The 230686-nt window shown below is 46.6% G+C and carries 220 protein-coding genes and 5 pseudogenes (2 of these 225 cut by a window edge); 165 read left to right on the forward strand and 60 right to left on the reverse strand.

Annotated features, from left to right (window positions below):
* The 8 genes in view from ACH97_RS04000 to ACH97_RS04030 are tightly spaced (at most 42 nt apart) and all read left to right on the forward strand, a layout consistent with a single transcriptional unit that may run on beyond the window.
* A protein-coding gene (locus ACH97_RS04000; RefSeq protein WP_026580277.1) for a PqqD family peptide modification chaperone crosses the window boundary here: on the forward strand, positions 1–222 show its 3' portion. It extends 51 nt beyond the left edge of the window; only the last 222 of its 273 coding nucleotides appear in the window; the start codon falls outside the window, past its left edge; it ends in the stop codon at positions 220–222.
* Positions 222–686, forward strand: a complete 465-nt coding sequence (locus ACH97_RS04005; protein ID WP_023857003.1) for a lasso peptide biosynthesis B2 protein — start codon at positions 222–224, stop codon at positions 684–686. The genes ACH97_RS04000 and ACH97_RS04005 overlap by 1 nt, the downstream gene beginning before the upstream one ends.
* Positions 683–2149, forward strand: a complete 1467-nt coding sequence (locus ACH97_RS04010) for an asparagine synthase-related protein (RefSeq protein ID WP_241494239.1) — start codon at positions 683–685, stop codon at positions 2147–2149. Before ACH97_RS04005 ends, ACH97_RS04010 begins: the two co-directional genes overlap by 4 nt.
* Positions 2080–2682 (forward strand): asparagine synthase-related protein, encoded by a 603-nt coding sequence (locus tag ACH97_RS23925; protein ID WP_241494240.1) that lies wholly within the window; start codon positions 2080–2082, stop codon positions 2680–2682. Before ACH97_RS04010 ends, ACH97_RS23925 begins: the two co-directional genes overlap by 70 nt.
* A 42-nt stretch (positions 2683–2724) precedes the next feature.
* Positions 2725–4650 (forward strand): ABC transporter ATP-binding protein, encoded by a 1926-nt coding sequence (locus ACH97_RS04015; RefSeq protein WP_224066768.1) that lies wholly within the window; start codon positions 2725–2727, stop codon positions 4648–4650.
* Positions 4644–6452 carry an ABC transporter ATP-binding protein gene (locus tag ACH97_RS04020; protein WP_023857006.1) on the forward strand — a complete coding sequence of 603 codons (1809 nt, stop codon included), beginning with the start codon at positions 4644–4646 and terminating at the stop codon, positions 6450–6452. Before ACH97_RS04015 ends, ACH97_RS04020 begins: the two co-directional genes overlap by 7 nt.
* A gap of 11 nt (positions 6453–6463) precedes the next feature.
* Positions 6464–6919, forward strand: a complete 456-nt coding sequence (locus tag ACH97_RS04025) for a GNAT family N-acetyltransferase (RefSeq protein ID WP_043054499.1) — start codon at positions 6464–6466, stop codon at positions 6917–6919.
* 17 nt (positions 6920–6936) lie between these two features.
* Positions 6937–8136, forward strand: a complete 1200-nt coding sequence (locus ACH97_RS04030) for a clostripain-related cysteine peptidase (RefSeq protein ID WP_043054498.1) — start codon at positions 6937–6939, stop codon at positions 8134–8136.
* A 49-nt stretch (positions 8137–8185) separates the two neighbouring features.
* Here ACH97_RS04030 and ywcE read toward each other — a convergent pair whose 3' ends face one another.
* Positions 8186–8446, reverse strand: a complete 261-nt coding sequence (ywcE, locus tag ACH97_RS04035) for a spore morphogenesis/germination protein YwcE (protein WP_020453353.1) — start codon at positions 8444–8446, stop codon at positions 8186–8188.
* 406 nt (positions 8447–8852) lie between these two features.
* Complete coding sequence (locus ACH97_RS04040; protein ID WP_048350105.1) at positions 8853–10208, reverse strand: YjiH family protein; 1356 nt, start codon at positions 10206–10208, stop codon at positions 8853–8855.
* A 278-nt stretch (positions 10209–10486) separates the two neighbouring features.
* Here ACH97_RS04040 and ACH97_RS04045 point away from each other — a divergent pair, with 278 nt between their 5' ends.
* Complete coding sequence (locus tag ACH97_RS04045) at positions 10487–11671, forward strand: FtsW/RodA/SpoVE family cell cycle protein (RefSeq protein ID WP_023857011.1); 1185 nt, start codon at positions 10487–10489, stop codon at positions 11669–11671.
* Positions 11672–11782: 111 nt separating this feature from the next.
* Positions 11783–12952 (forward strand): FtsW/RodA/SpoVE family cell cycle protein, encoded by a 1170-nt coding sequence (locus ACH97_RS04050; RefSeq protein WP_048350106.1) that lies wholly within the window; start codon positions 11783–11785, stop codon positions 12950–12952.
* A 25-nt stretch (positions 12953–12977) separates the two neighbouring features.
* Here ACH97_RS04050 and ACH97_RS04055 read toward each other — a convergent pair whose 3' ends face one another.
* The gene (locus tag ACH97_RS04055) at positions 12978–14153 is read right to left on the reverse strand and encodes an amidohydrolase (protein WP_048350109.1); all 1176 of its coding nucleotides are present in this window, start codon (positions 14151–14153) and stop codon (positions 12978–12980) included.
* Positions 14154–14297: 144 nt separating this feature from the next.
* On the opposite strand from ACH97_RS04055, the gene nfsA reads away from it, so the two are divergent.
* Positions 14298–15047: an oxygen-insensitive NADPH nitroreductase gene (gene nfsA / locus ACH97_RS04060; protein ID WP_025810609.1), complete on the forward strand. Its 750-nt coding sequence runs from the start codon at positions 14298–14300 to the stop codon at positions 15045–15047.
* Between the two features lie 28 nt (positions 15048–15075).
* Here the strand turns inward: nfsA and ACH97_RS23695 are convergent, their stop codons facing one another.
* Positions 15076–15213 carry a hypothetical protein gene (locus ACH97_RS23695; RefSeq protein WP_023857015.1) on the reverse strand — a complete coding sequence of 46 codons (138 nt, stop codon included), beginning with the start codon at positions 15211–15213 and terminating at the stop codon, positions 15076–15078.
* A gap of 87 nt (positions 15214–15300) precedes the next feature.
* Between ACH97_RS23695 and ACH97_RS04065 the strand changes: the two genes are divergently transcribed.
* Positions 15301–16308 carry an LLM class flavin-dependent oxidoreductase gene (locus tag ACH97_RS04065; RefSeq protein ID WP_025810610.1) on the forward strand — a complete coding sequence of 336 codons (1008 nt, stop codon included), beginning with the start codon at positions 15301–15303 and terminating at the stop codon, positions 16306–16308.
* 368 nt (positions 16309–16676) lie between these two features.
* Here the strand turns inward: ACH97_RS04065 and ACH97_RS04075 are convergent, their stop codons facing one another.
* Positions 16677–19097 (reverse strand): S8 family peptidase, encoded by a 2421-nt coding sequence (locus tag ACH97_RS04075; RefSeq protein WP_057957811.1) that lies wholly within the window; start codon positions 19095–19097, stop codon positions 16677–16679.
* A gap of 482 nt (positions 19098–19579) precedes the next feature.
* On the opposite strand from ACH97_RS04075, the gene ACH97_RS04080 reads away from it, so the two are divergent.
* The 5 genes from ACH97_RS04080 to ACH97_RS04100 all read left to right on the forward strand — a co-directional run bounded on the left by ACH97_RS04080 (position 19580) and on the right by ACH97_RS04100 (position 24177).
* Positions 19580–19870, forward strand: coding sequence for a hypothetical protein (locus tag ACH97_RS04080; RefSeq protein WP_023857019.1), 291 nt, complete (start codon positions 19580–19582; stop codon positions 19868–19870).
* Positions 19871–19912: 42 nt separating this feature from the next.
* On the forward strand, positions 19913–20743 hold the full coding sequence (locus ACH97_RS04085) for a PRD domain-containing protein (protein WP_023857020.1): 831 nt from the start codon (positions 19913–19915) through the stop codon (positions 20741–20743).
* A 243-nt stretch (positions 20744–20986) separates the two neighbouring features.
* Positions 20987–22366, forward strand: coding sequence for a sucrose-specific PTS transporter subunit IIBC (locus ACH97_RS04090; protein WP_023857021.1), 1380 nt, complete (start codon positions 20987–20989; stop codon positions 22364–22366).
* 18 nt (positions 22367–22384) lie between these two features.
* Complete coding sequence (locus tag ACH97_RS04095; protein WP_048350107.1) at positions 22385–23821, forward strand: sucrose-6-phosphate hydrolase; 1437 nt, start codon at positions 22385–22387, stop codon at positions 23819–23821.
* Between the two features lie 89 nt (positions 23822–23910).
* Positions 23911–24177, forward strand: coding sequence for a hypothetical protein (locus ACH97_RS04100; RefSeq protein ID WP_023857023.1), 267 nt, complete (start codon positions 23911–23913; stop codon positions 24175–24177).
* A gap of 33 nt (positions 24178–24210) precedes the next feature.
* Here the strand turns inward: ACH97_RS04100 and ACH97_RS04105 are convergent, their stop codons facing one another.
* Entirely contained in the window at positions 24211–25023 is an 813-nt protein-coding gene (locus ACH97_RS04105; RefSeq protein ID WP_020453339.1) for a bifunctional hydroxymethylpyrimidine kinase/phosphomethylpyrimidine kinase, read from the reverse strand.
* Positions 25024–25260: 237 nt separating this feature from the next.
* On the opposite strand from ACH97_RS04105, the gene ACH97_RS04110 reads away from it, so the two are divergent.
* Positions 25261–26079: a glycosyltransferase family 2 protein gene (locus tag ACH97_RS04110; protein ID WP_020453338.1), complete on the forward strand. Its 819-nt coding sequence runs from the start codon at positions 25261–25263 to the stop codon at positions 26077–26079.
* 13 nt (positions 26080–26092) lie between these two features.
* Positions 26093–26770 (forward strand): uracil-DNA glycosylase, encoded by a 678-nt coding sequence (locus tag ACH97_RS04115; RefSeq protein ID WP_020453337.1) that lies wholly within the window; start codon positions 26093–26095, stop codon positions 26768–26770.
* A 50-nt stretch (positions 26771–26820) separates the two neighbouring features.
* Here ACH97_RS04115 and ACH97_RS04120 read toward each other — a convergent pair whose 3' ends face one another.
* Positions 26821–28203: an aldehyde dehydrogenase gene (locus ACH97_RS04120; protein ID WP_048350108.1), complete on the reverse strand. Its 1383-nt coding sequence runs from the start codon at positions 28201–28203 to the stop codon at positions 26821–26823.
* Positions 28204–28473: 270 nt separating this feature from the next.
* On the opposite strand from ACH97_RS04120, the gene ACH97_RS04125 reads away from it, so the two are divergent.
* The 8 genes from ACH97_RS04125 to ACH97_RS04160 all read left to right on the forward strand — a co-directional run bounded on the left by ACH97_RS04125 (position 28474) and on the right by ACH97_RS04160 (position 35803).
* Positions 28474–28782, forward strand: coding sequence for a YwdI family protein (locus ACH97_RS04125; RefSeq protein ID WP_023857026.1), 309 nt, complete (start codon positions 28474–28476; stop codon positions 28780–28782).
* A 38-nt stretch (positions 28783–28820) separates the two neighbouring features.
* Complete coding sequence (locus ACH97_RS04130) at positions 28821–30122, forward strand: purine/pyrimidine permease (protein ID WP_023857027.1); 1302 nt, start codon at positions 28821–28823, stop codon at positions 30120–30122.
* 67 nt (positions 30123–30189) lie between these two features.
* On the forward strand, positions 30190–30561 hold the full coding sequence (locus ACH97_RS04135) for a DUF423 domain-containing protein (protein WP_025810614.1): 372 nt from the start codon (positions 30190–30192) through the stop codon (positions 30559–30561).
* A gap of 156 nt (positions 30562–30717) precedes the next feature.
* Positions 30718–31356, forward strand: coding sequence for a response regulator (locus ACH97_RS04140; RefSeq protein WP_023857029.1), 639 nt, complete (start codon positions 30718–30720; stop codon positions 31354–31356).
* Between the two features lie 14 nt (positions 31357–31370).
* Positions 31371–32477 (forward strand): sensor histidine kinase, encoded by a 1107-nt coding sequence (locus tag ACH97_RS04145; RefSeq protein ID WP_023857030.1) that lies wholly within the window; start codon positions 31371–31373, stop codon positions 32475–32477.
* 103 nt (positions 32478–32580) lie between these two features.
* Entirely contained in the window at positions 32581–33516 is a 936-nt protein-coding gene (locus ACH97_RS04150) for an ABC transporter ATP-binding protein (RefSeq protein WP_057957812.1), read from the forward strand.
* A gap of 15 nt (positions 33517–33531) precedes the next feature.
* Entirely contained in the window at positions 33532–34656 is a 1125-nt protein-coding gene (locus ACH97_RS04155; protein WP_023857032.1) for an ABC transporter permease, read from the forward strand.
* Position 34657: 1 nt separating this feature from the next.
* Positions 34658–35803: an ABC transporter permease gene (locus tag ACH97_RS04160; protein ID WP_048350407.1), complete on the forward strand. Its 1146-nt coding sequence runs from the start codon at positions 34658–34660 to the stop codon at positions 35801–35803.
* A gap of 41 nt (positions 35804–35844) precedes the next feature.
* Here ACH97_RS04160 and gerQ read toward each other — a convergent pair whose 3' ends face one another.
* Together gerQ and ACH97_RS04170 are read right to left on the reverse strand one after the other, a co-directional pair.
* On the reverse strand, positions 35845–36381 hold the full coding sequence (gerQ, locus tag ACH97_RS04165; RefSeq protein WP_020453327.1) for a spore coat protein GerQ: 537 nt from the start codon (positions 36379–36381) through the stop codon (positions 35845–35847).
* Between the two features lie 227 nt (positions 36382–36608).
* A pseudogene (locus ACH97_RS04170) lies at positions 36609–37955 on the reverse strand (TrkH family potassium uptake protein).
* A gap of 422 nt (positions 37956–38377) precedes the next feature.
* On the opposite strand from ACH97_RS04170, the gene bslA reads away from it, so the two are divergent.
* Complete coding sequence (gene bslA / locus ACH97_RS04175; RefSeq protein WP_173636670.1) at positions 38378–38917, forward strand: biofilm surface layer hydrophobin BslA; 540 nt, start codon at positions 38378–38380, stop codon at positions 38915–38917.
* Positions 38918–38963: 46 nt separating this feature from the next.
* Here the strand turns inward: bslA and hemQ are convergent, their stop codons facing one another.
* On the reverse strand, positions 38964–39728 hold the full coding sequence (gene hemQ / locus ACH97_RS04180) for a hydrogen peroxide-dependent heme synthase (RefSeq protein ID WP_020453323.1): 765 nt from the start codon (positions 39726–39728) through the stop codon (positions 38964–38966).
* A 289-nt stretch (positions 39729–40017) separates the two neighbouring features.
* Between hemQ and pta the strand changes: the two genes are divergently transcribed.
* Entirely contained in the window at positions 40018–40989 is a 972-nt protein-coding gene (pta, locus tag ACH97_RS04185) for a phosphate acetyltransferase (RefSeq protein WP_020453322.1), read from the forward strand.
* 42 nt (positions 40990–41031) lie between these two features.
* On the opposite strand, the gene ACH97_RS04190 is transcribed toward pta, so the two are convergent.
* Both ACH97_RS04190 and ACH97_RS04195 read right to left on the reverse strand, forming a co-directional pair.
* Positions 41032–41982: an amidohydrolase family protein gene (locus ACH97_RS04190; RefSeq protein ID WP_048350408.1), complete on the reverse strand. Its 951-nt coding sequence runs from the start codon at positions 41980–41982 to the stop codon at positions 41032–41034.
* An 18-nt stretch (positions 41983–42000) separates the two neighbouring features.
* Complete coding sequence (locus ACH97_RS04195; RefSeq protein ID WP_026580260.1) at positions 42001–42780, reverse strand: IclR family transcriptional regulator; 780 nt, start codon at positions 42778–42780, stop codon at positions 42001–42003.
* 201 nt (positions 42781–42981) lie between these two features.
* Here ACH97_RS04195 and ACH97_RS04200 point away from each other — a divergent pair, with 201 nt between their 5' ends.
* From ACH97_RS04200 to lipL, 7 genes are all read left to right on the forward strand, one after another.
* Positions 42982–44457: an aldehyde dehydrogenase gene (locus tag ACH97_RS04200; RefSeq protein ID WP_025810619.1), complete on the forward strand. Its 1476-nt coding sequence runs from the start codon at positions 42982–42984 to the stop codon at positions 44455–44457.
* A 14-nt stretch (positions 44458–44471) separates the two neighbouring features.
* Positions 44472–45257 carry a 2-keto-4-pentenoate hydratase gene (locus tag ACH97_RS04205; RefSeq protein WP_023857037.1) on the forward strand — a complete coding sequence of 262 codons (786 nt, stop codon included), beginning with the start codon at positions 44472–44474 and terminating at the stop codon, positions 45255–45257.
* A gap of 14 nt (positions 45258–45271) precedes the next feature.
* Entirely contained in the window at positions 45272–45463 is a 192-nt protein-coding gene (locus ACH97_RS04210; RefSeq protein WP_020453317.1) for a 4-oxalocrotonate tautomerase, read from the forward strand.
* A 23-nt stretch (positions 45464–45486) separates the two neighbouring features.
* Entirely contained in the window at positions 45487–46338 is an 852-nt protein-coding gene (locus tag ACH97_RS04215) for a DODA-type extradiol aromatic ring-opening family dioxygenase (RefSeq protein ID WP_023857038.1), read from the forward strand.
* Positions 46339–46376: 38 nt separating this feature from the next.
* Positions 46377–47753, forward strand: coding sequence for an MFS transporter (locus ACH97_RS04220; RefSeq protein ID WP_048350409.1), 1377 nt, complete (start codon positions 46377–46379; stop codon positions 47751–47753).
* Positions 47754–47768: 15 nt separating this feature from the next.
* Positions 47769–48974, forward strand: coding sequence for a 4-hydroxybenzoate 3-monooxygenase (gene pobA, locus ACH97_RS04225; protein WP_048350410.1), 1206 nt, complete (start codon positions 47769–47771; stop codon positions 48972–48974).
* 104 nt (positions 48975–49078) lie between these two features.
* Entirely contained in the window at positions 49079–49924 is an 846-nt protein-coding gene (gene lipL, locus ACH97_RS04230; protein WP_048350411.1) for an octanoyl-[GcvH]:protein N-octanoyltransferase, read from the forward strand.
* Positions 49925–50093: 169 nt separating this feature from the next.
* Here lipL and ACH97_RS04235 read toward each other — a convergent pair whose 3' ends face one another.
* Positions 50094–50423, reverse strand: coding sequence for a YjdJ family protein (locus tag ACH97_RS04235; protein ID WP_023857042.1), 330 nt, complete (start codon positions 50421–50423; stop codon positions 50094–50096).
* 167 nt (positions 50424–50590) lie between these two features.
* Positions 50591–51379 carry an RsfA family transcriptional regulator gene (locus ACH97_RS04240; protein WP_155519888.1) on the reverse strand — a complete coding sequence of 263 codons (789 nt, stop codon included), beginning with the start codon at positions 51377–51379 and terminating at the stop codon, positions 50591–50593.
* A 219-nt stretch (positions 51380–51598) separates the two neighbouring features.
* On the opposite strand from ACH97_RS04240, the gene ACH97_RS04245 reads away from it, so the two are divergent.
* From ACH97_RS04245 to ACH97_RS04260, 4 genes are all read left to right on the forward strand, one after another.
* Positions 51599–51823, forward strand: a complete 225-nt coding sequence (locus ACH97_RS04245; RefSeq protein WP_003186096.1) for a YuzB family protein — start codon at positions 51599–51601, stop codon at positions 51821–51823.
* 239 nt (positions 51824–52062) lie between these two features.
* Positions 52063–53361: an HD domain-containing protein gene (locus ACH97_RS04250; protein ID WP_023857044.1), complete on the forward strand. Its 1299-nt coding sequence runs from the start codon at positions 52063–52065 to the stop codon at positions 53359–53361.
* 30 nt (positions 53362–53391) lie between these two features.
* Positions 53392–53895, forward strand: coding sequence for a YwgA family protein (locus ACH97_RS04255; protein ID WP_023857045.1), 504 nt, complete (start codon positions 53392–53394; stop codon positions 53893–53895).
* Between the two features lie 184 nt (positions 53896–54079).
* The gene (locus ACH97_RS04260) at positions 54080–54886 is read left to right on the forward strand and encodes a zinc-dependent metalloprotease (protein ID WP_025810626.1); all 807 of its coding nucleotides are present in this window, start codon (positions 54080–54082) and stop codon (positions 54884–54886) included.
* A 42-nt stretch (positions 54887–54928) separates the two neighbouring features.
* Here ACH97_RS04260 and ACH97_RS04265 read toward each other — a convergent pair whose 3' ends face one another.
* Positions 54929–55114 (reverse strand): 2-hydroxymuconate tautomerase, encoded by a 186-nt coding sequence (locus ACH97_RS04265; RefSeq protein ID WP_025810627.1) that lies wholly within the window; start codon positions 55112–55114, stop codon positions 54929–54931.
* Positions 55115–55200: 86 nt separating this feature from the next.
* Here ACH97_RS04265 and ACH97_RS04270 point away from each other — a divergent pair, with 86 nt between their 5' ends.
* Positions 55201–55884, forward strand: coding sequence for a site-2 protease family protein (locus ACH97_RS04270; RefSeq protein WP_035400430.1), 684 nt, complete (start codon positions 55201–55203; stop codon positions 55882–55884).
* 12 nt (positions 55885–55896) lie between these two features.
* Positions 55897–56412, forward strand: coding sequence for a YwhD family protein (locus ACH97_RS04275; RefSeq protein WP_020453305.1), 516 nt, complete (start codon positions 55897–55899; stop codon positions 56410–56412).
* Positions 56413–56472: 60 nt separating this feature from the next.
* Here ACH97_RS04275 and ACH97_RS04280 read toward each other — a convergent pair whose 3' ends face one another.
* Entirely contained in the window at positions 56473–58545 is a 2073-nt protein-coding gene (locus tag ACH97_RS04280) for a transglycosylase domain-containing protein (protein WP_057957814.1), read from the reverse strand.
* A 368-nt stretch (positions 58546–58913) separates the two neighbouring features.
* Between ACH97_RS04280 and speE the strand changes: the two genes are divergently transcribed.
* From speE to argS, 4 genes are all read left to right on the forward strand, one after another.
* A complete protein-coding gene (speE, locus tag ACH97_RS04285; RefSeq protein ID WP_035337912.1) occupies positions 58914–59744 on the forward strand; it encodes a spermidine synthase in 831 nt (276 codons plus the stop codon).
* Between the two features lie 54 nt (positions 59745–59798).
* Entirely contained in the window at positions 59799–60671 is an 873-nt protein-coding gene (gene speB / locus ACH97_RS04290) for an agmatinase (RefSeq protein ID WP_023857051.1), read from the forward strand.
* A gap of 155 nt (positions 60672–60826) precedes the next feature.
* A complete protein-coding gene (locus ACH97_RS04295) occupies positions 60827–61255 on the forward strand; it encodes a YwiB family protein (RefSeq protein WP_023857052.1) in 429 nt (142 codons plus the stop codon).
* Positions 61252–62922 carry an arginine--tRNA ligase gene (gene argS, locus ACH97_RS04300; protein WP_023857053.1) on the forward strand — a complete coding sequence of 557 codons (1671 nt, stop codon included), beginning with the start codon at positions 61252–61254 and terminating at the stop codon, positions 62920–62922. The genes ACH97_RS04295 and argS overlap by 4 nt, the downstream gene beginning before the upstream one ends.
* Before the next feature lie 85 nt (positions 62923–63007).
* On the opposite strand, the gene ACH97_RS04305 is transcribed toward argS, so the two are convergent.
* Both ACH97_RS04305 and cls (ACH97_RS04310) read right to left on the reverse strand, forming a co-directional pair.
* Positions 63008–63274, reverse strand: a complete 267-nt coding sequence (locus ACH97_RS04305) for a hypothetical protein (protein ID WP_023857054.1) — start codon at positions 63272–63274, stop codon at positions 63008–63010.
* A gap of 73 nt (positions 63275–63347) precedes the next feature.
* Entirely contained in the window at positions 63348–64538 is a 1191-nt protein-coding gene (cls, locus tag ACH97_RS04310; RefSeq protein WP_026580253.1) for a cardiolipin synthase, read from the reverse strand.
* Positions 64539–64687: 149 nt separating this feature from the next.
* On the opposite strand from cls (ACH97_RS04310), the gene ACH97_RS04315 reads away from it, so the two are divergent.
* The 7 genes from ACH97_RS04315 to ACH97_RS04345 all read left to right on the forward strand — a co-directional run bounded on the left by ACH97_RS04315 (position 64688) and on the right by ACH97_RS04345 (position 73937).
* Positions 64688–66802: a (Fe-S)-binding protein gene (locus ACH97_RS04315; protein WP_048350412.1), complete on the forward strand. Its 2115-nt coding sequence runs from the start codon at positions 64688–64690 to the stop codon at positions 66800–66802.
* Positions 66803–66899: 97 nt separating this feature from the next.
* Complete coding sequence (locus ACH97_RS04320) at positions 66900–68078, forward strand: acetyl-CoA C-acetyltransferase (protein ID WP_023857057.1); 1179 nt, start codon at positions 66900–66902, stop codon at positions 68076–68078.
* A gap of 16 nt (positions 68079–68094) precedes the next feature.
* A complete protein-coding gene (locus ACH97_RS04325) occupies positions 68095–68958 on the forward strand; it encodes a 3-hydroxybutyryl-CoA dehydrogenase (protein ID WP_023857058.1) in 864 nt (287 codons plus the stop codon).
* 12 nt (positions 68959–68970) lie between these two features.
* Positions 68971–70101 carry an acyl-CoA dehydrogenase family protein gene (locus ACH97_RS04330; RefSeq protein ID WP_025810635.1) on the forward strand — a complete coding sequence of 377 codons (1131 nt, stop codon included), beginning with the start codon at positions 68971–68973 and terminating at the stop codon, positions 70099–70101.
* A gap of 12 nt (positions 70102–70113) precedes the next feature.
* Positions 70114–71253 (forward strand): acyl-CoA dehydrogenase, encoded by a 1140-nt coding sequence (locus tag ACH97_RS04335; protein ID WP_025810636.1) that lies wholly within the window; start codon positions 70114–70116, stop codon positions 71251–71253.
* Between the two features lie 301 nt (positions 71254–71554).
* Positions 71555–72073: a DNA-directed RNA polymerase subunit delta gene (gene rpoE, locus ACH97_RS04340; protein ID WP_023857062.1), complete on the forward strand. Its 519-nt coding sequence runs from the start codon at positions 71555–71557 to the stop codon at positions 72071–72073.
* A 256-nt stretch (positions 72074–72329) separates the two neighbouring features.
* The gene (locus tag ACH97_RS04345) at positions 72330–73937 is read left to right on the forward strand and encodes a CTP synthase (protein ID WP_020453291.1); all 1608 of its coding nucleotides are present in this window, start codon (positions 72330–72332) and stop codon (positions 73935–73937) included.
* Between the two features lie 136 nt (positions 73938–74073).
* On the opposite strand, the gene ACH97_RS04350 is transcribed toward ACH97_RS04345, so the two are convergent.
* Entirely contained in the window at positions 74074–74604 is a 531-nt protein-coding gene (locus tag ACH97_RS04350; protein WP_023857063.1) for a DUF2529 domain-containing protein, read from the reverse strand.
* A gap of 173 nt (positions 74605–74777) precedes the next feature.
* Here ACH97_RS04350 and ACH97_RS04355 point away from each other — a divergent pair, with 173 nt between their 5' ends.
* From ACH97_RS04355 to ACH97_RS04400, 10 genes are all read left to right on the forward strand, one after another.
* Positions 74778–75155, forward strand: a complete 378-nt coding sequence (locus ACH97_RS04355; RefSeq protein ID WP_094777382.1) for a response regulator — start codon at positions 74778–74780, stop codon at positions 75153–75155.
* Between the two features lie 202 nt (positions 75156–75357).
* Complete coding sequence (locus ACH97_RS04360; RefSeq protein WP_020453288.1) at positions 75358–76215, forward strand: class II fructose-bisphosphate aldolase; 858 nt, start codon at positions 75358–75360, stop codon at positions 76213–76215.
* A 229-nt stretch (positions 76216–76444) separates the two neighbouring features.
* Complete coding sequence (gene fsa, locus ACH97_RS04365; protein ID WP_020453287.1) at positions 76445–77080, forward strand: fructose-6-phosphate aldolase; 636 nt, start codon at positions 76445–76447, stop codon at positions 77078–77080.
* 257 nt (positions 77081–77337) lie between these two features.
* Positions 77338–78627: a UDP-N-acetylglucosamine 1-carboxyvinyltransferase gene (locus tag ACH97_RS04370; RefSeq protein ID WP_023857064.1), complete on the forward strand. Its 1290-nt coding sequence runs from the start codon at positions 77338–77340 to the stop codon at positions 78625–78627.
* A 66-nt stretch (positions 78628–78693) separates the two neighbouring features.
* The gene (glpX, locus tag ACH97_RS04375) at positions 78694–79659 is read left to right on the forward strand and encodes a class II fructose-bisphosphatase (RefSeq protein ID WP_023857065.1); all 966 of its coding nucleotides are present in this window, start codon (positions 78694–78696) and stop codon (positions 79657–79659) included.
* 450 nt (positions 79660–80109) lie between these two features.
* On the forward strand, positions 80110–81393 hold the full coding sequence (gene rho, locus ACH97_RS04380; protein WP_003186053.1) for a transcription termination factor Rho: 1284 nt from the start codon (positions 80110–80112) through the stop codon (positions 81391–81393).
* Between the two features lie 127 nt (positions 81394–81520).
* Positions 81521–81721 carry a 50S ribosomal protein L31 gene (gene rpmE / locus ACH97_RS04385; RefSeq protein ID WP_003186051.1) on the forward strand — a complete coding sequence of 67 codons (201 nt, stop codon included), beginning with the start codon at positions 81521–81523 and terminating at the stop codon, positions 81719–81721.
* Positions 81722–81799: 78 nt separating this feature from the next.
* Positions 81800–82384 (forward strand): thymidine kinase, encoded by a 585-nt coding sequence (locus ACH97_RS04390; RefSeq protein ID WP_020453284.1) that lies wholly within the window; start codon positions 81800–81802, stop codon positions 82382–82384.
* Between the two features lie 339 nt (positions 82385–82723).
* Positions 82724–84427: an oxaloacetate-decarboxylating malate dehydrogenase gene (gene malS / locus ACH97_RS04395; RefSeq protein WP_025810638.1), complete on the forward strand. Its 1704-nt coding sequence runs from the start codon at positions 82724–82726 to the stop codon at positions 84425–84427.
* 177 nt (positions 84428–84604) lie between these two features.
* Positions 84605–85561 (forward strand): AEC family transporter, encoded by a 957-nt coding sequence (locus ACH97_RS04400; protein ID WP_020453282.1) that lies wholly within the window; start codon positions 84605–84607, stop codon positions 85559–85561.
* Positions 85562–85612: 51 nt separating this feature from the next.
* Here ACH97_RS04400 and racA read toward each other — a convergent pair whose 3' ends face one another.
* Positions 85613–86173, reverse strand: a complete 561-nt coding sequence (racA, locus tag ACH97_RS04405; RefSeq protein WP_020453281.1) for a chromosome-anchoring protein RacA — start codon at positions 86171–86173, stop codon at positions 85613–85615.
* A 135-nt stretch (positions 86174–86308) separates the two neighbouring features.
* Positions 86309–86692: an SMU1112c/YaeR family gloxylase I-like metalloprotein gene (gene gloA2 / locus ACH97_RS04410; RefSeq protein WP_020453280.1), complete on the reverse strand. Its 384-nt coding sequence runs from the start codon at positions 86690–86692 to the stop codon at positions 86309–86311.
* Between the two features lie 135 nt (positions 86693–86827).
* Here gloA2 and prfA point away from each other — a divergent pair, with 135 nt between their 5' ends.
* Both prfA and prmC read left to right on the forward strand, forming a co-directional pair.
* Positions 86828–87898, forward strand: a complete 1071-nt coding sequence (gene prfA, locus ACH97_RS04415; RefSeq protein ID WP_020453279.1) for a peptide chain release factor 1 — start codon at positions 86828–86830, stop codon at positions 87896–87898.
* Position 87899: 1 nt separating this feature from the next.
* Entirely contained in the window at positions 87900–88766 is an 867-nt protein-coding gene (gene prmC / locus ACH97_RS04420; protein ID WP_025810639.1) for a peptide chain release factor N(5)-glutamine methyltransferase, read from the forward strand.
* Positions 88767–89533: 767 nt separating this feature from the next.
* Here prmC and ACH97_RS04435 read toward each other — a convergent pair.
* Positions 89534–90523, reverse strand: a complete 990-nt coding sequence (locus tag ACH97_RS04435; protein ID WP_020453276.1) for a LacI family DNA-binding transcriptional regulator — start codon at positions 90521–90523, stop codon at positions 89534–89536.
* A 106-nt stretch (positions 90524–90629) separates the two neighbouring features.
* Here ACH97_RS04435 and ACH97_RS04440 point away from each other — a divergent pair.
* From ACH97_RS04440 to ACH97_RS04580, 28 genes and pseudogenes are all read left to right on the forward strand, one after another.
* Positions 90630–91942: pseudogene (locus ACH97_RS04440) on the forward strand (DegT/DnrJ/EryC1/StrS family aminotransferase).
* Positions 91929–92777: an HAD-IIB family hydrolase gene (locus ACH97_RS04445; RefSeq protein WP_025810643.1), complete on the forward strand. Its 849-nt coding sequence runs from the start codon at positions 91929–91931 to the stop codon at positions 92775–92777. Before ACH97_RS04440 ends, ACH97_RS04445 begins: the two are co-directional and overlap by 14 nt.
* A 13-nt stretch (positions 92778–92790) precedes the next feature.
* Complete coding sequence (locus ACH97_RS04450; RefSeq protein ID WP_025810644.1) at positions 92791–93837, forward strand: Gfo/Idh/MocA family protein; 1047 nt, start codon at positions 92791–92793, stop codon at positions 93835–93837.
* 74 nt (positions 93838–93911) lie between these two features.
* Complete coding sequence (locus ACH97_RS04455; RefSeq protein WP_025810645.1) at positions 93912–95096, forward strand: MFS transporter; 1185 nt, start codon at positions 93912–93914, stop codon at positions 95094–95096.
* 120 nt (positions 95097–95216) lie between these two features.
* Positions 95217–95876, forward strand: a complete 660-nt coding sequence (gene spoIIR / locus ACH97_RS04460; protein WP_020453271.1) for a stage II sporulation protein R — start codon at positions 95217–95219, stop codon at positions 95874–95876.
* 343 nt (positions 95877–96219) lie between these two features.
* Positions 96220–96663 carry a GNAT family N-acetyltransferase gene (locus ACH97_RS04465; protein WP_023857076.1) on the forward strand — a complete coding sequence of 148 codons (444 nt, stop codon included), beginning with the start codon at positions 96220–96222 and terminating at the stop codon, positions 96661–96663.
* Between the two features lie 157 nt (positions 96664–96820).
* Positions 96821–97864 (forward strand): L-threonylcarbamoyladenylate synthase, encoded by a 1044-nt coding sequence (locus ACH97_RS04470; protein WP_025810646.1) that lies wholly within the window; start codon positions 96821–96823, stop codon positions 97862–97864.
* Between the two features lie 74 nt (positions 97865–97938).
* Positions 97939–98499, forward strand: a complete 561-nt coding sequence (locus ACH97_RS04475; RefSeq protein ID WP_023857078.1) for a manganese efflux pump MntP — start codon at positions 97939–97941, stop codon at positions 98497–98499.
* Between the two features lie 150 nt (positions 98500–98649).
* A complete protein-coding gene (locus tag ACH97_RS04480) occupies positions 98650–99105 on the forward strand; it encodes a low molecular weight protein arginine phosphatase (protein ID WP_023857079.1) in 456 nt (151 codons plus the stop codon).
* 137 nt (positions 99106–99242) lie between these two features.
* The gene (rpiB, locus tag ACH97_RS04485; protein ID WP_020453266.1) at positions 99243–99692 is read left to right on the forward strand and encodes a ribose 5-phosphate isomerase B; all 450 of its coding nucleotides are present in this window, start codon (positions 99243–99245) and stop codon (positions 99690–99692) included.
* A gap of 15 nt (positions 99693–99707) precedes the next feature.
* A complete protein-coding gene (locus ACH97_RS04490) occupies positions 99708–100250 on the forward strand; it encodes a TIGR01440 family protein (RefSeq protein ID WP_048350086.1) in 543 nt (180 codons plus the stop codon).
* Between the two features lie 227 nt (positions 100251–100477).
* Positions 100478–101725: a serine hydroxymethyltransferase gene (gene glyA / locus ACH97_RS04495; protein WP_025810647.1), complete on the forward strand. Its 1248-nt coding sequence runs from the start codon at positions 100478–100480 to the stop codon at positions 101723–101725.
* A 127-nt stretch (positions 101726–101852) separates the two neighbouring features.
* Positions 101853–102482 carry a uracil phosphoribosyltransferase gene (gene upp, locus ACH97_RS04500; RefSeq protein WP_020453263.1) on the forward strand — a complete coding sequence of 210 codons (630 nt, stop codon included), beginning with the start codon at positions 101853–101855 and terminating at the stop codon, positions 102480–102482.
* A gap of 400 nt (positions 102483–102882) precedes the next feature.
* Positions 102883–103266, forward strand: a complete 384-nt coding sequence (locus ACH97_RS04510) for an ATP synthase subunit I (protein ID WP_020453262.1) — start codon at positions 102883–102885, stop codon at positions 103264–103266.
* Positions 103267–103273: 7 nt separating this feature from the next.
* The gene (gene atpB, locus ACH97_RS04515; RefSeq protein ID WP_023857083.1) at positions 103274–104005 is read left to right on the forward strand and encodes a F0F1 ATP synthase subunit A; all 732 of its coding nucleotides are present in this window, start codon (positions 103274–103276) and stop codon (positions 104003–104005) included.
* 49 nt (positions 104006–104054) lie between these two features.
* On the forward strand, positions 104055–104267 hold the full coding sequence (gene atpE / locus ACH97_RS04520; protein WP_020453260.1) for a F0F1 ATP synthase subunit C: 213 nt from the start codon (positions 104055–104057) through the stop codon (positions 104265–104267).
* A gap of 174 nt (positions 104268–104441) precedes the next feature.
* Positions 104442–104960 carry a F0F1 ATP synthase subunit B gene (atpF, locus tag ACH97_RS04525; RefSeq protein ID WP_020453259.1) on the forward strand — a complete coding sequence of 173 codons (519 nt, stop codon included), beginning with the start codon at positions 104442–104444 and terminating at the stop codon, positions 104958–104960.
* Positions 104957–105511 (forward strand): F0F1 ATP synthase subunit delta, encoded by a 555-nt coding sequence (locus ACH97_RS04530; RefSeq protein WP_020453258.1) that lies wholly within the window; start codon positions 104957–104959, stop codon positions 105509–105511. Before atpF ends, ACH97_RS04530 begins: the two co-directional genes overlap by 4 nt.
* Positions 105512–105518: 7 nt before the next feature.
* Positions 105519–107027, forward strand: coding sequence for a F0F1 ATP synthase subunit alpha (atpA, locus tag ACH97_RS04535; RefSeq protein WP_020453257.1), 1509 nt, complete (start codon positions 105519–105521; stop codon positions 107025–107027).
* A gap of 88 nt (positions 107028–107115) precedes the next feature.
* Entirely contained in the window at positions 107116–107970 is an 855-nt protein-coding gene (gene atpG, locus ACH97_RS04540; RefSeq protein WP_048350085.1) for an ATP synthase F1 subunit gamma, read from the forward strand.
* A 25-nt stretch (positions 107971–107995) separates the two neighbouring features.
* Positions 107996–109417: a F0F1 ATP synthase subunit beta gene (gene atpD, locus ACH97_RS04545; RefSeq protein ID WP_020453255.1), complete on the forward strand. Its 1422-nt coding sequence runs from the start codon at positions 107996–107998 to the stop codon at positions 109415–109417.
* Positions 109418–109440: 23 nt separating this feature from the next.
* Positions 109441–109836 carry a F0F1 ATP synthase subunit epsilon gene (locus ACH97_RS04550; protein ID WP_020453254.1) on the forward strand — a complete coding sequence of 132 codons (396 nt, stop codon included), beginning with the start codon at positions 109441–109443 and terminating at the stop codon, positions 109834–109836.
* A gap of 382 nt (positions 109837–110218) precedes the next feature.
* Positions 110219–110452 (forward strand): DUF1146 family protein, encoded by a 234-nt coding sequence (locus ACH97_RS04555; RefSeq protein ID WP_003186001.1) that lies wholly within the window; start codon positions 110219–110221, stop codon positions 110450–110452.
* Between the two features lie 136 nt (positions 110453–110588).
* On the forward strand, positions 110589–111332 hold the full coding sequence (locus ACH97_RS04560) for a YwmB family TATA-box binding protein (RefSeq protein ID WP_020453253.1): 744 nt from the start codon (positions 110589–110591) through the stop codon (positions 111330–111332).
* A 32-nt stretch (positions 111333–111364) separates the two neighbouring features.
* Positions 111365–112675, forward strand: coding sequence for a UDP-N-acetylglucosamine 1-carboxyvinyltransferase (murA, locus tag ACH97_RS04565; protein ID WP_048350084.1), 1311 nt, complete (start codon positions 111365–111367; stop codon positions 112673–112675).
* 196 nt (positions 112676–112871) lie between these two features.
* Positions 112872–113888: a stage II sporulation protein D gene (gene spoIID / locus ACH97_RS04570; protein WP_023857085.1), complete on the forward strand. Its 1017-nt coding sequence runs from the start codon at positions 112872–112874 to the stop codon at positions 113886–113888.
* 316 nt (positions 113889–114204) lie between these two features.
* Positions 114205–114891, forward strand: a complete 687-nt coding sequence (locus ACH97_RS04575) for a VWA domain-containing protein (RefSeq protein ID WP_023857087.1) — start codon at positions 114205–114207, stop codon at positions 114889–114891.
* Between the two features lie 370 nt (positions 114892–115261).
* The gene (locus tag ACH97_RS04580) at positions 115262–115954 is read left to right on the forward strand and encodes a VWA domain-containing protein (protein ID WP_023857089.1); all 693 of its coding nucleotides are present in this window, start codon (positions 115262–115264) and stop codon (positions 115952–115954) included.
* 50 nt (positions 115955–116004) lie between these two features.
* On the opposite strand, the gene ACH97_RS04585 is transcribed toward ACH97_RS04580, so the two are convergent.
* Entirely contained in the window at positions 116005–118356 is a 2352-nt protein-coding gene (locus tag ACH97_RS04585; protein WP_057957815.1) for an FdhF/YdeP family oxidoreductase, read from the reverse strand.
* A 33-nt stretch (positions 118357–118389) separates the two neighbouring features.
* The gene (locus ACH97_RS04590) at positions 118390–119652 is read right to left on the reverse strand and encodes an L-lactate MFS transporter (protein ID WP_023857091.1); all 1263 of its coding nucleotides are present in this window, start codon (positions 119650–119652) and stop codon (positions 118390–118392) included.
* Positions 119653–119918: 266 nt separating this feature from the next.
* Between ACH97_RS04590 and fdhD the strand changes: the two genes are divergently transcribed.
* The 3 genes from fdhD to ACH97_RS04605 all read left to right on the forward strand — a co-directional run bounded on the left by fdhD (position 119919) and on the right by ACH97_RS04605 (position 122382).
* A complete protein-coding gene (gene fdhD, locus ACH97_RS04595) occupies positions 119919–120710 on the forward strand; it encodes a formate dehydrogenase accessory sulfurtransferase FdhD (protein WP_023857093.1) in 792 nt (263 codons plus the stop codon).
* 14 nt (positions 120711–120724) lie between these two features.
* Entirely contained in the window at positions 120725–121750 is a 1026-nt protein-coding gene (gene moaA, locus ACH97_RS04600; RefSeq protein ID WP_048350588.1) for a GTP 3',8-cyclase MoaA, read from the forward strand.
* Positions 121751–121902: 152 nt separating this feature from the next.
* Positions 121903–122382: a hypothetical protein gene (locus ACH97_RS04605; RefSeq protein WP_023857096.1), complete on the forward strand. Its 480-nt coding sequence runs from the start codon at positions 121903–121905 to the stop codon at positions 122380–122382.
* Positions 122383–122420: 38 nt separating this feature from the next.
* Here the strand turns inward: ACH97_RS04605 and ACH97_RS04610 are convergent, their stop codons facing one another.
* Positions 122421–122804: a GRAM domain-containing protein gene (locus ACH97_RS04610; RefSeq protein WP_023857097.1), complete on the reverse strand. Its 384-nt coding sequence runs from the start codon at positions 122802–122804 to the stop codon at positions 122421–122423.
* A 172-nt stretch (positions 122805–122976) separates the two neighbouring features.
* Between ACH97_RS04610 and ACH97_RS04615 the strand changes: the two genes are divergently transcribed.
* Together ACH97_RS04615 and ACH97_RS23700 are read left to right on the forward strand one after the other, a co-directional pair.
* Positions 122977–123378: an Rrf2 family transcriptional regulator gene (locus tag ACH97_RS04615; protein ID WP_020453242.1), complete on the forward strand. Its 402-nt coding sequence runs from the start codon at positions 122977–122979 to the stop codon at positions 123376–123378.
* A gap of 69 nt (positions 123379–123447) precedes the next feature.
* Positions 123448–123617: pseudogene (locus ACH97_RS23700) on the forward strand (SOS response-associated peptidase family protein); the annotation flags it as partial.
* A gap of 73 nt (positions 123618–123690) precedes the next feature.
* Here the strand turns inward: ACH97_RS23700 and ACH97_RS04620 are convergent.
* On the reverse strand, positions 123691–124203 hold the full coding sequence (locus tag ACH97_RS04620; protein WP_025810650.1) for a GNAT family N-acetyltransferase: 513 nt from the start codon (positions 124201–124203) through the stop codon (positions 123691–123693).
* Between the two features lie 111 nt (positions 124204–124314).
* Between ACH97_RS04620 and ACH97_RS23935 the strand changes: the two are divergent.
* Positions 124315–124404: pseudogene (locus ACH97_RS23935) on the forward strand (NAD(P)-dependent oxidoreductase); the annotation flags it as partial.
* Between the two features lie 45 nt (positions 124405–124449).
* Here ACH97_RS23935 and ACH97_RS04625 read toward each other — a convergent pair.
* On the reverse strand, positions 124450–124836 hold the full coding sequence (locus ACH97_RS04625; protein WP_241494241.1) for a DUF5362 family protein: 387 nt from the start codon (positions 124834–124836) through the stop codon (positions 124450–124452).
* 332 nt (positions 124837–125168) lie between these two features.
* On the opposite strand from ACH97_RS04625, the gene btr reads away from it, so the two are divergent.
* The 12 genes from btr (at position 125169) to ACH97_RS04685 (ending at position 144376) form a co-directional block, all read left to right on the forward strand.
* Entirely contained in the window at positions 125169–126764 is a 1596-nt protein-coding gene (btr, locus tag ACH97_RS04630; protein WP_025810651.1) for a bacillibactin transport transcriptional regulator Btr, read from the forward strand.
* Positions 126765–126855: 91 nt separating this feature from the next.
* Positions 126856–127812 (forward strand): iron-hydroxamate ABC transporter substrate-binding protein, encoded by a 957-nt coding sequence (locus ACH97_RS04635; protein ID WP_025810652.1) that lies wholly within the window; start codon positions 126856–126858, stop codon positions 127810–127812.
* A gap of 17 nt (positions 127813–127829) precedes the next feature.
* Complete coding sequence (locus ACH97_RS04640) at positions 127830–128834, forward strand: FecCD family ABC transporter permease (RefSeq protein WP_020453237.1); 1005 nt, start codon at positions 127830–127832, stop codon at positions 128832–128834.
* A complete protein-coding gene (locus ACH97_RS04645; RefSeq protein WP_020453236.1) occupies positions 128827–129846 on the forward strand; it encodes a FecCD family ABC transporter permease in 1020 nt (339 codons plus the stop codon). The genes ACH97_RS04640 and ACH97_RS04645 overlap by 8 nt, the downstream gene beginning before the upstream one ends.
* Positions 129847–129886: 40 nt before the next feature.
* A complete protein-coding gene (locus ACH97_RS04650; protein ID WP_035337887.1) occupies positions 129887–130735 on the forward strand; it encodes an alpha/beta hydrolase in 849 nt (282 codons plus the stop codon).
* 223 nt (positions 130736–130958) lie between these two features.
* On the forward strand, positions 130959–131738 hold the full coding sequence (locus ACH97_RS04655; RefSeq protein WP_035400343.1) for a 2,3-dihydro-2,3-dihydroxybenzoate dehydrogenase: 780 nt from the start codon (positions 130959–130961) through the stop codon (positions 131736–131738).
* Between the two features lie 24 nt (positions 131739–131762).
* Positions 131763–132938: an isochorismate synthase DhbC gene (gene dhbC, locus ACH97_RS04660; RefSeq protein ID WP_048350590.1), complete on the forward strand. Its 1176-nt coding sequence runs from the start codon at positions 131763–131765 to the stop codon at positions 132936–132938.
* 25 nt (positions 132939–132963) lie between these two features.
* Positions 132964–134586: a (2,3-dihydroxybenzoyl)adenylate synthase gene (locus ACH97_RS04665; RefSeq protein WP_048350591.1), complete on the forward strand. Its 1623-nt coding sequence runs from the start codon at positions 132964–132966 to the stop codon at positions 134584–134586.
* 25 nt (positions 134587–134611) lie between these two features.
* On the forward strand, positions 134612–135538 hold the full coding sequence (locus tag ACH97_RS04670; protein ID WP_057957816.1) for an isochorismatase family protein: 927 nt from the start codon (positions 134612–134614) through the stop codon (positions 135536–135538).
* A 14-nt stretch (positions 135539–135552) separates the two neighbouring features.
* Positions 135553–142719: an amino acid adenylation domain-containing protein gene (locus ACH97_RS04675; protein ID WP_048350592.1), complete on the forward strand. Its 7167-nt coding sequence runs from the start codon at positions 135553–135555 to the stop codon at positions 142717–142719.
* A 2-nt stretch (positions 142720–142721) separates the two neighbouring features.
* A complete protein-coding gene (locus ACH97_RS04680; RefSeq protein ID WP_048350593.1) occupies positions 142722–142946 on the forward strand; it encodes an MbtH family protein in 225 nt (74 codons plus the stop codon).
* Positions 142943–144376 carry an MDR family MFS transporter gene (locus ACH97_RS04685; RefSeq protein ID WP_048350594.1) on the forward strand — a complete coding sequence of 478 codons (1434 nt, stop codon included), beginning with the start codon at positions 142943–142945 and terminating at the stop codon, positions 144374–144376. The genes ACH97_RS04680 and ACH97_RS04685 overlap by 4 nt, the downstream gene beginning before the upstream one ends.
* A 52-nt stretch (positions 144377–144428) precedes the next feature.
* On the opposite strand, the gene cls (ACH97_RS04690) is transcribed toward ACH97_RS04685, so the two are convergent.
* Positions 144429–145877 carry a cardiolipin synthase gene (gene cls, locus ACH97_RS04690; protein ID WP_025810656.1) on the reverse strand — a complete coding sequence of 483 codons (1449 nt, stop codon included), beginning with the start codon at positions 145875–145877 and terminating at the stop codon, positions 144429–144431.
* Between the two features lie 247 nt (positions 145878–146124).
* On the opposite strand from cls (ACH97_RS04690), the gene ACH97_RS04695 reads away from it, so the two are divergent.
* Positions 146125–146568 (forward strand): YwnF family protein, encoded by a 444-nt coding sequence (locus ACH97_RS04695; RefSeq protein WP_025810657.1) that lies wholly within the window; start codon positions 146125–146127, stop codon positions 146566–146568.
* Between the two features lie 50 nt (positions 146569–146618).
* Here the strand turns inward: ACH97_RS04695 and ACH97_RS04700 are convergent, their stop codons facing one another.
* Positions 146619–147116 carry a GNAT family N-acetyltransferase gene (locus tag ACH97_RS04700; protein ID WP_020453226.1) on the reverse strand — a complete coding sequence of 166 codons (498 nt, stop codon included), beginning with the start codon at positions 147114–147116 and terminating at the stop codon, positions 146619–146621.
* Positions 147117–147309: 193 nt separating this feature from the next.
* Here ACH97_RS04700 and spoIIQ point away from each other — a divergent pair, with 193 nt between their 5' ends.
* From spoIIQ to ACH97_RS04715, 3 genes are all read left to right on the forward strand, one after another.
* The gene (gene spoIIQ / locus ACH97_RS04705) at positions 147310–148185 is read left to right on the forward strand and encodes a stage II sporulation protein SpoIIQ (RefSeq protein ID WP_023857113.1); all 876 of its coding nucleotides are present in this window, start codon (positions 147310–147312) and stop codon (positions 148183–148185) included.
* Between the two features lie 135 nt (positions 148186–148320).
* Positions 148321–148926 carry an RNA polymerase sigma factor gene (locus ACH97_RS04710; RefSeq protein ID WP_020453224.1) on the forward strand — a complete coding sequence of 202 codons (606 nt, stop codon included), beginning with the start codon at positions 148321–148323 and terminating at the stop codon, positions 148924–148926.
* A gap of 13 nt (positions 148927–148939) precedes the next feature.
* A complete protein-coding gene (locus tag ACH97_RS04715; protein WP_025810658.1) occupies positions 148940–149512 on the forward strand; it encodes an ATP-dependent Clp protease proteolytic subunit in 573 nt (190 codons plus the stop codon).
* Positions 149513–149559: 47 nt separating this feature from the next.
* Here the strand turns inward: ACH97_RS04715 and ACH97_RS04720 are convergent, their stop codons facing one another.
* From ACH97_RS04720 to ACH97_RS04730, 3 genes are all read right to left on the reverse strand, one after another.
* A complete protein-coding gene (locus ACH97_RS04720; protein ID WP_003185936.1) occupies positions 149560–149910 on the reverse strand; it encodes a P-II family nitrogen regulator in 351 nt (116 codons plus the stop codon).
* Positions 149911–149928: 18 nt separating this feature from the next.
* Positions 149929–151140: an ammonium transporter gene (locus tag ACH97_RS04725; protein WP_023857117.1), complete on the reverse strand. Its 1212-nt coding sequence runs from the start codon at positions 151138–151140 to the stop codon at positions 149929–149931.
* A gap of 148 nt (positions 151141–151288) precedes the next feature.
* The gene (locus ACH97_RS04730) at positions 151289–152587 is read right to left on the reverse strand and encodes a hemolysin family protein (protein ID WP_025810659.1); all 1299 of its coding nucleotides are present in this window, start codon (positions 152585–152587) and stop codon (positions 151289–151291) included.
* A 160-nt stretch (positions 152588–152747) separates the two neighbouring features.
* Here ACH97_RS04730 and ACH97_RS04735 point away from each other — a divergent pair, with 160 nt between their 5' ends.
* Entirely contained in the window at positions 152748–153704 is a 957-nt protein-coding gene (locus tag ACH97_RS04735) for a magnesium transporter CorA family protein (RefSeq protein WP_025810660.1), read from the forward strand.
* A 60-nt stretch (positions 153705–153764) separates the two neighbouring features.
* Positions 153765–154172: a CBS domain-containing protein gene (locus tag ACH97_RS04740; RefSeq protein WP_023857120.1), complete on the forward strand. Its 408-nt coding sequence runs from the start codon at positions 153765–153767 to the stop codon at positions 154170–154172.
* A gap of 81 nt (positions 154173–154253) precedes the next feature.
* On the opposite strand, the gene ACH97_RS04745 is transcribed toward ACH97_RS04740, so the two are convergent.
* From ACH97_RS04745 to ACH97_RS04755, 3 genes are all read right to left on the reverse strand, one after another.
* On the reverse strand, positions 154254–155201 hold the full coding sequence (locus tag ACH97_RS04745; RefSeq protein WP_048350531.1) for an NAD(P)H-binding protein: 948 nt from the start codon (positions 155199–155201) through the stop codon (positions 154254–154256).
* Between the two features lie 78 nt (positions 155202–155279).
* Complete coding sequence (locus tag ACH97_RS04750; protein ID WP_025810661.1) at positions 155280–155795, reverse strand: TetR/AcrR family transcriptional regulator; 516 nt, start codon at positions 155793–155795, stop codon at positions 155280–155282.
* 118 nt (positions 155796–155913) lie between these two features.
* Positions 155914–156642 carry a YqjF family protein gene (locus ACH97_RS04755; protein ID WP_025810662.1) on the reverse strand — a complete coding sequence of 243 codons (729 nt, stop codon included), beginning with the start codon at positions 156640–156642 and terminating at the stop codon, positions 155914–155916.
* Positions 156643–156771: 129 nt separating this feature from the next.
* Between ACH97_RS04755 and ACH97_RS04760 the strand changes: the two genes are divergently transcribed.
* Together ACH97_RS04760 and ACH97_RS04765 are read left to right on the forward strand one after the other, a co-directional pair.
* A complete protein-coding gene (locus ACH97_RS04760; protein ID WP_048350530.1) occupies positions 156772–157593 on the forward strand; it encodes a manganese catalase in 822 nt (273 codons plus the stop codon).
* A 135-nt stretch (positions 157594–157728) separates the two neighbouring features.
* On the forward strand, positions 157729–158658 hold the full coding sequence (locus tag ACH97_RS04765; protein ID WP_020453213.1) for a manganese-dependent inorganic pyrophosphatase: 930 nt from the start codon (positions 157729–157731) through the stop codon (positions 158656–158658).
* 46 nt (positions 158659–158704) lie between these two features.
* Here the strand turns inward: ACH97_RS04765 and ACH97_RS04770 are convergent, their stop codons facing one another.
* The 3 genes from ACH97_RS04770 to ACH97_RS04780 form a co-directional block, all read right to left on the reverse strand.
* Positions 158705–159283 carry an undecaprenyl-diphosphatase gene (locus tag ACH97_RS04770; protein ID WP_020453212.1) on the reverse strand — a complete coding sequence of 193 codons (579 nt, stop codon included), beginning with the start codon at positions 159281–159283 and terminating at the stop codon, positions 158705–158707.
* A gap of 149 nt (positions 159284–159432) precedes the next feature.
* On the reverse strand, positions 159433–160626 hold the full coding sequence (locus ACH97_RS04775) for an MFS transporter (protein ID WP_020453211.1): 1194 nt from the start codon (positions 160624–160626) through the stop codon (positions 159433–159435).
* Between the two features lie 3 nt (positions 160627–160629).
* Positions 160630–161058: a MarR family winged helix-turn-helix transcriptional regulator gene (locus ACH97_RS04780; RefSeq protein ID WP_020453210.1), complete on the reverse strand. Its 429-nt coding sequence runs from the start codon at positions 161056–161058 to the stop codon at positions 160630–160632.
* Between the two features lie 336 nt (positions 161059–161394).
* Between ACH97_RS04780 and spoIIID the strand changes: the two genes are divergently transcribed.
* The 6 genes from spoIIID (at position 161395) to mscL (ending at position 165842) form a co-directional block, all read left to right on the forward strand.
* Positions 161395–161670, forward strand: a complete 276-nt coding sequence (gene spoIIID, locus ACH97_RS04785; protein WP_003185911.1) for a sporulation transcriptional regulator SpoIIID — start codon at positions 161395–161397, stop codon at positions 161668–161670.
* Between the two features lie 185 nt (positions 161671–161855).
* Entirely contained in the window at positions 161856–162857 is a 1002-nt protein-coding gene (mbl, locus tag ACH97_RS04790; protein WP_003185909.1) for a cell shape-determining protein Mbl, read from the forward strand.
* 207 nt (positions 162858–163064) lie between these two features.
* Positions 163065–163904, forward strand: coding sequence for a flagellar hook-basal body protein (locus ACH97_RS04795; RefSeq protein WP_020453209.1), 840 nt, complete (start codon positions 163065–163067; stop codon positions 163902–163904).
* 43 nt (positions 163905–163947) lie between these two features.
* Positions 163948–164775, forward strand: a complete 828-nt coding sequence (locus ACH97_RS04800; protein WP_020453208.1) for a flagellar hook-basal body protein — start codon at positions 163948–163950, stop codon at positions 164773–164775.
* 182 nt (positions 164776–164957) lie between these two features.
* Positions 164958–165392 carry a 3-hydroxyacyl-ACP dehydratase FabZ gene (gene fabZ, locus ACH97_RS04805; protein ID WP_003185902.1) on the forward strand — a complete coding sequence of 145 codons (435 nt, stop codon included), beginning with the start codon at positions 164958–164960 and terminating at the stop codon, positions 165390–165392.
* A 69-nt stretch (positions 165393–165461) separates the two neighbouring features.
* Positions 165462–165842, forward strand: coding sequence for a large conductance mechanosensitive channel protein MscL (gene mscL, locus ACH97_RS04810; RefSeq protein ID WP_020453207.1), 381 nt, complete (start codon positions 165462–165464; stop codon positions 165840–165842).
* Positions 165843–165881: 39 nt separating this feature from the next.
* On the opposite strand, the gene ACH97_RS04815 is transcribed toward mscL, so the two are convergent.
* On the reverse strand, positions 165882–166295 hold the full coding sequence (locus ACH97_RS04815) for a YwpF-like family protein (RefSeq protein WP_020453206.1): 414 nt from the start codon (positions 166293–166295) through the stop codon (positions 165882–165884).
* Positions 166296–166476: 181 nt separating this feature from the next.
* On the opposite strand from ACH97_RS04815, the gene ACH97_RS04820 reads away from it, so the two are divergent.
* From ACH97_RS04820 to ACH97_RS04890, 15 genes are all read left to right on the forward strand, one after another.
* Complete coding sequence (locus ACH97_RS04820; protein ID WP_020453205.1) at positions 166477–166848, forward strand: hypothetical protein; 372 nt, start codon at positions 166477–166479, stop codon at positions 166846–166848.
* Between the two features lie 104 nt (positions 166849–166952).
* Positions 166953–167300: a single-stranded DNA-binding protein gene (gene ssb / locus ACH97_RS04825; protein WP_048350529.1), complete on the forward strand. Its 348-nt coding sequence runs from the start codon at positions 166953–166955 to the stop codon at positions 167298–167300.
* A 222-nt stretch (positions 167301–167522) separates the two neighbouring features.
* Complete coding sequence (locus ACH97_RS04830; RefSeq protein ID WP_048350528.1) at positions 167523–168485, forward strand: sugar-binding transcriptional regulator; 963 nt, start codon at positions 167523–167525, stop codon at positions 168483–168485.
* On the forward strand, positions 168482–168925 hold the full coding sequence (locus tag ACH97_RS04835; protein ID WP_048350527.1) for a transcriptional regulator GutM: 444 nt from the start codon (positions 168482–168484) through the stop codon (positions 168923–168925). The genes ACH97_RS04830 and ACH97_RS04835 overlap by 4 nt, the downstream gene beginning before the upstream one ends.
* Positions 168922–169470 (forward strand): PTS glucitol/sorbitol transporter subunit IIC, encoded by a 549-nt coding sequence (srlA, locus tag ACH97_RS04840; protein ID WP_043925087.1) that lies wholly within the window; start codon positions 168922–168924, stop codon positions 169468–169470. Before ACH97_RS04835 ends, srlA begins: the two co-directional genes overlap by 4 nt.
* A gap of 16 nt (positions 169471–169486) precedes the next feature.
* Positions 169487–170494 carry a PTS glucitol/sorbitol transporter subunit IIB gene (srlE, locus tag ACH97_RS04845; protein ID WP_048350526.1) on the forward strand — a complete coding sequence of 336 codons (1008 nt, stop codon included), beginning with the start codon at positions 169487–169489 and terminating at the stop codon, positions 170492–170494.
* A gap of 23 nt (positions 170495–170517) precedes the next feature.
* Positions 170518–170889 carry a PTS glucitol/sorbitol transporter subunit IIA gene (locus ACH97_RS04850; RefSeq protein ID WP_048350525.1) on the forward strand — a complete coding sequence of 124 codons (372 nt, stop codon included), beginning with the start codon at positions 170518–170520 and terminating at the stop codon, positions 170887–170889.
* A 14-nt stretch (positions 170890–170903) separates the two neighbouring features.
* On the forward strand, positions 170904–171689 hold the full coding sequence (gene srlD, locus ACH97_RS04855) for a sorbitol-6-phosphate dehydrogenase (RefSeq protein WP_048350524.1): 786 nt from the start codon (positions 170904–170906) through the stop codon (positions 171687–171689).
* 17 nt (positions 171690–171706) lie between these two features.
* The gene (locus ACH97_RS04860) at positions 171707–172375 is read left to right on the forward strand and encodes a transaldolase family protein (protein ID WP_230459153.1); all 669 of its coding nucleotides are present in this window, start codon (positions 171707–171709) and stop codon (positions 172373–172375) included.
* A gap of 184 nt (positions 172376–172559) precedes the next feature.
* The gene (locus tag ACH97_RS04865; protein WP_020453196.1) at positions 172560–173330 is read left to right on the forward strand and encodes a DeoR/GlpR family DNA-binding transcription regulator; all 771 of its coding nucleotides are present in this window, start codon (positions 172560–172562) and stop codon (positions 173328–173330) included.
* Between the two features lie 15 nt (positions 173331–173345).
* Positions 173346–174224 (forward strand): Cof-type HAD-IIB family hydrolase, encoded by an 879-nt coding sequence (locus tag ACH97_RS04870; protein WP_020453195.1) that lies wholly within the window; start codon positions 173346–173348, stop codon positions 174222–174224.
* Between the two features lie 320 nt (positions 174225–174544).
* Complete coding sequence (locus ACH97_RS04875) at positions 174545–175534, forward strand: tetratricopeptide repeat protein (protein ID WP_020453194.1); 990 nt, start codon at positions 174545–174547, stop codon at positions 175532–175534.
* A gap of 21 nt (positions 175535–175555) precedes the next feature.
* A complete protein-coding gene (locus ACH97_RS04880; RefSeq protein ID WP_020453193.1) occupies positions 175556–176221 on the forward strand; it encodes a hypothetical protein in 666 nt (221 codons plus the stop codon).
* Between the two features lie 11 nt (positions 176222–176232).
* Positions 176233–177180, forward strand: a complete 948-nt coding sequence (locus tag ACH97_RS04885; protein WP_020453192.1) for an ATP-binding protein — start codon at positions 176233–176235, stop codon at positions 177178–177180.
* Positions 177181–177230: 50 nt separating this feature from the next.
* Complete coding sequence (locus tag ACH97_RS04890; protein ID WP_020453191.1) at positions 177231–178034, forward strand: YwqG family protein; 804 nt, start codon at positions 177231–177233, stop codon at positions 178032–178034.
* Positions 178035–178276: 242 nt separating this feature from the next.
* Here ACH97_RS04890 and ACH97_RS04895 read toward each other — a convergent pair whose 3' ends face one another.
* Together ACH97_RS04895 and ACH97_RS04900 are read right to left on the reverse strand one after the other, a co-directional pair.
* Entirely contained in the window at positions 178277–181042 is a 2766-nt protein-coding gene (locus ACH97_RS04895) for a DEAD/DEAH box helicase (protein ID WP_020453190.1), read from the reverse strand.
* Positions 181029–182627 carry an SWIM zinc finger family protein gene (locus tag ACH97_RS04900; protein ID WP_020453189.1) on the reverse strand — a complete coding sequence of 533 codons (1599 nt, stop codon included), beginning with the start codon at positions 182625–182627 and terminating at the stop codon, positions 181029–181031. The genes ACH97_RS04895 and ACH97_RS04900 overlap by 14 nt, the downstream gene beginning before the upstream one ends.
* Before the next feature lie 215 nt (positions 182628–182842).
* Between ACH97_RS04900 and ACH97_RS23370 the strand changes: the two genes are divergently transcribed.
* The 3 genes from ACH97_RS23370 to ACH97_RS04910 all read left to right on the forward strand — a co-directional run bounded on the left by ACH97_RS23370 (position 182843) and on the right by ACH97_RS04910 (position 184713).
* Complete coding sequence (locus tag ACH97_RS23370) at positions 182843–182986, forward strand: YwzD family small protein (protein ID WP_020453188.1); 144 nt, start codon at positions 182843–182845, stop codon at positions 182984–182986.
* Between the two features lie 225 nt (positions 182987–183211).
* Positions 183212–183934, forward strand: a complete 723-nt coding sequence (locus ACH97_RS04905) for a YveK family protein (protein WP_020453187.1) — start codon at positions 183212–183214, stop codon at positions 183932–183934.
* Positions 183935–183960: 26 nt separating this feature from the next.
* Entirely contained in the window at positions 183961–184713 is a 753-nt protein-coding gene (locus ACH97_RS04910) for a tyrosine-protein phosphatase (protein ID WP_020453186.1), read from the forward strand.
* Between the two features lie 98 nt (positions 184714–184811).
* Here the strand turns inward: ACH97_RS04910 and chrA are convergent, their stop codons facing one another.
* From chrA to chrS, 3 genes are read right to left on the reverse strand one after another with little or no spacing between them, the layout of a single operon-like run.
* Positions 184812–185348: a chromate efflux transporter ChrA gene (gene chrA, locus ACH97_RS04915; protein WP_020453185.1), complete on the reverse strand. Its 537-nt coding sequence runs from the start codon at positions 185346–185348 to the stop codon at positions 184812–184814.
* Positions 185345–185929 (reverse strand): chromate efflux transporter ChrB, encoded by a 585-nt coding sequence (chrB, locus tag ACH97_RS04920; RefSeq protein WP_020453184.1) that lies wholly within the window; start codon positions 185927–185929, stop codon positions 185345–185347. Before chrB ends, chrA begins: the two co-directional genes overlap by 4 nt.
* A 21-nt stretch (positions 185930–185950) precedes the next feature.
* Positions 185951–186409: a chromate efflux transcriptional regulator ChrS gene (gene chrS, locus ACH97_RS04925; RefSeq protein WP_206761243.1), complete on the reverse strand. Its 459-nt coding sequence runs from the start codon at positions 186407–186409 to the stop codon at positions 185951–185953.
* Positions 186410–186664: 255 nt separating this feature from the next.
* Here chrS and ggt point away from each other — a divergent pair, with 255 nt between their 5' ends.
* Positions 186665–188242 (forward strand): gamma-glutamyltransferase, encoded by a 1578-nt coding sequence (ggt, locus tag ACH97_RS04930; protein ID WP_020453182.1) that lies wholly within the window; start codon positions 186665–186667, stop codon positions 188240–188242.
* 86 nt (positions 188243–188328) lie between these two features.
* Here ggt and alsR read toward each other — a convergent pair.
* Positions 188329–189206 (reverse strand): annotated as a pseudogene (gene alsR / locus ACH97_RS04935) (acetoin biosynthesis transcriptional regulator AlsR).
* Between the two features lie 160 nt (positions 189207–189366).
* Between alsR and alsS the strand changes: the two are divergent.
* Complete coding sequence (gene alsS / locus ACH97_RS04940; RefSeq protein ID WP_020453180.1) at positions 189367–191085, forward strand: acetolactate synthase AlsS; 1719 nt, start codon at positions 189367–189369, stop codon at positions 191083–191085.
* 52 nt (positions 191086–191137) lie between these two features.
* Positions 191138–191899, forward strand: coding sequence for an acetolactate decarboxylase (gene budA, locus ACH97_RS04945; RefSeq protein ID WP_020453179.1), 762 nt, complete (start codon positions 191138–191140; stop codon positions 191897–191899).
* 120 nt (positions 191900–192019) lie between these two features.
* On the opposite strand, the gene ACH97_RS04950 is transcribed toward budA, so the two are convergent.
* Entirely contained in the window at positions 192020–192787 is a 768-nt protein-coding gene (locus ACH97_RS04950; protein WP_020453178.1) for a class I SAM-dependent methyltransferase, read from the reverse strand.
* Positions 192788–192897: 110 nt separating this feature from the next.
* Here ACH97_RS04950 and ACH97_RS04955 point away from each other — a divergent pair, with 110 nt between their 5' ends.
* The gene (locus ACH97_RS04955) at positions 192898–193839 is read left to right on the forward strand and encodes a LysR family transcriptional regulator (protein ID WP_041817472.1); all 942 of its coding nucleotides are present in this window, start codon (positions 192898–192900) and stop codon (positions 193837–193839) included.
* An 8-nt stretch (positions 193840–193847) separates the two neighbouring features.
* On the opposite strand, the gene rbsB is transcribed toward ACH97_RS04955, so the two are convergent.
* From rbsB to ACH97_RS04985, 6 genes are read right to left on the reverse strand one after another with little or no spacing between them, the layout of a single operon-like run.
* The gene (gene rbsB, locus ACH97_RS04960; RefSeq protein ID WP_020453176.1) at positions 193848–194762 is read right to left on the reverse strand and encodes a ribose ABC transporter substrate-binding protein RbsB; all 915 of its coding nucleotides are present in this window, start codon (positions 194760–194762) and stop codon (positions 193848–193850) included.
* Between the two features lie 14 nt (positions 194763–194776).
* A complete protein-coding gene (rbsC, locus tag ACH97_RS04965) occupies positions 194777–195739 on the reverse strand; it encodes a ribose ABC transporter permease RbsC (RefSeq protein ID WP_020453175.1) in 963 nt (320 codons plus the stop codon).
* A gap of 1 nt (position 195740) precedes the next feature.
* On the reverse strand, positions 195741–197222 hold the full coding sequence (locus ACH97_RS04970) for a sugar ABC transporter ATP-binding protein (protein WP_020453174.1): 1482 nt from the start codon (positions 197220–197222) through the stop codon (positions 195741–195743).
* 37 nt (positions 197223–197259) lie between these two features.
* On the reverse strand, positions 197260–197655 hold the full coding sequence (rbsD, locus tag ACH97_RS04975; RefSeq protein ID WP_020453173.1) for a D-ribose pyranase: 396 nt from the start codon (positions 197653–197655) through the stop codon (positions 197260–197262).
* The gene (rbsK, locus tag ACH97_RS04980) at positions 197652–198533 is read right to left on the reverse strand and encodes a ribokinase (RefSeq protein ID WP_026080750.1); all 882 of its coding nucleotides are present in this window, start codon (positions 198531–198533) and stop codon (positions 197652–197654) included. Before rbsK ends, rbsD begins: the two co-directional genes overlap by 4 nt.
* 2 nt (positions 198534–198535) lie before the next feature.
* Entirely contained in the window at positions 198536–199516 is a 981-nt protein-coding gene (locus tag ACH97_RS04985) for a LacI family DNA-binding transcriptional regulator (RefSeq protein ID WP_020453172.1), read from the reverse strand.
* Between the two features lie 819 nt (positions 199517–200335).
* Here ACH97_RS04985 and pgsB point away from each other — a divergent pair.
* The 5 genes from pgsB to ACH97_RS05005 all read left to right on the forward strand — a co-directional run bounded on the left by pgsB (position 200336) and on the right by ACH97_RS05005 (position 205034).
* Positions 200336–201517: a poly-gamma-glutamate synthase PgsB gene (gene pgsB / locus ACH97_RS04990; RefSeq protein WP_003185833.1), complete on the forward strand. Its 1182-nt coding sequence runs from the start codon at positions 200336–200338 to the stop codon at positions 201515–201517.
* Positions 201518–201532: 15 nt separating this feature from the next.
* Positions 201533–201982 (forward strand): poly-gamma-glutamate biosynthesis protein PgsC, encoded by a 450-nt coding sequence (gene pgsC, locus ACH97_RS04995; protein ID WP_003185831.1) that lies wholly within the window; start codon positions 201533–201535, stop codon positions 201980–201982.
* A gap of 19 nt (positions 201983–202001) precedes the next feature.
* Positions 202002–203171, forward strand: a complete 1170-nt coding sequence (locus tag ACH97_RS05000; RefSeq protein WP_020453171.1) for a CapA family protein — start codon at positions 202002–202004, stop codon at positions 203169–203171.
* Entirely contained in the window at positions 203168–203335 is a 168-nt protein-coding gene (locus ACH97_RS23705; protein WP_020453170.1) for a hypothetical protein, read from the forward strand. Before ACH97_RS05000 ends, ACH97_RS23705 begins: the two co-directional genes overlap by 4 nt.
* Positions 203336–203789: 454 nt before the next feature.
* Entirely contained in the window at positions 203790–205034 is a 1245-nt protein-coding gene (locus ACH97_RS05005) for a C40 family peptidase (RefSeq protein ID WP_020453169.1), read from the forward strand.
* Between the two features lie 38 nt (positions 205035–205072).
* Here the strand turns inward: ACH97_RS05005 and ACH97_RS05010 are convergent, their stop codons facing one another.
* Positions 205073–205933 (reverse strand): Cof-type HAD-IIB family hydrolase, encoded by an 861-nt coding sequence (locus ACH97_RS05010; protein ID WP_020453168.1) that lies wholly within the window; start codon positions 205931–205933, stop codon positions 205073–205075.
* A gap of 188 nt (positions 205934–206121) precedes the next feature.
* Entirely contained in the window at positions 206122–207078 is a 957-nt protein-coding gene (locus ACH97_RS05015; protein ID WP_020453167.1) for an LCP family protein, read from the reverse strand.
* A 297-nt stretch (positions 207079–207375) separates the two neighbouring features.
* On the opposite strand from ACH97_RS05015, the gene ACH97_RS05020 reads away from it, so the two are divergent.
* A complete protein-coding gene (locus ACH97_RS05020; protein WP_020453166.1) occupies positions 207376–208749 on the forward strand; it encodes a sugar porter family MFS transporter in 1374 nt (457 codons plus the stop codon).
* A gap of 56 nt (positions 208750–208805) precedes the next feature.
* Here the strand turns inward: ACH97_RS05020 and ACH97_RS23710 are convergent, their stop codons facing one another.
* Positions 208806–208943 (reverse strand): hypothetical protein, encoded by a 138-nt coding sequence (locus ACH97_RS23710; protein WP_023857161.1) that lies wholly within the window; start codon positions 208941–208943, stop codon positions 208806–208808.
* 141 nt (positions 208944–209084) lie between these two features.
* On the opposite strand from ACH97_RS23710, the gene ACH97_RS05025 reads away from it, so the two are divergent.
* Positions 209085–210218 (forward strand): zinc-dependent alcohol dehydrogenase, encoded by a 1134-nt coding sequence (locus ACH97_RS05025; protein ID WP_020453165.1) that lies wholly within the window; start codon positions 209085–209087, stop codon positions 210216–210218.
* Between the two features lie 43 nt (positions 210219–210261).
* Here the strand turns inward: ACH97_RS05025 and kduD are convergent, their stop codons facing one another.
* Together kduD and kduI are read right to left on the reverse strand one after the other, a co-directional pair.
* Positions 210262–211026: a 2-dehydro-3-deoxy-D-gluconate 5-dehydrogenase KduD gene (kduD, locus tag ACH97_RS05030; protein ID WP_020453164.1), complete on the reverse strand. Its 765-nt coding sequence runs from the start codon at positions 211024–211026 to the stop codon at positions 210262–210264.
* A gap of 15 nt (positions 211027–211041) precedes the next feature.
* Positions 211042–211869, reverse strand: coding sequence for a 5-dehydro-4-deoxy-D-glucuronate isomerase (gene kduI, locus ACH97_RS05035; RefSeq protein ID WP_020453163.1), 828 nt, complete (start codon positions 211867–211869; stop codon positions 211042–211044).
* A gap of 255 nt (positions 211870–212124) precedes the next feature.
* Here kduI and ACH97_RS05040 point away from each other — a divergent pair, with 255 nt between their 5' ends.
* From ACH97_RS05040 to ACH97_RS05075, 8 genes are all read left to right on the forward strand, one after another.
* On the forward strand, positions 212125–213141 hold the full coding sequence (locus tag ACH97_RS05040) for a LacI family DNA-binding transcriptional regulator (protein WP_020453162.1): 1017 nt from the start codon (positions 212125–212127) through the stop codon (positions 213139–213141).
* 102 nt (positions 213142–213243) lie between these two features.
* A complete protein-coding gene (locus ACH97_RS05045) occupies positions 213244–214209 on the forward strand; it encodes a sugar kinase (RefSeq protein ID WP_020453161.1) in 966 nt (321 codons plus the stop codon).
* Positions 214210–214214: 5 nt separating this feature from the next.
* Complete coding sequence (locus ACH97_RS05050; protein ID WP_020453160.1) at positions 214215–214829, forward strand: bifunctional 4-hydroxy-2-oxoglutarate aldolase/2-dehydro-3-deoxy-phosphogluconate aldolase; 615 nt, start codon at positions 214215–214217, stop codon at positions 214827–214829.
* Positions 214830–214914: 85 nt separating this feature from the next.
* Complete coding sequence (kdgT, locus tag ACH97_RS05055) at positions 214915–215898, forward strand: 2-keto-3-deoxygluconate transporter (RefSeq protein ID WP_041817338.1); 984 nt, start codon at positions 214915–214917, stop codon at positions 215896–215898.
* A gap of 172 nt (positions 215899–216070) precedes the next feature.
* Positions 216071–217939, forward strand: a complete 1869-nt coding sequence (locus tag ACH97_RS05060; RefSeq protein ID WP_020453158.1) for an anaerobic ribonucleoside triphosphate reductase — start codon at positions 216071–216073, stop codon at positions 217937–217939.
* Complete coding sequence (nrdG, locus tag ACH97_RS05065; RefSeq protein ID WP_020453157.1) at positions 217936–218382, forward strand: anaerobic ribonucleoside-triphosphate reductase activating protein; 447 nt, start codon at positions 217936–217938, stop codon at positions 218380–218382. The genes ACH97_RS05060 and nrdG overlap by 4 nt, the downstream gene beginning before the upstream one ends.
* A gap of 375 nt (positions 218383–218757) precedes the next feature.
* Positions 218758–219708 (forward strand): mannose-6-phosphate isomerase, class I, encoded by a 951-nt coding sequence (gene manA / locus ACH97_RS05070; RefSeq protein WP_048350730.1) that lies wholly within the window; start codon positions 218758–218760, stop codon positions 219706–219708.
* A 130-nt stretch (positions 219709–219838) separates the two neighbouring features.
* Entirely contained in the window at positions 219839–222469 is a 2631-nt protein-coding gene (locus ACH97_RS05075; RefSeq protein WP_020453155.1) for an N-acetylglucosaminidase, read from the forward strand.
* A 28-nt stretch (positions 222470–222497) separates the two neighbouring features.
* Here ACH97_RS05075 and ACH97_RS05080 read toward each other — a convergent pair whose 3' ends face one another.
* Both ACH97_RS05080 and ACH97_RS05085 read right to left on the reverse strand, forming a co-directional pair.
* Positions 222498–223661 carry a CDP-glycerol--glycerophosphate glycerophosphotransferase gene (locus tag ACH97_RS05080; RefSeq protein ID WP_048350729.1) on the reverse strand — a complete coding sequence of 388 codons (1164 nt, stop codon included), beginning with the start codon at positions 223659–223661 and terminating at the stop codon, positions 222498–222500.
* 19 nt (positions 223662–223680) lie between these two features.
* On the reverse strand, positions 223681–224460 hold the full coding sequence (locus ACH97_RS05085) for a WecB/TagA/CpsF family glycosyltransferase (RefSeq protein WP_041817470.1): 780 nt from the start codon (positions 224458–224460) through the stop codon (positions 223681–223683).
* Between the two features lie 362 nt (positions 224461–224822).
* Between ACH97_RS05085 and tagD the strand changes: the two genes are divergently transcribed.
* Both tagD and ACH97_RS05095 read left to right on the forward strand, forming a co-directional pair.
* A complete protein-coding gene (gene tagD / locus ACH97_RS05090) occupies positions 224823–225212 on the forward strand; it encodes a glycerol-3-phosphate cytidylyltransferase (RefSeq protein WP_020453152.1) in 390 nt (129 codons plus the stop codon).
* A 142-nt stretch (positions 225213–225354) separates the two neighbouring features.
* Positions 225355–227484, forward strand: a complete 2130-nt coding sequence (locus tag ACH97_RS05095) for a CDP-glycerol glycerophosphotransferase family protein (RefSeq protein WP_020453151.1) — start codon at positions 225355–225357, stop codon at positions 227482–227484.
* Positions 227485–227535: 51 nt separating this feature from the next.
* On the opposite strand, the gene ACH97_RS05100 is transcribed toward ACH97_RS05095, so the two are convergent.
* Entirely contained in the window at positions 227536–230055 is a 2520-nt protein-coding gene (locus tag ACH97_RS05100) for a glycosyltransferase (RefSeq protein ID WP_020453150.1), read from the reverse strand.
* A 349-nt stretch (positions 230056–230404) separates the two neighbouring features.
* On the opposite strand from ACH97_RS05100, the gene tagG reads away from it, so the two are divergent.
* On the forward strand, positions 230405–230686 hold the start of the coding sequence (tagG, locus tag ACH97_RS05105) for a teichoic acids export ABC transporter permease subunit TagG (protein ID WP_020453149.1). Its footprint extends 546 nt past the window's final position; the window shows 282 of its 828 coding nt (coding positions 1–282); the start codon lies at positions 230405–230407; its stop codon lies beyond the right edge, outside the window.

The following is a 230686-nucleotide window of genomic DNA, read 5'->3' on the forward strand; positions in this document are numbered from 1 at the left end:
TGCATCGTCCTAAACCTGGACAATGGGCAGTATTTCGGATTGGAAGGGGCTTTAAAAGAGCTGTGGATCGAAATTGAAAATGAGCGAAAGGATAAAAAAGATATTCTGATCAAGTGGCAATCGGCGTTCGATCAGACAGAGGAAGAACTGTCAGCGATATTAAATGAGGCGATACAGGAACTGACACATCATAAGCTGATTGAAATAGAGGATAAAAGCTGATGAAAAAAAGAGCGCTTGTCAAAAATCACGAATATTTTACAACCGTTCATGCTTTTGTACGTATGATGCTGTTAAATCATGATTTTGAAGAAGCTTATGAAAAAATTGCGATCCATCTGTTTCCGCTGTATGCAAGCGCACAGCAAAGAGGTGCAGGGCTGCTTGATATAGACGAACTGCACCAGAACGGCGAATATTTATATTCGCTTGATGAAGACGACCATTTGGTTACTTCATGCGTTTCTATTGCATTAACGATTCAATCTATATTATTCAGCAATGGGTTTGATGCTGATCTCATGATCGGGGTCAAGAAAATTGATGACAAGCTGTTTTCTCATGCGTGGGTTCAAATGGAAAACGGCAAATCGATCGATCCGAATCATAAAAATAAGGATTTAAAAGTTTTACAGACGTATAAGATGAGCGCTTACGCTGAAAGGTGGGTGTTATCTCTAGTATGAAAGTATGGTTTGGAATGCAGGGAGACAACACCGCTTTATGGCATGAGTGGGTTTCCGCCGTCAAGAAATGGGGACGGGCGGAACGGATTCACAGCTACAGCCGCGGGATCGCAAACATGGCTGAAGCGCATATCCGATACGGTGAAGCTTTTAGACCTACAACTCAAATAAATCTTTTGCATCCCGTCATCTTAGACGGCTGGATCAGCGGCGGTCTTAACGCAAAATCGGATGGCACCCGAAAGATTGAACAATATGACAAGCTGTACGCGTCTTTGAAGCAGGATCAAGCTGCCATGCTGTCTCACTCGCATGGCGAATTTACGATGATGTGGTGGGATGACAGTCTACATAGCCTTGTTTTGGCGACTGATATATACGCAACCCGTCCTGTTTACTACTGGGTCAGTCCGAAAGGAGAATGGTTTGCAGCGAATGACTTGCGCATCCTTTTGCTTGTTCATGACATTCCTTTTGCGATCGATCAAAATGTGTGCAGAATGTTTCCTACTTCAGGCTTTGCTGTAGGAGAAAACGGCTTTGAAGATCGGACGTTTTTTAAAGGAATACGCAAAGTGCCTGCGGCGTCCTACGCTTTTCTTGGCCGGGATCATGCGGTTCATGCGCACAGCTATTGGGGACTTTCGCAGCTGTTAAACAAGAAAGATCTTGCTGGAGACGCAGTTCCGCGGTTCCGGGAGCTTTTTCAGGAAGTGACAGCAGATCGTTTAAAAGATGAAAAGCATATTGTCGAATTAAGCGGCGGACTGGATTCAGCTGCCGTAACCGCCGCCGCAATTGCAGGCGGACGGAAGGAACAGCTGCTGGCCGTCAATATATCATTTGCCGAACCTGACATGATATTAAGCCATGACAAGGACCTTGTAAAAAATATGATGCGCGATATGGATATTCCCGGCCTGATCATTCTCGGAGACGCCACAGCCAAAATTCCAAACGCGGAAATCGGGCGTGATCCGCTTTGGTTTGTAGACGGTCCTGATCCGAGAGCCAATTCACTGGTTAATGAGACTTTTACAGTGATCGCTGAGGAGTATGGTGCTTCGTCTGTCCTGACGGGTGAGGGCGGGGATTTCATTTTTAGCGGAGAAGTGTCAGTGATCGATTCTCTGCTTCGGCAGAGACGGTTTTCTGAAATCTACAAATTGCTTCGCGAATGGTCAGGCGGCAGCATGAAAGAGATGCTGAAGCTGGGATTTCAATACGGAATCGCCCCTTTCATGCCTTATATCGGAGAAAAGCTCTATTACGACCTGCTGTGGTCAGATACGGAATATGAGCTGCCTGAATATTTTACTGAAGAACACCGAAAGAGAGAACGGGAGATCAATAAGGAGGATCATCTTCGCTATCAAAAAGCCGGGAGCTCTCGGTGTGGGGTAAGAGGTTCCATTATGACTTTTTGTGGCCGAGAGCGAGGTACATGGATGCTGTTGGTGTGACATTGCCTACGTACCATCCGTTTTTGGATCGGAGGCTGATCGAATTTTCATCTTCCGTACCGCCTGAACAGCATTTTGATGTTTTAAAAGGGCTTGAAGAACATTATGCAGGCTCTAAAATGCTTCTTCGCAAATCTTTCACCGATATCCTGCCTGCCTATGTTTATAACAGATCAACGAAAACAACATATGCCCATATGGCCAGGAAAAGCTTTATGAATGACCGCAGACACGTTCTTCAGCTATTTGAACCGGGAGAGCGCGTCTTTGTTGAAGAGCTCGGCATCATTAAGCGCGATATATGGTGGAAACACTTGCTGGCTATGGCTATTCGCTCTGAAGATCCAAATAATGATCTGGGCATGGGCTATCAGTACATGAGATCTGTCATTGACTTGGAAATATGGCTCAGGGAAGCATCCAAGGGGAAGGAGCACCTTCTCGACCGGAGCCGTCCGGGAAAACCAAGGGTCATGGCTGATATCGAAACCGTCAATACGCCGGAGAAAGCCAAAATATACTCGTATCAATGACCACAATAGGTATAGAAAATGAAGGTGAAGCATGTGTGGAAGATGAAGCATATTCAAGAGCCGCTGCAAACGGCGGGCCTGCTTGGGAAAATGGTCTGGAAATCCGGTCCGCGGCTGATGATTTGCATGGTTATCTTCATGCTGATCGAAGCCGGAGCACCTTTAATCCAATTGTACGCTTCAAAGCAAATGATCGACGGCATTGTCGAGCAGGAAGCGGTCATCTATGCGGAAATATGGGCTGTCATTTATGCGGGAAGCCTGGTCATGATCAGTGTCGTTAAATCATTGGAAAAATGGGTGAAGGCCATGCTTTCTGAGAGGTCGATGATCACAGTCAACAGTTTGTTAATCGACGCTTTTGACCGCATTCCGGGGATGCGTTTTTTTGAGGATCCAAAGTACAGGGACCGGCTGGAAACACTGCGGGATCGCTCGACATGGCTTCCTTCCCAATTCATTAATATCAGTTCGAACTTGGTGACAGCCGTTATGTCTTTGGCGGGCGTTGTTTTGATTATTGCCTACCTGTCGCCCGTTCTTGCTGTCATCCTCATTTTATCTACCGCTCCATTCGCTTTTGTCCATAATCATTACAATGAAATGGAGTGGGAATATCACAAGGATTACGCCCCTGTCAGAAGGAGGGCCGCATATGCTCGCCACATTCTGCTCGGGAGACGATCCGCCAAAGAAGTACGCCTGTTTGGCTTGGGATCTTTCTTTCTTGATTTATATCAATCTGCTTTTAAAGGCTTATATTCTGTGCTGCGGAATATTCAAGTCAGAAGCGCGCGCTGGTCGGTTTTAACGGGTTTCTTATCGGGGGCGGGAACGGGTTTGGGGTACTTTTGGATCCTGTCCCAATCCCATTCAAACAGTTTTTCTGTGGGGGATATATCGTTGTACTTGGGGGCCGTGTTCCAATTATCAACGGCTCTCCGGGATATCGCCAAGGAAGGTGCAGATACGTTGGATATATGGAGAATGGGAAGAGACTTTTTTCTTTTTATGAACGCCGAAAAGGATATCAGGCTTCCTTCCAATGGCGAATCTCTCGGGGACGCAGGACCGCTGGCAGTCGAATTCAAAAATGTCACCTTCCGCTATCCTTTCAGAGAAGCGGCTGCCGGCTCCCTGGAAAATGAAGCTGATGTGAATGAGGAAGATTTGGATATGCTCGATGAGCTTGAAGATGAAGAAATGCGGGAACACGACGAGCAGCCTGAACCGAATGACATGCACACAGGCGATGTTCTAAATCGAATCAGCTTTTCAGTATCACCGGGAGAAAGAATTGCCATTGTAGGGGCGAATGGATCGGGGAAAACAACGCTCATCAAACTGCTCTGCCGTTTTTATGAATATGATGAGGGTGAGATTAAAGTGAACGGCAAAGACATCCGCAAGATCGATCTTCAAGAGCTGAGAAACAAGATGGCGGTCGTGTTTCAGGAATTTGGTAAGTACGAATTGTCACTCCGGTACAATATCGCGGTAGGCCGAACGGAAGCTTTAGGTGATGAAGAAAAACTTCGCGACGCCGCCCGGTCCGCTAAGCTGGAACCAATCATCGAAGAGTTGCCTGAAGGGCTGGAAACAATGATCGGCCCTGAATGGGGGGGCACCGATTTTTCGGGAGGCCAATGGCAGCGGATTGCTTTAGCCAGATCGTTTATGAAAGATGCCGGACTTGTCATCTTGGACGAGCCGGCCGCATCTTTGGATATTCGGGCTGAGTATGATATTTTCCGGCAATTTCACAGCTTCACAGAGGGAAAAACGGTGATCATGATTTCCCATCGGTTCAGTACGGTAAAAATGGCTGACCGCATACTGGTTTTGAAAAACGGAAGAATTGCGGAAGAGGGAAGCCATCAGGAACTTATGGACAAGAACGGGGAATACAGCAGAATGTTCCGCATGCAGGCCAAATCGTTTCAGGGGAAGGATGAGGTATATTGCTGAAGTTTTGTTCCTTTTTCAAAAAGCTGCCTCAAACCGCTTCCATCATCTTTTATGGTTTATCGTTGTTTTGGCGCTGCGACCCTTTTAAGTCGGCTGTTCTATTTTTTATTACACTGCTGAATGCAATGCTCGGACCGCTCCTAGTCTGGCTGAGTGCAGAGGTGATCGATGAGATTGCACGGGCGCCGTTTGAGCTGTCTTCTTGGAATGCGCTTGTTTGGGCGGCCTTTGCATACATTGCTTTTACGCTGATCGTAGATGCCCTTCAGCCTGTGGCTGAAATGCAGAAAAGGCTCCTTACCGCCAAGCTCGAAGCTTATCTTGATGAAATGCTCATGAAAAAGGCAATTTCCATTCCTGATATCGCGGCTTTTGAAGACGCATCTTTTCATACCAATACACAAATCATCCGCTATAATGAATATTTTGTCACGATGTGGGTTTCCATCGTGTCTCAAACCTTCGGCGGAATGGTGATGATTGCAGCCAGCAGTTTACTGATCGGCATGTCTGCACCGTGGGTGCCGCTGCTGTTTCTCATATTGGCCGTTCCTAAACTGTACTGGGAGGCGAAATTAAACAACGCGACCTTTGAAGGACGGAAAGAGGTTCAGGAACTGAGACGGCGCGCGGAATATTATGCAGGTGTCCCTCTCATGTCTGAAACAGCCGGAGAGGTCAAGATATACAATCTTGTTCCTTTTTTTAAGTCTTTTTATAAAAACACCTCGATGGAGCTCCTCCATACGCTGTCCAACGATCAAAAAAAACTGGCGCTGTATCAGCTGTTCTGGTCGGTATTACAATCTTTGGCCGCAGGTGCCGTTCTGATTTACATCGTTCACCAGGCTTTTTATGGTCGGTTGTCCATCGGGGATGTGATGCTGTTTATCGGAGCCGCGGTTCAGTTCAACGAAGGAATCAATGAAATGTTCGCTGCGTTTGCGATCGGTGCAAGAGAAACGAGGCACCTCGGAAATGTTCATTCTTTTTTAAACAGCAAAAATGGCATGGAAAATGGGGAAACCGCGCCAGCTGCTCAAAAGGAAAAAGGATTTACATGTGATCAAGTGGAATTTTCTTATGATGGAACCAAAACGGTTCTTGATATTCATAAGCTCGATATTCCATTGAATAAGACGACCGTTCTCGTGGGAGAAAATGGATCAGGCAAAAGCACACTCGTTAAATTGCTCCTGCGTTATTTTGATCCTAATCAAGGCACGATCTCTTATAATGGTTTACCACTTTATAAGTATGATATTGAACATTACCGGTCAAATGCCGCAGCTGTGTTTCAGGATTTTTTGCGGTACGAAATGACATTGAAATACAATATCGGCTTGGGCGACATTTCTTCTTGCACCGACTTGGCTAAAATAAAAAGTGCTTCGGCCTTCGGCGGAGTGGATCAGTTTTTACATAAGCTTGAAGACGGTTATGAAACAGAGCTTGGCAGACTGTTCGGCGGCAGGAATTTGTCGGGGGGAGAATGGCAGCGGATCGCCATATCCCGCGCATTTATGCGTGATGAGTCTGCCGACATTTTGATATTCGATGAACCCTCCTCTGCGCTGGATGTGTTTATTGAGGAAGAGATATTTGATAAGCTGCAAAAGCTGACGCAAGGCAAAACAGTCATTATTGTCTCGCACCGGTTAAGCACGGCCCGTTTTGCCGATCACATCGTATTTTTAGAAAAAGGAAGGGTAGCGGAGGCCGGCACCCATCAAGAATTGATGAAAAATCAGGCCCAGTATGCAGAGCTGTATCGCCTGCAGGCTGAAAAATACGCGCAGTAAAGGAGAAAACAATGAGCAATATAGAAGAACTACGTCTGTTTCGAAAAGAAAATATTGAATGGCTGCAGACTTGGTTTGAGGATGCAGAAGTGAAAAGGCGGCTGGAAGGGATGATGCCGCTTGACGAGTGGTTCAATTTTGCAGACGGGAATGAAAACTACCGGGTATGGGCGGCTTTAGAGGACGGCAAGCCTGTCGGCGTTGTCATGGTTGAAGTTGAGGAGGACTTGACCGGGAACATTGCCCTTGTAGTCGATCCGTTTTTGCGCGGAGAGGGATATGGAAAAGCGCTCATCAAAAGGACGATGGCATTGCCGGAAATGAGCCGGATCAACAAATGGTTTGCCGGAATTGAAGAGGATAACGAGAGGTGCTTAGCGTGCTTCCGATCCGTTGGATATTCATTAGAACATGAACAGCCGGACGAGGACGGCTACTACTCTCTTATTTATTTCCCGGAATCTTAAATAAGGAGCATAAGAAGATGAACTTGATCAAATGGATTGTGGTTTCCGTTATTTCAGTCGCCTTTTTTCAGCCGGCATCAGCCGCTCTATTAAAAGAAAAAGACGACTACACTATTCTTGTATATATGATTGGTTCTGACATGGAAAGCGATTTTCATATGGCAAGCGATGACATTCAGGAAATGATGGATGCGGGTTCATCTTCAAACGTCAATGTCGTTCTTCAGACAGGAGGAGCAAAAAAATGGGCGAACCCGTCGATCAGTCACAAGGTGAATCAGAGGTGGAAAGTCGAACATCAGAAGCTGGCGCCCCTCGAAAATATCGGGAAGACAAATATGGACAGTCCCGGCTCCGTCACAGATTTTATCACATGGGGAGTCAAAACATACCCGGCTAAAAAATATGTATTGATCTTCTGGGGGCATGGGCTTGGCTCCGTTGACGGCTACGGGGGAGACGAAAACTTCGGCAATAAAAAAATGAAAATAAGCGAGCTCCAGTCGGGAATCAAAAAGGCCTATGAACATACGAAGCAAAAGTTTGATTTAATCGGTTTTGACAACTGTAAAATGGCCGGGATTGAAACGGCATATGCCTTGAGGGATTATGGAAAGTACATGCTGGCTTCAGTCGACTATACGAATCAAAACGGCTGGGATTACAAATATGCGCTGCAGTCTGTTCAAGACGACCCTTCAATCAATCCGAAAGAGCTTGGCAGGGAAATCGCGGCAGGCTACATACAGCAGTCAAAAGAAAACGGTGAAACAGAAGACCTGCAGCAGTCTTTAATTCAATTAAACCGCGTCAAAGACGCTGTCGATGCCCTCGACAGGTTGAGCTTAAGCATGAACCGGGCATTGAAAGAGCCGGATGGAAAGCGCCTGCTTCACTACGCACGTCTCGCTGCCGAAGATTATGCAGATGAATCGGATATGGTTGATTTGGCCGATCTGTCAAGCTTGATCGGCCAGCAGATCGGAGCTGAGAAAGAAGCGAAAGAGGTCGTAAAATCCGTCAAAAAGGCTGTCATCATGAACATCAAGTCTCCTGAGCACCCGAGAGGAAGCGGCATGTCCGTTTATTATCCGGCCAGAGACAACCAAAAGCGGTTTGCGGAAAAATCAAAAATATACAACCTGCTTGATTTCAGCGGCCGGTATCAAACATTCATCAAAGATTACTCCCATTCAGCATTTAACTTTGATCTATAATGGTGTCTCTTACAGCAAAAAAAGCGCCGGCGGAACAACCGGCACTTTTTTATCGGCTCATGTGCTTTCGAATCAATGGAAGTCCGTAAATGATGAAAGCGGCGACATGGGCGATGACAACGTTGAGAATAAAGAGTACGATCATGAGAGAGTGTCCTGTAGGAGAAAGGCTGCTGGTCATGTAGAAAAAGAAGAAGACCCACATTAAAATGATTGGCGGAATAGAAGAAATTGCGACCTTTTTGTTGTCCAGCCATAAAAATAAAGGAGTGGCGCTTGCGATCAGCAAGTAAGCGAAAAACATATCCATGCGTTTTCAGCCCCTTTCAATAATGATAGCGCTGCCAAAAAAGCGGAATGAAACGACAATTGTGTCTAATTGGAGAATATTTTGTGAACATTCTGTTACATTTATTATACCACGTTCTTCGAAAAATGATACATACTGGAAAGCATTTTCCGCTCCAACTATCGGCTCAATTTTCGCGGCGATTCAATAGGACATAAAGGATGAAGGAGAGAAAATGCGTGGAGGAAATTGATCCTGCAAAAGTTAGCCAAGACCGCGCGTTCCCTATACGAAACCGGCAGGATTCCGGAAACGAAGAGAAAGTGACAGGCTGGACCGCACGATAAGGCCGCAGCCCCCTTGGATCAACGACTTTTTCTAAACAAAAAAGGCTCTCGGCATTTGGCGCCGAGAGCCTCTTATTTGTCTAAAAAATAAAGTGGGCGCACAGTACGATGACAGGCAGCGTAATCAGCGTCCGAACGAGAAAAATCAAGACGAGGTCAAGGAATGTCACCGGAATTTTGGAACCGAGCAAAAGACCGCCGACTTCCGACATGTAGATTAATTGTGTAACCGATAAACAGGCGATGATGAACCTGGTCATTTCACTTTCAATCCCGCTTCCGAGCACAGACGGAAGGAACATGTCGGCGAACCCGACGACAAGCGTTTGTGAGGCCTCGGCGGCTTCAGGAACCTGGAGCAGTTCGAGCAGGGGAATGAACGGCAGCCCGAGCCATTTGAAAACAGGTGTATATTCAGCGACAATCAGTGCGGCTGTGCCGAGCGCCATGACGACGGGAGCGACGCCCATCCACATATCGAGCACGTTTTTGGCTCCGTCCTGCAAGAAATCTTTGACGCTTGTATTTTGTTTTGCTTTTGCGACAGCCCGGCTGAGTCCCCATTGGAATGGAGTGTATCCTTCGGGAATCTCCTCTTGATCCTGATCCGCTTGGTCTGTAATATAAGTATCAGCCTTTCTTGATAAAGGCGGAATCCGCGGGCTGATCACCGCGGCTGCGGCACCCGCCAGCAATATCGTCAAATAAAACGGAACGAACATATGGGCAAGGTCAACCTGTGAAATAATCACGAGGCAAAACGTGATGGAGACGACTGAGAAAGTCGTGCCGATGACGGCGGCCTCACGCTTCGTGTAGAACCCTTCTTCATACTGTTTGCTTGTCAGGAGCACGCCGATCGTGCCGTCGCCGAGCCATGAGGCCATACAATCGATCGATGACCGTCCCGGCAGCTTAAAGACAGGTCTCATCAGCTTTTTCATCAAAGCGCCGCACAGCTCAAGCAAGCCGAAGTTCAACAGAAACGGCAGAAACAGGCCTGCAAATAAAAAGACGGAGAAGAGAACGGGCAGCAAGCTGAATAATAATGTTCCGCCTGTACTCTTGGCATATACCGCTTCAGGGCCGATCTTAAAGTATGCCATCACTGCGAAAATCATGCCGAACAGGCGGACGATATACCAAAATAAAGATACATTCAGCAAGTTATAGAAAAACTCGCTTTTTTTAATGAAAGCCGGATGAAAGGTTTTGGTGATAAAGGTTAAGATAAATGTTGCGGTTACGATGACCGTCATGATTAACGGCAATTGCTGCTGAAGCAGCTTCTGCAATGTATTTGAAAAGACAGCAATTGGTATCGTTAAATTTCCTTCAATTTTAACGGGAATCATAAACAGAATAATTCCGATAAGCGAAGGGACCAAAAATTTTATGAGATCAAGCCGTTTACGCTTTTGAAGTGCTTTATCCAAATGAAAAACTCCTTATGAATTGGTGATTCTGTATCGCTTCTGCCGGAGGCAAAAGTTTAATTTTATGCAACATTACTCATTTTAATACAAATCAATCAAAAATCAATGAATTTATCACATTCGACAATAGTTGGAAAAATCCTTTAAAATAGAATAGGAATTTGTTCGCAATAAAATCGAAACATTTTATTCTTTTGTACGTCATATCATTTGTGAGGAAGCGGATGCCGTCTTCCTGGATTATTTCATCGTGTCATATTATAAGGGCGGGATTTCGAATGAGTCAGAAAAAGAATATTACAAATCCCTTTTATCAGGGGGATTTGATTTTTGTCTATATTGTCTTTTTTATCATAAGCGTTGTGGCTGTGTACGCCGCTCAGCAGTTTAATCAATATAATGAACCCTTTGCGATGAAACAGTCCCTTTACTATTTGCTGGGGGCCTTTATCATCATCGTGTTTCTTTATTTTGATTTGGAGCAGCTTGAAAAGCTCAGCTTTTATTTTTATCTGCTCGGGATTTTGATGCTGATCGTGTTAAAGTTCAGTCCGGCATATATCGGATCATACAGGTTTGCGCCGGTTATCAACGGTGCCAAAAGCTGGTTTATGCTTCCCGGGTTTACGCTGCAGCCGTCGGAATTCATGAAAATCGGGCTGATCATGTATTTGGCTTCCTTCATGTCGAAAAACGGGCCTGTCGGCAAGCGTACGTTGAAAGAAGACTGCATCTTTCTGCTGAAAATCGCCGGTATTATCATTGTTCCGTTCGGCTTGATTTTAGAACAGGATACGGGTACAGCCGGAATCGTCGCGTTTGTCATTCTTGTGATGGTATTCCTGTCGGGCGTGAACTGGAAATTGATTTCTCTCATCTTCGGAACGGGTCTTACAGTCATTGTTTTGATTTTGTTTGTCATTATCAAATTTCCCGATGTCGCGGGAGCACTCGGGGTTGAACAATACCAAATCAACCGCGTCATGACCTGGGTCAATCCGAGCGAACAGAATGCCGACGATAAAATGCAGGTCGAAAGGGCGCAGCTGGCGATCGGTTCGGGGAAAGTATTTGGAAATGGTGTAAGCGATCTTCAAGTCTATGTACCTGAGGCGCAAACAGACTTTATTTTTGCCGTCATCGGCGAGAGCTTCGGGTTTGTCGGATGCACGTTTGTTGTCATTATGTTTTTCTTCCTAATTTACCGGCTTGTCGTGCTCATAGACCGAATACATCCGTTCAGCAGGTTTGCCTCATTTTTCTGTGCGGGCTTTACCGCTTTAATTGTCATTCATACCTTTCAAAATATCGGAATGAATATCGGCATTATGCCAGTCACCGGCGTCCCGCTGCTTTTGGTCAGCTATGGAGGAAGCTCAGTCGTAGCAACCTTGATCGGCTTCGCGGTTGTCTACAATTCAAGCTGCCAGTTAACAAAGTATCAAAGCTATATGTTCAAATAACAGCCTGATGCATGCAGGCTGTTATTTTATTCACCCTTTTTCGCAATGTGAACGGTTGTTCATGTTATAATGAAAGTTAGTGCTTTTGATGAAGAAATAAGGCGGGGTACAATGGGTCAGAAGAAAAATACGACAAGTCCCTATTATCAGGGAGATTTGATTTTTATATTAGCCATGTTCTTTTTAATCAGTGTGATCGCTGTTTACGCTGCAGAGCCGTCTTTTTCACTGAAGGGCTATCCGGCAAAGCAATTGTTCTTTTATCTGCTCGGCATTTCGGTGATCGTCGGCTTTCTCTATTTTGATCTAGAGCAGCTTGAAAAGTTCAGCATATACATATATCTATTCGGCATCTTGTCATTGATCGTGTTAAAGTTCAGTCCAACGTCGATCGCACCGATTATCAAAGGAGCGAAAAGCTGGTTTCAATTTGGTTCGGTCACGCTGCAGCCGTCGGAATTTATGAAAATCGGCCTGATTATGATGCTGGCTTCGGTGATTTCCAAAGCAAGTCCGAAAGGCTCGCGCTCGATGCAGGAGGATGTTCACCTTTTGCTGAAAATCGCAGGGGTATCTGCGGTTCCGGTCGGTTTGATTTTAATGCAGGACGCCGGTACGGCCGGTATCTGCATGTTCTTTGTCGCCGTTATGGTGTTTTTATCAGGTGTGAACTGGAAGCTGATTTCGATTGTGGCGGGGTCAGGAATCACCCTCGTACTGCTCGTTCTGTTTTTGGTGATCAATTTTCCGGAGTTTTCGAAGGATACGCTGCACATCCAGCAATATCAGATCAACCGGGTGATGACATGGGTCGATTCGAGCCAGCAGGACGCGAACGATACGTATCAGACCGAAAAGGCCGTTACGGCGATCGGCTCTGGAGAAATCTTCGGAACGGGTATGAACAATTTGAAAGTCTACGTTCCTGAAGGCCAAACCGATTTCATCTTTGCCGTCATCGGGGAAAGTTTCGGTTTTATTGGCTGTACTTTTGTCGTCATCCTGTTTTTCCTTTTCATTTACCGGCTTGTCGTGCTGATCGATAAGATACATCCTTATAATAAGTTTGCATCATTTTTCGGTGTTGGGTATACGGCGCTGATCGTCATCCATACATTCCAAAATATCGGAATGAACGTCGGACTGATGCCGGTTACGGGCGTTCCCCTTCTGTTCATCAGCTACGGAGGGAGCTCTGTGTTGTCTGCTTTGATCGGCTATGCGATCGTTTATAACGCCAGCTGCCAGCTGACAAAATATAAAGGGTATATGTTTAAGTAAAAAAGACAGCCAAATCAGGCTGTCTTTAATCTTGGTTTAAAAATGCGAGAGCTGCCGACACAAGAATTTTCGCCGCGTTCAGCATGCCTTTTTCATCGATATCAAACAGCGGGTGATGGTGCGGGTAAACGGCTCCAGTCTTCGGATTGCCCGCGCCGGTAAAAAAGAATGATCCAGGGACATGTTCTAGATAATAAGAGAAATCTTCGCCGATCATATTCGGTTCGAGCTCGATGACAGCTTCAAGGCCGACGATTCGTTTGGCACATTGGCGGACGATGTCCGTTTCTTTTTCATGGTTGACGACAGGCGGGTAGCCTTTTTCGTAATCGAGTGAAAATGAAGCGCCGTTGCTGTCGCAGACGCCCTTGATGACGCGTTTCATCTCGGCGATGATCGTCTCTTGGACATGCTTTGAAAAGGTGCGGACCGTTCCTTCAATGACCGCTTCTTCGGCGATGACGTTAAACGCCTGGCCTGAATGAAACGTTCCGATCGACAAGACGGCTGCTTCCGTCGGATCGATTCTGCGGCTGACGATTTGCTGGAGATGGTTGACGACTGAGGCTCCTGTTATTAAAGCATCTGTCGTTAAGTGAGGCGCGCCTCCGTGTCCGCCCCGCCCGGATATCGTGACTTTAAATTTATCAGCGGCTGCCATCATCGGGCCTGATGTAACACCGACTTGACCGACGGGCATCGGAGCCCAGATGTGGGTGCCGAAAATGGCATCCACGCCTTCGAGACAGCCGGCTTCAATCATCGGTTTGGCGCCGCCTGGTGTGACCTCTTCACCGAATTGATGGATCAGCACGACATTTCCTTTCAAGTCTTTTTGATGCTTTGCCAGGGCTTTTGCGGCTGTGAGGAGAGCCGACGTGTGAGCATCGTGTCCGCAAGCGTGCATGACGCCGGGGACAGTTGACCGGTACGGAACATTTTTTTGATCCTGTAATGGCAGAGCGTCGAAATCGGCTCTCAAGGCGACCGTCTTGCCGGGGCGGCCGCCTTTAATATGACCGATGACCCCTTGGCCGCCGACATTTGTTCTCACGTCAATCCCGAGGTTTTCCAAGTAATTTGCAATGGTGCGCGGTGTATTGACCTCGCGGTGGGAAAGCTCCGGATATTGGTGAAAATGTCTCCTGAGTTCGATCATTTCCGGATATAATGCATCTAATTCTTCAATTACAGACTTCACCGTCATCTCCCTTTCCGCTTCAAAAATTGTAAGACGATTCTATCATTTTACCATATGAAATTGAATCCATCTGCAGTCCGCCAAACCGTTTTGCTTTAGGGAAAAGCAGATATTGGATATGATAAAGGTTGAGGAGGTAAAAGGATGAATAAAACGATTGAAACAATTTTAAATCACCGTTCGATCAGGTCTTTTACAGATCAGCTCCTGACCGAAGAAGAGATTCGCCTGCTTGTGGAGAGCGCTCAAAGCGCATCGACGTCCAGCTATATTCAAGCTTATTCAATCATCGGTGTCACCGACCCGGACAAGAAGCGCAAGCTTGCGGAATTGGCCGGAAATCAGCCATATGTTGAAAAAAACGGCCATCTGTTTGTATTTTGCGCAGACCTTTACCGGCATGACAAAATGGCCCGGGAAAAGGGTGTAGATATCACAGCTTCTCTTGAAGGGACGGAGACCTTTATGGTCAGCGTCATCGATGCAGCTCTTGCCGCTCAAAATATGTCAATAGCGGCCGAATCAATGGGCCTCGGCATCTGCTATATCGGCGGGATTCGCAATAACTTGAACGAAGTCTCCGGGCTTCTGGAAACACCTGAATACGTTCTGCCGCTGTTCGGGCTTGTCGTCGGCCATCCGGCCAACCTGTCGGATAAAAAGCCGCGTCTGCCGCTTGATCACATTTATCATGAAAATGCCTATCAAGCGGACGAAGCCGAGTTTAAAAAACATATGTCCGCATATGACGAAACGATTTCAAACTATTATCAAAAGCGGACAGACGGCAAACGGTCTGACAAATGGACAGACCAGATCACCGGAAGCCTCAAAAAGCCACCGCGTGCGTATATGAATGAATTCGTTAAAGGAAAAGGTTTGAACAAAAGGTAAGGAACGTCCCCTCCGACTCGGAGGGGACTTATCTTGTCAGCATGTATTGAAGAAAAAGATAAAACATCAGCCAAAAGGGAAGACTGAAAAGGATTCCGAATAAACAGCCTTTTGCAAAGCGTTCTTCTACGACTGGCGGGTGCGTTTTTTGCTTCGTCTCATTCATCAGTATTAGGAGCTCCTTTAGGTTTATCCATGATATTATTATTTCTTTTTGCGCAGGAAAAGTAAACGAAGACTTGGGGTGAAAAAGATGTTGTCATTAAGCATACTTGATCAGACTCCCGTTTCTGAAGGAAGCACACCTGAACAGGCTTTACAGCATACGGTGGAGCTCGCGCAAGCGGCGGAGCGCCTCGGATACAAGAGATTTTGGGTTTCCGAGCACCATTTTTCAAGAAACTTGGCAGGATCAAGTCCGGAGGTTCTGATCGGTTATCTTGCGGCTAAAACAGAGAAGATCCGTATAGGATCCGGCGGCGTCATGCTTCCCCATTACAGCGCCTACAAGGTGGCAGAAAACTTCCGCGTCTTGGAAGGACTTGCGCCCGGAAGGATTGATCTCGGTGTCGGACGTGCTCCGGGAGGGATGCCGATCGCTTCCATGGCTCTTCAAAATGGAGGAAGACGGATGACTGACCAATATCCCGAACAAATTCAGGATCTCGTCACATATTTACACGATCAAGCCGATGAACACCACCGCTTTCCCAACTTGATCGCATCGCCGAACGTGGCCGCAGCGCCCGCTGTCTGGCTGCTCGGCTCCTCAGGGGAAAGCGCGAGGCTTGCCGCCCAAACAGGGGCATCGTATACATTTGCCCAATTTATTAACGGCGAAGGCGGAGAAGAGGCGGCCAGACTTTACAAAGAGAGGTTCGAACCTTCTGTGTTGGGTGAACAGCCAAACGTGATCATTGCTGTATTTGTGATTTGCGCTGAGACAGAAGAGAAAGCGGAGAACCTTGCAAAAAGCTTGGATTTCTCTTTATTAGCCAATGAACAGGGGATAGTGACCGAAGGCTTTCCATCATTGGAAACGGCGCTGTCATATCAATATTCTCCTTATGAAAGAAAGAGAGTGGAAGACAATCGAAAACGGATGGTCATCGGGACGCCGCGGCAGGTGAAGGAACAGCTGCTTGAACTGGCCGGCGCTTACGGAACGGATGAAATCATGGCGGTGACGATCACCCACGATTTTCAAGACAGGCTGGAATCTTACCGGCTGCTGGCCGAAGCGTTTCATCAGTCAATTTAACGTTTTTGCTGAAAAAAATCGAGAAAATGGCGGATCGGGAAAAGAATAAACAGAATGCATATGTATAAAGCTGTAAACAGCCAGCTGAGCGGAACGAGGATGACGGTATCGACGGTTTGCTCCGTTGCTTTTTGAAAAGGCTTGGGCTCGCGCTTCTGCAGGTTGACGGCGAAGTACAAAATCGTGAAAAATATAAAGCAGACAATAAGGAAGGATAAGCCGAATAATACGATAAAAGAAAGAATATATACGATGTCCTCCGATTGCTTTTTTCACGTTTTGAAGAGAAGGGAGAGCTTCTCCTGAACGCATTATCCGTATTTTAACATATAAAAGCCTTGTTGAGTGGTTCTCAACAAGGCTTGTCATTATTCGACGATAAAAGGGTCTTCCGTCAGAATGTAGCTTGATTTTCCTTTGGCGGACGCATAGGCTAGCATATAGTATTTTCCGGACTTAAGGGTTGCGGCGTCATTGATTTTGCCGTTCCATTGATAAGATTGATAGCCTTTGCCTTGGTTTTTATAAACGCCGGCCTGCCCGAGAAGGTTCAGATTTTCATCATAGACGAGAAATGCGAGCTCTTCAGCCCCGCCCGGCAGGTAGGCTTCGATCGTGTAAGCACCCTGCTTTGCCCCCGGTTCAACCGTTACGGATGTGACGCGCGGGTAGTCAGGCTCTTTGACGATCAACAGGAGCGGAATTTCGGCGACTTTTCTGCCTCCTTCACGGACGTAAACCGTGCCTTCATATGTGCCTGCTTTCGTTTTGGCGGAATTGACGGTTACTTTTGCCGTTGCTTTACCTGTTTGATGGGCCGGTACCACGACTCGTTCCGTTCCTGATACCGTGATGCCCGCTCCTTTAAAGGAGTATTCGAGCTGATAGGCTTTTCTGAATGAAGAAAGGTTTTCAATTGTGAACGCTTGTTTTTTCGTTTGTTTTCCTTTGTCTTTCAGGAACGTTCCGTATGAGTGGCTGCCCGGCGTTACAATTGATGAAGCATGAAGGGCCTCGATGATGCGGATGCTGCCCGCTCCTTGCGTATTGTGAGGGAGAGGCTTTCCGTTTTCATCCGTCAATTTTTCCGCCGTATTCATCAGCACGCCTTTGATTTGCTCTGGCGTCCAATCCGGTTTGGCCTGCTTTAATAGGGCTGCCGTTCCCGCGACATGCGGGGAAGCCATGCTTGTACCCTGCTTTGAACCGTAACCGTGAGGGTTTTTCGGATCGTGGGTCGGAATGGTGCTGACGATATTGACGCCTGGCGCTGAAACGTCAGGTTTAATCATCCATGTATCCATGACAGGTCCGCGCGACGAGAAGGAGGCAATCGTTTCCCCGAGCTTTTTGTCCAATTTGAAAGAAAAGACAGCAGAGCGTTTCCCTTCTTTGATCTGTTGAACAAGCTTTTCGCCCTCTTCTTTCGACAATTTGACAGTCGGTACAGCCATCCCCATAACGTTGGCCTCGATTTCCCCTGTTACATTATTGTAAATCACGGCTCCGACAGCACCGGCGTTTTTGGCGTTTTCGGCCTTATCCACAAATGGAATGACGCCTCTTTGGATAACCGCTACTTTTCCTTTCACATCTTTGCCTTTGAAATCGTCAGCTTGTCCGATGCCGGCTTCAACAAGTTCCACGTCTTGACCGTTCAAAGCTTCAAGATCTTTTTCCTCCTGGTATCCCATCACTTTTGCTGACGAATACGAAGGAAGCCTCACAGAATATTCATTATATGGAAGCTGCGAGGCGCCGACGGAAATCGCATCCCTTGAAGTTCCCGGCGAGCCGACCGTCCAGTTTTCCAGTCCGCTGTTTCCGTTTGACGTAACGGCGACAACTCCTTCGGCCATCGCCCAGTCCAGTGCGATGCTTGTTGCATAATCAGGGCTGTTCAGTGAATTGCCCAATGAGAGGTTCATCACTTTTGCTCCGTCCGCGACGGCTTTTTCAATGCCTGCAATCACGTTCTCGGTTGTTCCTGAGCCGCCGGGGCCGAGCACACGGTAAGCAAGAAGCGTTGCTTCAGGCGCCACCCCTTTAATCTGACCGTTCGCGGCGATGGTCCCCGCAACATGGGTGCCGTGATCAGTCGTTTCTCCGCGCGGGTCGCCTGCCGGTGTTTCTTGTGGATCATAGTCATTATCCACAAAGTCATACCCCTTATATGGGCCGAAATTTTTCTTTAAGTCAGGATGTGTGTAATCCACACCCGTGTCAATGACAGCTACCTTAATGCCTTTACCGGTATAGCCTGATTTCCATGCCTGATCTGCTCCGATGTACGGTGCACTTTTATCCATCTGTGGATAAATGGCATCCGCTGCAAGTGTCACGTCTTTTCCTTTTATGCTGTCAGGTTTGTAAGCTGCGTTCGGATAAACCGCTTTTACTTCCTTGACGGCGAGCAGCTTCGGAATTTCACTGGCCGGCAGTTTCATTGAAAAACCCGAAAATACACGGTCGTATTCGCGGTTTATTTTCGCTTTTTTGAGTGTTTTCAGCGCACTGTTTTTCGCTTTGCTGCGAGCGGTTTTTAAAGAAGCTTTCGTTTGCTTTTCCCCATCCGCTTTTGCTTCGGCAAGCGACTTTTCTTTCAGCTCCACAATAACTGTTGTCTGTTTATCAGACGTCACATCAATATCACCGTAGATTTCAGCTTTCTCAAGTTCAGGCGACTTTTGATCGGGAACGGATGTTGCCTGCACTCCGGTGAGGAATGTGGATAACGAAAATAATAGAATAAAAGCCATGACGAAATAGCGCATGATACTTTTTCTCAATCTGTTTTCCCCCTTACGGATAAATGGTTTCTTTGTAATCCTTAGAGTTTCGAACCTTTAAAATATTCTCTCAGTTTCAAAAAAATCCTTCTATATATAGAAATAATTTTCAAAGATTCAATGTATTGGAGTGGATGTCTTTAGATTTATGCACAATTTACTGTGTATAAGTGAATAAACTTGTGTATAGATATTGTAGGGAATATACGTTCTTATACTAAATGTTGAATAAATATGTGGATATGTGGATATACCCTGTGGGTAATATGTGTTTATCCTTAGGATAAGCTGTGAGTAAGTTACATTCATGGTTTGTTTCCGTTGAATCATGCGTTTCCATCAGTTTTCAACAAAACTTCTAAAAACTAGAATCATTTTGCACACACATTGTGACAAACATTTTCATTTTGCTGGGATAAGATAGAGCAAGAAAGTTTAATAGAGTTGCTAGTTTTATCACAACGAAACTGGAGGGGATCGGTATGAAAGGTTTGATATCATTTTTAAAATTATGGACGGCCGTGCTGCTGAATGCGGTGGTGCCTGTCAGAGAGACTCAGATGAAGGTGATGGCGTTCGCCGGCGGTACATATCAGGCTGCCGATGCTTATCAGGCAGGCGGCTTTTCGGAAAAAAGAGAAGAATCAACAGAGCGGATGTCGGGCTGTAAGAGAGCGATGCCAGGCAGTTTTACGACAGAACCCAACCGGGCTGTTTGCCAAAAAGCGGTGAAGAGGGTAAGAGCCGGACCAACTCTTTACACGGGAACTTAAACAAGGTAAAATCCCACTCATAACGGGAAGTGGGTGACGGCTTTGAAAATCTATAAAGTATTGAACAACAATGCAGCAATCATAAAGGAGGATGGTCAAGAAAAAATTGTCATGGGGCCTGGTATCGCTTTTCAAAAAGGCAAAAACGATACCATTCCAAGAAACAAGGTAGAAAAAATTTTTACCATTCATGAAGAAAATGAAAAGTTTAAACAAATCCTCGAAACACTTCCGGAAGAACATATTGAAGCTGCCGAAGAGATCATCAGCTATGCGGAAGGGCGGCTGTCCGCACCGTTGAGCGATCATATCCACATCGCCCTTGTGGATCATTTGTCATTTGCGATCGAGCGAGTCCGCAAAGGATTCGTCATTCAAAATAAATTATTAAATGAAATCAAAGCGCTTTATAAAAAAGAATATGAGATCGGACTCTGGGCAATCGATTTGGTCAAAGAAAAATTGAAAGTCGAATTGCCTGATGATGAAGCGGGTTATATTGCGCTGCATATTCATACCGCAAAAATGGATGCGGAAAACATGCAGAAGACGCTTAAATACACGAACATCATCAAAGAATTGATAGAAAAAATCGAATGCTGTTTCAATCAGAAGATTGACGAAAACAGCATCTCATATCAGCGTCTTGTCACGCATCTCAGGTATGCCATCAACAGGCTGGAATCAAATGAAGCGTTTCATGTCATGGACGATGACATGCTTTATTTCATCCGGAAAAAGTATCCTGAAAGCTACCAGTGTGCGGCAGGGCTGGCGGATTACGTGAAAACTGAATATGATCTTCATCTTCCGGAATCGGAAGTCGGATATATTACGCTGCATGTCCAGCGTTTAAATGATTCCTATAGGTAATACCGCCTGATAACGTGCGATCAGGCTTTTTTTAGGTCGATTTTCACAGAAAATAAAAAAGTAGTTGACGAAAGCGTTATCACATAATAAAATGAAAGCGTATTAAAAAATAAATACCGGGGATTGTGACTGGTAAAGCAGGCAAGACCTAAAATTTGCTAGATGAATGGGGAGAATCTATCCGTCATTCGTTGGTGAATTTTAGGTCTTTTCTGCTTTTTTTTAAAAAAAGGAGGAGTCATCATGAATCACAAAGAAATCGCCGTACGTCTTATACAGCTTCTTGGCGGAGAAGATAATGTCATCAGTGCAGCTCATTGTGCGACAAGGCTTCGTTTGGTGATCAAGGACGAAGCGAAAATCGACCAGGAAAAGGTCGAAGAGTTGGAAGGTGTAAAAGGAGCCTTTTCGAGCTCTGGCCAATACCAGATTATTTTCGGAACAGGACTTGTTAATAAAGTGTATGAACAGTTTGCCAAAGAGCTGAATCTTGACCAAAAGGAAACGGTTCAGCACAGCGATGCCGCAAAGGGAAAAATGAATCCTTTAGCGCGATTCGCGAAAACGCTGTCAAATATTTTCGTGCCCATCATCCCGGCCATTGTTGCAAGCGGTTTATTAATGGGGCTGTTGGGGATGATGAAGGCATTTCAGTGGGTCGATCCTGATGCAGCGCTGTATAAAATGCTTGATATGTTCTCAAGCGCGGCATTTATTATCCTTCCGATCTTGATCGGTGTCAGTGCTGCGAAAGAATTTGGCAGCAATCCTTACCTGGGGGCTGTACTTGGAGGTATTTTAATTCACCCGAGCTTGTTCAATCCTTGGGGACTGGCAACTGCATCTCCGGATGTGATGAACTTTTACGGGCTCAAAATTGAGATGCTGGGCTATCAAGGAACCGTTGTTCCAATTTTGCTTGCCGTGTATGTGATGAGTAAAATCGAAAAAGGCGTAAGAAAAATTGTTCCAAACGCGATCGATCTTTTAGTGACACCGTTTGTCACGATTATTTCAACGGGATTTATTGCCTTTATCGCAATCGGTCCTTTAGGAAGAATGCTTGGTACAGGGATCACGAACGTTTTAACTTATGTGTATGATCTTGCCGGACCTGTTGCCGGACTGATTTTCGGAGGAACATACTCGCTGATCGTTTTAACTGGTGTTCACCACAGTTTCCACGCGATTGAGGCCGGCCTTATCGCTGATATCGGCAGGAACTACCTGCTTCCGATCTGGTCTATGTCCAATGTCGCCCAAGGCGGGGCCGGACTTGCCGTATTCTTTTTGGCAAAGCGCGCAAAAACAAAAGAAATCGCTTTACCTGCTGCTTTCTCTTCTTTTCTCGGCATTACCGAACCTGTTATTTTCGGTGTTAACCTCCGTTACCGCAAGCCGTTTATCGCGGCAATGGCCGGTGGAGCGCTCGGTGCTGCATACGTTGTCTTTATGAATGTTGCGGCAAACGCCTACGGTTTGACGGGAATACCGATGATTGCGATTGTTGCTCCGCTTGGAATGGGCAACCTGATCCATTATTTAATCGGAATGGCGATCTCTGTGTCTGTCGCGTTTATCACAGCCTTTATCTTAGGAATTAATGAAGACGAGAAAAAGTGACGGAAGGAGGGGAAAACGATGAATCAAGATCAGGAGCTTCGTCAAAAGGCAATAAACCGGGTTGAAGAATACCGGGATATTGTAAACCTTGATCCCTATCGGCTGCATTATCACATCATACCTCCTGTCGGACTGCTGAATGATCCGAACGGATTCATTCAGTGGAAGGGAGTTTACCATCTTTTTTATCAGTGGATGCCTTTTAAAACGGGGCACGGTGCAAAGCTGTGGGGGCACTACTCTTCAACAGATCTCGTGAACTGGCGGCATGAAGAGATCGCCCTCACGCCGAGCGACTGGTTTGATAAAAACGGCTGTTATTCAGGAAGCGCGATCGCTGAAAATAATGTGCTCCACCTGTTTTATACGGGGAATGTCAGAGATGACGAGGGAAATAGGGAGACCTATCAATGTCTCGCCGTTTCGAAAGACGGCATCTCGTTTGAAAAACAGGGGGTTGTTGCAAGGCTTCCGAAAGGATACACGGCTCATTTCCGCGATCCGAAAGTATGGAAAAAGAGTGGCAGCTGGTACATGGTGCTCGGCGCCCAGACTGAAAAACTTGAGGGCAGAGCCGTTCTGTTTCAATCGGATAATTTGAAAGACTGGCAGTTCCTTGGCGACATCACAGGTTCAAATACAGATCAGCTCGGGGAATTCGGCTATATGTGGGAATGCCCTGACATGTTCGAACTAAACGGCAAAGACGTCTTAATTGTCTGTCCGCAAGGCCTTGAAGCAAAAGAGATGCGCTACCAAAACGTCTATCAGTCAGGTTATTTTGTCGGTGAATTGAACGAGCAGAAACCGGGTTTTACACACGGAGACTTTGAAGAGCTTGACCGCGGCTTTGATTTTTATGCGCCGCAGACGACAAAAGACGAATCAGGCCGGAGGATACTGGTTGCCTGGATGGGTGTTCCAGACCAGGATGAACAGAGCCAGCCGACGATTCAGCATCAATGGGTGCACTGTATGACATTGCCGAGGGAACTGCATTTGCAAAACGATAAAATCGTTCAAAAACCGGTCGCGGAGCTTAGAACGCTCCGCCAAAACGAAAAACGCGCAGCAATATCACTTAATCAAGGCACCGAAAAACTGGACATTGTTCAACCGGACAAAACCGAGCTTTTCATCAGCCCGCAACTTATTGAAGACAGCTTTGAGATTTCCTTCAGGGGTGCCGCGCGACTCATTTACAATAAAGCTGACGGCATCATAACTTTGGAAAGAAACAGCTATGTTGATGAAAGAACGGAAGCCAGACATTGTCGTTTGCATGAGCTCCGCGATTTAAACATCTTTTTAGACGCGTCTGCGATTGAAATCTTCGTCAATGGGGGAGAGGAAGTCTTTACGGCAAGATATTTTCCTTACCCGGGAAATAATGATGTTTGGATCAGTGCCAGAAAAGAAATCATAGTGAATGTAACATCCTGGACGGTCGCATAAAGGGAGCGGGTGCGGTTTGCTATTTTCTGTACAATCCCTTTATGATATGCTTTTTTTAGAGAGAGTGCAGTGAAAAAGGGGTTGTTTTTTTGGATCAAAACCAGCAGAAGTTGACAGCTGTGCGTTTGAAAAAAATAGCGGATCATATTGAGGATACGAGAGAGGAATACAATGGTTTGCTCCTTCAGATGAAGAAGCTGATCGGCGGTATTGAAGATAAAACAATTCCGGATGATGAAGAAATACAAAAGAAACTTCAAGACACTTATGAACAAATGAAAGAATATGCTCTTTTTGTGGAATCGATCGAGACTTTCTTAAGATCATCTGCAAGAACGATCAAACGCGAAAGCTAAATAAAAGCCAGCCCCTTTTAATGGGGCTGGCTTTTATTTGCCGCTGAGCCGTAAAGCGGAGTGCTTCGTCGGCCCGACGTATTGATTCAAACGGAATGATTCGCGGATGGCTTCCGTAATAAATGTTTTTGCAGAATAAATGGCTTCTTTTACATTTGAACCTTTGGCGAGTTCAGCCGTAATCGCTGCGGAATAGGTGCAGCCCGCCCCGTGCGTGTATGGAGTTTCAATTCTTTCTCCTTCGATGACTTCTGCATCCCGGCCGTCAAATAATACATCTACCGCTTTTTCGTGATTCAGTTTGCCTCCTCCTGTAATGAGGACGTGTTCAGCGCCGAGGCCGTGAATGACTTTTGCCGCTTCCTTCATTTGCTCAACCGTTTTAATTTCTCCAAGTCCGCTGAGCTGGCCGGCTTCAAAAAGGTTTGGCGTAATGACCGTGGCAAGCGGAGCCAAAAGCTCTCTTAAAGCCTTTGCGTGTTCGGGATACAGCACTTCATTTGCTCCTTTACATACCATAACGGGATCAATGACGACATTTTTCATGCTGTGCTTCTTGATTGTGTCTGCCGCCAATTCAATGATATCAACGGTCGGAAGCATGCCCGTTTTCATCGCATCTACCCCGATGCCGTCCACAATCGTCGACAGCTGGGCGCGGATGACTTCTGTATCAACTGGGAATACCTGGTGATTCCAGTTGTTCTCAGGATCCATGGCGACAACAACCGTAAGGGCCGTCATTCCATAGACGTTCTTTTCTTGGAACGTTTTTAAGTCCGCCTGAATGCCGGCGCCTCCGCTTGAGTCAGAGCCGGCGATTGTCAGTGCTTTGTGCATTGTCATGTTCAGTCAATCCTCCACGATAAGAGATTCCATCCAAAGTTGGTTTATTACTTATTATAGACAGCTTTTCACAAGATCACAATGAAATGGCTGCCGCTTTATAGTGCAGCGGTCCTCTGCCAAATTTCGTGAATGGATTGGCATAAAAAACCAAACCATCTTTTGATCCATGTGAAATTATTCGCATTATGATTTAATATGTTTAGAATGAAATAAGAAGGAGCGTATATCACAAATATGAACATATCTATCGTAGTTGTCACGCACAACCGGGTCACCGCTTTGTGCGAATTGCTTGAATCCATTACAAAACAGTCTGTTGCACCATTTGAAGTCATTATTGTTAATGATGCCGGGGAGAGCGTCGACTTTGTTGAGCGCCTTTATTCAGACCTTCCGATCAGAGTTATCCATCTGAAAGAAAACGTGAAGCATGTAAAAGCGAGAAATATAGGGGTGAAAGAAGCTTCCGGAGATGTTATTATGCTGTGTGATGATGATGATTTTTTCACTCCTTGCCATATGGAAAGAATGTTGAATGCGCTGGAGACCGCCGATTTTGTTTATTCGGATGCTGAGATTGTGTCTTTCGAAGAAAAAGAGGATAAAAGAATTCCGACAAGCCGTTATCTTTTTGCGTATTCCTTTAACTTGGATGAAATGAGGAAGTTTTCTACATATGTTCCTTCAGGGAGTATGTACAAACGGTCTCTTCATGACGAGATCGGCTATTTTGATCCTGCTGTCCACAATTATTGGGATTGGGACTTTTTCCTGAGAGCAGCTGAGCGCTTTCGCGTGAAAAGGGTTCCTTTTGCAAGCGTCATCTATGCGTTTTCAGATCAGGGTGACAACCAATCCGGAGATCTTGGCGGAATGAGACAGTATTATTTGGATGTCTTGAGTGAAAAGCATCAGCTTGGCAAGCTGCCGACAAAGAACTTTTTCGTACTTCTCGAAGAACCTGCTATGAAAAAAAGGGAAGCGGAAAGCGAAATCGTCTGGGACGGAAAACCGGTCGCATCCAGGCTTTCCGCTGCAAGACAATTGAGTTAAGGAGGCCTGAACATTGAAACAGATTTTGAATGACAGCTGGTGGCAGCAGCTGAAGGACGAGTTTAATAAGCCTTACTATCAAGAACTGAGGGAAATGCTGAAAAGGGAGTATGCAGAGCACACCGTATATCCTGAACCGAACGATATATACAATGCTTTGCATTATACTTCCTATGAAAATGTTAAAGTCGTGATTCTCGGCCAGGATCCGTATCATGGCCCGGGGCAGGCCCATGGCTTAAGCTTTTCCGTACAACCCGGTGTCAATCCGCCGCCTTCTTTGAAAAATATCTTTATAGAATTGCAGAATGACATTGGCGCCGACATCCCTAATCACGGTTCTCTCGTCAGTTGGGCCAAGCAAGGCGTTCTGCTGCTGAACACCGTTTTGACTGTGAGACGGGGCCAGGCAAATTCGCATAAAGGAAAAGGGTGGGAACAGCTGACAGACAGTATCATAGATGTTTTAAACAAAAGAGATAAGCCGGTCGTTTTTATTCTCTGGGGCCGGCATGCCCAAATGAAAAAAGAGCGAATCGATACATCCAAGCATTTCATTATCCAGTCGCCGCATCCGAGCCCATTCTCGGCTAGAAACGGGTTTTTCGGGAGCAGACCGTTTTCAAGAGCCAATCAGTATTTGGAACAAATCGGTGATGAGCCGATTGATTGGTCCCTTCCGAATCTTTAAAATCGCGAGAACCGCTAAAATAAGCGGTTCTTCGTTTGTCTGGCTCCTATCTACCTGAGAAGTTTTTTGATGATTCGCAGCCCGTTTTTTGATGAAGGGTAACGGAATGAAATGTCAAACAGGTTTGTCTGTTTTAAAACGCTTTTCTCGTGGGAAAACGTCTTAAAGCTGTGATACCCATGGTAACTTCCGATTCCGCTTTCGCCTACGCCGCCGAAGGGGAGGTAAGGTGTGGCTGTGTGCATCAGCGTGTCATTGATGCATCCCCCGCCAAATGAAATCCGGCTGAGGATGTGCTTCTGTACCGGTTTTTCATTCGTAAACAAATAGAGCGCGAGCGGTTTAGGGCGGCTTTGAACCATTTGGATAACGTCTTCGATTGTTTCATAGCCGATGACAGGAAGGAGCGGCCCGAAAATCTCTTCCTGCATGATCGGCGATTCCCAGTCGGGTTCATCGATAATGGCCGGAGCAATTTTAAGTGCGTCTTTTTGATACGTTCCGCCTGTTACGATATTCTCGTTGTGTAAAAAGCGGAGTAACCGTTCGAAATGACGTTCGCTTATGATTTTTCCGTACGCCGGATGGCTTTCCGGCGCTTTTCCGTAAAATGTTTGGATCGATTGCTTCAGAGCGTGCAACAGCCCGCTTTTCACATCTTTGTGTACGAGCAGATAATCAGGCGCAATGCACGTCTGTCCTGCGTTTGTCAGCTTTCCGAAAACAATCCTTTGAGCTGCAAGCTTAAGATCAGCATCCTTGTGCACGATGCAGGGGCTTTTTCCGCCAAGCTCAAGTGTGACTGGAATGAGCTGTTTTGCTGCGGCTTCCATGACGACTTTGCCCACGGGAACACTGCCTGTAAAAAAGATATAGTCAAATTTTTGCCGCAAAAGCTCTTGATTCGTCTCCACCCCGCCCTCAATAACGGATACATATTCGGGGGGAAAGATTTCTTTAAGCATCTTGGATATGACGCTGGATACAGCGGGAGCAAGCTCTGACGGTTTGATGACGGCCGTATTCCCCGCAGCAAGTGCGCCGATCAGAGGCGAAACGGCAAGCTGAAACGGATAGTTCCATGGCGCGATGATCAGGACCGTGCCATAAGGCTCCGCAATGACGATGCTTTTTGAACCGATGTGCGAGACGGCCGTTTTGGCCTTTTTCGGCTTGGCCCATTTTTTTAATCGTCTGCTGATGAAGCGGATTTCTTCCAGTACAATGCCGATTTCCGTCATATAGGCTTCGTGCTCTGATTTATTAAGGTCTTTCTGAAGGGCCTCGAGTATGTCCCGTTCATATTTTTTTACAGCATTCTTAAGAATGTTGAGCTGTTCCAGACGATTTTCAACAGCGAGTGTTGCCCCGCTTAAAAAATATCGCTTTTGCTCGGTAACGGTCGTTTCGATGGAGGGTGTACGTTCTGCCATTCCCTGATTCCTTTCGCTTTTAGAAATTCGAGTGAAGTTTTTTTTCATTATGTGTGACAGCCTTTTCAGCTGTCAACTTTTAGCCGTAATAAAATCGGCGTTTCCACCTGCGTTTGCCTGCAGATATCTTTTTTAAAAGTGCAAAAGGTGATATTTCACAGCAGGAGAGGCAATTTTTCGCAATGGATATTTGCAAAGTGCATTCGGCACGGGAGAAGTTAATTTGGTAAAATGAAATGGAAACTGAAAACGGTTTGGAGGATCGATTTGATGAACATACATATATCAAGTTTGCTGCAGAAGATGGAGGACGAATTGAAAAAAGCAAAGGAATGCAGCCAGGAAAATGAATTGAAAATGCACATCGCGGTTATCCGCTCCCTTTGCGACGTCATTGTTGAACCGCAGCAGCGGCCGTCCGTCCAGTCTTCACCCTATGTTCAAACGGCCAATAAACCATCGAGCGACCAGCTGATGCTAGAAAAAATGATGGGGAGCGCCGGTGCTGAACAATACAAAAAACAAGAGAAACAAAAGCACGAAGATGACGGCAACGGAGATTCTATTTTTGATTTCTAGGCGCCGTCGGCTGTTTTAAAAAAGAGAGGTTGATCAACTTGAAACTGCTTTTTGGGGCTTTACAATGGACGGCATTTATTATTGCGGCCGCAATCGTGGTGCCCATTGCAATCGGGCAGTCATTCGGGCTGAACCAGGCAGAGACCGCTGGGCTGGTTCAAAGCACTTTTTTCGTGCTCGGCACAACGGCTTTTATCCAATGTTTATTGGGACACCGCCTGCCGATTAATGAGAGTCCGGCCGGCCTCTGGTGGGGCGTGTACACGATTTATTCCGGTCTTACAGGGACCGTATTTGCGACTCATATTGAAACGCTTCAGGGGCTGCAGGGAGCGATGCTGCTAAGCGCGGTTTTCTTCTTTATTTTTAGTTTATTTAAAGTTATTGATAAGCTGGCTGTGATGTTTACTCCTGTTGTGACGGGCATTTATTTACTGCTGCTGGTCATCCAGCTTAGCGATCCGATCGTTAAAGGTGTCATGGGGATCGGCTACCGGAAAAACGAGGTCGATATACCCGTGTTTTTGCTGGCGGTTGTGGTCATGCTGGCTACGTTTCTGATGAGCCGGTCAAACATTCCGGTTCTCAAGCAATATTCAATTTTAATTGCGCTTTTCGGCGGCTGGGTCTTATTTGCCGTATTCGGCGTGGCGAAGGCGCCTGAGCATGCGAACCAGCTGTTCCGCCTTCCGGATATTTTTCCGTTCGGAATGCCGCTGTTTGACAGCGGATTAGTCGTTACTTCGCTATTTATTACAGTATTGTTAATCGTCAATATGCTCGCCAGCATACGGGTGGTTGAAGGAGCGGTCAGACAGTTTGAGAAGCTGGAGGAGAGGAGGCGGGCACGTCCTGCCGGATTTATCGCCTCCGTCAGCCATTTGCTGAGCGGATTGCTCGGAGCTGTAGGCACGGTGCCGATATCCGGGGCGGCCGGGTTTATTCAAACGACGAGAATGTCTTCGAAAAAACCGTTTTTGCTCGGGAGTTTGATCGTGATCGTCATCAGCTTTTTCCCGCTGGTCATGAATACTTTTGCCAGCCTGCCGTCTCCGGTCGGCTTTGCGGTGAACTTCGTCGTGTTTTCAACGATGGTCGGCCTGGCATTTGCCGAATTCGATTCTTATGAAAAGGACGAGGCAGGCCGCATCCGTTTTGTTACCGGGATTGCGCTCCTTGCCGGCGTGGGGGTCATGTTTGTACCTGAAAGTGCTTTGGAAGGAATGCATCCTGTTTTTGTTTCCATTTTAAGCAATGGGCTTGTCCTTGGAACAATTGTAGCGATTGCTGCGGAACAGATGCAGCTACGGAAAAAGAAATTTGACAATATCGTGTCATGAGATGTGTAAACATTGAAATTAAAGGTGTGTGCGCTATGATGATAAAAGAAAGGCGGGCGATTTGATCGTGAAATTATTTTTAATTTTAGGTGCTGTCAATGCGATGCTTGCGGTTGCTTTAGGGGCGTTCGGAGCTCATGGTCTTGAGGGAAAAATTCCCGAGAAATATTTGCAAATCTGGCAGACCGGCGTCCAGTATCATATGTATCATGCGCTCGGTTTAATTGCCGTCGCGCTCATCGCGTCAAAGCTTACAGATGCGGGAAGCGTAACTGCGGCAGGTTGGCTGATGTTTGCCGGAATCGTTTTATTTTCAGGAAGTTTATATGTCCTCAGCCTTACGCAAATCAGCGTCCTCGGTGCGATTACTCCGCTGGGCGGCGTGGCGTTTATTGCCGCATGGATCATGGTTGTTGTATCAGCTGTTAAATACTTGTAGCTTACTAAAAAGCCAATCTCCTGAAAGGATTGGCTTTTTTTTATTTTAACAGGGGCTGATTCATGGTAATTTAATGTTATGAACAGGGCGAAAGACCCGGCTTTTGCATTTTGACAGAAGGGATGTGCATGGCGGAGGACCGGTCTCCGTTCAAAGATGAAAATTAAAGTGATCATTGCGGATGACAATTCATTCATAAGAGAGGGTATGAAAATCATACTGAGCACTTATGATGAATTTGAAGTGCTGGCGACGGTGGAGGATGGCTTGCAAGCGGTCGAATTTTGCCGCGGCCAAGCTGTGGATATTGCACTGCTTGATGTCCGCATGCCCAACATGGATGGAGTGGAAGCTGCGCGGCTCATTTCAGAAACGGGCGCCAAGCCTTTTATTTTAACAACGTTTGATGATGACGAATACATCGTCGCTGCCATACGGAACGGAGCAAAAGGATATTTGCTGAAAAATGCCGATCCTGAGCGAATTAGAGACGCAATTAAAAGCGTGTACAACGGCCATACTGTCATGCAGGATATCATCCTCGACAAGATTAAATCCAATTTGGCGGAGCATAAAGAAGCGGAATCAAAAATAGACGAAAGCCTGTTTACCGAACGCGAGCTCGGAATTATGGCCCTGATTGCCAGAGGGCTGTCCAATAAAGAAATATCGAAAGAACTGTTTATTTCTGAAGGTACGATTGCCAATTATATTTCCTCGATTTTGGGGAAAACAGGGCTTGAACACCGGACGCAAATCGCAATTTATTATTTAACTGGAAAAGTTAACTTTTAATCTGGGGGATCACCATGGAATTGCGGATTATGACCGGCAAACTGATTTTGCTGGGATTTATCATCTATCAATGCGTTTCTTCGGAAATTGACAATCTGCCGTGGCTTGTGTTCAGCATTCTTGTTTACGCCTGTATCAACCTCGGGATTTCAATTTTATCTGAAGGAAAAATAAAAAAGCTTTTTATTATTATGTCTGTCATCATTTCAATTTTTTCTTATGCCGAGGTGCACCCCCTATTTATTTTATTTCTTCCTTTTAGCCTGTATGAAGGAGCAGCTGATTTCGGGCTGCCGAAGTGGATGGTACTTGCCGCTTCAATCGTTCCGGTTTTGTTTATCAATGAAAGCATCTCAGCGGTCTACGCGTTGACAGCCGCTTTTCAATTTTTGCTGTACTGGGCGGCAAGCCAAGATGCAGCGCGGATTGAAAAGCTTGAACATCATATCGATCAAACGAGAAGAGACCTGGAGAAGGTAACAAACATGCTGCGGGAAAACAAAGAGTTCATCAGACAATCCGAATATACGTATAAGCTTGAGGAGCGGAACCGGCTTTCCCAGGAAATACACGATAAAATCGGCCATTCCATGACAGGAGCGCTGATTCAGCTCGAAGCGGCGAAGCGCGTCCTTGACATAGACAAGGAAAAAGCTTCCGAGCTCCTGCAAAACGCGATTAACATCTCCAAGGACGGGATCGAAAATATCAGATTGACGTTAAAAAGCGTCAAGCCGCCCTCAGAACAGATGGGTATCCATAGATTGAAGCTGTTTATCGATGAATGTTCGGCGCGGTATCATATGAATATTTCATTTTTGCATAAAGGCGATTTGGATGTTATTTCTCAAATTCAGTGGAAGATTATGTTTGAAAATATCACCGAAGCACTGACAAACTCGGTGAAATATGCAGAAGCGACACATGTATCCATCTATATTCATGTGCTGAATACACTCATTAAAGCCGAAGTGAAAGACAATGGAAAAGGGCGACAGAAAATCAAGAAAGGGATGGGGATCATCGGGATGGAGGAACGGGCCGCTTCTGTTAACGGAAAGGTGATTGTTGACGGTTCGAACGGCTTCTCTGTCACCACCTTGCTGCCCAAGCATGAATGATTTCATAAATTGAATATGAATTTTCTCATGTGAAAAAGATGAAATGCTGCACTGCCGCACCATTCATCTTTTTTGTATAATGAAATAAAAATGAGGTGAGAACATGAATGTATTGGAAATCCATCATCTAACAAAAAAATTTGGCGACTTCGTTGCCGTCGACAATATATCACTCTCGATCGAAGAGGGCGAAATATTTGGATTGCTCGGCGCAAACGGGGCCGGAAAGAGCACGACCATTCACATGATCTCGAGTTTGCTGAGAAGCAATGAAGGCGAGATTTTGATTCTCGGAAAAAACATTGCGAAACACCGCAAATTCGCCAAGATGAATATCGGCATTGTCCCGCAGGATCTGGCCATTTACGAGGATTTAACGGCATATGAAAATGTGAAGTTTTTCGCCGGACTCTATGGTCTCCGCGGGGCCCAATTGCGCAATCGGGTGGAAGAAGCATTGCAGTTCGTCGGTTTAAGCGATAAGCATAAAAGCTTCCCGAAAAATTTTTCAGGCGGAATGAAAAGAAGGCTCAATATCGCCTGCGCGATCGCCCACAGGCCAAAGTTGATCATCATGGATGAACCAACGGTGGGAATTGATCCGCATTCGAGAAATTATATTTTGGAATCCGTCAAAAAGTTAAATGCGATGGGCTGCACGATTATTTACACCAGCCATTATATGGAAGAAGTTGAAGAGATCTGTACGCGGATCGCCATCGTGGATCATGGAAAAATTATCGCCGAAGGAACGAAGGAGCAGCTGAAATCGATCATTACCAACACGAAAGATATTCAGGTCGTTCTTAAATCGGCGGAAAATGTCGATATCGGCGAACTGAAAACGATCAGCGGCGTGGAGGCGGCTGCTCTTGAAGACAATACGATCAAAATCAACTCGGATGCAGGTGTCAATAATTTAAACCAGATTATTGAGAAGCTGATGAAAAACGGGGCCGAGATTCGTTCATTGGAAGAAAAAGCGCCTAATATGGAAACCGTGTTCCTGACCTTGACCGGAAGACAGTTGCGCGATTAGAAAGGGGGCCATGGTTTGAATACACTCATCATTGCGAAAAAAGAAATTGTATCGGCTTTTCGGGACAAGCGGACATTCCTTTTTATGCTGGCATTTCCGATTGTACTGATTATGATTTTAGGCACCGCGCTGACGAACGCTTTCGATCAGCAAACAGCAGCGGTCGGCGAGGTTCATGTTCTGTATAAAGACAAGGCTGACGGAGCGTTTTCGGAAGGTTTTAAAACATTCGCAAAAGAAGCGAAAACATCCGGCGTTCATTTTAAAAAAATATTGTCTGATACGGATGGAAAACAAGAAATCAAACAAGGGAACTACGATGCTTACCTTGAGATCGAAAACAGCGGCATCAAGCTTTACCAAATGGATAAAAACAGTATGAAAAACAGCATTATTCAAGGAATGCTGACCGCGTTTGCAAACCGGTACAATGCCGCACAAGAGATCATCAAAGCCGCTCCTGAGCAAGCGGGTGCCGTGCTCGGGGACACACCTGGTGACCATTATATCAAGGAGACGTCTCTCAGCTCAGACAGAAAGCCCAACTCCATGGATTATTACGCGGTTACCATGACCACTCTGATCGCGCTTTACAGTGCACTAAGCGCCAGTTATTTAATAAGGGGAGAGCGGCTTGGAAAAACAGCCGACCGGCTGATCGCGGCGCCGGTTCATAAAGGCGAGATTTTTGCCGGCAAGCTGATTGGCAATCTTGTGACAAACGGATTATGTATTTTTGCCGTCGTCATATTCAGCAAATACGTATTTAAAGCGTACTGGGGAGATCATCTCGCCCTTGTGGCGGCCGTGCTGTTCAGCATCGTATTGTTTGCCGTATGCCTCGGCCTTGGCGTCAGTTATTTGACGAGAACGGGGGAAGCGGCAGTGGCGATCATTAACGTGTTGATTCCGCTGGTTGCATTTTTCGGAGGCGCTTATTTTCCTGTCGAGGGTGCGGAAGGTGTTTTAGCTTTGATCAAAGACCTGTCTCCGCTCACATGGACGAACGAAGCTATTATGAACATTATATTTGCGGACGATCTAGCGGCGGGGCTGCCCGTAATCTTGCTGAACATCGGTTTATCCCTGTTATTTCTGCTGATTGCCGTTGTCTCATTGCAGAGAAGGGAGGGGCTGTAAGATGAAAGAAATGCTATGGCTTGTCAAAAACACACTGAATGTCACCTTCAAAAAGAAAATCAATATCTTTCTGTTCGTATGTCTGCCCTTGCTAGGCATATTCGTATCGCTTTTAACAGAGGGAAGCATGGACAAGACAGATTTGCGCGTCGGAATTATCAATCATGACGGCGGACGAATCGCCGAAGATACTAAGGATTTTTTGAAGGGGATCGAGAATGTCAACATCAGCGCGGTCAGTGAAGCAGAAGGGAAAAGTCAAATTGCGTCAGGGGAGCTTGATTGCGTCATTACGTTTGAACAAGGCTTTTCTCAAAGCGTGCAGAGCGGAGAACCGGCTCATATCGCCATTGCATCTGTCAAAGGCGCTGAAATCACCGGGTTTGTGAAATCGTATGTTTATCATTACATTGATAATATCGCCGCAATCGGCAAATCGGCGCAGGGGAATGAAAAGCGTTTTGAGGAAATGTATAAAAATTACCGGAGTTCTGAAACGGGTGTCAAAACATATACGGTTGAAGACACGGCGAAAAATAGAAACATGACGGAGCGGACGGTCGGTTTTCTTCTGATGGCGATGCTTTTTTCAGCGGGAAGCTTGACCGAACTGTTAGTGAAGGAAAAAGAGAACAGAACGTATTTCAGGCTTTTGACCACACCGATAACGGCAAGACAGTACGTTATGTCCAATGTGGCCGTCAGTATGTCTGTCATCGCATGCCAAATCTTTTTAACATTGATAATGGTGAAATATGTGTTCCGGATGGAGACTGGCATCTCATTTTGGGAGATGGCAGCGGTGCTGTTGATTTTTGCGATAAGCGCGGTCGGCCTGGCGCTGATCACCGTCGTCTTTGCAAATAGCTCTAAGTCATCCGGGGTATTGCGAAATTTAATATTTATGCCGACGATCATGCTGTCCGGATGTTTTTGGCCGATTGAAATCATGCCGTCTTTCGCACAGCGTATCGCGGACTTTCTTCCGCAGCGGTGGGTGCTGGATACGCTGGCAAAATTGCAGGAGGGACAGCAGCTTCAAGGTCTGTATTTGAATATCATGATCCTGTTTGCTTTCGCTGCTGTCTTTTTCCTCATCGTTATTTACAAATTCAAACGTAATAATGATGTGAGAAACTTTGCTTAATATCTATAAAAAAAGGGTTCGGTTTTAATGAAACCGAACCTTTATCTTGGGGTATATGAGGCCATTGAATACGGATAATCATAAGTGATCGGCTCATCAAACGTAATATAGTCAAGATACACCATCAGCAGCAAATAGCGTGTGCCTGTTTTTCTGTCGCTTAAAATAATGTGGTCGCGGCCGGCTGCTTCAATTTCTCCCCGAAAGACTTTCGCATTCCATTCCGGATTGTTTTCAAATGTCATATATACGGTTGCCACTTTTCCGCGATTGAGCCGCAAAATATTTTCAATGTAGGATTGCTCAAGCGGCAGCATGCCGGGGATACTCGGTGAAGTCTGCTGTGCTGAAGGCATCGGAGGGACCTGGACTCCTGCCGGCTGCGGCTGGAACAGCTGTGGGCCGGGCTGCTGATACGATTGCTGCCCCCCCGTTTGGGTGAAAGGCTGCTGTCCATGCTGCTGGTACATTTGCCCCATCTGCCCCATCTGCGGATAAGGGTTGGGCCCCATTTGCTGCCGGAAATCCGGCATTTCAAGCTCCTGAAGCGGCTGAATCTGATTTTTTTTAAATTTCATCTCGTTCCTCCTCATTTCATTGTGTCAAAGTCATGCCTACCGTCCATACATGAGGAATGATAAAGTGCTGCTATGAAGACGATCCGGCTGTAAAAGACTCAAGATGATAGATCAATATTTCCCATCCCTTTTACAGTATGAACGGGCGGGATGGAATATGACGACACATCATGTTGGAAAGAGAAAAACAAAAAGACCGCTCGTGAAAAGAGCGGTCTTTTTGCATATTAACCTGTGATCACTTCATCTTCAGGATGGCGGATCGGCGCCTTCTTCGGCTTGGCCAGCGTAAACGCCATAGTGAGAGGCCCGACGCGGCCGATAAACATCATCATCATGATAACCGCTTTGCCTGCGGTCGTTAAATCAGGTGTCAGTCCCATCGACAGGCCGACCGTTCCAAAAGCGGAAAATACTTCAAAGACGATTTCCAAAAATGGAGCATTCTCTGTGATCGTCAATATAAATAATGCGAAAAGCACGAATAAAAAACTGATCACAATGATGGCCAAAGCTCTTAAAATGGTTTTCATTTTAATCGCCCTTTTGAACACAACCGTTTCGCTTTTTCCCCTTAAAAAGGTGATCGTCGCCAAGATCATCACGATAAACGTTGTCAGTTTAATTCCACTTCCTGTTGACGCGCTTCCGGCTCCGATAAACATCAAAACGATGGTTAACAGGAGGGACGGCGTTGTCATCTGGGCGATATCAAGCGTATTGAATCCGGCAGTTCTCGGTGTCACACCCTGGAAGTAAGCGCCCCACATTTTGTCGGCTAAAGGCAGTCCGCCGAGCGTACCTGGATTCGAGTATTCCAAAATAAAAATCAGCAAGGCGGCTGTCGTATTGATGATCAATGTTCCAACGATCATGAGCTTGGAATGCAGCGATAATGTCCGGAAGTTTCGCTTTGTCCATAAATCCAGCAGAACGGTAAAGCCGATACCCCCTGTAATGAAAAGGCCTGTGATGACAATGTTGACAATCGGGTCGCCCACATATTGAGACAAGTTGTCCGGCCACAGGGAGAACCCCGCATTGTTAAAGGCTGAAATCGTGTTAAACAAACTATGAAACAAGCCTTTTTGCAAACCGTATTCAGGAACCCATCTGATCGAAAGGATCAAAAATGCGACAAATTCTATGACAATGGTGAAAATAAACAAATGCTTGACCAGGCGGACAAGTCCGCCTAAAGAAGTCTGGTTAAATGCTTCTTGAACGAGAATCCGCTGCTGCAGGCCGATTTTTTTGCCGATCATCATGATGACGAGAACGGCAAACGTCATTAAGCCGAGTCCGCCGATTTGAATCAGGCACATAATAACTGTTTGTCCGAAAACCGTAAAATCTGCCCCTGTATCGACAACAACAAGCCCAGTTACCGTAGTTGCAGAGGTGGCCGTGAATAAAGCATCCACCCATGAGATTTAAGTAGTGGATGCGCCGGGCAGCTTCAATAAACAGGCGCCGATGGCAATGATAATCAAGAAACTGAGCGCCAGCGTCTGCGGCGGACTAATATTGATGATCTTACCTTTTACAAGATTTGAAGAAACCAATTTAGGCATTTTTTCGTTCCTTTCTTCATCCATTCAGTCAAAACATGAATGGAGAAAAAGCAAGGTGATTTCAAATTTAAACGCAGATGGTCATGTTTCAATAATGTCAATAATGTACAGCCAGATACACCGTTTGTCAACAAAAATCAGGAGAATGAAGAGAAGGAATGCAGACGGGTCTTTTGTCCTTTACTAAAGAACAGCGAAGAAAATCAAGAGGAGCAACGCCTGGTTAAATTCTATTATTTTGCATTTCTTTTAAAAATATGACATGGAAAACATTTACTACCTGTTGAAAAAATGGTAGTTTTTAATAGAAATCACCAAAGTGCCGGCGCTTTGGGAAGAAGGCGTTGCTTGATGTTGCCTTTCTTGTACGCTTTCGTCATGACGAATGATGAAAAAAATGATGACTAGGGGGAATTGCTGTGTTGAAAAGAATGTATCGTTCTAAATTGTCAATCTTGGCGGTTAGTCTCGTGATGATGGTTTCGATTTTTCTGCCTTCGTTCCAGGCTAGCGCTCAAACAACCAAAACTGAATCTGTCTACCGCCCGGCTGCGAACGCTTCCTTGTATGCGACTATAACAGGTGCCAACAAACAGGAGTGGTCGTTCTCGGATATTGAGCTGACGTATCGTCCGAATTCAATCCTGGCGCTGGGAACGGTTGAATTTACATTGCCGTCGGGATTTTCCGCAACAACGAAAGATACCGTGAACGGAAGAGCGTTGACTACAGGGCAAATTTTGAATAACGGAAAAACGGTAAGGCTGCCGCTTACAATTGATCTGTTGGGTATTGCGGAGTTTAAGCTTGTGCTGGCAAACAAAACGCTGCCTGCCGCAGGAAAGTATACATTCCGGGCGGAGAACAGAGTGCTGGGGCTCGGATCGACTTTCTATGCCGAATCTTCAATCGAGGTGCAAAAAAGGGCGACTCCGCCTACACAGCCGTGTAACTGCAAGTAATAGGCAAAAAAGCTCCAAAGACCGAGGTCTTTGGAGCTTTTTATCATTACACATGCAAAAATGCAGGCAGCTGTTCATTTGCGAGGCGGTTGCCGACAAAGAATGAACCGAATTCACCGTACCGGGCGCTTACTTCATCGAAGCGCATTTCATAGACGAGCTTTTTGAACTGGAGCACATCATCTGAAAAGAGCGTGACACCCCACTCATAATCGTCAAATCCGATTGAGCCGGTAATAATCTGTTTCACTTTGCCCGCATAGCCGCGGCCGATCATCCCGTGGCTGCGCATCAAGCTTCTTCTCTCTTCCATAGACAGCATGTACCAGTTGTCATCGCCCGATCTTCTTTTATCCATCGGATAGAAGCAGACATATTTGGCGTTCGGGAGCTCAGGGTACAGGCGCGCACGCACTTGCGGATTTTCGTAAGGGTCTCCCTCGCCGCTTCCCATATAGTTGCTCAGCTCGACAACGGATACGTATGAATAAGCAGGTATCGTGTATTCAGCGAGTTTGGATTTATTGAACTCAAGTTCAATTTGATTTAATTCCTCCATCGTAGGACGCAAAATCATCAGCATGAAGTCCGCTTTTTGGCCGACGATGCTGTATAGCGTGTGGCTTCCGTTTCCTTCTTTTTGAGCAGCTCCCCATTTTTCGAGAAGACCTGTAAATTCGCTGATAATGATCTGGCGCTCATCGCTTGAAAGCATTTTCCATGCGGACCAGTCCATTGTCCGGAAATCGTGAAGGGCATACCAGCCGTCAAGCGTTTGGGCGGCTTCGTTCGTTTTTTGCTGTTCGCTCATTTTGCAATCACTCCCAATTTGTATGTACTTGCCTTCATCATATCATAGTTTGCCGCGTTTTATCCGTTTAGAAGATTTGAACAAAAGGTGACGATCTGTCGTATAACTGGGAAAGGCTGTTATATACTAATAGAAGTGTTTAAACCCTGCCGCACTTAAATTAATTTAAAAAAAGCGTTTAAAAAGTGAAAGCATTATAATAAAATACAGAAGGATTGAATTTATATCACAAAAGAGTATGCTTAATAGAGAAATGAAGTATTTGTGACACTTTCAAGGAGGGTATATAGTGGCAGATCTATTTACAACAGTGCAGGAAAAAGTAGCAGGAAAAGGAGTTAAAATCGTATTTCCGGAAGGTATGGACGAGCGCATTCTCAAAGCTGTCAACGATTTGGCCGGAAACAACGTATTAAAGCCGATCCTTGTGGGAAACGAGCAGGAAATCAAAGATAAAGCGAACGGGTTGAATTTGACGCTGGATGGCGTTGACATATACGATCCTCATACATACGAAGGAATGGAAGACCTTGTTCAGGCTTTCGTTGAACGCCGCAAAGGAAAAGCGACGGAAGAACAGGCCCGCCAAATCCTTTTAGATGAGAACTATTTTGGAACGATGCTTGTTTATAAAGGGCTTGCCGACGGTCTTGTCAGCGGTGCGGCTCATTCAACAGCGGATACGGTTCGCCCTGCGCTGCAAATTATTAAAACAAAAGAAGGCGTGAAGAAAACTTCCGGCGTGTTTATCATGGCGCGCGGCGATGAGCAGTATGTATTTGCAGACTGTGCGATCAATATTGCGCCTGACAGTCAGGACCTTGCGGAAATTGCAATCGAAAGTGCGAACACAGCGAAAATGTTCAACATTGACCCTCGTGTCGCCATGCTCAGCTTTTCAACAAAAGGCTCTGCAAAATCAGACGAAACTGAAAAGGTAGCCAATGCGGTTGCGATCGCCAAAGAAAAAGCGCCTGAGCTTACACTGGACGGCGAATTCCAATTTGATGCGGCATTCGTTCCATCTGTCGCCGAGAAAAAAGCGCCGGACTCCGTCATTAAAGGTGATGCAAACGTATTTGTTTTCCCAAGCCTTGAAGCGGGGAACATCGGCTATAAAATCGCTCAGCGCCTCGGCAACTTCGAAGCGGTCGGTCCGATTCTGCAAGGGCTGAACATGCCTGTAAACGACCTCTCCAGAGGATGCAACGCTGAAGACGTTTATAATCTTGCGCTGATTACGGCAGTTCAAGCGCTGTAATTTGTTTTTGAAAAAGGTGAACCTGAAGAGGTTCGCCTTTTTTTATGCTTCAATCGCTACATTCAGCAGAGATTCCGCCCCTTTCCGACCGGGATCGAGAGGCGGCCACTGACAAAGGTCAAAAGGAAAATCGGAACCCGGAACAAGGCGGTCTTCTCCGATGAGCTTCTTTAAATATGCCGCACTTTCTTTCTCCCACAGCACGCTGTCAAACCAAAACTTCCGCAAATATTCGCGCGGCGGCGCCGAAAGCGATGAAGAAACGCCGGCCCATTTGTCATATCCTTTGTCCAGTCTTCCGATCTGATAGGGCAAAAAGCCGCCGCCGTGCGCCAGCAGAATTTTCACATTGCGAAAACGGTCTGTAAACCCGCTTAACAAAAGATCAGCGGCGCAAATTGTCGTTTCCCACGGAACGCCGATCAAATTTGGCAGCATCCTGCGGCGAAGCCGCGGATCTTCAGAAAGGAGCGGATGGATAAAGATAATCGCTTTTCTTCTGTCAGCCGTTTCCCAAAACGGTGTAAATGCTTCGTCTGAGAGAAGCATTTGCGAAGCGCCGGGGCCGATAATCGCTCCTTTAAGGCCGTTGTTCATCGCTTCATTCAGGCGCTCGCTCGCCTTTAAAGGGCTGTTCAGCGGGACGGTGCCGAGGCCTGAAAGGCGGCCGTCGTGTTTTTTAACCCATCCGGCAAGCGCTTTGTTGTATACAAAGGACAATTCGTCTGTGATTTCTTCGGCGAGATCGTAAAGGAAAAGCTGGGGAACCGGCGATACCAATGAGTGTGAGACGCCGGCTTCCTGCTGGGCTTCCAAATATAAAGCTTCCTGGTAGAACAGCTCTTTTAATTCAAAGCCCCATTTGTGATTGACCGTCAAAAACTCCGCTTGGCGGCCATCCTTTTTTTCGCGGACGGCGTGGACCTTCTTTTCATTGTCGTCCAGCCAAAGCAGCACATCGTGCGGTATAAAGTGCGTGTGAAGATCATACAAAGCCGATTCCCCCAATTTTTATATTCGTTTCCAGTACCCGATTCTTTCGGAAATATCCCGGGCCGCTTTTTTCACTTGGTATACGATTTTCGCCTGCCGGGCCTTTATGCGTTCTGCCGGACCTACGACACTGACGGCGTACAACACTCGTCCCGCGTGGTTTCTGACGGGAGCTGAGATGGATGTGACACCATCAATGAATTCCCCGCAACTGACGTCAAACCCGTTTTCTTTAACGGTTTTCAGCGCCTCCCTCAATTTGTCCTCGTCTGTAATCGTTTGTTTTGTACAGCTTTTCAAGCCTTCCTTCACATACTCATCCAATATGCCGTCTTCGTCAAAGGCGAGAAGCACCTTGCCCGAGCTTGTGCAATGCATCGGGTTTTGCCGCCCGATATATGAGAGAAGTTCGACAGGGCGGGGGCATTCCGTCCGATTGAGATAAACGACGCTGAGCTCGCGTCGCATCGCAATATGCGACGTTTCGCCGGTCTCTTCTGTCAGCCGTTTGAGGACCGGCTGGGATTCGCGGTTGATTTCAAGAGTGGAGTTGACAATGGTGTTTAACTTCAGAACCGATAAGCCGAGCTTGTATCTTCTGGATTCCGGGTCCTTCATGACAAACCCTTCGCTTTCCAATGTAGTCAAAAGGCGCGATACTGTGCTTTTTCCGAGGCCGAGCGATGAGGCGAGTTCGGTTAGTTTCTTTTCCGGTGTCTCTAATGTAAACGATTGAAGCAGACGAAGTGCATTTTTTACTGAACCGAGCAGCTGGTGGTCCTTTGTCTCAACAGTCATAGGTTCCTCAACTCTCTCCCTTGTTTTCGTTGCCTTTTATTCCATAATATAACATGATTTTAAAAATAAAAAAGCGGAAAATATCAAATTTTCGGAAAAAATGTCTGAGTTGTTCCGCATAGAGGAACATTGCTGTTTTCTTGTCGTTTAAAATCATTTAACTTAATGGAAAGGATTTGAAAAGGAGGATGTTTGTAGAATATGAATGTTCAGACCCCATCGGCAAAACTCGTAAAACCTTTTGACTGTCAGCACTACATAAACGGCAGGTACTTTCCTTCAGAGAACGGCAGTACGTTTGACAACATCAATCCGGCTACACAGGAAATCATCGGGAGCGTTGCGGAAGGAGGCAAAAAAGAGGTCGATCTTGCAGTCGCGGCCGCAAGGCGTGCTTTAAACGGACGCTGGAAAAACATGACCGCTGACGAAAGGATTCGGATCATCAGAAAGGTCGGCGACATCATACTTGAGCGTAAAGACGAACTGGCAAGGCTCGAGACATTGGATACGGGGAAGCCGCTTTCGCTCTCAAGTAATTTAGATATTCCGCGGGCTGCTTTCAACTTTCATTTTTTTGCGGATTTTATGAGAGGAGCCGGAACAGAAGCTTATCAAACTGACGATCTTGCAATCAATTATGCGATCCGCCGTCCGGTCGGCGTCGTCGGGCTGATCAATCCGTGGAACTTGCCGCTGCTTTTGCTGACGTGGAAATTGGCGCCTTGTCTGGCGGCGGGAAATACAGCCGTCATCAAACCGGCTGAACTGACGCCGCTGACAGCCACGCTCCTCGGGGAAATCTGCCATGATGCAGGAATGCCTGACGGAGTCGTCAACATCGTCCACGGGTTTGGGCCTGATTCCGCCGGCGCTGCGCTTTCTGAGCATCCCGATGTTGATGCGATATCTTTCACGGGAGAAACGACAACCGGCAAAATCATTATGGAAGCTGCTTCGAAAACATTAAAGAAACTTTCCTTTGAATTGGGAGGAAAGAACCCGAATATTATTTTTGCCGATGCCGACATGGAGGAAGCCGTCAGCATCTCATTGAAATCGAGTTTCGTCAACCAGGGCGAAGTATGTATGAGCGGCTCCCGCATCTATGTCGAGCGGGAAGCGTATGACGAATTTCTGAACAAGTTCGTTGAGAAAACGAAAGAGCTCAAAGTCGGCGATCCTTTTGATCCGGATACGAATATCGGCGCCTTAATTTCTTCTGAACACACCGAGCGTGTGATGAACTACATCGAATTGGCCAAACGGGAAGGCGGCGTTATTTTAACCGGAGGAAAACGCCCTGAAGGACAGGAATCCGGCTGCTTTCTTGAACCGACTATTATCACCGGACTTTCCCGCAATTCCAGGCTCATCAAAGAAGAAATCTTCGGGCCGGTCGTGACGGTGATTCCGTTCGACGAAGAGGAGGAAGTTATTGCACAGGCTAATGATACACATTACGGATTAAGCGCGACCGTATGGACGAACGACCTCCGCCGGGCGCACCGCGTAGCCGGGCAAATCGAATCGGGCATGGTATGGGTCAACAGCTGGTTTCTCCGCGATCTTCGGACACCGTTTGGCGGCATGAAACAGAGCGGGCTCGGACGAGAAGGAGGCATTCACAGCCTCGAATTCTTCAGCGAATTAACCAATATTTGCATCAAGCTGTAAAAGGAGGAAAACGGATGAATGCCACAGCATTGAAGGATACGGCGCGCCTCTTGTATCTTGCTGAAACAGAGAAGCGCGAGGTTGAAAGAATCACAAAGGACTACCCGGAGCTGACCGTCGAAGAGGCGTATGCGATTCAAGAAGAACTGATTCAACTGAAATTATGGGATGGCAACGGCATTATCGGTCCGAAAATGGGCCTGACAAGCCGGGCGAAAATGGAGCAGATGAACGTCGAGGAGCCGATCTACGGTTATATTTTTGAAGATATGATCGTACCAAACGGCGGAAGCATCCGGATGAACGAGCTGATTCACCCGAAGGTTGAAGCCGAGATTGCTTTTGTGCTTGGAAAGGATATTGAAGGGCCGGGTGTTACAAAGGAGAAGGTCCTTGAAGCCGTTGCTGAATTGATTCCCGTTCTTGAAGTGATTGACAGCCGTTATGAAAACTTCTCATTTACCCTGCCTGATGTCATTGCGGACAATGCGTCATCTTCAAGGGTGGTGTTAGGTGAAAAAGTGAAGATGCCGGACCATTTCAAGCTTGATGAAGCAAAAGTCTCTTTAGTGATAAACGGCGAGGTCAAAGAGCAGGGCACTGGTGCAGCAGTTGTCGGACATCCCGCAAATTCGGCGGCCATGCTCGCCAATATGCTCTCCAGGAAGAAACAAAAGCTTGCGGCCGGAAGCATCATTTTAACGGGCGGTGTAACGGGAGCTGTCATGCTGCAGCCGGGCGACCGCGTTTCAGCACAAGTAGAAGGACTAGGAGATGTATCATTTTCAGTCCAATCATAACCTGAGGTGATCATATGCCGATCGTTCATATTCAATTATTAGAAGGCCGGCCGCCTGAAAAGGTCGAGGAAGTCATTCAAAAAGTGACGGAAACGTTGAGCGCCACCCTTGATGCTCCGAGGGAAAACGTCCGTGTTCTTGTCACCGAAATTCCTAAAAGCCACTGGGGCATAGGCGGAACACCGGTTTCAAAATTAAGACCTTAAAGAAGGCGACGGGAGGAATCTACATGTCAATCGAATTGGCGGCGCTTGTTCCGCATACACCGAGGATGTGCTTTGAAGATAAAACCCCTGACTTTCAAAAAGAGCTGGTCAAAGGGATGAAGCGGCTCTCCGGGATCATCGAAAGAATTCAGCCTGATGCCGTTGTCTTGATTTCCTGTCACTGGACGTCAAGCTTCGATCATCTGATCGATGCGGCTCCCGATCATCAAGGCGTTTTAACAGCTTTGGAGTGCCCGAATTTAATTTCCGATGTTCCGTATTCTTACCCCGGGGACACGGAATTGGCGCTGCAGTTGGCCGAAGCCGGCGCAAAAGAGGGGCTTTCCGTCATTCCTATCAACGATCCCGCCTACTGCTGGGACTACGGGACAGTTGTTCCGCTGCGCTATCTCGTTCCAAAAGGGGATATTCCGGTCATCGATTTATCGGTTACATTGGCGGCGAACCTGGAAGAAACGTATTTGTGGGGCCGGATTGCCGGAAGAGTACTGAAGGAAAGCAGAAAGAAAATCGTGTTCATCAGCAGCGGGGCACTCAGCCACCATTTGGTGAGAGGGCCCGAATGCATGCCGACTTTGGCCGAACAGGCCCTCGATGCTCAATTTTTAACCTATTTAACAGACAACGATCTTATATCTGCTCAGCAGATGCTGCCTCAATATGCTAAAAATGCCGGACTTGAAGCTGGCGGCCGTCACATTGCAATGCTTTTGGGCGTGCTTGAAGACGGATGTAAAAGCACGTTTTACGGATACGGCCAGTCTTCCGGGAGCTCCAATGTCGTCATGGCATTCGAACCTGCGGGGCAAAAAGCTCGCACGCACGCTTTCAATGAAAAAGACACCGTGCGTTAAGCTGTTTTCGTAATACGATTAGAATCGTGGAGGGAAACATGAAAAATCGTTCAGTTCATCCAGCAGAAATCATGGCGGCCAGCAAATTCAACAAAGTGCATCTGACTGTTTTCCTATGGTGTTTTTTCGCCATCGCCTTTGACGGTTATGATATTGCGATGTACGGCGTCAGCTTGCCGTGGCTGATGGAGGAATGGAGCTTGACCGCCATTCAAGCCGGAGCGATCGGCAGCTATACATTGATCGGTATGATGCTCGGCGCACTTATTTTTTCATCGCTCGCAGATCAATACGGCCGCAAAAAGGTGTTAGGCTTCTGTATTTTTCTGTTCAGCCTGTTTACGGCATTGGCCGGGCTGATCGATTCTCCGCTTTTGTTTACGATCATGCGGTTTCTTGCTGCTCTTGGAATGGGCGGGTTGATGCCAAATGCGATTTCGCTGATGACCGAATATTCGCCGAAAAAAAACAGAGCGGTGATCGTAGCCGCCATGTATTGCGGCTATTCCGCAGGCGGTGTGCTGGCGTCTCTCGTCGGCATGTTCGCCGTGCCCGGGACAAGCTGGAGAGTGCTGTATCTGATCGGAGCCGTGCCGCTCTTTGTGCTCCCGTTTTTTTTCAGCCGGTTCCCCGAATCTCTGTCATTTTACGTTTTGAAGAAGAAGACGAAAGCGTTGGCTGAGATTCTCAATCAGGTGCATCCGGCGGGACGGTACAGGGAAGACGACAATTATCAAATTTCGGTGATTGCGAAAGAAAAGAAGGGCTTTCCAGTTAAAAAACTGTTCGAACAAAAACGTGCAGCGAGCACATTCGCATTCTGGCTTTCCGTTTTCAGCTGCCTTCTCATGGTCTACGGCTTAAATACATGGCTTCCGAAAATGATGCAGGAGTCAGGTTACGGGCTGTCGTCAAGCTTGTCATTTAATCTGGCGCTGTGCAGCGGACAAGCCGCAGGAGCGGTACTCGGCGGATATTTGGCAGAGAAGGCCGGCCATAAAAAAGTGCTTGCGGCGATGTATGTCATCGGGGCCTTTTGTTTTGCAGCGTTTGGAATGACGATGAACGCCGTTCTTCTGTACTTGCTGATTGCTTTAGGCGGAGCATGCACTGTCGGAGCGCAAAATATCGCCAATCCTTATATTTCAGAATATTATCCGAAAGAAATCAGAGCGACCGGAATCGGCTGGGCGCTCGGGGTCGGCAGACTCGGAGCGATCATTGCCCCTTCGCTGTTTGCATTGATTCTTGCTGCCGGGATGGAGCCGAAGCAGGCTTTCATGGTGTTCGCGATCCCGAGTGTTTTTGCTGCGCTTGGCATCATGCTCGTCCAAGAGAAGCATGCTTCATTTGATTTTGTCTCTAAATCGGAAAGCGCCGAGTTTACGTTAGAAGCCACATCAAAACATGGATAAAGGGAGGAAACCATTTTGCGGACACAAGTGGGAATTATCGGAGCGGGGCCTGCCGGGCTTATGCTCGCAAACCTGCTCCAACGCCGGGGAATCGAAGCGGTCGTGATCGAATCCCGCTCGCGAAAGGAGATTGAAGAAACCATCCGTGCAGGCGTTCTTGAACAGATGACGGTAGATTTGCTAAATGAAACAGGCGCCGGTGAACGGATGATGAAAACAGCCATGTTTCATCAAGGGATTGAGATCCGCTTTGGCGGCAAGCGGCACAGAATTGATATGCACAAGCTGACGGGAGGAAAGTACATTGCCATCTATCCCCAGCATGAAGTGATCAAAGATTTAATCGACGTCCGTCTGCAATCGGAAGGGCGCATCGTTTTCAATGTGTCTGGCGTCCGCCTGTCAAATATTGATAGAGAAGCGCCCGTCATCACTTATCAGACTGAAAACGGCGATACAGAAGAACTGACCTGCGATTTCATTGCGGGGTGCGACGGATTTCATGGGCCGAGCAGACAAAGCATTCCGAGGGAGATCCGCAAAGAGTACGAAAAGGTGTACCCATACGGATGGCTCGGCATATTGGCTGAAGCCCCTCCGTCCTCGTCTGAACTTGTGTATGCCCATCATGAGGACGGGTTTGCCCTCGTCAGCACGAGGACTCCGGAAATCCAGCGGCTTTACCTGCAAGTCAGCCCTTCAGATTCAATCGGGAACTGGCCGGACGAAAGGATATGGGAGAAGCTTCATTTAAGGCTGTCGGCCGATGACGGATGGAAGCTGACTGAAGGCCCTGTGATTCAAAAGAACATTGTCTCGATGAGAAGCTTTATATGCGATCCAATGCAATACGGCAGACTGTATTTAGCGGGGGATGCCGCGCATATTGTACCGCCGACCGGTGCGAAAGGCCTGAATCTTGCGATGGCGGATGTCCAACGGCTTGCGTGGGCGCTCGAAGACTATTACGAAGCTGGCAAAACCGAACGGCTGGACCGCTATTCTGAGGCTTGCCTCCGCCGCGTCTGGAAAGCGGAGCGCTTTTCCTGGTATATGACATCCCTGCTGCACCGTCATCACGGCTACACGCCATTTGACTACCAAATTCAATTGGCTGAGCTTGACCATGTCACAACCTCAACAGCGGCCGCTCAAAGTCTTGCCGAAAATTACGTCGGGCTGCCGCTCGAATTCGGAGAACCGTCTTTAAGCGTCACATGAATGAAGGAGAAGCGCCGGAGATAAGAAAAAATCCCACATCATGTTTTCGTAAATGGTATAATGGATGTTGGCTGAAATGCATAACGAAAGGGTTTACAATATATATGGCAAAGCAACCGATTGATCTACTCATCCAGCCGAAATGGAGAATTATTGACCAATCCAGCCTCGGCCCATATTTTGATGCAAAACAATCATTTGCGATAGATGATACGCTGTGCGCTTCTGTCGGAAAGGGTTTGTCTCCGGCGACGGCGCGTTCCTGGGTGCACCATGACACGATCGTGCTCGGAATTCAGGATACAAGGCTTCCTTATTTACAAGACGGGATTTCATTGCTTGAAGAAGCGGGCTATCAAGTCATCGTTCGCAATTCCGGCGGACTGGCCGTCGTTTTGGACAGAGGGGTTTTAAACGTTTCGCTGATTTTTCAGGATAAGAAAAACGGAATTGATATCGACCGGGGCTATGAAGCGATGTTTGAGCTCGTTAAGCGAATGCTGTCATCCTATGACGCAGCAATCGAAGCCTATGAAATCAAAGGCTCTTACTGTCCGGGGAGCTTTGATTTGAGCATCGGGGGAAGGAAGTTTGCGGGAATTTCCCAGAGGCGGCTGAGAGGCGGAGTGGCTGTTCAAATTTATTTATGCGCTGATCAAAGCGGAAGCGGTCGCGCTGAGCTGATCAAACGTTTCTACGACACCGCATTGAAAGACATGCGCGGGAAAACAAAAGCCGTTTATCCCGATATTCGCCCGGAAACGATGGCTTCGCTCTCTGAGCTTCTCAATGAAGACATCTCGGTGCAGGACTTGATGCTCTTGCTTCTGACACAGCTGAAAGAGCTGGGCGGGGAGATTTATCAAGGCCCCCTCACGCCCGCAGAAGAAGAAGCCTATGAAAAAAACCTTGTCCGTATGATTGAGCGGAATGAAAAAGTTTTTGGATAGAAGAAGAGCCTCTGCGCTCCCGTTATATTCGTTGCCAGGCATGCTTAAAGCGGCGAAAAACCGCGGCTGCCTCTAGCGGATTGAGAAAATGCTTCATAGACGGCAAAATCCTAAAACGGTTGAACGTTTCAGGATTTTGTCACACTTCACCGCTTCCGAAGCGGTTTTTTTATGCTGCGCTTAAAGCGCTTTTTCGTTTTACATATGTTTTGATGAGAAGATAAGCCGCCAAAGCGATGATATACGCCAAACTGACAGCCATTAAAATTACGGTTGCCGGCGTATGTTTGGCCGCGTAGACGAAAAAATCAAGCTGGGAAATATCGTGTGCGTATTTTATGGAGTCCTCTCCATAGAGCAGTTTTGTAAACTTGGCTGTATATTTCCACTCCCACGGCACCTTTAAAAGCTCGCTGCCTTGATACCAGCTTGCCAATGCAGAAAACAAAAACAAAAGGGCTGCCGTGCCTAACTGAACCGCATATAAAACAAACTTCATCGAATACCCCGCCTTATAAATTGCTATCCCTATTATGAAATTTTTGTCATATGAAAGCAAGCCGCAGAGGTAAAAAATACCCCCTTTTTTCAAGAAAGGGGTATCAGCGTATCGGCAAATTTTTATGCGTTTTCAGTTCTGTCTCTTTGCCGCACCCTCTGAAAGCGCTATTCAGCCATTTTTTCTAAATTGCCGTTCCGGTCCATTTTGAAGGCGGGCGCAGCGTGTTCGTCTTCTTCGAATAAAACTAGTTTTCTTGCACGGTTCATAATTTTTACGAGCGTTTCGTAGTCTTCCTGGATGGTCGACTGGTCTTTTTCCAGCTTTTTGACTTCAGCTTCAAGCTTTTCAACTTTTTTCGTCAGCTCTTCATTTTCCTGTTTTAAGCGGTCATTTTCCATTTTTAAAGCGGCAGTCTGTGCTTCGTTTCCTGTGTAGTTTTGCAGGAAGCGGATCACATCATCGATCGTCATGTCTTTCGATGAATCGGCTGAATGGCCTGCCTGCGGCTGGTTTGGCGATAGAAGGTGCGATAAACTAGCTAACTCTTCTTTAAAGCTCTCATCAATATAAGGCAGATGCTCGCTGGCGATCGGCTGCTGTTCGCTTGAATCGGCGGTTGCTTTCTGCTGCTCAATGACGCTTTCTGCAGGCGGTTCAGCCTCTGTTTCGACAGGCGGCTTGTATAATAAGCGTTTTTTCGCCGGCTGGCCGTTTCCAAGGGCGCGCATTCTTTGCTTCCTTTGTTTTTTAGCCAGCTGCAATGCTTTTTCGTATTGGTGGCGGACAACCGCGTTCCATCTAAAACCGCAGGCGGCTGATGTCCTGTTCAGTCTGTCTCCGACTTCCTCGAAGGCGTTCAGCTGTGTGCTGCCTTCTCTGACATGCCGCAATACCGTTTCAGCAAGCAGTAAATCATTCTCTTCAGACCAAGCGTCTTGTCTTTGTTTCATCACTTCTCAACTCCCATTGTCAGTATTGGTATTAGATTGTCCATTTTGGAAAATATTTATACAAGTTTGCTAAAAGAATAGGAACTGATTTTTTTAGCGCGATCCTTGCAGGAATGAAAGAATCCTTGTAAAATGAAGGATGGTGTCATTTTTTATCAAAGTTCGGCACGGTTGAATGCCTTTCATAAAGACAGATGAACAAAACGAAAGGAAGCGTATGAAATGGCTAATGAATTTCGAGTATGCGACGATTGTCAGGCCACTAATTTAAAGACGCTTTTGCCCCGTCTGAAAGAAATCGATCCGGATGCAAAAGTGGAAATCGGCTGCCAGTCTTACTGCGGGCCGGGACGAAAAAAATCGTTCGCGTTTGTCAATAATCGTCCGCTGTCAGCTCCTGATGAAGACGAGCTGATCGAAAAAGTGAAAAAGAAACTCAAAAAATAACCGCCTCCCTAACGGGTCAGGCGTTTTTGCTTGTTTGCCGGCTTTTTTGCAGTCTGGAACAAATAGCCGGGTAAATTCAAGGATGTTTTCAAAAAAGCAGACTCGATATAATAGAAACAGACCTAAAAGAAAACAAGCAGATCGGGCAATACTTACAATATACATTTAGTTCTCCGAAGAAAAAGAGACGGATGGGCAGCGATCAGTTTGCCTCACGTTTGAAAAAAAGAGGGACAAAAATGGCGTATCCAAACGGAAAATTATCAGAAGAAAAAGTGTTTAAAGATCCTGTTCACCGCTATGTCCATGTACGGGACAAGCTGATATGGGACTTGATCGGAACCCGTGAATTTCAGAGACTGCGCAGAATCAAACAGCTTGGAACGACCTATTTGACGTTTCACGGAGCCGAACACAGCCGTTTCAACCATTCTCTCGGCGTCTATGAAATTGTCAGAAGAATGGTTGATGACGTTTTTAAAGGCAGGGAGGAATGGGATGACAGCGAGCGTGATCTGTGCCTTTGCGCCGCATTGCTGCACGATTTGGGGCACGGCCCGTTTTCCCATTCGTTTGAAAAGGTCTTCCGGCTTGATCATGAAGATTTTACGAGAGCGATCATTTTAGGCGATACAGAAGTTAACCAGGTGTTAAACAAGGTGAGCCCGACGTTTGCAAAGGATGTCGCTGAGGTCATCGCGAAAACCTATCAAAACAAGCAGGTCGTCAGCCTGATCTCAAGCCAGATTGACGCTGACCGCATGGACTATCTTCAGAGAGACGCCTATTATACCGGCGTCAGCTACGGCCATTTCGATATGGAGCGGATCCTCCGCGTGATGCGGCCGCGCGAAGACCAAATCGTGATTAAGCAAAGCGGAATGCATGCCGTTGAGGATTATATTATGAGCCGGTACCAGATGTACTGGCAGGTCTATTTCCATCCTGTGACAAGAAGCGCGGAAGTGATTTTGACGAAGATTCTTCACCGTGCAAAGCAGCTTCATGAGGAAGGCTATGTTTTCACGTATGCGCCTGTGCATTTTTATTCTATTTTTGAAGGCAATGTCACATTGGAAGATTATTTGAGTCTTGATGAAGCAATCATTCTTTATTATTTTCAGGCCTGGGAAAAAGAAGAGGATGAAGTTTTGTCTGATTTATGCCGCCGTTTTATCAACCGCAGGCTGTTCCAGTATGCGGAATTCAATCCGAATGAGGAAATGGCGACTTACTTTGAACTGACCGCCTTGTTTAAAGAATCAGGGATTGATCCCGATTATTATCTTGTGGTGGATTCGTCCTCAGACCTTCCTTATGATTTCTACAGACCGGGGGAAGAAGAGGAGCGCCTCCCGATTCAATTGCTGACGCACAACGGCCAGATTAAGGAGCTGTCGCGGCAGTCCGATATTGTCGATGCGATATCAGGCAAGCGGAGAACGGACCATAAGCTGTATTTCCCGCTCGATTTAATCGAAGGATTGCCTGACGGCCGTCATGCGAAAAGAATGAAAGAATTGCTCGGACTGATATAGAAAGAAAAGGATGAAGGAGATGGCGGAGATTTGTTAAAAGAACATGCAAAGCTGATGAAGGTCTTCTCGGATTCGGGGGAGATTGTCGGGCGGAAAAAGCTGCAGAAAATCATTTATATCGCAAAGAAATTGGAGCTTCCCTTTTATGAAAAGTATGATTTTCATTTTTACGGGCCCTATTCAGAGGAGCTGACGCTTCAAGTCGAAGAACTTTGCAATCTCGGATTTCTTCATGAAGTCAAAGAAAAAAAAGGCGGCTATTATCAATACCGCTATTCGCCCACTGAAGCGGGAACGCAGTTTTTGAGCCAGTGTGAGCTGGATATGCGGGATATTAAAGCCTATATAGACGACGTGAACGGCCAGTCATCGCGCTTTTTGGAACTGGTGTCGACGATTCTGTATTTTGAAGGACTGGAGCAGGAAGAGATCAGAGAAAAAGTGTTTACCGTAAAAAGCAAGCAGCGGTATACGGACGAAGAATTCGATGAAGCCGTCGCTTACATAAAAAAACTCAGAGACCTTTGTTCATAAGCCTGCCGGAAAACGGTAGGTTTTTTGTTTTGTTTTATTGTAAACATTTTGGAATTTATGTGGGGAAATAGAAAGGAGCAGTAAACAGAACGCGTGTAATATTTCCTCTTTTTGGATGAATTGAAGGAATTTTTAGATAACTAGCAGAATCTTTCATTCGTTCAAAAAAAGGAGGGAATTAGCAGTGAAAAAGCGTTCTATATTCTTATCTCTATTACTTTCCGTCAGCCTCATCCCCGGTTTGACGGCAGGCGCCGCCAAGGTTGACGGGCACGATCATGAACACGGCCATGAAGTAAAAGGCACTCATATCGATTCTTTGCCTAAAGCGAAAGACTTTAAAGACTTGAAAGGAAAAGTTCAAATAGAAAGAACGGTCAATACGAAAATATTGGATGAGAAAGGAAATGTGACGGGGACAAAAACGTTTAAAAAGAATACGAGCAAAGGGACATTTTCAACCCAGGCAGGCACGGGCAGTCAGAAAGTGAGCGTCCTGGCTGTGGCTGACGCTCAGTATCGCGCGAAATACAGCGATTGGCAGACGAGAATCGTCCAAATTATTGAGCAGGCGGATGTCATGTTCAACAGGGACCACGATATTGATTTTGTCGTCGAAGCCGTGGCGCCTTGGACTTCTTCAGGCAGCAACAGCTCTCAAATTCTATCAAACCTTCAGAGCAATTTCAGCGGGCGCAGCTATAAATTTGTCGTCGGATTTACGGCGAACAGCAATTTTGACGCCGGCGGCATCGCATACGTATACAACAGCAAGCCGAACGGCAGCGCCTTCAGCGTAAACCTCGACCAGGGAACGGCCAACACGGCAAAAGCGGCGACCCACGAATTTTCCCATAACTTCGGCTTGAACCACGATGCGCAAGGAAGCGGAATCCGCTGCATTATGAACTACGACTACGCCTACACGGTCGATGTCTGGGATTCGGCTCACAATAGCCAGATCACAAGAAATAAAGCTTGGTATAAATAATAAAAACGGCGTCCCGCATGTAAGCGGCAGACGCCGTTTTTATTACATATCGCTCATTCGTTTGCCGGCGACACCGTAGTTTTCCTTTTTCAATTCCTCAATGATGACCGCGATTTTTTCTGCAGGTGCGCCTGTTGTTTCGGAGACGGCTTCGGTCACTTTTTTCACCAGATTTCTTTTTTGATCATCTGTGCGGCCTTCCAGCATTTGAACCGTTACGTACGGCATATGTTCTCCTCCTCCTTTTAAAAAATGGCTGCTTACTTTAGCATCAGCTGCTCTTATAGTATACTGGAGATAGTAAATCTTTGTATATGAGAAAGAGGGAAAGCCACATTTTAGACCGTTTTCTTATTTATCCGCTGGAAATGATTCCGTATGTTGTTTTGACACTTGCTGCCGCATTCACTGTGCATGAGGTCGCCCATGCATATGTGGCATACAAATTCGGTGATGAGACGGCCAAACGGCAGGGCAGGCTGACGCTCAACCCGCTCAAGCATCTTGATCCGTTTGGAACGATTTTGATCTTTATTTTGGGATTCGGATGGGCAAAGCCGGTGCCCGTTAACCGCTTTTATTTTAAAAATCCGAGGCTGGCCGGATTTCTCGTGTCAATCGCAGGACCGATCAGCAACCTGATCCTTGCTTTCATCGGTTTTATATTGCTGCTTTTGTCCGTGAAGCTGTCCGGGACGCTGCCTTCCGGTTTTTACAGCGGCTTGCTTCAATTTTTTACGATTTGGGTGAATCTCAACCTGCTTTTATTTCTGTTTAATTTAATGCCGTTCCCGCCCCTTGACGGTTTTCGGGTTATACAGGATGTGGTCGCCCCCGATGTGCGGGCGAAGCTGTCGAAATATGAAGCGTACGGCTCGATCGTGTTTCTGATCATCGTCATTACGCCGCTTGGCCAATATGTATTCTGGCCGTTTTTGAATGAAGGGCGGGAATATATCATCTCGATATTTAACAGCGTTTTCCGGCCGCTGATGTAGGAGGTATTTTTGATGGAACAAGGAAAAAAGAAAAAAACAATCGGATTCAATATTATTAAAAGCGATCCGACGGACGGACACGGGGGATTTGGTGCAGGGGCTTTAAGCCTTGACAACATCTCGCCTGTCTTTGTCGATGTCGAAGAGAAAGAAGCGTTTGTTGATATCGGCGCCATGCACGCCCGCAGCACGGTTGAAAAAGGAATCAAATTTTTGCCGAACAAGGAAGAGGTGCCGAACGGAAAACCTTACTGGCTTGTGTGGGTTACGATCGACCGCAGGGAAGAAGGCCCTTATTATGCGGGGGTGACGGCTTGCGAAATGACGGTGGACAGAAGCATCCGCCGCGGCTACAAATCGCTTCCGGAGCACGTGAATTTAATGGATAAGTCGATGAAGCGGAAGATTATTGTCGAGCACATGGATGAAAGTTCCAAGCGCGTTCTGGCCGATTTTCTGAAAAATCATGATCAAGGGCTTTGGGACCGTTCATCAGACGAGCTGAAAAAGGGATTGCTTCAGCAATAGGAAAAAACCCCCCGGACCGCCGTGAAGTCCGGGGGGTTCGTCTATCCCGCCCAAAAAAGTTTATTCTTCTTTTTTAAACCATTTTTCCCACCACTTTTCCCGCTTGTGGGGAGCGGCGGGTTTTTCGCGCCCGGCTTTTTGATCCTTATAGATTTCTTTTCCGTAGCAAACCTGCTCGGGTTCAGTACCTTCGATAAAATAAGCGAAATATTTGGACGGACAGCTGGGCGCCGCCGCATAGCCTGTAGCAGGGTCAATATACATCCCTTTCACGCCTTCAGGCGGCTTTAAAGCTGCGGCGGGCGCGTTTTCAAGCGCTTTTTCCATAAATTTGGCCCAAATTTGTTTGGCATAGTTTTTCTCTGCGACGGCATCGATTGTCCGCTCTTTGTCATATCCCGTCCACACGCCTGAAGCAAGGCCGGGATAAAAGCCGATCATCCAGCTGTCGGTGCTGGTCGTTCCCGATTTTCCGGCGTATGGGCGCGTCAGCTGATCTGCGATCGTCCGCCCGGTAACAGATGTATAGCCGTTGAGTGATTTGTCGAACATTCCGCTCATCATGTTGGCCGTGATAAAAGCCGCTCTTGGGTCAAGGATTTGTTTGCTTCGCTTCGGTTTTTCGTAAAGAACCTCCCCGTTCGAATCGGTAATTTTCGTAATAAAGGAAGGTTCGATTTTTTTTCCGCCATTGGCAAACATGGCGTATCCATTCACCATTTCAATCGGCTTCACGGGGGATGTTCCGAGCGCAAGCGACGGCACTTTTTGCAGCGGGCTCGTGATGCCGAATTGTTTTGCAGCATCAATCAGTTTGTCCATGCCGAGGAAAAGGTGCGTTTTCACGGCGTAAATGTTATCGGACAAAGCCAGGGCCTGAAGAAGAGTGATCGGGCCGTCTGCGTAATAGCCGTGATAGTTGCTCGGCGAATAAGCGCTGCCTTGCCCGAGCTCAAATGTCGTTTCCGCGCTCCTCATCCGGGTGGCCGGCGTAAAACCGTTTTGAACAGCCGAATAATAAAGGAAAGGCTTCATAGTGGAGCCGGGCTGCCGCATAGCCTGGGTTACGCGGTTAAACGGGCTTTTTTCGTAGTCGCGTCCTCCGACAAGCGCGAGAACGCTGCCGTCGGACGGATTGATCGCTGCAAACCCTGCCTGAATGTCAGATGACGAATCAATCGTGCGTTCGATCGTGTCCTCGGCAATTTTTTGGAGACGCGGGTTGAGCGTGGTGAATACGTTGTAGCCGCCGGTTTCTGCTTGCTCCGGTGTCAAATGCAGCAAGCGCGCGATTTCTTTAACCGCTTCGTCATAAAAGTACGGAGCGGTTTTAGCGGTTGTTTGCTTATCCTGTTTTTCAAAGCGGAGCGGCAGTTTTTTCAGTTCTGCCGCCTGCTTTTTCGTCAGCTTGTTTTCTTTCTCCATCATTGTCAGGATCATTTCCTGGCGTTCTTTCGCCTTTTTTTCATTAACAAAAGGCGAATAAACGGAAGGACCCTTTGGAATGCCGGCAAGCATCGCAGCTTCCGCCGCATTGATATCCTTGGCCCGTTTGCCAAAATACATCCGGGAAGCAGCTTCGATTCCGTAGGCTCCATGCCCGTAATAAATCGTATTTAAATAGCCTTCCAAAATATCTTTCTTTGTGTAGTTTTGTTCGAGCCGTATCGTATAAAAAGCTTCATTCCACTTTCTTTTCCATGTTTTATCGTGGCCGAGGTAGAGGTTTCTCGCATATTGCTGTGTAATGGTGCTGGCTCCCTGAACTTTGGACATCGCCTTTAGATCGGCGATGAGGGCGCCGCCCATCCTCATATAGTCGAAGCCGTGGTGCCGGAAGAAGTTCCGGTCTTCAACGGCAAGTGTGGCATCGATGACGGCGGGATTGATGCTCTTCAGCGAAACCCAGTACCGCTTTTGCCCGTAATGCGTCTCCCCTATCTGCTTTCCGCTTCCGTCATACAGCACGGTAGACCTCGGCACCTGAATCGAAGGAGCGCCTTGCCATTTGGCTGCCAGGACCACCGTCATGACAACGATTGAAAGGAAGATCAGCATCAATGCTCCCATGAACAAAAATGCGCGTATCGTCTTGATAGTTAAACGGACCCGCTTGTCCGTCATCATGTCCATGTTCAAATCTCCTCCCGGATAAATAAATGTTCTTATCATTATGAGGAAAAAGAGGAGGGTTTAAACAAGCGGGAAGGAAAAAACCGCAGACCCTCTAGGAGGCGATTAACAGAGCAACCGGAGGAATCCTCAGTTTTGGCAGTCGCCGCTGCAGAATAAGCTTATGTACATCTGTGGCAAGCTCAGCCCAAAACAGCCGTCGGGAATGGAATGACTCCTGAAAATGAATCGATCCGTCTTTACAATCACCTGCAATTCCTCTATACTTTTTCCTTAGGCAAAAGCCGATGCTTCAGTGCAGAATAATCGTCGCCGCAGGCGAGAAAAATAGATGGAAATACAGCTTATCACGAAAGGAAGATGACGCTTTGAGCGGACTTTGGTACACAGAGAAGCAAACGAAAAACTTCGGCATTACGATGAAAATCAACAAGACTTTACATACAGAGCAGACGGACTTTCAAAAGCTCGAAATGGCCGAGACGGAAGAATTCGGCAACATGCTGTTTCTTGACGGCATGGTCATGACATCTGAAAAAGATGAATTTGTCTACCACGAAATGGTGGCGCATGTGCCCCTGTTTACGCATCCGAACCCTGAGCATGTACTTGTGGTCGGCGGCGGAGACGGCGGCGTCATCCGTGAAATTTTGAAGCATCAGAGCGTCAAAAAAGCGACGCTTGTCGATATCGACGGCAAGGTGATCGAATACTCTAAGAAATTTTTGCCTTCCATTGCAGGCAAACTTGACGATCCGCGCGTCGAAGTAAAGGTCGATGACGGCTTTATGCACATTGCAGAATCTGAAAATGAGTACGATGTCATCATGGTCGATTCAACCGAGCCTGTAGGGCCGGCTGTCAACTTGTTTACAAAAGGCTTTTACGCCGGCATAGCAAATGCGCTAAAGGAAGACGGCATTTTTGTTGCTCAGACGGACAACCCTTGGTTTACACCTGAACTGATCACTAACGTTCAGCGCGATGTAAAAGAGATCTTTCCGATTACAAAGCTGTATTTGGCCAACATTCCGACATATCCAAGCGGATTGTGGACGTTTACGATCGGTTCGAAAAAATACGATCCTCTTGAAGTGGAGGACAGTCGCTTCTTCGATATTGAGACGAAATACTATACAAAAGAAATTCATAAAGCGGCATTCGTCCTTCCGAAATTCGTCAGCGATTTAATCAAATAAAACAGTTTGGCGCAGGATGGTATTCTGCGCTTTTTTTCAGGGAGGTTTTTGAAGATGAGATTTGATGAAGCATATTCCGGCAAGGTGTTTATCGCAAGCCGCCCCGATTGGGAAGAGGCGGACGCCATCCTTTACGGCATGCCGATGGATTGGACGGTCAGCTACCGTCCCGGATCGCGCTTCGGTCCGGCGAGAATCCGCGAGGTGTCCATCGGGCTTGAAGAATACAGCCCTTATTTGGACAGGGAGCTTGACGAGGTTCATTTCTTTGACGCCGGCGACATCCCGCTGCCTTTCGGGAACCCGCAGAAGAGCCTCGACATGATTGAAGAATATGTTGACAGCATTTTAGAAAAAGGAAAATTCCCGCTCGGAATGGGAGGAGAGCACCTCGTTTCATGGCCGGTTATTAAAGCGATGTATAAAAAATATCCCGATCTTGCCATCATCCATATGGATGCGCACACAGATCTCCGCGTCGACTATGAAGGAGAGCCGCTCTCGCATTCGACGCCGATCCGCAAAGCAGCGGAACTGATCGGTCCCGGCAATGTCTATTCATTCGGCATCCGCTCCGGTATGAAAGAGGAGTTTGAATGGGCAAACGAAAACGGTATGCACATTTCCAAATTTGAAGTGCTTGAGCCGCTTAAATCCGTCCTGCCGAAACTCGCAGGGCGTCCGGTTTATGTAACGATTGACATCGATGTCTTAGATCCCGCTCATGCGCCGGGAACCGGTACGGTTGACGCCGGAGGCATCACATCAAAAGAGCTGCTCGCTTCGATTCACGAAATCGCCCGCTCAGACGTCAACGTCGTTGGAGGAGACCTGGTTGAGGTCGCTCCGGTCTACGACCATTCGGAACAAACCGCAAATACGGCAAGCAAGCTGATTCGCGAAATGCTGCTCGGCTGGGTGAAATAAACAGGCTGTCCTTTTTCGGGACGGCTTTTTTCTTAGAAAATGGTTTATCTTCCCGTCCGTTCTGTTAAGATGGTATAAAGGAGCAGCGGTTGAACTTTTTTTCCCGAATGATTATACTAATCAAGTCAAATCGGATCAAAAAAGGAAGTGTCGGAATGAACCAGGAGACACCCGTTAATATCCATGTGAAATCTGTTATCCGGGAAGGATCGGACACGGAAACGATCGAGTTCCGGACAACTGGGTTTTATTATATGAAAAAAGATAAAATATATCTTTCTTATCATGAAGAGCATGATGCGGGAAAGGTGAAGACGATCGTAAAAGCAAGCGAAAACGAAGTTCTGGTGATGCGTTCCGGCGCCATTGAAATGAAACAGCGTTTCAGGCCGGGCAGCCGCACCGTCACTCATTATAAAATGCCTTTCGGCAGGCTCGAGCTTGGCGTGGATACAAAATCCGTATCAGTCACCCGGCAGCCGCCAGACGGAAAGATCAGCGTTGAGTACGATATGATTGTAAGCGATGAACAAAAGCATTTACATATGATGTCGATTTCGTATAGAGGAGGACACGAGTCATGAACATAGTCGAACAAATGAAAGATGTGCTGAAGCAGGAAATTAAAGAAGCTGTCATGAAAGCCGGCCTCGCCGCAGAAAGCGAGATTCCCGAAGTCGTATTGGAAGTCCCGAAAGACAAGTCGCATGGAGACTATTCCACTAACATGGCGATGCAGCTGGCGAGAATCGCCAAAAAAGCGCCGCGGAATATTGCCGAGGAAATCGTCGCATCCTTTGATAAAGGAAAAGCGTCGATCGACAAACTTGATATCGCAGGACCGGGTTTTATCAATTTCTACATGAACAATCAATATTTAACGAAGCTCATTCCGGCTGTGCTTGAAGCAGGAGAGGCCTACGGTGAAACAAATATCGGAGGCGGAGAACGCGTTCAGGTGGAATTCGTCTCAGCAAACCCGACGGGCAACCTGCATCTTGGACATGCCCGCGGAGCCGCTGTCGGAGATTCTCTCTGCAATGTACTTGAAAAAGCGGGGTATGAAGTGAGCCGCGAATATTACATCAACGATGCCGGCAATCAAATCAACAACCTCGCATTATCCGTCGAGGCCCGTTACTTTCAGGCGCTTGGAAAAGACAAGCCGATGCCTGAAGACGGATATCACGGCGAAGACATTAAGGAAATCGGCCGAAAGCTCGCCGATGAATTCGGCGACCGTTTTGTTCATGAAGAAGAGAGCGAACGCCTCGCGTTTTTCCGTGAATACGGCTTAAAGTACGAATTAGGCAAACTTCGTGAAGACCTCGAGAATTTCCGTGTCCCATTTGATGTCTGGTACTCAGAGACATCGCTTTACCAAAACGGAAAGATCGATCAGGCGCTCGAAGCCCTTCGCGAAAAAGGGCACATCTATGAAGAAGACGGGGCGACATGGTTCCGCTCGACGGCGTTCGGCGATGACAAAGACCGCGTCCTGATCAAAAAAGACGGGTCCTACACGTATCTTCTGCCTGACATCGCTTATCACAAAGACAAGCTTGACCGCGGCTTCCAAAAGCTGATCAACGTATGGGGAGCGGACCATCACGGCTATATCCCGCGCATGAAAGCGGCCATTGAAGCGCTCGGTTATGACAAAGAAACGCTTGAGGTCGAGATCATCCAGCTCGTCCATCTCTACAAGAACGGCGAAAAAATGAAGATGAGCAAAAGAACCGGAAAAGCTGTGACAATGCGCGATCTCATTGATGAGGTCGGCCTTGACGCGGTGCGTTACTTCTTTGCGATGCGCAGCGCCGATACGCACATGGACTTTGATCTTGACCTGGCTGTCTCCACATCGAATGAAAACCCGGTTTACTACGCGCAGTACGCTCATGCGAGAATTTGCAGCATGCTGCGACAAGGCGAAGAAAAAGGTATTTCATTTGAAGGGAACCTTGACCTGACGAAAATCGCTTCTGAAAAAGAGTATGATCTGCTTAAAGTGATCGGCTCGTTCCCTGAGGCTGTCGCCGATGCCGCAGAGAAGCGGATTCCGCACCGCATTACAAACTATATTTTTGAATTGGCATCTGTGCTCCACAGTTTTTACAATGCTGAGAAAGTTCTCGATCCGGCAGATGAAGAAAAAAGCCGAGCGCGTTTATCATTGATGAAGGCAACACAAATCACATTAAATAATGCACTCAAGCTGATCGGCGTATCAGCTCCTGAAAAAATGTAAAACGAATCCCCCGTCCTTTGAACGGGGGATTTTTTCTTGATTTGGTGAGGAGGCGTCTCACACAAGGAAGGTCCGTCGCCTTCCCTTATTGAACTTGAGCGTCAGAAAGAATCGATTGTGCTTTTCTTACTAACTCCTGCGCCATCTTCCCTTCGATGACAATCAGGCACTCATTTTCGCGATTGGCCATTCTGAACATTTCCAGTTCAATTAAATCTTTAATTTTGCACATTGTTTTTCTTGAGCATATATATAGCTGATGTCTGGCTGAGCGGCAAAGTCTGTACAGCTCAATCAAGTTTTTTAATGTCATCGATTGTGCGCGGAGCTTAATCGACTCTGCTTGGTTCATCATATATCCCTCCGTATGTAATCATCACTTTGGTGAAATGTTACCCGCATGTTATGCAGGATAAACGTACGATTCATAAAAAATATGAAATCGATTTCGCCAGCCATTCGATGGGCCGCTGCATCACCGGCCGCTTCGCATACCGCTCCTTTGTCAGAAGCTCGGCGTGTTCAATACTTTCCTTGACGACGTCAAAGAATTGTTTTGTCCAGTCTTTATCATGGATGACGACATTCACTTCATCATTGAGAAACAGGCTTCGATTGTCAAAATTTGATGTTCCGATCATCACATGCCGGTCGTCGACGATCAATGCTTTTGCATGATAAAAGCCTCTGTAGTACCGGTAAATATAGCAACCCGCCTCCAAAAGTGCGGGAAAGTTCGTGTAGGCGGCCTCTTTGACAAGCGGATGGTCGGCTTTCATCGGCACGAGAACCGAGACGATCACGCCTCTTTCCCTGGCTGAAAGAACTGCTTGCTGCAAAGCCGGACTCGGAATATAGTACGGCGTGCAAATCATGATTCTTTCTTTTGCCTGATCAATAAATGAAATGTATTTTCCTTCCAGAGAAAACCCTTTTGTCGCATGTATCGAATGGGTGACAGCTCCTTGATGGAGCGGCGGGAACATACCGCTGTCCGGCTGTGATAGCGGCGCTTCTCTATTGAAGTCTGATAAAAAAATGTGCTGCAAGTCGGCAACACCTTCCCCCGTCATTCGCAAATGGTAATCCTTCCACGGGCCGAATTCCGCTTTTTTACCAAGGTATTCTTTCGCAATGTTAAATCCGCCCACATAGCCGATCTTTCCGTCTATGACGGCGATTTTCCGGTGATTTCTTGCATTCAGTCGATAAAAGAAATAAGGGAAGCCCGGATTGTTGACAAAAAAAACGTGCGCTCCGCTTTGTTTCAAGTCTGACAGCGTTTTTTTCTTTACCTTCATCGCGCCGATCCGGTCAATCAGCAAGCGTACGCATACGCCGGCTTTCGCTTTATCCTTCAGCATTTTTAAAAATTCAAGGCTGATATCATCGTTCTTCACAATATAAAACATGACATGCACCGACGATTCGGCCTGGCGGATGTCATCCAGCAGCCGCTCACACAAGTCTTCTCCGTTATGAATCAGTTCAATATCGCTTTTCTTCTCTGAAAAAACGGGTTCGTAGGCTTTCCTTTCAAAGGCTTTGCGGCCGAAACGGAAATCGAGCGCAAGAAGCAGGATGAGAAAACATACCATAATCATAAGCGGCACCAATGAAGACACTCCCTTTTTTCGTGTAAAGAATAGTGTCCCCCTAATTTCCTGCATTTATGAAAACATATTGACTGAACACTCATTCATTATTTAAGATAAAGGTAGTTCAAGGGGATTTAAGGTTGGGGAAATGAAAGGGGGAGCAGCTGATGAATGTCTTATTGTGGTTGAATTTCATTGCGTTTTTAGGTGTAACCGCTTACGCCGTTTATCTGTTTGTCTACTTGATCCGAACGAGAATCAGTTACATCAGGCTCGGACAAAAAGAGGATTTTGATAAGCGGACGAAGGAGCGCCTTCAAAAGATATGGGAGAACGTGTTCGGCCAAAAGAAACTGCTTAAAGATAAAAAAAGCGGCATTATCCACGTCATGTTTTTTTACGGCTTTATTCTCGTTCAGTTCGGAGCGATCGATTTTATTTTGAAAGGGCTCGTTCCCGATCAAGGACTTCCGCTTGGCAGCGTCTACCCGGCGTTTACGTTTTTTCAGGAAATCGTCACGTTGATGATTTTAATTGCGGTGGTCTGGGCCTTTCACAGGCGCTATATTGAAAAACTCGTCAGACTGAAGCGCAATTTGAAGTCGGGGATCGTGCTCATGCTGATCGGCGGCTTGATGTTTACCGTTTTACTCGGAAACGGTATGAACATGATCTGGCATGAACATTCATTATCATGGCACGAACCGATGGCATCAGGCATCGCTTTTGCCCTCGGCTTCATGGGAGAAACCGCCTCAGCGGCAGTGTTCTATGCGGCATGGTGGGCGCATCTTCTTATCTTACTGACATTTTTAGTCTATGTGCCGCAGTCAAAGCACGCCCACTTAATTGCCGGACCGGCAAACGTATTTTTCAGCCGGCTGACAAACCCGGGAAAGCTTCAAAAAATCGATTTTGAAGATGAAACAAAAGAAACGTTCGGCGTCGGACGGATCGAGGAATTCAGGCAATCCCAGCTGATCGATCTTTACGCGTGCGTTGAATGCGGGCGCTGTACCAATATGTGCCCGGCTACCGGAACAGGCAAGATGCTTTCGCCGATGGATCTGATTTTGCGGCTCAGAGACCATTTGACAGAAAAGGGAGCAGCAGTAACATCGAAAACGTCTTGGGTTCCCGCGCCTCTCTTTCAGCATACGAAAGGCAACCAGCTGGCCATGGCGGCGGGAGGAGAAGGATCAAGAGAAGCGGCTGCTTCAGAGCTATACAATCCGAGCTTAATCGGCGACATCATCACCGAAGAGGAAATTTGGGCATGCACAACGTGCCGGAATTGTGAAGATCAGTGCCCGGTCATGAATGAGCACGTCGACAAGGTCATCGATCTCCGCCGCTATCTCGTGCTCACAGAAGGAAAAATGGATGCAGATGCCCAGCGCGCCATGACGAGCATTGAAAGACAGGGTAACCCTTGGGGATTAAACAGAAAAGAACGCGAAAACTGGCGTGACATGAGAGACGACGTTAAGGTGCCGACAGTGAAAGAAATGAAGAAAAAAGGCGAGGCCTTTGAATACCTGTTCTGGGTCGGGTCGATGGGATCGTATGACCGGAGAAGCCAGAAGATCGCCATGGCTTTCGCGCGCCTTCTCAATCAAGCCGGGGTCACGTTCGCGATTTTAGGCAATAAAGAAAAAAATTCAGGCGATACGCCGAGGCGGCTTGGCAACGAGTTTTTATTCCAGGAGCTTGCCGCAAAAAATATTGAAGAATTTGAAAAAAATGATGTTCGAAAAATTGTAACCATCGATCCGCATGCATACAATATTTTTAAAAATGAATATCCTGATTTTGGTCTGAAAGCGGAGGTGTATCATCATACAGAAATTCTCGCTGCCCTTATTGAAGAAGGAAGGCTGAAACCTGAGTTTCCGGTTCGCGAAACCGTCACCTTTCATGATTCATGCTATTTGGGCCGCTACAATGAGGTTTACGAACCGCCGCGCGATATTCTGCGCTCCATTCCGGGCATCCATTTAGTGGAAATGGAACGCAGCCGTGAAAACGGAATGTGCTGCGGAGCGGGGGGCGGTCTCATGTGGATGGAGGAAGAGACGGGCACAAGGATCAACGTTGCCAGAACGGAGCAGGCGCTCAGCGCTTCACCTTCTGTCATCAGTTCGGGCTGTCCGTATTGTTTGACGATGCTAGGCGACGGAACAAAAGCCAAGGAAATGGAGGATCAGGTCGGCACCTACGATGTGGCGGAGCTGCTTGAACGCGCCGTATTCGGCTCAGAACAAAAAGAACATGCTTCATAGACGGATTTCAGGTTTTGAATAAAGAAGGTGTGAGCCGGATCTCCGCCTTCTTTTATCTTCGGTATGCACAAATCATGATAAGGGGAGAGGATGTCAGGTGGCGAGATCGGTTATTGCAGGCGGCGCGCGCACGCCTTTTGGAAAACTCGGGGGCGCGCTTCAGTCAAAGACGGCAGCGGAGCTCGGCGGAATCGCCGTAAAAGAAGCATTAAAACGTTCCGGTGTACATCCTGAGGATGTCGATGAAGTCATTATGGGTTCCGTTCTTCAAGGCGGACAGGGGCAGCTGCCGTCGAGACAGGCTGCGCGTTTTGCGGGACTGCCGTGGGATGTCAAAACGGAAACGATTAATAAAGTGTGCGCTTCAGGTTTAAGAAGCGTCACAATGGCGGATCAGATCATCCGGGCCGGTGATGCGGAGGTCATTGCAGCAGGAGGTATGGAATCGATGTCAAATGCCCCTTATTTGCTTCAAAAAGCGAGATGGGGGCTGAGAATGGGAGACGGAGCGGTTAAAGATTTGATGATCACAGACGGGCTGACATGCTCATTTACGGGTGTTCATATGGGCTCCTACGGAAATGCCGCTGCGAAAGAGTTGGAGATTGCAAGAGAAGAACAGGATCGATGGGCGCTCAGGAGCCACATGCGGGCCGTACAGGCTGCAGCTTCAGGTGCGCTCGGAGAAGAGATCGTCCCTGTTTGTATACCGCAGAAGCGGGGCGGCGAATTAACGGTTGATCAAGATGAAGCTCCGCGGCGCGATACGTCATTGGAAAGGCTGTCACAGCTTGCTCCGGTTTTTGACCACGACGGGACAATTACTGCGGGAAACGCGCCGGGGGTAAATGACGGAGCATGCTCGCTTATCGTGATGAATGAAGACAGGGCAAAGGAACTCAATGTGAATGTGTCCGCCGTCATTAAAGCGCACACATCCATTGCAGTCGAAGCCAAAGACTTCCCGAAAACCCCAGGGCTTGTCATCAGAGAACTGCTTAACAAAACCGGAGCTGAGCTTTCTGATATCAAACTGTTTGAAATCAATGAAGCGTTCGCCGCGGTAGCTTTGGCAAGCGGAAAGATCGTGGGCCTTGACATGGAGAAGGTCAATGTCAACGGCGGCGCCATTGCGCTAGGTCATCCGATCGGCGCGAGCGGGGCAAGAATCATTTTGACGCTTATGTACGAATTAAAACGGCGCGGCGGCGGTACAGGTATTGCTGCCATTTGCAGCGGCGGCGGTCAGGGAGACGCCGTGATGATCGAGGTATAAAAAAGGGGGATTTTAAATGAAAAAAGACACGATCATGGTCATCGGAGCCGGCCAGATGGGGGCCGGGATCGCCCAGGTCTCTGCCCAGGCCGGATACAATGTTTACATGTACGACGTATCACCTGACCAAATTGAAAAGGGAATGAAGCGCATTTCCGGCCAGCTAGTCAGACAGGCGGAAAAAGGCAAGCTTCCGCATGGAGACGTACAGCAAATCTACCAGCGTCTTTCTCCTTCGGCTTCGCTCGACGATGCGCGGGAAGCTTTTCTCATCATTGAAGCGGCTGTTGAGCAAATGGATGTAAAAAAAGAGATTTTCAAACGGCTTGATGAAGTGACCGAAGACTCAGCCCTATTGGCATCAAATACATCGTCATTGTCGATTACGGAACTCGCTTCCGTCACGAAAAAACCTCAAAATGTCATCGGCATGCATTTTATGAACCCGGTTCCGGTCATGCAGCTTGTCGAGGTCATCAGGGGGCTTGAGACGAGCGGCGAAACATATGAAACCGTCGTGGCTGCGGCGGAGCGGATGAACAAGGTTCCGATCGAGGTGCGGGATTTTCCGGGATTTATCTCCAACCGCATTTTAATGCCGATGATTAACGAGGCGGTTTTTGCGCTTTATGAAGGCGTCGCCGAGAAAGAAAGCATAGACGGAATCATGAAGCTTGGCATGAACCATCCGATGGGTCCGCTGGCTCTCGCTGACCTGATTGGTCTGGATACGTGTCTGTATATTATGGAGACGTTGCATGAAGGTTTTGGCGATGATAAATACCGGCCTTGTCCGCTCCTTAAACAATATGTCAGCGCAGGACGTCTCGGAAAGAAAACGGGCAGAGGGTTTTATACGTACGAAAAGCAGCCGACATAAGGAGGGGTGACCTTGAATTTTCAGTTTACAGAAGAGCAGACCCGCATGCAGAAGATTGTCAGGCAATTTGTTAAACAGGAGGTCGCTCCTTTTGTACCTGAAATGGAGAAAGGGCGTTTTCCAACCTCTCTTTTGAAGAAAATGGCGGAGCGCGGCTGGATGGGGCTTCCGATTCCGGCTAAGTACAGCGGGGCCGGTCATGACTTTATCACCTATATAATGATCATCCATGAGCTGTCAAAGAAAAGCGCCGTTCTTGGCGCGGTTCTATCTGTACACACGTCAATTGTCACCATTCCCATTCTTTTATACGGAAATGAGCGGCAAAAAGAACATTATGTTAAAAAGCTGGCAGCAGGGCAGTACTTGGGAGCCTTTTGTTTAACCGAACCGAGTGCCGGTTCCGATGCGGGCAGTCTAAAAACCAGGGCCGAAAAGCGCGGCGATACCTATGTGCTCAACGGTACGAAAGTTTTTATCACAAACGGCGGAGCAGCCGACATTTATCTTGTTTTTGCTTCAACCGATCCGAAAGCGGGAACGGGGGGCATTTCGGCTTTTATCGTGGAGAAGGGCACGCCGGGCTTTTTTATTGGGAAAAATGAAGAGAAAATGGGGCTTCACGGTTCACTGACGGTCACTTTAAATTTTGATAACGCTGTCATCCCCGCCCGGCAGCTGCTGGGGAAGGAAGGTAAAGGATTCAAAATGGCCCTTTCCAATCTGGATACCGGGCGGATCGGAATTGCGGCGCAGGCTCTGGGCATCGCCGAAGGAGCGCTTTCTGAAGCCATCGAATTTCTAAAAATACGGTATCCGGACGGAGAGCTGTATAAGAACGGACAAGGGCTTGCTTTTAAGCTGGCCGACATGGCGGCGAGGACAGAGGCTGCCAGGCTTCTCGTTTATCAGGCCGCTTCGCTGAAACAACAAGGCGTCCAGACGGGAAAGGCTGCTTCAATGGCCAAACTGTTCACTTCGGAAACGGCAATGTATGTCGCCGGAGAGGCCGTGCAGCTGCTCGGAGATTTTGGATATACAAAGGATTTCAGCGCTGAACGATATTTCAGGGATGCGAAAGTGTGTGAAATTTATGAGGGCACAAGCGAGATCCAGCGGATCGTCATCGGTAAGCATTTATAAGGGGGGAAAAGAATGATCTTTAAGCTGAGTGAAGAGCACCAAATGATACAGAAGATGGTGCGCGACTTTGCCCGTCAAGAGGTGGAGCCGACTGCAAAGGAGCGGGATGAGGAAGAGCGGTTTGACATGGAACTGTTTTCCAAAATGGCGGAATTGGGGTTGACGGGAATACCGTGGCCTGAGGAATACGGGGGGATCGGCAGTGACTACCTCGCCTATGTCATCGCAGTAGAAGAGCTTTCGAAAGTCTGCGCCTCAACGGGCGTCACCTTGTCAGCACATACTTCGCTTGCAGGCTGGCCGATTTATGCATTTGGAACGGAAGAACAGAAGCATGAATACTTAAAGCCGATGGCCCGCGGTGAAAAGATAGGCGCCTACGGATTGACGGAGCCCGGTTCAGGCTCTGATGCCGGCGGCATGAAAACGACCGCGGTCAGAAATGGTGATGATTATATTTTAAATGGAACGAAGATCTTTATCACAAACGGCGGAATTGCAGACATCTACATCGTGTTTGCCAACCTTGCACCGGAACAGAAGCATAAAGGCACAACCGCTTTTATCGTTGAAAAGGATTTTCCCGGTTTTTCTGTCGGAAAAAAAGAAAGGAAGCTGGGCGTCCGTTCATCGCCGACAACCGAAATTATCTTTCAGGACTGCCGCGTGCCTTTAAAAAACCGCCTTGGCGGGGAAGGTGAAGGCTTTAAAATCGCAATGCAGACGCTTGATGGAGGAAGAAACGGAATTGCCGCTCAAGCCGTCGGGATTGCCCAGGGTGCATTTGAGGCGGCGAAGGCGTATGCGAAAGAGCGGAAGCAATTCGGCAGGCCGATCGCCGAGCAGCAGGGCATCGCTTTTAAACTGGCTGATATGGCGACGGAGATTGAAGCTTCAAGGCTTTTAACCTACCAGGCGGCATGGCTGGAATCAGAGGGGCTGCCTTATGGAAAAGCTTCCGCGATGTCGAAGCTATATGCAGGGGATACGGCTATGAAAGTGACGACGGAGGCCGTGCAAATATTCGGCGGATACGGCTACACAAAGGATTATCCGGTCGAGCGCTTTATGCGCGATGCAAAAATCACTCAAATCTATGAAGGAACGCAGGAAATACAGAAGCTCGTCATTTCGAGAATGCTGATGAAATAATGGCGGAAAACAGCCGTCTGGCACGGTTTGGACTGCTGCCGGCGGACAGGCCGCCGACGCAGTTTTTTCGTTTTCAAGGGGCCGGACGCTCCCGGCTGTTCTATGTTTCAATCCCGCTTGCCGCCGATTTCCAATGCAACAGGTAAAAATTATTGAATTAACGGGAATAAAGGTGGCATAAAGTGATTTCTTTTGTTTATAATGAGAGGTATGGTTTGTCGTAAAGACAGGGATTACATGCTTATTTTCTATGACAGAGATAGTAGATACATACATGAAGATAGAAAGGGAGTGTCTGGCGATGAGTTTGAAACAATACTCAGAGGAACAGCTAAAGGAAATGGCTTTAGTTGAAATCGCATACGAAATTTTTTCGGAACACAAAAAACCGATTACATTCCAGGAGCTAACAGATCAAGTGGCTTCCTTGCTTGGAATGGGGAAAGAAGAGCTGGAAGACCGCATCGCCCAGTTCTACACAGATTTAAATATCGACGGACGCTTTTTGGCGCTGTCAGACCAAACGTGGGGCCTGCGCAGCTGGTATCCGTATGATCAGCTTGATGAAGAAACACAACCGACTGTAAAAGCGAAAAAGAAAAAAGCGAAAAAAGTGGTTGAAGAAGATCTTGATCTTGACGAATTCGAAGAAATCGACGAGGATGATATTCTTCTTGACGATGTCGAAGACGACTTGGACATTGCCGCCGATGAATTCGAAGAAATCGATGAAGCCGACGATGATGAACTGGATGATCTTGAAGACGAGATCCTGGACGATGATGATGAAGATTTTGAAGAAGAGGAAGACGAGGAGTAATTTTGCCGCCTGAACGGAATTCATGTTTAAATCGATCTTGACTTTCACAGGCGAACTATGTAGTATGTATTTTGGGCTCTTCAAAACGAAGAGATTCGAGTGATACGGACTATCAGCTCCCTTTCAAGAAATTGAAAGGGAGCTTTCTTGTTTTTCCGCCTCCTTATCATTTAAATCATTTAGAAAAGATCTAAATGATTTTTCATAAAAAGAGCATTTTAAGGAATAAGCGTTAATCGAAGAGAGGGGTACAGAAATGACAAAATATATCTTTGTAACCGGAGGAGTTGTATCCTCGCTTGGAAAAGGAATTACGGCGTCTTCGCTCGGCCGCCTGCTGAAGAACAGAGGTTTGAATGTCACCATTCAAAAATTTGACCCGTATATCAACGTAGACCCGGGGACAATGAGCCCGTATCAGCACGGTGAAGTGTTCGTAACCGACGACGGTGCGGAAACGGATCTTGACCTCGGCCACTATGAGCGCTTCATCGACATCAATTTAAATAAATACAGCAACGTGACAACAGGAAAAATCTATTCCACGGTGCTGAAAAAAGAGCGCAGAGGCGATTATTTAGGCGGTACCGTACAGGTTATACCTCATATCACAAATGAAATTAAAGACCGTGTATTCCGCGCCGGAAAAGAAACGGGCGCTGATGTCGTGATCACCGAAATCGGCGGAACCGTCGGTGATATCGAATCGCTGCCGTTTCTTGAAGCGATCCGCCAGATCAAGAGCGATGTCGGCCGCGACAATGTGATGTACATTCACTGTACGCTAGTTCCATATCTTAAAGCGGCGGGAGAAATGAAAACAAAGCCGACTCAGCACAGCGTAAAAGAACTGCGCAGCCTCGGCATTCAGCCAAATGTCATCGTCGTGAGAACAGAAATGCCGATTTCTCAGGACATGAAAGATAAAATCGCGCTGTTCTGCGACATCGATCCTAAAGCCGTCATCGAGGCCGGCGATGCGGATACGCTCTACTCCATTCCTCTCGACCTGCAAAAACAAGGGCTGGACAGCTTAGTCTGCAGCCACTTGAAGCTGGATTGCAGAGAAGCCGATATGGAAGAATGGAAAGAACTTGTCAAAAAGGTGAAAAGTCTGTCCAAAACGGTGACAATCGCTTTGGTTGGTAAATACGTCGAGCTCCCGGATGCCTACATTTCAGTTGTGGAATCGCTTCGCCATGCGGGTTATGCGTTTGACGCAGACATTCAGGTTAAATGGATCAATGCGGAAGAAGTGACGGAAGACAACGTTGCCGATCTTGTTCAGAATGCGGATGGTATTCTTGTGCCGGGCGGATTCGGAGACCGCGGTGTTGAAGGGAAAATCACGACAGTCAAATATGCCCGTGAACAAAAGATTCCGTTCTTCGGCATTTGCCTCGGAATGCAGGTGGCATCGATTGAATACGCAAGAAATGTGCTCGGTCTTGAAGGAGCGCACTCAGCCGAAATCGATCCTTCCACACCGTATCCGATTATCGACCTTCTCCCTGAACAAAAGGACATTGAAGACCTTGGCGGAACACTGCGTCTCGGACTTTATCCGTGCAAGCTTCAAGAAGGGTCGAAAGCGTATCAGGCATATGAAAATGAAGTGGTCTATGAACGCCACCGCCACCGCTATGAATTCAACAACGAATTCAGACAGCAGATGGAAGAAGCCGGATTTGTATTTTCCGGGACAAGCCCTGACGGCCGTCTCGTGGAGATTATCGAGCTTAAAGATCATCCATGGTTTGTCGCGTCTCAGTTCCACCCTGAATTCACGTCAAGACCGACAAGACCTCAGGCTCTGTTCAGAGACTTCGTACATGCTTCGCTGAAGACTTCGGAAAAGCTGTAAAAAAGAAAAAGGCCTGCCGGCACATCACGCCGGCAGGCCTTTTTTGGATTTTTCTGGTGATAATGGCGGCCCGAACTGGTACTATATTCATTAAGGCCGGCCCCACCGTCATTAATTTCCTTTAGGCAACCCTGTTTTATTGGTATTCCTGAAGAATTTCCTTTAATGTAAAGGATAGGGCATGATAAATGTAGAGGCTGACCATCAGGGACGGAAATCCGAACCTTGTTCCGTCTTCATCGGGAAGAAGCGGCATTCTCAGCTTTGAATCGATATGGACATCGGCGAATGATGCGATCGGGGCGCCGTCTTTTCCCGAAGGGGAGACGACAACAAGTCCGATTCCTCTTTCATACAGTTTTTCCGCCATTTTCAGCTCTTCGTCATCCGCTGAACCGGCGCAGAACATCAGCACTTTGTCCGTCATTTCAAAATCGGGCCAGTTTTCTTCGTTCTTCGGCAGCACTTTGACTGAGGGGAACGGTTCAGAACTGTACATCGCTTCTTTCAAAATGCCTTCCAATTCATTTTTTCCGTATACATAAACCGAATGATCACTGATGACCGCCTGAGCCAACAAGCGGGCGCCGTCCTCTATCGATTGGGCCTCGCCCTCTTGAATCCGGTTGAAGATTCCCGTCAATTGAGTGGTGAAAATTTTAAGCAAGCTGACTCCTCCTTTTTTACTGACTATCATTATATAACAAAAGAGAATAATGGGAAAAATCCTCTAAATATGTCGCAAACTTAAATATTTTAATTAAAGGAAAAGAGAAAAACAAAACAGAATAGATAAACTACTGCTTAATTTTGGCGAAAATTATAAATATAGAGGTGTAAATCATGAATGAGAAGATTTTAATCGTAGACGACCAGTACGGGATTCGGGTTCTGCTGAATGAAGTTTTCAATAAAGAAGGATACAAAACCTTCCAGGCTGCGAACGGGATTCAAGCGCTTGACATTGTGAAAAACCAGCGCCCCGACCTCGTTTTGCTCGATATGAAAATCCCCGGCATGGACGGAATTGAAATTTTGAAAAGGATGAAGGTCATTGACGAGGGGATCCGGGTCATCATTATGACGGCCTACGGAGAGCTCGACATGATCCAGGAATCGAAGGAGCTCGGAGCCCTGACGCACTTTGCGAAGCCTTTTGACATCGACGAAATTCGCGATGCCGTTAAAACCTATCTGCCTATAAAGTCCAACGGATAGCGGAAAAGTTTTTGATGTTGTCACAGTCACAATGTTGCCGATTTGTTGATTAATTGTTATTCTATATAAGTAGAGAAAAGCTATCTAACGTTTTTAAAAAACCAAAACATTTTACATATGGCGGATTTTTCTGGTCATGCTAGGTAGGTGTGGAGGCTTTTTTCGCAAAAGCAAATCAGGCTACATAAGGAGGACTTTCGACATGCCTTTAGTATCAATGACGGAAATGTTGAATAAAGCAAAAGAAAACGGATATGCTGTCGGACAATTTAACTTAAATAACCTTGAGTTCACTCAAGCGATTTTACAAGCCGCTGAAGAAGAGAAATCTCCTGTTATCCTCGGTGTATCAGAAGGTGCAGGACGCTATATGGGCGGATTTAAAACCGTTGTGGCAATGGTTAAAGCGCTGATGGAAGAATACAACGTAACAGTACCTGTTGCGATTCATTTAGACCACGGCTCAAGCTTTGAATCTTGTGCAAAAGCGATTCATGCGGGATTCACTTCCGTTATGATCGACGCTTCCCACCATCCTTTCGAGGAGAACGTTGCGACGACTTCAAAAGTTGTTGAGCTTGCTCATTTCCACGGTGTATCAGTTGAAGCTGAGCTTGGAACTGTAGGCGGACAGGAAGACGACGTAATTGCTGAAGGCGTCATCTACGCGGACCCTAAAGAGTGTCAAGAACTTGTTGAGCGCACAGGAATCGACTGCCTTGCACCTGCATTAGGTTCTGTTCACGGCCCTTACAAAGGCGAACCAAACCTTGGATTCAAAGAAATGGAAGAAATCGGAAACACAACTGGTCTTCCGCTCGTACTTCACGGCGGTACAGGCATTCCGACTGCCGACATCAAGAAAGCTATTTCTTTAGGTACGGCAAAAATCAACGTCAACACTGAAAACCAAATCGCTTCTGCGAAAGCTGTTCGCGAAACGCTTGCTGCGAAGCCTGAAGAGTATGATCCGCGCAAATACCTCGGACCTGCACGCGAAGCTATCAAAGAAACAGTGATCGGCAAAATGCGTGAATTTGGTTCTTCAAACAAAGCATAATGACGATTGGAAAAGCATCTGTTTTCCCGCAAAGCCGGGGGAACAGGATGTTTTTCTGATGTTTTAGGGAAGTGCTGTTAACACATGCCTTTGACGGCATGAGGCTCTTTTGCTTCCCGTTCAGTCAAAAAAGCCGCCTGATAGCGACAGGCGGTTTTATCCATATCATCCGGAAAGCGCAAACATGTTCCACAGTTCAGACATTTTCATGACAGGAGGTTTTATCAATATGCTGTTTTTTATTGATACTGCAAATTTAGACGAAATCAAAGAGGCACACGCTCTCGGCGTGCTTGCAGGAGTTACGACAAATCCTAGTTTAGTAGCAAAAGAAAACATTTCGTTTCATGACCGTCTGCGTGAAATTACCGAAGTGGTTTCTGGGTCAGTCAGCGCCGAGGTTATTTCTCTGAAGGCTGAAGAGATGATTGAAGAAGGAAAAGAGCTTGCGAAAATCGCGCCGAATATTACGGTGAAAATTCCGATGACGTCTGACGGCCTGAAAGCTGTTAAAGCATTAACCGATCTCGGGATTAAAACGAACGTCACGCTGATCTTCAGCGCAAACCAGGCGCTTCTTGCCGCAAGAGCAGGAGCTACGTATGTTTCCCCGTTCCTGGGACGCCTTGACGATATCGGCCACAACGGCCTCGATTTGATCAGTGAAATTAAACAAATTTTCGATGTGCACGGTTTGGACACGCAAATCATCGCCGCGTCCATCCGCCATGCGCAGCATGTGACTGAAGCCGCGCTAAGGGGAGCGCATATCGGTACGATGCCTCTCAAAGTCATTCATCAGCTTACAAAGCACCCGCTGACTGATAAAGGGATTGAACAGTTTTTAGCTGACTGGAATAAATAATTGCTTCATGTGGGTGGCAAGTGGAGGGGCTCCCTCCGTTTGTCACCATTTTGTCTTACAAAGAGAAATGAATGTTTTGCAGAAGAGAACCTTGCCGCAGTCTGCTTCGCTACTTTTCTTCCCGATAAATTTAAAATGTGTTGTATTCTTTCTCTTTTAATTGGATAGATTTTGAAATGAACCATTTATTTTGAGTCTGAAGGAAATCTCATTATGAAGCGCTCCATTAGCTATCTTCTTTAAGGAAGGAGACGATCATGGAAAAGTTAAATATAGCCGGCGGCGATCCTCTCAATGGCACAGTACATATAAGCGGAGCGAAAAACAGCGCTGTCGCTCTCATACCCGCGACGATTTTGGCTGATTCGACGGTTACGCTTGAAGGCCTTCCCCATATTTCAGACATTTTGACGCTGCGCGATCTGCTGAGAGAGATCGGCGGAAACGTTCACTTTGAAAAGGGAGAAATGGTCGTTGATCCTGCGCCGATGATCAGCATGCCTTTGCCGAATGGAAAAGTGAAACAGCTTCGGGCTTCTTATTACTTAATGGGCGCGATGCTCGGACGCTTTAAGAAAGCGGTCATCGGCCTTCCAGGCGGCTGCCACCTCGGTCCGAGACCGATTGATCAGCATATCAAAGGTTTCGAGGCGCTCGGAGCCGAAGTGACGAACGAACAGGGTGCGATCTATCTGCGTGCGGAGGAATTAAAAGGCGCGCGCATTTATCTTGATGTCGTCAGTGTTGGAGCAACGATCAACATCATGCTTGCCGCCGTGCTTGCCAAAGGCAGAACCGTAATTGAAAATGCTGCGAAAGAACCTGAGATTATCGATGTTGCGACCCTTTTAACGAGCATGGGAGCAAAAATAAAAGGTGCCGGTACGGATGTCATTCGCATCGAAGGCGTTGAGTCGCTTCACGGGTGCAGACACTCGATTATTCCGGACCGGATCGAAGCCGGCACTTTCATGATCGCAGCTGCTTCCATGGGACAAGAAGTGCTGATTGATAATGTGATTCCGACGCATTTGGAATCGTTAATCGCCAAGCTCCGCGAAATGGGAGTTCGAATCGAAGAAAGCAGCGAGCAGATTTTAATGGTCGGCGGACAGAAAGAGCTGAAACCCGTCGATTTAAAAACGCTCGTATACCCCGGTTTTCCGACAGATCTGCAGCAGCCGATGACATCGCTCTTAACGAAGGCAAACGGGACGAGCGTCGTCACTGACACCATTTATTCCGCCCGCTTCAAACATATTGACGAGCTGAGGCGCATGGGCGCGTCGATGAAGGTCGAAGGCAGATCGGCGATTATTACCGGTCCCGTTCCTCTGCAGGGCGCCAAGGTGAAAGCGAGCGATCTGCGGGCGGGAGCGTGTCTCGTTGTTGCGGGTCTAATGGCGGAAGGAGTCACGGAAATCACCGGTTTGGAGCACCTTGACAGAGGCTACAGCCAGCTTGAAGAAAAGCTGGCAAAGCTTGGGGCCACTGTCTGGCGCGAAAAATTGACAGACCAGGAAATTGAACAGCTGCAAAATTCCTGATGGACAAATGCTGTGATAGATCAAACATAAAACGATTTCATACGGGTGAGGGGAGATTAGATAGGAATGGAAAGAAGCTTATCGATGGAACTGGTGCGTGTGACAGAAGCGGCTGCGCTTAAGTCAGCGCGCTGGATGGGTAGAGGTAAAAAGGACGAGGCCGACGACGCTGCGACAAGCGCCATGAGGGATGTATTTGACACCATTCCTATGAAGGGAACGGTCGTAATCGGAGAAGGGGAAATGGACGAAGCGCCGATGCTTTATATTGGAGAAAAGCTCGGCAACGGCTACGGCCCTCGCGTAGACGTAGCAGTAGATCCTCTCGAAGGGACGAACATCGTCGCAAGCGGCGGATGGAACGCACTCGCAGTCATTGCTGTGGCTGATCACGGAAACTTGCTGAATGCGCCTGACATGTATATGGATAAAATCGCTGTAGGTCCTGAAGCTGTCGGCTGCATCGATATTGAAGCGCCTGTGATTGATAACTTAAAAGCTGTGGCAAAAGCAAAAAATAAAGATGTAGAAGATGTCGTAGCCACGATTTTGAACCGTTCGCGGCACGAGGAAATCATCCATGAGCTTCGCGAAGCAGGCGCCCGAATCAAGCTGATCAACGACGGGGACGTGGCCGGTGCCATTAACACCGCTTTTGATCATACAGGCGTCGATATTTTATTCGGCTCAGGAGGAGCTCCGGAAGGCGTCTTGTCTGCTGTCGCACTCAAAGCTCTCGGAGGAGAAATTCACGGAAAGCTTCTTCCTCAAAACGAAGAAGAACTGAGACGCTGTGAAAAGATGGGGCTTGATACGGGCAAAGTGCTCCGCATGGAAGACCTCGTCAAAGGAGACGACGCGATTTTTGCTGCAACCGGTGTCACAGACGGAGAGCTCTTGAAAGGCGTGCAATTCAAAGGATCTGTTGGAACGACCCACAGTATAGTCATGAGAGCGAAATCCGGTACGGTGCGGTTTGTGGACGGAAGACACAGTCTCAAGAAAAAACCTAACCTGGTCATCCGGCCATAAGAAAAAGCGGGGATATAGATGACCCGCTTTTCCCTTGTATTTCACTTCACGAATTGAATCAAGGTTCATACTCTGATACAATAGCTAACGGCTTTTCTTCTTTATGTCAAGGCATTTTCAAAACAGGGTCATCTCTATCAATTTCATGTCAAATCGTAAATGAAGTTGAATATGTACGACAAATGGGGTAAAACTAAAGAGTGCTGCGAAATTTTCTGCACATGTTGGTTCTTAGAGAGCCAAAATCCTGCCGCATCTATCAGATATGCGATTATCTTCTCTTGTTAAGTCCTCGCTTCTTTCTCGACTCATACTTATAATCCTTTTCAATACGTCGATATATATGGGTAGAAGCGTTGCCGGTAAACGAATCGGCAGTATAATCAAGCGTCTTTCATGAATTTGATGAGACAAAGTAAATTATTCGATTAGAAAAGAGTGGTGTTCTTAGTGAAAGATGTATCCATTTCATCTTTGGAAAATATGAAATTAAAAGAGCTGTATGAGCTTGCAAGGCATTATAAAGTCTCTTATTACAGCAAACTGACAAAAAAGGAACTGATTTTTGCCATTCTGAAAGCGAACGCCGAACAGGAAGATCTGCTGTTCATGGAAGGCGTATTGGAAATCATCCAGTCTGAAGGGTTCGGCTTTCTCAGACCGATCAATTACTCCCCTAGTTCAGAGGATATCTATATTTCCGCTTCGCAAATCCGCCGTTTTGATTTGAGAAACGGTGACAAAGTGTCCGGAAAGGTCCGTCCTCCAAAAGAAAACGAACGGTATTACGGCCTTCTGCATGTTGAAGCGGTTAACGGCGACGATCCTGAATCGGCAAAAGAGCGCGTGCACTTTCCAGCGTTAACGCCTCTTTATCCAGACCGCCAGATGGTGCTTGAAACGAAACCGAATCACCTGTCAACACGGATCATGGACATGATGGCGCCGGTCGGATTTGGACAGCGCGGTCTGATCGTCGCTCCGCCTAAAGCAGGTAAAACCATGCTTTTGAAAGAGATCGCGAACAGCATCACAACCAACCATCCGGAGGCGGAGCTGATCGTGCTTCTTATCGATGAAAGGCCTGAGGAAGTGACCGATATCGAACGTTCGGTTGCAGGAGACGTCGTCAGCTCCACGTTTGACGAAGTGCCTGAAAACCACATCAAGGTGGCCGAGCTTGTTTTGGAACGTGCGATGAGGCTTGTCGAACATAAAAAGGACGTCATCATTTTAATGGACAGCATTACAAGGCTTGCCCGCGCTTATAACCTAGTCATTCCACCGAGCGGCCGAACGTTGTCAGGGGGAATCGATCCCGGCGCTTTCCACCGTCCAAAGCGTTTCTTTGGAGCAGCCCGCAACATCGAAGAGGGCGGCAGCTTAACGATCTTGGCGACCGCGCTTGTCGACACGGGCTCGCGGATGGATGACGTCATTTATGAAGAATTTAAAGGGACAGGGAACATGGAGCTTCATCTTGACCGTTCTCTTGCGGAAAGAAGAATCTTTCCTGCCATTGATATTCGCCGTTCGGGTACGCGTAAAGAAGAACTTCTCGTTCCGAAAGAGCACCTTGACCGTCTGTGGTCCATCCGGAAAACGATGTCTGACACGCCTGATTTCGTCGAAAAGTTCATGAGAAAAATGAAAAAGACGAAAACGAATCAGGAGTTTTTCGATATTCTGATCCAGGAATGGAAGCAAGCGAATATGTCGGCTGCAAGGCGCTGATTTAAAACTTTAGTTTGCAAAACGTCCGAATCGCTGTTATAATTCTATCATGTGCGTTCCGGAGGTTTTGTCCCGGAATAATAACTCTGTTTCCGAATTGGATTCAGGGCGGAAGGAGATGACAGATATGAAAGCAGGAATTCATCCTGAGTTCAAAAAAGCAACAGTCAAATGCGCTTGTGGAAACGAATTTGAAACAGGTTCAGTAAAAGAAGAGGTACGCGTTGAGATTTGTTCTGAATGCCATCCGTTCTACACTGGCCGCCAAAAATTCGCTTCTGCTGATGGTCGTGTTGATCGCTTTAACAAAAAATACGGTCTTAAGTAATAATAGATATGATAAACAGGCAGGATTTTTCTTGCCTGTTTTTTTACTTGCAATAATCGCTGGAGAGGAGTTAGTCGGATGTACATCATGAAGCAAAGCGGATGGCTTGAGCTCATATGCGGAAGCATGTTTTCGGGCAAGTCAGAGGAGCTTATCCGCCGGATCAAAAGGGCAACGTTTGCGAGACAGGAAGTCAAAGTGTTTAAACCAGCCATTGATAATCGCTACAGCAGTGAATCGGTTGTTTCGCATAATGGGACATCCATTGTTTGCCATGCCATCGCATCTCCGGAAGAAATTTTTCAATACATAAGCAAAGAAACGGATGTCATCGGCGTCGATGAAGTCCAGTTTTTTGACGAATCGATTGTCGGCACGTTAACTTCTCTGGCTGATCAGGGCTACCGTGTGATTGCAGCAGGTCTTGATTTGGACTTCCGGGGCGAGCCTTTCGGTGTCGTGCCAGATCTTATGGCTTTAGCGGAAACGGTGACGAAGCTGCAAGCGGTGTGCTCTGTCTGCGGATCTCCGGCCAGCCGTACGCAGAGGCTGATCAATGGAAAACCTGCTTCTTATGACGATCCGGTCATTTTGGTGGGGGCTTCCGAAGCATATGAAGCACGCTGCCGCCACCATCATGAAGTGCCTGGAAAGCCAAAATGAAATCGGACAAACACATAAGATTTTCACGCAAAAAACACTTGGTAAAAACAAGTGTTTTTTTTATTGAATCCTTTTTATAGGAATTAATGTAATTAAAAAACTTAATTAAGAATACGAAAAAATTAACTAATTTTCATCGCTTGAATTTTGACAAAGTCAGGCATAAAATGACTTACTGTAGTCAGTAAAAAGTAAATAGGTTTTAAGAAATGTTCAGTTTTTTGTCAAAAACGCGCGTTACATATTTGACAATCTACATGTGTAAAAAAGGCAAATGTTCTATATTGTTTACCGTATTTATTTCACTTCATTAATATTTTAAGAAAGAAGGTAATTAGTGTGAACAACATGAGAAGAACGAAGGAAGGATATTTGGAGACTTCTTTGCGGGGAAAAGACGTTCTTTCCATTCCGACGCTTAATAAAGGTGTTGCATTTTCGCTTGAAGAAAGAAAGCACCTTGGTCTTGAAGGGCTTCTGCCGCCGACTGTTCTCAGCCTTGATCAGCAGGCGGAACGGGCTTATGAACAATTTTCCCGTCAACCTGACAGACTTCGTCAAAATGTATATTTGAACGATCTGCAAAACAGAAACGAAGTGCTTTTCTATAAATTATTGCAAAACCATCTGCGTGAAATGCTTCCAGTTGTCTATACGCCAACTGTCGGTGAAGCGATTCAGGAATACAGCCACGAATACCGCAGACCGCACGGTGTTTACTTGTCAATCGATGATATAGACGGAATCGAAACGGCGTTTAAAAACCTGCAGGCGTCTGCTGATGACATCGATTTGATCGTTGCGACCGATTCCGAAAGCATCTTGGGCATCGGCGACTGGGGCGTCGGAGGCATCAACATTGCAATTGGTAAGCTTGCAGTATATACGGCGGCAGCAGGAATCGATCCGAGCCGCGTCATCCCAGTCGTACTGGATGTCGGAACGAATAATGAAAAACTGCTAAACGATCCGCTTTATATCGGAAACCGTCATCCGCGTGTAGAAGGTGAGCGTTACGAACAATTTATCGACGCTTATGTCGAAACAGCATTGAAGTTTTTCCCTAATGCGCTTCTTCACTGGGAAGATTTCGGAAATAAAAACGCTCGCAATATTATGAGTAAATATAACCATAAAATTTCAACATTTAACGATGATATCCAAGGAACAGGGGCTATCACGCTGGCAGCGATTTTAGCAGCTGTTAAAAAGACCGGCACGTCTTTGAAAGACCACCGCGTCGTCATCTTCGGACCTGGTTCTGCGGGTATCGGAATTGCTGACCAAATCCGTGACACCATGGTGCTTGAAGGGCTTTCAGAAGAAGAAGCCAGCCGCGCATTCTGGACAGTCGACTACAGAGGATTATTAACGACAGGCATGGATCAAATTTTGGATTTCCAAGAACCGTATTTGCGCGATACCGAAGAAGTGAAAGAATGGAAACGCAATGAAAAGGGAGAGATTTCCTTTGAGGAAGTCATCCGTCAAGTGAAGCCTACCATTCTGATTGGTACATCAGGTGTTGCCGGCGCCTTCACTGAAGAAATTATCAAAGAGATGGCGGCTCATACTGAACGTCCGGTGATTCTGCCGATGTCCAATCCGACACATCTGGCTGAAGCTGTTCCTGAAGACTTGTTCAAATGGACGGACGGAAAAGCGCTTGTGGCGACGGGAAGCCCGTTTGAAGCTGTTGAGTACAATGGCGTGAAACACGAAATCGGACAATCCAATAATGCTTTCGTATTCCCTGGATTAGGCCTGGGAACAATCGTTTCGAAGGCGAAAGTCATCACAAACGGCATGTTTGCAGCATCTGCAAACGCGGTCGCGAACATGGTTGACCATGAAAAACCGGGTGCAGGCCTGCTGCCGAAAATTGACGACCTGCAAGACGTATCCGTTCAAGTGGCAATTGATGTTGTGAAAGCTGCCATTAAAGACGGCGTGGCTCAAGTTCAGCCTGAAGATGTCGAAAAGGCGGTTCGCGAAGCCATGTGGCGTCCGGAATATCAAACAATTGTTGCAAAACGCGACTAATATTCAATACTGAGGAAACGATAAAAAGAAACAGCAGCCCGGGTCCGGATATTTTGTCACCGGGCTGCACCAATCAAAGATGAAAAATGGGATCGACGGCTGTGTAACAGGGCGACTGCGTTTATCAGCCGCCGTTAATTCGTCCCTGAAAGGGACAACATAGAGGAGGAAACAGTCTTGGACTTTTTAAATATTTTAATCCTCCTTGCGCCAATATTTTTTGTTATTGCGCTGGGATGGTTCGCGGGTCACTTTGGAAGCTATGATGCTAAATCTGCAAAAGGGGTAAGTACGCTCGTTACGAAATACGCGCTTCCGGCCCACTTTGTTTCAAGCATTTTGTCAACGCCAAAAGATAAGTTTTACAGCCAGATTCCGCTGATGATTTCACTGGTCATCGGTATCGTTGGATTTTACGTAATTATTTTGCTTCTTTTACGATTTTTATTTAAGTACGATTTAACAGATGCTTCAATGTTCTCATTAAACTCAGCTCAGCCGACATTCGCCTTTATGGGAATTCCGGTATTGGGCAGCCTGTTCGGCATGCAGGAAGTTGCGATTCCGATCGCGATTACGGGAATTGTCGTGAATGCGATGCTTGATCCTCTTGCGATCATCGTCGGAACTGTCGGCCGTTCTTCTAAAAAACAAGCGGAAACGACAGACAGCATTTGGAAGGTAACAGGAAAATCAATTTTACACGGTTTGTCTGAACCGCTCGCTTTTGCACCGCTTGCAAGTATCATTCTTGTATTATTCGGTCTGCAAATTCCTGAATTGCCGCAGAAAATGCTTGATATGCTCGGAAATACGACTTCAGGTATCGCTCTTTTCGCAGTCGGGGTGACTGTCGGAATCCGTAAAATCAAATTCAGCATGCCTGCTTTGAGCATCGCTTTATTAAAAGTCGCTGCTCAGCCTGCTTTAATGTTTGTGATCGCGATGGTCGTGGGCCTTTCTTCCGCCGACATGACAAAAGCGGTTCTGCTTGTGGCATTCCCTGGATCTGCCGTGGCGGCTATGATTGCTACAAACTTTGAAAGCCAGGAAGCAGAAACGGCATCCGCGTTTGTGATCAGTGCGGTGCTGTCAATTATTTCACTGCCGATATTGATTGCCATTACAGCATAATGAAAAAGCTTGCAAGAAGCCGTTTTATGGCCTTGCAAGCTTTTTTGCGCTTTAAAAAGAGAAGATCGATTTCAATTTGCTTTTCGGTTTTTTTTCTTCTCTTCTGCCGGCTGTATCTTTTTCGTGGCGGTTCATGCTTTCCAATTCACTGATTTTCTGTTCGAGATGTTTGATCTGCTGCCGTTCTTCTTCCAGTTCGCGCCTTTGCTGCAGAAGCTGATAGGAGACGACATCGTCCGCTTTTTGTTCAAGCTTTCTTTCCAGCTCGGCGATTTTCTTTTGGAGCAGCTCGCGTTCAAGCTGTTCGTGCTCTAAAAAACGCTGCAGCCTTTCTTCGAGCCGCTCATTCAACTGGGGTGCCGGCTCTTCCGTTTGAACCATTTCGTTTTTTTTGATGAGGAAGGTTTTTTTCGGGCGTTTGACTGTGACATCCTGCATAGGCGTACCGTTTTTTAACTGCTCTTTTACTTCTTTTAAAATGGCGATATCGTCTTTCGTGAAAAAGTAGTGGCCAAGCTCATTTCGGGAAGCGGGCAGTTGCAGCTGCTTGACCCAGCGCTGCACCGTTTTGGTTGATACCCCGAGTTCATTTGCCGCATCAGCAGTATTCATATGATACCTCCTTTTAACCTGTAACTGTTCATTAAAAAGGGTATTCGACCTGAATGAAAAGCTTCCTTCCTGTTAGACAAAAGAAGAAGGAATTCGGCAAAGAAAGCGGTTTTTCCACAGATGGCGAAGGCGTTGCTATGCCTCGTAAAGCTCTAAAGGCAGGCCGTCCGGATCGGAGAAGAACGTATAGCGCTTGCCTGTTCCGGGATCGGTGCGAACCGGTTCGGCAATGATGCCTTTTTGCTTGAGCTCCTTGACGGTCTGATCAAGATCGGCCACTGTGAAAGCCAAATGGCGGAGCCCGGCAGCTTCTGGTCTGGTAAGGCGCTCGGGCGGATCTGGAAAAGAAAACAGCTCGATGACATAGCGGCCGTTTAATGAGAGATCCAGTTTATATGAATCCCGGTCCTTTCTGTACGTTTCGCTCAGAATCTCAAGTCCGAGCTTGTCGACATAGAATGTTTTGGATGCTTCATAATCCGAGCATATGATGGCGATGTGATGAATCGATTCCAGCATTGAGTTAAGCTCCTTTTTTCTTAAAAGTATAGCAAAAAGACGCGGCAGCTGCCGATAACGGCGAAGTTGTTTTGACGGGGAGGAGTCCCTGTACTATAATTAGAATGTTACGCACAGCAAACAGAGGTGAATAGCGTGTTAGACCGTTTAAAATCGATAGAGGACCGGTACGAAAAATTAAATGAACTATTAAGCGATCCGGAAGTTGTCAACGATCCGAAGAAGCTTAGAGAATATTCGAAAGAACAATCTGATTTACAGGAAACAGTTGAAGTATACAGACGTTATCGGAGCGCGTCGGAACAGCTGAGCGATGCCAAAGCGATGCTTGAAGAAAAGCTGGACTCCGATATGCGCGAGATGGTTAAAGAGGAAATTTCCGAACTGCAGGAAGAAATCGAGTCGCTCACAGACCAGCTGAAGGTATTGCTGATCCCGAAAGATCCGAACGATGACAAAAACGTTATCATGGAAATCCGCGGCGCAGCGGGCGGAGAAGAGGCTGCTTTGTTTGCCGGCAACCTGTACCGCATGTACAGCCGCTACGCAGAGCTCCAAGGCTGGAAAACAGAAGTGATGGAAGCGAATATGACAGGCACAGGCGGATATAAAGAGATCATTTTTATGATCAATGGGAACGGCGCATACTCAAGGCTGAAGTATGAGAACGGCGCACACCGCGTACAGCGCGTTCCAGAGACCGAATCCGGCGGGCGTATCCATACATCCACGGCAACGGTAGCCTGTCTTCCTGAGGCTGAAGAGGTAGAAGTGGATATTCATGAAAAAGACATCCGTGTCGACACCTTCGCGTCGAGCGGTCCGGGAGGGCAAAGCGTCAATACGACGATGTCAGCCGTCCGTCTGACCCACCTTCCGACAGGTGTTGTCGTGTCTTGCCAAGATGAGAAATCTCAGATCAAAAACAAAGAAAAAGCGATGAAAGTTCTGCGCGCGCGAATTTACGATAAATTTCAGCAGGAAGCTCAGGCTGAATATGATCAAAACCGAAAATCCGCAGTCGGAACAGGGGACCGTTCAGAGCGCATCCGCACGTATAACTTTCCGCAAAACCGCGTCACTGATCACCGGATCGGCTTGACGATCCAAAAGCTCGACCAGATCCTTGAAGGCAAGCTTGACGAAGTCATCGACGCGCTGATCGTAGAAGACCAGGCAAGCAAGCTGCAAGAGGCGGAAAGCTGAGATGAAGACGGTATTTGAAGCCCTTAAATGGGCTTCTTCTTATTTGGCCGAAGCGGGAAGAGACCGGAATGCCGCGGAAATTTTGCTGACAGATCAGCTGAACATCGACCGCAGCAAACTGTTGGCAAGCTTCCATGATGTCATATCAGAGTCTGATTTTTCGCGGTTTAAAAAATCTGTCGAGCTTCATCATCAAGGAGTGCCTGTTCAATATATCACCGGAAATGAATCCTTTTACGGACGGGAATTTTCCGTAAATGAACACGTTTTGATTCCGCGTCCTGAAACAGAGGAAGTCGTTGAAGCTGTTCTTTCTGAAGCGGAAAGAGTTTTTCACGGAACAGATCGCCTTAAAGCCGTCGATATCGGTACAGGAAGCGGGGCGATTGCGGTGACTCTTGCGCTTGAGAGCCCGCGTTTTTCCGTCACGGCGACGGATATTTCGGAACAAGCTTTAAGCACGGCAAGACACAACGCTGACCGGCTTGGGGCGAAAGTGGATTTCATCGGCGGCGATTTGCTTGAGCCGCTTATCAAGCGACAGAAGAAAGCTGATGTCATCGTTTCAAATCCACCTTATATATCTGAGGAAGACATGAAGACGCTGTCAGATGTCGTACGTCTTCATGAACCCGCCGGGGCTTTGACGGACGGTGCTGACGGATTGCAGTTTTATAAGCGTTTCATGAAAGAAATTCCATTTGTCATCGCAGATCAGGCACTGGTGGTGTTTGAAATCGGCTGGACTCAGGGGAATGCCGTCAAAGACATGTTTCACCGGTTCTTTCCTGATGCTGACGTACGGGTGAAAAAGGATCTTAATGGAAAAGACCGTATCGTCTGCGCGGTAATTGAGCAACATCGTTAAGGAAACCGCCGGAAATGAAGCGACCCTAAAAAGTTAAAATCTCATGAAGCAGTTTGACTGGCATGATTCCGGTATAGTACCAGGTTTCATGCCTTTTAATTTGATCTTGATCCGTTTGTGATTGTAGAGAATCAATATACTATGCGGGTCCTTTTTTGAAATGTTCGACGCTCCAAATTCTTTAAAATAAATGAATTCTGATTTTAAAATGCTAAAAGAAGCTTTCCGCCACCGCATTGTCGTGACAGTTGCCTTTACGGGACATGCTTTGTGTGATGTTTCGTTGTTTTGAACTAAGGCTTTCAACTTTTTTAAGCAGGCATTCTCCATCCGCAGGCGTTCAATTTCCGCTTGGGTCCCTTCGTCTGATCCTTCTTCATAGGTAAACGCCGCTTTTTAGGGTACCTATTCCTCCGGTTTCAAGCTGTTTCACGGATAGATGTCCCATTTTCGAGTGAAGTACCTTTTGGTTTATCTTCGGCAGAATAGCTTGTATAGGCTTTTTAGACGCGTCTTCTCCATGATATCGGTATTGCGAATCCACCCATGAAAGACACTGTGCGAATTTCCTCAACTGTAAATTTTAAAAACTGCACCTCCAATTGTGAAGTGTGTCTAACAAAAGAGGGGCAGTTCAAATTCCCGGCGGTCTTTTTTGTTAAAAAACAGCAACCGCAGCCATGACCGTTCAGAAGGTCTTCTTCACCATTTTTTAACAAAAATTTTATCTGAATAAAATAAAAAATAGTTCAAGATTAATATATACCCTAAACAGATTGTCTGATTTTTAATGTAGGAGACAGAGTCACGACATCCCTCTGTAATCCGCTTTCCCCATTTAGGTGGTTTACCATTGCACATACGGCTTTTTGAGCCAGCTCTTCAACAGGTATATCGATTGTCGTGATTTCCGGATCGGTCACCTCACAGATCGATTGATTATCATATCCAAGCACTGCAAGCTGCTTTGGCACTTCATATTGATAATAGCGGGCCCTTTTAATAATTCCTGCGGCCACTTGGTCGTTTCCCGTAAAAATGGCGGTCGGCTTTTCAGACATGTTGTGGATCTGGTCCATAATACGGAAGCCGTCATGAATGGTAAATGCGTGGCTGAACATCCACTTCTCCTGGAAATGTAAACCCGCATCAGACAATGCTTTCATAAACCCTTCTTTTCTCATAATCTGGGCCTTGCTGTGTATCGTGTCACAGCAAAAGGCCATTAAATGATGCCCTTTTTGAATAAAAAGCTCCGTTCCTTTATATCCGGCTTCGAATTCGTCATAGCAGATCACCGGCACGTCCGCTTCGGCGTGGAATTCATTTGCCAAGACCACAGGACCGTATTTGACGTATTTTTTGATGTCTTCCCACTCATTTTCAAGGCTGCATAACATAAGCCCGTCGACTTCTTTCCTCTTGAGCAGCTCCAGTACTTTCAGTTCATTCTGCTTTTGATAAAACGTCTGAAACACAATGACTTTGTATTGGTGTTTCAGCGCTTCAGCGGACACATGCTTCATGAGCTGCGCGAAGAATGGATGGTCCGCGTGAGGGACAGACACTGCGAGAAACATCGTTTTGTTGGATCTGAGCTTTCGTGCAGAGGTGTTCGGAATGTAGTCCAATTTTTCGATGACTTCCAAAACACGCTTCCTTTTTTCTTCAGATACATAAGGATGGTCGTTCAGTACTCTTGAAACAGTTGTTTTTGACACATTACTTAATTTTGCAATTTCGTCAATCGTAGGCATAAAGTCACTTCCTGAAAAAAAGAGTTGTTATGGTATCGATTCCATCATTTAAGATATGTCATGAAATATGACAATTTCCCAAAATAATAAAAATGGGGTGAAATTGATGAAAACCGCAAGCGAAAACATGACTTGCACAAGCAAACAGCTATTTGTCCTTCTGAATGATTTGAAGGAAGGGAAGCACGCTGGTGAATGCCGTATAGACGACACACTGGCTAATCAAAAATTAAAAGAGACATTGCAGCAGGATCAATTCGACTTGACCGCCAATTTGCTAAACAGAATGGATTCTCCGCCCTCCAGAGTTGATTTTATGCCGCTTCATCGACTGATCACAGAAGAAGAAGTAGATGACGTGATTCATGCGGTGAAAGGCGTGCTGCCGACCGGGCAATTTACAAGCGGTTCTTATGTCGGTGTATTTGAAGCTGAAATAGCCGCTCTTTTGAGAAAAAAGCATGTCATGGCTTCCTCCAGCGGAACCGATGCCATGATTGTCAACTGAAAGCTGCGGGTATTGGACAAGGTGATGAAGTCATTATGCCTGCAAACAGCTTTGCTGCAACGGAAAACGCCGTGCTTGCAGCTGGAGGCACTCCGGTTTTCTGCGATATTGACCCTGTTACATTTTGCATGGATCCTTCTGAACTTGAAGCATGCATCACTTTGAAAACGAAATGCATTTTGCCTGTACACCTTTATGGAAAGCTGCCAGACATGGAAGGCATTGCAAAAATCGCTGATAAATACGGCATCCCGATTATTGAAGACGCCTGCCAGTCGATCGGCGTTTCCGATCTGGGAAAAAACAGCCTTTGCTCCATATTAAGCTTTAATCCGTATAAAAATCTCGGCACTTGCGGAAAAGCAGGCGCAATTGTGACGGATGATCCATCATTTGCATCCGCATGCATGGAATATATGTACCACGGCTTTGAACTGAATCAAAAAAATAAAAAGGCTGCTGATTACGGCTTTAACGCTAAGATTGATAATCTGCAAGCCGCTATTGGACTGGCAAGGATGAAACATCTTTCATTAAATAATCTGAAGCGCTTATATTTAGCAGATCGTTATATTACGCATTTGCAGCAGTATGAAGACAGAGGTCTGATCCAATTGCCTCAAATGACCGATGATCATGTATGGCATTTGTTTACAATTAAAATGATAAGCGGAAATCGAGACCAAGTCAAAGATATGATGCTTAAATTTCATAATGTCCAAACAGATATATACTACCCGATTTTATCCCATCATCAAAACACACCACTTGTAAAAGCCGATTATCAGCATATATCGCTGCCGGTCACTGAATCAGTGCATAAACAAATGCTTCAGCTTCCTCTCTATCCGGGACTCACCGTAGAAGAACAAGACAAAGTAATGGAGGCCTTAATTGATGTCGTATCATGAAACACTTTCTTTTCACACTTTGCAGCAAGTAAACAAGCCGAAGTACGCCGTATTTTGCGATTTTGATGAGACATATTTCGCCCACAGCATCACCGATGAATCGAGGAAAGCGCTCATGGACCTTGAAACATTTATTCATTCGAACCATCTCGATCACAAGATTTTGCTCGGCTGGGTGACCGGGAGCAGCCTGTCATCTGTTCTTGCAAAAATGAAGCGGGGAGGCTTTCGATATCTTCCGCATTTTGTCGCCAGTGACCTTGGCACTGAGATCACGTATTTCTCTGAAGAAGGCCAAGTCTCTGATAAAGATTGGGAAGCCCGATTGCAAGAATCGAATTTCTCCCATGATCTGGTCGAAGAAATCAAGCAGACTCTCTCTAAAAAATATGAGATTGAGCTTGTGCCTCAGACTCAGCATGGTTTTTCCCGCTATAAAATCAACTATTACTATAGATCGTCGGATGAGAACACAGATAAGAGGGCGCTTGAAGCCATCAGACGGCTTGCAAGAGAGCATGAAATAGGAGTAAATATCAATCGCTGCAACCCTTTGGCAGGCGATCCGGAAAACAGCTATGATGTGGACTTTATCCCTTTGCGGACAGGCAAACCGTACATTGTGGATTTTATATTGAATAAATTCGCGATAGAGAGGGAGAATTCATTTGCTTTCGGCGACAGCGGAAACGATGTGGATATGCTTAAAAAAACCGGACATGGTTATCTGGTGGGGAATGCGACAGCAGAAGCAAAGTCGCTCCATTCCCGTATGACAGAAGGCAGCTATACGGCTGGAATTTTAGAAGTGCTAAAAGCCCATATCAAAAGATAAGGAGTGTCCTTAGATGAAAATCGGAATTATTGGAGCCGGAGGAATTGCAAAAGCTCATGCGAAAGCTCTTTCAACAGTCAAAGGTGCCGAGCTTTCCGGGTTTTTTGATATCAACTCGCTTGCCTCGCGCAAATGTGCGTTTGAATATGGAGGAACCGCATTTAACAGTATGCAGGAGCTGTTGAATCAGTCGACGGCAGTCATCGTTTCATCGCCGAACTTTTGCCATAAAGAACATGTGCTTGAAGCGATGGCCGCAGGTAAGTATGTATTGTGTGAAAAACCGATGGCTGTCTCAATGGAGGAAGCGGAGGAGATGAAAAACAGGGCTTCTCAATCTGCTTATATTCCGATCATGGGCTTCAATTACCGCCATCTCACATTTGTTCAGCGCCTAAAAGATATGCTATCCGGCAATGAACTTGGAGATATCTTGTCCATCAATGTCCATTTTAAGAAAAACAGCGCCTTGAGAAGAAAAAAATATACTTGGCGCGATCATTCGAAAAGCAATAAAACGAGCGGGGCATTAGGAGATTTGGGTGTGCATTTAATCGATCTCATTCTTTATTTGTTCGACAGCCCGTTTAAACTGGACAGTTTAAAAGTCAAAATGATGACGGTCGTCAAAGAAAAAGAACAAAAACAGGTATATGTTGATGATCATTCTGAAGTATACGGCCAGCTTGAAAATCATGTGTTTGTCAATATGATTACGTCAAAATGCACAAAAGCGGATGAATGCGGCTTTAGCATCGAGGTCAATGGCCAAAACGGCGTATTCTACTATCATTCACGGCAGAAAAATCAGTTTTTGCTGAGGACCGGATTGACGGAGCGGATGATAACAATGCCGGACACGTGGCTGACAGACCCTGAAAATGAATTTTACGGATGGGCCGATTCCTTCAGAGTTCAGCTGATTCAATGGATGAACGGAGTTCGGGATCGCAATTTCGCACCTCTTGCCACTTTTGATGATGGATACAAGACGCAGTTCTACTTAAATGAATTTTTCAATAAAGGTCAGCAGCTGTCCCTTTCAAAACAAGCAAACTAGCATTGCGAAAAACCCTTGCCGGCCGTGCCAATAGCCGCAAGGGTTTTATGGTCTGCAACGAAGGAGTGAGTCTAATGAAAAAAATATTTCTATTCGGCTGTTCGTTTTATTTTCTCGTAGGGGTTATCCATATCCTGCTGGGGAGCCTGTCACCTTATATCATTCAAGAATATCACCGGGATGTTCATGATCTATCCTTCCTGATCTTTTTCCAATTCACCGGTTTTCTAATCGGTGTCCTGCTTGCGCCGATATTTGTCAGGCGCACCTCTCATGCGGCTGTATTGACGTTTGGCCTTCTTCTTATTCTCGTAACGCTTTTAGGCGTGTTCCTTTTTGATATGTTCATCTTTTTTGTCATCATGGGGTTTTTGCTCGGCTTTGGCGCCGGTACTTTAGAAACGACGATGGGAGCGTATGTGATTGCCCAAGATAAAAATGCGAAGGGGATGAATATTTTAGAGGTTTTTTTCGGATTGGGCGCTTTGCTGTTTCCTTTTCTTATTTATATCCTTACGGAACGATATGCCTGGCATTTCCCCTTGTATGCTTTATTTATCTTCGTTTTTGTGCTTGCGTGTATGTGGGTGGTTTATTTGTGCAGAAAAACCCCTGACACTGCTTCCGGTCAAATGACTTATCAGGAAAAACCGACTGTGTCAGCCATATTTGAAACCGGAAGGAAAGAAAAAAGCATTTTCCTCTTTCTCATATTCGCTTTTGTATATGCGGGTATCGAGACCAATTTCGCAAACTTTTTGCCGGCGCTGATGCTGGAAAAAGGAGCAGAAGAAATCAGCGTGATCAGCGTTTCGTTTTTTTGGACGGGAATGGTGTGCGGGCGTTTGTTGACAAGTATTTTTGGCGGACGCTTGACTTCCGTTGCCTTTCTGATCTTCAGTGCCGGAGCCTTGACTGTTTTGCTTTTGATTCTGGTATGGTTTCCGCTTCATCAAACACAGCTGCTCCTCGTATTTTTCATCGGGCTCTCGGCAGCCGGTATTTTTCCGTGCGCCGTCACTCTGGCCTCGTTGGCTGGAAAGCCTTTTACAGAGGAAATCACCAGTCTCTTCATTTCATCCGCAAGTCTGGGAGGAGCGCTTCTTTCATTTTTGATCGGCTGGGCGATTGATGCAAGCGCAGCGGCTGTCTTCCCGTTTCTGCTGTTCGGCGGATTGGGGGGCTTGCTGCTCGTGATCAGCGCGGTGATTTTTTTATCCGGCCTGCAAAAAAACAAGCAGAGCCATTTGGATATGTAGACCTTTTAGGAAGAGATTACAAGCTTAGTAGAATTTTTTTCAGCATCCGTTTAAACCGTTCCATCTTTGACCATAATATTGCTAGAAAAGGTTGAAGAACGGAGAGGAACGGTGGGGAAAATGAAGAAATCAAACATTGCCTGTATGTATATTTTTCTTTTATTAATAGGAGCGCTTGCAAATCTCACGACGGAAGAGACGGCCCAATCATCAGACGGGAAGCCTGCCGTGATTCCAGATGAAGCGATTCGGCTGCGGATTTTGGCAAACAGCGACAGCGGGAGCGACCAAAGCGTCAAACGTAAAATCAGGGATGAGGTCAATAAACAAATTACGAAATGGGTGGAAAACCTGACCTCGGTTGAGGAAGCGAGACAAGTCATCAGGTCGAAGCTGCCCGAAATCAAAGAGGTTGCCAAGGATGTTATGAAGCGCGAAAATGTCCGGCAATCCGTGTCTGTCCGTTTTGATCGAGTTTCATTTCCGACAAAGCTATACGGCAATATGGTGTATCCAGCCGGAGAATATGAGGCTGTTTTAATTACATTAGGCAAGGGAGAGGGAGCCAACTGGTGGTGTGTCCTGTTTCCGCCGCTTTGCTTTCTTGATTTTTCCAATGGGGAAGCCGTAAAGTCGCCTGAAGACGAACAAACCGATGCCGGGGAAAACGCCCGGGAAGAAAAAACAGTCGCTGCAGATGAAGCGGTATCTGGCAAAGATAAAGAAGACAAAGAAGTGAAATTTTTTCTTGTCGAATGGATTACCGGGCTTTTTTCTTAAAGGAACCGCCGTGCTTTCGTGCAGGGCGGTTTTTTACTGTTTGTTTTTTCATGATGGTTATTCACGCTTTTGAATATGATATAATTTTCCAAAACGGTTCAGGGAAAATACTGCTTTTCGAATATACACCTTCTGCCCCTTTCTGATGTGTCAATTACATTGCCCGGTAGAAAGAGAAACTGTCTTATCACCAGTACAGAGTTCATTTGCATACTCATTCAAAGCATTAGTTCCTGCTAATCAAAATTGAAAAATGAATTGCCGGCTTTCTTCCAAATCAAAAGGTATATTTTACTGTCGCCCTCATAGATTGGATAGAGAAGTTAAAAAACGGGGTGAAAAGATGTTCTACCAATTGAGGTTAGCGGAAATGAAAGACATGAATGCGATCGAAGCGTTTTTAAAAAAGGCGGGGACAAGCCATAAAGGCATTGAGGAAGCGAAGAGCCAGTTTATCATGATGGAAGACCCTCCCGATGAAATCGTCGCCTGCCTCGGAATGGAGGAATTTGAAAACAAAAAAGGGCTGCTGCGCTCGCTTGTCGTGTCTGACAAGCTCAGCCAGGGCCACATCGTTTCCCTGTTTCAAAGCATGCAGGTATTGTGTGAAAAGCGGGGAATCCAAACCCTGTATTTAGTTGCCAATAAACGAACATCGATGGATTTCCTTGAAGTGCTCGGTTTTAAACAAGCTGCGGCAATTCCGGAAGAGCTTGATGGATCAGAGCATGTTTCAGACTCGTTGAGCGTAAACGGAGCCGTTTTGATGGAGAAAACGTCTAATTAGCCGTTAACTTATACACAGAGATATCCACGGATTCAAAAGCGTTATCCACAAAATGTGGACAACGCTTGTTTTCTTTTTCTTCATCTTTTATACTTTCAACAGGATTTACATGAATGATTAACGTTTTTAGTGTTTTGTTAAGGGAGTTTTGATGTTAATGAAAACAAAAGTATGGACTGTGGATGTAAAACGTGATTTGTCCACAAACTGTCCACAAATTGCACAAGCGGCAAGACTGCTCAAGCAAAATGAAACGGTTGCTTTTCCGACAGAGACTGTTTACGGTCTTGGTGCAAACGCCAAACACAGCGAAGCAGTAGCTAAAATATACGAAGCGAAAGGGCGTCCGAGCGACAATCCGCTCATTGTCCACATCGCTGAAATTGAACAGCTCGGAGAATTTGCAGAGGTTGATTCGCCTCAGGCCGAAATGCTGATGAAGCGTTTTTGGCCCGGACCGCTGACCCTTGTGCTGCCTTGCAGACCCGGGGTGTTATCCACAAAGGTGACGGCGGGGCTCGATACGGTCGCGGTCAGAATGCCTGATCATCCTGTTGCCCTTGAGCTGATTAGACAGGCCGGCGTTCCGGTGGCCGCCCCGAGCGCCAATCTGTCCGGGAAACCGAGTCCGACGAAAGCCGAGCATGTCGTTCACGATTTAAATGGAAGGATTGCAGGTATCGTTGACGGCGGTCCTACAGGAGTAGGGGTTGAATCAACAGTTGTTTCATGCACCGGGGAAATTCCGGTCATTTTGAGGCCGGGCGGCGTCACAAAAGAGCAGCTCGAAGAAGCGGCCGGCTCTGTCTTGATTGACCAGGGCCTCACCGACGAAAAAAAGGCGCCGATGTCTCCCGGGATGAAATATGCGCATTATGCACCGGAAGCCCCGCTTGCCATTGTGAACGGAAGCGTTGAAGATATTCAACGGCTGATCGGCCAATATCAGAAAGACGGCATGAAAGTCGGCGTCCTTACGACAGAGGAACGGGCCGGTGCCTATCAGGCGGATGCCGTCCGCATCTGCGGCAGAAGAGACCGTCTTGAAACGGTTGCCGCCGGTTTGTATGACATTCTCCGCAGCTTTGACGAAGAACAGCTCGATTTTATTTTTGCTGAGTCTTTCCCTGAGGAAGGGGTGGGCCGGGCGATTATGAACCGGCTCTTGAAAGCTGCAGGCCATCGCGTAATCGAAGCGTAGCCTAAGCAGGGTTGTTCTATCCGCCTTTGGACGTGCATAAGCTAGAAAAGCTGGCGTGTCCAAGGGGGAATTGCATGAATGTTGATGTGTTAATAGGCGAAATCCTGACGCTCTCGATCATGGCTTTTGCACTCGGCATGGATGCCTTTTCAGTCGGTCTTGGAATGGGAATGGCCAAGCTGAAAAGGAACCAAATCTTTCAAATCGGCGTCATTATTGGATTGTTCCATGTCATCATGCCGCTTGGCGGTATGATTGCGGGACAGTTTCTTTCGGGCGCGCTTGGTGCGCTTGCGGGGTATCTTGGAGGAGCGCTTTTATTGGTGCTGGGCATTCAGATGATTGCCGCATCTTTTAATAAAAGCGGGGAGCAGATCATCTCTCCGCACGGCTTCGGCTTATTCATTTTTGCCGTCGGCGTCAGCCTCGACAGCTTTTCAGTCGGTCTCAGCCTCGGCCTCTACGGGACGAAACCGCTATTAACGATCTTTTTGTTCGGTTTGTTCAGCATGGTGTTAACTTGGGCGGGTCTGCTGCTTGGAAAAAAGGTTCAAACGTGGCTTGGAGCTTACAGCGAAGCGCTCGGAGGAGCCATCCTACTGAGCTTCGGCCTGAAGCTTTTGCTGCCCATTTAATTGAAAGAGGAGAAAATCTTTTTCCCACTTTGCATAACATAATGAAACTTAGAAAAAGAGGGGAGAGATCCTCTCTTTTTTGATTTCTGGAGCGGATTTTATTATTTTCCGGCTGAATCCTTTATAATATGAACAAAGGAGTGAACAGGATTGAACATACTATTTGTCTGTACTGGAAATACGTGCCGCAGCCCGATGGCGGAAGCGCTTTTTAAATCTGCGGCTGCCGAAAAAAAACTGGATGTCTCCGTCAAATCTGCCGGGTTGTTTGCTCCTGAAAACGGAAAAGCTTCTTTATATGCAGTCGAAGCGCTTTTTGAAAAAAACATCGCTCTGAATCATACATCTTCACAGCTTTCCGAGGAGAAGGTTGAATGGGCGGATCTCGTGTTGACGATGACGGAGCAGCACAAACAGGTGGCAGTACATGAATTTTCAAAGAGCCGAGATAAAATCTATACGCTGAAAGAGTATGTCAAAGGAGAAAGCGGGGACATCATTGACCCGTTCGGCGGATCTCTCAGCGACTATCAAAAAACGAGAGATGAGCTGGAGCAGCTGCTGAAAAAATTGGCAGAAATGCTGGCGGGAAAATCTCGGGAATAGAAGCTAAGGAGCGTTTGCAAATCGAGCGGCAGCGGGTACAATAGACATGATCAATCAGAAATATATAGCGGCTGTATACTGCTTAACGGTCTGCACGAGACTTTTGGCGGCACATCAAACGAGGAGGAGTCATTCCAATGAAAGTAATCATTGCTTCAGATCACGGCGGAATCAATATCAGAAAAGAAATTATGGCATTGATGGATGAATTGAACATCGAATACGAAGATTACGGCTGCGAATGCGGTTCAGGATCTGTGGACTACCCGGATTATGCGTTTCCGGTCGCGCAAAAAGTGGCGGACGGGGAAGCTGACAGAGGCATTTTAATATGCGGAACAGGAATCGGCATGAGCATTTCCGCCAATAAAGTAAAAGGCATCCGCTGCGCCCTTGTCCACGACGTTTTCAGCGCGAAAATGACAAGAGAGCACAATGACACGAATGTTCTTGCGATGGGTGAACGGGTGATCGGCCCTGGTTTAGCGAGAGAGATTGCAAAGGTTTGGCTTACGACTGAGTTTTCAGCCGGGCGGCACGCTGTCCGCATCGGAAAAATCGCCGATTATGAAGACAAGCATGAATAAAGGGTGTCGTCAATCATGAAGAATCTCGAACAAACATGGCGTTCTATATTAGATGAATTTCATCAGCAGGCAAATTTACGCGACGGCCACATCGTCGTCATCGGATGCAGCACAAGCGAGGTGGCCGGAAGGCGAATCGGCACTTCGGGAAGCGGACAAATCGCTGAAGCGGTCTACAAAGGCTTAGAAGAGCTCAGGGATCAAACAGGAGTCGCCCTTGCTTTTCAATGCTGCGAGCATTTAAACAGGGCGTTGGTTGTCGAGGAAGAAACGGCGAAAGCATACCGTCTTCCCGTTGTTTTTGCTGTTCCTGTTCCGAAAGCGGGGGGTTCCATGGCTTCATATGCCTATCAACATATGAAGGCTCCTGTCCTTGTTGAACAAATAGAGGCCGATGCGGGGGTCGACATCGGCGACACGTTTATAGGGATGCATTTAAAGCCTGTGGCCGTTCCTGTCCGCGTCTCTCAAAAACAGCTGGGTGAAGCGCATGTGACGCTTGCGCGGACAAGGCCGAAGCTGATTGGAGGCGTTCGCGCCGTCTATGAAGCGGAGTAGCGGAAGAAGCGGGGGGGAAGAGCCGGACAGGCTTTTTTTCTTTATTAAAATAATTTTTTGAACAAATGATATGTCGAACTATATGATTTGTCTATTCGTTTAATATTCGGTTTTTCCAATAATAAAAAACGATTTTTAAAAATAATCTCTTACATTTGCATGAAAAACCGTGTACAATGAGATGGTATAATTAACGAAATGGAAACAGATAGGAGAGGATCTCGCTGATGAAACATTTACCTGCGCAAGATGAACAAGTTTTTAGCGCCATTCAAGATGAGCGGAAACGTCAACAGTCGAAGATTGAGCTGATCGCTTCTGAAAACTTTGTAAGCGAAGCGGTTATGGAAGCTCAAGGCTCGGTTTTAACAAATAAATATGCGGAAGGATATCCTGGTAAACGCTACTACGGCGGATGTGAGCATGTAGATGTCGCAGAGGATATCGCGCGCGACCGCGCCAAGCAGATTTTCGGCGCCGAGCACGTCAACGTTCAGCCGCATTCCGGCGCACAAGCGAACATGGCGGTATACTTCACGATTTTAGAGCACGGTGACACCGTATTGGGAATGAACCTTGCTCACGGCGGACATTTAACGCACGGCAGCCCTGTCAACTTCAGCGGTGTTCAGTACAATTTCGTTGAATACGGTGTTGATAAAGAGACGCAGTATATTGACTACGAAGATGTACGTGAAAAAGCGCTTAAACATAAGCCTAAGCTGATCGTGGCCGGGGCAAGCGCGTATCCGCGCACCATCGATTTTAAAAAGTTCCGCGAAATCGCTGATGAAGTCGGAGCCTATGTGATGGTAGACATGGCGCATATCGCCGGACTTGTAGCAGCAGGTCTTCACCCGAATCCTGTTCCTTACTCTGACTTTGTGACGACGACAACTCATAAAACGCTTCGCGGACCGCGCGGCGGCATGATTCTTTGCCGTGAAGAGTTTGCAAAGCAAATCGACAAGTCGATCTTCCCTGGAATTCAAGGCGGACCGTTAATGCACGTGATCGCTGCAAAGGCTGTTTCCTTTGGCGAAGCTTTAAAAGACGAATTCAAAACATACGCCCAAAATGTCATCAATAATGCGAAGCACTTGGCTGAAACATTGAAAAAAGAGGGCATCGAGCTCGTATCAGGCGGAACGGATAACCATCTTGTGCTGGTCGACCTGCGCTCTCTCGGCATGACCGGAAAAGTGGCTGAAAATGTTCTTGATGAAGTCGGCATCACCGTCAACAAAAACGCGATTCCTTATGATCCTGAAAAACCTTTCGTAACGAGCGGAATCCGCGTAGGTACAGCAGCCGTGACAAGCCGCGGCTTTGATCTGGAAGCGATCGAAGAAGTGGGAGCGATCATCGCGCTTGCCCTTAAAAACCATGAAGACGAAGCGAAGCTGGAAGAAGCAAAACAGCGCGTAGAAGCGCTGACAAGCAAATACCCGTTATATACCGGGCTTGATTACTAAGATATTTGTGCCGCTCCCAAAAGGGGCGGCTTTTTTCATAAAATTGTCTCCTGATTTTTGTTGAAACAAGCTGTTTTTTTATGTAGAATCAATAGAAGTGTGTGAAAAAAAGGAGCTGAAAACGGATATGGGAAAGGTATATGTGTTTGACCACCCTCTTATACAGCATAAGCTTACATACATCCGGGATGTAGAGACCGGAACAAAAGAATTCAGAGAGCTTGTTGATGAGGTTGCAACGCTGATGGCATTTGAGATTACGCGGGACCTGCCGCTGGAGGAAGTGAATGTAGAAACTCCTGTGCAAATGGCAAAGTCAAACGTCATCGCCGGAAAAAAACTCGGGGTTGTTCCGATTCTAAGAGCGGGACTGGGAATGGTAGACGGAATTTTGAAGCTGATTCCCGCTGCAAAAGTCGGACATGTCGGGCTTTACCGTGATCCTGAAACATTGAAGCCTGTTGAATATTATGTCAAGCTTCCATCCGATGTTGAAGAACGCGAATTCATCGTCGTCGATCCGATGCTGGCTACCGGAGGTTCGGCGGTAGAGGCACTGAACAGCTTGAAGAAACGCGGCGCAAAAAATATCCGTTTTATGTGTCTGATCGCTGCTCCGGAAGGTGTAGACGAAGTTCAGAAGCATCATCCTGATGTTGACATTTACATTGCCGCTTTGGATGAGAAACTAAATGAAAAAGGATATATCGTTCCCGGATTGGGCGACGCCGGAGACCGCATGTTCGGAACGAAATAATGTAAGAAAATCCTGAAAAAGGGTTTTCTTTTTTTGTGTTTTATACCATAATTAAACATGTGTGCGTCTTAAATGGGGCGAATTTGTGAACATTTTGTGAGAGACGCTGTGATTATGAATAGTTTTTTAACTTTAAACAGATTGACACCTCAGGGGGGCTATTGTATGCTAAAATAGGCTATTATGATAAGGTTTTCATAGCGGTTATCATAATGACCAGTCCTCTGTTAAAATCCTTTGAAAACCCCATATTTGCAGGCGACAGACAGATCACCGGCCCGAGAATTTTCGGAGTGTGTGAAGTCTTGAACAGAACACTACGTTCTGTAAAATGGTCAGACCGCCTAGTTTACCGTAATCGTAAGATAGATTTAAAATTTTCACATCAGGAGCGTATTTGATGACCGATGCGAGTCTTTCATTCCGTAGGCAACAAAAATATGTCCTATATATTTTAGCAGTCTGCGTGTTAGGCTATGGATTTCTGCCATTTCAGGCGATTTTTTTAGGCCTGATTACCGGCACTGTTTTCAGCTATTTCAATCTCTGGCTGCTGACCAAAAGGATGCAGGCCTTCGATAAAGCAGTGGCAAAAGGCAAAATGATCCGTTCTCTCGGGACTGCTTCCAGATTGTGCAACGCCATTATCGCGGCGGCCATTGCTTATAAATACCCTGAATATATTCATTTGGCAGGCGTCATTGTGGGGTTGATGACAATTTATCCTGTCATTATGATAGATTCCTTTATCCAGCTAAAACGTTCATCAATGGAAGAGAGGTGAAGACCCTTTGCACGAATCAAGAGTTGTTAACTTTTTAGGCCTTAACTTTGATGTATCAAGTATCTTAATGATTACTGTGACAAGCATCATCGTCTTTCTGATAGCGGTGCTGACCACAAGAACACTTGCGATCCGGCCGACGAAAGCCCAGAACTTTATGGAGTGGATTGTCGACTTTGTTCGCAATATTATCGGCAGCACAATGGATCTTAAAGTCGGCAGAGACTTTCTCGCCCTTGGCATAACCCTGCTGATGTACATATTTGTTGCCAACATGCTCGGCCTTCCGTTTTCCATTACAGTAGGCCATGAATTATGGTGGAAATCCCCGACAGCCGATCCGGCGGTTACTTTAACCCTCGCCGTCATGGTAGTAGGCCTCACTCATTACTACGGAGTGAAAAGAAAAGGGTTGGGGGAGTATACCAAAGATTTCTTCAGACCAATTCCGTATTTAGTGCCGCTCAAAATTATTGAAGAATTTGCGAATACATTAACATTGGGATTGCGTCTTTACGGTAATATTTTCGCCGGCGAAATTCTGCTCGGCCTTCTTGCCGGAATGGCAACCAACTTCTATTCTCAAAGCATTTTCATGGGGCTGGTTGGAACCATTGGAGCGGTTGTGCCGATGATCTTATGGCAGGCGTTCAGCTTGTTCGTAGGTACAATCCAGGCATTCATCTTCACGATGTTAACAATGGTTTACATGTCTCACAAAGTAAGTCATGAACACTAAAAACAAGACATATCCGAAAAGGATAACAATTTAAAGGAGGAACTTTTTCATGAATTTAATAGCAGCTGCAATCGCAATTGGATTAGGTGCACTTGGTGCAGGTATTGGTAACGGACTTATCGTATCACGTACAGTAGAAGGAATCGCACGTCAGCCTGAGGCTGGTAAAGAATTAAGAACGCTTATGTTCATCGGGGTAGCATTGGTTGAGGCCCTTCCGATTATCGCTGTTGTTATCGCGTTCTTAGCATTCTTCGGCTAAAAACTTATATAACTAGTAAAATGGCGAAGATCACTGCAAGAGGCCTTCGCCATTGCTTTATGGTTGCTTGAACTGTCATAACGGCCGGAAGAAACAACCTCTTGAAAAAAGAGGGAGAACATTTTTTCGATGGCCTCGGAGAGATAATCTGCAAGAAGGGAGTTGCCGTATTCGATGTCTTTTTTACCACAGGTTATGGGTGCAGGAGTAGGGTTTAATGCCGGAACTATGCTGTTCCAGCTTGTTGCCATGCTGATTTTGTTAGCGCTCTTGAAGAAATACGCTTTAGGGCCGCTATTAAATATAATGAAAGAGCGTGAAGACTACATTACCGGAGAGATTTCCTCTGCCGAGAAAAAGAATGAAGAAGCGAAGAAGCTCATTGAAGAGCAGCAGGCGCTTTTGAAAGAAGCGCGTGAAGAATCCCATTCTCTGATTGAAAACGCGAAAAAACTGGGAGAACAGCAAAAGGATGAAATCATCAAGGCTGCGCGCCAGGAAGCAGAACGCATGAAAGAATCAGCCAGAAGCGAGATCGTCAAAGAAAGAGACCAGGCTGTCAGCGCGCTGCGTGAGCAGGTTGCATCACTGTCTGTGATGATCGCTTCGAAAGTGATCGAAAAAGAGCTTGACGAACAAGCCCAGGAAAAATTGATCCAAGACTATCTTAAAGAAGTGGGAGAAAGCCGATGAGCCAATCAGCTGTCTCCAAACGCTACGCAGCCGCTTTGTTTGACATTGCCCTTGAATCCAAGAAGGTCAATGAAATAGAAGAAGAGCTGACCGTCGTTAAGAAGATATTTATTGATCATAAAGACCTCAATGCCGTTCTGAGTCATCCTAAAGTGCCCGCTGAAAAGAAAAAGCAGATTTTAAAAGACTCGTTCGGATCTGTTTCGACTGCAGTCTTACATACGCTTTATCTTCTCGTTGACCGCAGCCGCACGTCAATCGTCCCGGATCTCGCGGACGATTATGTTAAAATGGCGAACCGGTTCCGCGGGACGGAAGACGCGATCGTATACTCTGTAAAACCGCTCAGTGAAGAGGAAATTTCCTCTTTTTCTCAAGTGTTTGCAAAAGAAGCAGGCGCCGCTTCACTGCGCGTCAGAAACGAAGTGAATCCGGATCTGATCGGCGGAGTAAAAATCCGCATCGGGAACCGTATTTATGACGGCAGTGTAAGAGGAAAGCTTGACCGGATAGAACGTCAATTAGCAGGCGAAAATCGAAAGAAGGGGTGAAACCTAAGTGAGCATCAAAGCTGAAGAAATTAGCACTCTTATTAAACAGCAAATTGAAAATTATCAGTCTGAAATAGAAGTTCACGACGTAGGTACGGTAATTCAGGTCGGTGACGGTATCGCACGCGTGCACGGCCTTGATAACTGTATGGCAGGTGAGCTTGTCGAATTTTCAAACGGTGTGCTGGGCTTAGCTCAGAACCTTGAAGAATCAAACGTAGGTATCGTTATTTTGGGACCTTACAAAGACATCCGTGAAGGTGACGAAGTCAAAAGAACCGGACGGATCATGGAAGTTCCCGTCGGTGAAGAGCTGCTCGGCCGCGTTGTCAATCCGCTCGGTCAGCCTGTAGACGGAATGGGCCCGGTTCTCACAAGCAAAACCCGTCCGATCGAAAGCCCGGCACCTGGTGTTATGGATCGTAAATCCGTTCATGAACCGCTTCAAACGGGAATTAAACCGATCGATGCGCTGATTCCTATCGGCCGCGGTCAGCGTGAGCTGATCATCGGTGACCGTCAGACGGGTAAAACATCGATTGCGATTGACACGATCTTGAACCAAAGAGATCAGGACATGATTTGTATCTATGTTGCGATCGGTCAGAAAGAATCGACTGTTCGCGGTGTCGTTGAAACGCTGCGCAAAAAAGGCGCTCTTGACTATACCATCGTTGTCACAGCTTCCGCTTCACAGCCTGCACCGCTATTGTATCTAGCGCCGTATGCGGGTGTTACGATGGGTGAAGAATTCATGTACAACGGAAAACACGTGCTGGTTGTGTATGACGACCTTTCAAAACAAGCGACGGCTTATCGTGAACTTTCCTTGCTTCTGCGTCGTCCTCCAGGCCGTGAAGCATTCCCTGGAGATGTATTCTACCTGCACTCCCGCTTGCTTGAGCGCGCTGCGAAACTGAGCGACGCTAAAGGCGGAGGATCTTTAACAGCATTGCCGTTTGTTGAAACGCAGGCTGGCGACATTTCAGCCTATATTCCGACAAACGTCATCTCAATCACAGACGGACAGATCTTCCTGCAGTCTGATTTGTTCTTCTCAGGCGTGCGCCCTGCCGTCAACCCTGGATTATCGGTATCCCGTGTCGGCGGATCTGCGCAAATCAAAGCGATGAAGAAAGTAGCCGGTACGCTTCGTCTTGACTTGGCATCTTATCGCGAGCTTGAGTCATTTGCACAGTTCGGATCTGACCTTGATAAAGCGACGCAGGCCAAGCTGAACCGTGGAGCCCGTACAGTGGAAGTTCTGAAACAGGATCTGAACCAGCCGCTCCGCGTCGAAAAGCAGGTTGCCATTCTTTATGCCCTGACCCGCGGATTCCTTGATGATGTGCCTGTAGAGGACATCAGACGCTTTGAAGAAGAGTTCTTTATGTACCTTGATCAAAACCATAAAGATCTCCTTGATTCAATTGCTCAGACAGGAAACCTTCCGGCCGACGAGGACATGAAGGCTGCGATCGAAGGCTTTAAACGTACGTTTGCACCTAGCAACTAAACATTTGAAGTGAGAAAAAGATCTTCTTTTTCTCTCTTTTTCACGTAAATTCGGAGTGAATTTGAAAACAAAAAGGTGGTGAAACCTTTTGGCCTCATTACGGGATATTAAATCCAGAATTACTTCAAATAAAAAAACGAGTCAAATCACCAAAGCTCAGCAAATGGTTTCTGCCTCAAAGCTGAACCGCGCTGAGAGTAAAGCGAAATCGTTCGTTCCATACATGGAGAAAATGCAGGAAGTCGTTGCTGATATTGCGCTTGGATACACCGGAACGCATCCGATGATGTCGAGCCGTCCCGTGAAGCGGACCGGCTATCTGGTCATCACATCTGACCGCGGACTTGCCGGTGCTTTTAACGCTAACGTTCTCCGCAAAGCGTACCAGAAAATCCAGGAGCACCATCAGTCAAAAGACGAATATACGGTCATCGCGATCGGAAAAATGGGACGCGAGTTCTTCAAAAAACGCGGCATCCCGGTTATTTCCGAAATGACCGGCATCAGGGACGAAGTTTCCTTTCCAGAAATTAAGGATTTGGCGAACAGTACGATACAAATGTTTATCGATGAGACATTTGATGAACTTTACTTGTTCTACAACCACTTTGTCAGCGCGATTTCTCAAGAGGTGACGGAGAAAAAGCTGCTGCCATTATCAGATATCGCGCCAAACAAAAAAAGAACTTCCTATGAATTTGAACCGGACGAAGAAGAAATTTTGGAAGTGCTTCTGCCTCAGTACGCTGAGAGCTTGATTTTCGGCGCGATTCTGGACAGTAAAGCGAGTGAACATGCTGCGCGGATGACAGCGATGAAAAACGCAACGGACAATGCGAAAGAGCTTATCGCTGACCTCGAACTGTCTTACAACCGTGCTCGTCAGGCGGCGATTACGCAGGAGATTACGGAAATTGTCGGCGGTGCAGCTGCCTTAGAATAGAAAAAGCTTGTCAGGAGGGATAGAGATGAAAAAAGGACGCGTTAGCCAGGTATTGGGACCGGTCGTAGACGTTCGTTTTGAAGACGGTCACTTGCCTGAAATATATAATGCGATTAAAGTTACACATAAAGCGCAGAACGAGAATGAAGTAGATATCGAACTTACCCTTGAAGTAGCGCTTCACTTGGGTGATGATTCAGTTCGGACGATTGCAATGGCTTCAACTGACGGTGTTACACGCGGAATGGAAGCCATCGACCTGGGAGAGCCGATCTCCGTTCCGGTCGGAAACGTGACACTCGGCCGCGTATTTAATGTACTCGGGGAAAACATCGATTTGGATGAGCCGCTTCCGGCTGATGCTGCCAAAGATCCGATTCACAGAGAAGCTCCAACATTTGATCAGCTATCAACCGAGGTTGAAATCCTAGAGACGGGTATTAAAGTCGTCGACTTGCTCGCTCCATATATTAAAGGCGGAAAAATCGGTCTTTTCGGAGGAGCGGGAGTTGGAAAAACCGTCTTGATTCAGGAGCTAATCAACAACATCGCTCAAGAGCACGGCGGTATCTCTGTATTCGCGGGTGTCGGCGAGCGTACGCGTGAAGGAAACGACCTTTACTATGAAATGAAAGATTCCGGCGTTATCGGCAAAACGGCAATGGTCTTCGGTCAGATGAACGAGCCGCCTGGTGCGCGGATGCGCGTTGCCTTGACAGGACTTACAATGGCAGAGCATTTCCGTGATAAAGAAGGCCAGGACGTATTGTTCTTTATCGATAACATCTTCCGATTCACTCAAGCCGGATCTGAAGTATCTGCACTTCTTGGACGCATGCCGTCTGCGGTTGGTTATCAGCCGACGCTTGCAACTGAAATGGGTCAGCTTCAGGAACGGATCACTTCTACAAATGTCGGTTCCGTTACATCGATTCAGGCGATCTACGTTCCTGCCGATGACTATACTGACCCGGCACCGGCAACAACGTTCGCTCACTTGGATGCGACAACAAACCTTGAGCGTAAGCTGTCTGAAATGGGTATTTACCCTGCGGTTGACCCTCTGGCTTCAACTTCTCGTGCACTTGCGCCAGAAATCGTCGGAGAAGAGCACTATCAAGTGGCCCGCCAAGTACAGCAAATCCTGCAGCGCTATAAAGAGCTTCAGGATATCATTGCGATTCTCGGTATGGATGAGCTTTCTGACGATGATAAGCTTGTCGTCAGCCGTGCGCGCCGCGTACAGTTCTTCCTATCGCAAAACTTCCACGTAGCTGAACAGTTTACAGGACAAAAAGGTTCTTACGTTCCTGTCAAAGAAACGGTAAAAGGCTTTAAAGAAATCCTTGAAGGTAAGTATGATCACCTTCCAGAGGACGCTTTCCGTCTTGTCGGCCGAATCGAAGAAGTTGTCGAAAAAGCGAAAGAAATGGGTGTAGAAGTATAATCTGGTCCTAGGAGGGTAAAAGCATGAAGACCTTAAAAGTCAATATCGTTACTCCCGACGGCCCAGTATACGATGCGGATATAGAAATGGTAAGCGTTCGAGCAGAGAGCGGTGAGCTTGGTATTTTACCCGGCCATATTCCGACGGTTGCTCCGCTAAAAATTGCTGCAGTCCGTCTGAAAAAAGACGGTCAAACTGAGCTGGTTGCCGTCAGCGGGGGCATAGTTGAAGTCCGCCCTGACCATGTCACCATTCTGGCCCAGACGGCGGAAACATCTGAACAAATTGACAAAGAACGCGCCTTGGCCGCTAAACGGCGTGCCGAGGAACGTTTGCAAAAGCATACGCCAGATGTTGACATTATTCGGGCAGAGCTTGCTTTAAAACGCGCGATTAACCGGTTGGATGTTGCGAGATAAAGATGAGGATCCTTCCCATATTAAGGATGGGAAGGGTTCTTTTATATTCATGATTAAACAGAATTGAAAATGTTGAAAAAAGTTCACAAATTGTTCGCCTTTTTAGTTTGAATCTATCTATAATACAAAATAGTAAGCTATGTTCTCTTCCGCCAGAAAGAGGATGTAAGACATTCAAGCAAACTCCTCAACATTGGCCTCAGGCAACAGAGGATCACTCCATCTATGGGAAAAAGTTCTATCCATGAACGTCTTAACATGAAACATCAAAACTGTTAAAATGACTTGAAATGACCGGCATTATTCCTTTATCCCACAGCAGAAGAGACTAGGCAGGCCGGAGCCACCAAACCGGCTGGAACGTAAGGAGGCGTCATCAATAATGGAAGAGATCGGACAACAGGCTGCTGTCAGTATCATCGTTCATCTTTTTTTTATTGCATTGACTTGGTGGGCTCTTCTGGCGGTCAATATTGATCCGCTTATCAGGAAAGGAAAAGTCATTCAGGCGAGGGTGTTAATGATCATCATTACAATCGCCGTCGGCTCCACCGTCAGCAATTTTTTCCTGGACTATCTTTATTATTCCAGACAGCTTCAAAATTTATTTTCATGATTGAGTAAAAGAATTTTTGGGAATGGACAAATGTGGGTAACGCCGCATTCCGCAAAATCACCGGGGGACCTTGTTTTTCCACGTATGCTTTTCCTACGATCCGTCAACAATGGAGAGTAGGAGAGGATGATGCGGAATGAAGACAAAACAAACGGTTAATGCCCTCATTTTTATTGTGGTTTTATTTTTAATTGTTCATGTCTTTCAATCGCTTGAAGCAGCGGGCAATACGCCGCTGGAACAGCTGGCGGAAGGTTTGAGCCGCCATGATGTCGAGCTTGAAGAATGGACCCTGCACACAAAAAAGCAGCTTACCCTAAGTGAAAAAGATTTTTTTGCAAAACTGAAACATTTCAAGAAACAGCATCGACAATATCAATGGACTATAACGCGGGAAGACGATGATACAGTTAAAGCAACAGGTGTTTTTCAGGACAAAAAAAATCACATCAATTCCAAAATACATTTGGTATCCACCCACAAAAACCAGAGACTTGTTTCGTATTTATTGTATGAGCAAAAAGGCGCGGGACCACGGGAAAACTGGAATACTACATATAAGCAGTTTGAACGGGATGCATTCGACATAATGCGAGAAAAGACCGCAATTTTTACTTGTCTAAAGGGCCATTTAAATGGTATGATGAATGTTGTTTTGCAAAAAAAAGCAAATGAACTAGTACATGAATTTGATGCAAAGTCAGTTGAAGATTTAATCGAACCAAATTTCGTTTCTATTTCTGCTTACACTAACGAGTGGAAAGAATCCATCAAGACAGAAAAACACCGTATGAATCTGCAAGTCTCGCTTAGAAATGCGGGAATGGGCGAAAAACTTACCGTCACGGTTGGCACACCAATCGTCACGACTGAATATTAATATAGAGAAATTGGGACGCGGAGGGGAATACCTTGGAAAAAATCATCGTCCGCGGCGGTCGAAAGTTAAACGGCACAGTCAAAGTTGAAGGAGCAAAAAATGCCGTTTTACCAGTTATCGCTGCATCTTTATTAGCCAGTGAAGAAAAAAGCGTAATATGTGATGTGCCTACGCTCTCCGATGTATATACGATTAACGAAGTGTTACGTCATTTAGGCGCAAGTGTACATTTTGAAAATAATACAGTAACGGTTGATGCATCTCGCACTTTGTCTACGGAAGCTCCGTTTGAATATGTTCGTAAAATGCGCGCATCTGTATTGGTGATGGGTCCGCTTCTTGCTCGCACAGGTCACTCGAGAGTGGCTTTGCCTGGAGGATGTGCAATCGGTTCAAGACCGATCGATCAGCATCTGAAAGGCTTTGAGGCAATGGGTGCAAAAATTAAAGTCGGAAACGGCTTTATTGAAGCGACTGTAGAAGGCCGCCTTCAAGGCGCAAAAATTTATCTTGATTTTCCTAGTGTCGGAGCAACTGAAAACCTGATTATGGCTGCAGCTTTGGCTGAGGGCACGACAACGCTCGAAAATGCTGCTAAAGAGCCTGAAATCGTTGATCTGGCTAACTATATCAATGCAATGGGCGGTAAAATTCGGGGTGCCGGTACAGGCACCATTAAAATTGAAGGCGTTAAGGCGCTTCATGGTGCAAAACATACCATTATTCCTGACCGGATCGAGGCGGGTACGTTCATGGTTGCCGCTGCGATTACCGAAGGGAACGTACTGGTAAAGGGAGCGGTTCCTGAGCACTTAACATCTTTAATTGCGAAAATGGAAGAAATGGGCGTTCAAATCATGGAAGAAGGAGACGGTCTTCGGATCATCGGTCCTTCTGAATTGAAGCCTATTGATTTAAAAACAATGCCACATCCAGGTTTCCCGACTGATATGCAGTCTCAGATGATGGCTCTTTTGATGCGCGCAAATGGAACCAGCATGATCACAGAAACCGTCTTTGAGAACCGCTTCATGCATGCGGAAGAATTCCGCCGTATGAACGGAGATATTAAAATCGAAGGCCGTTCTGTCATTATTAATGGTCCTGTGCAGCTTCAAGGTGCTGAGGTGGCCGCAACGGATCTTCGCGCCGGCGCAGCTCTTATCCTTGCTGGCCTTGTCGCTGACGGTCATACGCGCGTAACCGAATTAAAACATTTAGACCGGGGATATGTCAACTTCCACCAAAAACTTGCCGGTATCGGTGCTGATATTGAGCGCGTTAACGATGAAGAAGCGGTTCATATTAAAAATAAAGAAGTTGTATCCGATTTAAACGCATAAATCAACGTGAAATCAGTATGTCATCCGGCATACTGATTTTTATGTTTCAAGTATTCTATATCAGTATGCCTCCCATATCTATCATTATGCACAAGAATGGTTTTTAAAATACGCAGCCGCAGTTGAAAAGTACAGTCATATTAGCTTGTCCCCGCCCATAAAATGAAAGAGACAAAACAGAAATGGGGGCACTGATTTGAAACAGCTATTTATTGTACTAGCAGGAATCTGCATGCTGATTTTACTCATACCAACACTGCTTGTCCTCCCTTTTCACGGGGGACCGGGGGCAATCAAAACAGAAAAGCACGCTCAGCAACACGAGGAAAAAAAGAAAGTCACCTTAAAAGAGTCTCCCGTTTCAATTCCGGTCTACAGAACGGCTGACCGGAAAGTTGAAGACATTCCGCTTGAAGAGTATGTCATTGGTGTCGTTGCTTCGGAAATGCCGGCTGATTTCGATATCGAAGCTTTAAAAGCACAAGCGCTCGCGGCCCGCACATATATTGTGAGGCAAATGGTATCAGAGCAGGCTGTCCGATCGCCGAAGGGCTCGCTCGTCGATGATACGCAGATGTTCCAGGTGTATAAAAACAAAGAAGAGCTCCGCAGGCTGTGGAAGAAAGATTACGATTGGAAAATCAAAAAAGTGACCGAAGCTGTCGCCAGTACGCAAGGCAAAATTTTAACCTATGACCATAAGCCAATTGACGCTTCGTTTTTCTCGACGAGCAACGGGTACACCGAGAATGCGGGGGCTTATTGGACAAGTGATATTCCGTACCTGCAAAGCGTGAAAAGCTCCTGGGATACAAAGTCGCCGAAATTCCTGAACCACAAAACGTTTACTGTCACTGAATTTGAACAAAAGCTCGGCGTGAAGCTGCCCAGCTCAAACAGCATTGGGAAGATCACTGAAAGAACGCCGGGAAAACGCGTAGCGACTGCCGTCATTAATGGAAAGAAGCTTGAGGGAAGAGATATTCGTGAAAAGCTCGGCCTCAAATCGGCAGACTTTGATTGGAAACGCGACGGGAATCAGATTACCGTCACGACGAGGGGTTTTGGACATGGAGTAGGAATGAGCCAATACGGCGCACATTATATGGCGAAAGACGGCAAGAAAGCGGAAGCCATCGTCAAGTATTATTACAAAGGAACAGCCGTATCCAATGCTGATGAATTTTTAAATAAATACATGGCGAAAAAATAATAAAGAGACGTCTGCCTCATTGGCGGCGTCTTTTTGAATGTCATCAAATTTGGCATTCTCATGAAGTTGATGTGCGCCAAAATATTATACAAATATTTCAAGAATCATGTGCCGGAGGGCTTGCTGAACAGCGTCAAAAGGCCGTGAATCTCTTGTCAATATAAGGGTTCACAGGCTATAAAGTCTATTTTATCTGCTTGTTGTATGCTGAAATGAATAACGAGGAAAAGGAGACATGCCCTATTTATTTCTCCCTGGTGTTCTTCTACGATATTAATGTGTTAACGACTTTATTTCAGAAAGGGGAAAGGGAGAAATGAAGAAGAAGCTGACATTAGGGATTTTGACCGCTATGGTTCTTAGCCTTGGTTCACCTGCTTTTGCAGCTGAGAAAAAACAGGAGGTAACAGTTGCTGAAGATTCGCCTAACATCGCGATTATGCTTGATGCAAGCGGCAGTATGGCTAAAAAGATCGGCGGAGTCTCAAAATACGAGCTTGCCAAAAATGAGGCGTTCAGCTTTGGTTCAAAGCTTGAAAATGCAAACGTGCTCATGAGGGTTTTCGGTTCAGAGGGAAACAATAAAAACTCCGGAAAAGTACAATCCTGCAATGCAATCAGAGGAGTGTACGGATTCCAAACGTATGACGAGCAAAGCTTCCGCAATTCATTAAACGGCATCGGACCGACTGGATGGACACCGATCGCAAACGCGCTGCAAGATGCCAAAAACGCGCTTGACCAGCAGAACAACAACGGGAAAAACGTCGTCTATCTGCTGACAGACGGTGAGGAAACATGTGGAGGCAACCCGGTAAAAGTCGCAACAGAACTGCGCAAATCTAATGCGGTTGTCAACGTAATCGGCTTTGATTATGAAGGAGATTTTCACGGACAATTGACAAGCATCGCAGCAGCTGGCGGCGGTGAATATTTCCAAGCAAAAACCAAAAATGACATCAAAAGAATTTTCACTCAGGAAGCAATCGAGCTTTCTAAATAAACTGGAAAAAAGCTGTGGACATGTTTCCGCAGCTTTCCTTTTTTGATGAAAAGATTGTCAAAAGTCAAGTAAAACACTTTACAAATATTAAGTTATTGTTTCAGAACGTTGAACCCCGCTGAATCCTTTGGAGGGGTAATTTGTCGTAACTGTTGTTTTATTGGGACGAAAACGGTCTTTTAGCGGACTTTTTTGGTAGGACTTAAGTGGAAGTGTCGGTCGATTATCGTAAGGATTATGAAGAATTTGTGAATTTGAAAAGGAGATCCGGCCTATTTATTTCTATCAAGCCTTCTTTTACGATGTTGGTGGACTAGATCTCATGCGGAAGTTCGGTCCGAAAAAAAGTGCGGAAAGGAAAGTGAGAAAGGTGAAAAAAAGGTTTACTCTGTTAACAACGTTCACCATGCTTTTGTCATTGGCTCCGGCTGCTGCTTTCGCGGCTGAAGACGGAAATGCGGACAACAGCAAAAAAGATGTCAATGTTGCAGTTGTGCTTGATGCAAGCGGCAGCATGGCACAAAAGGTTGAAGGAGAAAGAAAATTTGATATTGCCAAAGAATCCGTAACCGACTTTGCTGACCTGCTTTCAAGCGATGCGAATGTTATGCTGAATGTGTTCGGACATAAAGGCAACAATAAAAACTCCGGAAAAGAACTATCTTGCGGTACGACGGAAACCGTCTATGATCTGCAGCCGTTTTCTTCCAACTCGTTCGAAAACGCTTTAAGCGGAATCAAGCCTACAGGCTGGTCTCCGATTGCAAAATCTCTTTATGATGTAAAAGAAGATCTTGCCGATAAAGATGGTAAGAATTATGTTTACATCGTGACAGACGGTGAAGAAACATGCGGAGGAGACCCTGTTCAGGCAGCGAAAGATCTGCGCAAATCCAACATTAAAACAATCGTCAACATTGTTGGACTTGATGTGAAAACCGTGAAAGAAAAAGCTAAGCTTAAAAAAGTAGCTGCTGCTGGCGGCGGAAAATTGATTGAAGCCGACTCAGCTTCTGATTTTAAAAAGGTATGGAAAGAAGAAGGCGTAAAACTGTCTCAGTAACTCCGTACGAGAGCGGGACGGCCGCAGTGCCGTCCCGACCTTCTGTTAAGCTAATCTGTCGACATTTCGAGTTCTTCGATTCGTTTTTCTGCATAGCGCGGATCTTTTCTTGAATGGAAAATCTCCGCCTTTTCAATCATGACCGCCGTGTTGTATTCCGGAATACGGGCATGGTTTTCGTATACGCCTTTAGGGATCAGGACATTTCCTTCCGGCCAGTAGACCGCCGTGTTTCCGCGTTGTACGGTGGCATATTTTGCCCGGCCTTGGAAAGTTCCGTAGCGGTTGAATAGAACGATCGCTTCTCCATCTTGAATATAAAGCTCCTCGGCATCTTTTGGATTGATCATGACATCCCGGCGATCTGCCGCGTTGAAAGGATCTTTTTCACTATAAATCATCGAGTTGAACTGTTTTCCCCTCCTTGTCGTCACGAGGAAGCGTCCTTCAGTTTGTCTGTTTTCAGGAAGATCGACGGGGATCAGGTTACCCTTACCGTCTGCCGTCGGACACATCCCGCCTTCACAAAGCCAGGCGCCGCCCCATTGAAAGACATCTCCGCGTTTTTTTAAATGCTGAATCCCGTCATAATTCCGGTTGGCAGCAGCGATTTCTTCACGGATTTCTGCAGCGTCGTCAAAATGGATCAGTTCTTTGTCTGCGGGCCGAACCCGTTTGGCAAGATCCATATAAATTTCCCATTCAGAACGGGCTTCTCCGATGCGCGGTCCTTTAATTTCAGGGCTGAAATAGACCATCCGTTCCGTACTGGTCGAGGTTCCTCCGCCAGGCTGTTCATATCTTGTCATTGCGGGGAGAATGATAACTTCTTCTTTGGCATCGACAAGGGTGGAAGTATTGAAGATGATGTCCTGATGGACTCTCATCTCAACTTCCTGTAATGCTTTTTTGATAAAATCGGGGTTCGGCATCGTTTCCAAAAAGTTGCCTCCGCTCGTATAAAACACTTTTACTTTTCTTTCGCTTTCGTTCGGCAGCAGCATGTTTTCGATTGTCTGGCCGATCGTATCGCCTTGCCAAGTCGGTATTCGAAAGCCCCAAATCTTCTCGATCCGTGCGGTAGTTTCTTCGTCAAAATCACCGCCTGGCAGGACGAAAGGATCGGCACCCATTTCTCCAGAACCCTGCACACCGCTGTGCCCTCTGATCGGCATAAGGCCGCAATGCTTTCTGCCGATGAATCCTTGTAAAAGGGCGAGATTTGCCACCTGTGAAATGTTGTCGGTCGCAAAACGGTGCTGTGTGAGTCCCATGCTCCAAATGAAAACGCCGGTTTTCGCCCGGGCCAGCAAGATGGCGAATTCTTTCATTCTATCTTTCGATATGCCGGATGACTCTTCAAGCGTCTTCCAATTTTGTTTTTCGATATGCTGTTTAAGCTCATTGAATCCGTTTGTGTGTGCTTCGATAAAAGCGCGGTCAATGCTTGAACCGGGGGCCTCCCGTTCCATTTCAAACCAGTGCTTCATTACCCCGTTCATAAAGGCAATGTCGCCGCCGATATTGACTTGGTATACGTCATCAGTGATTTTGGTGCCGAAAAGGGCGCTCTCAGCTATCGATGGAATCCAGTATTTCTCCATCGAAGGTTCCAGGTACGGGTTGATCATAATGATTTTTGTTCCCGCTTTTTTGGCGGCATACATGTATTTTGTTGACACCGGCTGGTTATTGGCGGCGACAGATCCCCAGAAGACGAGGACATCCGTCCCGATCCAGTCTCGGTAGCTGCAGCTTGAGGCGCCGATGCCAAGGGACCTTTTTAAAGCCGTTTTGCTTGGCGAGTGGCAGATCCGCGAGGCGTTGTCAATGTTGTTTGTGCCGATAAACCGAGCCGCTTTTGCGGCTGTATAGTATACCTCATTCGTAATACCCCTGGCCGTTAAATAAAAGGCGAGCTGTCGTTTATCAATCGATTTGATTTTGTCCGCGATTCGGCTGAGTGCTTCGTCCCATGAAATTCTCGAAAACGACCGTTCTCCTTTTTTTCTCGACAGCGGATAAGGGATACGTCCGAGCTTTCTCAGCTCGGTGCTATCCAGCTTTCTCAGCTGTTCAATGTCGGCGGACAGCCATTTGTCCTCGATCGCAGGCATCGTATTTAAGCGGAGGACGTTCAGCCGCGTCGTGCATAGATGAGGCCCTGTGAGCGTCTGATCACGGAGCCCGGATACACCGAGCGCACAGCCGTCGCACACGCCTTGCGTCAAAATTCTGTAGGCGTACGAAAGGTTGTCTTTATTGTCCCACGCCGTTTTCATCGTATCTCTGATATGCTTTGGCTTTACCTTTCCGAGTCCCAGCGGCGCCCAAGACGCCCACAGTTTTGGCGCGGGTTTTTTATTCAGCTTCATCGGACCTTCATGCTTTGTTTTTCCCATTCCATTCTCTCCTTTCCAGCGGATACTGCCAGATCATCCTTTTATCGAGTTTGAGACATGAACCGCCGCTTTTTTTCGCAACTGTTTAATGTCGGTTCTAATGAAGATCGAAATGAACAGGCCGATGGCGAACAGTGCTGCGAAAACCGTCAGGCTCTGGCTGTAGCTTCCTGTTGCATCACGCACCCAAGAAGAGAACATCGGGCCCGCAAGTCCTGCCGCCGCCCATGCCGTTAAAATGTATCCGTGAATTGCACCGAGCTGCTTTGTTCCGAACAAGTCCCCGATATAAGCCGGAATTGCGGCAAACCCGCCTCCATAGCACGTATAGATCAATGCCATCAAAACAGAGAATACGGCCTTGTCAGAAATAAACGGCAAAAGCGGAAAGGCGATCAGCTGTACAGCGAAAAAGACGGTATACGTATTCGGCCGGCCGATGTAATCAGATGCTGAGGCCCAGCCGATCCGCCCTAAGCCGTTAAATGCGCCCAAAACGCCGACGAGAGCGGCAGCAGCGGCGGCGGACATGCCCGCACTTTCCTGCGCCAGCGGCGAAGCGATGGATATGATGGCGATTCCGCACGTAACATTAATAAAAAGCATCAGCCATAAATAATAAAAGCGTTTCGTTTTAATGGCTTCATTTGCCGTCAGCTGGGAAATATCGGCGCTTTGCGCCTTTCCGTTTTTTTCGGTTGAAAATCCTTCAGGCTTCCAGCCGTCTTCCGGCGGAGCGAGGTAAAGCGAAGACAGCATCATCACAAGAAAGTAGCAAATGCCGAGAATAAAAAAGGTATTGGCTATACCGACCGCTGAGATCAGCATCTGTATGATCGGGCTGCTGATCAAGGCCGCAAATCCGAATCCCATAATGGCTAGCCCCGTAGCCAAGCCGCGGCGGTCAGGAAACCATTTAACAAGCGAAGATACGGGCGTAATATAGCCGACGCCGAGTCCGATTCCTCCGAAGACGCCGTAAAACAAATAAAGCAGGGGAAGGGAGCCGATCTGAACGGCGAAGCCTGAAAACGTCACGCCAGCTCCGAAGAAAAGAGCGGCGAGCATGCCTGCTTTTTTAGGGCCGTGCTTTTCGACGAAGTGCCCCAAAAATGCGGCTGAAAGACCGAGAAATAAAATAGCGATGCTGAACGTCAGGCTGATCTGGCTGAGGCTCCAGCCGAAGGTTTCAGCGAGCGGGTTTGTAAAGACGCTCCATGCGTATACAGACCCGATAGACAAATGAATACCTACAGCACATAAAGCAATGAGCCACCTGTTTTTCACTTTTTTCATGCGAGAACCTCCTGTGGAAAAGAAAGGCTTGTCATAAAGACAGAAGGCTGCCGGGGAGCGATTGTTTGAAAGCGGTTTCCGGGGTTGCTGCGAAGAAAGGCAGTCTATTTGAAAAGTGTATATTTTTTGAACTTTTAAAAAATAATATCATGTTTTCAAGCTATCAACAAGATGAAGCTTCCAAATTTGACCTGACGGTTGTGAAACGGCATGATAGACGAGTATAGTAATAGATATGATAAGAAACAAAGGGGCGGGGTTTATTCATGGGGAAAAACATCACAACAAGCCGAAAAATTTTCCGTTATGATAATGGAGAGATGACACAGCAAGAAGATCAGATGGCAACGGAATTCCCCCTGACTGTCATGGTGAACGGTGAGGAATTTGTCACGCTTGTTTGTTCGCCGGACAGCCTGGAAGAACTGGTGATCGGATTTCTCGCGTCTGAAGGTGTGATCCGATTTAAAAATGAGATTAAAAGGTTTACAATAGATGAAAGTCTCGGATTCGCATATGTCGACCTTGTCAGCTCAAAAAAGCTGGTACTGAAGGATTACACGAAGCGGGTGATCGGCTCCTGCTGCGGAAAAGGGCGGCATTTTTATTTCCAGCAGGACGTCAAAACCGCAAAAACGGCGATTGACGGCGTAACCATTACGCCTGAGAACTGTTTGGCGCTGATGCGCGACATGCAGAAAAACAGCAAGCTTTTTCGCCATACGGGGGGCGTTCATAATGCCGCTTTGTGCAGCACTGACAAGCTGATTGCAGTCAGATCTGATATCGGAAGACATAATGCGCTTGATAAATTGTACGGATATTGTCTGCTTCACCAGGTCCCTGTGCGCGACAAGCTGATCGTGTTCAGCGGCAGAATTTCTTCGGAAGTGCTGCTTAAAGCCGCAAAAATCGGGGTTTCCGCGGTCATTTCCAAGTCGGCGCCGACCGAGCTGGCCATTCAAATGGCAGAGGAGCTGAATATCATGACGATTGGTTTTGCCAGGAACCGGTCATTTAATGTATATACGCATCACGAGCGAATTCAGTTAACATAAAGGAGGCAACAGGCGTGAACAACAACAGTGAACAAGTTTTGGATCAGAAAAGCCGGCCGCTTCGGGATTTAAGAATTTCTGTCACCGACCGCTGCAACTTAAGATGTACGTATTGCATGCCTGCCGAAATCTTTGGACAGGATTATCCGTTTTTGCCAAAAGGCGAACTGTTGTCCTTTGAAGAGCTTGAACGATTGGCCAAGCTGTTTGTTCATCAGTTCGGGGTGGAAAAAATCCGCCTCACCGGCGGCGAGCCGTTGATGAGAAAAGATATGCCGGAATTAGTCGGGAAGCTTGCGGAGATCAAAGGGATTCGCGATATTGCGATGACGACGAACGGCGTTCTGCTGCCGGTTTACGCTGACAAGCTGAAAAAAGCGGGGCTGAAACGGGTCACGGTCAGCCTGGATTCCCTGGATGACGAACGTTTCAAAGCGATCAACGGCAGAGGCGTCTCCGTCAGCAAGGTGCTGGCCGGAATTGAAGCGGCGAAAGAGGCCGGACTCGGCGTCAAGATCAACATGGTCGTCCAAAAAGGGGTCAATGAAAAGGATATTTTGCCGATGGCCCGCTATTTTAAAGAAAAAGGCCATATCTTGCGGTTTATTGAGTTTATGGATGTCGGGAACACAAATGAATGGAACCGTCAGTCAGTGGTGACAAAAGCGGATATCATCCGGATCATCAATGAAGACATGCCGGTTGAACAGATCGACCCGAACTACAAAGGAGAAGTCGCCAAACGGTACGGATATCTGGACGGTTCAGGAGAAATCGGTTTTATCTCTTCTGTATCCGATGCTTTTTGCAGCACGTGCAACAGAGCAAGACTATCGGCGAAAGGCGAGCTTTTCACATGTCTTTTCGCATCGAGCGGGTTTGATTTAAGAACTCTGATCAGAAGCGGGCAGACCGATCAGGAGCTGGTAAAGGCGATCGGCACCGTCTGGCGGAATCGCGATGACCAATATTCGCTCGACCGCGCTCTTTCAAAAGCGGCTCCGCGGAAAAAGGTTGAAATGTCCTATATAGGAGGATAATTGACCGCCTTGGAGAGAGCCGTCCATTGAAAAGATGGGCGGTTTTTTTTATGCTTCGGAGGCCGGCTTGATTTGCATATTGACAGGTTTGATACGGGGGGAAAAGCGGAAATTCTTTAAAAAACATGGGCTGAAACAGAAAGGATGATTGAATGTTCGGACTGCAGGATATTGTCAAATTCTTCTGGTCGTTCTTGATCGTTTTTCCCGCCGTGTCGGTGCTTCATGTCTTGGGCCACAGCGTCATGGCGGTGTTGTTCGGCGGGAAATCTTCGCTTGAAATCGGGATGGGCAAAAAATTGCTGAAAATCGGCCCTGTGCAAATCAGAAGTGTTTACTTCATGGATTCCTTCTGCAAATACGGAGATCTGAAATACGATAACCGTTTTACGAATGCGATGATTTATGCCGGCGGATCGCTGTTTAATTTAGCGTCTATTTTTATTGTCAATCTGCTGATTATCAAAGACATCATACCCGAAAATATTTTTTTCTACCAGTTTGTTTATTTTTCAACCTATTATGTATTTTTTGCTTTGATTCCTGTGAGATATTCCGAAAATCATCTTTCTGATGGAATGGCAATTTATAAAGTGCTGAGATATGGGGAGAAGTACGAGATTAATAATTGAGTATGCCGGCTGCGGGCACAACCCGAAGCCGGCGTTTTTCAGACATGCATGATGTCTTCAGGCAGTTTCCTTAGCTTTCGAACGGATTCGATGAATGTTTCCAAAGGATCACAGCCGCTAAAATATTGAAATGCTTCCCGATCCCCGTCGTTCATCACGACGAGGTGATCGCCTCCTGTTATCAGCCCTTTTTCGCGGCGGAACGAGGATATGGTATCATAGCGGATGTCAAGGTGAAAAGGGGCGCCAAACAGAGAAGAATAAAACATGAGCCGCCTGTCAGTGGCCGCAAGCACGCCTCTGTAAGGAGTGTAACGTGCAGAAAGTCTCGCGTTATAAGCGCAAAGAATAATAGATCTGATCTCTTCATTCGGCTCAAGCCGGACATCCAAAGCTGCTTTTCCTTCTGCTATCTCTTTCATTGAAAACACTCCTTTCATCAATCAATACGAAAGATCCTATGAAAAAGTTCCAAAGTGAGACATGAGGGTGGTTTGAAAAAATTTTATTTTTCTTACGATTATTAAGGATATGATAATAGTTGACAAAAAACTTATCCTGTAACTATAATAATTACATCGGTGGTGAAAACTTATGGTGAACACCCGTCTTTCAGTGGCCATTCATATTTTGTCTTTAATCGCTGCAAACCCGCGGGAATCTTCGGAAATGATCGCCGGGAGCGTCAATACGAACCCGGTTGTGATCAGACGCATGATCAGCCAGCTCAAAAAAGGCGGTATTCTGACGTCGCGGCCGGGAGTGGCCGGGGCAACCCTGAAAAGAGATCCTGAAGATATATCTCTGCTGGATATTTACCGCGCGGTTCAGCCGCAAGAGGAATTGTTTGCGATTCATGACAAGCCGAATCCAAACTGTCCGGTTGGAAGACAAATTCAAACAACGCTTGACCAAACGTTTCACAGCGTTCAGCAGGCGATGGAGAACGAATTGGCCAGCAAGTCTCTTAAAGACGTCTTAACTCATCTCTTTTAAATAAGAGATGATGTTTCATCATCAACATGTAACTTATTTTGTTACAAATAAGGAAATATTATTGATGACACATCCACAATCATCACAACACAGCCTTATGAGGCCTATGGTGGACATTCATGATCGTATGCCGGTTATCCTTACTGATGAGAATGAAAAGGGAGGGCTCACCTAAAACTGCATATCTACAAAGCTTGCTGCAGCCATATGATGTTGATGTAGGGAAGCATATCGCTTAATATATCACCTTCGCTTAGCTACTATGTTCTAAGTAATCGGTGATATTTTGTTGTATCGCCAATTCAACATCGTTCAATTCCACTCTTCCTTTAAAATAGCGTAATAATATTCATCCCACCATTCATTGTCTTTGGGAATGCATTTTTTAAAGAAGCCTTCTCTTCTCATTCCAATCTTCTCCATCACTCGGTATGATGGAATATTCTCAGGTTGACACGTAGCTATAATCCTATGTAAGTTCATTTCTTTAAATCCATATTTCAAGATAGCTTCTGCTGCTTCAGAAGCATACCCTTTATTTTGATATTTACGATTAAACACCCACCCGATCTCATATGTATGTTCACCAAAATACTTATGAAAAACAATATGGCCTATAAGTAAATCTTCATCCATTAGTATGACAGGGAATTTTTCAGCGTTATTCCCTTTGTTTTTATTTACAAATGCCTTTGCATCTTCTTCAGTAAAAACGCCTTCCGGTATATACTTCATCACATTAATATCTGATGTATACTCATATACAGCTTGCCAATCTTTAAATTCAAATTCACGTATCAATAACCTTTCTGTTGTGATATGCATGAAACGAACCTCCCATCACTCTTTATTTCGATATTAAGACAACAATGACCTCTTTAAAGACGATCCTTATTCAACAATCTGGCACAAAGCAAGTAGCTCAGCCTGTATCTTCATGCAGACTATGCCATTGCAGTGGTGGACGAGGCTGAAAAAGGCGAGCATATCAATGAGCGTTTCACTGTTGTCGGTGAAGCCGAATAATAAAAGCCTGTCTTGGGATCAATTCCCGAGACAGGCTTTTGATTTTCATTCATAATAATAAGGATCATATCCGCTGTGTAAATCAGTAAGAATACCTAAAAAGATGAGGAAGAAAAAGGCGACTATGCATAAAATAAAGATCACAATAATGGATAGTAAGAAGAAAAATTGCCATTTCATAAACTTCACATAGTTGTCAAGCAAGGCTTCATGCGGTTCTTGCGGCATGTCATCACTCATTTTCTGAGCGGCGTTTGCCGATTTTATAAGGTAGATCCCCGAAAAAATCATCAGCATACCTGGAGCGGCTCCGATGATAAGCAAAGAAATTCCGAAGAAGGCATAGATGCCTCCGCCGATAATCATAAAAACGCCGGTTATTTTCCCCCATTTTGCAATCGCATCAAGCGATTTTTTCATGCTGGATGTCATTTCCAAAATAAGAAGTCACGCCTTCCCTTTAAATATAGTCATTTCTCTATAGTTATACACCAGGCAAAAAGATATTGAAATGATAAGTATTGATTTTTTATTATATTTTAAAGTGCACATTGGGCAAATGACCGCACTGACAACATTATTCCCCAATAAAAGCGACTGTGTTATAGTAAATCGTAAGAAGCATATTGCTATAAGTGATGTGAAATGCACCTTGCAAACTGGTATTTTGTGCCGGACCAGAACCCCGCAACCAATTTACCATATTGTTTTAGGGGCATTTTTATTTTTGTGATATTACTGGTGTTAAGAAAGGCGGTTTTTCTATGAAATCTTCTTATTTCTATCGTCTCTTGCAAGTCGATCATATAAGAAAGCCCGGCGATCTTCCGGATGAACAGCAGCTGGCAGACTCTTTTGTTTTGATCTTTCACTTGAAGGGTGAAGGGAGAATTGATATACAGGCATCAGGCAGTCCGCTCCAAAAAGAAACGCTGTATATTGTTCCGCCTTATGAAACATTCGGAATCACAGCTTCGTCAGCTGAAATCAGCGGGTATCTCATCAGGCTGCAGCCCTACAGCTATGACGACCGCCGCCTGACACTTGAAGCAGACACCGATCCTGACGTTTTTTCCGACCTTCAGATGATGAATGTCCATTCTGTCGGAAATCTGGCCTCCCGCCTTCAGGAACTTTCCGCCTTATGGCCGGCATCTTCAGCACTCCAGGAGCTGAAATGCCAAGCAGACCTGCAGCAGCTTTTGTACGATATCTATTCGGCTAAACTGACCCATCCCGAAAACACCGCATCAGCCATAGGAAAAACAAAGGAGTATATTGAAGAGCATTCAGATGCACACCTGACGCTTGATCAACTCGCGCAAATGGCCGGAATCAGCGCGAAGCACTACAGCGAAACGTTCAAAAAGCTGTACGGTCGAAGCGTGACAGAGTTTATCACTGAGACGCGGATGACGAAAGCAAAGCAGCTGATGGCAAAAGCAAGCTACAAGCTGAGGGAAATCTCAAGCCAAATCGGGTATCAGGATGAATTTTATTTCAGCAGGACATTTAAGAAGCATACGGGCTTATCCCCGACCGTTTATATGAAAAAAAGGCGCAGGAAACTGGCGGCCTACGGCCAGAATACGATCGGTCAGCTGATACCGCTGCACCTCATTCCTTACGCAGCTTCTCTGCATCCGAAGTGGACATCGTATTACTATAAACATTACGCGGCAGATATTCCGGTTCATCTGAGCGCTTACCGCTTTCACGAGCCGTGGGAAGAAAACCTGCGGACATTGTCATCGGCTGCCCCTGAGCTCATTATCAGCATGGACAGCGTGTCTCACGAGGAACGGAAACAACTCCAGTCGATCGCCGATGTCTTCTTTTTGCCTTCACAGGAACAATGGAGGAGGCATTTTATGCTGACCGCATCCCATTTGGATGAAGAAGCGGAGGCTCAGAAATGGCTGCTGTCTTACCAGCGTCTCATCGAAACCGCAAAAGAAACGCTTTATCCAATCTGCGGACGCCGAAGTTTTTTGTTTTTGCGCCTGCATAAACACGAGATTTATCTGGCGCATAACCGCTCTGTTCAAGATGTATTTTTCGGCGACCTTGGCTTTGAACCTGCTGTATCGCTGGAAGAACCGATTGACCGGTCCGTCTCCATCGAAACGATTGCGGCATATCAGCCGGATATCATCATGATTTTCATTTTTAAAGAGCCCGAGACGCTGGCATTCTACCGGGAGCTGCAGCAGTCGGCTGCATGGCAGGATTTGAAAGCGGTGCGGCATCACCGGGTGTATCAGGTGAATTCAGATCCTTGGCGGGAATATTCCGCATGCAGCCATGAACGAATCATTCGCCAGGCGGTTCGGCTGCTGTCCGGAAAAAATCCATTTTGATTGCCGGATATAATCCATGGTGTTATCGAAGAGGCAACCCTATAATTTTAATTGATAATAGTTATCAATTAAATCAGGGGGTCTCAGTCAGATGAGAAAACTATCAATCTTATTATTTATTCTCCTTCTCGCGTTTGGCGCAGCGGGATGCGGGAACAGCAAAGAAAAGGCGGGCGGCGATGGCAAGAGCTCAGCATCAGCTGAGAAAAGCATCGAGTACCTCGATCATACATACAAGGTGAAGACCCCGGCCGAACAAATCGTCATTACGGGAAGCGTGGAATCGATGGAAGATGCCAAGCTTCTGGATGTTCACCCGGCCGGTGCCATTTCCTTCTCCGGAAAGTTCCCGGACCTGTTCAAGAGCATTACTGACAAAGCAGTTGCCGTCGGTGAAAAAACAGAACCGAATCTGGAGAAAATTCTTGAGCTTAAACCGGATGTCATCCTGGCTTCAACGAAATTTCCGGAAAAAGTGGTGAAAAAACTGGATAACATCGCGACGACGATTCCTGTTTCCCACGTTTCTTCAAACTGGAAAGACAATTTAAATCTGCTGGCTGAACTGACAGGCAAAGAAGATAAAGCGAAGCAGATTATTTCGGATTATGAAGCAGACCTTAAGGAAGCAAAAACAAAGCTTGAGAAAACGGCCAAAGATACAAAAGCGCTCGTTGTCAGAATTAGACAAGGCAATGTCTTTATCTATCCGGAAGACGTATTCTTTAATTCCACATTATACGGCGAGCTCGGCTTCACAGCTCCAAAAGAAGTCAAGGCGGCAAAAGCCCAGGAGTTGGTTTCTTTAGAAAAACTGAGCGAAATGAATCCGGACTATATGTTTGTTCAATTCTCTGACGATGAGAATGCAGACAAGCCGAATGCGCTGAAAGATCTAGAGAATAATCCAATTTGGAAAAGCATTTCTGCAGTGAAAAATGACCATGTATTTGTCAATGCTGTAGATCCGCTTGCGCAGGGCGGCACGGCATGGAGCAAGGTTGAATTTTTAAAGGCTGCAGCTGAGAAATTGGCGCAGAACAAATAGAAAAGGTTTCTTGAACGATGCATTCAAAGCAAATGACCCGCATCATTATGATTTCTGCTCCGTTTGCCATACTGCTGTCCGTTTTTCTGTCGGTATGTTACGGTGCAAAACAGCTTGAGCCCGAAGTGATTTTTTCAGCGCTGCTGCATTTTGATCCGGGCAACACAGATCATCAAATCATTTGGCATTCCCGCCTTCCGCGCGCTGCCGGCGCTCTTTTAATCGGAGCGGCGCTGGCGGTGTCCGGTGCGCTTATGCAGGGTATCACCCGAAATTATTTAGCTTCTCCGTCGATTATGGGCGTTTCCGACGGATCAGCATTTGTGATCACGCTGCTGATGGTGGTGATTCCGGGTTCGACCTCCCTGGAGATGATGGGCTATTCGTTTATCGGATCAGCCGTTGGCGCCGGCCTCGTCTTCGGCCTCGCCTCGGTGATTCCAAACGGTTTTATGCCGGTTCAGCTTGCCATCATCGGAACGGTCACAAGCATGCTGCTCAGCAGTCTGTCAGCGGCGATGTCGATTTACTTTCAAATTTCCCAGGACGTCAGCTTCTGGTACAGCGCCAGGCTGCATCAATTGAATCCCGAGCTGCTGAAGTATGCTGTGCCGTTTTTTGTGATCGGCATCATTCTGGCGCTCTCTCTCAGCAAAAAAGTGACAGCTTTATCATTGGGAGATGACATTTCCGAAAGCCTCGGCCAGAAAAAGCAGGCCGTCAAATGGACAGCGATGGCAGCGGTTGTCATTCTGACAGGCTGCTCCGTCGCCATGGCGGGAAAAATTGCTTTTGTCGGACTGATTGTACCGCATATTACGCGTTTTCTCGTCGGGGCGGATTACAGCCGGATGATTCCATGCTCCTGCGTTCTCGGCGGCATTTTTTTGACGCTGGCCGATCTTCTCAGCCGGCTGCTCAACTATCCGTTTGAGACACCGATTGAAGTCGTCACTTCGGTGATCGGCGTTCCTTTCTTCCTTTATTTGATCAAAAGAAAAGGAGGGGAGCAGCGTGCCTAAAAAGGTTGCAGTCATCTATGCTGTTTTTATTGTGCTGATTCTCACAATCTGTTATCTCAGCATAACAATAGGATCGTTTGTCGCACATCCGGCTGAGCTGTTATCAACATTGCTTCACATCAATCCGAATGAGCAATACGCCATTCTTCTTTTTGAGCTGCGTCTTCCAAGGATTGTGACGGCAGCACTCGTGGGTCTTGGGCTCGGCATTGCCGGTTCCGTTATCCAGGCGATGACAAGGAACGGACTGGCTGACCCGGGAATCCTGGGGATTAATGCCGGTGCGGGTGCAGCAATCGTCGGCTACATGCTGATCTTTCAAGGCCAGACTGAAACGACAAGCCTGCTCGCTGCAATGGGGATGCCATTCTTCGGCTTGATCGGGGGCATTTTGGCGGCGATATTCATTTTTATGTTTGCCTGGCATGGCGGCAACTTGGATTCGGGCAGAATTATTCTCGTTGGGATCGCGATCAATTCGGGTTTCAGCGCTATTTCGCTGTACCTGTCATTGAAGATGAATCCGAATGACCACGAAATGGCCATGGTTTGGAAAAACGGAAGCATCTGGTCGGCGAATTGGACGTATATTCAAGCGGCACTGCCGTGGCTGCTGCTTCTCATCCCATTCCTGCTGACAAAATCCGGCCTGCTCGATACCATTCGCTTTCATGAAGATACGGTGAAGAGTCTCGGCGTATCCGCCAATGTTGAAAAAGTGGTGCTGCTGACGGCTTGTGTCGGCATCATCAGCGCCTGTGTTGCTATCTCCGGAAGCATGGCATTTGTCGGCCTGATTGCTCCGCACATCTCGCGGAGGCTCGTCGGTGTTCTGCACCGCCACTCATTGCTGTTAAGCGGATTGATCGGGATGTTTCTCGTATTGTGTGCCGATTTTGCCGGAAAGCTGCTGTTCCAGCCGTCCGAAGTGCCGGCGGGTATCATCCTCGCCATTTTCGGTGTGCCTTACTTCTTATTTTTACTGTTTAAACAAAAAAAGACGGTTCATTAGACTGTTTTTAGCTCAATCAAAGAGGGGAAGGGAGAATCACATGGCTCAAGAAAAACTTCAGCAATCTGTCAATGCTGCTGAATGTATTCCGGTGGCGATACCGGGGACAGAACAGCGGTGCATGCGTTCAACGGATGGGAGCCGCACATACCGGATTTTTATTGCGAAACCATTTGGGGAACCGCCGCCCGCAGGATATCCCGTAATTTATCTGCTTGACGCCAATTCCGTGTTTGGAACAATGGTGGAGGCATTGCGGATGCAGTCGCGTCGTCCCGATAAAACCGGCGTCGTGCCGGCCGTTATCGTCGGCATCGGCTATGAAACCGACGCTCCCTTTGACCGGGGGCGATATTACGATTTTACTCTGCCGGATTCGGGCGCCGAGCTGCCCAGGAGACCTGATGGAGCAGACTGGCCGGAGCCGGGCGGGGCGAAAGCTTTTCTGTCCTTCATCGAACAGCAGTTAAAGCCGGAGATCGAACAGGAATTCACGATTGATGTGAAAAGGCAGGCGATTTTCGGTCATTCCCTTGGCGGACTTTTTGTTCTGCAGACCCTGTTTACAAAACCGGCCCTGTTTCAGACATATATCGCCGGAAGTCCGTCCATCCATTGGCATCCGTCCTTTTTTGATGAGGAGCATGACTTTATTTCGAAGCTGCAGGAAGCGGATGGCGATGTAAAGGTATTGCTCGGGGCGGGAGAGCTTGAAAAGACGCATAAAAGCGGAATGAACGACAATGCAAAAAGGCTGGCCGCCCGCTTGGCCGCCTTGGAAAAGCAGGGGATTCGTGCGGAGTACCATGAATTTAAAGGGGAAGGTCATATATCGGTTCTGCCTGTGTTAATCAGCAGAGCGCTCCAGTTTGCCTTCAAGCCTGTTTGACAGCGGGGCGCTTCCGGCGCCCCGAGCTTTAAGAAAAGATAAGAATGGATAACAGATAATATACCATGAGCATTGATACGGATAAACAATCGAAAACGATTTGACCGTTTGCATTTATTGGTATATTATATTTTTGAACGATAATGATTATCATTATCAATTAAGAATTTAGCTTTGGCAGTGACTCTTTGAGACTTGGGAGCTGCCGTTTTTAAGAAAGGAAATGATAAGAGTGAAAGGCAAGGTTGCTTTGGTGACTGGGGCTTCGCAAGGAATCGGCAAAGAAGTGGCTCTGTCGCTTGCTGAACGCGGGGTGTTTGTTGCCGCAGCTGATCGAAATCGAAAAGGGCTGCTTGAACTTGAAGCCGAACTTGAACGAAAAGATCTGCAGGGTTCCGGTTTTGCCGCGGATGTGGGCGACAGTGCCGCCGTCGATCAGCTTGTGGCCCATGTTGAACGCGAGATCGGTCCGATAGACATGCTTGTCAATGTAGCCGGCGTGCTCAGAACGGGTCTGATCCATTCATTGAGTGATGAAGATTGGGAGAAGACGTTCAGCGTCAACTCTACCGGGGTTTTTAACGTATCGCGTGCCGTCGCCCGCCGGATGATTCCGCGCAGAACTGGAGCGATCGTGACTGTCGGATCAAATGCGGCGGCAGTGCCGCGTATGCATATGGCCGCCTATGCGGCCTCTAAGGCGGCCGCTTTAATGTTTACGAAATGTCTCGGCCTTGAACTTGCCGAGTACAATATCCGCTGCAATATCGTATCGCCCGGATCAACCGATACGCCGATGCAGCGGTCGCTATGGCAAGGTGAGGAAGCTGCGCAAGGCGTAATTGAAGGATCACTTGAAACATTCAAAACGGGAATCCCGCTCGGAAAATTGGCTTCGCCGGCTGATATTGCAGATGCTGTAGTATTTTTGCTGTCTGACGGGGCTCGTCATATTACGATGCACGATTTGCGCGTCGATGGCGGAGCAACGCTTGGAGCCTGATTCAATCTAAAGGAGGTTTTAATGATGATAGAACGTCATGTCGTGTCAGAAGCGCTTGCCGATCAGCTGTTGAAGGAATATCAGGCCGGAGCTTCATTCTTTTTCTCTTCCCCTGAGCGGACCATTCTGGCGGAAGGTGTTTTGGCTTCTGTTTCTCAAACGGAAGAGCAAAGCCTTGCTCAGCGGGCTGCGGAAGTTCTGAAAAAAGCGAGGGAGAACGGGCAGAAAAATCCGATGGTGGTCGGAGCTGTGCCGTTTGACGATGCAAAGCCGGCGCAGTTAACCGTGCCGGTCGAAGCGTGGCAGGCGGGGCCGCTGACATGTGAAGAAGACGGTAAAGAGGAGCCTGAACCTGCCCTGTACCCCTATGATATCGAGCAGATTCCAAGCCCGGAAGCGTATATGACCGGGGTCAGACGAGGGTTGGCAGGTATAGCAGGAGGAGAATACAGTAAGATCGTCCTTTCCCGGTCTTTGCAGCTGACCTCGCCGATCAAAGTCGATATCGGTCAATTGCTGCGAAATCTTGCCCGCCGCAATACAAGCGGGTACAACTTTGCCGTTGACTTAACCGGGCAATCGCCGGAAGCGCCTCGTACCACTTTGATAGGCGCAAGTCCTGAGCTGCTTGTATCACGGTCCGGGTTCCGCGTTACGGCAAATCCTTTAGCAGGTTCAAGACCTCGAAGCGATGATCCTGAAGAAGATCGAAGAAGGGCGGCTGAACTGCTTGCTTCTCCTAAAGACCGTCACGAACATGCGGTCGTAGTCGAAGCGGTTGCTTCCGCGCTCAAGCCGTTTTGCCGAAAGCTGGAGGTGCCGGAACCATCGCTCATCAGCACGCCGACGATGTGGCATCTTTCAACTGAATTGAAGGGAGAGCTTACAGATCTTTCTGTATCATCATTAGAGCTCGCCGCCGCTCTACATCCGACGCCCGCTGTTTGCGGCACGCCGACGAATGCGGCGAAAGAAGCGATTAAACAGATTGAGCCGTTTGACCGCGGATTTTTCACAGGTATGGTCGGCTGGTGTGACGCGGACGGTGACGGTGAATGGGTCGTAACGATTCGCTGTGCTGAGGCGGAGGAACACGCGCTGCGGCTGTACGCAGGCGCCGGAATTGTCGCCGGATCGAAGCCTGAAGAAGAACTTGCCGAAACGTCTGCAAAGTTTCGGACGATGCTTGGATGGGAATGAACAGTGAATAACGGAGGGATAAAGGATGTTGAAAGGGTGCCCAACATGGCCGAAGGAGTTTGCGGATAAATATCGGAAGGAGGGATGCTGGCGAGGCGAAACATTTGGGGGAATGCTGAGGGAACGGGCCGAAAAACATGGCAGCCGCATTGCCCTTACATACGGAGATACCCATTTAAGCTATCAAGAGTTAGACAAGAGAGCCGACTCTTTGGCCGGCGGTCTTTTAAAGCTTGGGATCAAAAAAAATGACCGCGTCGTTGTCCAGCTACCGAATGTCATCGAGTTTTTTGAAGTTTGCTTTGCACTCTTCCGAATCGGAGCTCTGCCTGTCTTTGCGCTTCCATCGCACAGACATAGCGAGATCACGTATTTTTGCGAGTTTTCTGAAGCTGCTGCTTATGTGATTCCCGATCATCACGCAAGGTTTGACTACCGCAAGCTGGCGAGACAGGTAAAGGGAAAGCTGCGGGGGCTTCGTCATGTCATTGTCGCCGGCGAATCGGAGGAGTTTGAAGCGCTGTCGGGCCTTTATGATCAGCCTGCACCTCCGCAGAACGTCCATTCAGAAGATGTTGCTTTTCTTCAGTTGTCAGGGGGAAGCACAGGTCTTTCTAAGTTGATCCCGAGGACGCATGATGATTATATATACAGCTTGAGGGTCAGCGCAGAGATTTGCAGGCTTGATCACAACAGCGTGTATCTTGCCGCTCTTCCAATCGCTCACAATTATCCGCTCAGTTCGCCGGGAGTGCTCGGTACACTCTATGCGGGAGGCCGAGTCGTTCTTGCGCCAGGAGGCAGCCCGGATGAAACCTTTCCTCTAATCGAAAAGGAAAGAGTAACGATCACAGGTCTCGTACCGCCGCTTGCGCTAATCTGGCTTGACGCTGCTCCGGCGCGCCGGGACGACTTGTCAAGTCTCCAGGTCCTTCAAGTCGGCGGAGCGAAATTCAGTGCCGAAGCCGCCAGACGCGTCACATCGGTGTTTGGCTGCAAACTGCAGCAGGTTTATGGCATGGCAGAAGGTCTGGTCAACTATACCAGACTTGATGATCCTGAAGACACGATCGTTCACACACAAGGCAGACCGATGTCTCCGTTTGACGAAATTAAAATTGTGGATAAAGAAGGACGCGAACTTGGATCCGGACAGACCGGGGAGCTTCTGACAAGAGGTCCTTATACGATCCGCGGCTATTACAAAGCTGAGGAACATAATGCCAAAGCGTTCACAGAAGACGGGTTTTACCGTACGGGCGACTTGGTCAAAGTCAATTCATCAGGCTATTTGATTGTTGAAGGACGAGCCAAAGACCAGATCAACAGAGGCGGGGAGAAGGTTGCCGCGGAAGAAGTGGAAAACCACCTGCTCGCACATCCCGCCGTACTCGATGCGGCGGTTGTCTCGATGCCGGATCAATTTCTCGGTGAAAGAACGTGTGCGTATGTTATTCCACGCGGCGCTGCACCTGCTCAGGCTGAATTGCAATCGTTTTTGAGAGAAAGGGGCCTTGCAGCCTACAAAATACCCGACCGGGTGGAAATGGTTGAAGCATTCCCGCAGACAGGCGTAGGAAAAGTCAGCAAAAAAGAACTGCGTACAGCGATTGCTGAAAAAATGTCTGCAGCTAAGAATATCACGTGATAAAAAAATGAGAGGATGTGATTTGATGGCCATTCCTGCCATCTTACCGTACCAAATGCCAGAAGCATCAAATATGCCGAAAAACAAGGTGTCATGGACTCCTCATCCGAAGCGTGCTGCACTTCTCATCCATGATATGCAGCAATATTTTCTCAACGCTTACCGTTGCGGCGAGTCTCCGGTAACAGATCTGCTGGCTAATATTAAGAAGCTTCGGAAGCGATGTGCCGAGCTTGGCATTCCGGTTATTTTCACGGCTCAGCCAGGCGCTCAGACACCGGAAGAACGGGGGCTTCTCCAAGATTTTTGGGGACCCGGAATCGGTCCTGATTCCGATGAGCAGAAGATCGTAGATGAGCTGAAACCGAATGAAGGCGACATCGTTCTGACCAAGTGGAGGTACAATGCGTTCAGAAAAACCAACCTTTTAGGTGCGCTGGAGGAGCAAGGTCGGGATCAGCTCATCATCACCGGCATCTATGCCCATATCGGCTGCCTGATGACGGCATGTGATGCGTTTATGCAAGATATTGAAACGTTTTTTGTCGCCGATGCGGTGGCGGATTTCTCATTAAAGCATCATGAAATGGCCATCACATACGCAGCTGACCGCTGCAGCGTCACAATCACTGCGGAACAGCTTTTGAGCCAGCTGAAAGATGACGCAAGCCATGAACACGCAAAAGAAAGCTCTCATGCACTGACAAAACAGATTATTCGCGAACAGGTCGCATCGCTTCTTCTTGAATCACCTGAAAAGATAAGCGACAGCGAAAATTTGATTTACAGGGGACTTGATTCCGTGAGAATCATGAGTCTCGCGGAGCGCTGGCGCCGAGCGGGGCGGGAGGTGTCATTTGTGGAGCTTGCGGAGGACCCTTCGATTGAAAACTGGTGGAGACTGTTGTCCTCCTCTAAAGAAGCACCCTTGCCAAATGCAGACTATCAATGAAGGAGGTCGCCTTAATGCTTGAATGTCAACATAACCGAAAGCCATTATCAGGAGCGCAAGCCGGCATTTGGTTTGCTCAGCAGCTTGATCCGGAAAATCCGATCTACAATACAGCTGAATACGTTGAAATTAAAGGCCCGCTTGATCAAGAGCTTTTCGAGAAAGCGCTGCGCCATGTCATGAAAGAAGCTGAATCATTCCATGCCAGATTTGGAGAAGATCAAGACGGACCGTGGCAAGTGATCGTTCCGTCGGCAGATTTTCCGATTCATTATGTTGATGTCAGCTCAGAAACCGATCCGGAACAGGCGGCGAAAAGCTGGATGAAGGATGACCTTGCCCGTCCGGTTGATCTGACTCGCGGTCCGCTTTTTACAGAAGCGCTTTTCAAAACGGCGCCGGATCATTACTTCTGGTATCAGCGAACTCACCATATCGCAACGGACGGGTTCAGCTTTACATTGATCGCCGAGCGGCTGTCAAAAATATATACCGCATTGATGCAGAACAAATCGATCGATCAGAGCGGAGCCTTTGGCTCCCTCGATTTGATTCTCGCGGAGGAAACGGCTTACCACGCATCAGAGAAGTATCAGGAAGATCGGCAATTTTGGCTTGAGCGATTCAGCGATGAACCGGAGGTAGTCAGTCTTGCCGAAAGGGCGCCGCGCACCTCTTCAAGCTTTCTTCGCAGGTCTGACTATCTGCCGAGTGAACATGCTGAGCGTCTTCTGTCTGCCGCAAGCAGAATGGGGGCAACTTGGCACGAAACCGTGATGGCAGCAGCTGCAATATATGTTCATCGGCTGAAGGGGGCAAATGACGTCGTTCTCGGGATGCCGATGATGTGCCGCCTTGGGTCAGCCGCTCTCCATATTCCGGGTATGGTCATGAATCTCCTTCCGCTTCGGATTGGCATGCAGCCGGACATGAGCGTAGGAGAGCTGGTCAAGCAAATCTCAGCAGAGATGATGAAGCTGAGGCGTCATCAGCATTACCGCCACGAAGAACTGCGCCGGGAACTCAAGCTGCTTGGCGAAAATCAGCGGCTGTTCGGTCCGCAGCTTAATTTGATGCCTTTTGAGCAACGCTTGAATTTTGCCGGCTGTCAAGGCATCGTGCATAATCTTGCCACAGGACCTGTGGACGATCTGTCAATCAACATTTACGGCCGCCCGGACGGAGGCGGGTTGAAAATAAACATGGATGCAAACCCCGCTGTTTATCATGCAGATGAACTTGAACATCATATTCATCGTTTTCTCACTCTTCTGAAAACGATTGCCGATTGCGAGCAAACTCAGCCGGTGGGGACGTTGGATATTCTTCTCCCGGAAGAACGCGCTCAAATTTTGATCGAATGGAATCAAACAGACCGCGGTCTTCCAAATGAGAGTCTTACGCAACGATTTGAAATGATGGCGAAGGAGTACCCTGAATCTCCGGCAGTCGTTTCCGATGATGAGGTTCTTACCTATTCCGAATTAAATAAAAGGGCAAATCAACTGGCTCATCTGCTGATCAATAAGGGGGCGAAATCCGAGACATTCGTTGCTTTGGCCCTGCCGCGCTCAGCGGAAATGATTGTCAGCATGCTCGCCGTTTTCAAGGCTGGAGCGGCTTATTTACCTATAGATCCCGATTATCCGGCTGACAGGATCGAGTATATGCTCAATGATGCACAGCCGCTGTTTGTCATCACCAGCAAAAAAGCACAAGACATGATCAGTTCGCAAACGCCGAAGTTCATCCTTGATGAACAAACTGTTATGGAAAAAATCTCCGGATGTTCTGAAGGAAATCCCGGCAGACAGCATTCCGGCGCTCAGCCGGCATATATGATTTATACATCCGGATCAACCGGCAGACCTAAAGGCGTAGTTGTACAAGCTGAAAGCTTATTCAATTTTTTGCTTTCAATGCAGGATATGTTCCCGCTTAATCAAGACGACCGGCTGCTGGCCGTCACAACGATTGCATTCGACATCTCAGCACTCGAAATTTATTTGCCACTGATCAGCGGGTCGGCAGTCGTTCTTGCCGAGAAGGAGACGGTACAAGACCCCTCCGCATTGGCTAAAATGATTGAAACATACGGAATCACAATGATGCAGGCCACACCGACCCTTTGGTATGCATTGGCCTCGAGCGCTCCGGAGAAGCTTAAAGGTCTTCGTGCGCTTGTCGGAGGGGAAGCTCTGCAAGCCAGCTTGGCCCGGCAATTGCAGCAGCTTGGATGCACATTAACGAACCTTTATGGACCGACGGAAACAACGATTTGGTCTACAGCCGCCGCGCTGGGAGGCAACTGCACGAAATCTCCGGGGATCGGCCGTGCGATTTGGAATACGCAGCTGTATGTTCTAGACGCCGGATTGCAGCCCGTGCCTCCGGGAGCGGCTGGAGAACTTTATGTGGCAGGAACAGGAGTGGCGCGCGGCTACTTGAACCGTCATGCTCTCACGGCTGAACGCTTTATTGCGAATCCATACGGGCCGCCTGGATCGAGGATGTACCGGACGGGCGACCTCGTGCGCTGGCGCGAAGACGGGTCGCTAGATTATATCGGCCGTGCGGACCATCAAGTCAAAATTCGCGGATTCCGCATTGAGATGGGAGAAATAGAAGCGGTGCTTGCAAATCATCCGGTTGTTAAACAAGCTGCTGCTATTGTTCGTGAAGACCAGCCCGGTGATCCGCGTATATTTGCGTATGTCGTTCCCGCTTCGGGAGAAAGCCTTCATCCTGTCGAGCTTCGCGGCTACGTTGGTGAAACACTGCCCGACTATATGATTCCGTCTGCATTTGTCATTCTTGATGAACTGCCGCTTACGCCGAACGGAAAGCTTGACCGCAAATCCCTGCCGGCTCCGGCATTGAGTATGCATACGGGGGGACGTGAGCCAAGGACACCTCAAGAGGAAATATTGTGTGATTTATTCGCTGAAGTGCTGGGGGTGCCGCGAGTCAGTATTGATGACAGCTTTTTTGATCTCGGCGGACATTCGCTTCTGGCAGGCAGGCTTGTCGGCCGGATTCGGGAAACGCTTGGCGTCGAACTCGGAATCGGCGGTTTATTCGATGAGCCCACAGCCGCCGGGCTTGCCAAACAGCTTGATCAGGCGCAGAGCGCCCGTCCGGCATTGCGTAAAAGAGAGCGCCGGGAAGAAATTCCGCTGTCCTTCGCGCAGCGGCGCCTATGGTTTTTGCACTGTTTGGAAGGACCGAGCCCGACCTATAATATTCCGGTTGTCGTTCATTTAACCGGACGTTTGGACCGAGAGGCGCTGACAACCGCTCTGAGCGATGTGGCAGCAAGACATGAGCCGCTTCGAACAATTTTTCCGTATCAGCAGGGGACAACACACCAGCTGATATTGGAAGCGGATCAAGCGCGTCCCGAACTCGCTGTATCCCATGTCAGCGAACATGATTTGGAAAAAGTCCTAGCTGAGGCTGTTCGGCACCGTTTTCATTTAGAAAAGGAACCTCCGTTTCGCGCCCAGCTATTCGTACTCGGACCGGACAAATTTGTTCTTCTTCTGCTTTTGCACCATATGATTGGCGACGGCTGGTCTTTAACGCCGCTGACCCGCGATTTGGAAACCGCCTACAATGCGCGTCTGAATGGTGAGGCACCTGCTTGGGAGCCGCTTTCTATACAATATGCCGACTATGCCGTATGGCAGGAACATCTGCTTGGACATGAGAGCAATCCGGACAGTCTGATTGCCAAGCAGCTCGGGTATTGGTCAAAGGCATTGGAACATCTGCCTGATCAGCTGGAGCTTCCGACTGATCACCCGCGTCCGTCGGAATCAAGCTACAGAGGCGGTACGATTGATCTCAGCATTGACGAACAGCTACACGGCCGTTTGCTCGGTTTGTCCCGCAGCACCGGAGTCAGCATGTTCATGATTTTGCAGTCGGCCCTTGCCTCACTGCTGACACGGCTCGGAGCAGGCCACGACATTCCGCTCGGGAGCCCGATAGCGGGAAGAAACGATGATGCTTTAGGCGGAATTGTCGGATTGTTCGTTAATACGCTTGTGCTCCGAACAGATACATCGGGTAATCCAAGTTTTCGGGAACTTCTGAACAGAGTTAGAAAAGTAAATCTTGCAGCATATGAGCATCAGGACCTTCCGTTCGAGCGCCTTGTTGAAGTGCTCAATCCTGCCAGGTCAAGAGCGAGACATCCGCTGTTCCAAATCATGCTCGCCTATCAAAATACGCCTGAACCTGAGCTTGAACTTTCCGGCCTTAAATCAGACATTGACATTCGCAGTGTCGGCGCAGCCAAGTTTGATTTGACGATTGAGCTTCGGGAACATCGAACAGCGGATGGAACACCCGCAGGTATCGGCGGATTTGTGGAATACAGCACAGATTTATTTGAGCGAAATACGGTTCAAACATTGGCCGAACGGCTTGTCAGACTGCTGGATTCAGCAGTATCCGACCCTGATCAGCCGATCGGAAGACTTGATATTCTCCTTCCGGCCGAACGTGAAAACATGCTGGCTGACTGGAGCAAATCGTCCAACAACATACCTTGTTCATCTTTGCCTGTTTTATTTGAAAAGCAGGCTGCGAAGGACCCGGAAGCCGTTGCGGTTATATATGAAAATGACTCGCTCACATACGGCGAGCTCAATAGACGCGCTAACCGGCTTGCCCATCTCCTGATCGCCAAAGGGGTCGGTCCCGAACAATTTGCTGCCCTGGCGCTGCCAAGATCTTTGGATATGGTTGTCGGACTGCTTGCAGTGCTGAAAGCTGGCGCGGCATATGTGCCTCTGGATCCGGACTACCCGGCAGAAAGGATAGCGTTTATGTTGAATGATGCACATCCTGCCTGCATCGTTACGAGTTCAGCGGTCGAATCATGCCTTTCTGTTCCCGCATCTGTTGAACGGATTGTCCTTGATGACCCTTGCATACAAGAGGAACTGAACGGATGCGCTTCTGCGAATCCGGTTGATGCCGACCGTACGAAGCCTTTGCTGCCTCTTCACCCGGCGTATGTCATTTACACATCCGGTTCGACCGGCAAGCCGAAAGGAGTGATCGTTCCACATCAAAATGTCGTGCGGCTGTTCGGAGCGACTGACCAATGGTTTCATTTTGGCTCTGACGATGTTTGGACGATGTTTCATTCTTACGCATTTGACTTTTCGGTATGGGAAATTTGGGGAGCGCTGCTCAATGGGGGACGGCTTGTCGTGGTGCCTCATACAATCAGCCGCTCGCCGGCCGACTTTCTCAATCTTCTCGTACGCGAGGGAGTGACTGTGCTCAATCAGACCCCTTCCGCATTTTATCAATTGATGCAGGCTGACCGGGACAATGCTGAGACAGGAAAGTGCCTTTCCTTGCGCTTTATCATTTTTGGAGGGGAAGCGCTCGAACTGAAGAGGCTTGAAGATTGGTATGAACGCCATCCGGAGCATTTCCCGCGGCTGATTAATATGTACGGAATTACAGAAACGACGGTACATGTCAGCTATATTTCCCTCGATCAGCAGACTGCAGCACTTCAAGCGAACAGCCTGATCGGTCAAGGGATTCCCGATTTAGGTGTATATGTGCTTGATGAATACCTTGAACCGGTACCCCCGGGCGTCACCGGAGAGATGTATGTGTCGGGGGGCGGCCTCGCACGGGGTTACTTGGGCAGACCCGATTTGACGGCAGACCGTTTTGTCGCTGATCCGTTTGGTCCGCCCGGAACCCGGATGTACCGAACCGGCGATCTTGCCCGCAGGCGCCAAGACGGCTCTCTTGATTATATGGGCAGGGCCGATCAGCAGATCAAGATCCGCGGCTTTAGAATCGAACTCGGCGAGATAGAAGCGGTGCTTGTCCGCCATCACAAGGTGAATCAAGCTGCTGTAGTTGTAAGGGAAGACCAGCCCGGGGACAAGCGCCTGATCGCCTATGTTGTCCCGACGTCTGAAGAAGAAACTGATCCGGCTGAGCTGCGCCGGTTTGCCGCAGGCACTCTGCCGGAGTACATGGTGCCTTCTGCATTTGTAAAAATTGCAGACCTGCCATTGACTCCAAATGGCAAACTTGATCGAAAAGCGCTGCCTGAGCCTGATTTTGCCGCGGCTGTTAAAGGGCGGGGGCCAAGAACACCGCAGGAAGAAATCTTATGTGATCTTTTTTCAGAAATCCTCAATGTGCCGCGGATTGGTATTGATGACGGATTCTTCGAACTTGGCGGTCATTCTCTGCTCGCCGTACAGCTGATGAGCCGCATTCGTGAAGCGCTCGGCGTCGAGCTCGGCATCGGCGACCTGCTTGAAGCACCTACTGTCAGCGGACTCGCTGAACGGCTTGAATACGGCGGCGGGCAAAGTGCGCTGGATGTACTGCTTCCGCTGAGAACCGGAGGCAGTCAGGATCCCCTGTTTTGTGTGCACCCGGCCGGGGGCCTCAGCTGGTGTTATGCCGGTTTAATGACGGCACTCGGGAAGGAATATCCGATATACGGCCTTCAAGCTCGCGGGATCGCAAGGCAGGAAGAGCTTCCTGATACGCTCGACGACATGGCCGCGGATTATATCAGGCACATTCGTACGATTCAGCCAACAGGGCCTTATCGTCTTCTCGGCTGGTCTCTCGGAGGCAATGTTGTACATGCGATCGCAACTCAGCTGCAGGAACAAGGGGAAGACATTTCGCTTCTTGTCATGCTTGATGCATACCCGAATCACTTCCTTCCAATTAAAGATGCACCTGATGAGCAGGAAGCATTGATTGCACTCTTGGCATTGGGAGGATACGATCCGGACAGCCTTAACGGGGAACCGCTGAAACTTTCCAGTGCGATCGATATACTGCGCCGAGACGGCAGTGCGCTTGCCAGCCTGGATGAGGCTGCGATCTTGAATTTAAAGGAGACTTATGTGAATTCCGTCCGGATTTTAAGCGAATATAAGCCCCGCGTCTTTCATGGTGATATCCTGTTCTTCAAATCTACCGTGATACCGGAATGGTTTGATCCGATCGATCCGGAGTCATGGCTTCCTTATCTGAACGGAAACATTGATATTCATGATATGGATTGCCGGCATAAAGATTTGTGCCAGCCGGAGCCGCTGGCCGAAATCGGACGTCATGTTGCGGAAAAACTGGACGGCTTGAAAAAGATACGGACAAGTAGGGAGAGATAACGATGACAAATCCTTTTGAAAATGAACAGGGCACATATGTTGTTTTAATGAATGAGGAAGGCCACTATTCACTCTGGCCCGCCTTTGTTCATATTCCGGCAGGGTGGGAGATTGTCTGCGGGGAAACGAGCCGCAGCGCCTGCATCGACTATATCAGCTCGAATTGGACCGATCTCTCGCCGAACAGCTTGAAGCCGGCTGCAGAAGTTCAAGGCGGTCAGCAATGAAGAGAAGGCCGTTCAATCAAAGGACGGTTGTCAGCATTGTATATGTAACGGCCATGTTTATGGCTGCAATGGATGCGAGTGTCATTAACATGGCATTGCCCGCCATCATGAACGAATTTCAAACTTTGCCGTCTGCTGCAGGCACAATTAACATCGGATACTTAGTCAGCTTGGCGGTCTTTCTTCCCGCAGCCGGCTGGTTTGGAGACCGCTTTGGGACAAAGCGTGTTTTCCTTGCCGCGCTTTCCATATTTACGGCTGCATCCGCATTATGCGGAATCGCTGACAATCTGGCGGCATTAAACGTATTTCGCGTGATCCAGGGAGCCGGCGGCGGATTGATCACACCAGTGGGAATGGCAATCTTGTTCAGGACGTTTCCTCCGCACGAACGGGCTGAAATTTCGAGAGTTCTCGTCCTTCCGATTGCGGTCGCGCCTGCGGTTGGGCCGATCATCAGCGGGTTTCTGACGGATCAGCTGTCATGGCGCTGGATTTTTTACATTAATATTCCGATCGGTATGATCATTCTGCTGTTTGGCCTGTTATATCTTCATGAACATATGGAGCCGAAAGCGGGGAGATTTGATTGGCTAGGATTTCTTTTGGCTGGGCCGGGAATGGCGTTGTCAGTTTTTGCACTCAGCCAGGGGCCTGTGCAGGGCTTCGGCTCTCCGAATGTGCTTGTTTCAGGAACCGAGGGAGTGATTCTCCTCGCCATTCTCGTTTTTGTCGAGCTGAAGGCTGAGCATCCGCTGATTGAACTGCGCTTATTGAAGGACCGGGTTTTTGGAATGATGAGCGTCATTTCGCTTTTGACAGCAGGCGGACTCCTTGGCATGCTCTATATATTTCCGCTGTTGTGCCAGGAAGCACTCGGCTATTCTGCGACCGATACCGCTTTGATCACGTTTCCCGAAGCATTAGGCTTGATGCTGGCCTCCCAGCTGATGCCGAGGTCGTTAGATAAGCTCGGGCCGAGGCGGGTAATTTCCGTTGCGCTTTTAGGCGCCGCTGTATTGTTTGGGCTGCTGAGCCTGACCGGATACGGGTCAAATCTGTGGCTTCTCAGGCTGCTGCTGTTTTCGGCGGGCTTTTTTCTGGGGCATGCGGTTGGCGCGGCGCAGGTTGTTTGTTTTGCCAACATTTCATCTTCATCAATGGGTCGGGCAACGACGCTGTTTAATGTGCAAAACCGGCTCGGATCTGCTTTTGGAGTTGCCGTCATGTCGTGCGTCCTTGCCGTGCTCAGTCAGCCTGGCGCAGGGATAGAGCCCGATTTATCAGCTTACCGGACCGCTTTGCTCGGTGCAGCCGGCTTCCTCATGGCAGCATTTTTCATCGCACTCAAGCTCAAGGACGCTGACACTGAACGTCAAATGGACAAGCATGCTTCAGTTTCCAAAGGTGCGGCGGCTTCCGGTAAGTAAAACAAAAATCCTCCCGTTTCCGGGAGGATTTTTTTACCGCATGAATGGCGCGCTATAAAATCGGCGACAGCAGGATCGAAATGGCTTCTTTGAAGCGGATCGATTTGCTTCTGTTTAAATATTCCTCATAGGTCAGCTCCCTTGAGACTTGCAGATCTTTTTCAAATGATAGGACAAGGCTTCTCGAAATTTCCTCATCGTATAAAAAAGCATTCACTTCAAAATTGAGCTTGAAGCTGCGCATATCAATATTTGCCGTGCCGACTGATGAAATTTCTTCATCTACAACGATTGTTTTCGCATGGATAAATCCGTTGTCGTAAATAAATACGGAAGCGCCGGCTTTTAAAAGTTCGCCGATGTAAGAATAGGTAGCCCAGTACACAAAAGGATGGTCGGGTTTGTTAGGAATCATGATTCTCACGTCAACGCCGGACAGACAAGCAATTCTGAGGGCATCGAGCAGGCTTGCGTCCGGAATAAAATAAGGCGTCTGTATAAGAATCGACCGCTTTGCCGTTGATATCATTTTAATATAGCCGTTTTTAATCTGCTCCCATTCTGAATCGGGGCCGCTGGTGACGATTTGCATGCCGATGTTTCCGTTGGAATCGATGTCAGGAAAGTGGTTTGGCATATATGTAATATCGTGATGGTGCGAGGCCTGATTCCAATCCAGGATAAAACGCGTTTGAATCGAATGGACTGCCGTTCCTTTGATTCTGAGATGCGTGTCCCGCCAATAGCCAAAAGCTGGATTTAGACCGAGGTATTCGTCCCCTACATTAAATCCTCCGACATAGCCGATGACGCCGTCGATGATGACGAGCTTGCGGTGGTTGCGGTAATTCATGCGCAAATTGATAAATTTAAAACGCGACGGGAAAAAAACTTCGACAAATCCTCCCGCCTTTTTCAGCTCTTTGAAAAAGCTTTTCCTGAGGCTTCTTGATCCCAATTCATCATACAAAACGCGGACTTCAACGCCTTCTTTTGCTTTTTTGATCAGCGCGTCCCGCAGCTTTTTTCCGATCTCATCGCCTTTATAAATATAATATTGAAGATGTATATGGTCTTTGGCGTTTTCAATGTCGCGAAGCAGTCTGTCGAATTTCTGGCGTCCGTCCGTTAACAGCTCGACCGCATTGTCTTCCGTGAAAACGGCGTGGTTATTCAGAATGTGCATATAAATCAAGTCTTTGCTGTCCGCCGTCGCTTTATTGCGAAATTCAAACTCGCGGTTTTTCAGCTTGGTCAGCTGCTGTTCCAATATTTTTTCCATCCCGATCCTCTTTCGGTCTTCCCATTGAAAAAGGTGATTCCTGCTCAAATTGTGGCCGAAGAGCAAATAGAGGATAAAGCCAAGAACGGGAATAAAGAAGAGTACCAAGAGCCAGGCCCAGGAGGAGCTTGCATCCCGGCGTTCCCTAAAGATCACAACGATTGCCAATAGCGTGTTTAAAACTAATATAAAGCCGAGAAATATCGATGTGATGCTTATATTTTTAATAATATCCATATTGAACCTCACAAGACGGATTTGTTTTTATACATTCCATTTATAACAGTTACTCCCCTTTCAAGCAACTATCTCATGTTATACGGGGCGGGGGACGGAAAGTTCCTAATAAAAAGGGGAAAGGCAAAAAACTGTAAAACATGTTGGATCTAAGTTACGATATACATATAAAAAGCGTGATTTAATCAGCGAAACAACGCCTCTTTAACCAAATCGGGAGGGATTGATTATGGATATGGAACGTTTCCATCAAATGCCGGCTTTTATGAAAGAAGAAATGGATAACCTCAAGCATGTGGCGGCGCCGTTCTTAAAGAAAAGGCTGATATTTCTTTTTATCGCGATTCCGCTGCTTGTTGCTTCATTGGTTTATCTTTCTTCTTTTTGGGGGCAGGCATCCTATGGAACCGATTCAATGATAAAAATCGGCTGCGCTGCCGCAGCAGCAGCTTTCGGCATGGCACTGTTCAGAGAGTCGTCTTACCAAAAAAGAAATGTTCAGCAATCGGTGATGAAATATATATTGGAACGGATGCAAACAAGCGAAGTGCTTTCCGATGAACGGAAAAGCCGCTACGTTCAGGCGGTCAAAGAAGAGCCGTTTACTGTGATGAGAAGCTTTTTGGAATTTTTAAATGAAGAAGAGATCAGAAGGCGCAGGCTGGCTGAATGATGAAAGAAAAAAAGAGCTGCATGACAGCTCTTTTTTTCGTGCCATGATGATCAGGCTTCATTCAATTCTTTTCCTAATATTTTTAAATCGTACCGTATTCGATCCATCTCGGCGATTCCGGGAAAGTGTCCCCACTCGGTAAAGCCGTATTTTTTGAAAAGCTTGATGCTCGGTTCGTTGTGGGCAAAAATAAACGCCATTAAAGAACGGATTCCAAGCTTTGGCGCAGCTTCAAGCGCTTTTTCAAGCACCGCTGAACCCGCCCCTTTGCCGCGGTGGTCTTCATGAAGGTAAATGCTGACTTCGGCGGTTTTGTTATAGGCGGGCCTACCGTAAAATGATTCGAAGCTGATCCAGCCGGCGATATCCCCTTGTTCATTTTCCACAATATAAAGAGGCCTTGCCTCGGTATGGTTCAAAAACCAGTTCAGCCTTTCTTCAGGTGTGACGGGTTCTGTATCTGCCGTAACCATTCGCGACGCAATGGTGGAGTTGTAAATATCGACTACTGCGGGAAGGTCTTCCCGATTGGCGATCCGTAGTTTCATTCTCTCTGTCCTTTCTTCATATGTTATATCTTCGGCGTTTTTCCCGTTATCATGCACATTGGTGAAATTTCAGGTTTTAGGGCGGTTTTTACATAAAAACGAAGCAGCCGGTGCAGACTAACTTGAAAAAAAGTTTTTTGTAAATGTATATATTTTCTGAAAAGTGTTCAGAATGTTGCTGAGGTGATGAGTAATGAAAGAGGAAGAAAAGAATCGTACTTCCAAAATCACAAAGCTGCAACAGTTTTTTCGTAAACGCTGGGTATTTCCGGCCATCTATTTGACAAGTGCCGTCGTTGTATTAACCGCCGTTCTTTGGTATCAATCGGCTTCTAACAACGATGTAAAAGATCAGCTTGCTGACGATGGTAAGAAATCAGCCTATGATAACCGGGATGACGCGGTAGAAGTAGGCAAACCAGTCGAAAATGTCGCAATGCCGGTTGCTGATTCTGAAAATGTTTCTGTCGTTAAAAAGTTCTTTGAAACTGACGCAACTAAAGAAGAGAAAGAAGCAGCACTTGTAAACTATAATAACACGTACAGCATGAGCAAAGGTATCGACTTGGCTGAGAAAGACGGAAAAACATTCGATGTTTCCGCATCTCTCAGCGGTACGGTCATCAAAGCTGCAAAAGACCCTGTACTGGGCTACGTTGTTGAAGTTGAACATGAAAATGGTTTATCAACTGTGTATCAGTCTCTTTCTGAAGTAAGCGTCAAACAAGGTGACAAGATTGAACAAAATCAAGTCATCGGAAAAGCAGGCAAAAACCTTTACAATGAAGAAGGCGGAAACCATGTGCATTTTGAAATCCGCAAAGACGGTGTTGCGCTAAACCCGTTGAACTTCATGGACAAGCCGGTCTCCAGCATCGAAAAAGCGGTGGAGGAACAAGCGGCTGAAATGAAGGAACCTGCTCAGCCTTCTGTTGAAGAAAAGTCAAAAACAGAAGACAAAGCGAAAGATCAAACAGGTGGAAAAGACGACAAAACCAAACGGGAAGATTCGTCTGAAGGGTCAGAAAATCAAGACGGAACCCAGTCTGACGATTCAAGCCAGTCATAAGGCACGCTTCCCTCAGAGCGCCTATCAAATACGATAGGCGCCTTTTTTGTTACAATCATAAAAAACCCGTATCAAATTTGCAGAGCCAGCCGTTTATTAAGTAAGAGGCCTCTTTTAAGGAGTGTGAATGCATTCATGAATGAGCTAGAACAGCAAGCGCTGATGAAGTATTGCATGAGAATGACAGGTGATAAATGGGATGCCGAGGATTTAGTCCAGGATACCATCCTGAAGTTAATCGAAATCAATCGAACAGACGCCTCACATGCTTATCAAAAGACGGTGGCAAAGCATAAATGGATTGACCTGCTCAGAAAAAGGAAACGCGAAATCTTTCTGTCTGAAGACAATCTGGAAGACGGGAGGGCAGAGCGCATGAAGGCGGCCGATGACTTCGAGCACCTGCTGAAACAGCTTTCCGGTATTTTAACGCCGAAGCAATTAACGATTTTTCTGCTCAAAGATGTGTTTTCCTTTCAGCTGCACGAAATCGCCGAGTCGCTCGGTAAGCCCGAATCATCCGTCAAATCGCTTTTATTCAGATCGCGTCAGCGATTAAAAAGGCTTTCTCCGGATGTTCTGCAAAGGGAAGCGGCGGACCGGGATGACGAACACATTGACCTGCTTGTTCGGGCGATATTGTATCACAACCCCGATGCTCTGCTCGAATTTGCCAAACAGACATGGCTTTTCGGCGCTTCACAGCCGTCCTGCATCAGCATGATGAGGTGTGCTGCCTAGGAGGAAAAAGGCTATGAACACCATACCTTACGTCATTGAGAAAACGGCTGCCGGTGAAAGATCGTACGATATTTTTTCCAGACTTTTAAAAGACCGGATCATTATGATCGGCTCTGAATTCAACGATGACCTCGCCAATCGGGTCACCGCCCAGTTGCTGTTTTTGTCAGCCGAAGACAATGAAAAAGACATTTCGATCTATATCAACAGCCCGGGCGGATCAACTTCCGCGGGATATGCGATTTTAGATACGATGGACTATGTGAAGCCGGATGTCCGCACGATCTGTGTCGGAATGGCAGCTTCCATGGGAGCGATTCTCCTCGCCGGCGGAACAAAAGGCAAACGGTATGCGCTCAAAAACAGCGAAATCATGATCCATCAGCCGCTCGGCGGCGTCAAAGGACAGGCGACAGACATGGAGATTTCAGCGAAGCGGATCATCAAACTGAGGGAAAAAATCGAGCACTTCTTTCACGAACGAACGGGCCAGCCCATTGAAAGACTAAAAGCCGACATGGAACGCGATTACTTTATGGATGCGGACGAAGCGAAGGCATACGGTGTGATTGACGCCGTTTTATAACATCAGAAAAGCTCCCGGCTTAACTTCAGCCGGGAGCTTCGATCTTTTTATAAAGCGTCAGGACCTTCCTCGCCTGTGCGGATGTTGATGGTGTTTTTAATTTCGTATATGAAGATCTTGCCGTCACCGGGTTCCCCGGTTTTCAGGACGTTTTGCGCCGTCTCGGCCACCTTTTCGACAGGCACTTTGCTGACGACGATTTCGACTTTTAACCTTTCATATACATTGCTTTCGCGTTTGACCCCGCGGTAAAGCTCTGTATGCCCTTTTTGCAGGCCGCATCCGTGTACATTGTAAAACGTAATGGACGTTACCCCGATTTTGGCCAGCTCCGTTTTCAGCTTTTCAAAGTTTGTAGGACGAGTTACAATTTCCACCTTATACATTTGACCGCTCATACCATCACTCCTGACAAATTAATCTTGATACGCTTTTTCGCCGTGCAGCGTCAGATCGAGGCCCAATGATTCTTCATCCTCTGAGGCACGGAGTTTAAAGAAAATACTGACTATCTTAATAATAGCGTATGTGACGATTGCGACAAACAAATATGTTGCGGCAATCGCAATCAGCTGTTTCCAAAGGAGACTGATGTCTCCGTAAAAAAGCCCGTTTGCTCCGTCTGCGTTGACTGATGTCGTCGCGAACAAGCCCGTCGCGATTCCGCCCCATGTTCCGCCGAGCCCGTGAAGGCCGAAGGCATCGAGCGCATCATCGTAGCCGAATTTTTTCTTCAGCGAAAACACACCCCAGAAACAGACGATTCCACCGATGAGCCCGATCCATACGGATGAGAAAGGCGTAACAAAGCCTGCGCCCGGTGTAATCGCGACAAGTCCCGCGATCGCTCCCGAGACGGCGCCGAGCATCGTCGGCTTTTTATTGATCAGCCATTCTGCCAAAATCCAGCCGATCAGCCCTGCAGCCGCAGCCGTATTCGTGTTGATAAAAGCGGTCATGGCGACTTCATCGATCGTCAGGGCGCTTCCGACGTTGAACCCGAACCATCCGAACCAGATCAAAGTCGCCCCGAGCAAAGTCAGAAGGAGGTTGTGAGGGGCGGTATCGCTGATATTTTTCCGCTTGCCGAGAACAATCGCAACAACCAGGCCGGCTACACCGGAAGAGATGTGAACGACGTTGCCGCCGGCAAAATCGATCGCTCCCAGCTCGTCAAGCCAGCCTCCACCCCATACCCAGTGGGCGACCGGCGAGTAAACGAAAACCGCCCAGAGCACCGAAAAAAGAATAAAGGCCGGAAAGCGCATTCGCTCCGCAAAGCTTCCGGAAATAATCGCAGTCGTCAGTACGGCAAATGTCAATTGGAACATCATATAAAGCGTATGCGGGATCGTCTCCGAATAATCGGCATTGGGTTCAAATCCGATACCTTGCAGTCCGATCCAATCCAAACCCCCGATCAATGGGTTTCCGGGAGCGAAAGCGAGCGAATAGCCGAACAAAATCCATATGATGGAAACGATGGCAATTGAAGATAAGCTGTGCATAACGGTGCTGAGCACATTTTTGCTCCTGACAAGTCCTCCGTAAAATAAAGCGATGCCCGGCGTCATCAGCCATACGAGCAAAGCGCAAAAGAACATAAATACTGTATCCCCCATCTGCATGTTTCATTCCTCCGTAGTCATTTAGATTGAGAGCAGATCTCTTTTTCTTTCATTATAGTGACAAAAGGGAGATATCATGATGAACATGTCAGATTTCCTTACATGGTTTTTAGGAAGAAAAGCGGACAGGGAGAGGCTGAAAGGGGGATTAATCGGTTTTTTCAACCTCAACTGCAACGATTCGATGTCCGTCCATATCTTTTACTTTGAAACGGAATCCTTCACTTTCGATCGCCGTTTTGGGCTTGCTCTCAATATTCTGCGTCAGCATCCAGCCGCCGATTGTATCAATCTCCTCATCTGATAAATGAATTCCGAGCAGGTCGTTTACATCGCTGACTAGTACTTTACCGCTGAGGATGTAATGGTCATCTTCCAGTTTCTGAACAGCCGATACTTCTTCAGTATCGAATTCATCGCGAATATCGCCGACGATTTCCTCGACGATATCCTCAACCGTCACAAGGCCGGATGTTCCGCCATACTCATCTACGAGAATCGCCATATGTGTATGCTCTTTTTGCATTTTGACGAACAGCTGGTAGACGGGAATCGTTTCAATCACATGGATAACCGGATGGATATATAGCTTTAACGGTTTTGTTTCTAAAGAAAACCCGCCTGCAAGCTCAGCCAGCAGCAGTTCTTTTATATTGATCATTCCGGTGATGTGATCCTTGTCTTCCTCCATGACGGGGAAGCGGGTGTGCTTCGTTTCTTTGATGAGCTGCTTCACTTTTTTTACACTGTCGTCAAGAGACAGGACGGTCATTTCATTGCGGGGCACCATAATTTCTTTTGCCGTACGTTCGTCGAATTTAAAAATGTTGTTTACATATCTCAATTCATTCTGGTTGATTTCCCCGCTTTGATAGCTTTCAGATAAAAGTGTTCGCAGCTCTTCCTCCGAATACGCCAATTCGTGTTCACCGGTCGGCTTCAGGCCGAACAGACTTGTGATCATGCGGGCTGAATGATTAAGCAGCCATATAAAAGGAAACATGATTCTGTAAAACCAGATCATCGGCTGTGCAAAAAGCAGAGTAACGGTTTCCGCTTTTTGAATGGCGATCGTTTTTGGCGCCAGCTCTCCGATCACAACATTGAGATAAGTGACCGATAAAAAAGCGGCCAAAAATGAAAGAATATGTGTCATCGACTCGTTCAAGCCGATTTTGGAAAAAAGGGGATGCAGTAAGGTCTGCATCGTCGGTTCACCAAGCCAGCCGAGGCCCAATGCCGTCACGGTGATTCCAAGCTGGCAGGCTGACAAGTATTCGTCAAGGTGTGAGGTCACTTCTTTTGCGGCAAGCGCGCCCTTTTTTTTCTGAATGATCAATTGGTCGATCTTTGTCCGCCTTACTTTGACGATGGCGAATTCGACCGCGACGAAAAAGCCCGTTAATGCGATTAATCCTGCCACTGCAATCAGCTTCAGTAATTCCAAAGCCCCGCCTTCTCAAAAAGAAGGCGCCACCTCCTTTTCTATGAAAAACTCATACTGGCTTCATACCACGTGCCGCAGCGCGGCAAACATGATGTTTATTTACGCGGAGGGCGGGCAAAGAAATATAAAACGAATGGGCCGGAAGAGGAGGAGACGAAATATGAGAGTTTTTCAGGGAGAGGGCTGGACATGGTATCAGCTCGGCCCTCACGAAAAAGCGACAGCACAAGGGCTGATCCAGCCCGATCATTGGCCGGAATGCCGAAACTGGTTTCAAGGCGTTCCATCGGCCAATATCAATTGCATTGATATCAATGCTGCCGTTCAAGGCAAGGAAGCGATCTACGGTTCATATATTTACGATCAGGAAGCGGAAGTTCAACAAAATCGGACAGCATTTCATTTTTACTTAACGAAAGACTATTTTTTCACAATGAATTTAGATATCTCGCAATTTGAAGAGGCAAACAGAAGGCCGATCGATCAACACTTAAAGCGATGCAAAGACGCCCCTGAAGTGTTCATGGTCCTGCTGGGCGAACTGATGAGAATGTATTTGAAGGAACTTGAGCACTTTGAAGTTCACCTTGGAAAAGTAAGGTGGGGATTTCATCATGACAACAATAAAAGCATCATTGAACTGATTCATAAGCGGCGTCATGAACTGCTCGTCATAAGAAGTTTAATTTTATCGATGAAAAAGGTTGCAATGGGTCTTAAAGAAACTTTTTTAAGCAAATCGTTTGACGAAATCGAACAGCGCAGGACGTTTTACGAAATCGACAGAGGCATGTCATTGATCAAAGAGTATGCGAATGAAATCAATTATTTGCTCCATTCCGAGGAAGTGGTGACATCCCACAGAGGCAATGAAATCTTTAAAGCGCTGACGATTTTCACGACGATCTTTACGCCGATGACGGCTTTCGGCGCCCTGTGGGGAATGAACTTCGAAGTCATGCCTGAACTCTCATTGAAGTACGGCTATTTATTTTCGCTTATTTTAATTGCCGTTTCTACCGTTCTTGTGTACTGGTATTTGAGGAAGAAAGGGTGGACCGGCGATTTATTGAAGGATAAAAAACGATATATGAAAAGGAAGGGCTCTTTTAAATAGGTTTAAGCCCGTGGGATATCGGAAAAGCACATAATAACCCCAGTAAAGGAGGAATTCCGAATGAAACTAAAGGACATCATGACAACCAATGCTGAATGCTGCGAACCTTCTGCTCCGATTGCGGAAATTGCCGGGAAGATGCGTGATTACAATGTAGGTTCAATTCCGGTCTGCGAGAACGGAAAATTGACGGGGATCGTTTCAGACCGGGATATTGTTATCAGATGTGTAGCTGAAAATGAAACAGATGCGGCTGCTCGGGATATCATGAGCACACAGATGGTGACAGGGCGCCCGGATATGTCTGCTGAAGAGGCTGGTGATCTGATGGCGGAACACCAAATTCGCAGGCTGCCGATTGTTGAAGATGGCCGTCTTGTCGGAATCGTTGCTTTGGGGGATCTCTCCGTCTCACATGCGGATGAGAAAGCGGGAGAAGCTTTAAGCGAAATTTCAAAACCGGCTTAAACAGGTTGAAGGAAGAGCGTTTTCAGCTCTTCCTTTTTTATAGTGTAATATTTAGTGATTGATCAATAACTTAACTTTAGATTAAGTTTTCATTAAGCATCTCAATGTTTCTTTCAGCCCTTCTTGATAAGGTGTCGCGGGAATTTTTCCTATCCTCTTTTCATATTTTTCCCCGTTGAGAATGAATGTTTCTTCAGTTAAGTACATGATTTCTACTACTTCTTTCATGACTGGATCAAATAATCCGCTTATACGAATGGCAAGTTTATTTAATGGTATTACTAATTTATTATTTCCGGTAATTTGGCGTGCGATTTTTATGATTTCTTTACCTGAAATCAGTCCGGCGCCGGGAATGTTCCAGTTTTCACCGTAAGAATCGTCTTTACTTGCGATTTCCACAATCATTTTTGCGGCATCAGGCAAATATACGTACTCCCGGGGGGTTTTTAGATTGCCGATAAAAACAGCTATTTTATTTGCTGCCATTCCGGTTAATGTAGGCTGTAAATAAGAATTTTGCGAAGTTTTTCCATAATAGTCGGGCAGTCTGACGATTAATGGTTTGGCATTTTTCCATTTCTTATCGAAAATTAAGTTTTCAAAATCCACTCTTAGCTTTCCTTTTTTTGTATGGGGCAGTTTCGGATGATTTTCGTCTCCTTTGGCAATTTGTCGGCCGTAAACATATATTCCATCCACAATCACGATTTTCTTGCCTGAAATATTTGCAGCCTTCATTACACTTTCACAGAGAAGCAGGAGTTTATCTGCCATTTCATGATATTGAACATTGGCGCATTGAAATATCACATCTGCATCCTTCGCTGCTTCACTGATGGTCTGTGCATCAAAGACATCGCCAAGCTGATATGTTAATAGCGGTGTTGAATGATGTTCTTTTATGAGATTCTTTAGTTTATTTTCAGAACGGCCGAAAGCGATAACCGGAATATTTCTTGACAGCAATTCTGAAACTATGACTTGACCTGTTCCACCTGTTGCGCCTAAAACAATTGCTTTTTCCATTGAAAATTCCCCCTTGGGTAAGTTATTAATCAATCAATAACTAATGCTTAAATAAAAAACCGAAACAAATCGGTTATTTTATTCTGTTTGGCCGTGCATGATCTCTGGAAAATCCAAGAAATAGGAAATGTTGCAAAGTATCCCTCTTGCCAGGAAAGTCGTAACTTCCCTCTCTGCATTCGGAACATTCGCTTCCTGGAACCTTTCCAGCGTATAGTTTCTAATACGTGATAAGCCCGTTTTTGAACAATTTCTGATCGATTCCTCCGTAACGGATAGTCCGATGACCTGTAAGGCTATTTCATTAGGGTGTGATACAGACAACTCTTCATATGCTTTGATCATGTTTGCTACGATCTGTTCGGAGCTGGATTCGACATTTTGAAACGTTTGGAGGATTCTTTCAAAGGCCCGATCGAGCGCGGCAACGAACAACTCTTCCTTCGTCTTATAAAACCTAAATATATAGGGCTGGGAAATACCGGCTTTTTCAGCAATGAGTGCTGTCGTGGTATTATAATATCCCTTTTCTGCAAACACTTCTAATCCAGCTTCAAGTATTTGCTCCTTTCGGTTTTCCTTACTCTGTCTTATGATATGCCGCCTCCCTTCATTTTGTTATTGATTGATTACTTACTGAGATCGTAACAGATTTCGATTCAAGATTCAAGCACGTAATTTTTAAAACATGTATCTATTGGTGCAACAGTTTTCATCCCCGGTCCCGCTGCAAAGGCCAAAATAAGACGTGCTGCCGTTTGGCGTAATGGAGAAGCGGAGAGGTATCAGGCAATATGAGACCGCTTGCTCCGGGCACCGTGTTTTGTCGGATTTCGGTTTCGGCCCGCTGCAGCGTCCATGGAGAATGATGGATGTCTTCATAGTAGACCCGGTTGTTGTACGTGGTGTACAGGCGGTATCTTTCAGTCAGCCAGTATTCGATGGACCCTTTTTGGGCGGTAAAGGAATCTGACAGCGGGCGGTAGCTGGCGCGGAAGGCCGCTTTTGAATCATCCCTTCTGCTGGAAAATTCAATATGGTTTTTTTCTTTTACAAAGTTTATCCCGGCGTGAAAATAAGGCAAGTGGAACATTGCGCGCGCGCCGGCGACGGCTAAGCGCGAAGCGGCGTCAAGACTGAAAAAATAAATGCCCGGTATGCCTTTATATGATACATATGTCCGGACGTTCAGCTCGGGAAATCTGCTGACGAAAGGAAAGGGGGGCAAAAAACGGGGGCGCATATTTGTCAGCAGGAAAGGCAAAATGCCGATCCATGCTTTTCCATTGAATGTCTCCAGTTCCAAGGCCGCCGGTATTCGTCCGCGAATGGCTTCAGAATCAACAGCCCAATGGGCAAATAATACATGATTCCATGTTTGCGTCATCACCCACGGTCTTTCAGGCGGCGGAAAAGGGCGGTGTGAAGTATTTTTAATCATAGAACAGCACTCCTTCGATTCGAATGTTGACCCGTCTGCAACACATCCCGAGCCTGTTGTACGGTTTTATCATTTCCCTTTACGGTTAATTCAAAAACGAGGATACAAAAAACGGAGGAGTGATGTGATTTGTTCAAGCATACGAAAGTGCTGCAGTACCCTGCAAAACCTGAAAGACCCGATCCTGTCTTCGCCAAGAAAATGCAGGAAATACTCGGCGGTCAGTACGGAGAAATATCTGTGGCCATGCAATACCTTTTTCAAGGGTGGAATACAAGGGGAAATGAAAAGTATAAAGATTTGCTCATGGATACGGCGGCAGAAGAAATCGGACACGTCGAAATGATTGCGACGATGATCGCGCGCATGCTTGAAGACGCACCGGTTTACGAGCAGGAAAAAGCCGCAGACGATCCTGTCATCGGTGCAATTATGGGCGGAATGAACCCTCACCATGCGATCGTTTCGGGACTGGGAGCCATGCCTGAAAACAGCACCGGCGTTCCGTGGAATGCAGGCTATATTGTAGCGAGCGGCAACCTTCTGGCCGATCTGCGCGCAAATGTCAACGCTGAATCGCAAGGCAGACTGCAAGTCGCGCGGCTGCGCGAAATGACGGATGACAATGGTGTACAAGATATGCTCGGTTTTCTTTTAGCGAGAGACACGATGCACCAAAACCAGTGGATCGCCGCAATCAAAGAGTTGGAAGAAAAAGAAGGCGTCATCGTGCCCGGCACGGTTTCGGATGAAAATGAAAAAGAAGACATTGCGCATACTTTATACAATTTCTCGGATGGAGAAGAAAGCGCGCAGTTTGATTGGCTGAAAGGGAAGGCGCCGGACGGAGCGGAATTCCATTACGAGGGCGGCCCTGTCGCATATGGAGAAAAACCGGTCTTGAAGCCCGCTCCAAAACGAAGCCACAATACACCTGATTATGGAGAATAAAAAGAGCCGAAACGGCTCTTTTTTTATTTTTTAAAATGACAAAACACTCCGTAAATATTAAAATAAGTGACAGATTTGCAGATTTTTTTATTGTCAGGTAAGCTTACTATAAAAACAACAGTAAGGAGTTATATCATGAGTAAAGTACTTATTTTTGGCCACAAAAATCCGGATACGGATACGATTTGTTCAGCGATTGCATATGCCGAATTAAAAAAGGAGCTCGGCATGGACGCAGAACCCGTCCGCCTCGGCGAAATCAACGGCGAAACCGAATTCGCGCTTGAGAAATTTAATGCAGAAGTACCCCGCCTTGTGAACACTGTTGCGAATGAAACTGACAGCGTGATTCTGGTTGACCATAATGAGCGCCAGCAGAGCGTCGATGACCTGGATCAAGTTCGCGTGCTTGAAGTCATCGATCACCACCGGATCGCCAATTTTGAAACGAGCGACCCTCTGTATTATCGCGCAGAGCCTGTAGGCTGCACAGCAACGATCTTAAACAAGCTCTATAAAGAAAACGGCGTCGAAATTAAAAAAGATATCGCAGGATTGATGCTGTCGGCGATCATCTCAGATTCCCTCTTATTCAAATCTCCGACTTGCACGGACGAAGATGTCAAAGCTGCAAAAGAATTGGCTGCGATTGCCGGCGTTGATACCGACAGCTATGGACTCGATATGCTGAAGGCCGGAGCTGATTTGAGCGCAAAAACGATTCCTCAGCTTCTCTCTCTTGACGCAAAAGAGTTTACGATGGGAAGCCATAAAGTGGAGATCGCGCAAGTTAACACTGTTGATACAAACGACGTTCTCTCCCGCAAAGAGGAAGTTGACGCAGAACTTGCAAAAGTGGTGTCTGAAAAAGGATTGGATTTATTTGTGTTTGTCGTAACCGACATTTTAACAAACGACTCGGTTGTCGTCGCTTCAGGACAATCTGCACAAGCAGTGGAAAAAGCGTTCAATGTCACATTGTCAGACAACACAGCGACACTGAAAGGCGTTGTATCCCGCAAAAAACAAATTGTTCCGCCGTTAACCGAAGCCTTAAAAGGTTAAGGAAAGGAAATGAAAAACACCCGAATCATGAGATTCGGGTGTTTTCTTATGCCGTTCTGGATACGGCTTTCCGCAATTTCCGCAAGATCGATTCGTAGAGTGAGATGATCCGTTCAAAAAGCGGCTGCACATACGCTGAGAATCTAAACATAACGAGTGATACAAATAAAGCGACCAAAATGCTGCCTAAAACGTCAACAGGGTAGTGGTGTCCGACCCAAATACGGGAAAAGCCCGTCAATAACCCGAAAGCAATCAGGCAGCTTCCAATTTTCCGATGATAAAGCCAAAAAGCGATCGAAATGGCTAACGCCCCGGTTGTATGATCGCTGGGAAATGAGGCGTCGGCAGCATGATGAATCAATACGTCCACATGGTGAGCGACAAACGGCCGCGGCTCATAGTAAACCAATGACAGCAAATAATTTGCCGCCAATCCGAGAATACCCGTCACACCTGCCTGAAGAACGCTTATTTTATAAGAACGGTTTCCGAAGATCCAGATCAAAAGCAAAATGAGCGCATACATGTAAATTGCTTTTTCTGTAATCAAAATCATAGCGCTGTCCAGGATGTGGTTGTGGTTTGATAATTGATGAATGCGTGTAAAAAGCCAATAGTTCAAAAAATCACCTTTTTAATAGAGTAGTAGTTTTTGGTCAGACAGTTAGGAGACGTATTTGATTTTGCAAAAGTTTCATTAAATGACAGATCGGACTGTATCAGCCTGCATGAAAAAAGCCGGGCAATCCCGGCCCGGCGAGGTTGAACGGCTTATTCAGCCATTGATATATCCCGCTTCCCCTTTGCGAGTGCGGGTTTTTGGCTCCATGTATACAGAAACAGATTGATGAGCACAAAAACGCCTGAGAATAAATAGATGTTTGAAAAACCGGCTTGTGCCACAACCAACCCGAAAACATAGGATCCGACTGCGATCCCGGTATCAAACAGCGTAAAATAAGTCGCCGTTGCATAGCCGCTCCGGTGAGGCGGCGAAGCCTGAATCGCCAAGGTCTGAAGGCACGGCGTGATAGATCCGTAGCCGATGCCGATGACAGCTCCGGATAGCAAAAGCATCCCGCTGCTGTTTGTAAAAGCAAGCAGGAAAAGCCCGGCGCAAAAAATGATAATGGACGGATAAATGACGACTCCGGGGCCGACTTTATCATACAGTTTTCCCGTAAACGGCCGCGTGATCATCATTGTCACCGCGAACACCATAAAGAAATAGCTGCTTGCTTCAATAAGGCCGAGAGATTTGGCATAAACAGAGATGAAGGAAATGACGCTTGAATAACAAAACGACACGAACAATCCGACCGTGGCAATCCGAATCGCGCCCTTTTCAAACATGTTGGAAAAAGACAACCTGAACACAGCCGAACGGATGTCGTTTCCTTTAGGAATCCGGACCAGTGCCGTGCAGAGGATGGCCACAGTGACGATTCCTGAAAATAAAATAAACAGATCGGAAAAACTCATTTTATCCAGCAGGTTCAACGCGATAAACGGACCGATGACAACCGCCAAATTCATCGACATGGCAAAGTAGCCCAAACCTTCCCCGCGGCGGGCCGGCGGAATTAAATCGGCTGCAATTGCACTCGTCACCGTCGTGATGATGCTGAACCAAATGCCTTGGAAAAAGCGAATGCCAAGCAGCAGGTAGATATCATGAATGAAGATATAAAGAAATGATGCCAAAGTAAACAGCACGACGCTGATGAGCGCCATTCTTTTTTTGCCAAAACGTTCAATAACGGCTCCCGAAAACGGCCTCGCAAAAATCGCGGACAGCATGAAGCCGCTGATCAAAAGGCCGCCCTCTGACTCGGAGCCGCCGAGCTCCTGCATCGCATAGACCGGAAGCACGGTCAACAGTGCGTAAAAATAGACGAATATAAATAAATTAATCAAAACGACCATGATAAAATCCCTGGTCCAAATGGGTTCAGCTTGCTTCATAGGCTACAACTCCTCCTGATGTCCTTCTAATAATTGATTTAACAGCCTTTGAAATGTTTTTTTATCCCGTTCTTCAAATACGGAAAGGATTTCCTCTTCAAATTCTTGCATTTTTAATTGAATGTCATCATATTTAATTTTGGCTTCTTCTGTCATTTTGACGACTTTTTCCCGTTTGTCATCGCCCTGTATCCGTTCTACCCAGCCGTTTTTTTCGAGGCGGCTGACGGTTCTCGTCACAGTCGGCGCCTCGACGTGCAAGTAAGTCCAAATGTCTTTTTGCGTCATCGGTCCGCAGGTGTGAAGACAGTATAGGATCGACCACTGTGAACCGTAAAGGCCGTATGCTTCGAGCTGTTCATTCGTTTTTTTAGCAACCATCCGCGTGCTTTGATTGAGCTGGTGAATAATCTTTCGATTGATATGTTCCATTCCCGGACTCCTTCAAAATAGTTACCTAGGTAAATAATAAACTTTATTCATTTTACCGGAAGCCAAGATTAGTGTAAAGTTAAAATTTTTGAAGCCCGAAATAAAATTATCAGAGAAACCCCTTGTCCTCCTTGAGTTTTTAGCATAATCCCATTTAAATGCTAATACACTGATACAAACCTAACAAAGAGAGTGTTTGAGGTGAGGGATCGTGGGAGTATTTCAAAATTCTACTTGGAAAAGCATAAAACGAAGAAGCTGCGCAAATAGCGAATTTTTTCACAAGACGGATCTCATTTCACACTTCTCACATCCATTTTAGGGAGGTCGAGTGGTGTGCACGATTACATCAAAGAGCGAACAATCAAGATAGGGAAGTACATCGTGGAGACGAAAAAAACGGTTCGTGTGATAGCGAAGGAGTTTGGTGTTTCCAAAAGTACCGTTCACAAGGATTTGACAGAAAGGCTGCCTGAAATTAATCCTGACCTGGCCAATGAAGTAAAAGAAATTCTTGATTATCATAAATCAATCAGACATTTGCGGGGCGGAGAAGCGACAAAACTAAAATACAAGAAAGAGGAAATCTTTGAAAGAGAACCCGTGCAATAAGGAATAATGGCTCAGAAACGAGCAGCGTTTATCAGAAATTCCCGGTATCCTCCGTAAAAAGCCACAAAAATTTTATGAAGAACTTTAATAAGCTCTCTTTTTTTTCTAATATTTATGATAAAATATATAATTAGGGCAGAATGTGGACATTGCTGTGAAACAGATTTCGAGGAGGATATAGATAGATGTTTGCAAGGGATATTGGTATTGACCTTGGTACAGCGAATGTGCTGATCCATGTCAAAGGAAAAGGTATTGTCTTAAATGAACCATCAGTCGTTGCTCTTGACAAAAACAATGGGAAAGTGCTCGCTGTCGGTGAAGAAGCAAGGAGAATGGTAGGACGTACACCTGGGAATATTGTTGCGATACGTCCATTAAAAGACGGCGTCATTGCCGATTTTGAAGTAACGGAAGCCATGCTGAAGCATTTCATTAACAAGCTGAATGTAAAAGGTCTTTTCTCAAAGCCACGCATGCTGATTTGCTGCCCTACAAATATTACTTCTGTGGAGCAGAAGGCTATCAGAGAAGCCGCCGAAAAAAGCGGCGGAAAGCATGTCTATTTGGAGGAAGAACCTAAGGTGGCCGCAATTGGAGCGGGAATGGATATTTTCCAGCCAAGCGGAAACATGGTAGTTGATATCGGCGGTGGAACGACAGATATCGCAGTCATCTCAATGGGCGATATTGTCACCGCCTCTTCTATTAAAATGGCTGGGGACAAGTTTGATCTTGAAATCTTGAATTACATCAAACGCGAGTACAAGCTGCTCATAGGCGAACGGACAGCCGAAGACATTAAGATTAAAGTCGCAACTGTTTTCCCAGACGCACGTCACGAGGAAATTTCCATCCGCGGCCGCGACATGGTCACAGGATTGCCGAGAACCATTACGGTAACGAGCAAAGAGGTGGAAGAAGCGCTGCGCGAATCTGTATCTGTCATTGTACAGGCTGCCAAGCAGGTGCTCGAAAGAACGCCGCCTGAGCTGTCGGCCGACATTATCGACAGAGGCGTTATCATTACAGGAGGCGGCGCATTGTTAAACGGTCTTGACCAGCTTCTTGCCGAAGAACTGAAAGTGCCGGTTCTCGTTGCCGAAAATCCGATGGATTGTGTGGCAGTCGGTACGGGTGTCATGCTTGATAACATGGACAAGCTTCCTAAGCGCAAACTGAGCTGATCAGAAGCCTCATTCTTTTTTAGAATGAGGTTTTTTATGTGAAATGCTTTAAAGGAACCGAATGGCTGCCGATAAAAAGAGTAGTATGTTTGAATACCATTATAGAACAAATGTTCTGTATTAGCAAATATAAATTGCAAGCCTTTCGCAAAAGAGGTTTTTTTCGATAGGAAACTCTGGAGCATGACACTTATTTGAGGTGAAATGATGTTAAAAGGACTTTATACAGCAACTTCAGCAATGATCACCCAGCAGCGCCGCACAGAGATGCTGACGAATAATATCGCGAATGCAAATACGCCGGGATATAAAGAAGACCAAGGATCAATCCGTTCTTTCCCGGAAATGCTTTTGAGCCGGATTGAGTCTGATTCTTTCAAAGCCGGCAGCGCTTCGCGTTCGTTTACAACACAGACGCCGATCGGTTCTATCAATACAGGGGTTTATATGCAGGAACTGAAGCCTCAATTTTCTCAAGGCGATCTGCAAAGCACGAATGAGCCGACAGATATTGCAATCAGCGAAGCCGAAGTTCCGGTCAACGGGGAAACAAACGATAAAGCAGCACTTTTCTACGCGGTTCGGCTTGAAAATGGGGATGTACGCTATTCAAGAAGCAGCCGTTTTTCTTTAAATGAAAATAATCAATTGACAATAAACGGCCGACTCGTCCTTTCAACGGAAAACCGGCCGATTACGGTGGGAAGCGAGAATTTTCAAGTCGCTGAGGACGGAACGGTGACTGAAAACGGCCAAAACCTTGGAAGGATCGATGTCAGAATCGCGCTCGATACGAGAAATTTAGCAAGAGAAGGCGATGATCTGTATCGTACTGAAAACGGTGAGGCGCTGCCAAGCGCAGTCGGCAACCCCGAAGTCACTTATTCTGTCAAGCAGGGGATGACGGAACGGTCGAATGTCGACGTGACGAGAGCCTATACGGAAATGACAGCTGCCTACCGCTCGTTTGAAGCCAACCAAAAAGTTCTTCAAGCTTATGATAAAAGCATGGAAAAGGCGGCCAATGAGATTGGAAGGATCGGATAAATGACCGATCGCGATCAGCGTAAATGGAGGATGTGGAAAAACGATGCTAAGATCCATGATCACGGCTTCAAACACAATGTTTGAACTGCAAAAACAAATTGATAATATCAGCCATAATCTTGCAAATACCGATACAACGGGATATAAGGCGAAAAACACGAGCTTTTCGGAGCTGATCAGGCAGCAGATTGAACAGGTAAACGAGAAAAATAATGAAGTAGCGGCAAGCAGAAAGACGCCGCCCGGACTTCGGCTCGGCGTCGGAGCCGTCATGACCGACCGGCTGACACATAAACAGGGAAGCCTTAAGGAGACGGGCCGCGATCTTGATATCGCACTGACTTCTCCTTATCAGTACTTCCAGGTCAATGTCGACGGGGAAGTGCAATATACAAGAGACGGAGCATTTTACCTGACGCCTGCGGCTGGTAACGCCAACCAGATGCAGCTGGTGACGAAAGAAGGGCATGCCGTTCTTGACGAAAACGGAAATCCCATCAGCTTCAACCAGCGCTATAAACACATCAAAGTCGACGGTTCGGGAAGTGTCACCGTTTCGTCAGACAATCAGGGTGAAGCGCCATTGCGTTTTAACCTGGGAATCGTCCGGGCTGTCAAACCTCAGGCTCTTACGGAAGAAGGAAGCAATCTTTTTTCTGTCAGCGATGAATTGAGAGCAACGGCTCTAATCAATCTGAATGGAGCGGGGAGGCAGGACATTTCTCTAAAACAGGGATTCCTCGAATCATCAAATGTCGATGTATCGAAGGAAATGACCGATCTGATCTCTTCGCAGCGGTCTTATCAAATGAATTCCCGCGCCATCACGATGGGCGATCAAATGATGGGGCTGATCAATTCAGTACGTTAACACAGCAAAACAGGAGCCGGCCAAACGACGTTTGGTTCAGGCTCTTTTTATTTTCATTTTCAGCGTTGTCTCTCATCTTTTGTTGAAAAAGATTCCGTTTCATAATATACTTCCAGATGTACAGAATAAGGCACTGACATATCATTCTATACATATTTTTCGAAAAAGGAGATGTCAAGGCGATGCTTGATGCTCAGCAAATTAAAGAAATCATTCCCCACCGCTATCCCTTTCTGCTGGTAGACCGTGTGACAGAGGTAGAGGAAGGAAAACGGGCAGCGGGTTATAAAAATGTGACAGTAAATGAAGAATTCTTTAACGGACACTTTCCGGATTATCCGGTGATGCCTGGCGTTTTAATTGTTGAAGCGCTTGCGCAAGTGGGTGCCGTGGCGCTTTTGATGAAGGAAGAAAACCGCGGAAGGCTCGCGTTTTTTGCGGGAATTGACAGCTGCCGCTTCAAAAAGCAGGTCAAACCGGGCGATCAGCTCCATCTTGAGCTTGAAGTGCTTCGTTTCCGGGGTTCCATCGGCAAAGGAAAAGGAGTCGCGAAAGTGGACGGAGAAGTGGTGTGTGAAGCCGAATTGATGTTTTCTCTTGGCGAAAAACAGGAATAATGTAGCAAAATGGGTTTTCGTAAAAGCCCATTTTGTTTTTTTATCATAAAAGCGAAAAGGTGATCATTCATGTGGAAAGAATTTAAAAGCTTTGCGATTCGGGGAAATGTAATCGATCTTGCAATCGGGGTCATCATAGGAGGCGCCTTTGGAAAAATCGTGACTTCGCTTGTCAATGATTTAATGATGCCGCTCCTCGGTCTTCTGCTAGGAGGCCTGGATTTTTCAGCGCTCTCGTTCACATTTGTTGATGCCGAAATTAAATACGGGCTATTCATTCAGTCGATCGTCAATTTCTTTATTATTTCGTTTTCCATTTTTCTATTTATCCGTTATATCTCTAAGCTGAAGAAGAAGGATGCCGAAGAAGAAAAAGCTGCTCCTGATCCCCAGGAAGAATTGCTTAAGGAAATACGGGATTTGTTAAAAGAGCAGACGAAACGCTCTTAGAGCTATAGCGAAAAGGCTGTCCGGCGAAGACAGCCTTTTCTATATATTTTGTTTAAATGCTTCAAGAAGCCGGTCTCCAGAATATCCTTCTTTCATTAAATCTTCCAAAATCTTGTCGGAGCCTTTCCTCAGCTTTGAGCTGACCATTTTGCCGTCCAATAAGACGGAAACATGCTCGCCTAGTACCGTGATCTTTTTGACCTTCGCTAACAGCTGTGCGGGGCGGTTGCTTTTTTTCGTGATCGTTACATATGTTTTCACTTCTTTGCCTTCCTGAAGGAGGTATTCGAAAAAATACCGGTATTCTTTCGAAACCAGCCCCTCAACCATCCAGTGGTTTTCTCCGTCTTCTTTATTAATGATAAGGCCGTCGATCAGCGGGAACTCCTCGAGCCGCTTTGAAGTTTCATCCTGGCGGACAATTTTTAAATCAATAAGCCTAAAGGTTTTCACTAGTATCACCTCACAAGCTTCCATAGTTGTATAACCATTATAGCACATTCGCTTGGAAGAACTCTTGACCCTGGTTTGTTTATGCAATAGGAGCATATTCGTATTTTAAATTTTGCAAAAAGTATTTTATAATGCTTTATTTTTATTTATACTTTAGGTGATATTGAGCAGGAGGTGACTTATGAACCATTTTTACTTAAAAGAAGTATTTGTGATCGCAAGCAATCCAGCTGCTGACTGCCGTCAATATATGCCTATGATTTGCTTTTCAGCCGGGAACAAAAAGCACGAGATCAGCACGTATGCCAATGAAGGCATCGTGTTTCGCTATGAAACAAAAGACAGAATGGAAATATACGAATTTCAAGTAACGATTAAACAGAAAGAGTTGTCATTCCGTTTGTATGCTTGGGACGGGGGCTCATATGTCCGCGTATACTCAGAGCGGTGGCTGGCATCTCCTGTTTTTTTTCAGTTTCTGAAAAATACTTATTTCTCAAATAATAATGAGATGATTTTTTTAATTAATGGCAGAAAGAAACAAAAATTATGACGCGAACCCGGGTTTTTTCCGGGTTATTTTTCTTTTATGAGGATTTTGCTTAAATACCGATCTCTTATAAACTGGGGATACCCGAACAGGAAGGGAGGGACGAAATGTTTAATGAGATCATGCTGGTCGGGCGTTTGACAAAAGATCCCGAACTTCGGTACACATCTGACGGTGTCCCTGTTGCAAATGTGACGCTGGCTGTCAGCAGGCCTTTCAAAAATGCAGCAGGCGAAATTGAAGCGGACTTTGTCAATTGCACCCTGTGGCGCAAAACTGCCGTGAACACAGCCGAATATTGCGAAAAAGGCTCCATCATCGGGCTGAGCGGAAGAATCCAGACTCGCCAATACGTCAATTCAGAAGGCGAGCGCGTTTTTATTACAGAAGTTGTCGCCCGATCAGTCAGATTTTTGGGAGAAAGCCGAAAAGCCCATGAGCCGGCGGAAGCTTAAACCGTAAGATTCCTTCTATAAACGCCTTTCTTAAAAAAAATCAATCAATATCCCCTTTTTTATCCCCCTGTATGGCCGGTTTTAAATGACCGGTTTTTTTATTTTAGACAAAAAATAGACAAATTTAAATTGACGCCCAAAAATTCCGTATGTATAATGTAAGCGAATACAACAACAAATGATCAATGTTTGCACATATGTGCAAAAGTAAAGGGTGATCTTATGGAAATGAAGGATGATAAACGCCTTCTGATCAAAGTCTGCAAAATGTACTACGAAGAGGATATGACACAGAGCCAGATTGCAAACGCAACAGGGATATACAGAACAACCGTCGGACGCATGCTGAAAAAAGCGCGCGAGGAAGGAATCGTTAAAATCACGATCGATGATCATATCGGGACACACTATGATTTGGAACGGGAGCTCGAACAGCTGCTCGGGCTTAAAGAAGTTTACATATGCGACGCAAAACCGGAACAAACAGCTGAAGACAAGAAGAAACTCGTCGGCAAAGCCGGTGCCGAAATCTTAAAACGCGTCGTGAAAGACGGAGATACGGTAGGCTTCGCATGGGGGACGACGATGGCGGGAATGATCGGGGAGTTTCACGGCGTCAAAAAACGGAGCGCTTCATTTGTGCCGCTTGTCGGCGGTCCGGGCGCCATGGATACGAAATATCACGTGAACAGCATCGTGTACAGCATTGCGGGTGACTTTGGAGGCACGCCCTACTTTATAGACGCGGCAGCCGTTGTCGAAAAAAAAGAAACGAAAGAGGAAATCGTCAAGTCCCACTATTTCAAAAAAATAGAAAGTCTGTGGAACGGCCTTACCGTGGCAGCCGTCGGGATCGGAGCGCCGCTTAGTTCTTCAAATATGATCTGGACTGGATTTTACGGCGATCAGGATATCGAGCGCCTTGAAGAAAAACAGGCGGTCGGAGATATATGCTCGCGTTTCTTTGATCGGTCGGGAGCATTGGTAGAAACAGAGATTCATGACAGAACCATCGCGATAGACATCAACCGGTTAAGGAATTTGGAGTATTCCATCGGTCTTGCCGAATCCCATGAAAAAGTCCCTTCTATTATCGGGGCTGCAAAAGGCCGTTATATTAATATTTTGGTGACAACTGCCGAAACAGCCAGAGAAATTGCCGAGGAGGTAAGAAACCAATTATGATCATTTACTTTATCATCGCCCTTGGAGCTGCATGGCTTCTCCAAAGTATTTTTGGTTTTTTGCAAATCAGGCATTTCAATCGAACATTCGCCGCATACAGACGTATGGGAAGAGTCGCGGTCGGAAGGAAGACCGGATTATTCAGAGCCGGAACGGTCGTCCTGTTTGTCATTGACAAGCGCAATAAAATTTTGAAGGCGTCAAAAATGCAAGGTGTCACCGTCTTTTCAAGAATCAGGCCTTTAAAAGGGTTTGAAGGAAAGTATTTGCTGAAGATCGGACAAGCGGAGCTTGTCCGGCACGACCGCCTCACACGGCTCGCAATTGAAGATGCCTTGAAGACATTCGACATCATCACGAAAGGGGGTGATGTCCCGCAGAAGAAAACACGGCTTCAAAAACTGATGAGCTTTCAAATCAAAAAAAGAGGTGAATTATGAAAAACGTAACATGGCTTGCGGAAAAGTTTATGGACTTATTCAGACATGGCGGAGAAGTGTTTGTCAGTATGCTTACAGACATCGTTCCTTTATTGATTATGCTGCTTGTTGCCATGAATGCCCTGATACGCCTGATAGGAGAAAAGCGCGTCGAAGCGCTCGCGAGGAAGTCGGGAAAAAATCCATTAACGAGATACATGGTTTTGCCTGTCATTGGTACGTTCATGCTTGCAAATCCAATGACGCTGTCGCTTGGCAGGTTCTTGCCTGAAAAATACAAACCGAGCTATTATGCGGCTGCATCCTATTCCTGTCATACGCATAACGGACTTTTCCCGCACGTGAATCCGGGCGAGCTGTTTGTTTTCCTCGGGATTGCCGCAGGAATTACGACGCTGGGGCATGAAACGACAGAGCTCGCTCTCCGCTATCTTCTGGTCGGGATTGTGACAAACTTTCTCAGGGGCTGGGTAACGGATATGACAACGGCTTATGTCGCGAAACAGCAGGGCATTGCCTTAAAAGATTCGATTGATCTTAAATAAGAAAGGCGGTTTACAGATGAGTTCCTATCGTTCGGTTGAAGTTTTAAAAGGGCCGGGAGGGTTTGGCGGGCCTCTGGTGATCACGCCTGATGAAGAGAGAAATAAAATCGTGTACGTCACCGGCGGAAACAAACCCGATTTTGCGGATCATTTAGCTGAGCTGACGGGGTGCACACTGGTCGACGGCTTTAAAACGACAGTACCCGAAAGCGAAATGGCCGCTGTGATCATCGACTGCGGAGGGACGCTGCGCTGCGGACTTTATCCGCAAAAGCGAATTCCGACGATCAATGTGATGACGACCGGGAAAAGCGGGCCGCTTGCCGCCCATATTACAGAAGATATATATGTTTCCGGAGTAAAAAAAGAGAATATTAAACTGCTGGGAGCTGTGGAGGAGCCTGAACAGTCTAATATTCCAGAAGAAAAACAAATGCAAAATAAACAAAACCATTATAGCACAGAGAAAAAAATTAGTGAACAGCAGTCGCCGAAAGGGATGATGGCGACAATCGGGATGGCCATGGGATCGGTCGTCAGCACGTTTTATCAAGCGGGACGGGAAGCAATTGAAACCGTTATCAAAACAATTCTTCCGTTCATGGCTTTTGTGGCTCTGTTGATCGGCATCATTAAAGAGTCAGGCATCGGAGACATTTTTGCCAAATATTTATCACCATTTGCAGGGTCACTGCCCGGATTGCTATTAATCTCGCTTGTTTGTTCATTTCCGCTGCTTTCCCCGTTTCTTGGACCTGGGGCGGTGATTGCACAAGTTGTCGGTTCGCTGATCGGCGTCGAGATCGGCAAAGGAAACATTCCGCCGAATTTGGCGCTGCCGGCGTTATTTGCGATCAATTCGCAAGCAGCTGCCGACTTTGTTCCGGTCGGCCTGGGTCTTGCGGAAGCGGAAGTCGAAACGGTTGAAGTCGGGGTGCCGTCGGTACTGTATTCGCGTTTTTTGACGGGGGCGCCAACCGTTTTCATTGCTTGGCTGGCCAGCTTTGGCATGTATGACAGCTGAGGTTTTCTTAAGGAGGGAGAATTATGGTCATGCTGTATGAAACAAAAATAAACAGAATCGGAGCTCAAGCAACAGCATTTTCAGATGAAAAGATGCTTATATTATTCGGCGAAGGTGCTCCGGATGAATTGAAAGATTATTGTTTATCAATTGATATAAAGCCTGTAGAAGGCGACTTTAATGAAGGCGATGAGCTCATACTGGGCGGCGAGTCATACAAAATCACAGCCGTTGGCGGCGCCGTTCGGCAGAACCTGGCGAATCTCGGGCATATTACGCTGAAATTTGACGGATCAGCTTCGGCCGAGCTGCCGGGAACGCTGTACCTTGAACGAAAAGAACAACTGCCGGAGGTTTCAGCAGGAGACTGTATTCAAGTTAAAAGATTCTCATAAGGAGCGGGTGCAATATGGAGATAAATAAAGGAAAAGTGGCATTGATATGCGGCGGCGGCCAAAGTCTCGGAGAAGCGCTGTCCTACCGCATGGCAGAGGCGGGATATGACATCGCGGTCGCAGACATCAACGGCGAGAACGCCGAAAGGACGGCTGAACATGCAGCCGGTCAATACGGGGTCAAATCGCTGTGGATTCAAGCGGATTTTACAAAGGAAGCCGATGTGGAAAAAATGATCGGCAGGGTCACGGAGAAATTCAATAAAATCGATGTGATGGTGTACAGTGCGGGAATCGCCAAAAGCAATAAGATCACAGATTTTGAGCTTGAAGACTGGGAACGGACCATCGAAGTCAATTTGACCGGGTATTTTCTTTGCGCGAGGGAAACGTCAAAGGTCATGATTGAGCAGGGAAGCGGGTCAATCATTCAAATCAACTCCAAATCGGGAAAAGTCGGCAGCAAACATAATACAGCTTATTCAGCTTCCAAATTTGGAGGCGTCGGTCTCACTCAAAGCCTTGCGCTTGATCTTGCCGAACACAACATTCGCGTGAACAGCATTATGCCGGGGAATTTGTTAAAATCGACGATGTTCCAAAGCTTGATCCCGCAATACGCGAAAAAGCTCGGCATTCCAGAGAGCGAAGTAGAGCGCGTGTACACCGAAAAAGTGCCGCTCGGACGGGGCTGTACGTATGATGACATCGCCAATGCCATCCTATTTTACGCTTCTGACCAGGCATCCTATATGACGGGTCAATCGATCAATGTAACCGGAGGGCAGGTCATGCATTAAAATACGAGGGGGAAGCGATGATGAACATGCTGATTGATTCAGCGCATATACCGGAGATTGAAAGATTGCTGGATTTATTTCCCGCTGGCGGCGTCACGACAAACCCGGCGCTGATTGCAAGGGAAAAGCAGCCCTTTAAACAGCAGATTCAAGATATTCGGCGGCTCCTTCCCGAGCATCTGCCTCTCCATGCCCAAGTGATCGCCGACCATTGGCGGGATATGGCCGATCAGGCGAAGGCGCTCTATAACTGGCTTGATGGAAACGTGTCGGTGAAAATTCCGGTGACGGCTCAAGGACTTTACGCGATCAGAGAGCTCGCGGCTGAAAATATCCAGACCACAGGGACAACGGTTTATACCGCTGCACAGGCTGTTTTGGCCGCAAAAGCCGGCGCCTCCTATGTCGCGCCGTATGTCAATCGTATTGATCAAGAGTATGGTAATGGGGCGGGCGTTGTCAAAACGATTGTCGGCTTATTTAACACATACCGTTTAAATTGCAAAGTGCTTGCGGCAAGCTTTAAACATAACCGTCAAATTCTTGCCGTCATGGAAGCGGGGAGCCATGAGGCGACAATCAGCCCTGAGCTTTTAAGCCATTTGGCTGATCATCCGGCTGCAGACCGCGATATCCATGCGTTTCGTGAAATTTGGCACTCTCAATATGGAACATTTTCATTTTAGCATGCGAGCCTGAGGACCGGGAAACCGGCCTCAGGCTTTATTTTTGCTTATCATTACTTATGTGTTCTTGATTTGTTCTGTGTAATCGCTTATCATTACTTATGTGTTCTTGATTTCTTCTGCGCAATCGCTTATAATCACTTATAAATAATGAATTTTACTTGTGTAAAGAAGGAATGATCGAGTGTATCAAGAGGAAAGGTTAATTTCCATCATTGACTATTTAAAAGAGCATAAACGGATTTCCGTTGAACAAATATGTTCTTTATTCGGAGTTTCAAGAGATACGGCAAGGCGGGATCTGGTCAAATTGCAGGAGCAAGGCGCTATTATCAGAACAAGGGGAGGGGCGATTCTGCCTACCGTTCATGATGAGGTCAAAGACTATTCTGGCAGGCTGGGCATGGTTTCCGAAGAGAAAAGCATGATCGGAAAAGCAGCCGCTTCTTTAATCAGAGAAGGCGACCGTATGATTTTGGACGCTTCCACGACAGTCCAATCATGCGCCGAGCATTTGCCGGATGTCAATTGCACGATCATCACCAATTCGATTAACCTTGCGGAGGTTCTTTCCTCAAGAAAAGGTGCTGATATCCACCTGCTTGGAGGTAAGCTTCAAAAAGAGCATCGCTTTTTGTACGGCGCCTCCGTCATTGAAAAGCTGTCATGCTATCATGTTGATAAAGCGCTGATCGGCGTGGTGGGGATTTCCGAACACGGGCTTACAATCGCCCATGAGGAGGATGGAATGGTGAAACGGAAAATTATTTCTCAAGCGAAACAAGTCATAGCGCTTGCCGACCATTCGAAAATCGGGAGAACGGATTTTTACCGGTATGCTGAACTCAGTGACATCGACCTTCTCATTACAGACCGGCTGCCGCCGAAACCGTTTCAGAAACTGCTTGATGAACATGATGTCGAGCTGCTCGTGGCTGAACATCACGATACTTAAGGGGGAAAACAGCAGATGAAAATGATTGCGGTCGATTTAGACGGGACGTTGTTAAACAGTGAAAGCAAGATTTCAAAAGAAAACATCGATGCGATTAAAAAAGCGCGGGAACACGGGATTGAAGTAGTAGTTGCCACGGGGAGAGCATCCTTCGATGTTCAAACGATTTTTGAGCCGACAGGTATTAAAACATGGATTATCAGTGCCAACGGAGCGGTGATTCATGATCCTGAAGGGCGCCTTTACCACTCGGTGCCGCTTGACCGGAAACGGGCGGAAGGAATTCTTCAATGGCTTGAAGAAAAGAATTACTATTATGAGGTATTCAGCGATGAAGCGATCTTCACGCCGCAAAACGGCCGCGAGCTGCTTGACATTGAGCTGGACCGCTTGAAAAGCGCAAATCCCGGGGCCGATCTTTCAAGGCTGGAACTCGCGGCTGAACAGCAGCTCAGCCAAAACGGATATGCGTACATCAGCTCCTATACCGACCTGTTTTTAGCGGGAAAAGATGTCAATGTATATAACATATTAGCTTTTTCTTTTCATAAAGAAAAACTGGAAACAGGCTGGCAGCGATTTAAAGATGCGCAAGATATTACGCTTGTCACTTCAGCCGAGCATAACTTTGAAATTGAGCATCTTCAGGCGTCAAAAGGGCTGGCGTTGGAAAAGCTTTCACGCAAGCTCGGCATTACCCTTCAGGAAACAGCTGCCGTCGGAGACAGCCTCAATGATTTTTCGATGCTGAAGATCGCGGGGAAAAGCTTTGCCATGGGCAATGCGCGCGGAGACATTAAAGAGATGGCTGATGAGGTGACGCTCACTAATGATGAAAATGGCGTTGCTCACATCCTGCATCAGCTGATTGAACAGCAAGTCAAACCGGTTTAATTCGTACATCCTTTCAAATCGGCGTGATGCCGGTACACGGCAGCGTAACGATTGAAGGAGTGCGGTTAAGCAGCGGATGTTATTGGTCCGCGGGCCGCCGACATTGTCGGCGGCCTTTATTTATTTTAACGCTGACTCGTGAACTATGAGGTATATTTTCGTTACTTTTTATTCATTGTTTGATATGGTGATGTTTGTTACTATTTAACTATTATTTCAAATTCCAAGAATGGAAGGTGACTTTATCATTAGTTTAAATCCTCGAATTTAGAAAAAGATACTAGAACTCATTGAAAAAGAGTAAATAACAGGTGATCGATTTGGATAATCAAATGAGCATAATGTATGAGAAAGCAGAGCAGCTTTCAAAGTGGGGGAAAACAAAGGAAGCCTTGAAGGAAGCAGAGCAGTTTTTATCCAATTACCCCGACTCACACGAAGGCTATCAATTGCTTTCAAATATATATTTTAATGCGAAAGAATATGAAAAAGCGGTACAGTTTGCAAAAGAGGCTTTAAATTTAGATCCGATGAACTTTGAAGTTTTGGCTGTCTTGACTCTTGCATACTATGAATTGGGAATGTACGAAGAGCATGAGGAAATAAATGAATTAATGATTTCTGAGTACCCTGATTATCACTACACTTATGCAATGCACGCTCAATTTCTTTTCCATGATAAAAATGAGTATGAAAAATCGCGTTTTTATATAGAAAAGGCAGTGGAATTAGAACCTGACGATCCATTTTCTCTTGTCGTATACAGTGAAATTTTGGCGGTATTTTTTGAGGATGGATTATCAAGGGCGTGTTCAGACAGAGCGCTTGCCCAAAATGCCGATGATGCCATGATCACGGGAATGGCCGCTTCTGCGGCGCATAGAAGAGGAGATTATGCACAAGCCTTGACTTTAAACAAAACAGCTCTACAAATCAATCCGAACAATCCAGGGATTGTACCCAATTTAGCGTTATACAACATGTGTAATTTTTGGTTTATGAAATACCCGTTGAAAGTCAGGCGCTTCCATGAGAAGCTGCGTGTTAAAAAACCGGTGTTGTTTTGGCCGCTTCTAGTCATTGTGACATTGGTCTTCAAGTGGCTGATGATTCCATACCTGTTTCTCGTCTACAGTACACCTTATATGATGAACGGGCTGGCGGGAGCCCTCATGCAGCGAAAATTGCCCGAACAGATGCGAGGTAGTTCGGTCCTCACATTTTTGGGGTACACACCGATTTGGATCCTTTTTGTATTGCTGATCATTGTGATAGGGATCATATCATTCTTATACAGATTGATATTTTAAATGAATGAAAGAGTGGAAATAATGGAAATACATAAAGATAAACCGGGAACTCTATTTTTTGTTTTTTTCGGACTGCTCAGTTTTGTCGGCACGATGTCTTTGTATGACCGATTTGGGAATCTTCAAATGAAAATGCTGGCGGCTTCCGACAACTTGCTTTTTTGCTCTGATGTAAGCATATTTTACAGCCTGCTGCTGACCTTGATTTGTATACCTTACACCGTTAGAAAAGTGATAACTTCCAAAGGCTATCAGGGGCGCTTGCAGCTTCCTTTATCCTTGATTCTTCTAGTGGTAGGGCTGACGCTGCTATGCAATGCTTTTTTTCAATATCAAAATATCGGGAAAAACAGCATTGTCATGAGAGAAGGGCTAATTTCCAGCACCAAACATTACGATATGGAAGATGTCACTTCTGTCCATGCCTATTATCAAAAAGGGTTAAAAGGCGCACTTTACCTGAAGTATGATCTGACGTTAAATGACGGAAAAAAAATCGATGCCGCCTTGTCCGACGAGTTTTACAATAAAGCTGACGAACTTGATCAGCTCCTGCAGCGGAAAGGAATACATATTGAAAGAAGCGGAATCAAAAAGAAAGATCAGGCCCAGCTGGAAAAACATGCGGGTTCCAAGGCGAACTATAAAGTGATGAAAAGGATCTTAACCGGTACAAATCATAGATAGGAAGGATAAATATGAAGAGGGATGACACGGAAAAACGCGCAAAGGTGAAAGTCATTCAGTTTGATCAACATCAACATGCTTTAACCGAATTAGAACAACACTGTGAAACTTTTGCTGATGTCGGCGGATTAGAAGACATTAAAAAGAAAATCAACATGGACTTTATTTTGCCTTTGCAAAATCCTGAGTATTTTAAAGCGTTTGGAAAAGCGACGGGGGGAAGTCTTCTTCTGTTTGGCCCGCCGGGATGCGGAAAAACATTTATCGCGAAAGCGATTGCCGGCGAGATCAAAGCAAACTTTATACACTTGGAGCTTCAAGCGATATTGTCCATGTATGTTGGGCAGAGTGAACATAATCTGCATGATATTTTTGAAAAAGCGCGTGATAACAGTCCTTGCGTTCTTTTTATTGATGAGCTTGATTCGATCGGGGGGAATCGGCAGGGAATGAGCCAGCATCATGACAGGGTGCTGGTCAATCAGTTGCTGATAGAATTAGATGGTTTAGGGTCGTTTAATGACGGTGTGTATGTGATCGGTGCAACGAATACACCGTGGTATTTAGATTCTGCCTTACGCCGTCCCGGCAGATTGAATAAGATGGTATTTATGCCGCCTCCATCTGAAGAAGAACGTGTCGACATTTTAAATTTAAAGCTGTCCGGCAAGCCGAATGATCAGATTGATGTACTGAAAATTGCCAAAAAGACTTGCCATTTTTCGGGGGCTGATTTAGAACAATTGGTCAGCGATGCTTTAGATCAGGCGATCGAACGGTCGCTTCAGCAAGGAAAGCTGTCGCCTGTCCAACAGACAGATCTTGAAAGCAGCCTTCAAGGGAGAGTGCCTTCAACGCTTGAATGGTTTTCAACAGCGAAAAACTATGCCATGTTTAGTGATGCGAATAAAGAATATCAATCCGTTCTTGATTATATGAAGAGAAATAAGCTCAAATAGGTAACCTCCGCATTTTAAAGAGTCACCCGGTCAAAAGGAGAATGATAAGTATGAAAAAGCCGTTTCAATTACCCGAAAAAATGGCCCGATACCGCGGGCAATTTGAACAATCAGTGCGGGATTTTTTGAAGCTGGACGCGAGAAAAGGAAAAACAGGCCGGTATGAAAGCAAACTGGCCGGCGATCCTTATTTTCCAAAGTCTGAAAAGTATCCTGTCGATTCACAGGGAAAGCCGATGAAACTGCTTGCGCAAATTAATTTTTCAGACATGCCCCGTCTTGAGAATTTCCCGGAATCCGGTATTCTGCTTTTTTTTATCTCTGTCAGTGATGATGTTTACGGATTGAATTTTGATGATCCATGTGAACAGTCGAGTTTTTGCATCAAGTATTTTGAGAATGTCATCGAAAATGAAGACGAGCTTGTCGACGATTTTTCGTTTGTAAAGCTTGAGGATGAGCTGGCCTTTCCGATTGGATGCGAAGCCTCACTCACACCTGACATAGGGTCTGAACTTGTCTCTGTGTCCGACTTTCAATTTGAGCGATACGCGGGAACGGATGCTTGGACATTCTTTGAGCAATTCGGCGATCAAGAGGAAACGGTGTTCGAAGAATACCATGAAATGTACGGCGGCTTCTCCCATAAAATCGGGGGCTACGCAGCCTTCACGCAATATGATCCGCGGGAAGGCGATTATCCGGATCATACCGTTCTGCTATTGCAAATTGATTCTGATGAGAACATTGACGCGATGTGGGGAGATGTCGGGATTGCCAATTTTTTTATAAGGCCTGATGATTTAAAGAATAAGGACTTTTCAAACGTATTGTATAATTGGGACTGTCATTAACACAAAAAACAGCTGTCTATTTCAGACAGCTGTTCAGCGTGTCGACAAACCCTCGCATTCGTTGTCGGGCCTGCGCGTCGGTGCTCACGAATTCCAACATTCGCTCCGCTCCGATGCTCGGCCTTCCTAGACTGCAAGGGTTTTCAATCACGCTGAAGGGATGACAAAATCCCAAAACAAAAAGTCGTTTTGGGATTTTGTCAATAATCTAAACAGCTGTCTATTTCAGACAGCTGTTTTATTTAACCCGTAATAGCCGAAGCGTTCAGGGTAAATAGCTCCTCGAGTTCATGCTCGGAAAGTTCGGTGATCCAATTTTCGCTTTGGATGATTTGATCGTTCAGCGATTGCTTCGATTCGAGCATGTGGTCGATTTTTTCTTCAATTGTACCGGTGGTGATCAGTTTATGAACGTGGACGAACCGTTTCTGTCCGATTCTGTAGGCGCGGTCTGTCGCCTGATTTTCAACCGCGGGATTCCACCATCTGTCATAATGGATGACGTGATTGGCGGCCGTCAAATTGAGGCCTGTGCCCCCGGCTTTTAATGATAAGATCAGAATCGGAAATTCCTTGTTCTGAAACTGCTCCACCATTTTGTCCCGTTCAAGCTTGGATAAACTGCCGTTCAGAAACTTGACCGGTTCGCCGAATGATTTCTCGAGCAGGCGTTTCATCATATCTCCCATCCCGAGATATTGGGTGAAAATCAGGCAGCTTTCATCGCTTTCGCGAATTGTCTTCGTCAGCTCCAGCAGTTTTTCGAGCTTGACTGACCTTCCGTTCAGGAGCTCGCTCCCGGTCTCTTTTAAGTAAAGGGCAGGGTGGCCGCAGATTTGTTTGAGCTTGCCGAGCATGCTTAAGATGAGAGCTTTACGCTGCATTCCGGCGAGGCTTGACATATGTTCAAACGTATCTTTGACAAGCTGTTCATATAGTGAGGCCTGTTCTGCGGAGAGCGGGATGAACTCTTTTTCTTCCTGTTTTTCAGGCAGGTTGAGCGCGACTTCCTTGTCCTGCTTTGTCCGTCTTAATAAAAACGGTTTGATCAGCTGCTGGAGCTGTTCGATCCTTTTTTCGTCGCGGTCTTTTTCAATCGGCAGGACAAAACGCTTATGGAAGCTGCCAAGGCTTCCGAGATAGCCTTTGTTCATGAAATCGTAGATCGACCACAGCTCCGTCAGGCGATTTTCCATCGGAGTCCCGCTGAGCGCGATATGATGCATGCCTTTCAGCTTTCTGATTGAACGGGATTGTTTCGTGTGCGCATTTTTAATATTCTGGGCTTCGTCAAGGCAGATGCAGTTCCAGGCGACGCTGCTGAGATCGTCAAAGTCGGATTGGGCGAGGCCGTATGATGTCAAGACGATATCTGCATCTTTGTAACATTCCTGAAATGCTTCACCTTTAGGGCGTTTTGGCCCGTAATGGAGCGCCGCCGTCAGGCCGGGCGCGAAGGTCTCGAGTTCGCGCTGCCAGTTCCCGAGGACGGAAGTCGGCGCAATGATGAGAGACGGCATTTGTTGTCCCTGTTCTTTTAAATAGGCGAAATAGGCGATCATCTGGATGGTCTTTCCAAGACCCATATCGTCTGCCAGGCAGGCGCCGAAGCCGCAGTTTCTGAGAAAGATCAGCCAGTTCAAACCGTCTTCCTGATAAGCCCTGAGCGTTCCGTCAAAAAATTTGCTGACCGGGTATGACGGGAGATCATCGCGATGGCTCAGCTTTCTGATCATGTTTTTCAGCTGATAAGACAGTTCAAACCGCACCTCGCTGAATGCGGAAGCATCGAACAGATCATCATCCTCGCGGGTTTCGCTCCGCTCCGTCAGCTCGCGCGCCAGGATGTCAGACATATGAAGCCCCTCTATTTCTGCTCGCTCCATCAGTTTTTTCATTTGTTTGATAAAATTCGGATCGATTTTAATCCACTGCCCGCGTATGTTGACAAGCCGTCTTTTATTGGCGACAAGCTGCTCAAATTCTTCCTCGGTGAGTTCGATTCCGTTCGTAGCAAAACGCCAGTTGAAGTCCATCAATGCATTCATTCCGACAAAAGACTCGCCGCGGGGAGCCGATGACACTTTCGCTTTCAGCAGCATATTGCTGTCTCTGACGATTTGCCACCATGACGGCAGCAAAATTTCAATCCCCATGCTGACAAGAGTTTCGCTTGCTTCGGATAGGAAGATCCATGCTTCCTCTTCCGTTAAAAGCGTCGTTCCCGAGTCGATCGTCAGCCACGGCACGATTTGGCGAAATCTGTCTTGTTCGCGGGCGATTTTATCAGCGTATGTCTGCCACGATTTTTTCAGCCTGTTCAAGCCTTCAAAGAACTGAATGGCTCCGCTTTTTTTGTCGCGCAAAAACAGTTCGATTTTCCAATCGTCTCCGTCAAAATCAGGTTCATTTAAACGGAGTCCGACGGTAAACGGCACAGGGTTTTCATGCCAACCGATCGTTTCAAGAAAATCGTCTTCATCGAGAAAGTGTCCCTGAAATGTGGTGACAGCGGGAGAATGTGCGACAATCGATTCCCATTTTGCTTTTAACTCGTCATTGTAGTTGATGTAGTCTTCGACAGCGTGTGAAAACCATTCAGCTGTATAGCCTTCCAAAATCCCTTCTTTATCTTTCCAGCGCAGCACCTCTTGCTTCCATGCTTCATAGTCGGGAAGAAAATCTTCATCTGCGATAAACTCATAAATGGTGGAAGCCGTTTTCATCAAAGGTTCGGTTTCCTCGGTGAGATTGATGTCGCTGTAAGAATTAAATGAGTTTTTACCGAGAAATTCGACCGCCATCCACGGAGACAGCAGAACCGCCGGAGTCTCTAAACCGGCATCTTCGAGAAACGTTCCGTAAAAAGACGATTCGTGCCACTGAAACAAATACCTTTCCATTTCATTCCGCGTAAGAAACTGATGATCCCCGTCATGACAAGATAAAATGAATGTATAGTCTTCTGATTGTTCGACATGTATCACGATTTCCTTAAGACTCGCCATCGATCAACTTTCCTTTCTTAAGTTCCTCCTGGAAGGCTCTCAGCCGTTTATAGCGGGCTGAAAACTGCTCCATAAACCGGTTCCAGACATCCTGTTTTTTCGATTTTTTATAAAGGGTGCGCAGCTTTTTTAATTGTTTGACGGCTTCTTTGTAGCTTGAGCGGTTTTTTTGTTCAACCAGCCCGGAAATTTCTCTGTGATAGGAAGGAATCAATGCTTCAGGAGCCGCTGCTGCGATATCTTTCAAGGCGTTCTGCCCGATCTCAGAGATTGAAAAACCGACAAGGCTGTGGATCTCCATCCACTCCGTAAAGCGGTTTTTGTTATATAAAAAATGGCTGTATTCAGTAAACGTATAAGGAAGGCACTTTTTGCAATACCGTTCATATACATGCTCTTCTTTTGCGTTTTTGCTGTAATCGCTCAGAAACAGGAAGAATTCGCTTAAAACATCGCGTATTTCCCGGTACGGCTTATCCAGTCTGCAGAAGCCGGCTGCAAGCTGCTCAAGGTGTTCATACCATTTTTTAAGACGCTTCCAGTCTTTTTTGGCGGTCATGACGCTGAGCCATTGAAATGTATAAGGAAGAATCTCAGGTGAAAACGATCTGGCTTGATCAAGAATCACATTGTCGTTTTTCAGCAGAAATTCAAGATGCAGCCTGCCGAATTGTATTTCAGGCGACGGCTCCAGGTCGTTGAGCACATCGAGCTCCCGCTTCAGCCAGGTTGGCCGGGATAGAAGGGCACTCCAGATTTCCCCGAAAATCCGCAGCCTTTCATACTGGAAAATGTCTTTCTTGAGCAGCAGTTCCCGAATCACGTCGGGGGTTTTTTCTAAAAACGGGTCAAGGGAGAACGATAGCGCATATGTTTTCAGTTCATCGATCGAGCTGTAGATCGTATCCATCAGCTGTTCGATATAAGGATTCAGCGAGTAAAAATCTTTTTCAGGATCGATGCGCCCTTTCTCGACGAGCAAATGCATGGCAAGCCATGTCGCAAGAGCCGCGTGGATTTGGTACATTTTTTTCAGCTCCGGCTCCGCAGGCGTCCGCTTTTTTAAAGCTGAAAAATACCCGTAGTAAAGGTATTGCATCGTTTGCTGGTTTTTAGGCGTATGCTCTTCCCATCGTCTGAACTCCGTTTTGAAAAACGATGTCCATTGATCGAGCGTGTGGCTGCGGGGTTTCATTCCACGCTGAAGCTGTCCGAGAATATCCCTGTTTTCGCGGCGTTTTTGCGCTTCTTTCCAAAACTCCGTAAACGTTCCCAATCGATCATATTGTGCATACAGATATAAATAAACGGCAAGCACATGCCGGCAGATGTTTTGAGCAGGGCAGGAACAGCTGCTTTTTTTAACGTCGGCGAGGTCGATGAAGACCTTCACCGGGACCACATCCTGAACGTAAGCACTGACCGTATGCCCGCTCATCGGCTTGACCCGATAGACGGAATCCTGTCTGTATAAAATAAGGGCTTTTTTCATGAGCTGAATGTTAGCTTCTGTGCACGGCAGTACATGCTTAAACTGTTCAGCTGCATCCATCACAACCGTTTTTGAAATCATGTCTTGAAGCATGTCTATCGCTCCTAACCGAATGGCTTTTAAAAAGTTTCCAATCTCTCTATTATAGCTTAATCAATCCGTCCAAAAAAGATTTTCTCAGGAAAAGGACATAAAAACGGATGGCTGTCGAATAATGTAATAGACTATGGCAAATTGATTCTTTACATCATATAATTTGAAATATAATCAGAAATGTTTTAATTTATGGAATCTGAAAGGAAAAGGATATGGATGACAAGGAATTGAATCAGGAAGAATTTTTGAGAATTCTTATGCATGCGTATGACATTGGTGAAAAATCAAAAGACATAACGACGAAAGAACTTCTTGAAGATCTCATTCTTCATATCAAAAATGGATATACGACGTAAAAGGTGTGCAAACTTCGGTTTGCACACTTTTTCGTTCAGCAAAAAGCGCGCAGGTCCTGCAAAAGTCGATATTTAATACCATATAAAGACGCGATTTCCCCGGTATCTCCCGTTATTTGTCAGGATTCATTTCTTTCGGAAACGAAAGAACCATGTATAATCAAAGGGAGGTGTTTAATTTGCTGAAAATTTAAATAAATACGCGAATCCTAGAGGGAGGCTTTTATGAGAGATCATATCGGCTTTAAAGATGTGTTCATCATTTTGAAAAAAAGATTCGTTCTGATCGCACTGATCACCATTGCGGCCGCTCTGTCCAGCGCTGCCGTCAACTTTTATTGGCTCACACCCGTCTACCAGGCATCCGCCCAAATCCTCATCAACGGCCGTCAAACGTCGAACTTCACCGATATTCAGACCAACCTTGAGCTAATCAACACTTATAACGTGATTATGAAAAGCCCGCTCATCTTAAATAAGGTTAAAGACGAACTAAACCTTCCGGAAACGGCTGAAGACTTGAAGCAAAAAATCACAGTTATCAGCGAAAATGAATCACAGATTGTCAGTATCTCCGCGACTGACAAGGATTATTCCAAGGCGGCGGACATCGCGAACACGGTCGTCGCCGTATTCCAAAGGGACATTGACGGCATTATGGGTGAAAATACCGAAGTCAGCCTTGTTGCGAAAGCAAACCCCGAACATTCGCCTGCTCCCGTCAGCCCGAACAAGAAGTTCAACATCGCTGTTTCTACGGGATTCGGCCTGCTGTTTGGCGCAGGGCTTGCATTTTTACTCGAGCTTTTGAAAAATACCGTTCGAAATGAAGAAGACATCGAAAAAGAGCTGAACGTTCATGTGTTGGGAAATATTCTGTATGTAAAACCGAAAAAAGGACAAGCCCGGAAGCTGGAAAGCTTTATCGGTAAAGACCATACGATCTAAAACGGGAAAACACGGGGAGGCCGCCTATGATCGATATTCATTGCCATATTCTAGCGGACATTGATGATGGGGCAGCATGTATGTATGACAGTATAGAAATGGCTAAACAAGCCGCCCGTCAAGGGATTCATACGATTATCGCCACACCTCACCACCGAAACGGTGTATACGAACACCAAAAAGAGGCCATTCTGGCAGCTGTTTCGAGTTTAAAGACGCGGGTGCAAAAGGAAAACATCCCGGTGCTTATTGCTCCCGGACAGGAAATCCGCCTGTACGGCGAATTGAAGCGTGATCTTGAGCGCGGCAGACTGCTCAGCCTCGCCGGCACAAAGTATTTGCTGATTGAACTTCCTTACCACCATGTTCCGCGATATGCCGAAAAGCTGTTGTTCGATCTACAGTTAAATGGTTACATTCCGATTATCGCACACCCCGAGCGGAACCTTGAATTGATGGAGAATCCTGATCTGCTGTACCGCCTCGTCAAAAACGGCGCGTGCGCCCAGCTGACATGTTCAAGTCTTACAGGCCGCTTTGGCAGAAGCGTGAAACGGCTTGCCCGCCGCTTTCTTGAAGCGAACCTCGTCCACTTTATCGCATCAGACGCCCACAACCTCACGAGCCGATCTTTCTTTTTTGATGCAGTGGAAAGCGATTACGGCCGCGATTTCTTATACGTGTTTACAAAAAACGCGGGCCTTCTCCTGGAAAACCGGGAGATTCATAAAGAAACACCCCGTCCCGTCAAAAAGAAAAAGCTGATGGGCCTGCTGTGAAAGGTTGTTCACAAAAGCCCGTCAGCCAGAATATCAGCGTCGGTTATGCGGCGCTGATTTTTTATATCATCTGTTAGAAAGCGACCGGATATCCCTCTCTACAACAGCGGAATGACAAGCCCGCCGTAAGCGAAGGCGGCCACGATCAGGAAAGCCGGATGGACGCGGAACTTCGTCAAGGCCGCCAAAGAGATCAGCGCGATGACAAGTGATTGAACCATGCCGATCGACCGGATCGCGTCACCGCCGATTTCCCATGTCAAAATAAGCATCATCACGGCGATAACCGGCTGAACCGCCAAAGTCATTCCTTTGACGACCGGCGACTGGCGGTAGCGGCCGATCAGCTTGAGCAGCAAAACGAGCGCGATGGCCGAAGGCAGCACAGTTGCGATAAGAGCAATGAAGACACCGGGCCATCCGAGCACGCTGTAGCCGACATAAGCGGCGATTTTTGTCGCGATTGGACCCGGCAGTGCGTTTGCGAGCGCAAGCATGTTTGAAAATTCTTCTTTTGACAGCCAGTGAAAATGCTGAACAACTTCTTCAAAATTAAGCGGAATTGAAGCCGGACCGCCCCCGTAGCCCAATAAATTTGCAATAAAGAAAGCCCAAAATAAATAAAAGATGATCATGAAGCGGACACTCCCTTATCTTTTTCCCGGGCCGCTTTTCTTTTTAATTTAAAGTGGAACGCGCCATACGTTAAAAACAGGATGACAATGATGCCGGGATGGATGGAAAACACCTGAAGACCCAAAAATGCAAGAATAAAGAAAAGCACGCCGGCAAGCAACCCGAAGCCTTTCAATGCTTTTTGCCCAAATTCGTAAGCCATGATGCCGAGCATGACGGCGATGACAGGGGTAACAGCGCCGATCATGCCGCTTACGATTTTGGAGTGGCTGAGCACATTAACGGCTGCGAACAAGGCGGCCATCGCAACGCACGTCGGCAAGATATGGGCCGCTGTAGCCACGACAGCGCCCGGAACGCCTTTGACTTTATGACCTAAATATGCCGACATTTTTGTAGCGATCGGTCCGGGCAGCGCATTGGCAATCGCCAAAATTTCCCCGAATTCATCATCATCGATCCAATTGAACTTTGAAACGGCTTCATGACGGATCAGCGGGATAACGGACGGTCCGCCGCCAAATCCCAATATCCCCGTTCTTGTCATTGCGATGATCAGTTCCCGGTAAGGGTGCTTCATTTCGCGTTTCCTCCTATTCAGTTAAAGCTTCATTCCCATTCGGCTCTTATATCGTTTAATCAGCATCTGGCAGTCGACACTCACGACGCCTTTCAGAGGGTACAGGCGCTTCGTCAAAAATTCCTCCATCTCCTGATCATTTGCGAAAATGCCGTGCATATGCAGTTTGCTCGGCCCTGTCATATGATAGAGGCTTGTCACGGCGGGCTCTCTTTCTAAAGCAACGGCAACAGCCTCTAAATATTGGGGTTCGACTTCAACATTGAAAAACACCGATACATGAATTCCAACTTTGACTGGATTGATGACGGCTGTGAATTTTTCAATGATGCCTTCTTCAATCAAGTTGTTGATCCGCGTTTGTACGGCAACTCTTGAAAGTCCCACGCGCTTTCCTAAATCCGTATAAGAGATTCTTCCTTCCTCATGCAAGATCGAAAGGATTTTTTTATCCGTTTCATCAAGAATTAAATTTGGCATATGGTAGTCGAGGCTCACAAATGTCCCTTCCTTTCTGTTTGGTCATTGATCATACGAAATTGCTTGTCAATCACGTTATAAATGAACATTTTGTAAATTGTATCATAATACGGATTTCGATATGAATCATTTTAACGTTTTTTTAATACTTATTGAAAAAGGGTTGTTAGTTTTTCTTCCCTGAAAGTAGCGCCTCCTTAAACGGGCCACTATACTTCAAACACAAATGGATGCTTGAAAGAAAGGAAGGGAGCTATGGAGAAGCTGAAGATCGGTTCGAAACAAATGGTTGTCAGTCCTCATTATCTCGCTTCGCTTGCAGGGCACAGCATCATGGAGAAGGGAGGAAACGCGTTTGACGCGGCTGTGGCAGTAAGCGCGTGCCTTGCTGTTGTCTATCCGCATATGACAGGACTCGGAGGGGATGCTTTTTGGCTGATGTATCACAATGGAAGCGGCGAGATCAAAGGATACAATGGCAGCGGGCGGTCGGGGCGGAAAGCGGACCGGAATCAGTATAAAGGAGAGCGCGCCATTCCGGTCAGGGGCATGAGCAGTGCGATTACCGTGCCGGGGATGGCGGACAGCTGGGCCGAAATACTGGCGGCATACGGCCGTTTATCACTTCGGGAGGTGCTGAAGCCGGCGATCATGTATGCAGAAAAGGGTTTCCCGGTCTCGCCGGATCAATGTCAAAACACGGTGAAAAACGCCGAGTGGCTTTCCGGTATGCCGATCACTGCAGATATTTATCTTCCGGGAGGAAACCCGCCCTCTCCAGGTGAGCGCTTTGTGCAAAAAGAGCTCGCGCGCACTTTGGCGATGATCGCTGAGAAAGGAAGAGACGCCTTTTATAAAGGGGAAATTGCCCAAGCTTCAGCAGCCTATCTGCAAAACAACGGAGGCATCTTGACCCTGGAAGATTTCGAGCGGCATCAAGGGGAATGGGTGTCTCCGCTTTCCTCTACATACAGAGGATATGCGATCTATCAAATGCCTCCGAATTCACAAGGATTTACCGGTCTTATGGCATTGAATATTTTGGAAAACTACGACTTTGGCATGATCGAGCACGGTTCTTTCGAGTATTATCATCTGCTCATCGAAGCATTGAAATTAAGTATTTCCGACAGCAATAAAGTATTGACTGACCCGGCATTTTCCCAAATTCCGCTGGGGCGCCTGCTTGACAAAGGGTATGCGCGGGAGCTGGCCGCAAAAATCGGACTGCCGGCTCTTCAGGCGGAGAGCCAGCCGCTCGGCAGCGATACGGCTTATGCTGCAGCAGTAGATGAAGACGGGAATGCTGTTTCGTTTATTCAAAGTTTGTATTTCGAATTCGGCTCAGGTGTGACAGCTGGAGATACCGGTGTCATTTTGCAGAACAGAGGGTCGTTTTTCTCGCTTGATCCCGGCCATGTCAATTCACTGGAGCCGGGAAAAAGAACTTTTCATACGCTGATGCCCGCCATGGCGTTCAAAGGCGGCAAGCCGAAATTTCTTTACGGAACGCAGGGGGGAGAAGGACAGCCGCAGACGCAGACGGCTCTTATCACGAGAATGATAGATTACGGGATGGATCCGCAAACCGCCGTTCATGAACCGAGATGGGTGTGGGGCAGAACATGGGGAGAACGGGTGGAAGGTGTAAGAATGGAAAGCAGAGTGGCGCCCGAAGTGATTGAAAAACTGCGAAAGCATGGGCATCATATAACCATTGTCGGCGACTTTGACGGTGTGATGGGTCATGCCGGCATCATCGAGATTGATGATCGAGGTTTCCTGAGAGGGGGAAGCGATCCGAGAAGCGATGGGGCGGCAATCGGCAGTTAACTCCGTTTTCAAAACGCGCAAACGTCAATATGAGAAAAAAACCCCGTGAACAAGGAGGAATTGTCCACGGGTTTTTTTCTATCCGGCTATGAGTATTGATCCGAGATTTCGATGAAATGCTTAAGCGCCGGATTGCGGTTGTCTTTTCGATGTGCGGTAATCCATTCTGCGCGAAGGGGAAAGTCTTCGATTTCTTTGTATACAACATCGAGGTTAAATAATCGTTTAGCCGCTGTAGGCACAACGGCGATTCCCATTCCGGCTGTCACGAGGCCGATCACCATTTGGTATTCTGTAGCTTCCTGGGCGATGTTGGGGATAAACCCGGCTTTTTCACACAAGAAATTAAATTCCGTGTATAAAGAGGGCCACGCTTCTTTGGCAATGACGATCAGCGATTCGTCTTCAAGATCTTTCAAATGTACCCGGGGTTTTCTGTCAGCGGGTGGTGTTTCGGAAGTGCAAGGACACAGTGGCTTTTCTTCACTGTGTATGACTTTAGCTCGTCGTTTCCCAACGGGGGATGCAGCACGCCGATGTCAATGTGTCCGTTTAGCAGTGCTTCGACCTGATTGGGGGTTGAAAGCTCCCGAAGATCAATCTGGACGGACGGGTACCGGTTTCGGTATTCCCTGATGATGGGAGGCATGATCTCGTATGTTGCGGAGCCGACAAAGCCGATCACGAGTCTACCCAGCTCCCCGCGGGCCGTCCGCTGAGCCATGTCGACGGCTTGATCAATCTGGGAAAGTCCTTCCTTGATTTGTTTTAAAAAGACCCCGCCTGCCGCCGTCAGCCTGACGGCTCTTTTTGACCTCTTCAGCAAGGTGACGCCTATTTCACTTTCTAGCTGTTTAATCTGCTGGCTGAGCGGAGGCTGAGTCATGTTCAGCCGAAGAGCTGCTTTTCCGAAATGCAGTTCTTCGGCAACAACCATAAAATAACGAAGATGGCGCAGCTCCATTATTCACTCATTCCTTTCTGAATGCGATTTCAGTCGTTTTACATATTAATTGTAAGACAAAGAAGTATTGGAAAACAATTTCCACAAGATGTATATTTAATAATACAATAATTTTATTAAAAATTCATTGTAAACGAATGAAAATGGAGGAGTGAGGGCTTTGAAAAATGTAGCCGCTAAAAATGAAACTCTTACTGTAAGAGGAGCAGAGCTTGTGGTGGATAGTCTCATTCAGCAAGGTGTCACTCATGTTTTCGGTATTCCGGGAGCGAAAATCGATGCGGTATATGACGTATTGAAAGACAAGGGGCCTGAACTGATTGTTTGTCGTCACGAGCAGAATGCAGCATTTATGGCGGCGGCAGTCGGACGATTGACTGGAAAGCCCGGTGTTTGCCTGGTGACTTCGGGTCCGGGAGCGTCTAATTTAGCGACCGGTCTTGTAACAGCCAATACAGAAGGAGATCCGGTTGTTGCCCTGGCGGGTGCTGTAAAAAGAGCGGATCGTCTCAAAAGAACTCATCAATCGATGGATAATGCGGCGTTGTTTCAGCCGATTACAAAATATAGCGCAGAAGTGGAAGATGCGAACAACATCCCTGAGGCGGTAACCAATGCATTCAGAGCGGCAGCTTCCGGACAGGCCGGGGCAGCGTTTCTCAGCTTTCCGCAGGACGTTACGGCCGGTCCGGCAACTGCCAAGCCGGTGAAAACCATGCCGGCGCCGAAGCTGGGCGCGGCTCCGGATGAACTGATCAGCGCGGCTATCGCCAAAATTCACAATGCGAACCTTCCCGTCGTGCTTGTAGGGATGAAAGGCGGAAGACCTGAAGCGATTGAAGCGGTCCGCCGTCTGCTGAGAAAAGTGAAACTGCCGTTTGTTGAAACATACCAAGCAGCGGGTACGCTGTCTCACGATTTAGAAGACCAGTACTTCGGCCGGATCGGATTATTCCGCAATCAGCCCGGAGATATTTTGTTGGAAAAAGCGGATCTCGTTTTGACGGTCGGCTATGATCCGATTGAATACGACCCCGTCTTTTGGAACGGAAAAGGCGAGCGCAGCGTGATTCATCTTGATGAAATACAAGCCGATATCGATCATGACTATCAGCCTGAAATTGAGCTGATCGGCGATATCGCAGAGACATTAAACCATATTGAACATGATTCTTTGCCGGTTTCCATCGATGAATCATTTGCACCTGTACTTGATTATTTGAAGAAAGCGCTGGAGGAGCAAAGCGAGCCGCCTAAAGAAACAAAAACGGATCTTGTTCATCCGCTGCAAATCGTTCGCGATTTGCGTGATTTGCTGAGCGATGATATAACAGTGACTTGCGACATCGGCTCCCATGCGATTTGGATGTCGAGATATTTCCGCACATACCGTCCGTATGGACTGCTGACTTCAAATGGCATGCAGACGCTGGGCGTTGCTTTGCCGTGGGCGATCGCAGCAACACTGGTCAATCCGGGACAGAAAGTCGTGTCTGTTTCCGGGGACGGAGGCTTCCTGTTCTCCGCGATGGAGCTTGAGACAGCGGTCAGATTGAAAGCGCCGATCGTTCACATTGTCTGGAATGACAGCACATACGATATGGTTGCGTTTCAGCAGGAGATGAAATACAAGCGGACGTCCGGAGTCGACTTCGGCGGAATCGATATTGTAAAATATGCTGAAAGCTTTGGAGCAAAAGGTTTAAGGGTCAATTCGCCAGACGAATTGGCAGAGGTGCTTAAAGCTGGTCTTGATGCAGAGGGTCCGGTTGTCATTGATATTCCGGTTGATTACAGCGACAACGTTCATTTGGCTGATCAGCGTTTTCCAAAAAACTTTGAGGAACATTTTAGTAAACAAGCCTCTAAGCAATCTTGATCACAGCAAGTCCAGTCATAACAAACAAAATCAAGGGAGTGAAAAGAGGAAAATGAAAAGTGCAAGCAAACAAAAAGTGGTTCAGCCCGTTGACAAGAACCTCGACCAGGTCTTTCAGGTCTCAACGATGATATCGTTATTGGACGGGATTTATGACGGGGATTTTTACATGTCTGAAGCAAAGGATTACGGAGACTTCGGAATCGGAACATTCAACCGGCTCGACGGTGAGCTGATCGGTTTCGACGGTGAGTTTTACCGTCTTCGTTCCGATGGCAAAGCCTATCCTGTTCAAGGAAGCGATTGTTCTCCGTTTTGCTCGCTCGCTTTCTTCCGGCCGGATATTTATCACGAAATCAAGCAGCGGATGCCGCTTAAGGCGTTCGAGGAAGAAATGAAACGGATCATGCCGAGTGAAAACCTGTTTTACGCGATCCGCATGGACGGAATCTTTAAGAAAGTCAAAACGAGAACGGTTGAACTGCAGGAAAAACCGTACGTGCCGATGGTCGATGCGGTAAAATCGCAGCCGATCTTTGATTTTAATGATATTAAAGGGACGATCGTCGGCTTTTGGACGCCGCAATATGCCAACGGAATCGCAGTTTCCGGCTTCCATCTTCACTTTATTGATGAAGACCGCAATGTCGGCGGACACGTTTTCGATTATGAAATCGAAGAATGCACGGTGCAAATTTCTCAAAAACTCAATATGAATCTCAGATTGCCGAATACGCAAGATTTCTTTAAAGCGGATCTCAATAAACATGATCTTGCAGCCGGAATCGAAGCGGCCGAAGGCAATCCCGAGTAAATGAAAAAGCCCCCTCTTTGAAAAGGGGGCTTTTTTGCGTTCGCTTGCTTCCTTAAAAATACTGTTGCGTATGCTGAGAGGTGACGGTGAAAAAGTCCGGAATCCAGCGGGCCGTTTTGCTTATGCTTTCATTCCGGCAATCAATACCGCTTTCAGACAAAAAGACACCGGATGCCCGTTTTCATCGTGGACGATGTTAAACATGTCACGGCACGACTGGGACGGTTCTGACAAATGGGCATGGATGGCTGCCTTTCTTTGTTCAGGTACGGCGCCTCTTCGAAGCCAGCTCTCGTAATCGATCGGAAGATTCCATCTCTCCCGGACGGCAAAATCAAGTCCGTTCTCTTTAAACAGCTTCTGCCATTCGCTCTCTGAATATTCCCTTACGTGTGACGGGTCTCTCAATTGATTGAGCCGATTTATAAATCGGTCTAAAGCTTCGTCCTCCGGAGCACAATGATCGATGAGGAGAAAGGAGCCGCCTTTTTTCAAGACGCACGCTATTTCCTGCATGGCCCGGCTGATCTCCGGGAAATGGTGGGCTGCATACCGGCATGTGACAATATTAAAGGACTCGTCTGCAAAATCCAATTGTGCTGCATCGCCTTGAAGAAAAACCACATTTTCAGCATTTTTCTGTTTGGCAAATTGAGCCGCGGTTTGAACCATTTTTTCTGTAATATCGATTCCTGTGCAATGTTTGACAAAAGTCGAAAAGGCAATGGCCGTATGTCCCGCTCCGGTTCCGATATCAAGCAGGGTTTCACCGCCGTTCAGATTCCGGCAGCTGACCATGGCATCAAGATCTTTTCCCGATGAGAACAGCGGCTCATCTCGATATTGCTCCGGATTTTTTGAAAATTGCCGTTGCGCGCTAGTTTTCATTTGTATCATCCTCCTATCGGCTATGTATTTATATTAGGGGAGTCGACAGCCATCAGTCTAAGATATAAAATGTTTGAAAATGATAGGCGGAAACTATGGGGGTGCGGGAATTGGATATGAGACTTTTTGAATACGCGGCAGAGATTTTCAAAAAAGGCAGTTTTACAAAGGCGGCTGCCAGCCTGCATATCGCTCAGCCTTCACTGAGCCAGCAAATAAAAAAGCTGGAAAGCGAGCTCGGCTTTCCGCTGTTTTACAGAAACAGAGAGGGGGTCTCGCCGACTCCTCAAGGGATGCGCTTCATCCGAAAAGCGCAGGATATTTTGCGGTCAAGAGATGAACTGCTGTGTGAAATGCGCGATCAGCTCGAGGAAATGGGGACGGAATTATCGATCGGCGTTCCCGCTGTCACGGGAGGGTATCTTCTTCCGCCGCTCCTGAAAGCCTTTCTGAAAAAGCATCCGAACGTACAGGTTCAGCTGATAGAAGACTCGCCGGCGGCATTGGAAAAAATGACGGAAAACGGATCGGTGGACCTGTCGATTCTCCCTTTGCCGATTGAAAATGACAGGCTCGCGATCCGGCCGATACTGACCGAGCCGCTTTTTTTGGCGATTCCAAATGAAAGGGAGAGCTGGATGACCGGCCAATTGCGGAAGCTCATCATTTCGGTCCGGTCGAATGCCGAAAAAAACCCCCTTGCTTTGAAAACGGCCGAGGATGTGCCGTTTATTTTATTAAAAGAAGGCTACGGCTTCCGTAGAATGGTACTTGATTTATGTGCGGAGGAAGGGTTTCAACCGAAAGTGACCTTCAAAACAAGCAGCATTGAAACCGCCCAATCTCTCGTTGAACACGGAATGGGGGTCACGGTCGTGCCCCGGATGGTCATGCGGAAAGAGTCTGACAGAATCGTCTATGTTCCTTTGCAATCCGATCCGTCCCGGACGCTTGAGTTTGCTTATCCGGAAACATGCTATTTGTGCCGGGCGGCAAAAGCTTTTATGGAGATGGCCAAAAAAAATCAGACCTCCATGTATGAAGAGGTCTGATTTTGTAGTTACTTTTTCGTTTCCAGTTTGAGCGGTGCGGGTATCGTTTTTTCAACTTTTTTGCCGTTCAAAATATCGCGGGCCGCTTGTACGGCGAGCTTGCCGATCAATTCAGGCTGCTGGGCGATCGTGGCCGACATATCTCCGGCCTGAACCGCTTTAACCGCATCTTCATTGCCGTCGAAGCCAACGACAAGTATCTCTTTCCCTGAGCTTCTGATCGCTTCAATCGCGCCGAGCGCCATTTCGTCATTATGGGCGAAAACCGCTTGAATATCAGGATTTCCTTGAAGAAGGTTCTCCATAACGTTCAACCCTTTTGTCCGGTCAAAGTCGGCTGTTTGCTTGGCGATCACATTCAGCTTGTCATCAGCGGTCTTATGAAACCCTGAGCCCCGTTCCCTTGTTGCCGATGCACCGGGGACGCCTTCAAGTTCAGCCACTTTTGCGCCTTTGCCGAGCTGCTGTACGATAAAGTCCGCTGCCATTTGCCCGCCTTTTACGTTATCTGAAGCGACGAGCGTTTCTACTTTTCCGTTTTCGGCGGAGCGGTCAAGGGTGACGACCGGAATGCCAAGCGAATTGGCCGATTGGACTGCCGTTGAGATGGCGGAGGAGTCGGCCGGATTGATCAATAAAGCGTCAACGCCTTGCTGCAGAAGATCTTCGACATCATTCGTCTGCTTTGCTGAATCATCCTGTGCATCGACGACAATCACTTCAATCCCTTGTTTTTTTGCTTCTTTGACAACTCCGTTCTTTAATGAAACGAAAAACGGGTTTTTCAAAGTCGAGACAGATAAACCGATTTTGATATCGGTTCCTTTTTCTTTATTTGGCTTTGCCCATTCCGGCGGCTCCAGCGAGCAGGCGGACAGAAACAGAAGCGCCAATGCGGTGAAAACCGTTAATGTTTTTTTCATCAGTATAGCCCTCCTTAAGCGGATTTCTTGCGGTCCAGCAGGACTGCGATCAAAATGACGACACCTTTGACGACCATTTGGAAAAAGGAAGAGACGCCAAGCAGGTTCAAGCCGTTATTCAACGTTCCGATGATGAGGACGCCGATGAGTGTGCCGGCAATTCGTCCTCTTCCTCCGGCAAGGCTTGTACCGCCTAATACGACCGCGGCAATGGCGTCGAGTTCGTAGGAAGTGCCTGCCGTCGGCTGGGCTGAGTTTAGCCGTGACGTCAAGATGGCTCCAGCCAACGCGGATAATAGGCCGGCAAGAGAATAAATCATCATTTTGACGCGCGGAACTTTAATGCCCGAGATCAGGGCCGCTTTTTCATTTCCGCCGATTGCATACGTGCGGCGGCCGAAAGGCGTTTTGTGAAGGATCACCCAGAGGATGATAAAGGCGGCCGCCATAGTTATCGCAGGGACGGGGATGCCTAAAAAGTAGCCGCGTCCGAAAAGCTGGAAGCCGTAGTGATTGCCGAGCCCTGTAATCGGATTGCCGTCTGTGTAAACCATCGTCAATCCGCGGAAAATCGTCATTGTCGCAAGTGTTGCGATGAACGGGGCCATTTTGCCCTTCGTGATTAACAGCCCGTTGACCAAGCCGAGCAGGGCTCCAATCAGGCAGCCGATGATGACGGCAAAAACAGGATCGATGCCGCCGGCGATCATGCCGGCGATCAATGCGCTCGACAGCGCCAAAATCGCTCCGACGGAAAGGTCGATGCCGCCGGTCAAAATGACAAAGGTCATGCCGAACGCGATCAGCGCATTAATGGCGACTTGTCTTAACAAGTTTAAAATATTTAACGGTTCTAAAAAGCTCGGGTTTAATACTGATACGATGACGACGAGAATAATCAGGCCGAGAAACGGACCGAGCTTTTGCATTACAGAATCGACATTAAGGCTTTTTTTCACAGCCGGTTGAGTTTTCATGTTACCGCCCTCCTGTAGCGAGTGTCATAATTCGTTCTTGCGTGGCATCATTTCTTGATAGCTCACCGCTTAGCGTTCCTTCATGGATCACAAGCACGCGGTCGCTCATCCCGAGAATCTCGGGGAGCTCTGAAGAGACCATGACGATCGCGACGCCGCGGTCTGTCAGCTCGTTCATCAGCTGATAAATCTCCCTTTTCGCGCCGACATCGACGCCTCGCGTCGGCTCATCCAAAATCAGCACTTTAGGACCGATTCCGATCCATTTGGCGATGACCACTTTTTGCTGGTTCCCTCCTGAAAGGTTTAGCGCGTGGGTTTCCGGCGATTCCGTTTTGATCGTCAGCCGCTTGATCAGAAGGTCGACAAATTCCTGCTCGCTTTTTTTGTCAATCCATCCTTTCGGTGAAAAGCTGGCGAGATTCGGAAGGGCGATATTTTCCCTGATGGACGTGTCGAGCACAAGTCCTTCATCCTTGCGGTTCTCAGTAATAAAACCGATTCCTTTTTGAACGGCATCGCTCGGTTTTTTGAGCGTCGCTTTTTTGCCTTCGATGAAAATGTCTCCCGAATCAAGCGGATCGAGCCCGAAAATCGCCCTCATCAGCTCGGTGCGCCCGGCACCCATCAGTCCTGAAATCCCGACGATTTCGCCGGAGCGGACGGTAAAGCTGATATTTTGGAAGACGCCTTTTTTGGATGCCTGCTTGACTTCGAGAACGACGCGTCCCGGATTTGGCTGTCTTTCAGGATAGCGTTCGGTCAGCTCCCGTCCGACCATCTTTTTCACCACTTCATGAAAGTTGGTGTCGGGAATCCGTTTCGTGTCGACCGTTTTTCCGTCGCGCATCACCGTGATCCGGTCGCAAATCGTGAAGATTTCTTCCATGCGGTGGGATATATAGACGATGGAGACGCCGTTTTTCTTTAATGCTCTAATGACGCCGAACAGTTTTTCAATTTCTCTTTCTGTCAACGCTGCCGTCGGTTCATCCATGATGATCACTTTCGCGTCTGTCATAAGGGCTTTTGCGATTTCGATCATTTGCTGCTGGCCGACGGAACAGTCTCCGGCTTCTTTTTCAAGAGAAATCGAGACTCCGAGTCTTTCAAGCTGCTCTTTTGCTAGCGCTTTCATTTTCTTGTTATTTAAAAATCCAAGTTTGGAAGAAAGCTCTCTGCCGATAAACAGATTTTCCAATACGGTCATTTCAGGCCAAATGTTCAGCTCCTGATGGATAAAGGCAATGCCGTTCTGTTCGGCTTTCTTTGGATCTGAAAAATACGTTTCTTTTCCGTCGATTTCGATCGTTCCGCTGTCCAGCTTGTGAAGTCCAGTCAACAGATTCATGAGTGTCGACTTTCCGGCGCCGTTTTCTCCCATTAAAGCGTGGACTTCACCTTCCTGAAGTTCGAAAGAAACGCCGGACAGCACCTGGTTTTGGCCAAAAGCTTTATAAATGTCCTTCATTTTAATATGCATGGGCTATCCCTTCTTTCCAGATGTAGAATGTAAACATCTAAAAGATCACTCCCGCGTGCAAGATGCAATTTGCATAAGGTGTTGCTTCCCCTGTGCGAATGACCGCTTTTGCGTGGCTCGTCGCTTTTTTGAATGCTTCGTGCGGGATATAGTCAATTTTTTGGTTTGAAAATTCAGCTTTTAAAAATGCGGCTTGACCGGGATTGACGCTTTCTATTTCTTCGGCTGCCGACACTTTTTCGACGGCCATTTCATCGGCGATGAGCTTTGTGACCTCTTGAAATCCAGGCGTACCCAATGTCAGCGCAAGATCGATTTTGGGGACGCCGGGAGGAACGGGCAGGCCGGCGTCCGCGATGACGACGGTGTCGGTATGCCCGAGATCGGCCAGTAATTTTGCGATATGGCTGTTTAAAATCCCGTGTTTTTTCATGACAATTCACGCTCCACTTCATCCCGTTTCGGCATGCCGCCTTGCGCGCCGAATTTCAAAACCGAGAGGGAAGCCGCCCGGTTCGCAAAGCGCAAGGCAGATTCGATGCTTTGTCCTTCGGAAAGCGCAACGGCCAATCCCGCATTGAAGGTGTCTCCGGCTCCCGTCGTATCAATTGCATTGACAGGGAATGAAGGGACGATCCTTTCTTCCAGACCATTGTGATAGCGGACCCCGTTTTTTCCTTCTGTGATGAACAGCTTCTCCGGATAGCGCTTTAACGCTTCCTCCCGGGACATGCCCTGAAACAGTACCGAAGCTTCATGCTCGTTTGGCGTAATGTAGGCCGCAAGATCGACCGTTTCCGGGCGAAGCGGACGAGCTGGTGCCGGATTCAGCAGGAGAGGAATGCCGAGAGAGCTGCACAGTCCGCTGACATAATCGACGGTTTCTTCCGGAATCTCCTGCTGAATCAGAACGATGTCTGCCTGTTTAATCGCAGGCAGCGCTTTTTGAACGTATTCAGGTGTGACATGGTCATTTGCCCCTTTGACGACGATAATACTGTTGTCGCCGTCTGCGAGAACGATATGTGCGGTGCCGCTTTCCTGACCTGTAACCGGTTCCACATAGTCTGTCAAAACACCATTCGCTTGAAAATTGTCGAGGATGGCTTTTCCGTAATGATCATCGCCGACGCAGCCGATCATATGGACCTCTGCACCAAGCCGGGCCGCAGCCACTGCCTGGTTGGCGCCTTTTCCGCCCGGAACCGTTTTAAAAGATTCGCCAAGCACCGTTTCTCCGGCAGCCGGCCGCTTAGGCGATGTCACAACTAAATCCATCGAAGAGCTGCCAATCACGCATATTTTACTCATTGTCATTCCGCCTTTCTTGTCGTTTGTCTTTCAATAAAGGCAACCGGCATCTGCACTGCCGATTGTTCAATATATTCATTTTTCATTAATCTCAGCAGCAGTTTTGCCGCTTCTTTTCCCATTTCATAGGCGGGCTGCCTGATCGTTGATAAAGAGGGGAAAAGCAATTCGCTTTGCGGAATGTCATCAAAGCCGATAATCTGCAGTTCGTCGGGAACTTTGATCTTCCGTTTTAAGGCTTCATGCAAAACGGCTGTCGCCACAATGTCATTGCTTGCGATTACGCCGTCTGTTTCCGGATAGGAGGCAAACAGCTCCGCTGCCCGTTTTTGGGCTTCCGGAAATGAAAATGTCTCGGTTTTCATAACATGAAAATCGATATCGGCACCGCTTAGCATCTCCAGCGCTCCGTTGAAACGGTCTCTTGCAGTCTGAAGGTGGGCCGGTCCTTTAATCAGCGTAATTCGTTTCGCGTTTCTCCTGACCATTTCAGCCGCAGCGATTCTGCCGCCTTCGCGGCTGTCCGCGAATACAGCCGGCGCATTCTCGCCCGTCCGGTCAAGGAAGACAATCGGCATGGACAAGTCTTGATAATTTGGCGCATCCGGATAATTGGTCGCTGAAATGACTCCGACCACATGATTTTGTTTAAACGTCTGCAAATAATCAAGCTCTTTTTCCAAATTTTCATCGCTGTTTCCGAAGATGAGCCGAAAGCCGAGGCGGTGGATCTCATCTTCAACGCCGCGCGCAAGCTGAGGAAAGAACGGGTTTGTGATATCCGGCAGCAGCAGTCCGATCAGTCTGGACTCCCTTTTATAGAGAGACCTGGCCACTTCATTCGGGTGGTAATTCAGTTCTTCCATCGCTTTTAACACGCGTGTCCTCGTGTCTTCATGGACGTATCCCGTCTCATTTAATACCCGGGAAACCGTAGCGACAGATACTTTTGCAGCAAGTGCGACGTCTTTAATCGTAGCCAAAAAAGACTTCTCCTCTCCATTTGTGTAACCGTTTACATAAAGATTATCATGATCCTTTTAAAATCTCAATAAAAAAGTCCGGGCGCTAAAATTTTTAGCCGGGTTGGGATATAGAGACATATACAAGTATGTTGAATAGAAAATAACCTTCATTCGGCATAAATTGGCGACTACAGTAACAATGAGAATAATAAGAAAAATTAAAAATGTTAAAGTTTGATGAATTATCGTTGAAAAAAATTAATGGCTTTTTAAATCTTAGGATTTTAACCTAAAATCTAAAGAAATAAGGTGAATCGAACGGCTCACAAAAAAATTGGATTTGTTAATGAATCCCGCTTTATGCTAAAAGAGATTTTCATTTTTTAATAGGTGATCTGATTGTCATAGGACGCATTTGTTTTGAAGAGGGAACATTGGTGACTTTTTAACCTGTTGGAAAAGAGCGAAAATACAAAAAGAAAGGGGATATCCCGGTTGACAGCCCATTTCTAGGGGATTTCAGCCGGGGGAAAAAGAGACCCTGAATCCATCCTTCAATCTTTCATCAGAAATAGGGAGAAAAGTACAAAAATCATAATGTCGAATTTTGAAAGCGCATACTTAAAACGCTGACAAAAAACTGATAGGAATTAAGAACTTTCGATTACCAAAAATATCAATAAAAAGATAGGCATTATTGACTCGGACTAGGTGATCTTTGTCACGGAAAATTTCGTCGTCTTCTGTTACATAATGCCGATTGTGATTTCATAGTGAACCTATATACTGATGAATGAATTTACATATCAGATTCCAAGAAGGAGATGTAGACAAACAATGTGGGTAATGCTATTAGCCTGTGTGATCGTTGTTGGGATCGGCATTTATGAAAAAAGGCGCCACCAGCAAAACATCGATGCGCTGCCTGTCCGAGTGAACATCAACGGGATACGCGGAAAGTCCACGGTGACAAGATTAACAACAGGGATATTAATCGAGGCAGGCTACAAAACAGTAGGAAAAACAACCGGGACAGACGCAAGGATGATTTATTGGGACACACCGGAAGAGAAACCGATCAAAAGAAAACCTCAAGGCCCGAATATCGGAGAACAGAAAGAGGTTATGAAAGAAACGGTGGAAAGAGGGGCCAATGCGATTGTCAGTGAGTGCATGGCCGTTAACCCTGATTACCAAATCATCTTTCAGGAAGAATTGCTTCAGGCTAATATCGGCGTGATCGTGAACGTGCTGGAAGATCACATGGATGTGATGGGACCGACTTTGGATGAAATTGCAGAAGCTTTCACAGCAACCATTCCTTATAATGGACATTTAGTTATCACTGATAGTGAGTATACCGATTTCTTTAAGCAGATTGCAAAAGAAAGGAACACAAAAGTCATCGTCGCAGACAATTCTAAAATAACAGATGAATACCTCAGACAGTTTGAGTACATGGTATTCCCTGATAATGCGTCTCTTGCGCTCGGTGTGGCTCAAGCGTTGGGTATTGACGAAGAAACCGCTTTTAAAGGCATGCTGAATGCGCCGCCTGATCCGGGAGCCATGAGAATTCTGCCGCTGATGAACGCCAAAAACCCCGGACATTTCGTCAACGGTTTTGCGGCCAATGACGCAGCTTCGACTTTAAACATATGGAAGCGTGTAAAAGAAATAGGCTATCCTACGGATCAGCCGATCGTCATTATGAACTGCCGCGCCGACAGGGTAGACAGAACACAGCAGTTTGCGGAAGATGTCCTTCCTTATATTGAAGCAAGTGAACTTGTGCTGATTGGAGAAACAACAGAGCCGATCGTCAAAGCATATGAAGCAGGCAAAATTCCTGCGGACAAGCTGTTTGATTTTGAGCACAAATCAACGGAAGAAATCATGTTTATGCTGAAAAACAAGCTTGAGGGCCGCGTCATTTACGGAGTCGGAAATATCCACGGAGCAGCGGAGCCTCTCATTGAAAAAATACAAGATTACAAGATTAAGCAGCTCGTTAGCTAGGAGGAAGAAAACACAATGTTTGGATCAGATTTATATATCGCCCTCATTTTAGGAGTCTTACTCAGTTTGATTTTTGCAGAGAAAACGGGAATTGTACCAGCCGGCCTCGTCGTACCGGGTTATTTGGGACTTGTGTTCAATCAGCCGATTTTCATGTTGCTCGTTCTTTTTGTCAGTTTGCTGACGTATGTCATCGTGAAATTCGGACTTTCCAAAATTATGATTCTATATGGACGCAGAAAATTCGCAGCGATGCTGATTACGGGAATTCTTTTGAAAATCGGTTTTGATTTTATATATCCGGTGATGCCGTTTGAGATTGCCGAATTCAGGGGAATCGGAATTATCGTGCCGGGGCTGATCGCGAATACCATTCAAAGACAGGGATTAACGATTACGCTTGGAAGTACGCTTTTATTGAGCGGAGCAACATTCGTCATTATGTATGCTTACTATCTAATCTAAAGTTAGGTGTGTCAAATCGATGAAAAAACAACTGAACTTTCAGGAAAAACTGCTGAAGCTGACGAAGCAGGAGAAAAAGAAAACAAACAAGCACGTCTTTATCGTATTGCCCGTTATTTTCTGTTTAATGTTTGTCTTTACTTGGGTCGGAAGCGCCAAAACTCCTTCGCAAATGGACAAAAAAGAAGATGCCAAGCTTACAGCTACTTTTGTGGGCGATATGATGATGGGAAGAAACGTAGAAAAAGTGACAAACTTGCACGGTTCGGAAAGTGTCTTCAAAAATGTGAAGCCGTACTTTAATGTGTCAGATTTTATCACAGGAAACTTTGAAAACCCTGTAACCAATGCAAAGGACTATCAAGAGGCAGAAAAGAACATCCATCTGCAAACGAATCAAGAATCAGTCGAAACATTGAAAAAGCTGAACTTCAGCGTACTGAACTTTGCCAACAACCATGCGATGGACTACGGGGAAGACGGTTTGAAGGATACGCTGAATAAATTCTCAAATGAGGATTTGGAGCTTGTCGGAGCAGGGAATAATCTCGAAGACGCGAAACAGCACGTATCCTATCAGGATGTGAACGGTGTTAAAATCGCAACGCTCGGTTTTACAGACGTCTACACGAAGAACTTTACAGCCAAAAAGAACAGAGGCGGAGTGCTGCCGCTCAGCCCGAAAATCTTTATTCCAATGATCGCGGAAGCATCCAAAAAAGCGGATATCGTCCTTGTCCACGTGCACTGGGGACAAGAATATGACAATGAACCGAACGCCAGACAGAAGGATCTGGCTAAAGCGATTGCGGATGCCGGAGCAGATGTCATCATCGGCGCTCACCCCCATGTTCTCGAACCGATCGAAGTGTATAACGGCACTGTGATCTTCTACAGCCTCGGAAACTTTGTGTTTGATCAGGGCTGGTCAAGAACACGGGACAGCGCGCTTGTACAATACCATTTAATGAATGACGGCAAAGGGCGCTTTGAGATAACGCCTCTCAACATTCGCGAAGCAACACCGACGCCTTTAGGCAAGAGCGATTTCTTGAAACGAAAAGCGATCTTCCGTCAATTGACAAAAGGAACAAACCTCGACTGGAAAGAAGAGAACGGAAAATTGACGTTTGAAGTCGATCATGCGGACAAACTGAAAAATAACAAAAACGGAGTGGTGAACAAATGAAATTTGTCAGAGCCATTTGGCCGTTCGTAGGTTTAGTGTTGATCATTGCATTCATGTCTGCTTTCAAGTATTCTGATGAATTGTCAAACGATGAAAAAGCTAAAATCTCAACGGAAATCCAAAAAGTGAATCAGCAGGATCACACAACGGAAAACCAACAATAACAGTGCAGAAAAGAGAGTGCCGCCGGCACTCTCTTTTTGCGTGTGCTGATTCCGGTTATAAAAGACCTGTGAAAAGCGGCTGATTTGAAAAGGAAACACGACAATTTTCTTAACCGGTCAGTGTATAAAGTTTTATAGAAAATCAGGAGAATATATACATGGTTTTGGGGTTCGTGTTTATTGTATTCTTTTGAAGGGAATAAAAACTGACAAATTTCGACTAAGCTTCAAAAATGCATCACCTTACCAATTCGGGATGGGAACTGCACCTCATGTTCATGACCTCTTTAGAATATTTCCCTTCATCCATTTAATCCGCGCTTAGGTGAAAAAGCTGATCATGCTGTGCTGCGCGTTTCTTCTCGCTATGACGCTGCTGTACACGCAAAAAAAGTCCTTTAAATATCCCAATTGAATGACGATGAAAGAGGAAAGAAGAGGAGGAACAGAACAATTGATAAAAAAAGCGGCAAACAAAAAATTGGTTTTGTTTTGTGGAATTGCGGTGTTTTGGATGTTTTTATTTTTAACGAATCACAATGACGTACACGCCGATACGATCGGCGAGAAAATAGCAGAAACCGCCAGACAGCTTGAGGGTGCGAAATACAGTTACGGCGGAGAGAAGCCGAAAACGGGGTTTGACTCGTCCGGCTTTGTACAATATGTGTTTCAATCGCTCGATATAACGCTTCCAAGAACGGTAAAAGAGCAATCGACCCTTGGAAGCAGCGTCGGCCGTCAGCAGCTCGAAAAGGGGGATCTTGTCTTTTTCAAAAATGCCGAACTGGAAACGGACGGGCCGACTCATGTCGCCATCTACATGGGAAATGATCAAATTATCCACAGCACAAAATCAAACGGAGTTGTCGTGACAAAGCTTGAAGGCAGCTCTTACTGGAGCTCGGGGTATCTTAAAGCGAAAAGGATCACAAAAGAACCTGAGATTTCTATGGACCCTGTCGTTCAAAAAGCGAAGAGCTATGTCGGTGTTCCATATGTATTTGGAGGCAACTCTCCGGATCTCGGGTTTGACTGTTCAGGACTGACCCAATACGTTTTCAGAGAGGTGCTCGGTGTTTATTTGCCAAGATCGGCGGAACAGCAATGGGCGGTCGGTCAAAAGGTGAAGCTTGAAGATATCCGGCCGGGTGATGTTTTGTTTTTCAGCAATACGTACAAACCGGGAATATCCCATAACGCCATCTATGCCGGGGGCGGCCGGTTTATCCATGCGAGCCGTTCAAATAAAGTGACGATCTCTTACTTGTCGGCTTCCTACTGGCAGAAGAAGTTCACAGGAGTCAGACGTTTTGACAACATGTCCCTCCCGAAAAATCCGATTGTATCTGAAGCGATCAGGCATATCGGCGAAGTCGGTTATCAAAAAGGCGGTACATCGCCTAAAGAAGGCTTTGATACGGCGGGTTTTATCCAATATGTCTATAAAACGGCGGCAGGAGTGGAACTTCCGCGGTACGCTGATAAACAATACAGTACAGGTAAGAAAATCACAAAAAAGGAGCTGGAGCCTGGAGACATCGTGTTCTTTAAAGGAACCACTGTTCTGAATCCCGCCATCTATATCGGAAATGGCCAGGTCGTTCTTGTCACCTTGTCTGCCGGTGTGACGACAGCAGATATGGAGACGAGCGCCTATTGGAAAGAGAAATACGCCGGAAGCGTCAGAATTAAGTAGCAGAAAACCGCTCGAGTCATCTTCGAGCGGTTTTCTAATTATTGATATTCATTTTCCAGCAGTTTATTAATGAAATAAGCGACGCCGTTTTCGTCATTGCTTTTCGTGATAAACGTGCTGATATGCTTCAGCTCATCGATTGCATTGCCCATCGCGATCCGATGGCCGGCTTCCTCAAACATTGACAGGTCGTTCGGGCTGTCGCCGATCGCGTAGATGTCTTTTTTCTCGATTCCATAGTGGCGGGCCAGTTCTTTTAAAGCGCGGCCTTTGCCGGATTCATCAGGCAGAATTTCGATGATATGTCTTCCGGAAGATGTGAGTCCCAATTTTGGAAAGGCTGCAAGGTCTTCTTTTGCTTTTTTCAGTTTTTCCATATCAAATGAGAAGCACAACAGCTTATAAATATGTTCGTCTCCGTTAAAAACCTCGCGAATGTCGGGGACCGGTTTGATGCCGAATTGTTTAAACTGAGTCAGTGCGCCCTGCCAAAGCGTATCCCTGTCTTCATCAGGGTTGGCGCTTGTGACGATATCGAGCTCTGCTTCAAGCTTCTGCTCTCCGTCATAAGGAGAAAGCAGCGCATCGTCCGTATAAACCTCAAAATAGATTTGATGATCTGTTAAGTATTGGGCGGCCTTTTTTCCGGCGTCCTTGTCCATTAACGTTCTGCTTAGGAGTTTATAGTTGAAATCGTGAACCGTTCCCCCGTTTGCGGCGATAATCGGAATATCCAAATCGTTCAGAAGCGCTTTGACGTCAAATGTGGCCCGTCCCGTGCAAATGGTTACGATGCAGTCTGAGATGAGCGCCTTTTTGATAGCGGCCCGGTTTTCTGCGGATATTTGGCTTTCTGTATTTAAAAGAGTCCCGTCTAAATCGATCGCAATTAACCTCATTATGTAAAGATAACCTCCTGTAAGAGCAGTTTGCCGTTTTTCGGGAGGCGAAAAACAGCTCTCTTCGGCAGTATTCCCTAAAAGGACATGTTATGTAAAAGGCTAAACCTAAATTTAGATTTTTTCAATAGTAAATCTTGAGTTTCATTAAAGAGAAAAAGGATGAATCATCTTCATCCTTTTTCTAATTATACATCCAGCTGCTGTTTTAATTCCTGCTTGATTTCGTTGAGATTTTCCTGGTCAAGCTGGAAATAGTAGACTTTGCCCGGTTGATAATCGCTCCCTTTCAATTGAAGGGTATCGATCGTTTGAATGGACGTCATAAACGGGATCAGCCCGATTGCATCATTCAGCGACAAGTTCATTGATACGTTCTTTCCGACTGTATCAAGGATATCGTCGTAAGCCGGAATGGCAGTAAGCGATTTGGATTTGTTGATAATCGATTTGATGACTTCCATCTGGCGATCGCCGCGCTTCAAATCCGTATCGGCTTTTCTCGTTCTTACATAAGCAAGGGCCTCTTCTCCGTTTAGCGTTTGCTCACCTGTTTGGAGATTGACTTTGCCTTTCGTATCCTTTTTAATCTGCCGGACAATATAGTCTTCTTTGATTGTGATCGGTACACCGCCGAGCTCGTCAACTACTTCTTTGAAAGCTGAAAAATTGGCTTCCATGACGTAATCAACCGGAATGTCGAGCAGGTTTTCGACGGTTTCTGTACTGAGGTCGCGTCCGCCTAATGAGTGGGCATGCGTGATTTTATCAAAGCCGCGTCCAGGGATGTTAACATAGGAATCCCGCGGGATGCTTAATAGTTTCACTGATTTGTTTTTTCTGTTGAACGTGGCGAGAACCATCGCATCGCTTCGTTCTTTGTCCATGCTTTGTCCGGGACGGGCGTCAATCCCCATCAACAGGATGGAGAAGTTATCTTTTTTAGGATTGAACTCTTTAATCCGCTTGACGGACTGTTCTCCTCTGGAAAGGGTGACTTGCGCATCTTTGGAGGCGTTCGCCACTTTGTAGTACGCATAGCCGCCTGCGGCTGCAGTCGCCGTCAGGATTAAAGCAATGAAAAACAATGAGTATTTCACCCATTTTCTTAGTCTCTTTTTCTTCGTTCGTTGCGATCGTAGCATGTATAAGCTCCTCTTTTATTTATATTAAAACGTACAATTGTTGAATAAGTCTAAATTTTGATAAAAAAATGATTTCCCAATCTTGGATTTTACAAGATATTTGCTGTTTTGCATATGGGGATTCTCTGGAAATTCCGCGGGATCTAATCATTTTGCCGCCTTAAATAAGACGATGAAACAGATAAAATGTTTCATATTTTTAAATTCTTTTAATGGTACTCCGAGTTTCTTAGGTTTGAAGAAAGCGAGACAAGGTTAAAGATTATAAAAGACAAGCCTTGTTAGGAGGATATACTGATGAAGGGAAAAAGATCGAATGCCTGGCTTTATTTTTTTGGAGCCTTGGGCGGTGTGCTCTACGGTTATGATACGGGCGTCATTTCCGGGGCGATTTTATTTATGAAAGATGAGCTTGGGCTCAATGCCTTTACAGAAGGACTGGTTGTCAGCGCAATTTTAATTGGGGCGATTTTCGGATCGGGTTTGTCCGGCAGGCTGACAGACCGCTTCGGGAGAAGAAGGGCGATTATGTCAGCGGCAGTGCTGTATTGCATTGGGGGGCTCGGAACGGCCCTGGCGCCAAGCACGGAATATATGGTGGTTTTCAGGATCGTGCTCGGCCTTGCGGTTGGCTGTTCAACGACCATTGTTCCTTTGTACCTTTCAGAGCTTGCGCCGAAGGAATCTAGGGGCGCGCTTTCTTCATTAAATCAGCTGATGATTACGATCGGGATTCTGGTCTCTTATTTGATCAATTATGCATTTAGTGATGCAGGTGCATGGCGCTGGATGCTGGGCTTGGCTCTTATTCCGTCAATCGGCCTTTTAATCGGTATCTTTTTCATGCCGGAAAGCCCACGCTGGCTCTTAACAAAAGGAAAAGAAGAGAAAGCGCGACGGGTTTTGTCCAAGATGAGGGGAGGAAAGCAGGTCGATCAGGAAATCAAAGAAATTAAGGAAGCGGAAAAGCAGGAGCAGGGGGGCTTGAAAGAGCTGCTGGAACCGTGGGTGCGCCCGGCGTTAATCGCAGGGGTCGGACTGGCGTTTCTCCAGCAATTTATCGGAACCAACACGATTATTTACTATGCCCCAAAAACGTTTACGAATGTCGGATTTGAAGATTCGGCGGCCATTTTGGGGACAGTCGGCATCGGTATGATCAATGTTCTGATGACGCTTGTGGCGATCCGCTTTATTGACAGGATTGGCCGGAAGCCGCTTTTATTATTTGGAAATGCCGGCATGGTCATCAGTTTAATCGTGCTTTCTTTCACCAATATCTTTTTTGGCAATACGACTGGTGCGGCATGGACGACTGTCATCTGTTTAGGTGTATTCATTGTCGTATTTGCCGTCAGCTGGGGACCGATCGTCTGGGTGGTGCTGCCTGAGCTGTTCCCCCTTCATGTCAGAGGGGTGGGAACCGGAGTATCGACTTTAATGCTTCATGCAGGGAACTTAATTGTGACATTAAGTTTTCCGGTCCTCATGGAAGCGATGGGCATCAGTTACCTGTTCCTGTGCTATGCGGCCATCGGAATCGCGGCCTTCCTGTTCGTTTTCTTTAAAGTAACAGAAACAAAAGGCAAAAGCCTTGAAGAAATCGAGCAGGATTTACGGGACAGGCACGGCGGAATCACGGGAACTGACACGCAGCCGGTTGAACGATAGGCAAAAGGATGGGCATGGCCCCATCCTTTTTTGTGTGAGGAGGCCAGCCAAGCCAATCATGGCTGATCTCTGTTTTCTCCGTCTTCTGGCTGCGAATCGTCATGGCGCGGCAGATTACCCGTTCTGATCGCCCGAAACACGAGAAAGAAAATAACGAAAACAACCAGCCCTCCGACTAGTATTTGCAGCAGCATCCCAACACCTCCGTTTTCTTCTATGTATGAATCATGACCGCTCTGCATGACGGTTAATGAAACGTTTGTTTAAAAAACTGAATAAGAACCCGGGTTTATCTCACACTAAAGTCAACTGAACGATAATGGGAGTGTGACGATTTGAAAGCTGTAACGTTTCAAGGGCCTCAGCATGTTAAAGTCAGCCAGGTGGAGGACGCCAAAATAGAAAGAAGCGATGATATCGTTGTCAGAATTACTTCTACGGCGATTTGCGGATCAGACCTCCATCTTTATCAAGGGAATTTTCCTCTTCCGAAAGGCTTCCAGCTCGGCCATGAACCGATGGGAATTGTAGAAGAAGCAGGACCTGATGTAACAAAAGTGAAAAAAGGGGACCGGGTCGTCATCCCGTTTACCGTTGCATGCGGACATTGCTTTTATTGCGAAAACAAGCTGGAAAGCCAGTGTGATAATGCCAATCCCCATTATGATTCAGGCGGATATTTCGGCTACTCGGAAAAGTTCGGAAACCACCCTGGCGGACAGGCCGAATATTTAAAAGTGCCGTTTGGCAACTTCACGCCGTTTGTCATCCCTGAATCATGCGAGATGGAGGACGAGTCGCTCCTGTTTTTATCAGATGTCCTGCCAACCGCGTATTGGAGCGTGCTTCACGCTGGCGTTAAAAAGGGAGACACCGTCATTGTTCTCGGCTGCGGACCGGTCGGATTAATGGCGCAGAAGTTTGCCTGGATGGAAGGGGCGAAGCGGGTTATTGCAGTAGACTACTTGGACTACCGTCTAAGGCAGGCTGAAGCGTTAAACCGCGTCGAAGTATTTGACTTTACAAAATATCCTGACATGGGCGAGCATTTAAAGGAGATTACAAAAGGCGGGGCGGATGTCGTGATCGACTGCGTGGGGATGGACGGCAAAAAATCTCCGCTTGAGTATCTGGAGCAAAAACTGAAGCTTCAGGGCGGCACGCTCGGACCGATTCAAATTTCTACAAAGGCAGTCAGAAAGTGCGGGACCGTACAGATTACGGGGGTATATGGAAGCAATTATAATATGTTTCCGCTCGGCGCGTTCTTTTCCAGAAATGTTACGCTGAAAATGGGGCAGGCCCCGGTCATCCATTTGATGCCTAAGATTTACAAGAAGATCGAAGAGAATCAATTTGATCCGAAGGAAATCATTACGCATCAGCTTCCGCTTGAAGAAGCCGGCCACGCTTACCAATTGTTCAACGGCCATGAAGATGATTGCATTAAAGTGATTTTGAAGCCATAGCGATGATAAAGGCTGCCGAGCTACCGGCAGCCTTTTCGGCGCATTATCTTGCCAGCCATCCGCCATCGACCGCCAGCACATGTCCATTCACATAATCGGACGCCGGCGCCGAAAGGAATACGGCGGCGCCGGCAATGTCATCCGGCTGACCCCAGCGCTCGGCCGGAATCCGTTTTAAGATTTCGGCATTGCGGTTTTGGTCCTCGCGGATCTGCTTTGTATTGTTCGTTGCGATATAGCCCGGCGCAATTGCATTGACCTGGACATTGTGCGCCGCCCATTCATTGGCAAAAGACTTCGTCAATCCGGCTACTGCATGCTTGCTTGCCGTATATGCAGGGACGAGAATGCCTCCTTGAAATGAAAGAAGCGAGGCAATATTGATGATTTTCCCCTGCTTTCGCTCAATCATCTGCCGGCCGACAGCCTGCGTCAGCAAAAATAAGCTGTTTAAATTGACATTGATCACCGCTTCCCAGTTCTCCCGGGAAAAATCAGCCGCTTTTTCTCTGCGGATCGTCCCGGCATTATTGACGAGAATATCAATCTGATGGCGGTCAAGCACCTCTTTTGCAAAAGCCTCCACCTCGTCAAGGCTGCCCATATCAAGCTGATAAGATGTAAACGCTCTGCCGGCTTCTTCGATCAGCCGCTTTGTTTCATCAAGTCCGCTCGTATGTGAAGTGCCGATGATATCCGCTCCCGCATTTGCCAGCGCTTCGGCAATTCCTTTGCCGATTCCCGTTCCCGGGCCTGTGACAAGCGCCGTTTTGCCTTCAAGTGAAAAATACGATTCAAGATATCCCATCTCACGTTCACGCCCTTACCGTATGACATTCATCGGGACAGCATCCATGTCCTTAAATGTGTAGTTTTCTCCGGCCATCGCCCATATAAAGCAGTAGTTGGATGTGCCTGAGCCCGAGTGGACAGACCACGCGGGTGAAATGACTGCCTGTTCGTTGCCGACGACAAGATGCCTTGTCTCCGTCGGTTCGCCCATGAAATGAAACACCTTTGCATCTTCAGCAAGGTCAAGATACAGATAAGCCTCCATCCGCCGGTCATGAACATGCGCCGGCATCGTGTTCCATGTGTTATTGGGTTCAAGAAACGTAATGCCCATCATCAGCTGGCAGCTTTGGATGCCGTCTGCGTGAATCACTTTGTATAGATTGCGGACATTTGAAGAGGCTTCTTCTCCTAAATGATCGTATGGAAGCTCTGAAAGCGAGGCTTTTTGCACCGGATACTTTTGATGTGCCGTCGCCGAGATGAAATAAAATTTGGCTCCGCCTTCATTCAAGCTTGAGAAAGAAACGTCTTTATTTCCCAGGCCGATATACAGAAAATCTTTGTGCTCCAGTACGTATTCTTCATCACCGACTTTGACCGCACCGGGTTTCCCGACATTCACAATTCCGATTTCGCGCCGTTCCAGGAAATAGTCCGTTTTTAAAAAATCGCCGGCATCGAGCGCGATGGACTCCTTCACTGGAACAGCCCCGCCGATCACGACTCTGTCTTCATGCGAATACACCATGTTCAGTTTGTTTTCAACAAACAATGACTCTATTAAAAAATGCTCGCGAAGCTCTGCGGTTGTGAAGCGTTTCGCTTGTTCTGGATGAACAGAATAACGATTTTCCATACCTTCTCCTCCTTGAATTGGACGTTTTTAGACTGACTTGAATGAAAGGGCCAAAGTTTTTGGTAACGGTTTCAAACATGAATTTTAAAGTAAATAATGGAAAGCGTCAACAGTCTTTTCTTTTTTTTCTGAATATTGTCAAGGTCAATCTTGAAATATTTAAAAATACTCTTCCAAATTTTAAATGATGTGATATGCTGATGGTATAAAGTTTTTGAAATCGGTTTCAAATCATAAGGTCATAGGAGTACTTGAATGAGGGATAAGCAAACAGCGAAAGTAACCATCAACGAAGTAGCCGCATATGCAGGTGTATCAAAATCAACGGTTTCCCGTTATATCAACGGGAAGATTGATGCCATCTCACCGAAAAAGGTGAAAAGCATCAAAAAAGCGATCGAGGAGCTTAATTACCGCCCCAGTCAGATGGCACAGGGGCTGAAGGTGAAAAAAAGCAAGGTTATCGGATTTTTGGTCGCCGATATTACAAACCCGTTTTCAGTTGCCACCTTGAGAGGGGTGGAAGAGGTTTGCGATCAGTACGGGTACAGCATCATGGTCTGCAACACGGACAACAGTCCTGAAAAGGAACGGGAGATGCTGCACAAGCTGAACGCGCATTACATTGAAGGGCTGATTATTAATACGACGGGAAGAAACAACGATGTGCTCATGGATTTAATCAGCCAGGATGTGTCGATTGTGCTCGTTGACCGGAAAGTGCCCGGGCTCAAGATCGATGCAGTTACAACGAACAACCGCGAAGTGACAAGTCAAATCGTCAATCTCATGTATGACAAAGGCTATGCCCAGGTCGGTCTGTTTACCGAGCCGATTAAAGGGATCAGTCCAAGGGAGGAAAGGGTTTCCGCCTATACAGAAATCGCGCTTAAACGCAATGCCGGCGGCAATCCCCTTGTATATGAGGCAGATGTCAAAGACAAAGAATCTCTGTTACAGTCCGTCAAAAGCTTTTTGGAAATGAAAGAAGGGAAAAAAGCCATTCTTGGAAACAACGGGCTTCTGATGCTGAAAATCATCAGCTGCCTTTATGAGCTTGGCATTTCGATTCCGGAAGACGTCGGAATTGCCGGATTTGATGATACGGAATGGTATAAATTGATCGGTCCGGGCATTACCACCATCGCCCAGCCGTCGCATGAAATGGGCAGGGCCGCCATGGAGCGGATCATCAAACGGATTGAAGGAGATGAAAGTGCACCGCAGACGATTCAGCTTGAGGCGGAGCTTGTTCTCAGACAGTCGCTGTAGAACTCGTCAAATGGAGACACTCATATACCCGATAGCTTAGGGGAGAGTGTTTTTCCGCAACTATTTTTGAAACCGGTACCATTTCGAAAGGAGAGTGAAATCATGTCGCTTGATGTGATGACCTTCGGAGAATCGATGGCTATGTTTTACGCAAATGAAACAGGCGGATTGCATGAGGCTGCTTCGTTTTCCAAGGCTCTTGCCGGAGCGGAAACAAACGTTGCCGTCGGACTGTCGCGCCTGGGCTTTCGGGTCGGCTGGATGAGCAAAGTTGGTGCCGATTCGCTCGGAACCTTTATTTTAAATGAATTGAAAAAAGAAGGCGTCGACATCTCTGAAGTCAAACGCAGTGCAGACCGGCAGACAGGCATCCTGCTCAAGTCAAAGGTTGAAAGCGGAGACCCTGATGTCACGTATTACCGCAGCGGATCAGCCGCAAGCACGATGAGCATTGATGACTACCCGGCAGAGTATTTCAAGCAAGCCAAACATATGCATGTAACAGGCATACCTCCTGCCCTTTCAAGAGAAATGCGGGGCTTCGCCCGCCACGCCGTTCACCAGATGAAAAAAGACGGGAAGACGATTTCGTTTGACCCGAATCTCCGCTTCCAGCTTTGGCCGGACCAGCAGACAATGGTTCACACGATTAATGAGATCGCCGCGCAGGCAGACTGGTTTCTGCCTGGGATCAATGAAGGAAAACTCCTGACAGGCAGCAATTCTCCCGAGGATATCGCTAAATATTATGTGATGCAGGGGGTCAAGGTAATTGTCATCAAGCTTGGAAAAGAGGGGGCTTATTACCGGACACATGACAAAGAGGGTTATGTACCGGGTTATCAGGTGGAGAAGGTTGTTGATACCGTTGGCGCTGGTGATGGTTTTGCCGTCGGCATGATCAGCGGTCTATTAGACGGATTGCCGCTGGAAGAAGCAGTTCAGAGGGCAAATGCGATCGGAGCGCTGGCCGTCATGGCTCCGGGTGATATGGACGGTCTGCCGTCAAGGGATCAATTGAAAGCTTTTATGGCTATAGAGGCAAACAACCAAAAAACAGGAGGTTGACCGTAATGGAAATGTCTATGATCGGAAAAGTGCAAGAACAGCTGGCCGAGGCCGGGCTGATCGCGGTCGTCCGCGCAGGCGATAAGGAAGCTGCTGAGGAAAGCATTCACAGATTGATCGACAAAGGAATTACTGCGATTGAAATCACATATACGACGCCGGGAGCGTCTGAGCTGATTGAAAAATTTGCAGGAAAAGACGGCCTTCTTGTCGGAGCCGGAACGGTGGTTGAGAGCGAACAGGCGAGGGAAGCCGCGGCAGCGGGGGCAAAATTCATCGTCAGTCCGGGTTTTTCGGAAAAATTGGCTGAGGAAGCCGCCTCATTGCATACATTTTTTATTCCCGGCGTATTAACACCGAGCGAAATTATGGAAGCGGTCTCAAAGGGTTTTCGGGTTCTTAAGCTGTTTCCAGGGGGGACTTCCGGGATTCCTTACATGAAAAACCTCGCCGGCCCCTTTCCGAAGGTTCGATTCATACCAACAGGCGGGATCCATCCGGGCGATGTGGAGAAATGGCTCGATGCCGGAGCATTGGCAGTTGGAGTGGGAAGCCAGCTGAACAAAGTGTCAGAAGCGGATATCCAGCGTATCTTTCAGCGTCGGATTCGGCAGAATTAAAGCGTGCGCAGCGTGAAAAGACTTCAGGTTTTGCAAGATCGACAGCTTTGCTTTTTCATTAATTTCTAGAATGGGAGAAAAAATGATGAAAATTAAAGCAACGATTGAACGTGTGCCGGGCGGCATGATGATCATTCCGCTCTTTCTGGGCGCAACGCTGAATACGTTTGCTCCGGGAACCGCGGAGTTTTTCGGCGGATTTACAGGCGCCCTGATTACTGGAACGCTGCCGATTTTAGGAGTATTTATCTTTTGCGTTGGTGCAACAATAGATTTTCGTTCTTCAGGATATATTGCGAGGAAGGGACTGACACTTCTGATCGGCAAAGTCGGCATTGCCGCATTATTGGGTTTGATCGCAGCGCAGTTCATTCCAGACGAAGGCATTCAAAGCGGTTTTTTTGCCGGGCTGTCAGTGCTTGCTATTGTAGCCGTTATGAATGAAACGAACGGCGGTCTGTATTTGGCGTTAATGAACCATATGGGAAGAAAGGAAGACGCCGGTGCTTTCGCCTTTATCAGCACGGAATCGGGCCCGTTTATGACGATGGTCACTTTCGGTGTGACAGGGCTCGCGGCATTTCCCTGGGAGACGCTGGCTGCAACCGTCATCCCGTTTTTACTCGGCTGCATTCTCGGAAACCTTGACCCTGAATTGCGCGATTTGTTCGGAAAAGTCGTACCGGCGATCATTCCGTTCTTCGCATTTTCACTAGGAAACACGCTCGATTTTAAAATGTTGATCCAATCCGGCCTTTTAGGCATTGTTGTCGGCGTATCAGTCGTCGTTCTCTCGGGTGCTTCTCTTTACCTGCTGGACCGCTTTGTCGCAAGAGGAGACGGCGTCGCGGGCGTCGCAGCATCGTCAACGGCCGGGGCTGCGGTAGCCGTGCCGTATGCGCTTGCCGATGCAAACCCCGTGTTTGCGCCGGTGGCTGATTCAGCGACCGCGATCATCGCGACAAGCGTCATTGTCACCTCGCTTCTGACGCCGCTTGCAACCGTCTGGATCGAAAAACGGACAAGACAAAGAAAACCTCCGAAACAAATGACGATCGATTACAAGTAATTTCGTTGCTGACGCACCGGGACATGTTGTCCGGGGCGTTTTTTTTTTTGACCGTTTTTAAATAACGTCACCAAATTGCTAAATTTAACGGGTATCATTTGTGCTAATATCAATATATAGTGTCTCATGAAAAGATGGACACTATATATGCTACTTTTTAGGAGAGATTAGGATGACAACAGGCTTTAAAGAACAGGGATTATTACAATTGACAGAAACATTTCATGATATCGTCGGGTATGGAGATCACGATATTATGCAGGAAAATGCCAACGTAGACGGCCGCTCCCCGATGGGGCAAATGAGCCGGTTTGCATCCGAAAGTTCCAGACATTATGCGCTCCATTACTTAATGTCGCCGGAAATCAAGAAAGCAGTCGATGACAACTTGATATATCCGCACGATTTAGACTATATGCCGAGCGGGACAACGACTTGCTGCCAGATACCTTTGGGCCGGCTGTTAAAAGACGGATTCCATACAGGCCACGGCTCCCTCAGGGAACCGAAGGACATTATGAGCGCATTGTCACTCGCATCCATCATTTTTCAATCGAATCAAAATATGCAGCACGGCGGCCAGTCATTTCCGATGTTCGATTACGACCTGGCGCCTTACGTCCGCAAAACGTACGAAAAGCATCTCGCGAAAATCAAACAATACCCGACAACTTTGACAGAAGAAGAGATAAGGGAAAGAGCGTGGGAAGAAACGGACAACACAACTTACCAAGCGTGCGAAGCCTTTATACATAATGCCAACAGCATGCATTCGCGGGGCGGCGGACAGGTTCCGTTTGTTTCAATTAATTACGGCACGGATACGTCAAGGGAAGGCCGCCTTTTGATCAAAAATATTCTGAAGGCGACAAAAGCAGGTCTCGGCAAGGGTGAGACGCCGATTTTTCCGATTCAGATCTTCAAAATGAAAGAAGGCGTCAACGTCGATCAAACAGACCCTAACTATGACTTGTACCGGCTTGCATTGGAAACAAGCGCTGAAAGGCTGTTTCCGAACTTCAGCTTTATCGATTCGCCCGTGAATAAACCTTTTTATGACGGAACACCGGAAAGCGAAATCGCTTATATGGGATGCAGAACGCGCGTCATGTCCAATATTCATGGGAAAGAAAACAGCATCGGCAGAGGGAATTTGTCATTCACCTCGATCAACATTGTCAAAATAGCGCTGCTCAGCGAAAACGTTGAACAGTTTTTTGCTTTGTTAAACCGCTACATGGAATTAACGATTCAACAGCTGCTTGAACGGTACGCCTTTCAATGCAAAAAAAGAGCAAAAGACTTTAAGTTCCTGTATTCGCAAGGCATCTGGCATGAAAGCGAGAAGCTTGATCCTGAGGACACGCTCGAGGATGTGCTAAAGCACGGAACATTGAGCATCGGATTTATCGGACTGGCTGAAGCTTTGACTGCATTGACCGGAAAACATCACGGAGAAAGCGAGGAGTCGTTTGAACTCGGCAAAAAAATCGTCCAGTCGATGAGAGATAAGGCCGATGCAGCCACAGAAAAACACAAGCTGAACTTTTCCTTGATCGCCACACCGGCAGAAGGACTTTCAGGGAAATTTGTCAAAAAAGATAAATTGGAGTTCGGTTCGATCCACAATGTCACAGACCGGATCTACTATACGAACTCGTTTCACATCCCTGTTCACTATAAGCTGACTGCGGTTGAAAAGATCAGAAAAGAAGCGCCGTTCCATTTGATGTGCAATGGCGGGCATATCAGCTATATCGAGCTGGACGGAGACCCGAAAAAAAACATTAAAGCGATGGACATGATTGTGACCGCCATGCGCCGGTCAGGCATGGGCTACGCCTCGATCAACCATCCTGTCGACCACTGCAAGGCGTGCGGATTTACCGGAATCATCGATAACGAGTGCCCGCAGTGCAAAAATCGCGATGAGGCTTTGATTGAACGGATCAGACGGATTACGGGATATTTAGTCGGAGATATGTCAAAGTGGAATTCGGCGAAAAGACAAGAAGAAAAGGACAGAGTGAAGCACCTATGAAAGTGATGAATATTATCCATGACAGCATCGTAGACGGAGAAGGACTGAGAACAGTCGTGTTTTTAGCGGGCTGCCCGCATATGTGTGAAGGCTGCCATAATAAACAAAGCTGGAATATCAATAACGGATTTGATATGAGTGTAGACGAAGTATTTGAGGAAATTATGAAAAATCCGCTTACAAACGTCACCTATTCAGGAGGAGAGCCGCTTTTGCATGCGGGCGAACTGATCGAACTGTCTGAGAGAATTAAGCAGCAATCCGAAAAAGACATCTGGCTTTACAGCGGCTATACGTACGAACAAATCTTGAAAAATGAAAAGCACAGCGCCTTGCTGGCCTATTGCGATGTCCTGGTAGACGGCCCGTTCGAAATCAAAAAAAGGGACTTGACGCTCCTTTACAGAGGAAGCTCAAACCAGCGCATTATCGAGCTGGCATAATCTGAAACAGAAGCCTCCGGGGCTTCTGTTTCAGCGTGTCGACAAACCCTCGCATTCGTTGTCAGGCCTGCGCGTCGGTGCTCACGAATTCCAACATTCGCTCCGCTCCGATGCTCGGCCTTCCTAGACTGCAAGGGTTTTCAATCACGCTGAAAGGATGACAAAATCCCAAAACAAAAAGCCGTTTTGGGATTTTGTCAACAATCTAAAACAGAAGCCTCTGGGGCTTCTGTTTTTCCTTTCCGGCATTGACTTCTATCGAGATAACGTCATAATAAATATGAAAAGGTTTATATTTTATCATACATGTCTATCAATAAAAGAAAGCGTTTTATTTACATAAGAAAATCGTGAATTAAGGGAGGAGATGGCAACATGACTCAATCACCGATATTTCTGCAGCCTGAGTTTAAAGAGAGGATCTGGGGGGGAACGGCTTTGCGCGAGACATTCGGCTATGACATTCCCTCTGATTTGACAGGTGAATGCTGGGCCATTTCCGCCCATCCAAACGGGCCGAACCTCGTTGCTTCGGGTCCTTACAAAGGAAAAACGCTTGCCGAGCTTTGGGACGAGCACCGCGAATTGTTCGGCGGTGCAGAGGGAGACCGTTTCCCGCTGTTAACGAAAATACTTGATGCCAATCAAGATCTTTCCGTTCAAGTCCACCCCGATGACTATTATGCGGGCGAACACGAAAACGGGGAACTCGGTAAGACGGAATGCTGGTATATCATCGATTGCAAAGAAGGTGCCGAGATCGTTTACGGCCATACGGCGAGAACGCGGACAGAGCTGGTCACCATGATCAACAGCGGTGATTGGGACAACCTGTTAAGGCGGATCAAAATCAAGCCGGGCGATTTTTATTTTGTGCCAAGCGGCACGATTCACGCTCTTTGCGAAGGGACGGTCGTTTTGGAGACACAGCAGAGCTCTGATACGACGTACAGGGTATACGATTATGACCGGACCGATCAAAATGGAGAAAAGCGCGAGCTTCACCTGACACAGGCGATCAATGTCACAACAGTACCGCACGTTGACAGCTATGTTGACGAATCGACAGAAACTCAAAAAGGTGTTACCATTAAGACATTTGTTGAAGCCGAATACTTCTCCGTATACAAATGGGAGATCAACGGTGCCACTGAGCTGACCCAGGATGCCCCTTTCCTGCTATGCAGCGTGATTGAAGGAGAAGGAAAGCTCACTCAGGGCGGCGAATTATTTCCGATCAGCAAAGGAACAAATTTTATCCTTCCGGCCGAAACCAATGATTTTACAATAGAAGGAACATGCGAACTTATCGTGTCACACATATAAAAAGCTTGACGGTCTGCAAAAGAAGGCCGTTAAGCTTTTTTATTGTATGAAAAAATATTCCGGCTCGCCGATAAAAAGAGAAAGCAAGTTTTTGAAATTGAGAGGCTTATAGGCGAGGGGAGTAGAGAATGTGAAAAACATTAGAAAAACCGTTATTTTTGCTGCAATCATTTTGCTCATACATACGGCAGTCCCGGCAATCCCTGCTTTAGCAGCGTATACCGATACTTCCGTCTACAAAATTGAAACAACAAAAGAGTTTAATAGCGAAAGCGCAGCGCTCAAAGCGGCAGAACAACTGAAAAAGGACACGGGATGGAAAGCCGAGGTCAAACCTTCAGGAAAAAACGGCACAACATACGTTTTGACATCAGAAGGTGTCGAAGGGGAGAGCAGAGCAAAAAATCTGCTTTTGCAGTTTGAAAAAGAAACCGGCTTGAAGGCGTCCTATGGTCCGGTTGGACAGAAAGAACCGTTTTCCAAAGCGGTATCAAAGGAATTTGCCGGTGAAGCAAAAGCCAAAGAATGGGCGCTCCAATTTGAAAAAGAAACCGGTCTGAAAGCGACCTATACAATTGCAGGAAACAGGGAAGCTTACGTGAAGGTCGTCACGGGAGGAATCGAAGGCGAAGACAATACGAAAGCCATCCTCGACCGTTTTCAAAAAGAGACAGGCCTCAAAGCGTCGTACGCACCATACGGAGCGGGGCAAGCGCTCGTCAAGCTTTATTCAGGAGAAATCGCAGATGAGAGCAAAGCGAAAAGCCTGCTTGTCCGATTTGAAAAAGAAACTGCCCTTAAAGGAACGATAGAAACAGTAAAGAAACAACAGCCCAGATATAAAATTGCGACAGGTTCGATACAAGGCGAAACAAACGCAAAAAATCTGCTGAAGCAGTTTGAAAAAGAACTCAAGGTCAAAGGGGCATATGAAGCTGCCGGTCAGCCGGCACAGCTTTACAATGTGAAATCGGGATATTTTAATGACGAAAAGAGCGCGAAAAATGCCGCCGGACAAATTAAAAAGAATACCGGTCTCACCTCAAGCACGGAAAAAGTAAAAGGTGCGCGCTTCTGGATCGTAAGCATGAAAAGCGTAGACAGTCAAAACCTCAAAAAAATCGACGCCTTTTTCAAAAAGAAAACGTGGCGTTATACTGCTGCAAAGACGGGAAAAAAGCAGACATCCTTCAGAATCGTTTCCGTCCCGCTTTCAGATCAAAAGAAAGCAAACGACGGCATCCGGTTTTTCAAAAACAAAAACATTCAGGCTTCTGCTCAAAGCGCCGGCAGCACGACCGTCAGCCGCTTCCGGCTCGCGTCCGGCGAAACAGCCGTCCAAGCGCGAATCAATAAAGGACTGGAATTCTTTAAGAAAAACGGTGCGGCGGGAACGGCCGGACCAACAGGAAAAAAAGTGTACAGCCATTATCAGCTGACGACGGAATCCGTATACGAACAGGACAAAGTGACGAAGGCGCTCAATTTCTTTAAAGAAGCAGGCATTCACGCAGAGGCCGTGAAGACCGGCCAATATTACAGCCGGTACAAATTGAGTTCGGAAGCTCTGATCGGAACGGAGAAATTACAGCAAGCGCTCGGATTTTTCAGCAAGCAGAATATACCGGGCAAGATTGAACAAACGGGTGAGTACGGCTATAGGCAGTACCGGGTGACGACAGGTCAGATCACAAGTAAAGCAGATCTCGACAAGGGATTGAATGTCTTTAAGAAGAACAATGTCAGCGCAACTTACCAAACAAAGTCGGTCAGCCTGTTTCACATCTCAATCAATGAACTATTTACAGGGAAAGACCGTGCGGATGCTGCCGCCAATCGGATCAAAACGAATTACGGCTGGCCGGTGAATGTCATCAAAGTGAAAAACGGCCCCCAAATCACAACGACTGACTACGGAATCACGCTCAGTCAGATGGTCGACAAACAGATGAAAGTCAGCCCGCAAACGGATGCGTCGGCATATGTTTCATTGAGCTACATCAATACGGCGAATCAAACCGTCACGGCTGATCTGCTGAATATCAGGTCAACCCCCCTTGTGACAAGCGGCAACATCATCGGACAGCTGCAAAAAGGGGATAAAGTCAACATCATCTCCCAGGAAAACGGCTGGGCAAAAATCAGAATGAATTGGCGAAATGCCAGCAGGGATGAAGTCGAGAAATATGTCAATCCGAAAAATTTCACACAAGACAGCTCGGCATACTTCCAATTTTTAAAACTGTCGCAAACGGCCGGATTGAATGCCGCCGAAGTCAATGCAAAAATCCTTTATAATAAAGGGATTTTGACAGGCAAAGGCCAAGCGTTCATTGATGCGGCGAGAGCATACAGCATCAATGAACTGTACCTCATTTCGCACTCGCTCCTTGAGACGGGCAACGGAACTTCCGAGTTAGCCAAAGGAACGATGTTCAACGGCAAAAAGGTTTACAATATGTACGGCGTCGGGGCTTACGACAGCAACCCGCTTTACTACGGTGCAAAATACGCCTATGAACAAGGGTGGTTCACACCTGAAGCCGCCATTATGGGCGGAGCCAAATTCATCGGTGAAAAATACATTCACCACCCGACTTACAAACAGGACACGCTCTATAAAATGAGGTGGTCTCCGAATGCCCTTCACCAATATGCGACAGATGTCGGCTGGGCTTATAAGCAGGTGGGGAGAATGTACAGTCTTTATACATTGCTTGATCAATATACGTTGTACTATGATGTGCCGGTTTATCGGTAATCATCATAAAAAGACCGGCTATGTTCCATTAGGAACCGGCCGGTCTTTTTTTATTTGCCGTCATATGCTCGCTCATAAAGTTCAACAGGCGCACGCTCGCATCGCCTGTTGAATATTGATGCCATTCTTGTGCAAACCTCTTGATCTCTTCCTTTGTGCCGGACATTTCTTTGATTTCTTTCAGCAGCATTTCGCTGTCCATGCAGGCTTTGCCGGGAATGACCGCTTCAAAATCATCGATCAGTCCGCGTTTTTCATTATACTCTGCCATATCATACGTGAAAAACAGAATCGGTTTATTTAAAAAAGCGTACTCAAAGGCGACCGACGAGTAGTCAGAAATCAGGATGTCGCTTTCCATAAGCAAATCCTTTAACGGAACGTCTGATACGTCTTTAATCAGCCCTTCGTGCTCTTCAAAAGTAATCTGTTCCCGCACGGACGGATGCAGTTTGACCAACAGTAAAAATTCTCCCTTCAGTTCCCCGGAGAGCTGCTCCTTAGAGAATGGGAGACGGACGGAGGTTAAACAATAGTCCCTGTATGTCGGCGCATACAGAATAACCTTTTGGTCTGGACGATCCGCTGTTTGTTTTCCGGCATGAAAATATTCATCAGTTAACGGAACGCCCGTCCGCAAAAAACGGTCATCTTCCACGCCGAATGACCGCTTGAAAATGTCCGCCATTTTCTCCGAACCGACGGTGATTAAATCAAATGAACGATACACCTTTTTAAACCGCTTGATATCGCCGGTAGATCGATATCGGTTTCCGATATCTTCGAGTCCGAACTTTTTCAAAGCGCCGGATGCATGCCAAATTTGAATGCATGTCGTCTGAGGGCGTTTATTCAAAACACTTGTCAGGAGAAAATAATTATCCGTTAAAACGAATTTACACTTAAACATCCGATATACGGCTTTTATGAGATCAATCGGATGTTTCTCGTTGATCACTTGCGAGCGAACGGAAGGATATTCATCTGCAAGGGAAACGGCGTGCCTTGTAAAAAGGACTTCCAATTCAAACGGCCGGCTGCTGTTGACATACTCCTCCAGCAGCGCGCGCGCATTATCCGGAAATGAAACAAGCAATACAACTCTGTCGCGCGCTTTTACCCTTTTGAAAATAAAACCGGTCAAAGCGAGACCGGCCGAGTAAATCATAACCAATAAAGAACGTATATTCATTCGTTATCCAAACTCTTTTCTACAAATCGATTTTAGATTGCTCTTTGATCTGCTCCGGATAGTAGTGCCGCTGTTTTTGAACTCTTTCCTCTTTCAGAACGGAAAAGACATATTTCGGGATGTTCAGCATCCGCTTCCACCTCGTCGGATTGGTCAGCAGGCGGTACATCCATTCAAGATTCAGCTTAATGAACATTTTCGGTGCTCTTTTCACTTTTCCGCTGAACACATCGAAGCTCCCCCCGATGCCGATCGCAATCGCCTGAGGAAATAGATGCTTATGTTCATAAATAAACTTTTCCTGATGCGGATATCCGAGAGCTACAAAAACCATGTCGGGCTTGGCAGCCGCGATTTGCTTCGCAACATCGCCTTTGTCTTTGACATAGCCGTGTGAGTATCCGGCCAGCTCAATTCCGGGATATTCGGTTGACAGCCGATCAGCAACAGCTTGAATAACCTCTTGTTTGGCCCCGTATAAAAAGATCCTTTTCTTTTTGCGGTCAGCCAGGCTCAGGAGGTTGATAAATACATCGTACCCCGCGATCCTCGATTTTAATCTGCTGTTGATCAGCCTTGAAGTCAGGACGATGCCGATTCCGTCCGGCAGGATAAAGTCAGCAGATGAAACTGTATTAAAATAATCTTTGTCTTTTGCAGCCGCATACCCGATCTCAGGGTTTACCGTCGCGATAAACGCCCCCTCATTGCGGTCGATAAAGGATTCTTCAAGATGATTCAAAAATCCGGGCAAATCCCCGTTAACATATGCAAGATGATGAACCGTTTCCGTTTGCAGCATAGTTTTTTTCCTCCTTCCGATTTAAGAAGTGTAAGTATATACGAATGTATAAAAGTCGAAGATTAAGAGACCGACCCAAAAATTCAGGAGGTCTAACGTATATTTTAGCATAGATCATTCATAAAAGATTAACAATATCTTTACATTAGATTAAGATTTTTTACGTCTTATTCAGAAAACGCTCGATTTTTTTAGATAAAATTTGGAATTGCATTAAAATTAAAGAATACTTAACGTTTGATAGGCGATGTGCTATAATGAATGATCAGTAAAGACCTGTGAAATAAATGTAACTTATCGAGTGTTTTTGATATATCAATATAGATTTTCGCCTTAAGATTAGAAAGGAGAGCATGACAATGAAGAAAGTCATCACATATGGAACGTTTGATTTATTACATTGGGGACATATCAAGTTATTGGAACGGGCAAAACAATTGGGGGATTATCTCGTCGTAGCGATTTCGACTGACGAATTCAATCTTCAAAAGCAGAAAAAAGCTTATCACAGCTATGAGCACCGCAAGCTCATTCTAGAAACGATCCGCTATGTAGACGAAGTCATCCCGGAAAAAAACTGGGATCAAAAGGTACAAGATGTGATCGACCATGACATCGATGTATTTGTCATGGGGGATGACTGGGAAGGAAAATTCGACTTCCTGAAGGATCATTGCGAGGTTGTTTACCTTCCGAGAACCGAAGGGATTTCCACGACGAAGATCAAAGAGGAAATCGCGAACCTTTAATGTCGGCTCAGTTAAATAAAATTCAAAAAGTACTTCTTAAAAAAAGGTAAGAAGTGCTTTTTGTTTCGTATACGAATCATTTTAATATAATAAGTATGAACGGCTTTGCTTTTGAATAAAAAAAGAGGAGTAGACTGATTTTATGGATAGTGCAATTCCGTTAAAATTTCAGCTGCGGGAAATAAAAGTTAACGATACTCGCCTCTATTTTGTGTTCGAAAGTTCTGTCTCTCTTAATCATGTCGGTATTTTGGCAGTGAACCGCAATTCGAAAAAAGAGATGCGTGTAACGTGTAACCAAATAAGCGATTCAGAGCAGTTAAAAGCAGCGGAGATATCTTTAGATAACCTATCTAACCTGATGATGGACGAAACGGTCATCGATTTTTATGTGCTATATGAAAATAATGAAAAAAATCAATGTAAAAAGAGGATTTACACAGCCTCAAAACCGATTGAGCTGTATTGGCACCAGGATCGAGCCAAACAGTTTATTTATTTGCCGTATAAGACCCGAAAAGGCCACTTCGCTCTTGATGTTTCACGGAGAAAAGCAGTGGCGGAACCGGACAGCATTAAGTTAAGCTCCGAAGGAAAACTAATGATCAGAGGCTATACTTTTCTGCTCGATGCGGAAGAACGTTCGATAATAAAAAGCAAAAAGCTGGTTTTAAAAGAAATTAGTCAAAAAGATAAGGAAAGGGTTTTCAATTTTCCTTTAAAAGCCGTTCAGCGCGGCGATTTGTCAGCTCATTCTTCAGATCAGGCCGTTGGATTTGAGGCTGAAATCGATCTGAAAAAGCTGTATGAAGAGAACAGGATGCCTGCTTTCTTTCAGTTTTATATAGAATACGTAGGTGAAGATGCTGTAACAGGGGAGGAAACCGTTATAAAAAGCAGGGCATTCAGGCTTATAGATGATATAGACCGTTTTTCAATTGTTGACACAAAAAAAGGACCGGCTCGCTTTCACATCTATCGGCAGAAACGAAAACGGGGTATGCGTCTAAGAATGAACGACTATACGATCAAAACCCGTGCGGTTTATTTTGCCAAAGGAAAGAGCAAAAGGCTGATGTCAGTCATTCGCAAAGGCAAGAATAAAGTAAAGAAAAAGATTTCGGGCATGATAAAGAGAGCATACTATTTTACTTTTGGACTGGCCGGCAAACTGCCTGTTAAAAAGAAAACCGTCATTTTTGAAAGCTTTGCCGGTAAGCAGTACAGCTGCAATCCGAGAGCAATTTACGAATATATGAAGGAACATCATCCGGAATACAACTTAATATGGAGTGTAAACCCGAGTTATACAGAAATTTTCGAAGAAAAAAATGTCCCTTATATTAACCGATTCACGCTGAAGTGGCTGTTTGCCATGGCAAGGGCGGAATATTGGGTTGTAAACAGCCGGCTTCCTTTATGGATACCGAAACCAAAGCACACGACATATGTGCAGACATGGCACGGGACTCCGCTGAAAAGGCTTGCCGTCGATATGGAAGAAGTGCACATGCCGGGCACCAACACTGAGAAGTACAAGCAAAATTTCACTAAAGAAGCATCGAAGTGGGACTATTTAATATCCCCGAATCGTTATTCAACCGAAATCTTTGCCCGCGCTTTTCAATTTAACAAAATAATGATTGAGTCCGGCTACCCGAGGAATGACTTTCTGTACACAGACAACCGCCCGGAAACGATGAAGGCCATAAAGAGAAAAATGAATATCCCCCAAGATAAAAAGGTCATCTTATATGCACCGACATGGCGGGATAATGAATTTTATGCTAAGGGAAAATACAAGTTCCAGCTTCAAATGGATCTAGACAAGATGCAAAAAAAGTTTGGAAAAGATTCTGTTATTCTGTTGAGAATGCACTATCTAGTAGCTGAAAGCTTTGATTTTGAACAGTATGCAGGTTTTATATACGATGCCTCACTGTATCCCGACATTAGAGAGCTGTATCTCATCAGTGATATTTTAATTACAGATTATTCGTCTGTATTTTTTGACTATGCAAATTTAAGAAGACCTATCATTTTCTACACTTATGATATCGAAAATTATAGGGATACTTTAAGAGGATTTTATTTTGATCTTGAAAGAGAAGCACCTGGAACATTGATCTACAATGAATCCGAGCTTATGGAAGAGATAGAAAGGGTGCTGAGGGACCCTCAATTACACAAGAATTATGAGTCGTTTTATGAAAAATTTTGTTCGTTTGAAGATGGCAAAGCTTCTGAGCGGGTCGTTAAAACTATATTTTAATCCCATGAAAAAACAGCTTGAGTTTATACTCAAGCTGTTTTTTGTTTCGAACTAGGACTGACACACATTTTTATAAAAGAGCTGCAGTGCATGATTGTTATATGATTCATAATCAAAGGTCTGATATTCAATACCTTCTGTGATATATTTCTTCATAGCTTCTGTAAGTGCTTCTTCGGTATTTTCAACAAGCAATCCGAGGCCCCCCTCAAGAACTGAACGTACACCGGTAACATCAGTAGCAATAATAGGTTTGCCGACTATCATGGCTTCCATTAGGACGAGACCCTGCCCCTCATAATCGGAAGATAGGACAAAACAGTCACATTCATCTAATAAAACAAAAGGATTCTCGAGTTGACCTGCAAAAATAATATCGTTTTTCAGGCCTAACATTTCAGCTTGCAATGCCAGCTGTTTTCTCAGAGGTCCATCTCCTACAATATACAATTTAGCATTTGGAAATTCCTTATGCAGCTTAGCAAAAGAATTGATTAATTTTTCTTGCCCTTTTTCGGGTGATAGACGGCCGATGTTGATAAAATTATAATCTTCTTTTTTCGGAATCGTCAGGCCAAAAATATTGAGTATATTAGGGTTTTCTTCGTCATGCTCACGAAGGATTAAATATTCCCTACCGTTTGTCTGGACTGTGCTCTTTACATCTTTATTTTTCAAGATTTGTTTGGAACCAATAACATTGTCGACATATACCATTTTTCCATCAGCATCAGGAATGAATTGGCGAAGATTCTTGTAATTTTCTTCATTAGCTGATTTAGCTACAGACACCACTTTATCGTAGTATTTGTATAAAGAGAATATAACTTTTAAGTTCTTTCTGTGTTTATATTTCCCATTAATTTTTTTGTTGTACTCTTCCATCATATCATTGTGGAGGTAAATACTTCTTGTCTTGAAGTGTCCAAATGCAAATAACATTGACCAAAATTTATTATAGCCCCCAAAATCAATCCCTATATCAAATTTTGCATTTCCGATAATTCGTTTTAATTCCCTTTGGTAAGCTTTTACCGGAGCTGTTTTAGACATAGAGTCAGTATAAATGCCTCTCCGTAAAACCAATTGGTGCTCATAAGTCTCCTTAAGCGTCTTGTTAAAAACACCAGGACGATATAGTACATGAACTTTCGGATTCAGTTTTCGGATGTTTTTCCATTTGTCTTTATGTTCATTGGCATTATCAATAACAGTGACTTCATATTTTGAATAATCAATATGATCAAAGAGGTTGATTGCCGACATCGTAATTCCGTTGTTATAAAAACCTCCGCAATAGAAGAGGAGTTTTTGTTTATCTGTTTCTGTGCTTATGAGCTGTTCTTGATTTTGCTTTTTGAAAATCATATCGACGAGCCGTTTTGATGCTTGACCGTCATCATTGTAGCAGAATTCTTTGAGATACTTGTCGTATTGTTCACTAAATTCTTTTTTAAGTATGTCAACATTTTGCAGTTTATCAATTAATTCGTTTAGGTTTTCACATACCGGTCCCGGCAGATTATCAATATCTAAGTAGAAGCCTCTTTCAGCTTCATATTCTTTATGATCAATCATATAAAAGAGGACCGGTTTTTTTAATGGTAAGAAGTCAAAGAAAATACTTGAATAGTCTGTTATAAGAATATCGACAGCCGCAAGCAACTTATTGGTGTCATACCAATTTGGTACACATAAATGATCCAATTTATTTATTTTGAAATATTCAAATGTGAAGTAATGAGATTTTAATAAGACGATATAATCATCGCCCATAGATTTTTGTATAGCCATTACTTCATCAAGAAGCACTTGGCTGGTGTCGTTTTCTTTTCCAACTGTCCCTCTCCAAGTAGGAGCATACAGAATGACTTTCTTATCTAAAGGAATATTAAGCGTTTTTCTTACTTCTTCACCGTTTGTTTTCAATGTAAGATCTGTTCGCGGATATCCGATATCTGCGACTTTTCCGGCATAAATTTCAAAGATGTCATGCGATTTAAGCAATTTCTCGTAAGTGAATTGGTTAGGACTAATAAGATAATCACTGTGGAGCAGGTTTCTCTGAATGTTCTTGTGAGTTGACATTCCGCGATTTTTAATGTCCAAGCCAAGCGTTTTTAAAGGTGTTCCATGCCAGGTATTAATGTATATTTGCTCATCCCGTTTAACGAAGTAAAATGGAAAGGAAGTATCATTAATTAAATATTTAGACGTAGCAAGGTATTTTAAATAATGATTGCTGTCAACAGATGTAAATGAAACATTTTGATAATTCCTTTTAAGTTCTTCAACCATTGGGTCGCTGATATCATTAATAACCCAAACATGATGATAATCTTTAAAGTCTTTATCTTGAACTAATTTTAAAAAGATTGCATAACAGTTTCCGCTTATGCTGCGTCCATGGTAAGCTTCGTAAAGAACTGTTTTTTCCTTTATCGGAAGAGAGACATATTGACTATATTTCGCTCGAATACGTACTCTTTTGTTGCTAAGGTATTCCTTTAAAGGATCTATTATGAAGCGAATTTTTCTCTTCGCTATCTTTTTGATTCTTTTAAAATTCATAAAAATGCTGTTCCTCCCCTAATCCTATCCAAGAAATTAATGTTCACTATTACTTGATTCCCAATTATTTGGATCATCTTAATAAATGAAGACTTAAGTAAGGTTTGACACGCTAATAAGTATATGCTAACAAAACACATAAAGCAATATAGCCTTAAGAATGATAATATTGGAGTGATATTCTCGCATTGCTTATTGAGGGAGTAAATATTTGTGTTGTTTTTTTCCTATTATAACATGCATGCGTTCTGTTAGATATTTGTTTGTAATAGCAATAACGAATAAAATTTGTTACAATTATTCGGTGCACGATGTAACGGCTATTATATTATGCTAAGGAAGATAAATCATGAAAGCATTAATAAGAGTGTTAAAAGAACAGTTTTTATCGCTGCCTTTAATCATCAGGTTGGCGGCTTACGAAACAAAATCAAAATATCAAATGAATTATTTGGGCGTGTTATGGCAGTTTTTGAATCCGCTCATTCAGATGCTGGCTTATTGGTTTGTATTTGGGATCGGAATCAGAAAGAGCAGTGAGATGGTTACGGGTGTCGGTGAAGTGCCTTTCATCATCTGGATGCTTGCCGGTTTAATTCCTTGGTTTTTTATCAGTCCGACGATTCTTGAC

This window comes from Bacillus paralicheniformis (assembly GCF_001042485.2).
GTDB lineage: Bacteria > Bacillota > Bacilli > Bacillales > Bacillaceae > Bacillus > Bacillus paralicheniformis.

Coding starts and splice junctions, on each gene's coding strand:
- ACH97_RS04005 (WP_023857003.1), top strand. CDS start 222: ATGAAAAAAAGAGCGCTTGTCAAAAATCACGAATATTTTACAACCGTT.
- ACH97_RS04010 (WP_241494239.1), top strand. CDS start 683: ATGAAAGTATGGTTTGGAATGCAGGGAGACAACACCGCTTTATGGCAT.
- ACH97_RS04015 (WP_224066768.1), top strand. CDS start 2,725: ATGAAGCATATTCAAGAGCCGCTGCAAACGGCGGGCCTGCTTGGGAAA.
- ACH97_RS04025 (WP_043054499.1), top strand. CDS start 6,464: ATGAGCAATATAGAAGAACTACGTCTGTTTCGAAAAGAAAATATTGAA.
- ACH97_RS04030 (WP_043054498.1), top strand. CDS start 6,937: ATGAACTTGATCAAATGGATTGTGGTTTCCGTTATTTCAGTCGCCTTT.
- ywcE (WP_020453353.1), bottom strand. CDS start 8,446: ATGGATATGTTTTTCGCTTACTTGCTGATCGCAAGCGCCACTCCTTTA.
- ACH97_RS04045 (WP_023857011.1), top strand. CDS start 10,487: ATGAGTCAGAAAAAGAATATTACAAATCCCTTTTATCAGGGGGATTTG.
- ACH97_RS04050 (WP_048350106.1), top strand. CDS start 11,783: ATGGGTCAGAAGAAAAATACGACAAGTCCCTATTATCAGGGAGATTTG.
- nfsA (WP_025810609.1), top strand. CDS start 14,298: ATGAATAAAACGATTGAAACAATTTTAAATCACCGTTCGATCAGGTCT.
- ACH97_RS23695 (WP_023857015.1), bottom strand. CDS start 15,213: ATGAATGAGACGAAGCAAAAAACGCACCCGCCAGTCGTAGAAGAACGC.
- ACH97_RS04065 (WP_025810610.1), top strand. CDS start 15,301: ATGTTGTCATTAAGCATACTTGATCAGACTCCCGTTTCTGAAGGAAGC.
- ACH97_RS04080 (WP_023857019.1), top strand. CDS start 19,580: ATGAAAGGTTTGATATCATTTTTAAAATTATGGACGGCCGTGCTGCTG.
- ACH97_RS04090 (WP_023857021.1), top strand. CDS start 20,987: ATGAATCACAAAGAAATCGCCGTACGTCTTATACAGCTTCTTGGCGGA.
- ACH97_RS04095 (WP_048350107.1), top strand. CDS start 22,385: ATGAATCAAGATCAGGAGCTTCGTCAAAAGGCAATAAACCGGGTTGAA.
- ACH97_RS04105 (WP_020453339.1), bottom strand. CDS start 25,023: ATGACAATGCACAAAGCACTGACAATCGCCGGCTCTGACTCAAGCGGA.
- ACH97_RS04110 (WP_020453338.1), top strand. CDS start 25,261: ATGAACATATCTATCGTAGTTGTCACGCACAACCGGGTCACCGCTTTG.
- ACH97_RS04120 (WP_048350108.1), bottom strand. CDS start 28,203: ATGGCAGAACGTACACCCTCCATCGAAACGACCGTTACCGAGCAAAAG.
- ACH97_RS04125 (WP_023857026.1), top strand. CDS start 28,474: ATGAACATACATATATCAAGTTTGCTGCAGAAGATGGAGGACGAATTG.
- ACH97_RS04140 (WP_023857029.1), top strand. CDS start 30,718: ATGAAAATTAAAGTGATCATTGCGGATGACAATTCATTCATAAGAGAG.
- ACH97_RS04145 (WP_023857030.1), top strand. CDS start 31,371: ATGGAATTGCGGATTATGACCGGCAAACTGATTTTGCTGGGATTTATC.
- ACH97_RS04150 (WP_057957812.1), top strand. CDS start 32,581: ATGAATGTATTGGAAATCCATCATCTAACAAAAAAATTTGGCGACTTC.
- ACH97_RS04160 (WP_048350407.1), top strand. CDS start 34,658: ATGAAAGAAATGCTATGGCTTGTCAAAAACACACTGAATGTCACCTTC.
- gerQ (WP_020453327.1), bottom strand. CDS start 36,381: ATGAAATTTAAAAAAAATCAGATTCAGCCGCTTCAGGAGCTTGAAATG.
- hemQ (WP_020453323.1), bottom strand. CDS start 39,728: ATGAGCGAACAGCAAAAAACGAACGAAGCCGCCCAAACGCTTGACGGC.
- ACH97_RS04195 (WP_026580260.1), bottom strand. CDS start 42,780: ATGACTGTTGAGACAAAGGACCACCAGCTGCTCGGTTCAGTAAAAAAT.
- ACH97_RS04200 (WP_025810619.1), top strand. CDS start 42,982: ATGAATGTTCAGACCCCATCGGCAAAACTCGTAAAACCTTTTGACTGT.
- ACH97_RS04205 (WP_023857037.1), top strand. CDS start 44,472: ATGAATGCCACAGCATTGAAGGATACGGCGCGCCTCTTGTATCTTGCT.
- ACH97_RS04210 (WP_020453317.1), top strand. CDS start 45,272: ATGCCGATCGTTCATATTCAATTATTAGAAGGCCGGCCGCCTGAAAAG.
- ACH97_RS04215 (WP_023857038.1), top strand. CDS start 45,487: ATGTCAATCGAATTGGCGGCGCTTGTTCCGCATACACCGAGGATGTGC.
- ACH97_RS04220 (WP_048350409.1), top strand. CDS start 46,377: ATGAAAAATCGTTCAGTTCATCCAGCAGAAATCATGGCGGCCAGCAAA.
- lipL (WP_048350411.1), top strand. CDS start 49,079: ATGGCAAAGCAACCGATTGATCTACTCATCCAGCCGAAATGGAGAATT.
- ACH97_RS04235 (WP_023857042.1), bottom strand. CDS start 50,423: ATGAAGTTTGTTTTATATGCGGTTCAGTTAGGCACGGCAGCCCTTTTG.
- ACH97_RS04245 (WP_003186096.1), top strand. CDS start 51,599: ATGGCTAATGAATTTCGAGTATGCGACGATTGTCAGGCCACTAATTTA.
- ACH97_RS04250 (WP_023857044.1), top strand. CDS start 52,063: ATGGCGTATCCAAACGGAAAATTATCAGAAGAAAAAGTGTTTAAAGAT.
- ACH97_RS04265 (WP_025810627.1), bottom strand. CDS start 55,114: ATGCCGTACGTAACGGTTCAAATGCTGGAAGGCCGCACAGATGATCAA.
- ACH97_RS04270 (WP_035400430.1), top strand. CDS start 55,201: ATGAGAAAGAGGGAAAGCCACATTTTAGACCGTTTTCTTATTTATCCG.
- ACH97_RS04275 (WP_020453305.1), top strand. CDS start 55,897: ATGGAACAAGGAAAAAAGAAAAAAACAATCGGATTCAATATTATTAAA.
- ACH97_RS04280 (WP_057957814.1), bottom strand. CDS start 58,545: ATGGACATGATGACGGACAAGCGGGTCCGTTTAACTATCAAGACGATA.
- speB (WP_023857051.1), top strand. CDS start 59,799: ATGAGATTTGATGAAGCATATTCCGGCAAGGTGTTTATCGCAAGCCGC.
- ACH97_RS04295 (WP_023857052.1), top strand. CDS start 60,827: ATGAACCAGGAGACACCCGTTAATATCCATGTGAAATCTGTTATCCGG.
- argS (WP_023857053.1), top strand. CDS start 61,252: ATGAACATAGTCGAACAAATGAAAGATGTGCTGAAGCAGGAAATTAAA.
- ACH97_RS04305 (WP_023857054.1), bottom strand. CDS start 63,274: ATGAACCAAGCAGAGTCGATTAAGCTCCGCGCACAATCGATGACATTA.
- ACH97_RS04315 (WP_048350412.1), top strand. CDS start 64,688: ATGAATGTCTTATTGTGGTTGAATTTCATTGCGTTTTTAGGTGTAACC.
- ACH97_RS04325 (WP_023857058.1), top strand. CDS start 68,095: ATGAAAAAAGACACGATCATGGTCATCGGAGCCGGCCAGATGGGGGCC.
- ACH97_RS04335 (WP_025810636.1), top strand. CDS start 70,114: ATGATCTTTAAGCTGAGTGAAGAGCACCAAATGATACAGAAGATGGTG.
- rpoE (WP_023857062.1), top strand. CDS start 71,555: ATGAGTTTGAAACAATACTCAGAGGAACAGCTAAAGGAAATGGCTTTA.
- ACH97_RS04345 (WP_020453291.1), top strand. CDS start 72,330: ATGACAAAATATATCTTTGTAACCGGAGGAGTTGTATCCTCGCTTGGA.
- ACH97_RS04360 (WP_020453288.1), top strand. CDS start 75,358: ATGCCTTTAGTATCAATGACGGAAATGTTGAATAAAGCAAAAGAAAAC.
- fsa (WP_020453287.1), top strand. CDS start 76,445: ATGCTGTTTTTTATTGATACTGCAAATTTAGACGAAATCAAAGAGGCA.
- ACH97_RS04370 (WP_023857064.1), top strand. CDS start 77,338: ATGGAAAAGTTAAATATAGCCGGCGGCGATCCTCTCAATGGCACAGTA.
- glpX (WP_023857065.1), top strand. CDS start 78,694: ATGGAAAGAAGCTTATCGATGGAACTGGTGCGTGTGACAGAAGCGGCT.
- rpmE (WP_003186051.1), top strand. CDS start 81,521: ATGAAAGCAGGAATTCATCCTGAGTTCAAAAAAGCAACAGTCAAATGC.
- ACH97_RS04390 (WP_020453284.1), top strand. CDS start 81,800: ATGTACATCATGAAGCAAAGCGGATGGCTTGAGCTCATATGCGGAAGC.
- racA (WP_020453281.1), bottom strand. CDS start 86,173: ATGAATACTGCTGATGCGGCAAATGAACTCGGGGTATCAACCAAAACG.
- gloA2 (WP_020453280.1), bottom strand. CDS start 86,692: ATGCTGGAATCGATTCATCACATCGCCATCATATGCTCGGATTATGAA.
- prmC (WP_025810639.1), top strand. CDS start 87,900: ATGAAGACGGTATTTGAAGCCCTTAAATGGGCTTCTTCTTATTTGGCC.
- ACH97_RS04435 (WP_020453276.1), bottom strand. CDS start 90,523: ATGCCTACGATTGACGAAATTGCAAAATTAAGTAATGTGTCAAAAACA.
- ACH97_RS04445 (WP_025810643.1), top strand. CDS start 91,929: ATGTCGTATCATGAAACACTTTCTTTTCACACTTTGCAGCAAGTAAAC.
- ACH97_RS04450 (WP_025810644.1), top strand. CDS start 92,791: ATGAAAATCGGAATTATTGGAGCCGGAGGAATTGCAAAAGCTCATGCG.
- ACH97_RS04455 (WP_025810645.1), top strand. CDS start 93,912: ATGAAAAAAATATTTCTATTCGGCTGTTCGTTTTATTTTCTCGTAGGG.
- spoIIR (WP_020453271.1), top strand. CDS start 95,217: ATGAAGAAATCAAACATTGCCTGTATGTATATTTTTCTTTTATTAATA.
- ACH97_RS04465 (WP_023857076.1), top strand. CDS start 96,220: ATGTTCTACCAATTGAGGTTAGCGGAAATGAAAGACATGAATGCGATC.
- ACH97_RS04470 (WP_025810646.1), top strand. CDS start 96,821: ATGAAAACAAAAGTATGGACTGTGGATGTAAAACGTGATTTGTCCACA.
- ACH97_RS04475 (WP_023857078.1), top strand. CDS start 97,939: ATGAATGTTGATGTGTTAATAGGCGAAATCCTGACGCTCTCGATCATG.
- rpiB (WP_020453266.1), top strand. CDS start 99,243: ATGAAAGTAATCATTGCTTCAGATCACGGCGGAATCAATATCAGAAAA.
- ACH97_RS04490 (WP_048350086.1), top strand. CDS start 99,708: ATGAAGAATCTCGAACAAACATGGCGTTCTATATTAGATGAATTTCAT.
- glyA (WP_025810647.1), top strand. CDS start 100,478: ATGAAACATTTACCTGCGCAAGATGAACAAGTTTTTAGCGCCATTCAA.
- upp (WP_020453263.1), top strand. CDS start 101,853: ATGGGAAAGGTATATGTGTTTGACCACCCTCTTATACAGCATAAGCTT.
- ACH97_RS04510 (WP_020453262.1), top strand. CDS start 102,883: ATGACCGATGCGAGTCTTTCATTCCGTAGGCAACAAAAATATGTCCTA.
- atpE (WP_020453260.1), top strand. CDS start 104,055: ATGAATTTAATAGCAGCTGCAATCGCAATTGGATTAGGTGCACTTGGT.
- atpF (WP_020453259.1), top strand. CDS start 104,442: ATGTCTTTTTTACCACAGGTTATGGGTGCAGGAGTAGGGTTTAATGCC.
- ACH97_RS04530 (WP_020453258.1), top strand. CDS start 104,957: ATGAGCCAATCAGCTGTCTCCAAACGCTACGCAGCCGCTTTGTTTGAC.
- atpD (WP_020453255.1), top strand. CDS start 107,996: ATGAAAAAAGGACGCGTTAGCCAGGTATTGGGACCGGTCGTAGACGTT.
- ACH97_RS04550 (WP_020453254.1), top strand. CDS start 109,441: ATGAAGACCTTAAAAGTCAATATCGTTACTCCCGACGGCCCAGTATAC.
- ACH97_RS04555 (WP_003186001.1), top strand. CDS start 110,219: ATGGAAGAGATCGGACAACAGGCTGCTGTCAGTATCATCGTTCATCTT.
- ACH97_RS04560 (WP_020453253.1), top strand. CDS start 110,589: ATGAAGACAAAACAAACGGTTAATGCCCTCATTTTTATTGTGGTTTTA.
- ACH97_RS04575 (WP_023857087.1), top strand. CDS start 114,205: ATGAAGAAGAAGCTGACATTAGGGATTTTGACCGCTATGGTTCTTAGC.
- ACH97_RS04585 (WP_057957815.1), bottom strand. CDS start 118,356: ATGGGAAAAACAAAGCATGAAGGTCCGATGAAGCTGAATAAAAAACCC.
- ACH97_RS04590 (WP_023857091.1), bottom strand. CDS start 119,652: ATGAAAAAAGTGAAAAACAGGTGGCTCATTGCTTTATGTGCTGTAGGT.
- fdhD (WP_023857093.1), top strand. CDS start 119,919: ATGGGGAAAAACATCACAACAAGCCGAAAAATTTTCCGTTATGATAAT.
- ACH97_RS04605 (WP_023857096.1), top strand. CDS start 121,903: ATGTTCGGACTGCAGGATATTGTCAAATTCTTCTGGTCGTTCTTGATC.
- ACH97_RS04610 (WP_023857097.1), bottom strand. CDS start 122,804: ATGAAAGAGATAGCAGAAGGAAAAGCAGCTTTGGATGTCCGGCTTGAG.
- ACH97_RS04615 (WP_020453242.1), top strand. CDS start 122,977: ATGGTGAACACCCGTCTTTCAGTGGCCATTCATATTTTGTCTTTAATC.
- ACH97_RS04620 (WP_025810650.1), bottom strand. CDS start 124,203: ATGCATATCACAACAGAAAGGTTATTGATACGTGAATTTGAATTTAAA.
- ACH97_RS04625 (WP_241494241.1), bottom strand. CDS start 124,836: ATGACATCCAGCATGAAAAAATCGCTTGATGCGATTGCAAAATGGGGG.
- btr (WP_025810651.1), top strand. CDS start 125,169: ATGAAATCTTCTTATTTCTATCGTCTCTTGCAAGTCGATCATATAAGA.
- ACH97_RS04635 (WP_025810652.1), top strand. CDS start 126,856: ATGAGAAAACTATCAATCTTATTATTTATTCTCCTTCTCGCGTTTGGC.
- ACH97_RS04640 (WP_020453237.1), top strand. CDS start 127,830: ATGCATTCAAAGCAAATGACCCGCATCATTATGATTTCTGCTCCGTTT.
- ACH97_RS04650 (WP_035337887.1), top strand. CDS start 129,887: ATGGCTCAAGAAAAACTTCAGCAATCTGTCAATGCTGCTGAATGTATT.
- ACH97_RS04655 (WP_035400343.1), top strand. CDS start 130,959: ATGATAAGAGTGAAAGGCAAGGTTGCTTTGGTGACTGGGGCTTCGCAA.
- dhbC (WP_048350590.1), top strand. CDS start 131,763: ATGATAGAACGTCATGTCGTGTCAGAAGCGCTTGCCGATCAGCTGTTG.
- ACH97_RS04665 (WP_048350591.1), top strand. CDS start 132,964: ATGTTGAAAGGGTGCCCAACATGGCCGAAGGAGTTTGCGGATAAATAT.
- ACH97_RS04670 (WP_057957816.1), top strand. CDS start 134,612: ATGGCCATTCCTGCCATCTTACCGTACCAAATGCCAGAAGCATCAAAT.
- ACH97_RS04675 (WP_048350592.1), top strand. CDS start 135,553: ATGCTTGAATGTCAACATAACCGAAAGCCATTATCAGGAGCGCAAGCC.
- ACH97_RS04680 (WP_048350593.1), top strand. CDS start 142,722: ATGACAAATCCTTTTGAAAATGAACAGGGCACATATGTTGTTTTAATG.
- ACH97_RS04685 (WP_048350594.1), top strand. CDS start 142,943: ATGAAGAGAAGGCCGTTCAATCAAAGGACGGTTGTCAGCATTGTATAT.
- ACH97_RS04695 (WP_025810657.1), top strand. CDS start 146,125: ATGGATATGGAACGTTTCCATCAAATGCCGGCTTTTATGAAAGAAGAA.
- ACH97_RS04700 (WP_020453226.1), bottom strand. CDS start 147,116: ATGAAACTACGGATCGCCAATCGGGAAGACCTTCCCGCAGTAGTCGAT.
- spoIIQ (WP_023857113.1), top strand. CDS start 147,310: ATGAAAGAGGAAGAAAAGAATCGTACTTCCAAAATCACAAAGCTGCAA.
- ACH97_RS04710 (WP_020453224.1), top strand. CDS start 148,321: ATGAATGAGCTAGAACAGCAAGCGCTGATGAAGTATTGCATGAGAATG.
- ACH97_RS04715 (WP_025810658.1), top strand. CDS start 148,940: ATGAACACCATACCTTACGTCATTGAGAAAACGGCTGCCGGTGAAAGA.
- ACH97_RS04720 (WP_003185936.1), bottom strand. CDS start 149,910: ATGAGCGGTCAAATGTATAAGGTGGAAATTGTAACTCGTCCTACAAAC.
- ACH97_RS04725 (WP_023857117.1), bottom strand. CDS start 151,140: ATGCAGATGGGGGATACAGTATTTATGTTCTTTTGCGCTTTGCTCGTA.
- ACH97_RS04735 (WP_025810660.1), top strand. CDS start 152,748: ATGAGAGTTTTTCAGGGAGAGGGCTGGACATGGTATCAGCTCGGCCCT.
- ACH97_RS04740 (WP_023857120.1), top strand. CDS start 153,765: ATGAAACTAAAGGACATCATGACAACCAATGCTGAATGCTGCGAACCT.
- ACH97_RS04745 (WP_048350531.1), bottom strand. CDS start 155,201: ATGGAAAAAGCAATTGTTTTAGGCGCAACAGGTGGAACAGGTCAAGTC.
- ACH97_RS04755 (WP_025810662.1), bottom strand. CDS start 156,642: ATGATTAAAAATACTTCACACCGCCCTTTTCCGCCGCCTGAAAGACCG.
- ACH97_RS04765 (WP_020453213.1), top strand. CDS start 157,729: ATGAGTAAAGTACTTATTTTTGGCCACAAAAATCCGGATACGGATACG.
- ACH97_RS04775 (WP_020453211.1), bottom strand. CDS start 160,626: ATGAAGCAAGCTGAACCCATTTGGACCAGGGATTTTATCATGGTCGTT.
- ACH97_RS04780 (WP_020453210.1), bottom strand. CDS start 161,058: ATGGAACATATCAATCGAAAGATTATTCACCAGCTCAATCAAAGCACG.
- mbl (WP_003185909.1), top strand. CDS start 161,856: ATGTTTGCAAGGGATATTGGTATTGACCTTGGTACAGCGAATGTGCTG.
- ACH97_RS04795 (WP_020453209.1), top strand. CDS start 163,065: ATGTTAAAAGGACTTTATACAGCAACTTCAGCAATGATCACCCAGCAG.
- ACH97_RS04800 (WP_020453208.1), top strand. CDS start 163,948: ATGCTAAGATCCATGATCACGGCTTCAAACACAATGTTTGAACTGCAA.
- fabZ (WP_003185902.1), top strand. CDS start 164,958: ATGCTTGATGCTCAGCAAATTAAAGAAATCATTCCCCACCGCTATCCC.
- mscL (WP_020453207.1), top strand. CDS start 165,462: ATGTGGAAAGAATTTAAAAGCTTTGCGATTCGGGGAAATGTAATCGAT.
- ACH97_RS04820 (WP_020453205.1), top strand. CDS start 166,477: ATGAACCATTTTTACTTAAAAGAAGTATTTGTGATCGCAAGCAATCCA.
- ssb (WP_048350529.1), top strand. CDS start 166,953: ATGTTTAATGAGATCATGCTGGTCGGGCGTTTGACAAAAGATCCCGAA.
- ACH97_RS04830 (WP_048350528.1), top strand. CDS start 167,523: ATGGAAATGAAGGATGATAAACGCCTTCTGATCAAAGTCTGCAAAATG.
- ACH97_RS04835 (WP_048350527.1), top strand. CDS start 168,482: ATGATCATTTACTTTATCATCGCCCTTGGAGCTGCATGGCTTCTCCAA.
- srlA (WP_043925087.1), top strand. CDS start 168,922: ATGAAAAACGTAACATGGCTTGCGGAAAAGTTTATGGACTTATTCAGA.
- srlE (WP_048350526.1), top strand. CDS start 169,487: ATGAGTTCCTATCGTTCGGTTGAAGTTTTAAAAGGGCCGGGAGGGTTT.
- ACH97_RS04850 (WP_048350525.1), top strand. CDS start 170,518: ATGGTCATGCTGTATGAAACAAAAATAAACAGAATCGGAGCTCAAGCA.
- srlD (WP_048350524.1), top strand. CDS start 170,904: ATGGAGATAAATAAAGGAAAAGTGGCATTGATATGCGGCGGCGGCCAA.
- ACH97_RS04860 (WP_230459153.1), top strand. CDS start 171,707: ATGATGAACATGCTGATTGATTCAGCGCATATACCGGAGATTGAAAGA.
- ACH97_RS04870 (WP_020453195.1), top strand. CDS start 173,346: ATGAAAATGATTGCGGTCGATTTAGACGGGACGTTGTTAAACAGTGAA.
- ACH97_RS04880 (WP_020453193.1), top strand. CDS start 175,556: ATGGAAATACATAAAGATAAACCGGGAACTCTATTTTTTGTTTTTTTC.
- ACH97_RS04885 (WP_020453192.1), top strand. CDS start 176,233: ATGAAGAGGGATGACACGGAAAAACGCGCAAAGGTGAAAGTCATTCAG.
- ACH97_RS04890 (WP_020453191.1), top strand. CDS start 177,231: ATGAAAAAGCCGTTTCAATTACCCGAAAAAATGGCCCGATACCGCGGG.
- ACH97_RS04895 (WP_020453190.1), bottom strand. CDS start 181,042: ATGGCGAGTCTTAAGGAAATCGTGATACATGTCGAACAATCAGAAGAC.
- ACH97_RS04900 (WP_020453189.1), bottom strand. CDS start 182,627: ATGCTTCAAGACATGATTTCAAAAACGGTTGTGATGGATGCAGCTGAA.
- ACH97_RS23370 (WP_020453188.1), top strand. CDS start 182,843: ATGGATGACAAGGAATTGAATCAGGAAGAATTTTTGAGAATTCTTATG.
- ACH97_RS04905 (WP_020453187.1), top strand. CDS start 183,212: ATGAGAGATCATATCGGCTTTAAAGATGTGTTCATCATTTTGAAAAAA.
- ACH97_RS04910 (WP_020453186.1), top strand. CDS start 183,961: ATGATCGATATTCATTGCCATATTCTAGCGGACATTGATGATGGGGCA.
- chrA (WP_020453185.1), bottom strand. CDS start 185,348: ATGATCATCTTTTATTTATTTTGGGCTTTCTTTATTGCAAATTTATTG.
- chrB (WP_020453184.1), bottom strand. CDS start 185,929: ATGAAGCACCCTTACCGGGAACTGATCATCGCAATGACAAGAACGGGG.
- chrS (WP_206761243.1), bottom strand. CDS start 186,409: ATGCCAAATTTAATTCTTGATGAAACGGATAAAAAAATCCTTTCGATC.
- ggt (WP_020453182.1), top strand. CDS start 186,665: ATGGAGAAGCTGAAGATCGGTTCGAAACAAATGGTTGTCAGTCCTCAT.
- budA (WP_020453179.1), top strand. CDS start 191,138: ATGAAAAGTGCAAGCAAACAAAAAGTGGTTCAGCCCGTTGACAAGAAC.
- ACH97_RS04950 (WP_020453178.1), bottom strand. CDS start 192,787: ATGAAAACTAGCGCGCAACGGCAATTTTCAAAAAATCCGGAGCAATAT.
- rbsB (WP_020453176.1), bottom strand. CDS start 194,762: ATGAAAAAAACATTAACGGTTTTCACCGCATTGGCGCTTCTGTTTCTG.
- rbsC (WP_020453175.1), bottom strand. CDS start 195,739: ATGAAAACTCAACCGGCTGTGAAAAAAAGCCTTAATGTCGATTCTGTA.
- ACH97_RS04970 (WP_020453174.1), bottom strand. CDS start 197,222: ATGCATATTAAAATGAAGGACATTTATAAAGCTTTTGGCCAAAACCAG.
- rbsD (WP_020453173.1), bottom strand. CDS start 197,655: ATGAAAAAACACGGGATTTTAAACAGCCATATCGCAAAATTACTGGCC.
- rbsK (WP_026080750.1), bottom strand. CDS start 198,533: ATGAGTAAAATATGCGTGATTGGCAGCTCTTCGATGGATTTAGTTGTG.
- pgsB (WP_003185833.1), top strand. CDS start 200,336: ATGTGGGTAATGCTATTAGCCTGTGTGATCGTTGTTGGGATCGGCATT.
- pgsC (WP_003185831.1), top strand. CDS start 201,533: ATGTTTGGATCAGATTTATATATCGCCCTCATTTTAGGAGTCTTACTC.
- ACH97_RS05000 (WP_020453171.1), top strand. CDS start 202,002: ATGAAAAAACAACTGAACTTTCAGGAAAAACTGCTGAAGCTGACGAAG.
- ACH97_RS23705 (WP_020453170.1), top strand. CDS start 203,168: ATGAAATTTGTCAGAGCCATTTGGCCGTTCGTAGGTTTAGTGTTGATC.
- ACH97_RS05010 (WP_020453168.1), bottom strand. CDS start 205,933: ATGAGGTTAATTGCGATCGATTTAGACGGGACTCTTTTAAATACAGAA.
- ACH97_RS05015 (WP_020453167.1), bottom strand. CDS start 207,078: ATGCTACGATCGCAACGAACGAAGAAAAAGAGACTAAGAAAATGGGTG.
- ACH97_RS05020 (WP_020453166.1), top strand. CDS start 207,376: ATGAAGGGAAAAAGATCGAATGCCTGGCTTTATTTTTTTGGAGCCTTG.
- ACH97_RS23710 (WP_023857161.1), bottom strand. CDS start 208,943: ATGCTGCTGCAAATACTAGTCGGAGGGCTGGTTGTTTTCGTTATTTTC.
- kduD (WP_020453164.1), bottom strand. CDS start 211,026: ATGGGATATCTTGAATCGTATTTTTCACTTGAAGGCAAAACGGCGCTT.
- kduI (WP_020453163.1), bottom strand. CDS start 211,869: ATGGAAAATCGTTATTCTGTTCATCCAGAACAAGCGAAACGCTTCACA.
- ACH97_RS05040 (WP_020453162.1), top strand. CDS start 212,125: ATGAGGGATAAGCAAACAGCGAAAGTAACCATCAACGAAGTAGCCGCA.
- ACH97_RS05045 (WP_020453161.1), top strand. CDS start 213,244: ATGTCGCTTGATGTGATGACCTTCGGAGAATCGATGGCTATGTTTTAC.
- ACH97_RS05050 (WP_020453160.1), top strand. CDS start 214,215: ATGGAAATGTCTATGATCGGAAAAGTGCAAGAACAGCTGGCCGAGGCC.
- kdgT (WP_041817338.1), top strand. CDS start 214,915: ATGAAAATTAAAGCAACGATTGAACGTGTGCCGGGCGGCATGATGATC.
- ACH97_RS05060 (WP_020453158.1), top strand. CDS start 216,071: ATGACAACAGGCTTTAAAGAACAGGGATTATTACAATTGACAGAAACA.
- nrdG (WP_020453157.1), top strand. CDS start 217,936: ATGAAAGTGATGAATATTATCCATGACAGCATCGTAGACGGAGAAGGA.
- manA (WP_048350730.1), top strand. CDS start 218,758: ATGACTCAATCACCGATATTTCTGCAGCCTGAGTTTAAAGAGAGGATC.
- ACH97_RS05080 (WP_048350729.1), bottom strand. CDS start 223,661: ATGAATATACGTTCTTTATTGGTTATGATTTACTCGGCCGGTCTCGCT.
- tagD (WP_020453152.1), top strand. CDS start 224,823: ATGAAGAAAGTCATCACATATGGAACGTTTGATTTATTACATTGGGGA.
- ACH97_RS05095 (WP_020453151.1), top strand. CDS start 225,355: ATGGATAGTGCAATTCCGTTAAAATTTCAGCTGCGGGAAATAAAAGTT.
- ACH97_RS05100 (WP_020453150.1), bottom strand. CDS start 230,055: ATGAATTTTAAAAGAATCAAAAAGATAGCGAAGAGAAAAATTCGCTTC.